This window comes from Enterococcus malodoratus ATCC 43197 (genome assembly GCF_000407185.1).
GTDB classification, from domain to species: domain Bacteria; phylum Bacillota; class Bacilli; order Lactobacillales; family Enterococcaceae; genus Enterococcus_A; species Enterococcus_A malodoratus.
The window spans coordinates 519,043-749,728 of sequence record NZ_KE136482.1 but is presented as its reverse complement, the minus strand read 5'-3'; the positions used below and the strand labels follow the sequence as shown (position 1 = coordinate 749,728).

Below are 230,686 nucleotides of genomic sequence, written 5' to 3'. Positions count from 1 at the left end.
CCAGCTATTATGTGAAGCTTGATTATCCTAGTTTCATCGTTCATGGGAAAAAAGGAAGCTTCCTGATGCCATCGCTTGGACATAATTCTTCTAAGGCAAAACCGAATGGTCCTTATCCGTTGCCAACAGAGGAATATGATGAAGAATTTTGGGGCGATTTGTCCTATATGGATCAAGAGGGACAAGAAGTGAGTATGAAAGTCCCTGTTGAAAAAGGCGATTACGGCCTTATCTATGACAACATTTTTGATGTCGTAGCTGGTAATGCAGAAAAAATCGTTAAAGATGAAGAAGTTATAGCTGTTTTAGAAATTATCGAAGCAGCAATGAACGTCGCAAAGGAGGCGAAATAATGAAAGTAGGTTTATTAGGTGCAGGAATGATCGTCCATGATTTGCTGAGTTTTGCGGGTGAAATCAGCGAGATGGAACTAGCAGCGATCTGTGCGACGCCATCCGAAGCAACAGTAATTCAAGAATTAGCAGAAACACATGGAATCAACAAACAGTACACTAACTATGATGAGATGTTAAAAGATCCTGACATTGATACTATCTATGTAGGTGTTCCAAATCATCTCCATTATGCGTTTACCAAAAAAGCATTGCTGGCAGATAAACATGTCATTTGTGAGAAGCCCTTCACGTCAAATTATCGGGAAGCGGTGGAACTAGCTGATTTGGCGCAAGAAAAAAACTTGTTTGTTTTAGAAGCTGTTTCTACTCGTTTCTTACCGAATGTATTGAAAATCAAAGAGTTATTGCCAACTTTAGGAGAAATTAAAATCGTATCCGCCAACTATTCACAGTATTCTTCACGCTATGATGCGTTTAAGCAAGGGATCGTTCAACCAGCCTTTGATCCAGAAAAATCGGGCGGTGCGTTGATGGATCTGAATATCTACAATATCAACTTAATGGTTACATTGTTTGGTTCAACCGACAAGGTGAGCTATCAAGGAAATATTCAAAAGGGAATCGATACTTCGGGTATTTTGAACATGGATTACGGGGATTTCAAGGCAGTCTGCATCGCTGCTAAGGATTGTAAAGCACCGATCGTAACTTCGATCCAAGGAGATAAAGGCTGTATTATCATTGAAGATTCTGCCAATGTCGTAGCCAAATTCAAATTATTGATGAATGATTCATCAGATGAGCAGGTTTATGAATTAAATCAAGGAAAACACAGAATGTATCACGAATTTGTGGCCCTTTGCGATATCATTGATCACCAAAAAGCGGAGGAAGCACAAAGATTAATGGACGTCTCATTGGAAACCATGAAGATTCAAACGCAGGCACGAAAAACGGTTGATGTGATTTTTCCTGCAGATGTTAGCACAAGCAACAAATAAGTGTTGGGAATAATGGTAGCGAATTAGGGATTACGAAGACAAAACTGTAATCCCTGAGGCAGACTACCAAAAAATAGGAGGAGCTCCGAATGGATAAACAAAAGAAAAGTTTGATGGATAGATTAACGGACTTTACGAATAAGATTTCCGAACCGCTGGGCAGATTTGCGAATACTATATTATTTCTTCCGTTGTAGCTGGCTTGGTTTCAGTTACGCCGATTATTATGATTGGTTCGATCTTTTTGATTTTGTACGTTTTAGGCTCACCGGATGTAGGAACTAGCGGAAAACCGTTGATCGGCTTTTTAGCACCCTGGGCGACGAAATTTTCGTGGATGAACAGTTTGACAATGAACATGATGTCTCTTTATTGTGCGGTAGCAATTCCTTACCATTATGGGCAAAAGAAAAAAATGAACACATTGACCTGTAGCTTGTTAGGTTTGGCAACATTTTTGATCTTTACCATCAATGGGTATGATGAGGCCGGTGGCATTCTGGTTACAGCATTCAGCGCAACGGGTCTATTCGTTTGTATTATTACGAGCATTATTGGAGTTCAGATTTTGAGATTCTTCTTGGATAGAAATATCACGATCAAAATGCTTGATTCGGTACCGCCTAATGTGGGAAATGCTTTTGGTGCCTTGCTACCATTTGCAACGATCTTCTCTTTGGCGTGGATCATCCGCACAATCATGAACTTTGATATGGTTTCTTGGTTGAATACGATTTTAGAACCGATTATTACTTCGTCTGACAGTCTGTGGATGGCGATGTTCGTGACTTTTGTCTGCCTATTATTATGGAGTGTTGGTCTTCATGGAGACAATATGTTCTTGGCACTATTTACACCATTTGGCCTAATGTGGGTTGATCAAAATGCAAGCGCTTTAGCTGACGGTGTTTCAAAATACGATTTGCCAAACATTTTAGCAGGGTTGGGAAACACGGGCTTGATTCGTCTAACTGTGTGGACTGCCGCCGTTTGGCCACTGCTGTTCTTGATGATTATTTCAAAGAAAAAACAATTCCGCACGATCGGTTTTACCGCTTTAGCACCGGGAATATTCACGATTGTTGAACCGGTGATTTACGGTTTGCCTATCGCATTGAATCCTTATTTGATGATCCCGTTTATTTTAAGCGGAACGATTTCTTCAGGTATCGGCTATCTCTTGATGTCTACGAGTTTCTTCGGCAAGTTTTATGCGGTCGTACCATGGGCAACACCGCCATTTCTATTAGGACCGTTGGGAACCGGTGATGTGAAGACAGCACTTATTCCAATCATTTCTTTTGCGGTCGGAATGGTCATCTATCTTCCGTTCTGGAAAGTCTACAATCAAAGTATTGATGCTGAAGAGCAGCAAAAACTCGAAGAAGCATCTGCTGCCGAAATGATCCAACCCAATGAAGCATAAACAGAAAGGATTTAAACGACAGTCTGTCCTTATATCAAACGAATCAGTTATTTTCTCAGACTAGGATGCTATAATCAAATAGAAGAATCCGTTTACACAGATGCGGCGAGTACCGCACGTAAAGTGGAGCATATCCTAAAACATCCTAAACTGAGGAGTGAGGAAATGATTATTAAACAATTACAAGAGGGAACGGCCTTTACCCATCAGGAAAAGGCGGTCGTTCATTTTATTTTGGAAAATCAAGAATGCATTTTAGATAAAACCGCAAAAGAAATTGCGTTGCTGACTTTAACTAGTCCGGCGACTATTAATCGACTGTGCAAAAAACTTGGGTTCAAGAGCTATCATGAGTTTCAGCTGCAATATGTCAGTGAATATGCTCAAAACAAGAAAAATGATCAAACAAAGTTGGATGTCATTGCGTCAAATATTGAATTGTCCGAAACGGTTGAAGGCTTGTACCAGGAAACTGTTCGTTATACTCAGGAAATGATCAAGAAAAATTCCCTGAATCGTATTGTCAATCGGTTGGTTCATTCCAACCGAATTGATTTTTACGCGAACGACGCGAATTTCACTCGAGTACAAGGAGCGTGCTTGAAATTAAGCAGTCTCGGAATCAACACGCAGGTTTTTAACACTTACAACGATTTTTATAGCGGAACATTGACGGATAATGGTAGTGTGGCGATCTTAGTCAGCCACACCGGAAAGAATCCAGTAATGATAAATGCCGCTATGGAATTGCGGCGTAAAAATATATATACGATCGCATTGACTAGTAATGTAAACCGAAAATTAGATTTGCTTTGCAATGAAAGTCTCTATATTTATTCGGGACACTATGAGTTGACCTCGCTGCAATATGGGGTTTCAGTCGATTATCTATTGGACGTTATCTATACCTGTCTAGTTGCTCGAAAACGCAAGAATCCTTTTGATTATGATCCCGCGGATTATGAACCTCAGTCTTAAATAGTTGAAAATAGGAAGGAAAGAATTCGATGAAAACAATCATGTTAGTATGTGCCGCTGGAATGAGTACCAGCTTATTAGTAACCAAAATGGAAAAGGCTGCGCAGGCGCAAGGAGTAGAAGCCAATATTTTTGCATTGTCTGCATCAGAAGCGGATCCTGAAATCGAAAAAGGAGCAATTGATGTGATTTTGTTAGGTCCGCAAGTTCGTTTTATGTTGAAACAATTTGAGGAAAAAGCTGCCAAAATCAATGCTCCGGTCGTAATCATTGATATGCAGGATTATGGCACAATGAACGGAGAAAAAGTCTTCGCGACGGCTCTTCAATTGATGGAAGCGGGGGCTTGATTAATGGAAAATCAAAATTTAGAAGTAATCATGGGCTTGATCGTACATGGCGGTAACGCTAAAAGTTATGCGATGGAAGCTATCCAATCAGCGAAAGATCAGCAGTTTGAAGAAGCAGATAAAAGTATTGGACTCGCGAAAGAATCATTGGTAGAAGCGCACCATACTCAGACTGGATTGTTGACGGCTGAAGCCGCTGGCGATAATACAGAGATTTCTTTATTGATGGTTCATAGCCAGGATCATCTGATGACATCAATCGCCTTTACAGATCTAGCGGAAGAATTAGTCGCTATTTATAGAAAGATAGCTTGAGGATCGGTTGAATATTTTTTTATATAGGAAAGGAGTGTCCAAATGGTACAAAATGATTTTTTATGGGGCGGCGCATTAGCTGCTCACCAATTTGAAGGCGGCTGGAACAGCGACGGAAAAGGGCCTAGTGTGATTGATGTAATTACAGCAGGTGCTCACGGAAAACCCAGAGTGATTATGGATGAAATCAAAGAAGAGGTTTTTTATCCAAATCATGAGGCCATCGATTTTTATCATCGGTATAAAGAAGATATTGCCTTGTTTGCGGAAATGGGTTTGAAGTGTCTGCGTACATCGATTGCTTGGGCCAGAATTTTCCCAATGGGGGATGAAGAGGAGCCGAATGAAGAAGGCTTAGCTTTTTATGATCGAGTGTTTGATGAATTACTAAAGCATGGTATCGAACCAGTCATCACGCTGTCTCATTTTGAAATGCCGCTTCATTTAGCGAAGAAATATGGCGGCTTCAGAAATCGAAAAGTTATTGATTATTTCGAAAAATTTGCGGAAACGGTTTTTGAACGCTACAACGGTAAAGTAAAATACTGGATGACCTTCAACGAGATCAACAATCAAATGGATACCAAAAACCCGCTATTTTTATGGACGAACTCCGGCGTTACCGTCGCAGAAGGCGAAAACCCGCGGGAAGTGATGTATCAGGTTGCGCATCATGAATTAGTCGCAAGTGCGAAAGCGGTGATTGCGGGGAAGAAAATTAATCCTGATTTTCAAATCGGCTGTATGATTTCGCACGTCCCGATCTATCCTTATTCTTGCGATCCAGAAGATATCATGGCGGCGGAAGAGGCAATGCACGAACGGTTTTTCTTCGCCGATGTGCATGTTAGAGGAAACTATCCACGTTATGCTTTAAAAGAGTTGGAGAGAAATGGCTTTGTCTTAGATATTTCCGAGGATGATTTAGATGTCCTGAAAAAGGGAACGGTCGATTATGTCGGCTTCAGTTATTACATGTCGACGGTGGTTAAGGCTGGTACTGAAAACCAAGCAAAGGATATAGTCAACGGCGGGCTGGCAAATTCTGTCAGCAACCCTTATTTAGAGGTCAGTGATTGGGATTGGGCAATCGATCCAGTCGGATTACGTTATTCTTTGAATCGGCTTTATGATCGCTATCAATTACCTTTATTTATCGTTGAAAATGGGTTCGGAGCGATTGATCGTTTGGAGGAAGATGGCTCCATTCATGATGAAGCACGCATGGCATACTTAAGTGCGCATATCGAGGCGTTGAAAAAGGCTGTTGATTATGACGGCGTAGAACTTTTGGGTTATACACCATGGGGCATCATCGATCTGGTTTCTTTCACAACTGGTGAGATGAAGAAACGCTACGGCATGATTTATGTTGATCGAGACAACGAAGGAAATGGATCAATGAAACGTTATAAAAAAGATTCATTTGAGTGGTATAAAAAAGTGATTCAATCCAATGGAGACGATATTGACGTTTAGAAAAACTGAAATATAATTCAGGTCCTTTATCAAAATAAATGAGCCCTAATGATCAAAGAATCATTAGGGCTTTTTTAAGTGATTAAATTTTTTTAGAAGTGAGCAGGGCTACAAACTTGATTCTCTGACAACAAGAGAGACTGGAATCAGTATGGCATCTCCTGTTTCGCCAGGACTCGCAATTATTTTCAGCAAGCTATCTACAGCTGCTGCGGCGATCTTATCGGTATCTTGTTTGACAGAAGATAGAGTTGGCGAAGAGTACTTATCCTGAGGCATATTGTCAAAGCCGATCACTTTGATATCTTCGGGAATTTTCTTGCCTAGTTTAGCAATCTTTTGAAGAAGTTCCATCGCGATCGAGTCATTAATCGCAAAGATGCCATCGACAGGATTTTCATTTATAAATTTACTGATTACTTCGGGAAAATCCTCTGTATGAATATCTGCGATCAAGACGTTTTTCTCTTTGGAAAAAGCGATGTTATTTTTCTTCAGTGCATCCTTAAATCCATTGTAGCGTTCTTTACCGGAAGAGGACCTTCTCGCATGCATCGCAATGACTGGTGATTTGCAGCCAGAATGTATCAGCGCTTCGGTTGCTTCGAACGCTCCTTGGTAATGATTGGAGGAAATAAAGACGGTAGAATCTTTATCCTTCGGTTCTCGATCAATACAGATATACGGGATATCTTTTTCTGATCGAGTATAGTCAAAACCAAATTCATTGGCTCCTGAAATGACAATCAAACCGTCAACACCTTTGCTCTCAAGCATTTGAAGATAGGCCGCTTCTTTTTCATTGTTTCTTGTTGTATTGCAGATGATTGTGGAATAGCCCTTATCAAAAAGAATTTCCTCAATTTTCTGCACGACATCGGAGAAGAAATAGTTACTGATGTCGGGGACGAGGATACCAATCGAAAAGGATTTATTCATTCGTAAGCTTTTCGCGCTGTAATTCATTTGATAGCCCGTTTCATCGATGACTTTCAATACTTTTTTTCTCGTTTCTTCTGAAAAGCGGCCATTATTGTTAATGACTCTTGAAACAGTAGCCACTGAAACACCGCTTAATTTTGCTATATCTTTAATCGAATACTTTTTCATAAATATCGATCCTTTCGAGTAATCGTTACCACTGCTTAATTGTTTACTCTGTCATTTTCTCATATCTAAGAGGACCTTTCAACTAACTAAATAAAAATTGTCATTGACAATAGAGGTATAGGGTGCTATATTCTAAACATAAAAGGTAAAACGATTACCCAATTATTTTTTCAATCTTTGAGTAATCGTTATCTCAAAAAGGAGATGTTTTCTATGGAAAGACTACTTTGTCCATCAATGATGTGCGCAGATTTTTCAAATTTGGAAAAAGACACGATTGCTTTGGATCAAGCAGGCACTGACATTTTCCACATGGATATCATGGATGGTGCATTTGTACCGAACTTCGGCATGGGGTTACAGGATTTTGAATTAGTTCGATCAGTTACTAAGAAGCCGGTGGATGTTCACCTAATGATTCAAAACCCCGGAAACTATGTGGAAAAATTTGCTGATTTAGGTGCTGATATCATCTATATTCATCCCGAAGCTGATCAGCAAGTGACACGAACTTTGGATGTCATTCGTTCAAAAGGAAAGAAAGCGGGAATCGCGCTAAATCCGGGAACCCCGATTGATAGTATCAAGGAACTTTTACCGATCGTTGATTACGTCATGGTTATGACTGTCAATCCAGGTTTTGCGGGTCAGAAGTATCTTGAATATACGAATGAAAAGGTGAAGGAATTGGTAAGACTTGGTTCCGAACACGGCTTTAAGGTAATGGTCGATGGGGCGATTTCGCCAGAGAAAGTTAAGGAGTTAAGCAAAGTCGGTGTAACAGGCTTCATTTTAGGTACCTCATCGGTATTTGGCAAAGCAAAGCCGTATAAAGAAATTTTTGATAATTTAAGAGTCATTTAGGAGGAAGCAGCATGAAAATCGCAATTGGCAGTGATCACGTAGGAATCGAATTGAAACCAACTATTATTGAATACTTGGAAGAATTAGGACATCAGGTAACTGATTTTGGTCCATTTTCCGCTGAGCGAACAGATTATCCTGTTTACGGAAAAAAAGTGGCCCAAGAAGTAGCAAGCAAGAACTTTGATTTAGGCGTATTAATTTGTGGTACAGGCGTCGGGATTTCGATTTCAGCAAATAAAGTGCATGGAATCAGAGCAGTCGTATGTAGTGAACCATACTCAGCGAAGTTATCGAGACAACATAACAATACCAATATTTTAGCATTTGGTTCTAGAGTAATCGGCAGCGAATTGGCAAAAATGATCGTGAAGGAATGGTTAGATGCTGAATTTGAGGGGGAACGTCACGGCAAACGAATCGAAATGATCGCAGAAATCGAAGAAGAGAATCAATAGGATTTTAACTGGGATGTAACTGTTAGTCAGAAGGGCTACTGGGACAAGCCAATAGCGAGTATTCGTAAATATACCGGAAAAGTGGCAAGCTATTTTAGAAATAAAAAGGCTGTTTCAGTATCCTTTTTGAGTAATCGATTAACTAGGAGGTTATAACATGGATAAACAATTAGGTAAAAAAATTCTCGAATTAGTTGGAGGAGAAGAAAACGTTCAGTCTATCACACATTGTGCTACTCGACTTAGAATGTCTTTTAAGGACAAGTCAAAAGTAGAAGATACGGCTATCGGAAAATTGAATGGTGTCTTAAGTACAATGGAAAAAGGTGGACAGTATCAAGTTGTTATAGGGCCAGCAGTCGATTCAGTCTATAAAGATGTTGTAGCAAATACCAAATTTGAAAGCGATTCATCCGGTGGAGGGGACTCACAGGAAAAGAAAAATATTGTGACTATTTTCTTAGATACAGTTGCCGGGATCTTCACACCGCTTTTACCCTTACTCGCAGGTTCAGGTGTATTAAGAGGAATTGTTCTATTATTGACGCAAGTTGGGCTTCTTTCAGATACAAGCAGCACTTATACGATCCTTACTGTCTCATCGACTGCCGTTTTTTATTTCTTGCCGATTCTTTTGGCATTTACATCAGCTAAGAAATTTGGCGCAAATCAATATGTGGCCGTTGCGATAATGGGCGCCTTGATCATGCCAGATTTCATGAATTTGATGGGTGATGGCGGCAATGGAACTGTTTCTAGTTTTATCGGAATTCCGGTCGTATTGATGGGGTATAGTTCCACTGTAATTCCAGCTGTTTTAGCTGTATGGTGCCAATCGAAATTAGAGAAGTTTTTGAAAAAAATTATCCCGTTGAGTCTGCATTTATTGTTTGTCTCTTTGATTACTTTATTAGTTATGGTACCGTTAACCGCTATTGTATTCGGTCCATTTGGTGTCTATGTTGGGGAAGCCTTCGCTAATTTAGTCAATGCCTTAATGAGTTTTAACGGTTGGATCGCTGGAGCGTTTATCGGCGGTATTTGGAATGTTATGGTTATTTTCGGACTGCAATGGGCGGTGAATCCGGTAATGATTCAAAATATCAGCGTGTTAGGCTTTGACAAGATCGTTCCGTTAACTGGTGCTGCCAATTTTGGTATGGCAGGTGCGGCGATGGGAACATTTTTGAAGACGAAAGATTCAGAAATGAAATCGTTCTCTTTCTCAGCACTGCTTTCGATTTTCTTCGCAGGAATTACTGAACCAGCGATTTATGGTATCGCGGTGAAATATAAGAAACCTTTGATTGGTGCTGTAATTGGCGGTGCCGCTGGCGGCGCATTTATCGGTGGTATGGGCGTGAATGCCTATGCATTTGTATTTGGCGGTTTAACAACGATCCCTGCATTTATTGGCGATACGTTGGTTTATTACTTAATTGGCTTAGCAATTTGTTTCGTGGTTGGAACAATCGCGACGATTATTCTTGGTATTGACGAAGATTTAGAAGAAACATCAGCGCTCAGCTCTGTTTCAAAAGGCAACGAAGTAATTTCTCTACCTATTTCAGGAGACGTCATCAAATTGGAAGACGTAAAAGATGAGGTATTTTCATCTGGCGCGATGGGAAAAGGTTTGGCGATCATTCCAGATAATGGAAATTTATACGCTCCTTTTGATGGTGTCGTGACAATGCTTTTTGCCACAAAACATGCGATTGGCTTAACTTCGGATCAGGGCAATGAAGTCTTGATTCATATTGGTATGGATACTGTGGAATTGAATGGGGAGCTCTTTACGACTTATGTGAAACAAGGTGATAAAGTCAAACGAGGCGACCGTCTAATCTCATTTGATAAAGATGCAATTTCCAAAAAAGGCTATGACTTGACAACTCCTATCGTAATAACAAATGCTGCCGATAAGGACATTGAATTTTCTAAGTATGGAAAAATGGAACAGGGAATAGAGATTGCGAGCATTCAATAGAATAAATCATTCATACGGGTAAGGAGAACAAGAAATCTATGTTTTATCAATCAGTCAAAAGCGATCCATTTTTGAAATATGGTCAACACCTAAAGGACACTAGTTTTCACGAGCTATGTGATTACGTATCCGCTAAGGTAAAGATACCAGGTGATGGCAATGAATATTTTGCTTCGCAGGATTTTATTGAGCAGCATGCTGCGATAAAAGAAATTCAAAATCGTGTCTATGGTGAGATGGAGATACAAGCGGGAACCTGTTCTGGACATAATACAATGATTACCGCCGTGGAATTTCATCAGGGCAGTGAGGTGATTATCGCCATGACTGACTGTCTTCTAAAGGTCGGGAAAAGAGAAGATATCAGTGAAAATGTCTATGAAGAAAGCAAGATGGAAACATTTTTATTGAAGAAAGGTGAAGGTGTAGAGCTGTATGGCACCACACTGCATTATAGTCCGCTTAAGCTTGATGGGACGCCTTATTCAACGATTGTCTGTCTGCTAAAGGGGACCAATCAGGCAATACCCGAGAAAAAAGAAAGTCTGCTAGTTAAAAAGAAAAACAAATTCATGTTAGTTTCCAAAGAACGTGAAGATAAAATTGCTGATGGATACTTTCCGGGATTCATTCGACAGGAAACTTTTTGATCATTTTTTAAACGAGTGACTGTGTAACAATTTCTTCCTACTTTAAAAACGAAGTAGGAAGTTTTTTTGATTGTTTAGAAGAATAGTTTGCTATTATTGTAGTAAGACAAAATCTAGGAGTGGTTCACGATGAAAATGAAGGCTGTTGTAGTTTCGGAAGCAGGAGGAACTGATCAGTTAGTTTATAAAGAGGTCGAACGACCAAAAATAAAATCTGGCTGGTCTTTAGTTAAGGTCAAAGGTTTTGGAATCAATCATTCAGAAATTTTTACCCGTGAAGGGAAATCGCCATCGGTTGAATTTCCAAGAATTTTAGGTATCGAATGTGTCGGAATAATCGAAGAAACAACGGATCCGCTGCATTTTCCGATTGGACATAAGGTAATCTCTTTGATGGGTGAGATGGGTAGAGATTTTGATGGAAGTTACGCGGAATATGTTCTTTTGCCAAATACACAACTCTATTCTGTTGAAACAGAGCTGTCGTGGAAAGAATTGGCGACGATACCTGAGACTTACTACACCGCATTTGGCTCCATGCAAAATCTACAGATCACTGAAGACGATCGAGTGCTGGTTCGCGGAGGAACTAGCGGTGTCGGGATCGCTTTTTTGAACTTACTAAAGGGCAAATATCCATCAATGTTTGTTGCAGGAACCACTCGAAACCTGAATAAAACCAATTTATTACTAAATAGTGGGTTCGATGCCATTGTAGAAGAAAAAGACGGTTCACTACAAACAGAAGAAACCTTCGATAAACTATTAGAGCTGATAGGACCAGCAACAATCAAAGATAGCTTCAACTATTTAAATGAAGGCGGCATATTATGCAGCACAGGTCAGCTAGGCGGGAAATGGTACCTAGAAGAATTTGATCCGATCATTGATATTAAGATAAATTCTTATTTGACGAGCTTCTATTCTGGAAATGTTGCTGAAGATCGGATCAATGAACTGCTTACATATATTGCTGACAACAAAGTGAAGGTCGAACCTGAAAAGGTCTTTAGGTTAGATGAAATCCAACAAGCCCATGAGTATCTTGAAAGCAGTCATAGCTTTGGAAAAGTGATCGTTTTGGTTGAGGAATAAATGAATTCTTATTTTTTTACATTCGTTTCTTTGGTTAGCTTATTTTCTAAAATAGGTACTTATCCATCAAAGAACCTCAGGAATAAAAATTTCCTGAGGTTCTTTATTATTCAGCATCGATTCGTTTTACAACATTCTTTGTCTGCTTGTCAGTAACAAAGAAGAAAATCACACACATACTCAACAAAAGAATCGCAGGGAAAATCCTATTGTTCGAAACATAGACATCCCAAAAGGAATTGATGGCCGCATGAAAGAGAACACATAAATAGATGCTTTCGTATTTGTTCCAAATAAAGGATAGCAGCAGTGATAGGCTGAAACAGGTTAGGCTAAACCATACTAAACTCATGGAACTTTGGTTTGAACCGTTGATCCACCATAATGGGATGTGCCAAAATGTCCAAATAACACTGACGATAGCTGCGGAAGTCAGCACAAAATATTTCTTTTGCAGCATGGGCTGTAAAAATCCCCGCCAACCGATTTCCTCGATTCCTCCTCCGATGATCATGATCGGCAGTTCCAGCAAGGCGATATACATCGGAACTTTTTGCACGCTTCCACCTAACAAAATTGGAAGGAAGCAATAGATCCAGGCCATTCCAATGATTAAGAGATAGGCACTAATCGGTTGTTTAATACTGAGGATATTCTTTCTGAAGGCGCGGTATTCTTCTGGCGTACTTGTTTTTTTCTTTAGGTAGAGTTCGTTGAAGGCTGGTGAGATACCGCCTAAAATAAACAGGATCATGACTACTGGATTGGAAAAAGGAATGTTTCCGAGATGGGTCAGTCCAGCTGCTAGGAACCAAAAACTCCAGGAAATAAGAATCGTTGAAAATAGGTAATGTTTAATTGTTTGAGTTTTCATAGTAAGCTCCTTCTCGTTCTTTCTTTTTAGTTAAAAAATCAGCGAGCGTGTCAATCAATATTTCTAAAGACATTTGTCGTGCTTCAACTCCGTAATCGACATTAGTCGCAGTGAAATGAAGACAGTCCATCAAGTATGAGACAACACCGAATGTTTGCACGTCTTGCTGATCAATCGCAAAGATTTCGGCGATACGTTGAAAATTCTTCGCTTGCTTTTCTTCCAGCATTGTTTTTATTTTCATTGGCAACTTATTTAACAGCGACGTTATATCATCTGGTTGAAGGTAGAGGACGATACTATCCTCAGCCAAATAGATTTCTCTCAGTGACTTTCGAACGTTCGCATGAAAATCTCCAGTCTGGAAATCAATCGTTAAAAATTTTTGGAACAGCTTTTCTTCGCTTTTTTGAATGACATCAAAGAGTAGATCTTCTTTGGATGGATAGTGATTATAAAAGGTTCCTTTAGCGATCCCCACGGCGTGGATGATATCTTCCACCGTGATTTTCTTCATTCCTTTCGTTTTTATGAGTTGAACCGTTTCGTGGTGCATAGCTTCTTTAAGTCGTCGTTTTTCTTCTTCCGTTACTATTTTTGGCATGTTGTTCTCCTTTTTTAATCAAATTATTGTTATTGATGCGTTTATTGTGACTCGTTCGATATCTTTTGGTCACTTTAAAGTATACTAGGCCTATTCTGACTGTAAAGTTCTAAATAAAGACTGTTAGATTAAGGGATTCTAGGTTTGTCACTATCATTGCACACGTAGTAGACCATTGAGTCCAAAACAAAAATTTGACTATGTTTATAGCCACAAAAATTTCATACCTTACTGAAAAATATGACTCTATCTCTTCGCTTCATGATGGTACGATATGCTCAACGATTGAGAAGAAGGTGATTGCCATAAAAAAGTTGTTGAATTTGATTAATATTTCTATTGGTCTGCTGATTATTTCTGCAGCGTTGAATTTTTTCCTGCTGCCGCATGACATTGCATCGGCCGGTGTCGGTGCTATCGGGCATTTAATAGAAATACATTTTGCTTTTAGAAGTATTATTATCGTTTGGCTGATCAATATTTTGATGCTTGTCCTAACGTACGTTCTGTTGGATAAGCAGTTTTTCTCCAAGATTTTTATTGGAAGTCTGCTTTTTCCGGTTTTCTTGTATGTTGTTCCTACGATCCCATTATTTTTTTCTCATATCATTTCTCTGATTATCGGGAGTATACTGTTTAGCCTAGGTGTCTTCTATTTGTACAAATTTGATTCGTCCAATGGAGGAGTAACTGTGCCGCCGATCATTCTTGATCGCTATTTTCAAATTCCAGCCCACAAAGGCTTATTACTAACGAATCTAGTCATCATTTTTTTGAACTTTTATATTTTAAGTCCGATCGAGGGTCTGTTCGCGACCATTTCAATTCTTATTATCAGTTTTTCTATGAAATTATTTAGCGCTATAGATAGTAAGATAACGTTCCGAAGAAATGCTAAGATTGATATTTAACAGATGAGAAAATCGAAGAAGACAAACATTAATGATGAAAATAAAAAAATTTTGTACACCCTTTAGCTATGTAAAGGGTGTTTTTTGAATTATGGAGTTCCCCAAAATTATAAACGATTAGTCAATCGGCTCAGCTCGCATTTAACTACCCAGTATTTACGAGGGTAATACTTTATTGGTTATCAAGTAGAAACCAATGGAATCGGAATAAAAAAGTTATTTAGGTTAGAATCATTTTAATTATATTCTTGAATAAAACAAAAATATGATTATAAGGCTAATTTTAAATTAAAGTAATCCTCTTAAAAGTAATTTTTATATATAAATAATCTTGACAAAACTAGCGTTTACTAGTATATATAAATTAACTAGTAAACGCTAGTTTGTTTATAAATTAAATTCGATCGAATGTAACTCGGAAATAAAGTGGAAAGGTGAAAAGAACCGCCAATATGTGTTAATAACGATTCTAAAAAGTAATAATTGTTAAGTGTCAGAGTAATAAGAATGTATCCAAAGGTTTTCAATCATTGTGGTGTGGCTATAGTTTTATGGTCCTCAAGATTATTTCAAATAGGCAGGCATTTCGGAAGGAAATATTAAAGGAGGGATCGGTAAATGACAAAAGTACTGTTATTAAGTAAAAACCATACCGTTGAGCCGAGACTTCAAAGTATTTTGAATCGAGTAAATGCTGAGTTTTATTGTTCTTCCAGCTTGTTCTATCAAGCAAAAGAACACATAACTATCATTCAGTATTTCTCACTGATTATTATTTGTGACACTATTTCAAATGTTGAATTAGCACAAAGTGTAAAAGCAATTAAAAATAGTGGTATCCCAATATTTAGAAGTGGAAATAAAAAACAAATTTCAGATACTGAATTTGCATGGTTAGATACTTTTATTGATTATTGGGTTGAGGCAGACGACAGTGATTCTGAAATAATCGATAAGATCGCCCGCGCGAGTTTGAATAAAGTGGAATCCACACAGCCCTCTTCAGTAGAAAACTTTTCAAGTCAAAATTACTCGAACTTCCTAAATCAATTATCCAAAAAAGAAAAGCAGCTTTTATTTTATCTTTATGAAGCCAATGGAAAAACTATCTCAAGAGAGATCCTATGTCAAAAAATGTGGCAATCGGAAACAACGCATTCAGGCTTATCCAATCTATCTGCTATTGCGAAACGTTTGAAATTTAAGATGCTGGATGCGGGGATTGATACGGATGGACTGGGATCTAGTTGGGGACAAGGGTATTTTCTTCAAGCACCATTTCTATTATTTTTGCGGAACAATGATTTTGATAAATATTTTGTTTCTAATTCAGGCAGTGTTGGTGGAGAGTAGCTTAGTAGCTTGAATAAAAAGTTTCACGTTGAAATATAAATTGAAAAGGAGATTAAGTATGAGAAAGTTAGGGCTAAAGGTACTCACGTTATTATTTTGCTGCAACATGACAGTAGGGATGTTGCCAATACAGGGACATGCTGTAAGTAATGGAAGCGAGGCATTAAGTGAGTCGGTGGAAACATGGATGCCGGATCAAAATCTTAGAAAGGCAGTTGCGTATTATTTAGGCGGAATCAATCCAGACGATATAACAAAAGAAGCAATGGCAAATTTGGATATGCTCACTTTTGATCAATATACCTTAGATATTCCGGAAAACACTGTTGTTGATTTTACTGGTCTTGAATATTCTGGAGAACTATTAACTTTTGACAGCACATATGTGATTGCAGAGAATGTTCCAACTATTAAGGTAGGCGATCAATCATTAGTTTATGTGATGCCTAATGTTTTAAAGAAACTTGAAGTTACGGGCAGAGTAGCTCAGCTTCAAATTGGCCGAAGATACGGTACTGGTGTCCCAACAAGCGAGTTGATTAACTTAGGCGATTATATCCACCGCTTAAATCCAACTGATTATCTTCGAGTCTTTTCTGAAAATATGGCGGATTTTTCTTCGATTGGTATTCAGTCTGATGTTTTGACGGACACATATATGGCTGAATTTGTTAGTGAGCTTCAGTTGCTTTTACCAAATTTGGAAGTGCTGGAAGGACATACCGGCGAAGTACTATATGAACAAGATGTACTCAAAGACTTTATGGGGAATTCGCTGCTTTCGGCTTCCACTCATTCTGCACCGGGAATGATACGCTATTTGGATGAGAATAAAGATGATGTTTATCACTATTCAAATGTAGATTATACGGATAAGGGAATGGTCTTTGACGAGCTTTCCGATGATGTCGCTTATGTATTAGTCGAATTTGCTAGACTTCCTACGCTGCGATCTGCTGGTGTAAATGAGTTGGCGAATAGCAATACAAGATCTCTAGTAAATAGTATGTATAGTTTAAGTGCTCTGATCCCAGTTGTTAGGGTTCGACCAGGTGCTGATGTAATAGTAAGGTATCATGATGAAGACGGAAAAACGATTGCGGATGAGGAACGATTGACCGGAAATGTGGGCGCTGGCTATGTATCCGAGCAAAAAGTGATCGACGGACACACATTTAAAGAGGTACAAGGAGAACCAACGGGAACATTTACCGATCAACCTCAAACAGTGACCTATGTGTATTCTAAAAATCAGATAAATGCTGGTGGTGTGACAGTAAAATATCAAGATACAGAAGGAAAAACGATTGCAGATGACGAACGATTAACCGGAGTTGTTGGCGACAGTTATGTTTCTGAACAAAAAACAATTGACGGCTATACATTTAAGGATGTACAGGGAAATCCTACGGGACTATTTACGGATCAGCCTCAAACAGTGACGTATGTGTATTCTAAAAATCCGTTAAATGTTGGAACAGTGACAGTAAAGTATCAAGATACAAAGGGAAATAAGATAGCTGAAGAGGAACAATTGACGGGAAATGTAGGTAGTGCTTATGTTTCCGAGCAGAAGACTATCAATGGCTACACGTTTAAAGAAGTTCGGGGAAATCCGACTGGGGTATTTACGAATGAGGCCCAAACAGTGACCTATGTATATACTCAAACACAAGTGCCAGTAAAAACGAATGATATAACAGCAAAATATCAGGATGAAAATGGGAAAAGCATTTCAGAAGATGTGATCGTAAAAGGTACTATCGGAGAAGACTATGCCACCGAACAAAAAAAGATCGATGGTTATACATTTAAAGAGGTCCGCGGAAATCCAACGGGTAAATTTACGGATCAACCACAGACAGTTGTCTATGTTTATAAGAAAAACGTAGCCGCGAACGTCGATACTACTCCTATAAGCCAAAATCATATTACTACATTTTTCAACAAAGTAACTGGGGAGAATACTTCCGGAAAAAGTTTGCCAAATACGGGGGAGGATACAAAATATTCTCAAGCATTTACAATTATCGGGCTTGCTTTAATTTTCAGTACAGGTATTTATCTATTTGGATTTAGGAATAAAAAGGGAAACCATCATCGATAAAAGATAAATCAATTATTCGATGGTGAAAAATTAACCAGAATTTGAATAAGCTTCGACCATTTGGTCGAAGCTTTTTTTGAAGGTTATAGTTAGTCAGTGTCTAGTCGATAAATCTGGTCGAATTGCTTAATATGTTTTTCCAATAAAGCAATATTCTCTTTTACCAGGTCAGGCCGAATATCGCAGCGTCGAATGAGAAAGTTAATTGGCGCATAAAAATGCATGGCAATAATGTAAGGATCCATTTTGATAAACGTTTCTTGTTGTACAAGATCTGTAAATAAAGTTGTTAGGTATTCCAAGGGACGTTCAAAGAATAATTCGTTGTACAAATTGCCGACATACGGATTGATATGCTGTTCAGAAACTAGGACCTTTCTGAACTTACGAGCAGTATCATCGGTTAAGTAGTATTTAAAAGCATCAACATACATCTTCGTCAGTTCTTGGACAGTTGTCTCTCGGTATATGTTGCTGGCATCGAGTGTTATGGGTAAGGCGTAGGTATTATTGGCTTCTTTTAAGATTTTAGTTGCTTCAATTAAAATGGTGTCAAAGATTTCTTGTTTACTCTTGTAGTGGTTGTATAACGAACTATCCTTGATTCCAACAGCGGTGGCGATTTCCTTTACCGATACACCATCAAAACCGTGTTCAGAAAAGAGCGTCAAGGCTTCCCGCCATATCCGTTCTTTTGTATTATTTATGGTCGTTCCTTCCTTTCGCTATTTCAAGAAGATATCTCCTGATTTAGAAGTTTTTTTATTATAAACAAAGAGTAGTCAAAAGCCTTTATTTTGAATTATTTAACAACCAACTGATATTTACTATCATATATATATGAATTGAACTACATTCACTAACATATATAATAGTAAAAGCTAGCCTTGTCAAATGGTCATTGAATAGCTGACAGGAGACCTCAGAAATGATTGCATACGAAGGGCTTTTGGAAATTTTCCATAATAATTTATGATCAATCCAAACCAATAAAATGCCTTTTCGATGATTATATGGTAGCTTCGAAGAGAATAGATATACAAAATGGGAGGTTTGTTTGATGCAGACAGTGGTATGGTTTCGACGTGATTTACGAATACAGGATAACAAGGCGCTCTATCATGCGTTTAAGGAGTTATCTGATAAGGACGAATTGATTCTGCTATTTCAGGTTAATCCGGAACAATTTATTGAAAATAGTGCAAATCATCAAGCCTTTTTTGCAAGTGTGGCATTTTTCAAGGAAAAAATTGATGAGAAAGCTCATCTTCAAATTCAGTACGGAAATCCCTTGGAGCTATTTAGCGAGCTTAAGAAAACTATGCCAGACTGGAATAAAATATATTTCAATGAAGATATAACCGGATATGGGGTTAAACGAGATCAGGTGGTAAAGAAATTTTTCGCTCAAAATGCTATCGAATATTTCTGCTATCAGGATCATTATCTGCACGGTGCAAAAGAAATCAAAAACCAGCAAGGAAATCCCTACAAAGTGTTTACCCCGTATTACAACCAATGGAAAGATATTCTTAAGGAAACACCAGTTAACGTCAAGTTCAAATCAGATTCAGTTTATTCAGAGATGCTATTTCCGCAGGACGAAAAGAAGTTTGAACAGTTAGTAGAAAATCTTCCAAAGCAAGCAAAAATTGGAGAAGATGCAGCCAAACGCCAATTGAAAAAGTTCATCAAAAATTCAGTAGCTAACTATGAGCAGGCACGAGATATTCCAATCTTAGATCAAACCAGTCATTTATCACAGTATTTGCGAACAGGAGAACTTTCGATTCGGACTGTTTGGCAAGCATTGCAAGAAGAAACTATCTCAAAAGGGCGCAGTACATTTCAAAAGGAACTGTGCTGGCGGGATTTCTATAACATGATTTATACGAATTTTCCAGATCAGAAAAAGCAACCTATTCAAGCGCAGTTTCGATTTATTGATTGGGAAAATGATGAAAAAAAGTTCAAGCTGTGGCAAGAAGGAAAAACGGGTTTTCCAATTGTAGATGCGGCGATGCGTCAACTGAACCAAACAGGTTGGATGCATAATCGTTTAAGAATGATCACAGCATCATTTTTAACTAAGGATCTGTTAATTGATTGGCGATGGGGAGAGCGACATTTTCAACAGAAATTGAACGATTACGATCCTGCTAGCAATATCGGCGGGTGGCAATGGGCCGCCTCGACAGGAACAGATGCGGTACCTTATTTTCGGGTATTCAATCCCGCGACCCAATCACAAAAATTTGATCCACAAGGGAAATTCATCAAAAAATATGTGACAGAACTAGATAAAGTACCTGCGAAATTGATTCATCAGCCAGAAAAAATGACAAAGGAAGAGCAAGAAGAATACGGTGTGGTTTTAGATAAAGACTATCCAAAACCGATCGTTAATCACAAAGAAAGACGAAAACAGGCTATTTCAATGTATGAATCAAGCAAAGAGTATGCACTTGAAGTACAGTCATATGAAGCAAACGAATGAGTCTAAGAAACTGGGCTGCCTTTACTAAAAATAAGGGTGGTCCATTTTTTTCAAAAAGAACTATAGTTTTCCTGCTATATGTTAGCGCTATTATTCACAGATGATCTTTTTAGTTATTTATCATTTCGATACCTGTTCTTTAAATTTTGAATATTAAATTAACTGTGTCTCAATTATTCAAGTTGAAATAACTAAATGAGTAAAATTTAATATTCTTCAAATTTTTGTTTATAACTGCAAAAAGACTGTTGGCATATAGAGCGCTTTGACGAAAGAGGATTTTGATTAAAAAAATAAAATATTTTCATGCGGACAAATTTGTGATATGATTAGCCAAAAATAATAAAAGTGCAATAAACGAATTGGGTTTTATTAAACCCGTGAGTTTGTTTTTTATAATTAAGGTGTAATGTATGAGAGAAGAAATAAAAAAAGCAACAGTCATCGTAATAAAGGTTGGAACGAGTTTATTAGTATCGCCAGAAACAGGAATTATTGAAACGGCTATTCCACAATTGGCTAGTGTGTTATCTGAATTAATTGCTATGGGTAAAAAGCCGATTTTGGTTTCTTCTGGAGCAGTTGGTGCTGGGGTTACTGAATTAGGAGAAGTCTCAAAACAGACGGCAGCGGCAGTTGGACAAGGGCTGTTAACCAGTTTATATGAAGAGGCATTTAACCAGCAAAATCAAAAAATCGGCCAGCTATTATTGAGCCGTGAAGTGTTGGATTTTCCAAAGAGCCAACAGGCATTTGTTCAAACCATCCATGAACTTCTAGATCATCAAATCTTACCGATCATCAATGAAAATGACGCGGTGACTGTAGATGAAGAGGGGCATGCGGCTAAGTTTGAGGATAATGATGAATTGTCGTTATTAGTGGCCGAAGCGGTTCAAGCCGATTTACTGGTTATGCTTTCGGATGTAAATGGCTTGTATTCAGAAAATCCTTTGTTTAATGAACAAGCAACGATGTTTCATCAATTGAGTGAGATTGATCAACGATTAATCGAGGAAGCTGAGCCACATAGTGGGACATTAAGCCGCGGCGGGATTCGCAGTAAGCTTAAGACAGCAACCGGTGCTTTGACAATGAACATTTCAATGGTATTAGCAAATGGGAAAAGCCCACGGATATTGTTTGATATTTTGGCTGGGCGCGAAGTTGGGACATTATTTAAAAAATAATGTCAAAACAAATTCAGTAGATAAAAATGCTAATCTGAAAAGTCAGAAAATTCAAAAAGCCGTAACAAATGTTATGGATGAACTTGATATTAGCAGGAGTAGCAGAATAATTATATTAGCCATACTCGACTTCGGTCGATTTTGAATATACATAAGGAGGAAAATATTGTATGGAATTAGTTAAATTGATAGGTATTTTGATTGTTATTATCGGCTTTGCCTTAAAGTTAGATTCAATTCTAATCATCTTAGTGGCAGCAGTCGTTACAGCAATCACAGGTGGTTTAGGAGTGGAAGGATTGTTGACAACCTTGGGAACGAGTTTCGTTTCTAACCGCTCGATGGCGATTTTTATCTTGATCATGTTGGTTACCGGTACATTGGAACGAAATGGTTTGAAAGAATCGGCAGCGAAATTAATCGGAAAAATAAAAAATGCTTCTGCCGGAGCGGTCATCGGCGCTTATGGAATCATGCGTTCGATCTTTGCGGCTTTCAATATTAGTTTTGGCGGTGTGGCAGGTTTTGTTCGTCCGATCATTATGCCAATGGTTATTGGCTCAATTGAGGCCAAAGGCAAGGAACCTGAAGAAGATTATGTTGAAGAGTTAAAAGGGATGTCTTCAGGTATGGAAAATATCGCGTGGTTCTTCTTCCAAGTCTTATTTGTTGGCGGACCAGGTGCACTATTAGTACAAGCTACATTGAAGTCTTTAGGTTACGAATCAAGTTTGCTGGATTTAGCGAAGGTTGAAATTCCTGTTGCGTTATTTGCCGTCATCGTAGCGATTGTTTATTACTTCTTAAAAGACCGAAAATTATATAAAAAATACTACGGCAACGATCAATAGGGAGGAAAGCAAATGTCATTTTTTCTAAGTCATGAAGTTTTATTATCTGAGAAATTACTTGAAATTATTTATATTATTATGGGTGCTGTAGCGATTTATACCGGGATTAAAAATGCTCGTGATAAAAGCAATGCAACACCGATCGGAACAGCAATCTTTTGGTGTGCGTTAGGGATTGTGATGATGTTTGGTCGTTGGATTCCGCCGATGATCAATGGTGTATTAGTCATTATTATGACACTGCCGCCTATTTTCAAAAAGGTCAGCAAAGGCAAAGAGAATGCTCCGACCGAAGCAGTTACGAAAAAAATGGCTGATAAGATTGGTATGAAGATCTTTATTCCAGCATTAGCCATGGGAATCTTTGCAATTATTTTTGCCGTCTTTACACAATTAGGTGCTTTAGTCGGTGTGGGTGTCGGCGTTTTAGTTGCTATTGTCATTTTGATGATCTATTCTAATTCAAACAAACCGAAAGTTTTCTTGGACGATGCGGAACGTATGCTTTCAACGGTTGGCCCGTTAAGTATGCTGCCAATGCTATTGGCTAGCTTGGGTGCTATTTTTACAGCGGCAGGAGTCGGAGAGGTTATTTCTGACCTCGTAGCGAAAGTGATACCTAAGGGAAATGTAAATCTAGGAATTATTGTATTCGCAATTGGTATGATGTTGTTCACGATGATTATGGGAAATGCTTTTGCAGCAATTACCGTAATGACCGTTGGGATTGGAGCTCCGTTCGTCTTAGCCTATGGAGCCGATCCAGTGTTGATCGGAATGGTCGCGTTGACTTGCGGATATTGCGGAACTCTATGTACCCCAATGGCAGCGAACTTCAACATTGTGCCAGTGGCTATGCTGGAAATGAAAGATCGTTTTGGCGTAATCAAAAACCAGGCTGTACTAGCAGTAATCTTTTTAGTTTTCCAAATCTGCTATATGATTTTATTTAAATAGAAGAGTAAAGGAAAGGTGATAATAATGAAAGTATTAATAACCGGTTTTGATCCCTTTGGCGGGGCAGCAATCAATCCTGCTTATGAAGCAGTGAAATTATTGCCAGATACAATTGAAGGAGCAGAAATTCATAAATTGGAAATTCCGACTGTTTTCAAAAAGGACGGCGAAGTTCTAGCTAAGGCTATCGAAGAGCAACAGCCCGATATTGTTATTTGTGTCGGACAAGCAGGTGGACGTTCAGATATCTCAATTGAAAAAGTGGCTATTAATTTGATGGAAGCACGTATTCCTGACAACGAAAAACAACAACCATTAAATCAAGCAATTCATGATGATGGTGAGACAGCATATTTTGCGACGATTCCAGTTAAGGCAATGGTCAGCAAAGTAAAAGAAGCAGGGGTTCCGTCAAGTGTTTCATACACGGCTGGAACATTTGTCTGCAACGATATTATGTATCGCTTATTATATTTGGCTGATAAAGATAATAAAGCTATCAAGGGTGGTTTTATCCACGTTCCTTACTTGCCAGAACAAGTGGTAGATCTGCCAGTTGGAACACCAAGTTTGCCAGTTGAAACAATTGCTAAAGGTTTAGCGGCTGCAGTGGCAGCAGCGATAACAACAGATGAAGATCATAATGTTTCGATGGGAACCATTATGTAGTTTGGTATAAAAAGGGAAGGTTGAGCATGAAATTATGCTTGATCTTTTTTCTTTTGAAGGATTTACCCATTACGCCAAAGGACTGGGTAAAATGAAAAACTATTGGTTTTATTACTATGGCAATAAAGTAGTGGCAAGGGATAGTTGTCATTGATGGAAAAGAATATAATTTCTATTCAGATGGACACTTGATTAAATAGATAGGGTAATTCTTTTGCATTACGAAAATTAATGTAAAGTAAGTTGGTAACTATGAGTATCTTTCGGGATGTCACTGATGCGACAATCGATATGTTTAAACTGGCCCAATTACAGTTGTGTAATTGGGCCAGTTCTATTTGCATTAATATTTTCAATAATTTATTTCGTAACAGTCTCCCAAAAGCGTTCTAAGGTTTCTAATTGTGTTGTTTGTCGATTGCATTGATTACTATCGGTACAGATATAGTTGCCCTTTTTGGTGTATGAGCCGTCTCCAGAGGATTTAGTGGTCGCAAGGAAGAAGGCGACCGTACCGATTTGATTGCAGATGGCACAATGTCCTTTTTGAATATCCGTACTGAAACTTCCATAAACGCCAGTAAAGTGGCCATCTATTTTACGTATCAAATATTTGCGATTGGTTCCACTATCATTCCAGCCTAAAAAGCTCAATTCACGAAAGTCGATCATTGGCATTTCTGGATACTGCATTTTTTTAACTTTTCGAAAACTTTTATCAATCTTGTAAAGGGCCACGATAAAATGTAGGAAAAGGGCCATCGAAAATGTAGGTTAGATTTAAAATCTGATATTCTTTTTCATGAAACCATTCAAGGAGAGTGACTCATGCGAAAAGATGTCTTAGAAGGAGTCTTACGACACATTATGAACGATATTCAACCTAACTATGCAGCCATGGCCAAGCAATATAATTGTGATTACCGAACAGTCAAGCGTTACTATGAAGCTGGAACTAAAGGGGAAGTAGAACAGATCAAAAAGAGACAATCTTCTGCTCCTCTTTTATTAAGCGGTTTTGAAGAAATTATTAAAGATAAAATGGAGTTAAGCTGTTCCGCTTCTTCAATTTATTATTTTATTAAGAAAAAAGGATATCAAGGTGGCTATACCACCGTCAAACGATATTGTCGGAACTATCGAGAAAAGCGTGTAAAAAAAGCAACCATTCGAATTGAAACGACGCCAGGTCTTTCTGCTCAAGTCGATTGGAAAGAAAATATTAAGATGGTGAGTAAACATGGTGAAGTCTTTTACTTCAATCTTTTTCTATATATTCTAGGCTATTCTCGCATGAAATACTTAGAGGTAACCTTTGATCGAACCCAAGCGAATGTCTTCAATTGTTTGGTCAATGCGTTTGAGTACTGCGGGAATGGTGTTCCTCAAGAAATTTGGTTTGACAATATGAAAACAGTTGTTGATAGAAGTAAAAGCCAATTTGGTCAAACCGTTTTTAACGAAAAATTTCGTCAATTTGCTAAAGATGCTGGATTCAATCCGATTGCTTGTCGCCCTTTTCGTCCACAAACCAAAGGCAAAGTTGAAGCTTTAGCTCGTACTGTTAACCGCTTAATGGTCTTTAACTACGAGTTTGAAAATGAGCAGGAGCTAAAACGAATCGTCTATGAGTTTATGAATGACTTAAATAATGAACGTTCTCAAGCAGTGAATAATCATCCCTCTAAGCTTCTTATAGATGAACAATCGGTGTTGCGTCCTTTCAATCGTTTAGAATTAGTCAGATATGTTTCTAGAACCCAACACGTAATTAGAAAAGTTTCCATTGAATCCATGGTCCAATATCAAAACTCAAAGTATTCTGTTCCCGTGAAATATATTGGTAAAGAGGTAACTTTAGATGTCCGTAAGGACAGTCTATTCATTTGGTATGGCCATCAATGTATTCGCTCGCACCCATTAAGCAAAAAAACCTTAAATTATCAACGTGATGACTCTCTTGAGATTCTTCGATCTGATGTCTTCAAATACTTAGAAGACGAAGAGTTGGAGCGCTTTGTAGAAGAAAATTTAGATGCTTACGATGAATTATAAGGAGGCTCATATGTCAAATTACCATCAGTTATTAAATCAATTATCAGATTTAAATCTTACCTGTATCAAAGAAATTTTACCTGCCCATTTAGATGAAGTAGCTAAAAATGAACAATCTCTAGTTGATTCTTTATTTGAATTAACACATCAAGAAATTAGCTATCGTAGAAAGGAGACCCAAAGAAAAATTTTAAAACGGGCAATGTTTCCCTATCATAAACGCCTTCATGATTTTAACTTTGATTTTCAACCCAAAATCAAAAAAAGTGAAATTCAAGATTTAGTGACATTACGCTTTTTAGACACGTATGACAACCTTTTATTCATTGGAAATAGCGGTGTTGGAAAAACCCATTTAGCCGTTTCAATTGGTTTAGAGTGTATTGATAGAGGGCAGAGCTGTTTATTTATCACTAGTACAGAACTGGTTAATCGACTTATCCGGGCACATAAACTTGGTCAAGTGATACCATGCTCAAAAAATATGCGAGCTATTCTGTATTAATTATTGATGAAGTCGGGTATCTCCCCTTCTCAAAAGAAGGATCTAACTTACTGTTTCAACTAATTAATATGCGATACGAAAGAAAATCAACGATTATTACAACGAATATTCCTCTGTCTCAATGGTCCGAAATTTTTGGTAATAAGAAATTGACTAATGCTTTATTGGACCGATTGGTCCATCATTCTAAAATTATTCAAATTACAGGACCTTCCTATCGAATGAAAAGTTATAGTGAAACGAAAGGAAAAGAAACGAAACGATAAAGAGAAAACTACCTACAATTTCAATGGCCCAAAACCAACATTTTATTATGGCCCTTGACACTTTTAAAGTAAATGCAGTGGATACGACAGCTGCAGGAGATACTTTTATTGGTGCATTTGCTTCAAAATTATCTCACGATTTAAAAAATATAGAAGAGGCAATAAAGTATGGCAATAAAGCTGCTTCCTTAACAGTTCAACGCTATGGCGCTCAGCCAGCTATACCGTATGACAGTGAATTTACGATATAAAAGAAGCTTGAATGAATTTTATAATTTGAAACAAACACTTCCCAAAATTATTGGGAAGTGTTTGTTTGTATTTGTTATCGATATCAAAACTTTCAAGAGGAGAAAATAATTTTGATAGTGTTGATCGATGAATTTACCCTATTCTTATTAAATAAAAAGTGAATAATACAATCATACTATTTCACTTCCTCAAAAATTTTCTAAGATGTTTAGCAGTATATGAATTTTCGTTACTCAAAAGGTCAATAGGGTATCCTTGAAAAATAATTTTTCCGCCATTGCTGCCACCACGTGGACCTAAATCAATGATCCAGTCAGCCTGACTGATAATCGACAAATTATGTTCTAAAACAATAATTGTTTTTCTCATCTGTTTTAGTTTAAGTAGGAGCTCCAACAAACTCTTGATGTCATGTTCATGTAATCCTGTACTGGGTTCGTCAAAAATAAGAATCGAGGAATGTTTTAAATCCTTTTTTAGTAACATCGCAGCAATCTTTAACCGTTGCCTTTCACCGCCGGATAAGGTATCTAAACTTTGACCCAAGGTGATATAAGCTAAGTTTACTTCGATTAAAGCCAATAAAGCTTCTTTTACTTCCAGTGAAATCATCAATGGGTACGCCTCAGCGACCGTTAATTGAAAAAAATCAGCTATTGTATATCCGTTCCACCGATAAGATAGCGCTTCCTCATTGTACCGTTTCCCATGACACTTTTCACATTCTTGACGAACGTCCCCCATATAAGCTAGATCATATTTTATGTAGCCTTTTCCTTTGCATTCTGGACAAGCTCCGGCCCCATTAAAGGTAAAAAGGGAGGTAGATTTACCTGCTATTTTCGCATAGGTTTGTCTGATTGAATCGAAAATATTTAGATACGTTAATACGTTAGAACGATTGCTTCCCCTAATGGGAGTTTGATCAAACGTAATTGCCTCTGGATATTTCTCCATAAAAAGCGTTCGAATCAAGGTGCTTTTTCCAGAACCAGCTAGACCAGAAACAATGGTCATGGCCTCTTTAGGGAGTTTAGCTGATTGTCGCTTTATGTTATGAGCACTTACGTTTTCTAAAGTGTAAAATTCAGAATAGTTTTTTCTTTCTGAGTCAAGCTCATGCTTGGTTGTTAAAGCATTTGCGGTCAGAGTATCAGCATCTAAAAACTTTGAGAAGTTTCCTTGAAAAGTGATTTTTCCACCGTTCACGCCAGCTCCGGGACCTAGATCAATGATAACATCGGCCAATTTAATAATATCTGGGTCATGATCAACTAAAACTACGGTATTTCCTTTAGTTTTTAATGATGAGAAAATCCGGTTTATTCCAATAATATCCTCGGGATGCAGACCAACACTCGGTTCGTCAAAAATATAAAGGATATCTGAAAGTGAGCTGTTCAAATGTTTGACCATTTTTAAACGCTGCGATTCACCACCAGATAACGTTCCAGTAGTTCGTGCAAGCGTTAGATAGTCTAAACCTACTGATACCATTGTTTCTAAACGATTTTTCAGATCACTTAAAATGGTGTCAATGTGTTTGTTTTCGATTGTATTCAAAAAGGAAAGCAATTCTTGAATCGGCATTTTCACACAATCAGCGATAGAAACATGATTGATTTTCGCTGAACGTACAAGAGAATTAACCCGACTTCCTTGACATTCTGGACACTCGATTGTCTTAGTAACTCGTTCAATATCTTTTTGATAAGTTTTTGTGTTTTTTTCAATCACGGTCTTTTGAATGCGATCGATTACGCCAGTATAATATCCAGTTTTTGGAAATTTTTCTGATGCATTGGGTGGCTTACTGCCTTTATCATAAAGCAGTTTTTCTAGTTCAGTCGGAGAAAATTGTTTTATTTTTTTATGATTGTCAAAATAACCTGATTCAGTATAACGAGTTAAACGCCAACCACCTGGCTGGAAAGTGGGAAATCGAATGGCACCTTCGGCAAGTGAGCGATCAAAATCCAATAGCTGGTTAAGATCAAACGTCAAATTTTCTCCTGTTCCTTGACAGAGGGGACACATTCCTGCTGGGTTATTGAACGAATAGGTCATTGAATAGCCGATAAAAGGTTGAGCAATCCTTGAGTAAAGTAATCGTAAGGAGGTATAAATATCAGTAGCAGTACCAACCGTTGAACGAATATTCCCACCAATCTTTTTCTGATCAATCACGATTGAGACGGGTAAATCTACAATTTTATCCACAATTGGACGTTCATAATGAGGAAGAATCTGTTGAACATAACTAGAGTAGGTCTCATTTAACAGACGTTGAGATTCCGCGGCTAAAGTATCAAATATCAGAGATGACTTTCCTGAACCGGAAATGCCAGTGACTACTGTGATTTTTCCTTTAGGAATTGATACGGAGACGTTTTTTAAATTATTACTCCTAGCACCAAGAATATTGATTGTTTTCGTCATTGGTCAGAGGTCCTTTCTTGTTCAAGTGCATGGGTTAAAAGATTAGCTAATTGTGTAAAAAGTTGTTGTTCTTCTGGATTAAAAATCTCTGTAGCAGTTTCATAGAGAAAAGTATGGCCGGCATCAACAGAATCAAGAAAGTCTTTTCCAGATTCAGAAAGGGTCGTCATTAATCCTCGCCCATCCTGTTGACTGACAGATTGTGTGATATAACAGTTCTCTTTCAACTCTTTAATTGTTTTCGAAAATTTGGAAGGGCGGATGTGCAACTGTTCAGATAGCTGTGTAGGAGAGGATGATCCTCTTTTTCGTAATAAATTTAAAATATCATATTGCAGCCAAGAAAGTCCGTTGGGATTAACTAAGTTTCGTTCCGCAACCAGTTCGCATTGTAGCTGGATCAAAGCAGATTCTAAATTAGACATTATAAATATCCTCCTGAAAATTTAGTTTCCATTTAGAAATTATATCCTGAGTGTAATTAATTTTCAATCTTAACTAGTCGTATTTTTATTGCTTAGTGAAAAAGAAAGAAGAAATGGGCAGATGGCAGCTTGACTTTTTCTTTGTGATTGATTCTAATTGTTTTTAAAGGGTCTCCTCATTTTTAGAAATTGTAATGCTACAATACGGGAGAGCGAGTACTTGAAAAAATGTTGGAGGTGACTACATGAAACGATCAAGATATGTTATTTACGATCATTTAGAAGAATTATCGAATCAGCATAAACGAGTCACCACTATGGATATAGCAGAAAGCACCGGGTTGAGCAGAAATGTTGTGACAACGTATCTTTCTCAACTTTTAACGGAAGGATTAGTAGAGAAATATGGCACGCGTCCCGTTTATTGGCAGCCTGTGCAGGAACAGATAGATCCTTTCGCGATATTTATCGGGGCAGATGGCAGTTTAAAAGAAGAAATTGATGAATGCAAGGCAGCGGTGACATATCCGCCGAAAGGTTTTCCGGTTTTGATTACTGGTGAATCTGGAGTAGGAAAAAGTTATTTGGCCGCACTGATTCATCAATATGCGATTGAACAGGAAGTGATCGCCAAGACTGGACGTTTTGTTACATTGAATTGTGCAGACTACGCGAATAATCCTGAATTGCTCTCATCCGTGCTTTTTGGTTATCGCAAAGGGGCTTTTACGGGTGCCGATCAAGACACGGAGGGATTGATACAACAAGCAGATGGCGGGTTTATCTTTTTAGATGAGGTGCATCGTTTAAACAGTGAGAATCAGGAAAAATTGTTTACGTTGTTAGATTTGGGGAAATATTACCCACTCGGAGAAAAGGAACAGGCGATTGAAGTGGATCTGCGATTCATTTTTGCTACGACGGAATCTTTGGATGAAACACTGCTGCGGACATTTCAACGAAGAGTACCTATGGTGATTCATTTGCCGGCGTTTCATGAACGGCCGATCCATGAGCGGTTGAAAATTACTTTAAGCAATTTTGTGCAGGAATCAAAGAATTTGAATAAAGAATTTGATTTGAGTTTAGCAGAAGTTTTTCAATTGGTGAATCAGCAGTATAGAGGGAATTTAGGAGATTTAAAAAATCGTGTTCGTTTACTTTGTGCGCGTGCTTTTATGGATCAAAAGGAACAATCGGTGATTGAATTAGGAACGAAAACAGAGGGCGGAATTCGAATTGCTCACGACACAGCTTTTGATTTAGAGATCAACCGATTGTTTGAAGACCGATTTACTCAATTAACGCAAGCCGTCTTGGTTTTCGAAAAGCTTTCCGAAATGAATGAATGTCGTTTTCTGATACAAACGGAGATCAAAAAAATTCACAGACAGTTTAATCGATCGGACTTAACGACGTTGATCGTCGACAGTTATTTAGAAATAATTAAGCAGCAACTAGCGATTCAACGAAGGCGTTACGGCGTTTTCAATCAATTAGAAAAAGATTCCTTGCAGCAAGCAGCATTGATTTTGTATCTTTTTGTAGAAGCAAAGGATCAACAGTATCAACTAGATGATGTGATTGAACGAGTGAAGGAGTTGTATCCACGCTCTTATTATTTAATTGGGGAACTGATCGACGACCTTAGAAAGACACTGCAAATTGAAGAAAAAGGAATTGACTATTTAAAGTGCTTGTTCTTGTTTATTTTGATTGGTGAAGAGCATCAAGAAATCGAAAAGGTTCCGTTTCTTTGTTTGCTGCTATCTCATGGGAGCATGGCATCCAGTATTCAAACGGTCGTTAATAGTTTGTGTCAGAATTATTTATTTGAAGCATTTGATATGCCGATCGATGCTTCCATGAAACAAATCAGCTTGGAAGTTACGAAGTTCATTCAAAAACAAACCAAGCAAAATCAAGAAGTGATTCTGCTGTTTGACATGGGTTCGCTTAGTCAGATGTATAAAGAAATCAAAAAACAATCAGATGCCGATTTGCTGGTGATTAATAATCTGACAACTTCAATGGCCTTGGACGTCGGGTTGAAGGTACAGCAGCAAATGTCTTTTAAAGAAATTGCTAAAAAGGCGGAGAGCTATAGTGAATTGACAAATGTTCAATATTTCGAAGGAATCTCGCAAAATAGAAATATTATCGTATCTTGTATGTCAGGCGCAGGTCTTTCCGAGGAAATCAAGCGGATCATGAATCAATGTCTGCGGGAAGACACTGAAATCATTACGATGGATTATAAGGATTTGAAGCAAACGTTGAGTTCACATGATTTAGATTATTTCTCTAATACGCAGATGATCTTGACGACCACTGATATTGACTCTTTTGAGGCATTATCGATTTTAAATATTTATGACGTGATGGAACAAAGCGGCGCGGAACAGCTAAAACAACTGCTAATGCAAAATGGGGAGTCGGAAGAAAATTGTGAGGCTCTTTTAGAACAGCTCCTGCAATTCTTTACGCTAGAGGGAATCGGTGCACGTTTACAATTTTTAAATCCAAAGATCGTGATTCAGGAAGTGCAAGAGATTATTGAGAAGTATGAACAATATTACGAGTTAAAATTGAGCGGCCGCGATTTATTAAATATTTCGATGCATATCGCCCTGATGATTGAACGTTTGATGGTTAATCCTGAAGAAGAGAGTGAACCAGAGATTTTGGATGATGAGAAAAAGGAATTCTATGGCGTTTCAAAAAGTATTTTCTATGCGGTCGAGAAAAAATACAATATCGCGGTAGATGACTACGAACTTTCTTTGATGTACGAGTTGCTTAGAATGCGTTAATAGTATCTGCTTAAAATAGCGCTTGTTTTATTAAGCGCTATTTTTTTGTGCTTAATGCCGCTTGCTAGACGTACATTTTGATAATTGGCACGGGACTTGCTTTTAATAAAGTGAGAAAGAGATACGAATGAAATTACTCTTAATAGTAAAAAGGAGGGATAGCATGACAAAATTTGCGATCGCGACACATGGTCAATTTGCTAAGGGATTAGAAAGTACGTTAGAACTGTTCGTCCCAAATGAACGAATCACTTATTTATCCGCTTATGTTGAAGACGAGCCTTCAATAGATGAACAGTTATCGATGTTTTTTGAAGCATTAGATGGAGAGTCGGCCGTTGTTTTTACAGATTTATTCGGTGGTAGTGTGAATCAAAAGGTTTTATTGGAAAGTTCAGGGAAAGATGTTCAAATTATTGCGGGATTTAATTTATCGTTAGTCTTAGAGGTGATTTTAAATAAAGAGCCGTTGACAGAGGAACGTTTAGCAGAACTTGTTGCTTCTGGACGGGAAGCGATGCAGATCGTTTCACCTATCGAAACGATGGAAGCTAGTGAAGAAGAGTTTTTTGCATAACAAAAGGAGGAAAAAGAAATGATTAAGGCATTACGAGTAGATGAACGTTTGGTCCATGGGCAAATTGCTATGGTTTGGTCCAAGGAATTGAAATTAAAAGGGTTAGTGATTGCCAATGATGAAGTGGCGAATAATGAAACACAAAAAATGGCGTTGCAGATGGCGGTACCATCGACAGTTAAATCAATCATCAAAGATGTGGATGATGCCATCAAGTTATTGAAAAATCCTAAGGCAAGTGAAATGAATTTGATGGTATTAGTCAAAACAGTAGAAGATGCGCTACGAATCGCAAAAGAAATTACTACGATCGAATACGTCAATATCGGCAATGCCGGAAAAATGGTGCAGGCAGAGAAAACACAAATTACTAAATATGTCATGTTGACCGATAGCGAGATCACAGCGTTGAAAGAATTAGTCGAAGTATATCCGGAAACGGCCTTTCAGGCGGTTCCTTCTGAAGAGAAAGTTTTAGCAAGTTCGATCATCAAAGACCAAAAATTATAAAAAGGAGCGGTAAATATGTTAGATGCATTTTTAGTTGGGTTAGTGGTATTCCTTTGTGTCGGTGGACATGAATTGATTGGATTTTCGCTATTGTTTCGACCGATTGTTGTCGGACCATTTCTTGGATTACTAATGGGTGATGTGCAAACGGGGTTAAAAATTGGGGCGGCATTAGAAACGATTTTCATGGGAGTCATTAATATTGGTGGTGCTTCAGCGGCGGAACCAGGATTAGCAACTGCGTTAGCGACCGGCTTTGCCATAAAATTAGGCGGCGGAGTCGATGCAGCGATCGCATTAGCTTTGCCAATCGGAATTTTAGGACAACAAATCAAATTAGCAATTTATATTTTATTCAGTGGTTCTATGGCACCGGTTTTTGATCGATTAGCAGCAGAGGGCAAACAAAAACAATTCACTTATCTGCATTTTGGTGTTTGGGGAATTTGGTTCTTTGCATACTCATTGATTCCGTTTTTCGCGATGTTGTTTGGAGCAAATGCGGTTCAAGCGGCGTTGAACATGATTCCAGAGGTGATCATGAACGGGTTGTCCGTAGCAGGTAACTTATTACCAGCAGTCGGGATGGCGATGCTATTACGAATGCTTTGGGAAAATAAAATTGCGGTCTTCTTTTTCTTAGGGATTGTGCTGGTAGGCTATCTCAAGTTACCGTTAGTCGCGGTTGCGGTCATTGCCTTTATCGGAGCTATACTAATCGCGCAAAGAGATTATCAATTAAATAAACTTGAAAAAGCGAAAACAGCCGTTGCAGTGCAGGCCGCTGCCAATGTCGATCAAGAAGAGGAGGACTTTTTCGCATGAGTAAAATAGGGAATGATTTGACTAAAGAAGAGAAAAAATTAGTTCGCCAAATGTTTTGGCGTTCGCAGACGCTATATGTTTCAGTAAATCCGGCGAAGCAGGGAGCGAATGGTTTCTGTTACTCGATGATGCCCTTCATCAATGCTTTTTATAAAGAAGAGGATCAAAGAAAAGAAGCGTTAGTTCGTCACATGTCGTATTTTAACACAACTGTCCCAATGGTGTCCTTTATCATGGGAATCGCGGCATCGATGGAAAAGGAAAATTCGGAAAAAGCAAACTTCGATGTAGCTTCGATCAACGCGGTAAAAACTAGTTTGATGGGACCTTTGGCTGGAATTGGAGATTCGATTTTCTGGGGTGTATGGCGCGTTATCTCGGCGGGGATCGCGGTCGGTCTAGCAACAAGCGGCAATGTCTTGGCTCCGTTAGTCTTCTTGGCACTATTCAATATCCCGCAATGGTTAACGAGATATTATGGCGCATTTTTAGGTTATTCACTAGGTTCGAAATATATTGAACGGCTTTATTCGGAAGGTCTGATTGGGATTCTAACGAAAGGCGCTAGTATGGTTGGTTTAATGATGGTTGGGGCAATGACGAGTTCCATGGTCGTCTTCCAGACAAAACTTTCTTTTGCGATGCAAGGGGAAACAGTCATGAAACTGCAAGAGATGTTGGATCAGATTTTTGTCGGGATCGTACCGCTTTTATTGACACTGCTTTGCTATTACTTGTTAAAGAAAAAATTCAGCATCACTGTATTGATGTTAGGGATCATCGTTTTAGGGATCATCCTTTCCGCTTTAGGAATTGCATAGAGAGGACAGAAAATTATGATTTATTTTGATGAACAAACGGGTATTTTTCATCTCCAAGGACGAAAAACCAGTTATCTCATTCAAAGAAACCAGCAAAATCATCTTTTTCATCTATTTTGGGGAAGCCGCTTAGCCAAGCGCTTCCCTGATTATTTATTGAAAGAGATCAAACGGGCGAGTTACTTAGCTGATACCGACCATATTAAGGAATATAAATTGGAGCGGCTTCCGCAAGAATATCCGGCTTTTGGTAATAGCGATCTGCGCAAACCAGCTTTTCAATTGACTTATCAGAACGGAACGAAGATCAGCGATTTTCGCTATCACTCTCATGAAGTATATTCTGGCAAACCAAAGTTGGCAGAATTACCAAGTTTGCGAGACAGTGAAGAGTGTCAAACACTGGTCATTCACTTGATCGATGCCTATCAAAGGCTGAAAATGCGATTGTTTTACACTTTGTATGAAAAGTCAGACGCGATCACGCGCCATACGGAACTGGAAAATTTGGGGGATTCAATCGTTGAGATTGATCAATTGAATAGTGCCTGTGTAGAATTGCCGACAAGCAATTTAGAACTTTTGCATTTAGGCGGGGCTTGGGCGCGGGAAGTCGGCATTCAACGGACACCACTTAGTCAATTAAATTATCGTATCGAAAGTCTGCGAGGCGGCAGCAGTCACGAGCACAATCCATTTATCGCTTTACTTGAAAAGGGAACGAATGAAACTTCTGGCAAGGTTTACAGTATGAATCTGGTTTATAGCGGTAATTTTGAAGCGACTGTCGATGTCGATCAGCAGGAAGCGTTGCGAATGCAGATTGGTATCAATTCGGCGACCTTTGGCTGGAACTTGAAACCTCAAATGACGTTTGTCTCCCCAGAAGCGGTGTTGATTTTTAGTGATCAAGGCTTGCAAGAAATTAGCCATAAATATCATCAGTTGTATCAAAATCATTTACTTACCCCGCGATTTGCTAAAAAAGAGCGGCCGATTGTGGTAAACAGTTGGGAAGCTAGTTATTTTGATTTGAAGGAACAGGAGCTTGTTGACTTGGCCCAACGTTCGAAAGAACTAGGGGTTGAAATGTTTGTTTTGGATGACGGCTGGTTTGGTCAACGCAATGATACATCTAGTTCTTTAGGTGATTGGTTTGTGGATCGAAAGAAGTTTCCAGAAGGGCTTGACGCGTTCATCAAGAAAATTAAAACGATCGGATTAGATTTTGGACTTTGGGTCGAACCGGAAATGATTTCGGAGGATAGCGATTTGTATCGTGTCCATCCTGATTGGTGTGTAGAGGTTCCCGACCGATTGAAATCTTACTCGCGCGGACAGTGGGTACTTGATTTAGTAAATCCGGCTGTTCAGAATTATTTAATAGAAACATTGACGAAGCTTTTTCAAGAGCAGGAAATTGACTATATCAAATGGGACTGGAATCGCAGCATCACCGAGGCGGGTTCAAATGTTCTACCAGCAGCGCAGCAAAAAGAATTTTATCATCGCTATATCTTAGGATTGTATCGTGTGATTGAAGAATTAACGAGTCGCTTCCCAGAGATTCTATTTGAAAATTGCGCAGGCGGCGGCGGTCGAAATGATCCCGGAATGCTTTATTATATGCCGCAAACATGGACAAGTGATGATACTGACGCGATCGAACGCTTGAGTATCCAAGAGGGAACCAGTTTGATCTATCCACCGATCACGATGGGCTGTCATGTATCTCAAGTACCCAATCATCAAATCGGGCGTGTGACTTCCTTACAGACACGAGGCGTAGTAGCGATGCAGGGAAACTTTGGTTATGAGTTGGATCTGACAAAATTATCACAGGCTGAACAAGCCGGGGTCAAAGAGCAAACCACTTGTTTCAAAGCTATCCGTAAAACCGTTCAGCTGGGTGAAATGTATCGGTTAAGCACCCTTCAAGGTACTAACGCTAAAGCGTGGCAATTCATCGATGAGTCACAAGTTGTTGTTTCGTATGTTCAAGTGCAAGAGAAACCGAATTTGCCCTCTAAGCGTTTGAAACTAGTCGCTTTGGACGCCGATTCTTGCTATGAATTACCTAATGGTGACCATAGATTTGGGGATGAATTGATGGCATTTGGTCTAGCGATTGATACGGTAAAAGAGGATTTCTTTAGTCAACAATGGGTATTAAGAAAATTGGAGGAGTAACCAATGACAGAATGGTGGAAACAAGCAGTTTTCTATCAGATTTATCCGAAGAGTTTTAAAGACACAGATGGCGATGGGATCGGGGATTTGAACGGGATTCGTGAAAAACTTCCTTACTTAAAAGAATTGGGTGTCGATGCTTTATGGATCAGTCCGATCTATGTATCACCACAGGTGGATAACGGTTATGATGTGGCGGATTATCGGCAAATTGATCCAATGTTTGGGACGAATGAGGAAATGTATCAACTGATCGAAGAGGCTCATGCCAAAGAAATTAAAATCGTGATGGATTTTGTGGCGAATCATACGTCGGATCAATGTTTATGGTTTCAAGAAAGTCGTAAATCGTCCGATAATTTTTTCAGCGACTTCTATATTTGGAAAGAGGCTAAGTCGGATGGATCAGCGCCAAATAATTGGGGCTCGAGTTTCGGCGGTTCGGCATGGAGCTGGGATGAGTCGCGCCAGCAGTATTATTTACACTATTATGCCAAAGAACAACCCGATCTCAATTGGGAAAATCCGACTGTTCGCGAATACATTTATGACATGATGCGTTTCTGGAAAGCGAAGGGTGTAGACGGCTGGCGGATGGATGTTGTAACCTCCATTTCTAAAAACTTGGATTATCCAGACAATCCGAGGGCTTTTACTACAGAAAATCAGCAGAATGGTCCGCGAATGCACGAATTTATCCATGAGATGAATCAAGAGGTCTTGAAACCTTTTGAAATGATGAGTGTGGGTGAGTCGCCAGCGGCTAAATCAACGGATGCTCACCTGTTAGTCGATCCGAAAAGAGAAGAACTGGATATGATTTTCACATTTGAGCATATGCATGTCGATCGTAAAAAAGGCGATGTCAATGGTCGCTGGGCTTTGAAATCAATGGATCTGCCGGATTTGAAGAGGATTCTGTCTGCATGGCAGAAGGAGTTGCGAGGAAAAGGTTGGAATGCTCTGTATTTTGAAAACCATGATCGTGCTCGTGTCATCTCACGGTGGGGGAACGATGAAAGGTATCGCTATGAATGTGCTACAGCCTTTGCGACGATTCTGCACGGATTGCAAGGGACGCCTTTTATTTTTCAAGGAGAAGAAATCGGTATGACAAATGCGAGGTTTGACTTGGAGGAGTACGAGGATATCGAGTTGCGCGGCAATTTCGAATTTTATGTTGAGCAGCAAAAAACGATGTCAAAATCCGATTTTTTAGCCGCCGTTCATAAAATTTCCCGGGACAACGCTCGAACACCGATGCAGTGGGATCAAAGTAGTCATGCAGGCTTCAGTCAAACGACGCCTTGGTTCAAGGTCAATCCCAATTTTCAGGAAATCAATGTCGCCGCTGATCAAGAAAGTCAAAAATCAATTTTTCACTTTTATCAGCAGCTGATCCAATTACGTCACTCGGAGACGATTTTGATTGAAGGAACATATGACTTGCTTTATCTGGAAGATGGCGCCTTGTTTATTTATCAGAGAAAGCTTGATCAAAAAAATTGGTATGTCGTCGCTAATATGTCGGAGGAGATCCAAAAGCTGCCAAAAGAATTATTTGAACAGCAAGCGGATTTCAAAATCAAAAATAATGAAGAACGTCGTGATTTATTGATGGACTTGTTGCCATATGAGGCTTTTATTGTTGAGCTGACCAACTAAAAAACGGGAAGTGAAGGGTATCCTTTACTTCCCGTTTTACGTTATCGGCATATTATTGTTTAGTCATTGCAGCCTCATGAGCTCTGGTATATTTACCAATTTTCCGATCAATCTTATTAAGATAAGTTTGAGTTTGCGCTAATTGTTTTTCAACCTCTTGTTTGTGATCGGTAAAGAAATTGAGCCGTTTTTCAAAGGTCGGATCGCCGTCCATTGACCACTCCACGAATTGTCGAATATCGCTTAATTGCATTCCGGTATCTTTTAAACATGTAATAATTGATAGAAATTCAAAATCTTCTTCCTTGAAATGACGACGCCCATTTTTATCTCGCGCAACAAAGGGCAGCAGCCCTTTCTGATCGTAATACCTTAAAGTATAGGTACTAAGTCCTGTTCTTTTAGAAATATCTCCAATTTTATCCCCCATCATTTTCTCCCTCTAACTGTCTTTTCTTCTATTTTAACAGATGAAAAGATGGATTAACGGGAACATTTTAGAATCGCATAAACATCCGATACAGCCAACTTTTTAACGATGCCAATCGTTCCATCTGGTCGATAGTCGCATTTTTCAGCCATTTCCTGTAATTCTGCTTCCGTAGGATTTAGTCCTAATTCCTTTAAATTAGTGGGCATCTTGAGTGCATGATAAAAGTTTTCCATCGCATGGATGCCTTTTAATGCGGTTTCTTCAGCATCAGCACATGGTTCGACATCCATGACGTTGACTGCAAATTGCACGAAGCGTTCCAGCCGTTCTTTAAAAACATAGCGGGCCCAATTAGGCCATACAACTGCCAAACCAGCACCATGAGTAACATCGAACATGCCGCTTAATTCGTGTTCGATCTTATGGGTCGCAAAATCACCGCCGTCAGTACCAAAGCCAGTCAATCCATTGTGGGACAAGCTGCTTGCCCACATTACTTCTCCACGCGCTGCCAAATTTTGCGGTTCCTTGGCTAACAGCAGCGCATTTTTCTTAACCACCCGCAATAGACTTTCACTGATGGCATCGGTCAGCTCTAGATTATCGCCGTGGTTGAAATAACGTTCCATCGTGTGCATCATAATGTCCACGCATCCCGCGGCCGTTTGATAATCAGGCAAAGTCAACGTTAATACTGGGTCCATAATACTAAAGAGCGGCCGACTCAAATCGCTACCGCAGCCGCGTTTTAAATTACCAGCTTCATTCGTGATCACTGAACTGTTGCTCATTTCACTGCCTGCAGCAGCGATTGTCAAAATGGTTCCGATCGGTAAACAAGCTTGGGGCAGGGCAGAGGTACTGTAATAATCCCAAACGTCTTGTTCATTAGCAGCTCCGTAACCAATGGCTTTGGCGGAATCAATGACGCTGCCACCGCCAATCGCCAGAATAAAATCAACTTTTTCGGTCTTTGCTAAGGTGATACCTTGATAAACCAACGATAAAACTGGATTTGGAACCACACCGCCTAACTCCACAAAGTCGATTTTTTTACTTATTAGAGATTGCTTGACATGATCAATCAAACCAGAGCGAAGTGCACTTTGCCCGCCATAATGGATCAAAACTTTTTTATAGCCATAATTGGCGATGATATCCCCGATTTGTTTTTCTGTATCTGCTCCAAAGATCACCCTTGTTGGGGCATAGAATTGTGTTTGATTCATTTTTACCACTCCTTTTTTATCCAACGCCGATTGTAAAATTAAGCTAGACAACTAAAAAAGCCATTTGTGCTACACTCAAAATAGTTCTGACCAAAGAATTATAAGGAGTGAGTACAAATGACCTATACCCATCTTACAACGGATGAACTTGTAATGATAGAGTCTTATTTCAAAATAAATCAATCTGTTGCGAAAACTGCGCATTGCTTGAATCGTTCAAGACAAACGATCCATAAAGTATACCTATTCTTCAAGCAAGGAAAATCAGCCTTAGAATACTATCAACAGTATAAGAAAAACAAATCAAACTGTGGTAGACGCCCGCTTGTTTTACCCGAGGAACAATCAGAATATATTCAAAGAAAGGTTGTTCAAGGATGGACACCCGATGTGATTGTTGGTCGTGCAGCGTTTCCTATTCGTTGTTCTGCTCGTACCATTTATCGTATGTTCAAAAAGGGGCTATTTAATCCTTCTGACTTACCGATGAAAGGCAAGCGTAAACCGAATGGACATCAAGAAAGGCGTGGAAAACAAGCTTTCCGCCGCTCTATTCATGAACGTGAAAAAGATTATAGCCAATTCTCAAATGAGTTTGGTCACCTTGAAGGTGACACTATCGTAGGTCTGAAACATAAAAGTGCTGTAATTACCTTAGTTGAACGATTATCAAAAGTTATCATCACATTGAAACCGTGTGGTAGACAAGCGATTGATATTGAAAAAAAATTAAATCATTGGTTTGAATCTGTACCGAAAAATCTATTCAAATCCATCACTTTTGATTGTGGAAAGGAATTTTCAAATTGGAAACAAATCAGTAATGCCAATGATATTGCCATTTATTTCGCTGATCCAGGAACGCCGTCTCAAAGAGGCCTAAACGAGAATTCTAACGGATTGTTACGTAGAGATGGTTTATTGAAATCTATGGATTTCAATTCAGTAGATGAATCTTTTATTCAATCTGTCACATCTAAACGAAATAATATTCCTAGAAAATCACTGGATTATCGAACACCTTTGGAAGTATTTTTGAGTTACGTAAGTATTGATGATTTGTCTAACTTAATTTGACAATTAAGACAAAATAAAACTATTTATTAGTAGTTTTATAAATAAGGTACGTTCTTTTTACGGAAAATCCGACTGATTTCGAGAGGCTGCGGCTTTGCTAAGGGATAACTTTAGAAAAGTCAGACGTATAATAGCTCCTTTGATTTCACTCTAATACTTCGAGTACACTCTAAGTCAACAAGATTTATAAATTATTTTGAGGGAAATGAGCTCAACTTACTTGAGACATAGCGTTTGACAATTAAAAAATCTGCGTTATACTAAATATAGTTAGCCGGCTAATTACATTAAAGAGGAGAGTGCAATGGAGAATTTTACGTTTAAGGATCGTCCAGATAATCAGCGGATTCAACTAACGATTGACCACTATGCTGAATCATCGGATTCAACGATTGCATCATTATTTCTAGATTTCCAATGGACCTTTCGGGAAATGCAGAAGGCATATGACTCTGTTTTGGAGCAGTATGATCTTTCAGAATCCAAATTTATCATTCTGATGTTTTTGGAGCGGGCAGCGGATCATTCGCTGATGCCGTCAGAATTGGCGGATAAATTAGGTGCATCCAGAGCGACGATCACGAAGCTTGTAAATAATATGGAACGTGCTGGGATGATCCAAAAAATCCCTTCTCTCACAGATAAACGAGCAGTCCAGGTTCAATTGACCGATACTGGGAAAGATGTTTTGACTAAATTTTTGCCTAAAAACTTTGAGGCGGTAAATATTCTGCTTGAACAATTGGACGAAGAGGAGATCGAACAGTTTTTCCATTTACTGAATAAAATCAAACAAGGAACCAGCAATTTAACAAAAGAAATGGAGTAATTAAAATGAACGAAAAGAAAATCGAATTATTAGAAACCTATTTAAGCCTATATATCAACCACTTTGTTGTTTTAGAAAACATGGATCAAGCAGATTCAAAATATGTGGTGTTAGACGTTCGTAATGCACCAGCGCAAGTCAAAAAGGATCAGATCAAAGGGGCTATCGCGATGCCGGCTAAAGATCTGACGAATCATTTAGATGAATTGGATAAGGAAAAAACATATGTCGTTTACGATTGGACAGGCGGGACGACCTTGGGAAAAACTGCTTTATTGATTCTTTTGTCCAATGGGTTTGAAGCGTATGAGTTGGCTGGAGCCCTTGAAGGTTGGAAAGGTATGAATTTACCGATTGAAGAAATTTAATAAAAAGGCGCCCTTCGATCATTTATTCAGCAATGATCGAAGGGCGTTTTTCTTTATTAACTGGCTGTTTGTATCTTCTTCATTTGATCGTTTGCCAGGAAGTAATCCGCGTAGGTCCAGCCGTTTCTTGGATGGAATTTTAAAATCTCTTCAGATTTAAGCTGTTCAATCAACTGCAATTGTTTCAATAATCTTTTTTCATCCAATTGAGCATACGCGTAAGGATCAATAAATGAAACAAAATAGAAACGATTGTTTAGTCGATTCAGATAGCGCAGATCCTTCATCAGCGGCAGACTTAACAAGAGGATATCACCTGATAAATCATGGATCGCATCTGGATCGAAGGCAACAACTTCAACTTGGATCGAAATACCTTCTTTTTCAGTTAATTCTTTAAAACGCGTGACTAGCATATCAGTAATACTGTTAGTGCCGGTTTCTTTGATGATCGTCAGTTTATTTAATTTAGTCATTTTGTTCATCCTTTCTATTATATGTATTTGAAATGGCAGGGGACATTTCTTGCACGTCGGTCATTTTTCTGTACGAAATTACCATAATACCTCGAGTCTACTTTAAGTCAACCTAAAAGAATGAAAAAGCTCGTTTGGAACAAAATATTTATTGTAACTTAACCTATTCATTCATCAGAAACCGCTTAAGTTGTTCCTTGAAATCATCATAACAACTGATACAATGACTTTAAATACTTTTGAAATAAACGAAAACAGTGTTCCAGAAACACCGCTGGGAAGGACTATTTTTTTGAAATGCTGTTTCAATAGTGGACAGGGAGGGAATAACGATACTTTTACAAGAACGAATGGAGACGCATCCTTTTACGAATAGCGAGCAGCAGGTGATCGACTATTTACTTGCACAACAACGCAATATTAAAAATCAAACGACAGCTGAAATCGCCGAAGTTACTTATTCATCAAAATCGACTTTAGTCAGAATCGCAAAAAAATTGAATTATTCTGGTTGGATGGCATTAAAAGAGGCCTATCTCAATGAACTGGATTACCTAGAAAAAAGTATTTCGTGTATTGATGCGAATTATCCCTTTTCGAAACGGGATTCGCTCATGTCGATCGCTAACAAAATTGCTCAATTAGAAATCGAATCTATCGAGGATACACTTTCTCTGGTTACCCATGACGATTTACGAAAAGTTGTTGATATCATTGCCAAGTCCTCATCGATCCATATTTTTGCGACCAGCAATAATCTGCTGGTTGCTCAAGAGTTTTCTCATCAGATGAGCCGAATTCAGAAGGACGTACACATCCATTCTTTACAAGGCGAGATTTGGTTCAATGCCTATTTAGCCAAACCGGATTCATGTGCATTAATGATTACTTATTCAGGGGAAACGGGGAGTTTGAATCAGGTGGCTGAAATATTGGCGGAACAAGAGATTCCGCTAATCACCATCACCAGTTTAGGTGAAAATAGTACGGCTCGTTTGTCTAAAGCAATTCTTAGATTATGTACCCGGGAAAAACTTTATTCAAAGATTTCCACGTATTCGACCGATGCAGCAATCAACTATTTGCTGAATGTCATTTACTCTTGTGTTTTTGCGTTGGACTACGATAAAAATGTCGCATTGAAAATAGCAGCCTCACGAAGAATTGAAAATGATCGATGTTCCGATTCTGATATCTTACGAGAGTAAGGGAAAAGAGGAGTAGGATGGCAAAAATTTTGATGAAAAACTTACCCTCTGCGGGGCACGCGATTCCGATTTTAACGTTTTATTCTGTTGTATCATAATCTTATGAGGCTGGTATATTTGAAAATAGATAGAGTTATGAGTATATGAATACTATTTCTTCAGAAGTGGAGCGGAATTAGTTACAAAAACAAAGTGTACAGATTCTATTTCTGTACACTTATACTAGTTAAAAAAGGATAATTTAGAAAAATAAATATTTTATACTTTCTAGTAAAATCAAATGGATTGGATAAAAAGCATAAAAGCCCCATTTGATCCAACGTGGTGAATACCCACGGGTTCCATTATAGTTCAACAATAAGTATCCTACTGCTAGAAAACCAAATGAAGAGAATATTTCAACAATATATGCCGCCGAATTTGCACTGGTGAAAATTCCTACAATAGATATTATTTCAAAGATTAAGAAATAAGAAAACATAGTTACTTTTATACCTTTATCAGTATGGAATTTGTAAAAAGCCCATATTAAAATAATTCCTAATAAATTCCAATCGGAAAGTATCGTTAAAAACGTAAACAGAATGACAAGCATAAAATGCCCTATTGGACTTTTTACTTTTTCGTAACAAATTAACATGATAAGCCCTATGAGAAGAGTAAAGAAAATATTATTGGGAATATCTGTAATTGAAAAAGCGTATGCAGGGTTATGCATTAAGTAAAAAGGATAGATTGATACTAGCCAGAAGACAGCTAACCTCAGAGCATACTTTTTTACATTTCGTGTATAATGATATCCTTCCACCAATAGATAAGCCATGATAGGGAACGTAAATCTTCCTACAAATTCAGAAACAGCAAAAAAAGGCAACGATTGGATACTGTGACCCCACTCAAATATTATGCCCGTGTGATTAATTAACATCCCTGTAATCGCAATTATTTTTAAATGGAAACTATCTAATTTTATTTTCATGGTAAAACCTCCCTTTACAATAGTTTAAATTAATTATTTTTTTATTAATCAGACTAAAGGCTCATCTAACCCTACAACTTTGTTCCACAATTGTAGATTAAATAATGTTATCTGGTTATTAATCATAGAAGTATGAATAGTGTCTGCGAAGACATAAGTCACGGAGTACAATGTTAGTTTTCCCCGTTTTAGCAGTAAATGTAATTGAACAATAAATCAAATAAAAAATCCGATCAGCAGCGAGGGCACTCGTAGCTGATCGGATTTTTTATATATTCTGTTGCGGTTCGTACCAGATCACCATATTAACTGTGGCTACTTCATCAGAAGGATTGTGGTAGCTATGACTGGTGTCTGCTTTGAAACGAATCGCTTCGCCATTATTGGCTTGCAGTTTTTGTTCTAGAAATTGAACTTCGATCACACCTGAGAAAACGGTAATGAATTCTTGTGTACCAATTGGATGAGCTTCGGCTTGTAAAAAGGCCCCTGGATCTAGTTCGATGCGATAGATTTCAAAACCGCGCTGATCATTAAAAGGGAAGATGGGGTAATTGCGATAGTGTCCGTCATCTTCGGTTAAGACCGACAGCTTTTCTTGAGTAACCACTTCAAAATCTTCTTCCGGAGCAGTCATTAGTTCAGTAAAGGACATTTTTAAACCATTGGCAATTTTCCAAACGGTGTTAATCGTTGGATTAGCCGTACCTTTTTCGATTTGAGCCAGCATGCTTTTGCTGACACCGGTTAGATCTGCAACCTTATCTAGGCTGAGATTTTTCTTTTCGCGGTATTGCTTCAGGTTGTTTGAGAAGGTTTGATTGATTTCAGACATAAAATACTCTCCTTATCTTGACAATATATAGGACGAATTGTACTATATAAGAAACAAAACGTTCTGTATGTTGTTCGTTTTGTACATTATAGCAAATAAGTGGAAGGAAGGAAAGATGATGATTTCATTAGCATTTATGTCTTATATTTTTGTCACGGCTTTTACACCCGGTCCAAATAATTTGATGGCGTTGACCAATGCAGCAAAGTTTTGCTTACGAAGAGGAGTTACTTTTAGTGCAGGTGTTTTCTTAGGATTTCTGATCGATATGTCGTTATGTGTGCTGCTTACTACAGCATTATATACATCCATTCCAAAGATAGAACCCTTTATGAAGGGAATAGGCGCGCTCTATATGCTCTATCTGGCATTTACTGTTTTTCGCGATAAACCGAAAAAAGAAAAGACGGAAAAAAGTTTTTTGAATCCCAGCAGCATGTTTACGGGAACTATTATGCAGCTAGTCAACGTGAAAGTGAACATCTACGGAATAACCTCAATTACGGCCTTCGTTTTACCCAATGCGCAATCTAATGGTGGAATCATCTTAGGGATTTTGCTTTTGTCGGTCGTCGGTTTTTTAGGCACTTGTACCTGGGCATTATTTGGCTCACTCTTTCAAAGTATCTTCACGAAATATCATAAACAAACAAACCTGATCATGGCACTGTTACTGGTGTATTGTGCGCTGATGGTATTAAAATAAAAAAACGTTCTCGAAATCGAGAACGTTTTTTTATTGAACTTTACACTGGATCTGTTGTGCTTCTAAAATCTCTTTGAAATAATCCAGATCTTCGGTATGCAGCTGTGGGATGTCCTGCATTTGATAGTCTCGATCAAGTGAGGCATATTTTTTTTCACCAAATTGATGGAAGGGCAGTAGTTCCACTTCTGTGATCTTCATTTTGTTAAACAATTTCACGAAAGCTTCGGCATTTTCTGGGCCATCGTTATAACCCGGGATCACAGGAATTCGGACAACTAAATTTTGCTGGTGTTGGATAGCGATCGAGAGATTTTTTAAAATGGGTTTTAATGAAACGCCGGTTCTAGCTTTATGCTGAGCTTCGTCATGATGTTTGACATCGAAATAAAGCAGATCAACTTGTTCAATGAACCGTTCAAAAATTTCTGGTTTAGCGTAACCGGTAGTCTCACTCGCTGTATGGATGTTTTTTGCTTTTAATTGTCGTAATAGTTCGGTTGCGAATTCTGCTTGGTATAAGACTTCGCCGCCTGATAAGGTGACACCGCCATTCGATTCTTCATAAAAAGCTTCATCCTTCATAACTTCAGCAATGATCTCATCCATTGTTTTGTATTCGCCTACTGTCGTATGGGTATTTTTTTGCGTATCCCACATTTGCTCAGGTTTGCCATTTTGAGATTCAGGATTTGAGCACCAATAACAACGCAACGGGCAGCCTTTAAAAAATACGACCGTGCGAATCCCTGGTCCGTCATGGATACTAAATTTTTGGATATTGAAAATACAGGCTTTATCATTCATTGGAAAGTCCCTCCAGTTCACCCTGAGTTTAGCACAATAATTTGTTAACGTAAATATAAATAGTTACGTTCGTAATCAAAAGTGACTGATATGTTGTTCGAATGGTAAAAATATGATAACCTGATACAAATGACTGAATGTGGATGGAGAAGAGTTTATGTCTAGAGAAGAAGAGATTCTTGCGATTGTCAGTGAGAAGAAAAAAATAGAAGTCAACGAACTTTCAGCGTTACTGAATGTTTCGAAAGTAACGATCAGAAAAGATTTAGATAAATTGGAAGCACGAGGATTATTGCATCGTCAGCATGGTTACGCACTGTTGAACAATCTGGATGATATCAACTATCGTTTGGCGCAAAACTACGATCAAAAGCGTAAAATTGCCTTAGAAGCCAGTAAAATTGTTAATGACGGAGAAGTGATCATGATCGAATCCGGGTCAACATGTGCGTTATTGGCCGAGGAATTAGCCTTCAACCGAAATGATATTACGATTATCACTAATTCTTGTTTCATCGCTTCTTACGTTCGCAAGGCTGAATCGGTCAAAGTGATTTTGCTAGGCGGGGAATATCAAAAGGAATCGCAAGTGAATGTGGGGCCGTTGGTAAAACAGGTCATCAATGAATTTTATGTCGATAAATTATTTGTCGGGATTGACGGTTTTGATGTGCGTCGCGGATTTACTGGAAGTGATATCACTCGTTGCGATACGACAAGGACGTTAGCAACAGCTGCGAATCAGACGATTGTATTGACCGATTCCAGCAAGTTTTCGCAAAATGGATTGGTGTCAGAGTTTGGTTTTAGCGAGATCAGCAAAGTGTTTACAGACAAACATATTAATCGAGAAGCATTGGCCTTTTTGGAAAAAGAAAAGATTTCTGTTTTTACCGCATAAATTTTAGTGAAACGTTTGGATCAGTCAGAAAAAACTGGCTGATTTTTTGTTTAGCGGAATGCTATACTGAAAGAATAATGCGAGGAGGCGGATAGTTATGAAGATTCGTCATGTGCAGGAATCGGATCGTGCTTTTTGGTTCACATTAGATCGTCACTTGCCCGAAGACCAGTTTGATCAGAAGGTTCGGGATAAGCAGGGGTATGTCTTATTGGTTGATGGCGCTGACGTTGGATTGTTGAGATACAATCTTTTTTGGGATGAACATCCATTTTGTACGATGCTGTATGTGGCTGATGCGTATCAAGGCAAAGGATATGGAAAGGCTCTAATGGTCTTTTGGGAAGAAGAGATGCGGCGGCTAGGATACAAAATGCTGATGACTTCAACGCAGGTCTACGAACAGGCGCAGCACTTTTATCGCAAGCTGGGTTATCAGGATGCCGGAGGCTTGTTGATTTCGATACACGAGATTCAACAGCCGATGGAGTTGTTTTTGATCAAGCAGATTGAATAAGGAGGAAAACGATGAACTATCGAGGGACACTGATCGCAGTTAAGGACATTGGAAAAGCGCAACAGTTTTATCACGAGGTTTTGGAACTGGAGGTCGTTATGGATGCTGGTGAACATGTTCAACTAACAGAAGGAATGTTTTTACAAACTGTAGAGTCTTGGGGAGGATTTATTAATCGGACGTCGAAGGATATCGTGCTGGAAAATAATGCGATTGAACTTTATTTTGAAACTGAAGATATGGATGCTTTTATTGAGAAGCTGGCCGCGCGGAAGGAGATTGACTTTCTTCATCCAGTAATGGAGCATAGCTGGGGACAACGGGCTGTCCGTTTTTATGATGTAGACAAGCATATTATCGAGGTAGCCGAAAGCCTTACATCAGTGATCAAACGCTTTATCGATTCAGGTCTGACGATTGAAGAAACGGCCGAACGAATGGGCGGAGATGTTGGTTATATAAAAGCTGCGCTGGAACAAGCAAACGATTAATCAGCCTAAGATATTGCACGAATGTGCAATATCTTTTTTTTACGCCTAAATCCTGACAAACCCTATTGACTGTGTTTCTGTTCACATGATACTATGATTACGAAAGAAGATATATTTAGTTTCGAATGAAAAAACGGAGGGTGTAATCATGAGTATTCAAATGAAAGAACAAAACGCGCCGTATTTTGGAAAATTAACCAATCGAATGAATCATTTTCGAGAATCAGTATTAACGAAAAAACCTTATATTGATGCTGAACGGGCATTATTAGCAACCGAAGTCTACAAAAAACATCAAGATCAACCAAGTACTGTGAAACGGGCCTTGATGCTGCAAAACATTTTGGAGAAAATGTCGATCTACATTGAAGAGGATACTTTGATTGTCGGAAATCAAGCGTCATCGAATCGCGATGCGCCGATTTTCCCAGAATATACAATGGAATTTGTGTTGAATGAATTGGATTTATTTGAAAAACGTGATGGCGATGTCTTCTATATTACGGAAAAGACCAAAGAGGACTTGCGCTCAATCGCGCCATTTTGGGAGAATAATAATCTGCGTGCGAAGGGCTGGGCATTACTGCCGGATGAAGTCAGTGTCTTCATGGAAACAGGCTTTTTCGGAATGGAAGGCAAGCTGAATTCCGGTGATGCTCATCTGGCCGTTGATTATGGGCAAATGCTGCGCGTTGGTCTGAAGGGATATCAAGAACGCACACTGAAAGAAAAAGCAGCGCTTGATTTGACGATACCGGAAAGTTTAGACAAATATCAATTTTACAAAGCTGTTTTGATCATGATCGATGCGGTGAAAACGTTCGCGGAGCGCTTTTCAGCATTGGCTAAAGAGCAAGCAGCAACAGCCAATCCGCGACGCAAAGCGGAATTGTTAGAGATCAGCCGAATCTGCGGCAAGGTTCCTTATGAACCAGCAGAAACCTTCCAAGAAGCGATCCAAGCAACTTGGTTTATCCAATTACTCTTGCAAATCGAATCGAATGGTCACTCATTATCCTATGGCCGTTTCGATCAATATATGTATCCTTATTTGAAGGCAGATCTGGAAAAAGGCGATATCACAGAAGACAAAGCGGTCGAATTATTAACCAACCTTTGGATCAAAACGCTGACGGTCAATAAAGTCCGTAGTCAATCTCACACGCTCAGCAGTGCTGGCAGCCCGCTTTATCAAAACGTCACAATCGGCGGTCAAACTAGAGATAAAAAAGACGCGGTCAACGAATTATCCTATTTAGTGTTGCGCAGTGTTGCTCAAACGAAGTTGCCGCAGCCGAATTTGACGGTTCGTTATCACGCTGGGTTGGACAATCGTTTTATGAATGAATGTATCGAAGTTATGAAGCTGGGATTTGGGATGCCAGCATTTAACAATGATGAGATCATTATCCCTTCATTCATGAAGGTTGGGGTGACGGAAGAGGACGCGTATGATTATAGTGCGATCGGTTGTGTTGAAACAGCAGTGCCGGGTAAATGGGGCTATCGCTGTACAGGCATGAGCTATATGAATTTTCCGAAAATCTTGATGATCGCTATGAATGATGGGATCGATCCGGTTTCCGGCAAACGCTTTGTCGAAGGCTACGGTCACTTCAAAGACATGAAATCATATGCCGATTTACAAGAGGCTTGGGATAAAACGGTACGAGAATTGACCCGTATGAGTGTGATCGTTGAAAATGCGATTGATCTTGGCTTGGAACGTGAAGTACCGGACATTTTATGCTCGGCATTGACTGAAGACTGCATCGGCCGCGGTAAAACCTTAAAAGAGGGCGGCGCTGTTTACGATTTCATTTCGGGTCTGCAAGTCGGTATCGCCAACATGGCGGATTCGTTAGCAGCCATCAAACAGTTAGTGTTCGATGAAGAAAAGGTAACCACAGAGGAATTGTGGGAAGCGTTGATGACGGATTATGCAAGTGAACGCAGTCAAGCGATTCAGCAAATGATTTTAAATGATGTACCGAAATATGGGAACGATGATGATTCGGTCGATCAGTTGATCACAGAAGCTTACGATAGTTATATCGATGAAATCGCGAAATATCCGAATACTCGATATGGGCGCGGACCGATCGGCGGTATTCGCTATTCAGGAACGTCATCAATCTCTGCGAATGTTGGACAAGGACGGGCGACAATGGCGACACCAGATGGACGAAACGCGTGGGTGCCGTTAGCAGAAGGCTGCTCACCATCTCATAACATGGATAAAAATGGTCCGACCGCCGTATTGAAGTCTGTTTCGAAATTAAGCACCGAAGATATTCTTGGCGGTGTACTGTTGAATCAAAAAGTCAATCCGCAAACCTTGGCTAAGGAAGAAGATAAGCAAAAGCTGATCATGCTTTTGCGGGCCTTCTTTAACAAATTGCACGGCTACCATATCCAATACAATGTTGTTTCGCGAGAAACGTTGATCGATGCGCAACAGCATCCTGAAAAACACCGGGATTTGATTGTTCGTGTGGCTGGTTATTCCGCTTTCTTCAATGTTCTATCAAAAGCAACCCAAGACGATATCATTGAACGGACAGAACATGTGATTTAACACAGAAAGACTTGATGAATGCACAATTCATCAAGTCTTTTTGATTTCATGATACAAATAATTCAGCCATTCAGAATCCTTCCGTCGATTATCAAAAGCGACGTAGCCGTTGTATTGATAAATATAATCGATTTTCCAGCCGCCAGTTTTGCTTCTTTTTTCTGCCAACAATTGGACTAAATCCTTTGCTCGCGGATCATTGATGCGTTGGCTTTTTTGCAGGATATAAACGAGATCGGTCATGGATAAATGATAACTTTGCGGAAACATACTATCAGTAATATGGGGACTGATGGGTTGACCATTCGTTAGCCGGCAGAACATTTTGTGTTGAAGCATGTACTCAACACCGTGAATTATCATAGCATTGACTTTCTCATCAGCCGGATCAACTTTTTCTAGATACGTTAATAAAGCACGAACAGTCTTGCCGATTCCGATATAGCAGGGCGTATTTTTCATACAGCCGCCAAACTTGCAGATGCCTTTGTGGGGCCAAGCGGTCTTTTGTTCGCGGTCGAATACTTGGTATTGCTTGATCCAATTGAGAGCATTTTGGGCTTCCGTCGATTTTCCCAAACCGAGTCGGCAATAGGCTTCAAATAGCAGCGCATTGTAGCAGGGAACAATCTCTTCTAATTTTCCCGTAAAGGCAAAGCCTTCGGATGTCGCTAAGTGCTGGTTCACAAAACCGATCAATTCTTGGGTCAGCGGCAATTCCTCAGCATACGGAATCTCAGCCAAGCCGATCAAGGCAAATATTTTTCCGAGCGGTTTCAAGTTGGTCAGCTTGTCGTATTTTTTAATGATCTCTGACTGTTCGAGATAGTGCAGCGGGGCATCAATTATTTCCCCTTGGGATATTTTCAGTCGTAACATTAGCGCATGGTCCATTCTGTCAGCTCCTTTCATTTTCAAACAGTACATAGAGTATTTAGTTTTATTATCCCAAAGTTTTATAAAAAAGAAAGCTGATTTGAGCTATTTCGATTAAAGAGTCAATCGGTCTGATTGATGAAGCAACTAAAAACACACCAATCCTAATTTTAGGTTGGTGTGTTTTTTTGATAGCCGTTCAGTTGTTTATACTTAATTCTTTCACTTCCATGATTTGAATATCCCCAATGAATTTAGCTGTTTGGACTTTGTCGATTGTTCCATTTGTCTCGAACAGAGAGTTGGAGATGCCGCAAGCCATGGCATATTTGATGGCATTCTCGATCGAATATCCTTGGCTGATCGCAAAAGCCATGCCGCCAACAGTGGAATCGCCGCAACCGGTTGTATTCACGATCTCAACTTTAGGAATCTGCACGTCATAAATCTGGGAGCCATGTTTGACTAGGGCTCCGTCGCCGCCTTGCGAGATCATGATGGTGTCGATAGCGTCAAAAATCGGTTGATGTAAAATGGTGATCAGCTCTTCATTCGATCGAATCTCTTTTCCAATCAATTCTTCCAACTCGGCCGTATTAGGTTTGATAAAACTTGGACGGACAGCTGGCTGGGCTAAAACATTTTCCAATTGCTCGCCAGAGATATCCATTAAAATCGGGAACTTTTCCCCTACGATCGAGCGAATGAATTGCAGCAGATGAAAGTGGAAATTCGGATCGTCAGAATTTACCGAACCAGAAATACAAATCACATCAATTGCGTACTTTTGTAAAAGATTAGCGATATGCTGAAAGAAAAGCTGTTCATTTTCTTTAGAAAGATAAAGGCCCTTTTCTACAAGTTCCGTATGGGTATTCCCGTCATGCATGATCGTAATCGCGTTTCGCGAATTGCCTTCAACTGGCAGAAATTCAAGCTGGTAACGGTCTTCAGCGACCAATGTATCTAAAATCATTTTTCCGACAGGTCCGCCTAATATTCCGGTCAAAATGACTCCTTCACCAGATTGTGCGATGACTCTGCCGGCATTGATTCCTTTTCCTCCAATAGATGTGTGTGGATTTTCTACACGATTTACTTGGTCCAAATTCAGTGAAGAAACAAGGTAGTTGTAATCCATTGAAGGATTCAACGTAATCGTCAAAATCATTCCTGTTCCTCCTTAATGATCGTCGTATACGAATTGTAGTAGTCGAATGTTGTTTCGGAAAGCTTGTCATCTGTCACCAGATAATCAATATCAGATAGAGAATAGAAGGTATAGACATCCGAGCGATTAAATTTAGAACTGTCCGCAACGACACATTTTTTCCGAGCGTGCTTAAAGGCCACTCGTTGGATCGATCCCTCGATCGAGTTTGCGGTCGTGACATTGTTATCAAACACGCCATTTGTTGCTGCAAAAGCCAAGTCAATATTCAAATTTTCGAAGCTTCTTTCCGCGATTTCGCCATAAAACTCTTCAGTCGTGCGGGAAAATTCCCCACCAGTCAACAGGACGCGATAATCCGTGTTGTAAATCAAATAATTAAAAGCCAGCAGACTATTTGTGATTACAAATAAGTTTGCTTTTTTTATTTCTGGAAGGGCATGGAGCATGGTGGTTCCGGCACCGATATAGATCGTGTCGTTATCTGAAATAATGCTGTTCATGACTTTTCCAATAAATTGTTTCTCTGGAACATTGGTGTCGATTTTTTCTTGAGTAGAAAGCTCCTGCTCAATTTTTTCAAGTTTTTGTGCGCCGCCATAAATCTTTACTAACAAAGAATTTTCAGCCAGCTCATTGATATCTCTTCGAATCGTCATATCTGAGACATCTAATTTCGCAGATATTTCAGGAATCGACAGATAGTCATTCACGTGTAACAAATCCAAAATCTTTTCTTGTCGCTCTTTCTTTAACATGAAATCACCTCTAATTAAGTAAGCTCTTACAATAGCCGATAATCAAGCCGGCTATGTCTATACACTAATTAATAGCATTTAAAGAAAGAAAAAGCAAGGATAAATGTTCAGTTGTGATAAGTTTTGTTAATTACTATTAAATTATCTGATAGCAGTTTGTTGATATTTGAAATAAAAAGAAAAGAAAGCGTTGACAAAGGATTTCAAGCATTGTATATTTACATTGCGAAACACATGTTAACAAAGTTTAACAAAATATTTCAGATTTATTGAGAAAGGAGTGACAGATTGGTGAGTTATAAAGATATGTTTCATGAGCAATTGATTCACCTTGAGGTGGAAGGAGCGACTGAGGAGGCTGTTTTTGAAAAGGTTGCGGCTCAATTGCGCGATCTCGGATTTGTCAATGAAGGCTATCTGAGAGGAATTACAGCTCGGGAACAAAAATTTCCGACAGGGTTGATCACGCAGCATGTGAATATTGCTTTGCCGCACTCAGATCCTGAATACGTTGAGAAACCATTCGTTTATATTGCGCGTTTGAAAAATGAGGTCAAAGTGAAGCAGATGGGCGACAGTCAAGAAATGGGCGTCAAAAATTTATTCTTTTTAGGAATCAAAGATCCAAAAGGACAGGTCGGGTTATTGCAGGCCTTCATGGAATTATTTATGCAGGAAGAGTTCGTCACAAGGTTTATCAATGCGCAAGACGAAACCGATATTTATCAATTGTTTACAGCAAACATCTAAAAGTAATTATTAAAAGAAAATTAATTGAAAATTGGAGGAATAGAAGATGAAAAGAAGATTGATTGTTGCATGTGGAAGCGGTGTCGCTACAAGTCAGACGATTGCTAGTAAAATCGCGAGTTTATTAGAAGATGACGGGATTGATTTTCCAGTCGACGCAGTGGATTACAAATCGATTCAAAGCGAACTGCCTTCTACTGGGATTTATGTTTACGTTGCACAGCCGGATGATGAAGTTTTGGAAAAAGCAGAGGAGTTGGGTGTGAATGTTTTTCCTGGTATCCCGTTCTTGACCGGGATGGGTTCGGACAAGATTTACGAGGACATTAAAGCATTAGTTGAATAAAAAACCTTACTAAAGAAAGAAGTGGAAAAAGTGCAAGTATTTCAGGACATAATAAATTATATTCTTGGTTTAGGATCCGCTATTTTTGTTCCATTGATTATTTTACTTTTAGGTCTAGTTGCCGGAATGAAACTTAAAAAAGCCTTCATGTCAGCGATCACGCTGGGAATCGCCTTCACAGGGATGTCGATGGTGATTGGCTTTATGTCAAATGCAGTAAGTCCTGCATCAGAAGCGTTAGCCAAAAATACGGGACTTAATCTTCCAGCCTTGGATTTAGGGTGGACAGGGGCTGCTAGTATTACGTGGTCATGGTCGTATGCCTTTGTATTTTTTGCGGTTGTTCTTGGTGTAAATTTCGTGATGTTGATTTTAAATTGGACGAAGACTTTGAACGTCGATATGTGGAATGTTTGGGGCAAAGCGTTAACTGCCTACCTTGTTTACTTCATCAGCGGTAGTTTGATCGCGGGATTTGCGACAGCGATCGTTCAAGTGATTTTGGAATTAAAAATGGGGGACATGTTCCAACGACATATCGAAGACTTAACGGGAATTCCATTAGTTACAGTGACGCATTTAATGAATATTTCAGCTGTTTTATTACTGCCGATAAATATTTTGATGGATAAGATTTCTTTCCTTAATAAACAGGCAGATACTAAAGCTTTGAAGAAAAAGATCGGTATTTTCTCTGAAAACTCAGTAATGGGCTTTATTATCGGTTTAGGTCTTGGACTTGCGGCGGCATATGGAGTCTCAGGTTCGCTAAATCTGGCTATTCAAATCGCTACGGCAATGGCTTTGTTCCCAATGATTTCTAAAATGTTCATGCAATCATTGTCGCCACTAGCAGATGCAATGTCAGAAATGATGAAAAAACGCTTCAAGGATCGCGAAGTGTACATTGGATTAGACTGGCCGGTTTTGGCTGGACGTTCTGAAATTTGGGTAACTGCGATTCTATTGGTTCCAGTATTTATCGGATATGCGATTATTTTGCCGGGGAATGCGGTATTGCCATTAGCCGGAATCATTAACTATTCGATTGCAGTTGGCGGTTTATTATTAACTGGCGGAAATCTTGTCCGAATGCTGATCATGGGTGTCATTTCGATGCCGATCTATCTATATGCAGCTACGTATCTGACACCGATTTTAACCGGGTTAGCAGATAAAACCGGGGCGGTTGAAGGTATTAAAAAAGGCCAGCAAATCACTTGGTCTTCAATTGAAGGACCAGAATTCAGAATTTTATTCGCTGAAGCCTTTAAAGGGAATATATTAGGGATTGTCGGTGCAGTGATTTTTATCGCGATGTTCGTTTGGTTATACAAGTATATGAATAAAGCCAAAGTACCAAGCCAAAGATATGAAGCAGCAACGGATAAAAAGGTCAGCAATGTAGAAGTTGCAAGTTAATGTAGGAATTGTTTCGAAAACGGTTAGATAAAAATGAAGGCAGGTAAAAATAATGACTAAAAAGAGCAGTAACCGAGAAAAAACGAAGTGGTTGTTTCTATTATTTATCGCCATCCTATGTTTTGTTCTAGCCTTTTCGACGCAGCAGTTAATCTTTAATTTTATTGCGATTGCGCTCGCTGTTTATATCTACAAGTATGGCAATCCGATTCTTTTCAAAGAGTATGACGAACGCAGAAAAAACAAGTATGAGGAAGCCATGCAGGTTCGAAAAGCGGCGCAAACAGCTATTAGCAGTAAAAGAATTTTCAAAAAATAGAAAAGGTGGTCTCGACTATGTCAGACGGACGGATGATTTTTGAGAGAGAGCGCGAGGACTTGGCGCGGATTGTAAAATTGATTTTTGCACGGAAGAATACGAATGTCGCTGGAGGTAACTTTTCTTTTAAAACGACAGACAAAAATGGAAAAGACTATATAATTATGACACCAACGATGATGTCGGAAGCCTATTTAGGAGAAGTGTCGCCGGCACAAATTTTAGTTGTTGAACCGCACACGCGCAAAGTCATCGATGGGGTTGGAAAGCTGACTCGTGAAATCAATTTACACGAGGCGGTTTATGACACGAATCCAGAAATTAAAGCTGTCTTACATGCACATGCTCCCAACTCGATGTTTTGGGCTACCGCTGGTTTAGATATGCCGAACTTGACAGAAGCAACGCAAAAAATCGGCTATGTGCCAGTGTTAGGATTCGAGCCGAATTGTTCGCCGGAACTAGCAGATCTAGTTTCCAGCTATATGGAAAAAGAACAATTAGACCTGCCGAACATGCTTCTATTGAACAGTCACGGCGTGTTGATCAGTGCACCAGGTGAAACTGGAATCGAAGCAATTCATAAAGCGCTGCAAATCCTTGATACAACAGAATGGAATGCCGAGATTGCCTATAAACAAACGATTTTCCAATCATTAGGCCTGTTGGATGGCTACTATTCAAAAGGAAAACAAGTCGGAACCATAGAAGACTTGAAAGATCATACCCCGATTTATAACCGTGAAGAGATTTTAGCGGGTGGGGATTAAGAGGAAATAAAAGCTTGAACAGGGAAGAGAATTTTCATCTTCCTGTTCAAGTTTTTTTATTTTTGTTTATTTTGAGTTCAAATATAGTAAACTATCTCTAGTACATTTAACTGAAATTTGATACGCTAGGTGAGAAAAGAGGCGATGAAATGTTAAAAACGGATCGATTTCAAGCAATCATGTCGTTGTTGGAAGTTAGCGGAACGGTAAGGGTCAATGAAATCATGGAAAAATTATCGGTTTCTGATATGACGGTGCGGCGTGATTTGGACGAATTGGAGAAACAAGGATTATTAGAGCGGGTGCATGGCGGTGCGAAATTGAAAGATTTTTATCGACATGTAGAGCTTTCACATACGGAAAAGCAAATAATGCTTCAGGCCGAAAAACAGCGGATTGTTGAAAAAGCCAATGAGCTGATCAATGATGGCGATACTATTTTTCTAGGACCTGGAACGACGATCGAACTATTGTCGAAAATCATCAAGGCCGATGGGTTGCGGATCGTGACAAATTGTTTGCCGGTGTTTGAGGAACTAAACAAGCATAAGGGCAATCGGAAAATTTATTTATTAGGCGGCGAATTACGGGAAACAACACAATGTTTCGTCGGCGAGATTACTAACAAGTCGCTGAACGATATGAATTTTCATAAAGCATTCTTCAGCTGTAACGCCTTAAACGAACAAAAAATTATGACATCGACCTTTGAAGAAGGGCAGACGCAGCAAATTGCTCTGAATAATTCCGTTGAACGTTTCTTGCTGATCGACCATTCTAAAATCGGGAAGAGAGATTTTTCTGTGTACTATAACCTCCATGACGTGACGGCAGTTATAATTGATGAAGACGAACAGAAACATTACGAAAAGATCGAAAAAGAAGAAAGGTATATTGTTTAAAATAGTAGATAGGATACCTCTGAAATTTCTCTTCTGAGATTTCGGAGGTGTTTTTTTATAAAATAATAATTTTTAAAATTGTTTCTAATACCTGAATAATTCATAGATCTAATTTTTTTGGGAAAATAACGTTTATACATCGATTTGAGTTGAATTTTCTTTTTTCAACCGGTTTGTACTTGCGAAAACAGATTTCCTTTTGTTTTTTTAACGAAGATAGGGAATCTGGAGCTGTTTTTGGGCGCACGAATCCCTTAGTGATTCCATGTCTTTTTAAAAGCTGATTGCTATTTTACACTTGCCAACTGAGTTGCTGGATTTTGTCCAGTAACTGATAAAACAAGTCTTGATAGACATGGGAGGAGCTCATCCGTAAAAGCAATCTACGGCCACTGCGGACTAATTTACCCGCGACCTTGAACAGGCGGAGCCGCAATGTGTCGACTTGGAATGTCGCTTCCTTTTCAGGTAGACATATGGTCTTCATGAAGTTGACCAGGTTGTAAGCCAACAGGCTTACCATCATCCGTGCATGATTTTCCAAGAAGCTTGAGCTATCCGTCTTGTCGAAATAGAACCCATTTTTTGCTTCCTTGATGAAGTTCTCCATGGTGCCGCGTTTATGGTAAATCTGGAAGATGGTTTTCGCGGATAGTTCCTCGTGAAAATTAGTGACCACGTACTCGTGACTGAACACCAGCTGATTCGATTCCCGAGTCGATTTGATACAGATTCGACGTTTTTGGGACCAGCTATTGGCTTGATAGAACGCGGAATAGTAGTGGACTTCCCTTTCCTCCCAGGGATGGTCGTCCCCAACCAGGACAAAGGTTTCCGCTAGTTTTTCCACGACTTTATTTGATTTCAGGCGGATGACATAGAAACTTTCGTTGGATTCACACGTATCATAGACCTCGGGCGTCGCAAAGCCGCTGTCTCCCCGGACCAAAATATCAGTGCAGGGAAGGACTTGACGGTAATGTGTGAGCATCGGTGCCAGAAAATCTTTTACACCTTTTGACGTATACACATTTCCAGAACGAAGTTCTGCTTTCAGAAAGTCTCCCGTAAGGCCATCGAAGGCTACCAACGGATGATAGCCCTGTGTGCCGTAATGGGCATTGTGCTCAGTCTTTTCTTGATTCCCGAACGTATCCGAATGTGTGGAATCTAAATCGATGATCATTTGGGTATTGTTCCGTTCCATGCGGACCTTGTCCAGCATGGCTTGGTTCAGTTCCTGGAACTGTGCAATGTTCTCCTCGCTGATCCGGTCCCAGAAGCGGGATAGCGAGGCCTGGGAGGCGATGGCTTCCTTATCCAAAACCAACCGAAAAATGGGATCTTCCTTCAAGAGATTGGCGGATGAATCTGCGGAATATCCGGCAATCAACTGGAAGAGCAGCTGTTCGAGCAGGGAGATGTTGTCATGAGTCCAATAAATACGGTCCTCATTGAAGTGGAGGAATTGCTTCGCGAACGAATAAAATCCAAGCGAATTCATGAATTCCTTCACCAAGATGAGACCGGCATCTGACGAAAGATTACCACCGGTGTTTGACACCACCATTTTAGAGTTGAATTTTACGTGTTTTTCCTGTAATGTAGCCATTGAGAGAACCCCTTTCTTGGTTTAGTTTAGACACTTTAACCATAGCAGATTGGGGTTCTTTTTGTACACCCAAAGGGTGCGGTAAAAGAAAAGAAGAACCGTGCGTTAATAAGCTTTTAATAGAGTTTCAGAAATTCTATGAATTATTCAGGTAATACTCAACAATATACATAAAGATTAAAAGATAGAGTAATTTTTGGGGTTATTTCTGATGTATCATAGAAATAGACAAAGAGCAGTTAAAAAATTAAAATGAGATTTTAAAATAGAAGGAGAGTACACTTATGCCAAAAACATTGTCGCAAATCACACTTTTTACTATGGGAAAAAAGAATCTTGAAAAACGTATTTTGAAAGCGCACACAGAGTCGCCGGATGCAGATACCACCGTTCAATACCTTGTGGCAGTGCTGATTCGTCAATGTTTGTGCGTAAGTGACTTTGCAGGGATCTGTAACGACTTAATCAGAGAAATCTTTCTATTTGCGGAGCCGACAGAAGTGCTGCGCAAATTTTGTCCGCTGTTTCGTGATGCTTTTGAAAACGAAAAGGAATGGGACCAAGTCCTCAAACGTTTCTACAAAAACTCAAAACAAATCCACCGTTACAACAACCGTTTAGGCGACAGCAAAAGATACTTGCTCGAAAAAACAACACCTGTTGAAGCGTTAGAAGGTCAACAATATAAAATTCTTTCGACCTTTGAAGATGCGATGGGCAAGGTGCACACGTGGAGTTTGCGCGATGCTGATCCGAATTCCTCGGCAACTAAAATCGATTCTGTCTTAGAATTGATGTCCTCTTTAACTATTTTCGAAAAGAATGACGTTCGACGCTTTGTCAAATTGGAAAACTCCGAAATCGACAACTGTACCCGCGATATCAAGATCAGAAAAGGAGAAATTCTGGAGGATACCACTCCCGTCGAGGAACTTCAAGCAGAAGTGGGACTATCACCAGAAGCTGATTTGAATGATTTAACGGAGGGAGAAAAGCTGGAAATAGTAAAATTACTTCTACCTGAAGGCATCGTTTTGACGGATACCCGCATGGAAGAACTCAAAGAAGACGTTTCGGCAAATGATTCGGACATTAATGCGCCAGAAAAAACGATCGCCGCTACAGCTCAAAAAGCTGAACCAATCAGTGATTCAACCGCATCTGCTGTCAAAGAACCGCCAAAAGCCGAAACCAAGAAACCTGCTGCACAGAAACCGATGGCACTTTCCGCAACAGAGAAAAGTCCCTATGTAGATTATAAAAAACCGAAAAGTAAGAAGCAAAAGCAGGTAGAATCCCAAGCTGAACTGTTCAAAAAGACCCCAGAAGGCAAACGCGCCTCGCGGAAAAGGAAGAAAAAGTGAGGGGGAGTTCTTGGTGATTTGAGAGGCTTCTTTGGTATGACCAATAGTTAAATTAACTGTTTATTTGTTGTGGTCAATTAAAGAGATAAGGTGAATGAAATAGCCGAATAATCATATGCTGGTCTTTGTACTAGTCATATGGTTATTCGGCCTATTGGGTTTATTTTAAAATGTAAAATTAGTCTTCATTTGAAAGCTCAAAATCAACGACCTCTTGATATTTTTCAATCGTTTCTTCATCCAATGAATGGTTAGTGATGAACGTATCGCCTTTTTGCAGAGTATAAAAATCAAATAAAGCATTTTGCTTGAATTTGAACTTATCCGCGACGATATAGCGTTCTTGTGAATTGCTGAGAGCCTTGCTTTGCAATTCACCGCCGTCAATATTGAAGGTAGTCACGGAAAAATCGTGCACACCATTGATACCGATGAACGCTTTGGTGAACTGCAATTTTGAAATCATATCCGAAGATAGAGCTCCGCTAAAGGAGTTCGATCGCTTATCAAACTTTCCACCAATCGATATTACATCATAATCATTGTCGCTTTCCACCAGCTTTTTAAAGACAGAATAGCTGGAGGTCACTATTTGAACATTGGGAACGGTAATGTAGTCCACAATCAGTTCGATCGTAGTACCAGGACCTAAGAAAACAATATCGTTTGCCAGAATCTTTTTAGCGGCAAGTTTCGCGACTTGTTTCTTTTCCGGCAGATGAATCTCCTTATTTTCTGTATAGCTCATATGGTTGTTTGCGATAAAATCAACACTGGTAGCTCCGCCATGAGTTCTGACCAGCAAACCCTCCTTGTCCAAATTATCTAAGTCCCTTCGAACAGTCATCACAGATACATTCAATTCTTTCTCCAGTTCAGTTACAGAAATACTTCCCTTTTTGTTTACGAGAGAAAGGATGAAATGCATTCTATCACTTTTAAGCATGAAATTCCTCCTTAGATCTTCAATATTATATTCAACAATTTCTGTGTACAGCAATATAAGAATTAACTGATACTTCGTTAAAGCGGAAATCTTTTCTATAGTTAATTTAACATGAAACGAACGTTCAAACAAGTTGAAAGAACAAAAAGGAACAATTAAGTGCAAAAAGAATCAAAAATAGATTGACAAGAAAAATGTAAAGCGGTATCATTTGCTCGAAGCTAACAAAAAAGAACAAAAAGAACAGGAGGGAACAAAATGCGCTATATTCTAGCGAGTCATGGTCCGTTTGCGAAAGCAGCGTTAGCAAGTGCGGAAATGATCGTCGGTGAGCAAGAAAATGTTGATGTTTTGGAAGTTGGATTTGACACGTCTTTAGACGGAATGAAAGGAGAGATCGTTGAAGTAATCAAGCGATACGAGGAAGAAGAGTACATTATTTTTTGCGATATTTTAGGCGGAACACCGTTTAATGCCAGCATCAAGGTGCTGCATGAGTTTGAAAGACTTTCAATTGTCACAGGATTTAATCTGCCGATGTTGATCGAGGTATTTATGACACCATTAGAAACGAGACAGCAATTATTGGAAAAAGTTCGGGAGGTTTATCCGGAAAGTCTAAACATTTTTGACAGTTCGATGTTAGAAACTGAAGAAGAGGAAACGTACGAGTTATAAAGGCAAAATCGTAAGACAGATCTGTTTATCACTAAAAAACTATTATTGTGAGGAGAAAGACGATGGCTATTGAATTAGTAAGAATCGATGACCGGTTGATCCACGGTCAAGTCGCAACAACTTGGACAAGAAACTATGATATTGAACAAATTTTGATCATCGATAATAAAACGAAAAACGATCCGGTACAAGCGTCTGTCGCAAATTTTGCAGTACCTCCTGGGGTAAAGGTAATTATCTTCGGTGTCGCACAGTTTGCGGAAGTCATGAAAAAAACAGAAATCAAAAAACGCACGATGCTTTTGTTTACCACTCCGGTGGATATTCTTCAATTAGTGAATGAAGGATTGAAAATTTCTGAAGTAAACGCAGGGTGGCATGCGTTTCAGAGATGGAAGAAAGCGTCTGTCAAAAGCGATTTCGGTTACTGAAGAAGAGGATCAGGCATTTAGCGAACTGATGGACAAAAACATCCATATCAACGTACAGATGGTTCCGAAAGATCCACGCGTTGATTATAAAACATTGATCTAAAGAAGGAGGGGAAGGAATGTTAGTAACATCCTTATTAGTTGCCTGTTGGGCGGGCTTTTGTGCGCTAGACCAATTTGGACCGCATTTGGGTTTCAGAAAACCGCTTTTAGCAGGAGTTGTCGTTGGTTTGATCTTGGGCGAGCCGACAGAAGGGTTGATTATTGCTGGAACACTGGAATTGATGTGGCTAGGAACAAATAATGTCGGCGCCTACCAACCGCCTGATGTTATCTCGGGGGCAGTTGTTGGAACGGCGATTGGCATTTTATCCGGAGGCGGAGAAGCTGCTGGGGTAGCGGTCGCGATCCCGGTAGCGTTGCTGGTTCAACAATTGAGCATGATCATCATGACGTTCAACGTTACTTTAGTCCATCGGGCAGACAAAATCATTCAAACTGGAGAATTTGGCGGAATCGACAAACTGCAATATCTTGGCGGGTTTTTCTTTTTCCTAAGTCGGGCGATTCCTGTTTTCATCGCTGTTTATCTTGGAGCACCAGCGATTGAAGCGGTTTTAGATGCTGTTCCAGCATTCATATTATCTGGCTTGACCATCGCTTCGAAAGTGATTCCGGCTGTTGGGTTGGCGATGCTGCTTTCGATGATGATGAAAAAGAACATGTGGATTTTCCTGCTTTTAGGCTTTGCTTTAGCAACGTTCTTAGAACTGCCGACGATTGCGGTAGCGATGTTCGCTTTATGTGCGGCAGCCTTATATGACATTTTAATGAATCGGGCCGGTGGCGGAAATGACGGGGACTCAGACAGCTCGACGGTTACCGTTGCTGATGATGAAGGGAGCTTTGATCTGTAATGGAAAGTACAATCACGAAAAAAGATCTGAACAAAGTATTTTGGCGTTCGCAATTAATCCAATTTTCTCACAATTACGAACGGATGCAGAGTCTCGGAACGCTCTACTCGATCACACCAGTGTTGAAACGTCTTTACAAAGACCGTCCGGTTGAAGAAAAGATCGAAGCTCAGCAGCGACACTTGGAGTTTTTTAATAGTCATCCAGTTTTGGTACCGTTTATTCTGGGAATCACGATCGCATTGGAAGAAAGTACCGATGAAGACGAAAAAGAATCAGTTATCGCCGTTAAGACCAGTTTGATGGGGCCATTAGCCGGTTTAGGCGACAGTTTATTGAATTTCACTTGGTTTCCGATCGCCGGAAGTATCGGAGCCTCCTTTGCTGTTGACGGGAACTTTATCGGCCCGGTTTTGATGTTCGTCATGATCAATGCGCTTTATTTCCCGTTGAAGTATTATGGCGTTCATATGGGGTATACAAAGGGGCGGGAGCTGCTGACTTCTGAAAATGGCAAGAAGCTGCTAGACCGGATCAGTACGTCCGCCAATGTTTTAGGGGTAATGGTTACAGGCGCGTTGATCGCCTCGACCGTTAATATCACTCTTGGCTTGCAGTATGGTAAAGGGGATACAGCGATCAAGGTTCAGGAAATGTTAGACAAAGTAATGCCGAATATGCTACCGATGTTAATGACGATTCTATGTTTGTATTTGTTAAAAAAATGGAATGGGAAACACGTAGTTGCCATGATTTTCGTCATTATCTTTATCGCGATCGCTTTATCAGCATTCGGAATCTTGGTATAAGGGAAGGAAAAAGATGCGTACAATTTTAGTTTTGATGGATACGTTACGAAAGGATTACTTATCCACTTATAATCCAACGACCAATGTACTAACTCCTAACTTAGATGCCTTTGCCGAGGATTCGCTGACTTTTGATAATCACTATATTGGTTCAACGCCGTGTATGCCTGCACGGCGGGATTTAATGACTGGTCGATTAAACTTTTTGGAACGTTCTTGGGGGCCGATTGAACCCTTTGATATTACGTTGCCTAAAGTGCTGGCTGAGCAGGAGGTCTTTTCACATCTGACGACGGATCACACCCATTATTTCAGATTAGGCGGCGAAGGGTACATCAATCAGTTTACGACGTGGGATTTTCAGCGCGGACAAGAAGGGGATCCATGGCATTCGATCATGCGCGATCCTGAGTGGATGCCGGAACAATACCACGGGCGTTTAAGAAAACAATATCAAGCGAACCGCGAACTATGGCATGAGAATGAAGAGGCTTATCCGACACCGCGAACTTTTGCTTCAGCTTGTGATTGGCTGGAAACGAATAAAGGAGAAGATGACTTCTTTCTGCAAGTAGAAGTTTTTGATCCGCATGAGCCTTTTGATGTGCCCCAAAAATACATGGATATCTATCAAAAGGACTATTCAGGTCCATTTTTCGAAACACCGGTCTACGGAGAAGTCGATGTCCCTGCGGAAGCGGAAGAATATATTCGAAATCGTTATTCGGCCCTGGTGACTATGACAGACGTTCATTTCGGGCGTTTAATCGATAAGTTAAAAGAAACGGAGATGTATGAGGATACGCAGATCATTGTAACCTCTGATCATGGCTATTTCTTGGGTGATCGCGAGCTGTTTGGAAAAAACTATATGCATAATTTCAACGAGCTAGCCGCGATTCCGTTGTTTGTTAAGCATCCGCAAGGGAAAAAAGCGGGTGAAAGGACAGATGAGGTAACGCAAAATATCGATGTGATGCCAACTGTGCTGGATGCATTTGGAGCAACCACTCCAGAAGAGGTGCAAGGAGCTTCTTGGCAGCCGATTTTTGAAGACGAACCGCGAGATAAATCCTTCGCGCTTTATGGGGCTCATGGAATCACAGTCAATATCACCGATGGCAAATACAGCTATTTCCGTTCGCCAAATGAAGAGAATCAGCCGTTGTTCGAGTATGCGGGGATTCCAACAACGATTCGACATTATTTAGGAGAAGCAGATCCTGCAGCTATTCAAACTGGCCGCTTTTTGGCTAGGACGGAATTCCCTGTTTTCAAAGTGCCGATCAAACGCGCTGCAATTTTAGATGGCTTGCCGGATGTCTCTGAATATACCAAGGATAGTTTGCTGTTTGATCTTAAAAAAGACCCAATGCAGCAAAACCCGGTCATTGATCCAGAGATCGAAGAACGGTATAAAACCCATTTAAAGACGCAGTTAGACATTTTGGAGGCGCCAGTCGAATAATTTGAACGACTTTCGCTGAATGAGTAGGAAAGAGTGGATTTCGAATGAAAGAAACATATATTGATCAGTTATCTACGAATGAAGTGTTGAGAAGAATCAATTCATCGGACCAAGAGATCGCGGGTATCGTTGAAAAGAAAATAACCAAAATCGAGGAAGCTGTTGAATTAGCTTGTCAAAAATTTTTACAAGGTGGAAGAATCATCTATTGCGGTGCCGGCAGTTCTGGCCGTATCGCCGCAATGGATGCACTGGAAATGACGCCGACTTACGGAATTGATCCTGCGCGCTATTTTTGTTTACTAGCGGGTGGCGAGGAAGCAATGTTTCGCGCAGTCGAACAGGCCGAGGATTCAGAAGAACAAGCTTATCAAGAGGTAAAAAAGGTTCAATTGAACGCCTCAGACGTTGTAGTAGCGATTGCTGCCAGCGGAAGAACACCATATTGTATGGCGGCGCTAAAGTATGGAAAAGAGATCGGTGCGTCCACGATTGGCATTTCTTGCGTTGAAACAAGTGAGCTAGGCGAACTGGCAGAAGTTGCGATTGATCTTCCTGTCGGGAAAGAAGTTGTTAGCGGTTCGACCCGAATGAAGGCTGGGACCGCTCAAAAGCTAGTTCTAAATATGTTTTCTACGTCTCTAATGATTCGTTTGGGTAAAGTTTTTGAAGAGGCAATGATCTATGTTCAGCCAATCAATCAAAAATTGGTTCAGCGTTCTATCGCTATTTTGAGCAAGATAGCCAAGATAACGAACGAAGAAGCGGAAATACTTTTAAAAGAGAACGATTTTGATCTTCCGATGGTCATTTTGATTCAGCGCTTAGCTCTTACTCAAAATGAGAGTCGTGATCTACTCGCTAAGCACAATGGTAATCTATCAAAAATTCTTAAATAGATGGGAGTTTTAAGCAGTGAAGCACATCTCTGTTTTGATCAAACCGGCATCATCGCTTTGTAATATTCGTTGCAAATACTGTTTCTATGCAGATATCAGTTCACTTAGAGACGTGCGCTCTTATGGGAAAATGACGGATGACACAACTCAAAAAATGATTGCCAATCTTTACTTGGATCTGGAAGACGGAGATGAGCTGACACTGGCCTTTCAAGGTGGAGAGCCGACCTTAGCAGGAATCGGCTATTTTGAGAAGCTTGCAGAATTGGTTGAACAGCAGACCAAAAGAGTCACTGTTCATTATGCGATTCAAACAAATGGCATATTGATCAATCAACGCTGGTGCCGTTTGTTTAAGCGGTACAACTTTTTAGTCGGTCTATCGGTTGACGGCAGTCCGATTTATCATAATCTGAATCGTTTAGACATCAAAGGGCGCGGCACCTACCATCGCGTAATGGCGACAAAAAAACTGTTTGACGACCATCAAATTAACTACAATATTTTATGCGTGTTAACTAATCAATTAGCAAAGGAAGCCAAAAAGGTTTTCCGGTTCTTACAAGATAATTGCATTCGATATGTTCAATTTATTCCCTGTTTGGATGAAATAAATGCAGAGAGAAGAAGCAGTTATGCGTTGACACCGCAGCGCTTCGCTACGTTTTATCAGCAGCTGTTCAAACTATGGTTCAAAGAATTGGGAAAAGGGAACTACATAAGTATCAAATTATTTGATGATCTTGTTCATTTATTCGCCCGCAAACAAGTGAATGCTTGCGGGTTGTTGGGAAATTGTCAAGTTCAATATGTAATCGAAGCAGACGGCAGTGTTTATCCCTGCGACTTTTATGTTTTGGACGAGTATCGTATGGGATACATCCAAGAACAAGGTTTAAGGGAACTATTTGAACAAGATATCACTAAAAAATTTCTCTGTGAAAGATCAGCGGACACCAAACTTTGCATGGATTGCCCATTTAAAAATTACTGCGGCGGCGGATGTAAACGAATGAAGGATGCTGTTTATGTGGACGAACAAAAGGAAATGTGCGGTTATCAAGTTTTGCTGAATACGCTAGTTCCTAAAATAAGTGCAATCTTAGAATGTCTGCAACAACAGACAGTGAAAAATAGTTAAAAGGGAGAAGGAAAGTGATCGGACTTATCTATTTTTTAGTTATAGTAGCAGCAAATACTGTCGGGGCAATCTCAGGAATGGGTGGCGGGGTTTTGATCAAGCCGATTTTTGATTTCATCGGTGCCCATTCATTGGCCGCTATTTCGTTTTATTCATCTATGGCTGTTTTTACGATGTCGATCGTGTCGACGATTCGCCAATTAAAGAATAAGGTCACGATTCATTGGGGGAAAGCACTATTGATTTCTGTCGGATCAATGGGTGGCGGTGTTTTGGGTAATAGTGCTTTCGAATGGATCCTACGCTTCTCAAGTGAAAGAACGACTCAAATCGTTCAGATAGTTTTAACCATCATTACGTTGCTTTTTGCACTTATTTATTCGAAAAAAGAAGCGTTCAGCTTTTCTTGTCAAATATCTGTTGTGTACGTATTTGTTGGTTTTATTCTAGGATTTCTGGCCAGTTTGTTGGGAATCGGGGGAGGTCCGATCAATGTGGCGATGCTGATGCTGTTTTTCGGATTAACTATCAAAGAGGCAACCGTTTATTCGATCATCACAATCTTTTTCTCCCAATCCTCAAAACTATTCGCCATTTTTTTATCGTCCAGCTATCAGCGCTATGATTTATCACTTTTCCTTTTCATTATTCCGGCCGCTATTCTAGGTGGCTGGTTCGGAGCTAAAGTTAGCGGTGTATTACCGGCAGATAAGGTGAATACCGTGTACCAAGGGGTGATCATTCTAGTGCTGCTGATTAATTGTTTCAATGGAATAAAACTATTTTTCTGAAATGGGGATCGGGAATGTTAAAGGAAGATAGATTTCGGGCGATTCTGGCAATGTTAGAGGCGGACGGAACGATTCGCAGTAGTGAGATCATGGCGGAGTTATCTGTTTCTGATATGACCGTTCGCCGAGATTTAGATGAGCTTGAGGGACAAGGCTTGTTAGAACGCGTTCATGGCGGCGCGCGATTACAAAACCTTTACCGTCAGGAAGAACTTTCTCACAGTGAAAAGAAAATTGTCCATTACAATGAAAAAGAAAAGATTGCTAAAAGAGCAGTGGAATTCATCAATGATGGTGATACTGTTTTTCTAGGCCCAGGAACGACGGTCGAATTGACTGTCCAGTATATTCAAGCAGACTTTTTGCGGATCGTGACGAATTGCCAGCCGATTTTTGATCGATTAAATCAGTGTAAAAAGAACTGGAAAATCTATCTGATTGGCGGCGAACTGAGAGTAGCTACCCAGTGTTTCATTGGAGAAATCACAAACAAATCACTGATGGACATGAATTTTCATAAATCCTTCTTCAGCTGCAATGCCTTAAGCGGACAAAAGATCATGACCGCTACCTTTGAAGAGGGGCAGACCCAGCAAATTGCGTTAAATAATTCTGTTGACCGCTATTTGCTGATTGATCACTCTAAAATCGGAAAGAGTGACTTTTCAGTCTTCTACAATCTGCGTGATGTGACGGCGGTCATTACCAATAAACATGAACGAAGGCATTACGAAGTAATTGAAAAAGCGACAAAGCATCTTGTATAAAATAAACCCGGAGATTTAAAATCTCCGGGTTTTGTTTGTTTTATTTCACTTCAGCGGCATAAGCTACATTGCCTTTAGCTGCTGCGGGAGCGGCTTTTTCTTCTTTTTCAGCAGCATACGCAGCGTTGCGTTTCTTCATTTGACGTGCATACCAGATGAAGATTAATAGGTAAGCGGCCAATGCTAATGCGGCGTAGATCACGAATTCGATTTGTCCTTGAGAGGCGTTACCAACTAAGTAGCCTAAGAATTTCTCGATCGGACCTTCCATTGTTGTATGAGAGATCAAAGCAGATTCGCTTAGTCCTGAAGGGAAAGCACCGACTGCTTTGGCCGTTTGAGTAACGAATGGCGCGATTAAGGTACCTGACCATAAGAACAATGGTAATTCAATGGCACCGATCACGATCATGCGGATCAATTTACCGCGAGTGACAACTAACAAGGCTGGAGTGACACCCATAGCGATGATTCCGCCCAGCGGCAATAATTTATTGCCTGGCAAAATAATTGCTTCAAGTAACATGATTGGTGCTAAAACGTTCGCAGCAGCCCAGATTTCTGCGCGACCTGCTAGGAAAGGCCAATCCAAACCGATGTTGATCGTACGACCTTTCAAACGTTTGTTGGCAAAGTCGGTGATCCCTTGTGATAAGGGTTCGACAGCGGCAATAAACCAAGCGCCAATCAAAGAGAACAATTCCAAACATACAGCCGCGGTAAAGGCCAATGAAAAAATTTGTGTTGGTGTTTGTCCTGCTAATAATCCAACAAAAATACCCAAATAAATCCCGATTGCGAATTTTGATCCCCAGAAACCGATTTTGCTGTTTAGTTTAGCAGCATCAAAATCGTATTTGTCTAACCAAGGGAAGACTTTATCAAAAATTTTGTCGAAAACCATAATGATCGGATTCATCATATAGTTCATATGCGTTGTTGTCATAGGGTTACTATCAGGTGCGTTCAATAAATCATTGAAGGTTGGCTTCATCAAATCAGAATTCCAAATCTTGAGTACACCGATGAAGATAACCAAAGCGGTAGCGATAAATAGGTTCGCGCCAGAGAAAATCGCGAACAATCCAACGATAGCTAAATGCCAAATATCAAAAATATCAACATCTAATGTGTTGGTTTTTTTCATTGCCAACATGATGATATTGACGATCACCATTACTAATAAGAAATAAAGCGTGTAAGGGGAGCCCCAAGTGATCGTTGCTAAAGGAGCCCAGCCGACATCAGTAATATTTAAAGAAATTCCTGTTCGTTCAACAAAAGCGGTCATGGCGTCTGAGAATGCAGTCGTTAAAATTCCAATAATAGCTCCGATACCGGTCAAAGCAATCCCGAGTTTGATCCCGCCCTCTAGAGCACGAGTCGGTTTTACTTTGAAGAATAAGGCGATAACGGTCAGTACGATGGTCATTAATGGTGCCGCCCCTAAATTGATTAGGGGAGTAAATATTTGATTGGCGATATCAATAATTGTACTCATTAGCTTGTCCTTTCTTGGTGCCTATTTAGTGATTGATTGGATAGCGCTTTCCATACTTTGGTAAACAGGTTCAGCCATTGCCGGGATGCGGTAAAGGATCGCTCCTGCATCAACGATCGGGATATTTACGTTAAATCCTAAATCAGTATTAGCGATCTGAGCGAAAATATCGTAGTGAGACAACATTTCCTCATTGATATCTTTGATCATAACGGCGTCACAGGTGACTTGATAGCCGCGATTGTTTAGTTCTGTTTCTAGGGCACTTTTGATTTGATGGCTTGAATTAACTCCCGCGCCACAAGCTGCTAAAATTTTGATCATGATTTTTCTCTCCTTAAAATATGTTTATTTTTTATCCTGCATTATGCAGAAACTTCCATAGTAAAGTGTTCCTCTAAAAACTGATAGATTGCTTCAATGTCTTGTAGATTGAAAAATGCACATAATTTTTCTTTGTCCACCGAATTAATAAAATCCATGATATCCGCCAGCATGCCGGCTTGCGCTTCACCGTTTTCATTCAAAATCATAAATAGGAAACGGACAGAAATTTGATCGCTCGGCGAGATCATATTATGGAAAGTAATCTCATTTTTCAGTTTGATCGGAATAATGCGCGTCGTTCGCACATATTCACTCTCGGTGTGAGGAATCGCGATGTCGGGCAATACCTCTGAAACGGGTGAGAGATCTAAACCGGTCGGATAATTTCGTTCCCGCTCTAAAAGACTGGCCAAAAAATCTTCAGTAACTAATTGTTTGTTTAGCAGATCCAAATAAACTTCCTCAAAAACTTCTTCTTGTGTACTTCGACTAGAAACATAGGTCGTGTCTTTGAAAAAAAGCTTTTTCAAACAAAACAGCTCCTTTCTAAGTCCGTTTGTGTTTGTTTACATGTTGAGTATAATCGCTTACATTTGCTTTGTCAACACAAAACGAAAATAAATAAACATATTATGTTGATTATTGTTCGATTATGTTTTATTATAAGTGTGTGGAGGGACAACACATGCTGAAAACAGAGCGTCAACAATCAATCTTGGCCATGTGTGATCGCTATGGGACGATCACGGTTAAGTTTATTCAAGAAGTTTTAGCTGTTTCTGATATGACCATTCGACGAGATCTTGAAGAGCTTGCACAAAAGAAACAACTTTTAAGAGTCCACGGCGGCGCACAAAAAATGACCAGTGAAGAACAACTGATTTCTTCTATAGAAGGAACAAAAGCAGCAAACGAGCTTTCCCATAATGAAAAGAAGAAGCTGCATACCAAAGAAAAGGAATACATCGCCAAACATGCGGCCGCTTATATTACCAAAGAAGATGACACGATCTTTCTTGGATCAGGAACGACCATCGAGCTGATGACGCAATATATCGAACACGATTCACTACGGATCGTGACGAACAGTCTTCCGGTCTTCAATCTATTAAGTGAGACAAAAAGATTTGAGCTCTATTTAATTGGCGGGCTTTATCGTGAGAAAACGGGAGCATTTGTCGGCTCGATCGCCAATGAAGCGGTGCAGAAAATTGGAATCAAGAAGGCTTTTGTCGGAGTCAACGGATTAAAAGGTACTGAGGTTTCAAACTTCAGTATTGAGGAGGGGACTTTGCAGAAGATCGTTTTAGACAACGCGGCCGAAAAATGTTTGGTTTCGGATGCAAACAAATTCGATCATAGTGATTTTTATAATTTCTATGATTTGCGCAAGATCGACGCGCTATTTACGGATTCTACTCTTTCAGCCGAACTGAAGAGTTATTATCAGCAATACACCAAGATCATTCAATAGGATGTGCGGGCAACACAAAGAATACGACTATCTAACTAGGAGGAAACAAAAATGCGTGTAGTAATTGGTTCAGACAAAGAAGGCATGAGACTAAAGGAATTGGTCAAGAAAGACTTAATCGCTAAAGGCTTTACCGTCGTCGATAAAAGTGAAACTGCTTCGGAGGATTTTGTTGAGTCGACCTTGGCGATCGCCAATGATTTGAATGAAAACGAAGGCAGTCTAGGAGTTGCTTTTGATGGCTATGGTGCCGGCAGCTTTATTACGGCGGTAAAGGTCAAAGGAATGGTAGCGGCAGAAGTTTCAGATGAACGCAGTGCTTATATGACGAGAGAGCACAACAATTCCCGCATGATCACACTAGGTTCTGAAATTGTCGGGGATGAGTTGGCATTGAATATTGTACGAGAATTTCTGCAAGCGGATTACGACGGCGGACGGCATCAAGTTCGTGTCGATATGTTAAATAAAATGGCGTAAGGAAGGATGAATAAAATGAAAATCGCAATCGGCTGTGACCATATCGTCACAGATACTAAAATGGCTGTATCAGATTTTTTGAAATCAAAAGGACATGAAGTGTTGGACATGGGGACTTATGACTTTACGCGAACCCACTATCCAATCTATGGAAAGAAAGTCGGCGAGGCCGTAACGAATGGCGAGGCGGATTTAGGTGTTTGCTTATGCGGAACCGGTGTCGGTATTAATAATGCTGTCAACAAAGTTCCTGGCATTCGCAGTGCATTGGTGCGAGATATGACTACTGCCATTTATGCGAAAGAACAATTGAACGCAAATGTGATCGGCTTCGGCGCACGGATCACTGGGGAATTTCTGATCTGCGACATTTTAGACGCGTTCATTAAGGCGGAATATCAAGAGACAGAAGAAAATAAGAAGTTGATCGCGAAGATTGATCATGTTGAAAAAGCCAGTGCTAATCAGTCAGATCCGCATTTCTTCGATGAATTTATCGAAAAATGGGATCGCGGCGAATACCACGATTAAGAGGAGCGGCCAATGATTCTAACAATTACGATGAACCCGTCGATCGATATTTCTTATCCCTTAGCAGAGTTCAAGCTGGATACCGTTAATCGTGTGCGCAATGTTCGCAAAACGGCAGGTGGCAAAGGCTTGAACGTTACCCGTATTTTGAAACAATTAGATGCTGATGTAGTGGCCAGCGGTTTGATCGGCGGATTTCTGGGAGAGGAAATTAAAAAGGATTTAGATCAAACAAAGATCGCTCATGATTTTTTGCCGATCAGCGGTGAAACGCGAAATTGTATCGCTGTTTTACACGAGGGCCAGCAGACCGAAATTCTGGAAAGCGGACCAGTTATCACCAAAGAGGAAGCTGCGGCGTTCTTAGAACATTTCGAGCAATTAGCGAAGAGAGCATCTATTATCTCGTTTTCAGGCAGTCTGCCTGAAGGATTATCAGTGGATTTTTATAGTCAGATGCTGCAGCGGTGTGAGGGAAAACCAGTTGTTTTGGATTGTTCCGGTGAAGCATTGAAAGAGGTACTTACAGGGGATGCTAAGCCGCACTTAATCAAACCAAACACGGAAGAATTAGCTGGTCTATTGGAAAAACCGATTTCTACAAATGCGGTGGAACTAAAAGCGGCTTTATCCGATTCGATCTTCGATGGGATTGAATGGATCGTTGTTTCGATGGGCGGCGAGGGTGCTTTTGCGAAACATTTCGATAAATTTTATCGCGTAATGATTCCTAAGATCGCTGTCGTTAATCCCGTTGGATCTGGTGATGCGACAGTGGCAGGCCTGACAGATGCAATCGAAAAAGGATTTTCAGACGAAGCCATTTTAAAACAAGGGAATGTCCTTGGTATGTTAAACGCACAAGAAGCAACAACCGGCTACGTCGAGTTGGCCAATTATCAAACACTATTCGATCAAATTAAAGTTGAAGAAGTCTAAATAAGGGGAGCGAACAGTATGGAAACAAGTGAAGAAAAGCGTCAGTTTATCAAGCAGTTGTGCAATGAAGATGGAGTAATCGGGGCTTTAGCGATTGATCAGCGCGGTGCGTTGAAGAAGATGATCACCAAGTTCAAAGGCAGCGAGGCTGAAGAGTCAGAGATTGTCGAATTCAAAGAAATCGTCTCTGAGCAATTAACGAAATACGCCTCATCGATTTTATTAGATCCTGAATACGGCTTGCCAGCAGCAGATGTCAGAGCCGAAAATGCCGGTTTATTATTAGCATATGAAAAAACCGGCTATGACGCATCAACTCCGGGGCGTTTACCGGATCTATTATCAATCTGGTCTGTCAAACGCTTAAAAGAAGCGGGCGCGGACGCCTGCAAATTTTTACTTTACTATGATGTCGATGAATCTGATGAAATCAATGATCAAAAGCATGCCTTTATCGAGCGGATCGGTTCAGAATGTCAGGCGGAAAATCTACCGTTTTTCTTAGAATTGGTCTCCTACGACGCAACTATTTCTGATGCGACATCGAGAGAATACGCGATCAAAAAACCGCATAAGGTGAACGATATGATGAAGGAGTTCTCTGATCCGCGTTACGGAGTGGATGTATTGAAGGTTGAAGTGCCTGTCAATATGAACTATGTCGAAGGCTACGCGACTGGCGAAGTTGTTCATACCAAAGCGGAAGCCGCCAACTTTTTCAAAGAACAAGCTGGAGCGACTGACTTACCGTTCATATTTTTAAGCGCCGGTGTTAAAGCGGAGCTATTCCAAGAAACGCTTCATTTTGCAAAAGACGCCGGGTCAACCTTCAATGGAGTACTTTGTGGACGGGCTACATGGGCGGACGGTGTAGAAAGCTACATTACAGCAGGCAAAGAAGCAGCCATCGAATGGATGAATACTCAAGGATGTAAGAATATCGAAGAACTGAATGCGGTATTGAAAGAAACCGCAACACCAGTAGAAGTGCTGGAAACAACTCTATCATAAAAATGAAAAAGGACGATGAACATTGAACTGTTCATCGTCCTTTTTTTGTCGATTATTGCAATTTATCATACGCGTTAAAGGCGATACCTTCATCTTTCCAGCCAACTTTGATTAAATGGTCACGTTCACTTTTTAGCAGTGTAAAGTGATGAGCACCCGCTGTGGCATTTGGATTGTATAAGCGATAGACTGGCTGCCCCCCGCTGAAAGGCATATGGAATCCAATGTTATCGTCATGCCAGCCAACTTTTACTAAGTGCTGAACCTCATCATTACTCGCAGTGTAATGATGATCTCCAGCATTTGGATTATAAACACGACTAACATAGGACGTCTTTTCAGTCGTGTAACCTTGTCCGTAAAAACCGATACCTTCATCTTTCCAGCCAAAATTAATCAACGTAGCACGTTCAAAATCACTAGGAGTAAATAAATGCTCCCCTGAATTTGGATTATAAAGCCGATTGATCGTGGTTCTTGGTGATTCGGCTGCATCTGCTTTTGAACCGAAACCAACCGCTCCCAGTAAGCAAAGTCCAACGATCATAACCATCATGATAATTGATAGATTCTTTTTCTTCATTTTTAACCCCTCCAAATTTATCTTTGAGCAAGCGATAATAAAAACTATTCAACCTTCAAACGAATTTGATCCATCAGGGACACTATTTAATTGATTTATTTCTTTCAATATTATATCACAATAGATTTATTTTGTTTTTACATATTATCAAAAATGTTTATTTTGAAATTAGAAACTATTTTTAACGTTTACTGGTTTGTTGAAATAGTTTGTGATTGGTAAATAAATAGGTCCAGTTGTTCGCTTTTTTGATAAAAATCTTAAAATCTTCACAAAAAGGAAATAGACTTTGGCGAAGGAGCTGTACTATTCTAAAAAGAACAAGAAGTATTATTTTATCCAAATAAGGAGTGAAAATAGATGCGCGTACTGGTGGTTGAGGACAATCGTGAATTGGCTTTATCGGTAAAAAAGGGCTTGGAGCAGGAGAATATTTCGGTGGATCTGGCCTACGATGGAGAACAGGGAGAAGAAAAGGCCTTCGTGAATTCTTATGATGGCATCTTGCTGGATTTGAATTTACCTAAAAGGGATGGGTTAGAAGTACTGAAAAATTTACGAGAGGAAGAAGTCGAAAGTCCGGTCATCATCATCACCGCTCGTGATGAGATTGAAGAGCGGGCAAAGGGACTGGACTTCGGTGCGGACGATTATTTGGTGAAGCCGTTTGAATTATTAGAATTGAAAGCGCGGTTACGCGCGGTCGTTCGGCGTTATCATGGACGTTCATTGCCGCAGATTTCAATTGGTGGCTTGACCGTTGATCCGGTTTGCCGAAAGGTCCGCTATCAGCAAAAGGAGATTCTTTTAAAGCCGAAGGAGTTTGATATTTTACTCTGCATCGCGCAACGTCATCCGGCGGTCGTGTCATCAGAGGAAATTTCTGAACATGTTTATGACGAAGATTTTGACCCGTTTTCCTCGGTCTTGCGGGTTCATTTGGCTCGTCTAAAAAAGAAGCTGGCTGAATCTGCGGAGCATGAAGTCCTAAGAACGATTCGAGCGAAGGGGTATCAATTATGCGATTAAATTTTAAAATGACGGTAACGATGCTGACATTTTCGCTGCTGGTAACTGGGGTCATCTTAGTGAGTTTCTTCTTCTTGCGGAATAATGTGCAAGGAGTCAGTATCGCTTCTACTCTTGGCGAAGACGTTTATTTTATGGGAACGGACTCAGCTGTTCAGTCGAAAACGAAAGTAGAAACTGCAGAGCCCGGGAAAAATCAAATACTGAATGTTTCCATGTTAGAAAAGGCATATCAAGACGAGCTGTTCAAATATTTGCCGGCGATGGTTTTAGTTATTTGTTCCGCCGTACTTCTATTGACCTTTTTACTTTGGCTGGTCTTACGAAAAATTTATACCAATCAAATACTAGCAATTACTCATGATCTGAACTTTATTGATCAATTACCTAAGAATTCGGTAAAGGACGAGGCGCTCAGTGAAGCGTTCAATAAATTGAAGGATAAATTTGATGGCCATTTAGAGGATTATCGCCGTTTGAATAGTTATCTGACCCATGAGCAAAAAAATGCCATCGCTATTTTACGAGCGAATCTTGAGATCGAACGGCAGCAGGCGAATCAGGGAAATCTGGCGTTGTTGGATCGTTTAACGGACAGTATTGATGATATTCTGACGCTATCGAACAATACAGAGGATCTAGGAAACGAGTTCGTGGATGTTTCCTTAGTTTGTGCTGAGGTTTGTGACGCGTATAAGAAGAATTATCCGGATCTTTTATTTGAATTTTGCGAAGAGGAGACGACGCTGATCAAAGGACGCGACCGCTGGATCTATCGTGCAGTCTCGAATTTGGTGGATAATGCCATCAAATATGGGGACGGAAAATTAGTGACTGTAAAGATCACCAACAAAAACGGAAGTGTGATCATTCAAGTAAAAGATCGAGGGATCGGCATTCCGCAAGAGAAGCAACCAGCGATTTTTTCTCATCGTTATCGGGTACATGGTCTGAAACAAGATGGCTACGGTATTGGTCTTTCGGTCGTATCACATGTTTGTGATTTGTGTCGCGGGTTTGTTTACTTGGAAAGTGAAGAAAAACTAGGATCGACATTCTATTTGAGTTTTCCTAGTGCCGGTTAACATTCAGTTAACAGAGGATTTGCTACTATACGCTCATAGGAGGAGACGAAAGCGATGATCATCATCCGACATGCTTGGCTAAATCTTAAACGCAATCGTTTCAGTCACTTGAAAGCCGGCAGCTTTATTTTATTGATACTGCTGATCGTTTTTTCACTGCTGCAAATCTATCGAATGGCAACGGTCTATTTTTTAGATTATCGTGAGCAGGCGGCGACTGTAGTAAAGGGCGTGCAAGAGTTAAATCAAACAGGACAAGCAAACAAAATGAATCCAACCGATTATGAAAGATTGAAAAATTTGTCCTATGTAAAAAAGAGTCAATTACTTGGACAAGGTATCGCTGCCTCAACATTGGTGCAGCCGAAGGAAAAGGATCAGACCACGACAGGTTTTTATAGCTTTCCGCCGGATCAAACAAATGGAAATTACTTGTCAGTGACGATGCTGGATAACGACTCGTTGAAAACACTGCTAACAAACAAAAAAGAGAAACTGCAAGGCTCCGCTCCGCTTAAAGAGAATACTTGTGTAATCAGCAGATCTCTAGCAAAAGCGAACAAATTGAAGCTGAAGGACACCATTCTATTAGGGACAAAAGGTCAGGAACAGAAAGTGACGATTGTCGGAATTGCCGAATTTTCAACGGCTGAATGGCTGACAACCTCCAGTACAGTCTTGATCAACTGGAAAACGGGCACTGCCATGGAAGGAACGATCCTACAGACGATTTCAAATGTGATGTTTCAATTGACCAGTAAAAAGGAAATTAAAAATTTTGTAAAAGATTTTAAAAAGACCGAATCTTTTAAAGATTTTTCCTTAATCAGTCAAGGCTGGTCTCAGGGGATTTTACAGTCCGTTAAAGATACGATCGACCTGCTTTTTAATGGGTTAATCGTGGCATTGATTTTAGGAATCGTTCTAATAGCGGTAATTTATCAGCTGACAGTCAAACGACGGCAGGATTTCTATACGCTGTATTTGATGGGAATGGATCAAAGAACGCTGGCACTTAGCAGCTCGCTTGAGAACGTAATGCTTATTTTAGGAATCACCCTTGCCGCGGTTGCTATTTCGCAGCAGCTCAGCAAGTGGATCACTGGCGAATGGCTGATCAAGCTTCAAAAAAGCCTAACAGATCAGGAACCCTTTGTCGATTGGCTCTTTCCCCATGTTGATCAGACGGCCCTTTGGCTTAATAGCTGGTCAGATTACTTAGGTTTCATTTTTTTAGGGCTGTATCTGGTGATTACGCTGCTGCTGGTCAATCTTAGAATTGCTAAAATCGTTCGTGAACCATTACAGGAGGTGGCGAAACGATGAATGAATGGGGATTGGAGCAAGTTGACTATTGCTATAAGCAATCAGAAGTAAAGACGTTAGATGGAGTTAGCGGAAGCTTTCAAACAGGCAGAAGTTATCAGATTTTTGGAGCCCCCGGCAGCGGTAAAACCACAATTCTAGCATTGTTTGCAGGATTGGTGGTTTGCTCTAAGGGATCCTTGACCTTTGTAGGGCACGAGTTGGCTGAAATTGATCGGAACACTTATCGCGGCCGTGAGACAGCTTGTCTGTTTCAAAAGAGCAGCTTGCTGAAGGATTCTCCCTTGGCTAATTTGGAGATGGAAATGCTGCTTTCCGGCGGCAAGTCTACTAAAGAAGCGTTGAAAAAAGGTTTATTGTCCGTTGGATTAGCAGAAAATCAGCTAAAAACCTCCGTCAGCAAACTAACGGAGAAGGACCGTCAATTAACCGCTTTAGCCAAACTGCTAATGAAAAAGAGCGCTAAGCTGATCTTAGTCGATGAGTCTGAAAAAGTATTTAGCGAATGCGGCGCTGATTATGCAATGAAACGGCTGAGAGAACACTGTCTGCAGCAGAAAAAATGTTTGATTTTTACTACTCAATCGATCCAATCGGTGAAATTCGCGGATGAATTATGGGGACTTAATGAAGGAAAATTACTCTTTATCAAAGAACAAGATCCTGTCCTCTGATCTCGCTTTCCAATCATCCAAGTTTTTTGACAGAAAGGATGTCACGATGAATTATTGGAAACGAGCGAAAAATAGTATTTTTAGAACTAAAGGAAAATCGGTAATCTTATTTGCAGTTATTTTTGTTTTAGGAAATGTGATTGCCGGAGCGATTGCGATTCAGCAATCGACGGGCAATGTTGAGAAGAAGATGAAACAGCAGCTGGGAGCGACAGTTTCCGCTGAACCTGATTTGAATAAGCTGTTGGAACAAAACGAAAACGGCGAAGTCCAGTCTATGACACGTCCGGATAATTTAAAGGAAGAGACAATCAAAAAAATGGGCGCCTCGCCTTATGTGAAGGACTACGATTATAGTTACATGGCCTACTTGAATGTAAAAAAATTCAAGACTTATGAAATGAAGCAGCAGGGCGATGTGCAGGTGGCAACGCCGTACAAATCGATGACTTTAAAAGGCAGCAACAGCACAGAACCGATGGACTTTAAAAATAAAAAGGTCAAACTGGTCGATGGCCGAATGCTTACGAAGGAAGAATTGACGGGGAAAAAGCCAGTCGCTCTAATCTCGAAAAAAGTAGCCGATGAAAATGGTCTATCCGTTGGCGATCAAATGGTGCTGGATACAGTTACCTTGACGCCTAAAGAAGATGGTACGCTTGATTCGCAGGATTCGACAGAACATGCGGTTAAAATCGTGGGTTTGTTTGAACCAATTAAGCTGGAAAAAAAGAAAAGCGATGGTCAAAACGGTCAGGATGCTTTAAATCAGCAAATTACCGAAATGGAGCAATACAATACGGCGTTTGTTTCTAATGGGGTTGCTCGTGACATCAACAAGATCGAGACGGACAATCTGCCTGCGGACCAAAAAGAAGAAGTCGAGGAAGAAGTATCACCAGTCTTTACCTTGAAATCGCCAGATGATGTTGGCGCGTTCAAAGCGGAAATTAAACCACTGCTGCCGGATGGCTACAAAGCCGTTGCGTCTACCGATGAATTTGATAAAGTCGGAGCAAGCGTCAAACGTTTGTCCAAGATTTCCGGCTATGTTGTTTTATTGGCCGTTTTAGCATCCTTATTGATCATTTCTCTCGTCGTTGTGCTCTTTATGAAAGATCGCCGTCACGAGTGGGGCATCTATTTATCTCTAGGAGAACAGCGAAAGAATATTATGAAGCAGGTCGTTGCCGAATTATTTGTGATCAGTCTCGCGGCACTGTTGATCTCCCTCATCTCAGGAAACATTTTGGGGAAAATGGTCTCGGAATCATTGATTGCCGGGGACACGATGGATCAAGCGGCGCAAAATATCGGAAATCAAATCGTTTCGATGGGCGGCGGATCAGTCTTAGGTTCTTCGTTATCAAGTCAAGATGTGTTAAATAACTATGAGGTCCGCTTCTCTATGACTTATATCGCGACCTATCTCATCGCTGGGATCGGGACAATTCTTTTAGCTGCCATTTTACCGCTGACCTATGTGATGCGGCTTAATTCTAAGAAAATCATGATGTAGTAGTCGATTTCGACGTTTAACTACAAACATGAAAAAGCAGATAACGATCAATTAGGAGGAAAAACGATGACCATATTAGAGACAAGAGAGCTCAGCTATTTCTATCAGGATGGCGGAAAACGCCGCATGATCTTGCAAGATACTTCCGTGAAATTTGAAAAAGGACAATTTTATACCATACTTGGGGAATCCGGTTCGGGAAAGACGACCTTTTTATCCTTAATCAGCGCGTTGGATGCTCCAACTTCAGGTGAGATTTTATATAACGGAGAGGACATCAAGCAAATCGGCTATGACCGTTTTCGCCGCGACGATGTCAGTATTATTTTTCAGAATTATAACCTCGTCCCATATTTGACCGGACTGGAGAATGTCTTAGTGGCGATGTCAATCACAGATAACGAAATGCCGCAAGATATGCAGGAAATTGCCTATAATCTTTTGGATTACATTGGAATCACCAAGGCAAAAGCGGATCGGTTAGTCAATCAGCTCTCAGGGGGTGAACAGCAACGGATCGCGATCGCGCGAGCATTAGCGACCAATGTCGATATCATTTTGGCAGATGAGCCAACAGGAAATTTAGATGTAGGGATGGAAAAAGAGATTGTCACGATCTTTAAAGAATTGGCGGCGATCCACAATAAATGTGTGATCGTGGTGACCCACTCGCGAGAAATTGCTGAACAGTCGGATCAGACCTTCTATTTAAATCAGGGTGAGCTGTTGCCGTATGAGTGATTTTCTATCGAATTTTAATGGGGATAATTACGATCGAAGAAAACAAGAAAAAGAACCGATTGAAGAGACAGTAGAAAAAGTAGAGAAGATGCCGAAAAAAGACGCTCCCTCGAAGGAGTCGAAAAAGTCGCCAGATCCAAAAATAAAACGCAGAAACAGAGCCCCGCAGGAAGAGGAAGGGATCGATCCCGCCTATAAGCAGCAGAAAAAACGAAAAAGACGTTGGATAATCTTGGGCGCTATCGCAGTTAGTCTGCTGCTGGGTTTCATTTATTATCAGCAGACCCATGTCAAAGTTCCTAACTTTGTCGGTAAAAGTCTGACGGATATGCAGGTCTGGGCATCGGAAAATAAACTAAAGCCCAAGGTCAAACAATCCTATGACCGGGTAAAAGAGGCCAATACAATTCTAGCGCAAGAACAAAAGGCGGGATCAAGGATCAAAAAAGGCGATGTATTGAATGTTACGAATAGCTTAGGGGCTGATCCTAAAGAGAAGATTCCGTTACCCGACTTTATGAAAATGAACAAACAGCAAGCCGAGCAATGGATCAAAGAGCATAAAGCAGAGAATCTTTCCTTGATCGAAGAGTTTAGTGACACTGTAGAAAAAGACCGGCCGCTCCGCACGGAAATCGCCAATGCAGAGGTAACGCCGGAAAATTATCAGCGAAAAGATGCCGCAAAGGTGTACTACTCAAAAGGAAAGCAGACCTACCAAAAAGACATCAAAGTCCCGGACTTCCAGAGAAAACCTCGCAGTGAAGTCGAGAGCTGGGCGAAAAATAATGAGATCGATCTGACTTACGAGGAGAAAACGTCTAATGATATTCCTGCTGACAGTATCATGGAACAAAGTATTCCTAAGGACGAAAAAATCGCGAAAAAAGATAAAATGACCGTTACCGTTTCATTAGGAAAAGGCTATGTTGTTCCTAATTTTGCGGATTACAGCTTGGAAGATGCGGGGACCGCTTTGGAAGGGGTGCAGGTACAGGCAAAAGGGATTTATACTGAAAATCTGCCTTATGGTCAAATGGTCTCGCAAAGTGTTGAGGCGGGAAAGGTTTTAAGCACAAAAGATAATTTAACAATTAAAGTCCTATACTCGTTGGGCCGACCCTACATGAAGGATTTGCGAGGAACGATGGTGGAAGGCGGACTGCAAAAATACTTCCATGAGGAGTTTCAATCAAAAGGCGCCAACATCAATTATGTCATTCGGCGTGTAGACTCAGATCAGCCTAAGGGAACGGTCGTAGGAATGAGCCACTTTAGTGATTATGTCCCGTTAAATCTGACAGTATCAATCGATATTAGCCTGGGAAATTTAGGTTCAGCACCAACCAGCTTCCCGAATAATAATGGCGGAGGTGACAGTGAAGGAAATCAAGAAAAACCGAGCGAATAAAGGTTCGGTTGTGATCAAATGATCGATTAATATAAGTGAAATGAAAATATAAATTATAAACTCATTCAGCTTTTTTAGTGAATGAGTTTATTTGTGTGCGTTACAATATAACTATTTGTGTTATAATATTAATTATATTGACATTAAAACAATTGATAATATCATTTATTGGCTTTTTTAAAATGGAGGCTTTAGAAATGGAAGAAACAACAAAAGAACAAAACAAGATTCGCCGCGTGACGCTGCTTATTTCCGTACTGCTGATCGTAAGCAGTTTAGGAAGCTATCTCGTGTATCAGCATTTTTATCAGCCGGTGCTGCAGGTGACCTTTGTCAGCAAGAAAGTTTTGCCAAAAACTGGAACGACGGCAAGATCCTCCCGAAAAGCAAATGCCCCTCAGACCAACAAAAAAAGTACAACGACAAACAGTGTATCGAAAGAATTGGAACACGATCCGCTGAATCAGGAGCTGACAGTCGATGAAAATCGTTCAAGACAGGCGGTCCCAATGTCTTCTGCAAAAATTTTCAAATTGAGTGATCGAATCGAAGTTTTACCGTAAGCTGGTCAAATTTGCCGATTAGGTCAAAGCCACTCCGCCCAAGCTTGTTTTAATCTCGCAACACAGTCGGGGATGTCCGCTAAATCAATTTTACTGAACCCGAGAAATAATGTATTGGGCGGGCATTCCGCCTTTTCCTGCCAAAACTGCATAGTAGAGTAAACTTTGACGCCTCGTTTTAATGCCTGATTGATCAATTGCTTCTGCTGAACTTCTTGTGTAAATGTCAGCAGAAAGTATTGTCCACTGCCGTTGCTGGAAATTTTGATTTTATCCTTTACATCTGCCAGTTCAGCGGTAAAGGCCTCTAGTCGTTTTCGAAACGTATGATTCAAACGGCGAATATGGCGTTCATAATGCCCGGTCTCTATTAAACGGGCAATCACATATTGATTCAGTAATGGGACACTGCTATTGTAAAGTTCAAACATTTCGAGATAACGCTGGAGCAGCTGCGGCGGCAAAATCATATATCCCATTCGGATCGAAGGGGATAAAGCTTTTGAAAAAGTTCCTAGGTAGATAACCCGATCGTGTTCGTCGATCGATTGCAGGGCCGGAATCGGCTTGGAATAATAACGTAATTCACTATCAAAATCGTCCTCGATAATGAAAGAACCATTTTGCTCCGCCCAATCCAATAACTTGTAGCGCCGGTCAATCGATAGCGTCGCACCAGTCGGAAATTGATGAGAAGGCGTCGCATAAACGGCCCGAACAGTTGTTTGCTCAGGCAGTTCGGAAACGATCAAGCCTTCGTCGTCGACTGGGATAGTACGAATAGGGATTTTATTTGTTCGAAAAACCGCAGCCGCTTTATCAAAACCTGGGTCCTCCATTAGCAGCGAGTCTTGTTCAAATGGAATCAGTTTACAGAGATATTCTAGGGACTGCTGCAGGCCGCAGGTAAGGATCAGCTGACTTTCGTCACAATGGACGCCACGGGTTTTCGCTAAATAGGCCAACAGATTTTTCCTTAAATAAATTTCGCCTTGTTTGTCTTGATACGAGGAAAGGCGGGCTTCATCTGCTAAAAAATCAAGACAGTCGATCGTGTAGCGTTTCCATAATTTTTTCGGGAATAGTTCACTGGTTTGACTGCTGTTCGTTAAATCATAGACCACCGTTTTGGAAGGGCTGCTCGTTGTTGAGGAGCTCTTTTGCTTTTTTGTGATTTTTTCTTTTTTTATGGATAATCGAGGAACTTTTTTAACCCGCAGACCGATCCCTTTAGCCGAGTGAACATACCCTTCTGCGATTAATTGGCTGTAAGCAGTATTCACTGTGTTGCGGCCAACACCTAAAATTTCCGCAAAGGCGCGGCTGCCGGTTAGAAGATCATCTTCTTTAAGCGCTTCTGTTAAAATTTCCTCTTTGATTTGGTCATAAATCTGAGCATACAATGGCTCGTTGCTTTGTCGATTCAGATAGATCATAGCATCACCTCGTTCTTCAAGTGGTTCCATCATTATTTTGTTTAGTGGGTCTTTTTATAGTACCAACGCCAGTATATCATACTCTCAAGAACAGCTAAGAAGATGGTGGAGGTATAGAAAATGAATCAACGAACCAATGATACAAAAAATATTTTGCTTGAATTAGTTGCGGTGGCTTTTTTGGCTACAGGCGGAATCTTCGTCAAACTTAGCGGATTGTCGCCGATTAATACGGGCCTTTATCGAGTCCTTTTTGCCATTCCTTTCCTGTTTCCCTTGGCATATAAAGGGTTGCGGACGCTTACCAAAAAAGATATTCAGATTCTTGGCTTGGCTGGGATCTTTTTAGCCGGAGATATTGCTCTATGGAATCTTTCATTCAGCTATACATCGGTGGCAAATGCGAACTTGCTGACAAATCTGACGCCTTTTACGGTAGTTCCTGTATCTTATTTTCTGTTTAAAGAAAAACCGCCAAAATTCTTTTTGATTGGAGCAGCAGTTACTTTGATCGGTGTTTTTGTCTTATTAGGCGGAAAGGCAAATCCCGTTTCGGCCAATTATTTTGGTGATTTCTTGGCCTTTAGCGCTTCGATCTTTTATGCGGGTTTTCTGTTGATTTCTTATCGTTTGCGGGATCGGTATGAGAGCAGTGTGATCATGTTTGTGAGCGGGTTCGGCAGTATTATTACATTAGGCGGAATGGCTGCGATAACTGAAGGCATCCAAGTGCCCAGCAGTATTGGGGAACTAGCTCCTTTGATTGGTTTGACTCTTTGCTTGCAGGTGATCGGCCATAACTTACTGGCTCACTGTCAGGGAAAGCTAAATGTAAATCTATCGGCAATCGTGTGTTTGTGCCAACCGGTGATTGCGTCGATTTATTCATTTTTCTTTTTCGCTGAAAAATTATCATTAATAGAACTAGCCGGGATTTTACTTGTGATACTAGGCGTTTTCTCAGTTAAGGCGCAATATACGGCCAAGAAAACGATCCCTGTCAAAAAGACAGCTGAATAAGCCAAAGAGCAGAAATCTTTGCGTAGTTTAAAAGTAATTGAAAATACTTACGCAAAGAAAGCGTTGACATACGATTTTTTCTCCCTTACAATGGTGGTGAGAAAACTTAAATCAAAGCAACGGTGGTAGTTGCTGCTTTGAGTATGTTACTGATTATGCAGGCAGAACTCAAATTACCTTGGGATAAATACGCTATCCTCAGGTAATTTGGGTTTTTTTGTTTGGAAGGAGGGAAAACATGATAATCAGTCAAATTTTGAACAATAATGTAGCCATTGTAAAAAAAGGTAGCAATCAACAAACACGCGGCAATGAAGTCATCGTTTATTCAAAAGGTGTGTCTTTTAAACACAAGGTCGGTGATAGTATCGAGGAAAAGGAAATCCAGAAAACCTATGTACTGGATTCACACGATAAATTGGAGCATTTCAGTTATTTACTTTCAAATACCAAAGATGAATACCTTCAGATCGTGACGAAGACGATTGAATACGGTGAGAAAGTCATTCAAAAAAGTGTCTCCGATTATCTCTATTTAGCACTTCTCGATCATATTGATTTCGCGATGAAGCGCCTGAAAAAAGGTCAAATCGTCAAAAGTCCATTGGATTGGGAGGTACGAAAATTTTATCCTGATCATTATCAAATCGGCTTATATGCCGTGGATTTGATGAAGCAGGCTTCAGGGGAAGAATGTCCGAATGAAGAAGCGGTTTCGATCGCTCTGCATTTCATTAACCTGCAAAATCAGGGAGATGAAGCCGACAACATGATGAAGATGATGGAGGCAGTGCGTAATATTCTGTCGATCGTCAAGTATCATTACAAATTAGATTTCAAGGAAGACTGCCTCAACTATATTCGTCTAGTCACACATTTACAGTATTTTATCGTTCGCATGTATAAAGATGAAGCACATACGTCAAATGAGACTGAGCTGAATCGACAAATTCGCAAACTTTATCCAGAAGCTTACAGTTGCGTCAATAAAATACGAATTTATGTCCGAGACACGTTTGAAAAAGAACTATCGGAGGATGAAGAGGCCTACTTGATGCTTCACATCCAGCGTGTCACGAAACGAGAAGAGGAGAATTAATATGGAATACAAAGAATTTTGTCTCCAGCTGATTGAACTAGTCGGCGGGAAAGAAAATATTCAAAGTGTCACGAATTGTATGACTCGCCTGCGCTTCAAATTAAATGATCGCAGCATCGCAAAAACAGATGAAATCAAGGAACTGGCGGACGTGATTGATGTCGTGTCGAATGATGTCGCTTATCAGGTTATCATCGGGACACAAGTCCAAGATATTCGTCCCGAGATGAACAAAATTTTGGGATTAAGTGGTGAGAGCAAACAAACAGATTCGGGGGAGAAAGAAAAATTTATCACGATGGCTTTGCGGATTTTATCAGAAGCGATGGGCCCGATCTTGATTCCGATCATGGCAGCCGGGTTGTTGGCCGGAATTTTGTCATTAGTATCTTTGACCGGATTGGTATCGGCTGAAAGCTCGACCTATCTGATCTTAGATAGTATTCGTCAAGCAGTTTTCTTCTTCCTACCTGTCCTGATCGCGATTTCCTTTGCTCGCCGATTAGAGGTTAACGAATATCTCACGGTCACGATTGCCTTGACTTTAATGTCTGATGCGATCAACGGGGCAAAGGGATTAGATTTTCTTGGCTTGAAATTACCAGAAACGACTTATTCGAATTCATTTTTCCCGATTATTTTAAGCATCATCTTTATGAAATATGTCGGAAAAGCATTGGAAAAAGTCATGCCGAAAGCCCTGCAATATTTCTTTAATCCAGTTTTGATTTTGATTATTACTTTACCAGTAACCTTGATCTTATTTGGACCATTGGGAACGTATATTGGTGATGGTCTAAATTTTGTCTTTGAATTTATCGGCAATACCTTTGGCAGTTGGAGTGTCGTGATGCTGTATGCCGCATTGCAGCCGTTCTTGATCACGATCGGCGCGGGGAACTTTATCATCCCGATCTTCATGAATTCCTATGCGACATTAGGATACGATCCAGTCTTTACTGCTGCGTGGATCATCTCTGATATTGCGGTCTGTGGAGCAGTCGTTGGTTATTTCTTCCGTTCAAAAGATCAGAAACAAAAGCAATTGTTTGGGACAACTGCGTTTAGTGCCTTTATGGGTGTAACTGAACCAGCCGTTTATGGGGTATTTGTAAAATATCGCCGTCCATATATTGCGGTGATGATTGGCGGTGGACTGGGTGGTTTATTCGCCGGTTTGATGAAAGTCGTAGGATATGCGCCAGTCGGATTGTTCGGCTTGGCTTCATTTATCGGAAAAGACAACTACTCGAACTTCTATATGATGTTAATCGCTGTAATCATTGGGTTTGTCGGAGCTGGAATCGCGGCCTTCATCTTAGGAATCCCCAATGATGAGGAGGTTGAAGCAAAACAAGCAGCACCAGTAGAAATGGATGCAGAAGCCGTTACTAAATTGTTGATCAAAGCCCCTGTGAAAGGGAAAAATGTCGCACTAAGCAATGTGAACGACAAAGCCTTCTCTTCATCAGCACTTGGGAAAGGATTAGGGATCGAACCGGAAGAAGATACAATTCATGCGCCAGTAGATGGGGAAGTGGTCAGTCTATTCCCAACCAATCATGCGATTGGCATCAAGACCGATTACGGTGTAGAGATCCTGATCCATATCGGGATCAATACCGTTGAGTTGGACGGCAAGTATTTTGAAACGTTTGTTAAACAAGGGGATAAGGTTTCTGTCGGCGATGCGATTTTAAAAGCTGACATGGCGGGGATTCGCGGTGAGGGTTATGACCCAGTCGTTATCACAGTGATTACTAATACAGCGGATTATTTAGATGTTCTGCCATCGCATGATACCAGCTTAAGCAGTGAAGAAGACTGCCTAACAGTCGTAGTCTAAAAAATGGAGGGAAAAGAATGACAAAGTTAGCAAATGATTTTTTATGGGGCGGCAGTATCGCGGCTCATCAGTTAGAAGGTGCTTGGCAAGAAGGCGGCAAGGGTCCGGCAATCATGGATTTTGCCACAGCAGGCTCCGCAACAACGGCAAGAGAATACACAAAAACGATCGAAGCGGGCAGAAAGTATCCTTCCCATGAAGGAATTGATTTTTACCATCGCTACAAAGAAGACATCCAACTTTTTGCCGAAATGGGCTTTAAGAGTCTGCGGATTTCTATCGATTGGTCACGAATTTATCCAAATGGGGATGATCCAGAACCTAATCAAGCAGGGATCGAGTTTTATCAAAATGTCGTTGATGAACTGTTGAAATACAACATTGAACCGATCGTTACCTTGTATCATTTTGAATTACCAATGAATTTGGTGACACAATACGATTCTTGGAAAAACCGTAAAGTAATCGATTTCTATTTGAACTATGTAGAAACAATGGTGAAAGCTTTAAAGGGAAAAGTGAATTATTGGGTTACCTTCAATGAAATGAATCACATTGATCCGCAAACGGAAGCATCGGATATGTTTACTTATATTTTGGCTGGACTGAAATACAGTGAACTTGAGGGAAACAAGAAGGAAGTTTTAGCCGTGATGGGCTACAACATGACTTTAGCAGGTGTTAAGGCGGCCAAATTAATTCGTCAAATTGATCCGGCAAGTAAAGTCGGCTGCGTTTTTGGGATCACGCCAACCTATCCGTTGAATTGCGACCCGGTTAATGTGTTGAACGCATTTAAAGAAATGGATCGCGATTTTTACCAGATCGATGTGATGTGCAACGGTGAATTTCCGAAGTACAAGCTGAAAGAGTACGCGGATATGGGGATCAACATCGGGATGACTGAGGAAGATAAACAGGCATTCGCGGCTGGAAAACTCGACTATCTTGGGATGAATTACTATATGACAGATGTCGCGCGTTATGAAGGCGGCGAAGAAGAGGAAGAGTCATTATTTGGCGGAATACAGAACCCTTACCTTGAAAAAAGTAAATGGGGCTGGGGCATTGATCCAATCGGTCTGAGATATCTCTTAAATTATACCTACCGGAGATATGGTTTGCCGATCATCATTTGCGAAAATGGCCTAGGAGCAGTTGATGAAATTGGACCAGACGGTGTCGTTCACGACGATTACCGCATCGATTTTCTACAGAAGCATCTCAGCGAACTAAAAAAAGCAGTTGAAGAGGATAAGGTGGATTGCTTTGGCTACTTGATGTGGGGACCAATCGACCTAGTTAGCGCCACGACTGGTGAAATGAAAAAACGTTATGGCTTCATTTATGTAGATAAGCATGATGATGGGACCGGTGATCTTTCCAGAAGCCGCAAAGACTCGTTCTATTGGTACAAACATTTGATCGAGACTAACGGGGAGGAACTGTAGACATGAAGAAGAATTTCGGAACATTGCTGGTTTGCCTGTTGGGATTAACAATAATAGGCGGTTTTTCCAAAAATAATGAAGCAGAAGCCGCAAAGAAAAATGATGAGGTCACGGTTTACTTGATTCGTCACGGAAAAACCTTTTTCAATACGACCGGGCAAGTTCAAGGGTTTGCGGATTCACCGCTGACGGACAAAGGAATCAGCCAAGCCAAAAAACTTGGTACAGGACTAAAGGATGTAACATTTGATTTAGCGTATTCAGGCGATCTAGGTCGCCAGAGAAATACAGCAAAACTGATTCTTTCCAAAAATGACAATAAAAAGCCAAAATTAATGGAACACGATGGCTTCAAAGAATGGAACTACGGCGGTTACGAAGGAAAGACCGACAAGGAAATGTGGACACCGATCTTTGAAGCGAACGGCTTCAAGCTGGATGATGATTGGTCTGATTACGATAAGCTGGTGGAGAAAATCGGCGATGATGGAATCGCGAACGCCATTGCTGAAAATGATCCCTTGAAGGCGGCAGAAAATTATGACGAAATCACGACACGTGGAAAAGCAGCCATGGCCAAAGTAATCAAGGATGCTAAAAAGACCAACGCCAAAAACGTCATGATCGTCTCTTCCGGCGGGATGATTCCCACACTGTTAGAACTGCTAACTCCAAATGAATACAATGGAGAAATGATGGATAATTGCAGTGTGACGACGCTTAACTACAAAGATGGCAAATATACGTTAGATAAAATCGGCGACACTCAGTATATCGAATAAAAAAAAATCCCCTCATCGAATTTTCGGTGAGGGGATTATTAAGCTTATCTTAGATTTGAAAAGGCACCTAATTTTGTCAGCAATTCATCAAAACCTGGAACCGTTTCTTCACGATTCCAATCACGTTGCAATTCGCAAGCAAGTTGAGCGATAGAAGTTAATTGCGCACCGGCTTGTTCAACGCGACGCAAAGCAGTTTCATGTGCAATTGGTGAAGTTCCGCCGACAGCATCAACGATCGGATAGACTTCATAGCCTTCTTTTAATGCGTCTAATGTTGGGAAGGTCAGGCAAGCTTCCGTCCACAAAGCGACGATCAAGATTTTTTTCCGTCCAGTTGCCTTGATGGCTTCATTATATTCTTTGTCTTCCCAAGCATTGATCGAACTGCGGTCATATGAAGGGACATCTTCGCCAATGGCTTTCTTCAAGACTGGGATCGTATCGGTATTCCAGCCTTTTTCAACGTTTACAGTAGAAAGGACGATCGGGATATTATAAAGTTTTGCCAGCTCAATAACGATTTCCGTATTGCGGATCAATTCTGAACGATTCATTGAATTGACCGAGTTGATTTGTGTCGGTTGATAATCGATCACAGTTAACACGGTGTTTTCTGGTGAAAGTAATTCGTCTTCGGTTCTTTTAGCATAGCTAGTCATTCTATCCACTCCTAATTCCTATTAATGTATTTTTCTTACATAAAAAATAGCTCTGAGGATGTTGCTGAATACTATTCTGTTAATAAAATGAATCTCTCTAGAAATTAATTTCAAATTTGTTTGAATAATAGTGACATTCATTTGATTAACATGACTATTGTACTGCTTATCTAAAAAAATCTCGAAGATTTCGTTTTATTTCGCTTCTATTAGCCTTTTTAGAAAAAGCGCTCCGGCATTAGAGAAAATCTGTTTCTTTTTCCAAATAACAGTGATCCGTGAAGTAAGTGCAGGGGCGAGGGGGATGAAAACTAATCCGCTGTCTTTCGTATTGATAATGCCATCGATACAAAATGCAACGCTAGTTCCTTCTTTAACGAACAATGAGGCATTGTAAAGCAAATTATAAGAGCCAATGACAGGGTAATTGGCCAAGTTTCCTCCTAACCATTCTGACAGTTGGTTATTCACAAGTGTTTGATTAGAGATCAGCAGCGCTTGATCTTTCAAATCATCTGGGGTAACAGCTTCTAACTGAGCCAGCTCGTGTGTATCACTGACCAAGACACCCCAACGATCCGAAACGGGAAGTGGGACATACTCGTATTTTTGTTTTTCTACTGGATCGATCACTAAGCCGAAATCCAATAGGCCTTTGTCGATCTTATCTTTTACATCGTCCGCGTTTCCGCTGTACATATGAACATTGATATCGGGATAGCGTTTCATCAAATCATTCAAAATGACTGATAAAAATTGGAAAGCCTGCGTTTCACCGCCGCCAATCATAATATCACCGCCGATGACTTCGTTTTTTTGCAAGTTTGACGTTGTAGCATTTACGAGTGATAAAATCTCCTTTCCGCGGTTTTGCAGATAGACACCGTCTTCGGTGAGAGAGATTTCACGGTTTCCGCGAATAAAAAGCTGTACTCCTAATTCTTCTTCAAGGTCTTTTAATTGTTTTGACAAGGTCGGTTGGGAAAGATGCAATACTTTTGCGGCGTTACTGATTGTTTTTTCTCTCGCGACAGTCAAAAAGTAATTCAATACACGTAATTCCATCTTATTTCCTCCTATAACTAAAAACGATAGTTGGCTATTCAATATAAGTATTATTCATTGCAAGTATAGCGAAGTATACTAGAGTCAGCAACTAAAGGAGGGCAGATACGATGAATAGACATCAATTATTAGTGAAAATTCAAGGAATTGAAATTTTGCCAGGATCACGTATTTATGACGAAATCCATGTATTGAAGGCCAACAATGAGCAGCTCGTTATGGAGATGAATGAAAAATATCATAAACCGGAAGAAATTCGAAGGTACTTGCAAGAGATTACTGGTAGGAGCATCGATGATTCTGTGACAGTTTCGCAACCCTTTTATACAGACTTTGGTAAACATATCTCTTTTGGAAAAGACATTTTTATCAACCAAAATGTCACATTTGTCGATTTAGGCGGAATCGTGATTGAAGATCATGTATTGATTGGACCGATGTGCCGCATCATCTCCGTCAATCACTTGGTGGATCCTAAAAAGCGCAGAGGGCTGTCCGTAGCATCGGTCAAAATTGAAGAAAACGCTTGGCTGGGAGCGAATGTTACGATTCTTCCCGGTGTAACAGTCGGTAAAAATTCGATCGTTGCTGCAGACTCGACGGTCACCAAGGATGTTCCAGAAAATGTGATTGTGGTGGGTTCCCCTGCAAAAGTGATCAAAGAAATTTAGAGCTGCTGCTTTTTTACAGCATTTATTTCAAGTGTAAAGATACTAATACAATAGAAGCAAAAGGGGACTGAGGGTAGTGAAGATGACATATTTAAAAAAGGCCCTTTTAATAAGTTTACTTGCTGCTTGCTTCGGTTTGCTAGGCGCTTGTGCTGAAAAGCAGTCCTCAGAAGTGAGTTCAAATGAAACCACTGTTAGCAGTAAAAAGGGGGACGGGGACATGATTCGATTACGAATAAATGGGACGGAATTCCATGTAGTTTTAGAAAAAAACTCAGCAGCAAAAAAGTTACAGGAAATATTGCCCGATACGTTCTCGATGAATGACCTGCATCAAAATGAGAAATACTATGACCTGTCCCAAAAACTGCCAACAAATGCACAACGAGTTGGAATGATTGAGGCAGGGGATGTCATGTTGTATGGTAATAGTACCTTGGTCATTTTTTATCACTCTTTCGAAACCAGTTATTCTTATACTAGGATCGGACGAATAAAAAATGAGGGGAATCTGGCGGACCAGCTGGGAAACGGCGCGCTAGAAGTTGAAAGAATCCACTAAGAAAGTAGGAAAAATTTATGTTAGAAGAATCATATACATTAACAAACGGCGTCAAGATACCCAAGATCGGTTATGGCACTTGGATGATTGATAACGATCAAGCAACTGAAAAAGTACTTGAAGCGATTAAACTTGGCTACCGTCATATCGATACGGCACAGGCTTATGGAAATGAAGAAGGCGTCGGGGCAGCGATTCAAGCTGCTGAACTGAAACGCGAAGAACTTTTTGTTACTACTAAACTTGCGGCTGAGATCAAGGATTATGCTGGCGCGGTCAAAGCAATTGAAGGCTCGTTAGAAAAGTTAGGACTGGATTACATTGACTTGATGATTATCCATAGTCCTAAACCATGGGCGGATTTTCAAGGCGACGATCATTATTTTGAAGGAAATGTTGCCGCATGGCGTGCACTAGAAGAAGCTTATCAAGCAGGGAAGCTAAGAGCAATCGGTGTATCCAATTTTGAAGTAGCGGATCTGGAAAATCTGTTAAAACATGCGACGATTAAGCCAATGGTCAATCAAGTGCTAGCCCACATTGGTCAAACACCCTTTGAAGTGATCGATTATTCGCAAAACCATCAATTACTGGTTGAAGCCTATTCACCAATCGCTCATGGAGCGATGTTGCGAAGTGAAACGATCACTAGTCTTGCGAAGAAATACGAAGTGACAATTCCGCAATTAGCGATTCGCTATTGCTTGCAGCTAGATCTTTTGCCGCTGCCAAAAACAGAGAACCCCGAACATATGCAGAATAATGCAGATGTTGATTTCCAAATTTCGGACGAAGATATGGAGAAATTGAAGGCTCTGAATAGTGACTTTGATTATGGAAAAAGCAATGACACACCTGTTTTCCGAAAAATTATGGACAAAAGAAAGTAATCGCAAAAAACGCCTGTCTCCGATAATGGAGCAGGCGTTTTTTACTTAGGAAATTATTGATTATTGATTGCACCGCGATTGGCATTGGCGTTAGCCATATTTGCTTGTGCATTCGCGTCATTTGCTGGCGTCCAAACAACATTGGCTTGATAAACGCCGGCTTGAATATCTTCGTTTGTATTGATCATTAGGGTAGTTCCTTTTTGATCAATCATTGCCTTTGTTGTATCCATGCCCATTCCTTTAGCAGCGGTCAAGACTGGCTTAGCTTCGCCGTTCATACTATTGAGACTAGTTGAGGTTCCTTCAACACCATTTGCGCCCATCAGTTTTAGATTCAAAGTGGCATTCAATGTGTCGCCTTCTTTATCCATCAAGGGTGTAATAGCCGCAAATAACGACCAGCCCATACTTTTATCACTCATTGTTTTGTCGGTAACTTCGATCAAACCATCTTTATTACCGTCAAAGGCCATCTTTTCAGCACTTGTCCCTTTGCTGACTTTATATCCGTCGGCCATCAATGTAACATCGCCTTTTTTAACATCGTCTTTCATCGTATTGCTGAAAGAAATATTTGGGACACCGTCTAAACGCAGGGTAGCTTTAGCTGGTTGCTTTCCGGCTTTTGCCGGTTCTAGTTCAAAGGTTGTGCCTTTGGTCGTTTTAGAAACTTTTACTTGGATCGTTGAAGTTGCACCGGCCGCACTGGTTCCCACACGCGGCCCAATATAGGTTGACCCGCCTGAAAAATACCCTTTATTCGCTTCCGGCATGGAAATGTTGTATTTTTTAGCCATTGTACTGCCGAGGGCTGCACCCATCGGATTTCGAGTTTCTTTATCTCCTTGAGTAAAGTTTGCCGCAGCATGGACATTTGTTGAATCTGCCTTGATGAAACCACCTAATGCGATGGTGCTTAAGGCCGTGACAGCTGCTACTGTACCAATTTTTTGTTTTTTGCGAGTTTCTCTTAACGGGTATAACTTTACGGCTGTGGGAATAAAAAAACAAAAGAGCTGTTCCTTAAGCAATTCATAACTGATAAAGGGAAAAAACAGTCTTTCGGATAACTCAACGGTTTAAGTTATTTTTGGTCAAAATAAAGAGTTGTGGTTATAGATTGTTGAAGAAAATCGAGCATCATTTTTTCGGACTGATGTTTGCCGATTTAAGTATTTCAAATGAATCAATTAAGAAAGATTTAAGACTTAATTTACGCTAATTTATGAGTCAATCAGGTGCTTTTTTTCATAACCTGGATTACTATAGGCGTGAGGTGTATACTATGCAGAAAATATTAGTCGTAGATGATGAAAAAGCGATTTTGGATATTGTGTCACGTTATTTAGCAAGAGAAGGATATAAGGTTTTTGCGGCCGCAAACGGCAAGGAGGCCCTAACTTTTTTTCAAAAGGAATCACTCGATTTAATTATTACCGATATTATGATGCCGGAAATGGACGGCTATGATTTTATTGAACAAGTATTGGAAAAAGATGAAGACACTCCATTTATTTTTGTCAGCGCGAAGGATCAAGAAAAAGACAAGATTTTTTCTTTGACCTTGGGGGCGGATGATTTCATTACAAAACCGTTTAGTCCTAGAGAGCTGACGCTACGGGTAAAAAATATTTTGCGGCGCGTGGGCAGTAAAGAAGAACGTGCTGGAAACGCGATCGAAGAGGGCCCCTTTCGGATTGATGAGGAAAAGTTCAAAGCTTCGCTCTATGATCGTCCATTGGAATTATCTATCAAGGAATTTCAGTTGCTGCTATTATTTCTAAAAAACTTAGGCAAGGTTTTTCCTAAATCGGAGTTGTATGAAAAAATCTGGCATTCAGAATATTTTGATGATGCCAATACATTAAATGTTCATATTCATAGCTTAAGAGAAAAGTTGGAAAAGGTTGCTGATGAACGACCTTACCCGCACATTCAGACTGTCTGGGGTTTAGGTTACAAAATGGAGGGCTAGCGATGAAATTACGGAATATGTTGATCTTGTCATTTCTTACTTCAAGTATAGTGGTGGTTTTGATTGTCTGGTTCAGTATTAGTAAAATGTATCTGACAGATTACGATGGCTATTTGATCATCGGTATTACCATCTTAGCGAACATTTTAGGAACGATCATCGGATTATTTTCACTGCGAAATACGTTTCATTCGTTAGATAAGTTAAGCAAACAAACGAAAGTTATTAAGGAAAATCAATTCACTGAAATCCAGTTAGAGCACGCGCCTAAAGAGCTGCAGACTCTGGCAGATGACTTTAATGAAATGGTGGCTGCTTTAGCTGATAGCTTTACGGCGTTGGAAAAAAGTGAACAGGATAAAAGCAATCTGGTTGCGCAGCTAGGGCATGACATCAAAACACCTATTACGGCCATCAAAAATCAAATTGAAGCGATTCAAGATGGCGTCATTTCAAAGGAGGAGATTGACCAAACTTTGGATCAAATGGCGTTTCAAGTCGAGCGGCTGAGTTCGTTAACGAAACAGTTAATGGAGATTACGATTATGGAGAAAGCCTTGCCTCAAAGCCCAGCAAATCAGGAGCAAAAGGTTTGGCTGGATCAGTTTTTATTGAAGTTGTTATCTAGCTTTGATTACATATTAAGGAAGAAGCAGCAAAAACTTACACTTCAAGTCGACCCGAAAGTGAAGACCTTAATGACCGACGAAGGAAAATTGAATCGAATTTTAACTAATTTGATCGAAAATGCCAGCAAGTATTCTCCCGTCAATACGACGATCTATTTGAAAATCGAAGCTGTGAATGGACAAATCATTTTTTCAATCAAGGATGAAGGGATTGGGATCAAAACCATTGATCAGCAAAAAATCTTTGATCGGTTGTATCGAGTAGAAAAATCAAGGAACCCGGAAACCGGCGGCTCAGGATTGGGTCTTTATATCAGTAAAAGTTTAACTGAACAGTTAAAAGGCGAGTTGAAGGTAGAAAGTGATTATGGAAATGGCAGTATTTTTCGTCTAATGCTGCCAGAAATATAAAAAAACCGCAACGATCTGCAATTCGATCGTTGCGGTTTTTTTATAAGATACTTTGTTTTGTGGCAGGGTCGATAATATCCTCTAGTTGAAATTGCTGATTCTCATAGGTTAAGACAAATATCGAGCAATTCGGAAAGGCTCTGATCAAATCATTTGGATCACCTTGCCAGATCGTTTGTAGAAAGCTGACGCAGGCACCATTATGAGAAATAGCTAAAACATTCTGATGATCCTCGCGCGCCATAATCTGATGCAGAATCTTGAACATTCGTTCTTGAACGAGCGTCATTGATTCACCGCCAAATTGCAAATAGAAGGAGTCGTAATAATCTTGCCCTGCTGGTTGTAAAAACTGTTGCTCACCTTCAAAAGAGCCGAACCCCATTTCTTTCAATTCCTTCAGACGCTGATAATTTTTACTTTCGGTAATAATTTCTAAAGTATCACTGGCACGTTCTTGAGTAGAAGAGTACAGCTGATCAAATTGGATATTATTTTCTTGAAAATATTGACGTGCCAGCTGCGCTTGCTGAATACCGCGCTCGGTCAGAGGAGAATCGCAGGAGCCTTGGATTTTTTTTAATTGTCTTAATTGTCAAATTAAGTTAGACAAATCATCAATACTTACGTAACTCAAAAATACTTCCAAAGGTGTTCGATAATCCAGTGATTTTCTAGGAATATTATTTCGTTTAGATGTGACAGATTGAATAAAAGATTCATCTACTGAATTGAAATCCATAGATTTCAATAAACCATCTCTACGTAACAATCCGTTAGAATTCTCGTTTAGGCCTCTTTGAGACGGCGTTCCTGGATCAGCGAAATAAATGGCAATATCATTGGCATTACTGATTTGTTTCCAATTTGAAAATTCCTTTCCACAATCAAAAGTGATGGATTTGAATAGATTTTTCGGTACAGATTCAAACCAATGATTTAATTTTTTTTCAATATCAATCGCTTGTCTACCACACGGTTTCAATGTGATGATAACTTTTGATAATCGTTCAACTAAGGTAATTACAGCACTTTTATGTTTCAGACCTACGATAGTGTCACCTTCAAGGTGACCAAACTCATTTGAGAATTGGCTATAATCTTTTTCACGTTCATGAATAGAGCGGCGGAAAGCTTGTTTTCCACGCCTTTCTTGATGTCCATTCGGTTTACGCTTGCCTTTCATCGGTAAGTCAGAAGGATTAAATAGCCCCTTTTTGAACATACGATAAATGGTACGAGCAGAACAACGAATAGGAAACGCTGCACGACCAACAATCACATCGGGTGTCCATCCTTGAACAACCTTTCTTTGAATATATTCTGATTGTTCCTCGGGTAAAACAAGCGGGCGTCTACCACAGTTTGATTTGTTTTTCTTATACTGTTGATAGTATTCTAAGGCTGATTTTCCTTGCTTGAAGAATAGGTATACTTTATGGATCGTTTGTCTTGAACGATTCAAGCAATGCGCAGTTTTCGCAACAGATTGATTTATTTTGAAATAAGACTCTATCATTACAAGTTCATCCGTTGTAAGATGGGTATAGGTCATTTGTACTCACTCCTTATAATTCTTTGGTCAGAACTATTTTGAGTGTAGCACAAATGGCTTTTTTAGTTGTCTAGCTTAATTTTACAATCGGCGTTGATTAAAAAGTGTTTCGCCATGCCGCATTAAAAATAATTTCTTTTTCATTCCAAACCTCCATTTAGTTCATTATATAAATACTATCAAAATGCAGGTGAAAGCGCATCATTAATTTGGAAGATAGTTTTTTGGGGAAGACTGAAGTAGAAAAGATATCCTTTCAGATATAGTAAAATAAATAAGAAGCCTAGCAGAATTTTTCTGCTAGGCTTCTTCGGTGAAATAATCAAAATTGAGCGTCCTTTTATGCCATCCTGCTAAAGCAAAGATCACCGAAATCAAGCGAACATAGATGAACCCGGTGTCGGGAAACATCTTGATTGCGGGATAATCACCGTTGAATATTGCATAGTTAAGGTATGTTTCTGGGTGCGGTCCGTCTCTAGTATCCATTTTTCTTCCTCCTTGTTTGAAATAGTCTGTTCTATGTACTTTGCTGTGAGCGCAGCCTATATAAGTCATTCTATAGAGGAAAGACAAAATGAACAAATTCATAAAACGTAAAAATTCATAGTTGTTTTTATGTTTTGTGAGCAAAAAGTAAGTTAGATCAAATTGAAGATTTAATCTTTCGTGCACATAAAATAATTATGTTTACTAGAATCGTAAATATCTGATTAATCTCAAAGGTTGGTATCTGCTGAGGTCGAATAATACAACTTGTACAATGAATCGGCCGAGGAGTTGTGGAATGGGATATTCCGTTTTTTTCGATGTTTTTTTATTTTTAAACCCTCCACTATAACACCATGCCTGATCTGATTTGCTAAGATGAAGTCTGACGAAAGGGGAGGATTGTATGAGTTCGATCAATGAGACGAATTATTTGGCCACTGTAAAGAACAAACTAGAGAGTAAGATTGCAGAAGTTGAGAACACTTTGGATATGAATGAAGCCAATTATAAAGAGCTAAAACACTACACGATTGATTATAAAAATGAGTTGGACAAATATGAAGTGTACAATCACCATCAAAATTTGAAATTCATCGACAGCCGCAGCGTACTGGAATCAAATATACTGAAGAAATTAAACTATCAAAAGAATACACCTTATTTCAGTAAGATTGCATTTCAGTTTTTAGAGGAAGATGAAGTGGAGGATTTTTACATCGGGCGTTATGGATTTGCGGATCGTTTCGGCGAACAATTGATTTATGATTGGCGGGCTCCCATCTCGTCCCTCTATTATGATTTTTCCTTGGGCGATGCTTATTACGAGTCCCACGGTCGAGAATTTCACGGAAAATTGCGTTTGAAACGACAATTTGAAATTAAGGATGGCACGATCAGTTTTATGGTCGATACGAATGATGCGATCAATGATGAACTGCTCATGCGTGAGCTGGGTAAGAGTACCTCGAATGAAATGAAAACAATTATTCACACGATTCAAAAGGAACAAAATGCGGCGATAAGAGACACGAAAACTAAAAATTTAATCATCCAAGGTGTTGCCGGTTCGGGGAAGACATCGATTGCGCTTCATCGCATGGCTTATCTGCTCTATCAAAAAAAGGACGAATTAGCAGCTTCGGATATTCTGATCGTTTCACCAAATCAAGTCTTCGCGGATTATATCTCCACCGTTCTACCCGAGTTGGGGGAAGACGAGCTGACGCAAGTGGACATAGTAAACTTGGGCTCAATGTTTCTTGACGAAAAATACCAAGTGACTGATCGCCACGATGAATTGAAAGCAGTACTGGAAAATCCCAATTCTAAACAAGCTGAGAATTATAGATTCAAACAATCGAAAGAATTTTTTTGCCAGTTACGGAAACATTTCGAAAACTTGAAGGAACGCCTTGCTTCAACAGAAATAGTCGTTGACAATCAACGGTTTACATCAGAAGAGATCGGTCGCTTTGTTGAACAGCAGTCAGAAAAAAGTTTAACCGAAATCATTCAGGAAGTTTCGCGATTACTTAGCAGACAAGTATCAGAATTAAGACGTGAAAAAATTTCAAAGCAGTTGGAGCAAATCTTCAAGAAAAAAATCAGTACAACGGGAAGTCTATCTGATTATTATCAATTTTTGGCCGCAAAGAACTTGGAACATGGGAAGGTAGGCAATCTCATTAATTATTCTGATTTATTCCCTTACCTATTTTTCAAGTCGATGATCGAAGGGATTAAACCTAATAAACAAGTTCAGCACTTGGTGATCGATGAAATGCAGGATTATTCTTTGCTGCAGCTTTCGGTTATTGATCGGTTATTTCCTTGTCAAAAAACGATTTGCGGCGATATTCATCAGTCATTAATTCCGACGGATAATGACTTTCTGATAGAAATTCAAAATCTGCTTCCAAACGCAAGGCTATTAAAATTCAATACGAGTTACCGTTCAAGTTTTGAAATCATGGCATTTGCTAAACGATTTATCGCGGCGGAGGATCTACAACCTGTGGAACGGCATGGGAAAGATGTCGAAGTTCTTCCATATAGAAAAAAACTGCTGGCGCAAAAAATTGCAGAGTTCAAGCAAAGCAGCTATGGATCTTGTGGTATAATTTGTCAGAATTGGCAAGAGGCGGCACAGATCGAAGCTGATTTTCCTCAGGAGAACTTGATTCGTTTTGAAAAGGATACTAAAAGAATTACTGAAGGGATCATCATTACCACTGCCCAATTTGCCAAAGGGTTAGAATTTGATCAAGTAATTTTGCCGGATATTCAAGCGCGTCAAATGAATCAGAGAAGCACGATTCTCTACACCAGTTGTTCGCGCGCGCTGCACGAATTAACACTCTTGATTAACGATTAATTGAAGGGGCTTGCGATGAAAACTTATAGAACTTCGGAGGTAGCGAAAATCGTCGGCTTACATCCGAATACGATTCGCCGTTATGAGGAGTGGGAGTTGATTCCTATTCCTCCAAGAGCGGAAAATGGCTACCGTGTTTTTACTGATTATCATATTGAGACAATCAAAATTGCTCAAATCGCTTTTCAGATCGAAGTACTGCAATCAGGTTTGCGAATCACAATGGTGGATATGGTAAAGGCTATAGCACGTTATGATTTTGTAACGGCTCAGGCATTGCTTGATCGTTATCTTAAGTTAGTGGATCAGGAAATAAACGAGGCAACAGATGTCATCGAAGTGGCAGAAAGCATCCTTGCAGGAAAAAACGATGGGACGGAAATATACCTGACCAGAAGTGAGGTCGCGGAGTATTTAGGCGTTACCTCGGAGGCATTGCGAAACTGGGAGCGAAACGGTCTGCTTGCAGTTAAAAGAAGCAAGAATAACTATCGGATTTATGATAGTGAAGACCTTAAGCGCTTAAAAATCATTCGAACTCTGAGAGGAGCCAAATATTCTTTGGCGGCGATTTTGCGAATGCTGAACGCGATCAATCAAGAAAGACAGGACATCAAATTATTGTTGAATCCAACGAAGCCAGACGACAGTATTATTACCGCTTGTGATAATTTAATCGACTCTTTGGAAAAAGCGAAGAAGAATGCTTGTGAATTAAAACAGCGGGTCAAAGAAATGCAGGAACGTTTTTTTTAGCTTGAAAAAGCGTTTGCATTTTTTTGATTCGTAATGCTATAATTCAATTAGAAATGAATACAAATGGATAGTGATTGCATCAAGCAAGCTAAACCTGTTAGCAAATTACGCGTGAAGAACGCTTATTTGTTGGCGGGTTTTTGACGTTTTATGCGAAAAACTACCAAATCAAATAGAAAAGAGGCATTATAAATGGGATTTCCAAAAGACTTTTTATGGGGCGGCGCAACCGCTGCGAATCAATGTGAGGGCGCTTGGGATGTTGGCGGAAAAGGCGAAAGTATTCCTGACCACATGCGAGCTGGCGGTCTTAACAAACATCGGGTAATGACCCCAACGATTGAATCGGACGGCTATTACCCAAATCACGATGGGATCGATTTTTACCATCGTTATAAAGAAGACATCGCGTTGTTTGCGGAAATGGGATTCAAGGTCTTTCGTTTGAGTATCGCTTGGTCGCGGATTTTTCCAAAAGGCGATGAGACAGAACCCAATGAAGAAGGCCTGGCTTTCTATGATCAGGTTTTTGATGAATGTAAAAAGTACGGTATTGAACCATTGGTCACTATCAGTCATTTTGAATTACCCTATGCATTAGCAGAAAATTATGGCGGCTTTGCCAATCGTAAAACAATTGACTTCTTTGTTAACTATGCGACAGTATTATTTGATCGTTACAAAGATAAAGTGAAATATTGGCTGACATTTAATGAAATAAACTTTGGGACATTGCCATTAGGCGGCAGAAACCTATTGGGAATTCTGGACGATGAGGATAATGAAGCACGCCGATTCCAAGCGCTGCACCATATGTTTATTGCTAGTGCCAAAGCCGTAAAAATCGGACATGAGATCAATCCGAATTTCCAAATTGGCTGTATGCTAGCCTACATGACGATGTACCCGTTAACATGCAAACCAGAAGATGCTTTGGCTAGTCAAGAATTAGTGAAAAAACTGAACTGGTTCTGCGGTGATGTACAGGTCAAAGGGAAGTATCCTTATTATATGAAGAATTATTTCGCTAAACATGATATCCAAGTAGAATTTGAAGCAGGCGATGAAGAAATTTTGCAAGAGGGGACTGTTGATTATTATACATTCTCTTATTATATGACCAGTTGCGCTACCGCTAATATTGAAGAAAGCGGTGATCGTGTCGGCGGGAATTTATTCGGTGGAGTAAAAAATAATTATTTAGAGACCAGCGAATGGGGCTGGCAGATTGATCCTGTCGGGCTGCGATTTACCTTAAATGAGTTGTACGATCGTTATGAAATTCCTTTGATGATCGTTGAAAACGGATTGGGAGCAGTTGATAAAGTCGAGGCGGATGGCTCGATTCATGATGATTATCGCATCGATTACGTTCGTCGCCACATTGTTGAGATGAGCAAAGCGATACAAGATGGCGTTGATTTGATTGGCTATACTCCGTGGGGCTGTATTGATCTCGTTTCTGGCGGAACGGGTGAAATGTCAAAACGCTATGGCTTTATTTATGTCGATAAAGACGATAAAGGAAATGGCAGCTTTGATCGCAGCCGAAAAGACAGCTTCTATTGGTACAAAAAAGTGATTGAGTCAAATGGGGAAGAACTATAATCGTACGACATGAAAAGGGAAGTCATTTGACTTCCCTTCTTTTTGTGTATAGCCATTTTTATCTCTATCAAGATGAGACTAGCAATGACCCCGCTTATTAATAAGGCGGCAATTAGTAGATTGATGTTTTTATATTCCTTGATCAAAGGCAGTGAAGACCATTTTATTGATTTGATCAAAATAGTGATAAGCAACAAAATGATGATTCTGGATGCTCTCCAATAGCGTTGATTGCAGCTTAGAAATTTTATACGAAAGAAACTAGAAGCCGTATCCTCAAATCAAAAATACTCAAACCCTTTTTTAGTTCTGGAAAGCTGACTAAAAATGTAAATGTTAGACCAACTTTTCTGAATATAAAAAAAGTTGTGAACTCTTTTTGGTTGAAAAGATAAATATAGTTAGTGAATCAATATTTTTATAGACGGTCTTTCTCTATAAAGAATAGTACGGTTCACTCCTTGTGTCTTTTCTAAAATAAAGCGAACTGACTTTGGATTGCGGATGTATGCGTTGTCAAATATAGTGAGGATGTAAAGAAAATTTATAAAAGAGAGGTGAACGAAGTGCTGCAAGAAAGCATCGATGAATCCTATATCCAATTGGATGTAGAGGCGGAAAATTTTGAAGAAGCGGTAAAAAGATCTTTTGATCCATTAATAGAAGATGGGGCTGTAACAGATAATTATGTAGAATCTGTCCTCCGCATTTATCGAGAGACAGGCCCCTATATTGTAATTACAAAAAATATCGCATTGCCTCATGCGCCGGTGGAAGATGGCGCGAACAAATTAGGTTTAGGGTTTGTTCGATTAAAAGCCCCGGTCGTTTCGGGTCATGCAACGAATGATCCTGTAAAATATTTGTTTCCGCTTAGCGCCAAAGCGAGCAATGAGCACATTGAGCTGCTGTCAAAGTTAGCGGATTTATTAAGCCAAGAAAGCTTCATTGAGTTTTTAGAAAACGTTTCTTCAAAAGAAGCATTTATCAGCTATTTTAACAATCAATAAAAGTGATTAAACAATTTTCAGCAATCAAACAGTAAGGGAGAGAATGAGTATGTATAAAGCATTAGTTGCGTGTCGCGCAGGAGTTGGATCAAGTTTAATGTTAAAAATCAAAGTAGCAGAGGTTGTCAAAGCCAATGATTTTCCGATTGAGGTTGAGCACTCTTCACTTGATGGCGTACCAGGGTTTGGCGGAGAAATGATCATCACTTTACCGGATGTAGCAGAAGAGTTAGCACAAAAAAATCTGCCTTATAAATTAATCGGAATAAGCAATATTGTCGACAAAAATGAAATCAAAGCAAAACTGGAAGCGGCCTTGGCAGAATTAAAGTAAGAAACATCATGGGAGGGAAATAAAAATGGATTTTTTGATCAGTTTCTTGAGTACACCAGCAGTCATGCTAGGGATGGTAGCATTGATTGGTTTAGTGGCACAAAAGAAAAGCGGGACAGAGGTACTTACGGGAACCTTTAAAACAATTATCGGATTCTTAGTTTTCAGCGCCGGCGGGTCGATTATGACGGGCGCTTTGCAAAACTTCAACCAATTGTTCCAAACGGGCTTTCATATTCAAGGAGTCGTCGCTTCACCTGAAGCGGCAACCGCACTGGCTCAAACCGAGTTTGCCTTTGTTACAAGTTGTACCTTGATCGTTGGTTTTGTCATGAACCTTGTGATCGCCAGAATTACACCGTTTAAAAACATTTTCTTTACAACAGGGCATAGTTTATTTTTCGCTTGTGTGCTTTCTTTGATTTTAAAGGCGCATCACGTAGCGGATATTCCAGCAATTGTTATTGGCGGGTTATTATTAGGCTTCTTCTCGGCAGCATTGCCAGAATTATGCCAGCCATTTATGCGCAAAATTACAAATAGTGATACAACAGCGATTGGGCATTTCAATATGATTGGTTATGCATTGTCAGGCTATATTGGCATGTTGTTTAGTAAACACAAAGATAAAACGACAGAGCATATCAATTTTCCTAAATGGTTGTCTTTTTTCCGCGATTTCTTAATGGGTGTTTCAGTGGTCATGCTGATTCTATTTTATGTCTCAGCGTTAAAAGCAGGGCGTCCTGCCGTGGAGGAATTAGCTGGCACGCAACATTGGCTGGTTTTCCCATTCGTTCAGGCATTTACCTTTACTGCCGGTATGTCAATTCTGATGACAGGTGTACGGATGTTCTTAGCAGAGATCACAGCAGCATTTGTTTCGATTTCTGAAAAATTTATTCCGAATTCTCGTCCCGCATTAGATGTGCCGACCGTTTTCCCATTCGCACCTACAGCAGTAATCGTTGGCTTCTTATCTTCTTACGCTGCAGGATTGATCGGTGTATTTATCATGGTAGCTCTTAAGTTTCCGGTAGTCATTATTCCGGCTGCTCACATTTGTTTCTTCTCTGGAGGGACCGCGGGTGTTTTCGGAAACTCTACTGGCGGATGGCGTGGAGCCGTCGTTGGGTCATTTGTTATCGGTCTGTTATTAGCTTTTCTGCCGACGGTCCTTTACCCGTTATATGGAACATTAGGTATCGAAGGTTCTACCTTCCCAAATATCGACTACAACGTTATGGGAATATTGTTAGACAAGATACTGTCAGTCTTTGGCATTTAAAATTTTCGGACTTAACAGACTTAGCAGCAATCTGTTAAGTCTGTTTTCAAAAGAGGAGAGGTCAATAAAATGGGGATCACTACAAACAAATTAGAAGCATACATCGAAGTCCTTCAACCTGAAATCAATGACTATATCAATCGTTTAGATAAGGAGAAAGTTGTCGAGGCCTGTGAAGTAATTTCAGAGTCAAAAAGAAATCATGGGCGGGTTCATATTACTGGCGTTGGAAAACCAAGTCATGTGGCGGAATACATTGCTGCCTTAAACTCATCTGTTGGGACGCCCACATATTACTTAGATACAACAGAAGCAATCCACGGTTCTGCTGGTCAAGTGATTCCGGGAGATGTTGTTATCGCAATTTCAAATAGCGGACAAACAGAAGAGCTAAAGCGAACTGTGGAATCATTGAAACGACTGGGTGCAAAAATCATTGGCGTCAGTGGAGGAGAGAATTCTTGGTTAAAGGACCATTCAACAGTTTTTCTTCTAGCTGGAGTTAATCAGGAAGGTGATGATTTGAATAAACCACCGAGAATCTCGATTATTGCGGAAATCATAGTACTACAATGTCTTTCGATTTTATTGCAGCAAGAGGAGCAGTTGGATCTGGACAAGTATTACCAATGGCATCCAGGTGGTGCTTTAGGCGAATCAATCAAAAATTTGAAAGAAGTTGGCACACAATGAAAATCAAAGGAATCGTCACAGCAATGGTCACACCGCTGTTAGAAAATGGCATCGATGAAAAAGCGACGCGTAAGCTGGTCAATAAATTGATCGATAGCGGTATTCATGGATTATTTATACTGGGAACAAATGGCGAGTTTTACGCACTTAGCGAGGAAGAAAAGTTAGCATTGGTCAGAATAGTTGTTGATGAAACAGCTGGTCGTGTTCCTGTTTTTGCCGGATCCGGCGGAGTCTCTACAGATGCGGTTATCAAGTTGACAAACAAGTTTACCGAACTTGGCGTAGATGCCGTCTCAATAATTACTCCTTATTTGATCAAAGTGAGCGATCAGGAGCTGATTCAGCATTATCAAACGATTGCCGCGAATACAGATTTGCCGATCATCCTTTACAATATTCCAGCGAATACCAAAATTTCGATTAGCGAGTCGGTTTTTAAAGAACTAGTCAAAGTTCCGCAAATTATCGGAATCAAGGACAGCAGTGGAGAAATAGAAAATATTCAAATGTATTTGGATGTGAATGATCGAGAAGATTTTTCAGTCTTGGTCGGTTCTGATTCCTTGATTCTTTCAGCATTGAAAAAGGGCGCAGATGGCGCGGTAGCTGCAACCTCCAATATTTTAACAAAAACCGATTTAGGCATTTATCAGGCCTATCTAGAAAATAATTTAGAAAAAGCTGAGTTGCTTCAGGAAAGCATTAATGCTTTTCGCGGAGTTTTAAAATTAGCTACAGTTCCAAGTGTTTTGAAATATAGCTTAGGTCTATTAGGGATTCCCGTGGGTGCACCGAAAAGCCCAGTCAGAGTGGTATCTCCAGAATTAGATGCTGAGATTCGTAACATATTGGAACAATATAAGGGAATAGAAGGGATCGAAAAGCTGTCATGAAAAAATTAACCACGTTAACTCGAATTTATCAAGAAAAATTAATGGCAATCATCCGAGTGGAGACGATCGAACGTGCGCAGGAGATTGTGGACGGCTGTCTTACGGGAGAGATATCATGCTTGGAAATAAGTTATACCAATAAAAATGCCGGAGATATTATTGAGCAATTAAAGAAAATATATCAGGACAGAATTGTCATTGGTGCTGGAACAGTACTTGACAGTGAGACTGCTCGTCACGCACTATTAAAAGGAGCTGAGTTCATTATAGCGCCGAACTTCAATAAGGATGTTGCCAAATTGTGCAATCGTTATCAAATTCCATATATGCCTGGCTGTACTTCCATGTCAGAAATTGTCGAGGCGCTTGAGGCTGGGGCGGACATGGTCAAAGCATTCCCAACCTCATCTTTCATTGGTCCCAAAGTTGTTTCTACTATTAAAACACCTATGCCTCAAGTTCCAGTATTGTCTTCAGGCGGTGTTACGGTAGACAATATCGATGAGTGGCTAGAAGCCGGTGTCGATTGTATGGGAATCGGTACGCTGTTATCAAAAGGAACAAAAGAAGAAATTGCCGAAAATGCGCGAACATTACGCCAAAAAATTGGGTAATACTAAAATATAGACAGGAGGAAATGATATGCAGAAAATCGATCAGAGAACTAAACATGTATTAATAAAACTGATTGAGAAGCCTGTTATTTCTCAAAAAAATTTGATGGGTCAATTGAGACTGTCAAAGGTTCAAATCGACTATGTAATCACAAAAGTCAACGAATGGTTGGTTGATGAGGCATTACCTCCTGTCTGGTTTGATGGAAATTATTATCACCTATCAGATATTGGACGTTTGTTTCTTGTTGAGTTTTTTTCTGGTGATCAGGTCTATCATCATTATGAAATGGATATAGAGGAACGAAAAAAATATATTTATTTAATGCTGTTTTATCATTGTGAAGACTATTTGTCGGTTAATCATTTTTTAGAGGTGTTGGATATTGGAAAGACTACCTTTATCAATGACCTAAAAAAAGTGGAAAAAGAGCTGGAAACTATTGGTGTAGAAATAAACTATGATCGAAAGAATGGTTACTCCTTGTCCGGTGATGAATCTGTCTTACGCTATCAATTAATGAAACTGGTTTTAGAGGATTTACGATCCGACAATGGCAGTTTCCTTTGGGATTATTTTCTCTTTAATGAAAGTTCGATCGAAAAGGACAAGATGTTTCAACAGATCGCGATGGAGCTGGAACGCTACTCCATTGTATTAGTGGAGAATCGGCTCCTTGAATTTAGCTACATGCTGATTTTTTTATTGCCGCGATTAACGAAAGAATGGTCAGAATTTTATGATCGCTATAATTTCCAGACATTTTATCAAACCAAAGAATACGTTTTCTCCCAAAGCTTACTTGAGAAATTTTCAGTGGAAAGTAAATATGCCAACCTATATATATGCGGTTGGATGTTGGGAATGGCCATTGGCAATGCGGATGAAAAAACACCAGATTATTCGATTATTAATGAGCTAGTTGAGCGGATATTCGATCGCTTTGAACAACTATCTGGTATTCGTTTCAAAGAAAAGGCCGGCGTAAGAAAACAATTGTATAGTCATTTTCGACCGGCCTACTATCGGTTGTTTTTCAATCTGCCGATTATTAATCCATTAAATGAAAAGATTATAAAAGAATATCCCGATCTATTTCAAATCGTGAAAGAAACAATGAAGCCAATCGCAAATCTATTTGGAACTTTGATCCCAGACGAAGAAATATCCTTTTTAACGATGCATTTCGCCTCATTAATAAATGATAATGATGAATATCAGGTCAAACGAAAAGTCGGTATCATCGTATGTCCGAACGGGATCGGTAGTTCTGCAATTATTTATAATGAATTAAAAAATCTTTTTCCAGAAATGATTTTTATTGGTCCAATTGAAACGAATGAAATTTATCATAAAAAGCAAGATTATGACATGATCTTCACGACTGTTCCGAATATGCGCCTTTATTCATTAAAAAAACCCGTTTATACAGTAAATCCTATTATGTCAATCGATGAGAAATACGGCTTAGTCTTAGAAGTTCAAAATGGGGTAAGGAATTTCTCAAACGAGTCTTCTTTTGAGGTGTTCTTGTCGATAATAAATAAGTATGCCGATGTGCGTGACGAAAATGGTTTGAGAAAAGAATTGATGAAGGAGATTCGTCAGCCTAAACCCCTGAGCCGTAAAAGAAATAGAAGCTCACAAGATGAAGACAACGATTTGAGCTTGACTGATATTCTTTCACCGGCGTTCATTCAGCTGAATCTTTCAACCAATAGTTGGGAAGAGGCTTTTTATGTCGCAGCAACACCATTAATCGAGTCAGAAATTGTCAGTCGTCGTTACATCGATAAGATTATTCAAACGACCTTTGAGGAAGGACCATATATGGTTATTTCTGATTTGGTGGCGTTGCCTCATGCGCGACCTGAAGATGGTGCGGAAAAAGTCGGATTAGGAATTACTGTGTTAAAGAATCCGATTAAAATTCTAGGGAAAACTCCCATGAAATACATCTTTACTCTTGCTGCGGTGGATAATCGAAAACATTTGACCGCATTAGCTGAACTTGTCACATTGATCGATCAATCTGATTTCTTTGAAATGTTAGATTCCGTCCAATCTTCGGAAGAGGCATATCAATGGATTACGGATTTTCTCTAGTAAAATAAAAAACCTCTATTTTTAATTTTTTTGAAAGATTACTTCGAATGAATAAGAGGAATCCTGTGAAAATTGTGACCAGCTGATTTTCGGGAAATAGGACAAATAAATCATTTCGTTACATTTTATACAAGCGTTTTCTTTGTTTTAGTATTGCGAATCTTGCATAATATAAGAAAATTTGATTGGAGTGAATAATATGTCAACGATAGTATTTACTAATTTTCCTGTAAAAGATGTAAAAGCCTCCACAGAGTTTTATGAAAAGTTGGGATTTAAGAAGAATGAAGATTTCTCCAACGAGCATTCTAGTTCAATGGTCTGGGACGATACTTTTTGGATTATGGTATTAGATTATGAATTTTATGGATTGTTTTTAAAAGATAAAGAGATTGCGGATACGAAAACTAAGAGCGGATCATTAACGGCCTTTTCGGTAGAGAGCCCAGATGTTGTCAGAGAAATTGCGGAAGCGGCCAGAGCTAATGGCGGCGATTATTTTACGGTCGATATGGGGATTCCTGAGGATCAGATGTTTAGTTTAGAAGTATTGGATCTTGATGGAAATCAATTTGAACCTGTTTGGATGGAAATGCCTTAAAAACTGAAATAAAAAGATAGGCGGCCGTTCGGAAGAGCGGCTGCTTATCTTTTTTAGTTTGGTCGTTTAATGAAACAGTATTCGGCGAATGGAACATTCGGGCTTGTATGATACTCGATCAATTCAAAACCAAAGTGCTGATAGATTGGAACATTCGCTTCGGTCATTGTTTCTAACACAATATCTTTATTCTCCTTTTGACACTCATCTATGACTGTTGTCAGCATTTTTCGCAAGACGCCAGTTCCTCTAGCCTCTTTTGCAACAGCAATCATTGAGATGTAATGACTGTTTTTTGAATGTTTTTTATGTCAAGCGATGGGTGAATGAATCTCTGCGATAAATTTGTTTTGTTCTAATAGCCTTTTTCGATCGTCTTTTGATATTTCTTTTAAAAGTTTTCTAGACGGCAGGGAATAGATCATTTGGTGAAACAGAGTGAACTTTTTTGATGGAATACTGCTGATGAGTCCATGAATTGGATAACCGCATACTCTGAGCTCCCCATACCTTAGAAATAGTGAAACTTCTGCCTGAACGAACTTTCTCAGTACCGTTTCAGAATCAGTGAGGTCTTCGGATAAAAAAATAAAATGTTCAAGCGGTGAAAATTGGTCATAAATAAAATCAACAATTTCTGGTAAATCGGCGATTGTGGCATTTCTCATAAGATCACTCCTCAATTTATTACTTGTTCATTTAGTATAGATAACTTACACTGGAAGAAATCAAAAATTACACTATAGAGGAATTAATCGATTGGAAAGAAGCGAGGACAATTATGGAAGGTGAAATTTTTCGTCAATTAAGAAAAGACCGCAGGATGAGTATGGGAGACGTATCAGATGAGGTAAACAGTCTTTCTTTTATCAGTAAATTTGAAAATGGACTTTCGAATATTAGTTTTCACCGGCTCGAACATTTATTGGAAAGAATCAATGTAACATTAGAAGAGTTTCTTTACTTGCGAGCAAAAAATGATAATGTCGGAATATACGATTATCTATCCGATCGGCCGTTTTTCATGACCGGCAAGTTTACGTTCTACTTGAATCAAATCTTTAAATATAATGACGAAGTGAATCAATCTCGAAATTTTGCGGAAGGTATCAATCAGTTGAATGAGCTGAAGAAGATGATTCAGGGAGAAACGCAAAGTGAAGAATTTTTAAAAATCTTATGTCAATTATTGAGTTTAAGTTATCAATTGAATGATGAACGAGATCAAGGAATAGAAGTAAATGTGGACGCTTTATTCGCTAAACTTCAAACATTATCAGCGCCCGTAGTGAATCATTTATATAGTGTTGATAACTGGGGTGTATTTGAAGTCTTGCTCTTTCGCTTTTTTCAATTCAGCTTTCCGGTGTCGACTGTTCATCAGTTATTACGGACGGCCGTTTCACGAACTCAAAAAGAAGCTGGTGTACAGTTAATGCAACGGATGAAATTTGAGTTATTGTTTGGCACTTGCGCGACGTTCATCAATTTCCGGAAATTGCCTTGGGCGAGAGAAGTATTAGAGGAAACGGAATCCTTGCTTCACGATCAAGGAGACTTATTAAATAGTACAAAACTGCTTTTTTATCAAGGATGGTTGAGGATTGTTTCAGGTTCAATCACTGCTGGGAAGCGAAGCTGTGAGCAGGCGATTTCGATTTTTCGCATATTGAAGCAGCCGGCATTGCAGATAATGTATGAAAATATGCTTCAGGCAATTTTGACGAATCGTGAGAATCTCAATGACGGCTTCATTTTTTCCTAAAATAGTGTGGCAATTTTCTGCTGACTTTATGATTAAGGGAAAAATTAACTATAAAAACGTTTGTATTTCAAGATGCACCCATTTACCGGGTGTATCTTTTTTTGTAAAAAGGCTCGGAAATTAAAATAAAATGAATTTTCTTTAATTCATTATCTTCGAAAATTAGAATAATAGATTAAAAGTGAGCATTAAAATGTCGCTTTTCTAAAATTTTTATTATCCTTAATAAGATGAAATCGTTGCAATAAAAAAGGGATGAGCAGATGAAAGCAAGAAAAAAAGATTTTTTTGAAGAGTTATTTGATCGCGGGACATTTCTTCAACGAAGAATGGTTTTGCTGCTGAGCAAAACCAATGGGCGTTGGGTGAGCAGACAATGGATAAGTGACTCGTTAGGAATCAGCAAGCACACAACTGTGGGTGTACTTAATGAGTTGCAGGAAAAAATTGAGAACTTAAATACTAGTCAATTTTCTTTTCAATTGTCTAAAGGAAAAGGAGTCCGGCTTTTCATAAAAAGGGACGCCGATGTATACCAGCTAGTCACTGAAATCGTGAAAGAGTGTTCAACCGTCAAGCTGCTTGAAGCATTGATAACGGATGAGTTTGAGAATGTTCGGCATTATGCTTTGAAATATTTTATCAGTGAGTCTACCGTCCGAAGGGACCTGAGCAAAGTCCAACCGTTGTTGGATCGCTATGGGATTGAGATCAGCCGTGAAAGTTTTCAGCTGATAGGCGAGGAATATCAGATTCGAATGTTTTTAGTGATCTTTTTTTGGAGTATCTATCGGGGAAATAGCTGGCCATTCCCACACATCGATGAAGAACGAGTCGAACAGTTTGTTGATCATATGCTTGATAGTGGATTTACGGTTTATCCGAACATTCCCTACGCCTATAAGAAACAGCTCGCATATATTTTTGCGGAAGCGATTATTCGAACTAGAAAAGGTCATATTTTAAAAATGCCTCAACCCTTAGAAGACCAAATCACGACAAACACGTTATACTCCGGCTTTAAAGAAATCATGACCAGTGAGCATGGAGTAATTAATACAAGAGACTCAGAGATTCCTTTCTTCTTTTTAGTGTGGGTGTCTATGTCTAAAACAATTGATGTTTTTAAAGAACCGCTTGTGGATGAGTTGATGCGGCAGCAAGCAGCACAACAGACACAGATTTACGCTGCGACGGAATTGATGGTGACTAGATTTCAAAAAGAATTCTTTCCTATTAAAGAGGAGGATTTGTGGCGTTTTCGTTCTTACATACTAAGCGCTCATTTCTTTGCAAAATATTTTAAAGGATTTAATACAGACATGACGGGAAATACGTACAAGGCTATCTTCAAAGAGCGCTATCCTCAGTTAATTAAGAAAACACGTGCATTCGTTGAACGTTTATATGAGGAATCGGCGAATCCCATCTTTCTAGAGCTTGATTTTTTACTGATTCCTTATTTGAAAAACATTCTATTTTTAGCCGATCCATGCCGGTATGAGGTTCCAATTTCGATTTTGGTAGAAAGTGATATGCCTAGTTTAATGACGAAAAATTTTATTCGTCAGCTTTCTGGATACTTTAATTATCTTTACAATCTATCCATCAATGATGTTTTTGAGACAACTGAAACCAATGTGGACATTTTACTAACGACGTCTACATTGAAAGACATGACAAGCGTTTATCCAGAAGCTCAGATTGTTGTAGTGGGAAAAAGTTTATTAATGAATGACCTTGAACGGATCAATGAAGTTTTGGAGCAGGTCGCAACAAAAAAACAAGACGAATCAAACTAAAGTTCCAAAAATGAAACTTGGACAGTGCACTTTTTGAAAATTACATGAAAAGAAAATCTGGTATAACTTAAAATGATCGTTTTTTTGAAAATGGATATGAGAGGTGCACACATGTTAGAGAAAAAATTTTTGGAAAAGATTATTTATAGCCTGATGACTTTAGTGATCTTACTAAATTCTTTGGCCCCTTTGATGGCGTTGGCGGAAACAGTCCCAGAGCCAGCTGTGAAATTAGAAGAGATTACGAAAGGGCAAACAGAAAATCAAGTTGATGTAAAAATTGAAACAGCTGCTGGAGAAGGCACAGCAGCGCTCAATATCTCTGAAGCAATTGTTGAAGAAGCCATTTTTGAACAAGATGGACAGTCAACAAAATTAGAAGTTAAAAATCGTCAGATTCTCACGGTCCCGTTAACGAAAAGTGGTGAGGGAGTCATTCATCTAACTTTAGCGGATACAACTAAGGTACCGTCAGTTGATGTAACCTACGAACAACAAAAACTTTCCTATACTTTTGAAATTAGTGAGCCAGATTCGACAGAACAAACAGAATCCCCGCAAAGCGAAACTGAGCAAACATCTGCGAGTGAAGAAGCAAGTACGGAGAGTTCGACTGAGTCAGAAAAAAATAGTGAAGCAGTGAATTCAACAGAAGAGTCTAAGACGAGTGAAACTCAGAAGGAATCGACTGATAAAAAAGCAGTGCAACGTGCAGAAGGACCAACTGATATTCGCGAGTATTTCCCCAACGGTACAGGCACGATCATTACGGGGTCGAATATTGTCTATCTGGACGAGAACGGCAATGTTGCCGAACCACCGGTAACGGCTGATACGAATGTACGAATTTCTTATACATGGAGTATTCCGGAAGATGTTCGCCAGCAGATTGAGCCGGGAGATTATTTTGATTTCAAATTGCCAGGGGAATTAAAACCTAAACAACCGTTAAGCGGAGAACTGAAAAATGAAGCTGGAGAAGTATATGCGAAATATACGATTGACGAAGAAGGAAATATTCGCTTTGAATTCACCGAAGAGGTTAAAAACCAAAGTGATATCGAAGGGTATTTTTTCTTTGACACAGAATTTCGTAAAGACCATATAGAAGGTCCTGGCGACATTACGATTCATTATCCGGTGGAAGATGATTTACCGCCAGTCAATGTGGAGATTCGACCAGACACAGAGCAATCGATTGATAAAAAGGGTCATTTTGACCGCACGCCAAATCCGAGCAGTGTTGAATGGACGGTTGATTTTAACCAATCGATGAATCATCTAGAAGATCCGACGATTACTGAAAAATGGCCTTCTGGAATTGACTACAAATCAGTCAAGGTTACAGAATTGGTGATGAACTTGGACGGGACAGTAAAAGAGGTCGGTCGTGAATTGGACCCTAGTGAGTATACCGTCGATAAGAATGGTAATGTGACCATTCTTGGAGAAACCAATAAAGCTTATCGTTTAGTTTATCAAACGGATATCAATGATTCAGCTAAACCAGAAGAAGGCGGCAAGATCAGCTTCACCAATACCGCCACATTAACAGATAAAAACGACGAAGACGGTCTGGATGCTAAGGCCACTGTCACCAATAATTTTGGAAAACCGGTTGAAAAAAATATGGAAGGATACGATCCAACCAATCAAGAATTCAGCTGGGCAATCAAATACAATTATAATGAAAAGAAAATCGCTAAAGATCAAGCGGTTATTACAGATACGATCAGTAAAAATATGGATTTAGTTGATGGTTCGATCAAACTTTACCCGATTACTTTTGACGAAAAAGGTAAGGAAGTAAAGGGGACACCTTTAGAAGAAGGCAAAGATTATGTTTTAGAACCCAATCCGGATGGCGAAGGGTTTGTGATCAGATTTTTACACGATGTTGACGAGGCCGTTCGAGTTGAATACAAAACAAAAGTAAACGGTATCGTTACAGACCCTACTCAAGTAAGTAATAACGTGACAACTGGAACAGGACAAACAGATGGTGATAAAGGAACCGCTCAGCAGCAAAATGTGATTAAGGATATTACGGATATTGACTATGCCGATAAAAAAGTTGGCTGGAGAATTAACGTCAATAAAAATAATTATTACATGGAAAATTTGGTCCTGACAGATACCTATTCACCGACCCCGGGTTTATCTATGGCTGTGAAAGATGATTTAAAACCTGATTTTGAAATTCGTGATGTCACCAAAAATAAGGTCTTGGTGCCTGGCGAAGATTATGACTTAGTCTTAGTTAATGATGAATCAGGCAATTTTGAGACAGGATTCAAGGTTACGTTCAAAAACCAATACAATCCAACTGAATCAGAATTAGAAATTAATTACCGTACGAATTTCGATGTGAGCTTACTGGATCCTACAAATCCAAACCTAGATCGCTTCAAAAACAACATGCGGGCAGATTGGGAAGACAAAAGCGGAGGGAAGCACACCTCAGATGATGACAAAGACTTTAAGCCAGATGATCCATTCCAATTAAATGCACATAAAAGCGGGAAGTATAATGCACAAACGAAGCATATTACATGGACTGTGGCCGTCAACCATAGCCGCAATATTTTAAAAGATGCGCAATTAATTGATAAAATCAAGGAAAATCAAGATTATGTGAACGGCTCCGTGAAGGTCTATGAAGCGGACGTTAAAAATGACGGAACGGTCGTCAAAAAACAACCGGAAAAAGTTGTGAATGATGAGATGAAAAAGGTGATTGAACCGAGTTCATCCATTGATCAGACACTTCAAATTGATTTTCCGGACAATGTTGCCAATACTTATTTGATTGAATTTGAAACATCAGTTGAAGGAAAAATCATTGCAGGCTCTAACCAATATACCAATGTCGCTCAATATGAAAATAACGGCGATGAACGTGATGTGATTGGTGAAGTCGGGATAAAAAATGGCGGGAAATACGTCCAAAAATCAGGTGCACAAGACAGCAATGACCCTGATTATGTCAATTGGCAAGCAGTTATTAATCCTTCTCAATCAACACTAGAGCATGTAGTGATCAAGGATGAACCCTCTGAAAATCAAGTCATCGATCATGAGTCAATTAAGTTGTATGAAACAACTGTTGCTGAAGATGGAACGGTTGCGCCAAACTATGATAAACCGTTAACTTTGAACAAGGATTATACCGTTGAAGTGACGACAGATAACGAAACAGGAAAACAGGTCTTAACGATAAAACTGTCAGATACGATCCACACGGCGTATCAATTGGAATACCGCAGTTACATTACTTCTTCGGCAAGTGGAAATAAGGATACTGTTTCGAATAAGATCACTGTTACTGGAGATAATGAACAAACCATCTCAGGTGGAGATGATAAGGACGTCACCGTTGAAATCAATCATAGCGGGGGATCGGCTTCAGGTAAAAAAGGTAAATTGATGATTCAAAAAACTGAAGCTGACGGAAAAACAAAATTAGCCGGCGCAAAATTCCAGCTTTGGAATACGACTAAAACTCAGCTTTTACGTGAAGGAACGGTGGATGAAGAGGGACAATTAACCTTTGGTAATTTACCTTATGGAGAATATTTGCTGATCGAGACGGAAGCTCCGAAAGGCTTCACTATTTCCGATGATTTAGTTAATGGGCAGCGGATTACAATCGATGACAAGACATCTACTGCCGACGCAGTACCTTTGACGATTCCGAATGAACGCAATAAGGTGATTTTACAAAAAACAGATGAAGCCGGAAATCCTATCAAGTTTAATGACGAGATAAAACTAGGAGCGCGTTTCAAATTAGAGCGTTTCAGTAATCTTTCTCCTAGCCATGCTTTGTGGGAACCAGTTGCGTTGAACCCTGATCGACTAAATAGCGAGGGGATTCTGGAAATTGAGAGCCTGCCAGTTGGCGCGTATCGATTGACTGAAATTGAAGCGCCAACGGGTTATGTATTAAATACAAATCCTGTTCTGTTCTTTGTTTATCGGAATAGTGATCATCAAGTACCAACAATTCATGTGAAATATAAAAATTATCAAGGAAAAGCAGAATTAATCAAAAAAGACAGCGATGGAAATCCATTAGCTGGAGCGGAGTTTGATGTTCACGACTCTACAGGTAAAAAGGTCAATGACCAGCCGCTTGTTTCTGATGAAAAAGGAAAAGTTTCCGTCTCAGGTTTAGCACCGGGAAATTATACCTTTGTCGAAACAAAAGCTCCAGATGGTTACGTAATTAATACAAAAGAAATTCCATTTACTATAGTAGAAAGTGCGCATGGTAAGCCTAAAACAGTTACGACACAACCTAATGGCGAACCGATAGAATTGACTAACTACAAAGGTTCTGTCAGCTTTGTTAAGAAAAATAATGAAGGAAAAACGTTAGATGGTGCCGAATTCGATTTATTTAATTCGAAGGGGGAGAAAGTCAACGATCAGCCGCTTGTTTCCGGTGCAAAAGGAAAAGTATCTGTCGACAATCTTGCACCAGGTAAGTACACTTTTGTTGAAACAAAAGCACCGGATAACTATTTATTGAATGATAAAAAAATCTCATTCACCGTAAAGGCATCCAACAACGGTGAAGTACCGACAATCGAACTTTCTGACTTTATCAATTATCAGGGAGCCTTTGAAATCGTTAAGCGAAATACCGATGGCGAAGGACTTGATGGAGCGGAATTCACATTGTTTAAAGAGGACAAAAAAGAAGTCATTCAAAAAGCAGTTAGTGATAAAGAGGGCCATGTCGTTTTTGATCATCTAGCACCGGGGACCTACTATTATCAAGAAACTAAGGCTCCGAAAGTTACAGAAGGAACGGATTATGTTATCAATCCGGCTTTGATCAAAATCGAAATAACGGATCATGCGAATGGAGATCCAAGAATCGCAGAATTGGGTGATTTCCAAAACTTCCGTGGAAAAGCTCAAATCACAAAAGTCGGAGACGGCGGCTCGATTGCGGGAACGGAATTCGACCTTTATCAAATCAAAGACGGTGAGGAACAAAAAGTTAGAGAGATCACAGCACCTGAAGATGGAGTCTTAAATCTAACTGGTCTAGGTGCAGGTGAATATAAACTAGTCGAAACCAAAGCCGCACCAGGCTACATTATTAATAAACAGCCGATCTATTTTGTGGTGAATGAAAACGATGATCATGATCCTAATATTGATAATATGAATTTTGAAAATTATGAATCCGGCGTTATCGGTCGTAAAGTTAATGAAAATAAGGAAGCCTTGAAGGGTGCTGAATATCAAGTTTATGAGGCGGATGATCAGGATAAACCAATAGGAAATCCAATTTCGGTTAAAAATCGTGACAGTAAAAAAATCGACACAATCACTACCGATGAAAAAGGGGAGATCTACTTCCAAGGTTTAAAAGAAGGTCATTATGTACTAGTTGAAACCAAAGCACCTAAGGGTTACATCTTAGACACGAAACCTCATCCATTTGATATCACTGGACAAGTAGGTAAACCTGATAAAGTGAACTTAGGAGACTTCCTAAACTATAAAGGTTCTGTGACTGTTACTAAGAAAAATGAAGACGGCAAAGCCTTGAAGGGTGCCGAATTCGAAATTCAGGATAAAAAAGGCAATGTTCAAACAGTTTTTAATTCAGCAGGAGAAGAAACTGAGAAGCTTGTCTCAGACAAAGATGGAAAGATCTTTGCGACTGGATTAATTCCTGGCAGCTATCAATTAATTGAAAATAAAGCGCCGAATAACTATTTGTTGAATAAAAAGGTCGTGGACTTTACAGTTTCAGCGAAGGCTTCAGGAAAACCTGAGACGATCACGCTAGCTGATTTTATCAACTATCAAGGTTCTGTGAAATTACAAAAAGTTTCGCAAGCTGATAAAGCATTGGCCGATGCGGTCTTCAATTTATATCATGCAGACGGTAAGCAAGTCGGAGAGTACACTTCTGATAAATCTGGTCAGATTGTGGTGAATAAGCTTTCGCCAGGCGAGTATTACTTTACAGAAACCAAGGCTCCAACAGGCTATACGATCAATAAAGAAAAACGTAAATTTACTATCGACTCTTCAAAAGAAAATAAACCCGCTATCGTTGATGCCGGAAAAGTCGTGAATCAAGAGATTCCAAAAACACCGACGTCATCGAATCATTCAAGTGATTCAAAAACTGCTTCGGGAACACAAACAGGAAGTTACCCGAAAACCAATGATACGCGTAATTCGTGGTTAATAGTAGTTGGAATCGCCGCAATTGTTATTGCTGGAACAATCTACTTTAGAAGAAAAAATAAATAATCAGCCAAGATCCAAGCAATGATTCTGTTGCTTGGATCTTTTTTGCGATTGCCACCTATAAATAAGACATGGTATGATTGATTTCGAACTGGAAAACTGGAGCTAGGGTTCCGCTCAAACGAGGACTGCGACCGAGGGCTTCATCTTTTACCGTATGTAAAAGGCACCTAATGATAGAAAAGATCCGAGGGGAAAGGTTCAGTGTATTTGTGATGCACTGACTTTCCTTTTTTTGTGTACTCAGAGAAACGTTCGTGCATTTTAAATAAATTCAACTCAAATTTTGGAAGGATGGTATTTATGAAGAAATTGGCGTTTTTTGATTTGGATGGGACGTTGTGTTCAGGCGGGAGTTTGCAGGTGGAGGAAGAAACAATTGCGGCCTTTAGAGAGTTAAAAGAAAATGAAGTCCTGCCGATTATCGCGACTGGACGCAGTTTTTATGAAGTGGAAGAGTTATTGGCATTATTAGAAGCGGAGCATTTTGTTCTATCCAATGGCTGCTATGTTCAGTTTGCGGGTAAAACCATTTTGAATGCAAGGTTTTCTAATAACGAAATCGAGACAATTTTAAACATTGCGAACAAGAATAAACTTTCGGCCGGTTTCTTCAATCAGCAAGGTTTCGCGGTAACAAATCTTTCAAAAGTAGTGAAGGAACATGTGACCTACATGGGAATTCATGATGTGCCGATTGCGGCGGACTTTTATCAAACGAATCCGGTTAGTTTTATGAATCTGTATCTTAATACTGAGTTAGAAGAGAGGATAAGTGGTGAACTGGCGGCTGTAGCAGATACTGTTCGTTTTGCTCCATTGGCCATTGATGTCTTGCCTAAAAATGTTTCGAAGGGGACAGCGATTCAAAAGCTTTTGAAATCGATGGCTGGTTCCGAACTTGAAACGTATGCCTTTGGTGATCAGAACAATGACCTGAGCATGTTTCAGTTGGTCGATCACGGTATCGCGATGCGGCATGGAACAGAACAATTGAAGTCGTGCGCAAGTTATGTGGCAAAAACGAATAATGGTGTGGTGGAAGGACTCAAACATCATGGGTTGATTTCTTAGTAAAAAATGGAGTAAAGCTATGCTAAAGTGTTAGAGAATAATGAGACTTAAGGCTGATGCTCTAATATTAAGAATTCGTTAAGATAAACGTATCAATTAAAAGAAAGTAGGAAAGAGTGTGAAAGGGAATCGAAAAAATATTATCTATTTGATGTTGGGGCAATTTATTTCAGTGTTTGGCGGGGCTATATTACGATTTGCATTGTCTTTGTTTGTTTTGGATGTAACAGGCAGAGCAGATATATTTGCGACTGTTTTAGCAATTTCTAGTATTCCAGTATTATTTGCGCCGATTGGCGGTGCAATCGCCGATCGTTTTGATCGGAAAATTTTAATGGTTTTGATGGATGTAGCCAATGCAATTATTGCCGTATTACTGTTTTTAGTAGTGGGGACTTCTGAATCAGTACTTGGTATCGGCATTTTGATTTTCGTTTTAGCAATTGTTGGCAGCTTTGATACACCCGTAGTCGGAGCCAGTATTCCTTTGTTGGTGGAAGAAGATCAACTGGAAAAAATCAATGGGATATCAAATGGAATCCTGCAATTATCAAATGTTGTTGCTCCGATCATAGGCGGAATCTTCTATGGACTAATGGGTGCAAAAATGCTGGTGGCCAGCAGTATTGTCTTTTTCGTAGTTGCAGCGATCATCGAAAGCTTCTTGAAGATTCCGTTTGTAAAACGCGAAAAGACACCAGGAACAGTTATGCAGATTTTAACGGCTGACTTGAAAGATGGTTTTAAAGAGGTAAAAAACAACCAAGTTATCTTTAAATCAATTGTCATTGCGGCGGCGATCAACTTTGTAATGACTTCTTTCTTTATTGTTGGATTACCGGTAATTCTTCGGATGATACTGCAAGTGAATGACACGATGTACGGGATAGGAATGGGTGTCTTCAGCTTATCCAGTATCGTGGGAGCCGTTTTGGCCGGCCCATTAACCAAGAATTTGAAATTCAGTAATTTTTATCGCGTGTTCACCTACTCAGGGATTCTATTGCTGATTATGAACATTTTATTAAGTACAACCAGCGCAGGTGTAGGGTTTATGGTAATAATCGTCATGGAGATCATCATTGGAATGATGTTAAGTGCAATCTCTATCTATTTGATCTCGCTCGTTCAGCGAATTACGCCGAAAGAAAACCTTGGTAAAGTCATGGCAACGATTATTGCGGTCGCTCAATGTGCGGTGCCGTTAGGTCAATTATTGATGGGCCTTTTGTTCAGAAATACTACCACCACCGTTTTCATGCCATTGCTTTTCATTAGTCTTTTAGTTCTCATCATTTCTGGCGTCTGCTTCATGATGTTTAAAGAAACCAAAGAAAGCGACGTTCACACAGTCAAGGATTAAACAGGAAGCATGTCAGTCATTACGGCTGGCGTGTTTTTTTTTGATAATATTCATGATTGTAATGTCGTTTATAGTTTGAAATACTGGACAAAAGGACAGGTGATAATATGAGTTTTGAAAAGGAATTGATTGAGTTGGTGGAACAACAGGAGCTATGTTTTCTAGGGTCAATCACAGATGAGGGATATCCAATGATTCGTGCGATGCTGAGACCGATAAAAATTGATCAAAATTATTTATATCTTCATACTAATACCACTTCAAATAAGGTTCGGCAGTTCTTAGATAATCCCAAAGCTTGCTTATATTTTTATGATGCCGCAACTTTTACAGGAATTACCTTGATTGGAGAGATGCAGGTATTATCGCAGGAAAGTGAGAAGATTGCGTTTTGGAAGGAGGACTATCAAATTTATTACGAGAAGGGCGGCGGATTATCGGATTTTACAGTGCTTAAGTTTACTTTCGCTCATGGAGAGTTTTATCAAAATTTCCAAGTGACTCCTTTTTGAACCATCAAATTAAAAGACCATATAAAGATAGTGTAAAGAAATGATCGCAAGATTCACACTATCTTTAGGTCTTTTTTTTTATGCTTACAGAGTAAAGGATACTGGATCGCTTTTTTGATATCCGGTTTGAAAAAAGGAGAGAAATGAAATGACGATTATTTTGGGAATTATCGGGATCTTAGTAATGATCTATCTTTTCTGGTTTTTATTTAAGGGGGAAGAATTATGAGCAGTGTTATCTATCAAGGATTATTTTTCTTGTTTATTTTATTAGTATTGGCGCTGCCATTAGGCTGGTATATCAAAGAAATTATGCAGGGAAATACTCCAAGGGGTGTACGTTTTTTGCAACCGCTGGAAAAATTTTTCTATAAAGTAATTGGCCCAATCAGCAAGAAAGAAATGTCGGCTAAACGATATGCCTTAAATGTCATCTTACTGAGCTGCTCTTCTATGGTATTGTTGATTATTATTTTAATGACACAACATTGGCTGCCAGGAGGTGCTGCGGTGAAAAATTTATCACTGTCCTTAGCCTTGAATACGGCGGTTAGCTTTGTAACGAATACTAACTGGCAGGCCTATGCCGGTGAGACAACGTTATCGAATGCCTCACAAATGTTTGGCTTAACTGTTCAAAACTTTGTTTCAGCAGGTGTAGGACTTTCTGTCTTAGTCGCTTTACTCCGCGGATTGTCGCAAGTGAAAAAGAAAGCCCTTGGCAATTTCTGGCAGGATTTAACTCGCGGCTTGGTTTATGTTTTATTGCCGCTGGCATTTGTTTTTGCCATTCTATTGGTTTCGCAAGGAACAGTCCAATCCTTCAATTCAGGGGTTGCTTATCAAGGTCTTGAAGGAAAGAATCTTTGGCTTTACTTAGGACCGGTAGCCAGTCAAGTGGCGATCAAACAGCTTGGAACAAATGGTGGCGGCTTTTTTGGAGCAAATTCGGCTTATCCATTTGAAAATCCTACGTTGTTCTCGAACTTTTTAGAAAACATCACGATTCTATTGATTCCGGCTGCATTGATTTTTGCCTTTGGTTTTTGGGTCAAAGATTGGAAGCAAGGCCGGACGATCATGATTGTTTCACTATTCTTCCTATTATTAGCTTTTGTCGGAGTGGCTTTTAGCGAATACTATGGACCAGAATTTGCACATGTCTTAGGTTCAACCAATCTGGAAGGGAAAGAAATTCGTTTTGGTGTCGGCTGGTCAAGCTTATGGTCAGTTGGAACGACCGCGGCTTCTAATGGTTCAGTGAATGCAATGCTGGATAGTTTCACCCCACTTGGCGGAGCAATTCCAATGTTCTTGATGCAGCTGGGAGAAATCATCTTTGGCGGAGTGGGCAGCGGCCTATACGGAATGTTGGCATTCCTACTACTAGCCGTCTTTATTGCTGGGCTTTTGGTTGGTCGAACACCAGAATATTTAGGCAAAAAAATCGAGGCCTTTGATATTAAGATGGCCAGTCTTGTGATCCTAACGCCATTGATGTTGACTCTTTTTGGTGCAATGGCACTGGTCTTGCATCCAGATGTGTTTAGTTGGCTGACTAATCGCGGACCCCATGCGTTCAGTGAATTATTATATGGCGCGACCTCGTTAGCGAATAATAACGGAAGTGCCTTTGGCGGTTTATTAGCAAACACGCCTTTCTTGAATGTTCTCGGCAGTTTAATGATGGCTGTTTCAAGATATTTACCGATTATTGCCATCCTGTTCTTAGCAGAAAATATGGGTGGTAAAAAGAAAGCGGCTTTAAATTCAGGAACATTATCTACCGTTAGTGCAACCTTTGTTTCTATGCTGCTTATTGTCATTTTGGTAATTGGAGCCTTAAGTTTCTTGCCAGTATTGGCTCTTGGCCCAGTGGCTGAGTTCTTTACGATGAAATAGATGGAGTGATTAAAGATGAAGAAAATCTATCAATGGGCCGTGGGACAATCTTTTAAAAAACTAGACCCGCGCCAACAAATCAAAAATCCTGTGATGTTCGTTGTTTATTTAGGAGCAATCATCACAACGATATTATGTTTTTACCCCATGCGTGTACCTGTCTGGTTCAGTATTTCGATAACCGTTTTTCTATGGTTGACTCTGCTTTTTGCGAATTTCGCTGAAGCTGTTGCAGAAGGTCGTGGAAAAGCACAGGCAGATAGTTTGAAGCAAGCGAAAAAAGAAGTCATGACCTATAAAATTGAACGTTTAGAGGATATTAAGGAAGAAAATTTCACAGAAATTCGTTCTTCTGATTTAAAACGCGACGATTTGGTTTATGTCCAATCTGGAGAACAGATTCCTGCGGATGGCGATGTGATTGAAGGCGCGGCTTCGGTTGATGAAAGTGCGATCACTGGTGAATCTGCTCCAGTTATTCGGGAATCCGGGGGAGACCGCAGCGCAGTCACTGGCGGAACGACGGTAGTATCAGATTATTTAGTGATTCGCGTGACCTCAGAAAATGGACAATCTTTCTTAGATAAAATGATCGCTATGGTAGAAGGAACGCAGCGGAAAAAGACGCCGAATGAGATCGGATTACAAATTTTCTTGATCACTTTGACCATCATCTTCTTAACCGTATCGATTACCTTAGTGCCATTTACCGATTTCAGCAGTCAGTTATCAGGCAAAGGCGAAGCGTTATCAATGATTATCGTGATTGCTCTATTGATTTGTTTAGCACCAACAACGATCGGCGCTTTGATTTCTTCCATTGGGATCGCTGGTATGAGCCGTTTGACAAAAGAAAACGTGATCGCGATGAGTGGTCGGGCCATCGAGGCGGCAGGAGACGTAGATGTTCTTTTACTCGACAAAACAGGAACCATTACGTTGGGAAACCGCCGGGCAAGCGAATTTTTACCAGTCAATGGTGTCAGTGAGGAACAGCTTGCAGATGCGGCACAACTTTCTTCGTTAGCAGATGAAACAGCGGAAGGACGCAGTATCGTGATTTTGGCGAAAGAACGTTTTAATTTGCGGGAAAGAGAATTCCAGCAAGCAGAAGTAAAATTTATTGATTTTAGTGCGAAGACGCGAATGAGCGGAATTGATTATCGCGGAGATGAGATTCGCAAAGGTGCTGCCGATACGATGAAAAATTATGTCCAATCTAAAGGTGAAACTTACCCGCCAGAATGTGATGAGTTTGTAGCTAAGATAGCGCGGGCAGGTGGTACCCCTTTAGTAGTTGTAAAGAATAACCGTGTGATGGGCGTTGTTTATTTGAAGGATATCGTAAAAAATGGCGTAAAGGAAAAATTTGCTGATATGCGAAAGATGGGAATCAAGACCATCATGATCACCGGGGATAATCCACTGACCGCCGCAGCAATTGCGGCGGAAGCTGGCGTGGATGATTTTCTAGCCGAAGCAACACCAGAAAATAAAATGAATCTAATCCGCGATTATCAGGAAAAGGGCCATTTGGTCGCAATGACCGGAGATGGTACAAATGATGCACCCGCTTTGGCTCAAGCAGATGTAGCGATGGCGATGAATACTGGAACACAAGCAGCAAAAGAAGCGGGAAATATGATCGATTTGGATTCCAGTCCAACCAAACTTTTACAGGTCGTGCAAATCGGCAAACAACTATTAATGACACGCGGCGCTTTAACAACTTTCAGTATCGCTAACGATATCGCTAAATATTTTGCGGTGATTCCAGTACTGTTTTACAGTATTTATCCGCAATTGGATCGGTTGAATATTATGGGATTGGGCAGTCCACTGACTGCGATCTTATCGGCGGTCATTTATAACGCGGTGGTCATCGTTGCGTTAATTCCACTAGCACTAAAGGGTGTGAAGTATCAAGAAAAGCCAGCCAGTCAGATTTTGCGACACAATTTGCTGATCTATGGCCTTGGTGGGATCATAGCACCGTTCATTTTTATCAAGTTCATTGACGTAATACTTTCAATGATCATTTTATAAAGAAGGAGTAAGAACGATGAAAAAAAGTATTCTAGGCAGTCTGCGATTTTTATTACTGAGCTTGGTCGTCTTTGGCGGACTTTATACGATTGCCGTTACCGGTATTGGCCAATTATTTTTTTCGAATCAAGCAAATGGTAGTCAAGTGACGGTGAACAATCAAGTTGTCGGTTCAAAACTCATTGGACAGAACTTTGAACAGGACAAATATTTCTCAGGCCGCAGCGAAAAGGTTAGTCAGCTATCACCTGTTTCGACGGAACAAAAACGGCTAGTTGAAAAGCGTACGGCAGCTGAATTAGCAAAGAATTCAACCGAAAGTAAAGTTCCAAATGATTTAGTGACAGCTTCAGCCAGTGGTGTAGACCCTGATATCAGTTTATCGGCCGCAAAATTTCAAGCTGCTCGAATCGCAAAGGAACGCGGGATTAAGCAAAGTAAAATTCACAATGTAATAGAAGAAAACGTTCAAAAGGATTGGTTTTCCAATCGGCAATATGTCAATGTTTTGCAGTTAAACATTGCATTAGATAAACTATAAGTAGACTATTCAGCAATTCACTAATCTAATAGGATTGGTGAATTGTTGTGCATACAAAAAGTGAAGGGAGGGATACTGGTGCAACAAGAAAAGGAAACATCCTTAGGGGATGGTCGTAGAGGGCGGTTACGAGTGTTCTTTGGTTTCGCTGCTGGTGTTGGGAAAACATATGGAATGTTGGCTGAGGCCCATGAGTTGCTGTTAATGGGGAAAAATGTGGTTGTAGGTTACATTGAACCGCATGATCGCCCCGATACAAATCGTTTGTTGGAGGGGTTGCCTCAAATTCCTCCAAAGAAAATTTCGTATAAGCAAATAATTCTGACCGAACCGGATATCGATCGTATTATTCAACAAAAACCTGAAATCGTATTGATTGATGAACTGGCACACACAAATGCTAAAGACTCTCGTAACCGCAAGCGATATCAGGATGTCGATGAATTATTGAATGCTGGAATTGATGTATTTACCACGGTCAATGTTCAGCATATCGAAAGCTTAAACGATATCGTAGAAGAGGTTACGGGGATCGAAGTTAAGGAGACAGTACCCGATACTTTTTTACAACAAGCAACGATCAAAGTGATCGACGTTGAACCGGATGAGTTGATCGAGCGCTTAGAGCAGGGGAAAATCTACGCAAACGAGAACGCGAAACGCGCGCTGCAGAATTTCTTCATTCCACACAAACTAGATCAACTGCGAGGATTGGCGATTCAACGAGCTTCGGATCATATTAATCGAATTAGCGGGAAAACGATTGGGATTCAAAGCAAGCTTCTGACTGTCGTGAATGATGCTTTTCCCAAAATGACTGAAAAATGTATTCGCTGGACTGCACGTTTAGCGCAAGGCTTGGGTGCGGAATGGACAGTGATTCAAGTCCGTACACAAGAAAACACTTCAACGAATATTCCTTTAGCAGAAAAGCTGGGAGCGGAAGTAGTGAGTATCGAGGAAGATGATAGTTTTGAAACAATTGTCGAATTTGCTAAAATGACTGGTGTTACTGATATAATTATGGGGAAAAACCTGCGTCAGCCTTGGTATGAAAAAATTTTTGTTGAAGCCTTTGATGATCGTTTGTTGAAACGTTTGAATGATACTGAACTCCATTTGATCCCGTTCAAGGAAGAAAAACAATCGCTATTTTTTAGAACACGTAAAGTGATCGAAGGCGGCGGAAAAGATTTAGCAATTGCCGTTGGCGGTGTTTTCTTAGCGACGATTGTGACGGAATTGATGCAATACATTCATGTAGGCGATCAAAACCTAATGCTGGTGTATATCTTTTTTATTCTATTAGTAGCCCGGACCACATCAGGCTATTTTTGGAGCGCACTTGCGTCTATTTTGAGCGTCTTGTCCTTCAACTGGTTTTTTGTCGAGCCCTTATATTCTCTAACAGTTTATAAACAAGGCTATCCGATTACGCTGCTGATTATGCTGGTCGTCGCTTTGATGATCAGCAATTTGATGGTTCGCTTGAAAAAGCAGGCCGATAATTCAATGGAAAAAGAACATCAAATGGAAATTCTATATGAGTTGAATAAGCAATATGTTTTAGCCGAGAGTCGCAAACAAATACTCGATATTTCTGCCACCTATCTATCCAGATTGCTAGAACGGGAAGTAATTATTTTTGATCGTCAGGCCAAGGTAGAAAGTGTCTACTGTGTCACTGGACATCAATCAATTTTAAATACAAAAGAAGAGGCAGCTGTAGCCTTTTGGACTGCAAAGAATCAAAAAGAAGCGGGAAATGGCACGGATACGTTGATTGGTGCAAAAGGATTTTATCTGCCAATCGTGGCGAGCGGAAAAACACTTGCAGTCTTAGGAATCGAAAGAAATGCCAGTCTTGATCTGGAAAATGGTCAATTGAATTATTTGAAATTGGTTTTGACTCAAATTGCGGTTATTCTGGAGCAGACAGAATTGAAAAACGAAAAAGAGCAGGTCGAGTTAGAAAACGAGCGAGAGAAAGTCCGCAGCAATTTATTACGAGCAGTTTCCCATGATCTTAGAACACCGTTGACAGTTATTTCAGGAATTGCGGAAACATTAGGCATCGGCAGTGATTTGAAAGAGGAAACACGACAGAAGCTCCTAACAGATATTCAAGAAGAATCGCAATGGCTGATTCGCATGGTAGAGAATCTATTATCGATCACGCGAATCAACATGGATACAATGAAAGTCGATAAAACCGCCGAACCTGTTGAAGAAATCATTGAAGCAGTCTATAAACATTTAAAAAAGGTTTATCCGGAAGGAAAAATCAAGATTGAGTTGCCAGAGGATGTAATTTTTATTCAAGCAGACCCGATCTTGATTGAGCAAGCACTATTCAATTTAGTAGAAAATGCTTTTCGTCATGGTGCAAAAGAACAGCCAGTCAAATTAACGGTTCGTCTGCAACAGGAGCAGACTGTTTTTGAGATTGAAAATTATGGCGAGATTCCATTGAAGCAATTCCAAAAGATTCAAACAAATTTATCCAGTACGAACGAAGTGCCGGTGGATTCGAAAAATGGGTTGGGAATCGGATTGAGTATTGTAAAAACGATTATCCATGCACACAATGGAAAAATGGAAATGACGGTTGGCAATGGCAAAACGATGGTAAGAATTTATTTGAAGTGAGGGAATAGTTATGAAGCAATCCATTTTATTGATTGAAGATGATCCGAATATCACGGATTTTATGGAAGTTGTTTTAACACAGGAACGATATCCATTGACCATTGCCAGTACTGGGATGGAGGCCTTGACGGCATTTCAAACAAATTCTTTTGATTTAGTCTTGCTAGATCTAGGACTACCAGATATCGATGGGATCGATCTTTTGAAAATTCTGCGCAAACGGATGAAGCTGCCGATCATTATTATTTCTGCTAGAAATAATGAAAACGAAAAAGTGACGGCGTTAGATCTAGGAGCGGATGATTACGTGACCAAGCCTTTTGGTACGAACGAGTTGTTGGCTCGAATCCGGACGGCACTGCGTCATCAAAATGTCAAAACGGAAGAATTATCCGTCATAGAGAACAAAGCGTTGAAAATTGATTTTGAAAAACAATTAGTTTATAAAGAGAATCAAGAAATTCATTTAACAAAAAATGAGTTTCGAATTTTGGGTTTGATGTTTAGACAACTCGGGAAAGTCGTCACCTATCAAAATTTACTAACAGAGGTTTGGGGACCCTATAGCAATGATTCTCAGACATTGCGGGTAAACATGTCCAATATTCGAAAGAAAATCGAGAGCGATACGTTAAAGCCAGAATATCTGATTACGGAAATAGGCGTGGGTTATCGTTTAAGAGATTATCGATCCGAACAATAATAAAATAGGATTTTATAATGTCGATTAATCAATCGGCATTTTTTATATCTATGGCTCTAAGAATTTAGTATGCTATTGAGAAGGACAAACGAAAGTGGGGTGAATCAGCAATTATTATTTTGGCCACAATAACAGTGCTTGGTCTAGCAATGATCTATCTTTTTAAAAAGCTGATTCAGCAGTCAAAAGCACCTTCCGGCAAAGTAGGCATCCAAATGATGAAAATATGGAATCGAGCATATCTGCCGATGGTCAATTGGTCATTAGGTTTTGTGACGTTGATCAAGCCCAAAAATATTTTAGACATTGGAGTTGGGAATGGTGCTTCTTCCAATCTTCTCAAAAATTATTTTACAGCAAGTACAATATATGGAATTGATTATTCGGATATTGCGATTGAACAAGCAAAGAAAAATTATTCTACTGAAAGACTGAAATTTGAAACGAAAAATATTTTAAAAACAGAATATCCAGCAAGGTCTTTTGACCTGATCTTTGCTTTTCAAACACATTTCCACTGGGAGGATTTGAAGATAGCTCTAGTAGAGATAAAAAGAATTCTTGCGGATGAGGGAGAGTTGCTCATTGCCTGTGAGCACTCTAAACTGAACTATTACTTGCCGAATCTCAAAGATGCCGAACGATTTCAGCAGTATTTATCCGATTTAGGATTATTTCTTATTCAAAAAGAAGCAACCAGCACATGGATCTTTTATCGAATTGTGAAAGAAAATGAACGGATTAATGATAACGCTTAATTATAATTATTTTAAAGTGATCACTTGAGTATACAGTTGTTAATGATTATCTTTCTCATTTAGTTGTTCTCATTTTCAATTAGATTAGCAGAGTGCTAATCTAATAATGAAGAAAAATGGAGGCGCAGCAAATGAGTAATGTAAAGAAATTTTTGTTAACAGCGATGGTTGGAGTCGTCGCATTAATTCTGGAATTTGGTTTCCATCAAAATCAATGGGCTTTTTGGCTTGTTTCGATCGTTGGTGGAATCATGACGATCTCGATGCTGATTGGGATGATCAAAACACTGCGCTCAGGAAAATATGGAGTAGATATTTTAGCAATTACCGCAATCGTAGCAACATTACTGGTTGGGGATTACTGGGCCAGCTTGGTAGTTTTGATTATGTTGACCGGCGGAGACAGTTTAGAAGATTACGCTAGTCATCAAGCAAGTCGCGAATTGCGTTCACTTTTAGATAATTCACCACAAGTCGCTCATCGAATCGATGGGGAAGAGATCAGTGAACTTGCTGTCGATGAGGTGCAGGTTGGTGATTTGATTTTAGTTAAACCTGGTGAGTTGGTTCCAGTCGATGGTCGGGTAGTTGCAGGAGAATCTTCTGTTGATGAATCCTCTTTAACAGGGGAATCTAAACCGATCGAAAAAAAATTACATGATGAGTTGATGTCTGGTTCGATCAATGGTGATGCGGCGCTTCGGTTTAAAGTAACCAAGTCAGCGAAAGACAGCCAATATCAAACATTAGTTAAACTAGTCAAAGAATCCGAAGCTAAACCGGCTCACTTTGTTCGATTGGCTGATCGGTATGCGGTACCTTTCACCCTTATTGCTTATGTAATTGGCGGTGTTGCATGGTTCGTTTCAAAAGATCCGGTTCGTTTCGCAGAAGTTTTAGTCGTTGCATCACCTTGTCCACTGATTTTGGCAGCACCAGTTGCACTCGTAGCAGGGATGAGTCGTTCGAGTCGAAATGGTGTCGTAGTAAAAACGGGAACGACGATTGAAAAATTGGCTCGAGCACAAAGTATTGCTTTTGATAAAACCGGAACATTAACGGAAGGAAAACTTTCAGTCGAAGATATTCATGTTACTGCTGGCGACTTTTCAAAGGAAGAGTTGATTACCTATGTGGCTAGCGCAGAACAAGAATCTAGTCATATTTTGGCTCGCTCATTGGTTGCTTACGCAAAAGAAGAAAAGCTCACATTATTTCCAGTAGCAGATTTGGAAGAAGTAACAGGTGAAGGAATCCGAGCAACTATTAATGGCAAGAAAATTCGTGTTGGAAAAGCGTCTTTTGTTGGTTCAAAAATCGAATTGAGTAATGAACATACAGCTGTCTATGTTTCCTTGGATGATCAATCCATCGGGTACATTACTTTTACTGATATTGTTCGTAGAGAGTCCGCAGATACAATTAAACAATTAAAAGAACTAGGAATTAAGAAGACGATTATGCTGACGGGTGACCATCAGTCAATCGCAAATGAAATAGCCAGTGAAGTTGGCATCACTGAAGTTCATGCGGAATGTATGCCGGAAGAAAAAATCAATGTGTTAAAATCTTTAAGTGAAGAAGACCGGCCTGGGATCATGGTAGGTGACGGAGTCAATGATGCGCCGGCTTTAGCAGTTGCTGATATTGGTATCGCAATGGGGGCTCATGGATCAACTGCTGCCAGTGAGAGTGCAGATGCAGTAATTTTAAAAGATGATTTAAGTCGAGTCTCAGAGGCCGTTCGTTTATCTCAAGATACGATGCGCATCGCAAAACAATCGGTTTTGATTGGAATCGTCATTTGCGTAGTTCTGATGTTGATTGCAAGTACAGGAATAATTCCCGCTCTATTAGGAGCCGCTTTGCAAGAAGTAATTGATACAGTTTCAATCTTGTCCGCTTTGAGAGCAAGAAAAGATCGCTAAGCTAGATTAATACTATAAATAAAAACCAGCAAAATTTCAAAAACGAAATTTTGCTGGTTTTTTAATGATGTCCGTTCGTCCGTTGCGGGGTGTCGTTATGATGAACGCGTGGCGCTTGTTGCTGAGTTGCCTGTTGTTGATTAGCTTGTTGCTGAACTTCTTGTTGTGCTTGATAGTCCGTGTTGTCTTGTGGCGATTCTACATAGGTTGTTGTTTCAGGTACTTGTTGTTGAACAATATTTTCTTGGGTAATTGATTCATTCGTCTCATTTTCGCTAGTCTGTACAACGGCCGCCCGCGCTTTGGAATCGTTTTGACGTTTTTGAGTGACTGATTTTGCGGTCGTTTGTTTTCCGTACTGGTCTAAAACACGATTTTGTAAAATGCTACAGTTTTGTGGTGTTTTATAAATATTATTGATCCTATGGTAGTGCATTTGATTCAGCGCGTGATGTGTAGATGCAGCTTCAACTGTGTTAGTCGAAATACTTAAAAAGCCGATAAACATCAACAAACTAATTGCTATTTTCTTTTTTCCCATGCTAATCTCCTCCTCAACTATATGATAAGAAGTAAATGTGTCAAAAGTGTGGCAATTAGAGATAGGGAAGTAAAAGGATCATTCTAAATCTATTTTCATCGGCCTCTGCCCGAATTTTTCCTTGGTGTCGATGAATGACTTGTTTTGCGATAGCTAACCCAAGGCCGGTACCCGAAGTATGATTCTGTTCAATCCGTTGAAAAGAATCAAAAAGATGGGAAACATCCGTGAGTGGCTCCATCAATGAATTCTCAAGGATAAGTTCCAAATATTCTCCTTTTTCGGTAATTTGTAAAGTAATCATTGAGCTGTTTGGTGCATACTTATTGGCATTATCAATTAAAATTTTTAAAGCTTGTGTGATCCGTAAATAATCTCCATTGATCATTCTTGGAGTGTCCAATTGATTAGAGATTTGGATTTGCTGCTGCTTTTCCTTCAAAGGCAAACGATAGCTGCGAATGGCATCATCAATACAATCCAGAAGGTTAATCTTTTCTTTTTGCAATCGAAACTCGACGGATTGCAAGCGGCTTAGTTCCAAAAGATCATTGACTAATCGCTCAAGGTTGGTGCTTTCTAGTAAAAGCTGTTGCAAATAAGCTTTTTCTTCAGCTGAGTTTAACAGACCTTCGTTGATTGCCTCCAAAGAGCTTTTGATAACCATAACTGGTGTACGCAGCTCATGAGATATCTGCGACAGAAAATCTTTTTCAGCCTGTGTTTTATTTTCACGTGCTTTCTTTGCCGTAGTCAGACGTTGGCTTAAAAGCTTAAGCTGGTCACCAAGTTCTTGCAGCTCATCTTTAGTTTGGATCGCAAGTGGAGCCTGATAATTTTCTTGTGCAAGTTGATCAGCATAAATTCGCATCTCCTCGATTGGCTTAACAAAGCGCTTCGATAAACGCCATGCCAATAAACTAGCGATTAGAACGGAGACAATTAAGCTCACCAGCAGCATCCAATAGCCAGATAGCTGATTCTTATGGATGGCATCCACTTGAGAGCGCATTAATACCACGCCTTTGATCTTTCCATCTAAAAGAATCGGTGTGCCGACGCTTAATTCCTGCAATTGGAAAAATTCGCGTTTTTTTGCCACCTGCGTCTTTTTTGTTTTGAAAGTGTCGGTTACTAGATCTTTGGCATTAGCGGGCGGGTGCCCTTGATTGAGATGATGATAATCAATAAGCGAATTCATTTGCTCGTCTAAAATCCAAATATCCTCGCCCGCAATTTGATTCAGAAAACGCAAAAAAGCACCGTATCCATTAGAGGAGCTATCATGATTCGTGTGAGAGCGCGGAGTATTTTCAAAATAATCGGCTAGCGTCTTACTGATCAGTTCACTGCGATGGGTCATTTCTTCTTGATGAAGATCCTCCGTTTGTTTCGCAAAAAGAATGCCGAAGAAAAGGGCGATCATTGTCGCAAAAACCAATAATAAGCCGACAAATTGCTGTATCAGCCGAGTTGTGATTTTTTTCATGGCGTTTCCTCGATTCGATAGCCTTTACCCCAAACGGTCTCGATTTTACAATCGGTAACGCCAGCATTATTCAGCTTTGCTCTCAATCTTTTGATATGGCTGTCAACCGTCCGGCTATCACCGTAATAATCATAGCCCCAAACCGCATCTAACAGATTATCCCGAGTAAAAACTTTTTTAGGATATTTTGCGAATAGAATTAATAACTCAAATTCCTTTTTAGTCCGTTTGATTTCACGATTGTGAGCGAACACTTGTCGATTTTCTAAATGCAAGCTTAAAGAACCCAGAGCTAACTGATCTACAATCGCTTCTTTTTCAAAATGAATGCGCCGCATAATCGCTTTGATTCGATAGAGAACTTCTTTAGGTGAAAAGGGCTTGATAATATAGTCGTCGGCACCAATTTCTAAACCTAGAATACGATCGGCATCTTCTGATTTTGCTGTGATCATGATAATAGGGACAGTTGATTTTTCTCGAATACTCTGACAAATCTCAAAACCATTCAGGTTCGGCAACATAATGTCTAATAAAATAAAATCAACTGGATGCGTATCGAAGTAAGGAAGGGCTGCTTTTCCATCACAAACAGTCGCTGTTTCATAACCAGCATCATTCAAATAGCGAGTTAAAACATTCACGATTTGCTCATTGTCTTCAATTATCAGGATTTTCATGGTGTTCTCCTTCTTAGTATCAATTGGTTTAAGTATAGCTTAATTCAATAATGGAATGAGAGAATACCCGAAAAAAACAGCACAAAATTGTTGTGCTGTGATAGTTATAATAGAAATTCAAGCGGCTTGATGATCTTACTTATCAAAGTTAAAAGCTTTTCCTTTGTAGGATGGACGATGCGCGGATGACGGTCGCTCTTTTTATAAGTCGTTTGATTTTTGACTTGCAAACTCTCGGCTTGATAGCTTGTCATAATTTCTTTCAACTGATCATGAAAACCCGGACTATCAATAAAGACCATGTTCTCACTACTTAAAAAGGCAGACCTAGAATCCAGATTAAATGAGCCGACTGCACCAACTCTTCGATCGAGCAGCAAAGCTTTATGATGAAGAGAACCGTCGCCTTGGTATTCCCAGATGTCCATTTTGCTGTTTAACTGTTCTTTTTGTTTCAAATAACCTGCGTAAGCGAATAAGTTAGGTGAGGTAGCCGCGGAATTAGTAATTAAAGATAGCTTATCAGGCAGCTGCCGTGTTTGAAATTGCTTCATTTTATCAGAAATTATCACATAAGGACTTTGTAAAGTTGCCTCTTGAGAGTCTTCCAAAAAATGAACTATTTTCTGCCAAACCACAGGTGATTTAACAATCTTCCCCACCGGATTATGAATCAGCATTCCTGCATTAATCCTATGGAACGACAAATTTGAAAGGACGTCTTGTCTAAGCACCAATTCATGTCGATTGCGTGCTTTTCTAATTTCATTTTGCAGGTTTTTTACTGCTTTTCCAGTAAAAGGGCGTGAGGAATGAGATTTGTCTACCGCATAAGGGGCCTTCCATAGTTCGTTAAAATAGACGTTTCCTTGCTTGATTAATGAGTTTTTTGAAGGCTGGCCATCTTTTTTTATAATCAAATCAAAATCGTAGGTTGCTTCATAATCTTTTGATTTCAGCATGAAACGATTGCCAATATTACGTCCGGAAGAAATAAAATAATTATCGTCAACTAGAATAAGCTTGTCATGGAGAATGTTATTGACTTCCCATGGCTTCAAAAGATTCAGGCCGCCAATTGTTTTGATCTCAATATTTTCTTCATCACGAAAAATTTCGAAAGGGATTCGACTGGTAATGGTCATTTCAGTAGCTAGACTATTCAGAAGTAATTTAACCTTTACACCGCGCTGTGCGGCTTCTAATAATTTTCCGATAAAAATTAGACCGCTGTCATCATCGGATATAGCATATTGGGAAACAAATAACGTTTCCTTAGCTTCATCAACTAGTTGACAGCGTAAAGCCAAGGCCTGATTTAGATCGGCGGTAACACAGGCTGATTCGTTTTGAATTTTGTTTGTATAGAGAGTTTTCAAAGGTTTAGGATCGCTCTTTTTAGCATCTTTGGTGACTGAATTGATTTGCTGAATATTGTAAAAGCAAACAGAAAGACCCAGATAAATGAAGTAGACTAGTAATCCAAGACCAATTTTTTTAAGCAAAGAAAAGAAGCGCATTCTACCATCCCTCCAGTCACAGAAAAAAGAAACTTCTATATTAATAGTTTATCATATAAAAAATATAGAAGAATAATTATGAAAGAAATGATGTAAACAAAAAAAGACAGTATTTAAGTCCAATTGAGCAATAATTTACAATCTAAATTTTTTGAAAGCGTTTTTTGTGTCAACGGCACCTTTAAAATGTAGGAAAACGGCAATTTAAAATTGTTGGTTTTCCTACATTTTTGTATGCTCTTCTTATCCCAAATGAAATGGAGGCTCAGGGATGAGAAAAGACATACGCGAAGGAGTGATGATCTACATGATCAATGAAATCAAACCCAATTATGCTGCACTGGCAAAACAATACGACTGCGACTACCGAACAGTTAAGCGTGCTTACGAAGAAGCTCAAGATAAAGAATCAAAACCTCCAGAACGTAAGAAGCGCCCGAGTAAGTTAGGTCCCTACAGAGAAATCATCCAAGATAAAATTAAAGACCAATGCAGTGCTTACAGTATTTTTAAGTTTATTGAGCGCAAAGGATTTGGAGGAAGCTACAGTTTAGTAAAGACCTATTGTCGTCAGCTTAAGCAGGCGAAAGTACACAAGGCAACCGTCCGAGTCGAACATAGTCCCGGGCTTTCTGCTCAGGTTGACTGGAAGGAAGATATGCGACTAATCAGTAATCATGGCGAAATTTTTGAATTCAATATCTTTTTGTACGTCTTGCCATATTCCAAGAAAAAATATGTCACACTAACTTTCGACCGGAAACAAGACACACTCTTTGAGTGCTTAGATGACGCGTTTTATCAAACCGGTGGCGTTCCCAAAGAAATCTGGTTCGATAATATGAAGACAGTCGTTGACCATTCTCGTAGTCAGTTTTCCAAACCGCATTTCAATGAACGTTTTTATGCCTTCAGTAAGGATGCCGGCTTCACGCCCATTGCCTGTCGGGCATTTCGCCCGCAAACAAAGGGCTGTGTCGAAGCTTTAGCCAGGACTGTTGACCGCCTACGGGTCTATAATCATGAATTTTATGATGCCGTTGAGCTGTGCCATTTAGTGAATGACCTTTGTGTTGAGCTAAATAACGAGGTTTCTCAATCAACTGACCAAACACCAGATGATCGTTGGCAGACAAACGAAAAAGAGCACCTGCATCCATACCCAAAAAACCTTTTGAATCCCTATTTTGAAGACTTTATTCGCCGTAAAGTCACCAAGGAAGCAATGGTCATTTTCCGTAAATGCAGGTACTCTGTGGCGCCTCGCTATATCGGTAAAGAAGTCGAGATCGAACTCTCCGATAAAGAAGACCAAGTACAGATTTATTATAACGGAGAACTGATTCGGTCGCATCCATTAACGACAAAACAACTGAACTACCACGAGGAAGACTATTTCCAAATCTTGAAATCCGATGTCATGAGTCACAAAGAAGACGATGAAATCAGAGCGTATACTCGTGAAAGTCTCAAGCAATATGATCTGGTGGAGGTTGCTGATGAAGAATAGCCATTACCAAGAACTGATGACCAACTTAGAGACTCTTGGTTTGAATCATATGCGGGAATATGTTCCTAACTACATCGAAGTGGCCAATCGAGAGGAGCTTTCTTTAACGGAAGCCCTTCTTGAGCTGACACGCAGAGAAGTGGATCATCAAAATAAGCAAAAAATGAATCGTGTGGTGGCACGCGCCCGCTTTCCTAAGAGAACCAGCCTGGAAGAGTTTGATTTTGCCTTCCAGCCAAGTATCAATAAGCGTGAAGTACTAGACTTAAAGCACATGGGTTTTGTGGAAAAACATGAGAACTTAGTCTTTATCGGCAGTCCTGGTGTGGGCAAGACGCATCTGACGATTGCATTGGGAATTGAAGCATGCCGTCAAGGCTATCGGACACTATTCATCACCTGTCATGAGCTACTTTTGCGTCTGCGAACAGCCTATGAAAAAGGTACCCTAGAACGTGTCCTCAACCGATACGCTCGCTATGACGTCTTGATTATTGATGAAATTGGCTATCTTCCGATTCATAAACAAGAAGCTGATTTATTCTTTCAGCTTCTTGCCATGCGCTATGAACACCGCTCTACGATCATTACGACGAACATTGTCTTATCTCGTTGGGGCGAGTTGTTCCAAAGTCCTGAGATCGCAGCTGCCATCCTTGACCGTTTAGTACATCACGTCAAAGTGTTCAAGATTACAGGCAAGTCTTATCGTATGAGAGACAAGATCTAAAGTGTCGATTGCCGACAATTATTACTGCCGAAAACCTACATTTTTATCCTGCCGAAAACCTACAATTTTAAGCTGCCCTTGACATTTTTGTTATGATACACTGATTTTGTAAGGTTCACTTCAACGATTTATTTATTAGAAAAGGGGCTGTTCACTTCATTATTTACATGTAAACCTAGGCAATCTAGCAGTAAATATTTTCATTTAGAAAAATAAATCATTTAGAAAGAGCGAGGTGTGTAAACATGTTTTCTTTTCGAGACCGATCTAAGATGATTGATAAATTGAGTGATCAAACGTTTGATTTGGTGATTATCGGCGGCGGGATCACGGGTGCGGGAGTAGCATTGCAAGCGGCGGCTTCTGGACTTTCAGTGGCGTTATTAGAAATGCAAGACTTTGCCGAAGGAACATCCTCACGATCTACTAAGCTAGTACACGGAGGACTGCGTTATCTTAAAACTTTTGATGTCGAGGTAGTGGCAGATACGGTAAGCGAACGAGCAATTATTCAGGGAATTGCCCCGCATATTCCGAAAGCGGATCCAATGATTCTGCCGATTTTTGATGAACCGGGATCTACCTTCAATTTATTTTCCGTCAAGGTAGCGATGGATCTCTATGATCATTTGGCGGGAATTACCGGTGGTAAATATGCTAATTATATGTTGAGTAAGGAAGAAATATTAGAGCGAGAACCACAATTAGAATCAAATGGATTATTAGGCGGCGGCGTTTATTTAGATTATCGCAATAATGATGCCCGACTAGTGATTGAAAATATTAAACGAGCAGTTTCAGACGGCGCAATTGCAGTTAGTCGCATGAAGGTAGAAGAAATCGTCCATGATGAACATGGCAAAGTTTCAGGTGTAAAAGCCAAGGATTTATTGAATGACCAAGTAATCGACATCACTAGCAAATTAGTGATCAACACAGCAGGTCCATGGTCTGATTTTGTTAATAAATTAGATAAAAAGATTGACCATAAACCGCATATGCGTCCAACGAAGGGTGTACATTTAGTCGTTGATGGGGAAAAATTGAAGGTTCCGCAGCCGACATATTTTGATACAGGCGAGAATGATGGACGGATGGTTTTTGTCATTCCTAGAGAAAGCAAGACCTATTTTGGAACAACGGATACAGACTATCAAGGGGATTACAATCATCCGACAGTTGAGCAATCCGATGTAGATTATCTATTAAAAATCGTCAATCGTCGTTATCCTGAAGCGGACTTGACGGTGAATGATATTGAAGCAGCCTGGGCAGGATTACGTCCGTTAATCAGTGAAGCTGGCGGCGATTACAATGGGACAAAAAAAGAAAAAATCAGTGATGAAAACTTCGAGAAGATCATAAAGGCGGCAGGAGATTATTCCAACGGCAAACAATCACGTCCGCAAGTGGAAAAAACAATCACGAATGCCGCAAAGGAAGAGCCGAAAGACAATCCATCCGCAGTTTCGCGAGGCAGTGATCTGACCATAGCTGAAGATGGACTCTTAATTTTATCCGGCGGAAAGTTGACTGATTATCGATTAATGGCTACTGGTGCAATGAAGAAAATCGTTTCCTTATTGCCAGAGAATGAGTTTGAGTTAATCGATTCCGAAAACTATCCAGTGTCTGGCGGAGAAATCGATCCGAAAAACGTTGACGAAGAATTAGAAGAAATTGCTAAAAAAGGTGAAAAACAAGGTTTGAGTGCTGAGGACGCCAAATATTTAGCAGAACTTTACGGATCGAACGCAGAACAGGTTTTTGCAATGAAGGATCAGGGAACATTTGAAGGATTATCATTAGCTGAGTCTATGTCATTACGTTATGCCATGGAAGCTGAGATGACCTTGACACCGGTAGATTATTTATTGAGGCGAACCAACTATATGCTGTTTATCAGCCATCGTTTGATGGAAATCAAGGATGCAGTTGTAGATGCTATGGCCAACTATTTTGAATGGGATGCTGCATTGAAGAAATCCTATCAAGCCGAATTAGAGCAGCAAATCAAAGAAACACAATTAACGGATTTAAAAAAGTAACAAATATATTATAAAAGGAGTGGGAACATGGAGTCTTATATCATGTCAATCGATCAAGGAACAACGTCAAGCAGGGCAATCGTTTTCGACAAAGCTGGTAAGGAAGTAAGTTCTTCGCAAAAAGAATTCACTCAACATTTTCCAAAACCAGGCTGGGTAGAACATGATGCAAATGAGATTTGGAACTCGGTTCAATCGGTCATTGCAGGAGCACTTATTGAGGGCGGATTGAAGCCAAGTCAAATCGAAGGAATAGGTATCACGAACCAACGTGAAACAACCGTCATTTGGGAAAAAGAAACAGGCCATCCAATTTATAATGCAATCGTCTGGCAATCAAAACAAACGAGTGATATCGCGGATGAATTAAAAGAACAAGGCCATTCAGAAATGATTCAGAAAAAGACCGGTTTGCTGATTGATTCATATTTCTCAGCGACAAAAATCAAATGGATCTTAGATCATGTTGATGGTTCTCGTGAGCGGGCAAGAAATGGTGAATTGCTATTTGGAACGATCGATACATGGCTGGTTTGGAAATTAACCGGTGGGAAAGTTCATGTCTCTGACTACACAAATGCCAGCCGTACTATGATGTTCAATATTTACGATTTGGAATGGGATCAAGAAATTCTGGATCTGCTAGATATTCCAAAGGAAATGCTGCCGGAAGTAAAATCCAACTCAGAAATTTACGGACATACCGAAGACTATCATTTTTACGGAAATAAAGTTCCAATTGGCGGTATGGCGGGAGATCAGCAAGCAGCATTAGTTGGTCAACTAGCTTTCGATAAAGGAACTGTAAAGAACACATACGGAACAGGCGCGTTTATCGTAATGAATACTGGTGAAAAGCCAATTCTTTCTGACAATGGATTGTTGACTACAATTGGCTATGGGCTCGATGGCAAAGTAACATATGCCTTAGAAGGAAGCATCTTCGTGGCCGGTTCTGCTATTCAATGGCTGCGTGATGGACTAAGAATGTTCCAATCAGCTCCGCAATCAGAAGATTATGCAAAGCGTGTAGATAGTAGTGAAAATGTTTATGTCGTTCCTGCCTTTACCGGCCTTGGGGCTCCTTATTGGGATCAGCAAGCTCGCGGTGCAATCTTTGGTATAACACGCGGAACAACTAAAGAACATTTTATTCGGGCAACACTTGAATCACTTGCTTATCAAACTGCTGATGTAGTGAAGACAATGGCGAAGGACTCTGGAACTGACATCAAATTATTGAGAGTTGATGGCGGTGCATCGAAAAATGATCTGTTGATGCAATTCCAAGCGGATATCCTCCAAACACCGGTTGAACGTGCTTCTTATTTAGAAACAACCGGACTTGGTGTAGCTTATCTAGCAGGTCTAGCGGTGGGCTACTGGAAAGATATTGATGAAATCAAAAAATTCGCTTCAGATGGTCAGCGTTTCGAACCGGAAATGAAGAAAGAAGTCACTGAAGACCTTTATGAAGGTTGGCAAGAAGCAGTTCAGGCTACGATGCAATACAAACATCAACCGAAAGAACAATAGTCTAATTAAGCCAGCCGCGCAGCGAAACAAAACCTTTATGAGAGAAAAAGGGCTGTGTTGGCTGGCATAATAAAAAACTAAGGGGGAATGTTTCATGGATACGAGCATGTCAACGCAGGTAATTGGAGAAATTATTGGAACGATGGTTTTAGTACTACTAGGTGATGGAGTGGTAGCTGGTGTAAGCTTGCGCAAAACTAAGGCTGAAGGTGCCGGCTGGATCGCTATTACACTAGGTTGGGGTGCCGCAGTTACGATCGGTGCTTATGCTGCGGGGTATATGTCCTTTGCACATCTAAATCCAGCAGTGACCATTGGTATGGCAATTGCCGGAAAAATTGGTTGGGATATGGTTGTTCCATATATATTGGGACAAATGATTGGCGCAATTATTGGTGCAGTGCTAGTGTATATTCATTACTATCCTCATTGGAAGGAAACCAAAGATTCGGCAGCAATTTTAGGTGTATTCTCAACGGGACCTGCGATTCGAAGTCTAGGTGCCAACTTGATTAGTGAAATTATCGGAACCTTTATGCTGGTTTTCGCTTTGTTAACTTTTGGAATGAGCAAGTTTGGTGATGGCTTGAATCCAATTGCGGTTGGGATCTTAATTTTAGTTATTGGACTATCACTTGGCGGGACCACTGGTTATGCGATTAATCCAGCTCGAGATCTGGGTCCTCGGATTGCCCATGCTTTTCTGCCAATTCCAAATAAAGGAGACTCCGACTGGGGCTATTCTTGGGTACCAGTAGTTGGACCAATCATTGGTGGTATTTTGGCTGCCCTGTTGTTCATGGTCCTGCCTATGTAACAATTTGATCAAATTTAAAAGTATACATTTATTTTCTTCTAATTAACAGAGGATTGTTTGGAAGAAGAGTGATTGATTTAGCGATTATAAAGGATAAAAAATATCTTAAAGGAATATGGAGGAAGAGCAAGTGAAAAAAATTATCAATGACCCAAAGAATGTCGTAGATGAAATGGTCAGCGGATTGGTTGGCGCGTACCCGGATTATGTGAAGCAAGTTCCAGAAACACTGGTAGTAACTCGTAGTGACGAGTATGATCAAGTGGCATTAGTCAGCGGCGGCGGCAGCGGTCACGAGCCTTCTCATGCCGGATTTGTCGGGGATGGAATGCTAAGTGCTGCGGTTTGCGGACATGTGTTCACTTCGCCGACTCCAGACCAAATTTATGAAGCAATCAAAGCGACTAATAAAGGAAAAGGAACATTAATGATCGTCAAGAACTACTCAGGCGATGTCATGAATTTTGATATGGCCAAGGATCTAGCAGCGATGGATGACATCGAGGTGGATTCTGTTTTAGTAGATGATGATATTGCGGTAGAAGACAGCACGTTTACCCAAGGTCGTCGCGGTGTAGCCGGAACAGTCCTTGTTCACAAAATTCTAGGTGGTTTGGCTCGTGAAGGCAAAACGGTCTCAGAATTAGCAAGTTATGGAAAAGATTTAGTAAATGATATTAAAACGGTGGGAATCGCCTTATCTGGAGCAACTGTTCCAGAGGTCGGCAAACCTGGCTTTGTTTTAGCTGATGATGAGATGGAGTTCGGTGTCGGAATTCATGGCGAACCCGGCTATCGTCGTGAAAAGATCAAACCTTCTTATGACATCGCTAAAGAAATCATTAGCAAACTTAAAGCAGAATTCAATTGGCAAGCTGGTGAGAAATACGGATTATTCGTTAATGGTATGGGAGCTACGCCATTGATGGAATTGTTTATCTATTTTAACGATGCGAAAAAAATTCTTTCAGAAGAAGGGATTGAGATCACCTTTAGTAAGGTCGGCAACTATATGACTTCACTTGAAATGGCAGGTGCATCAATTACCATGATCAAATTAGACGAAGAACGTTTGCGCTTACTAAATGAACCAGTTCATACAATCGCTTGGTAATTAATTGAAAATTGAACTCAGTCCGGGTCTAAACATCATTTATATCTGGACTGAGATTTATACTATCGTAAGCAAAAAGTATTCAAGGAGGCCCACTATGTTTACACCAGAAAATTTGCGAAAAACCCTAGAACTATTTAATGAAAAGATTCAAATCAAGAAAGATTATTTGAGCGAGCTAGATACACCGATTGGCGATGGCGACCATGGAAACAACATGGCCCGCGGCATGGATGCGGTTATGGCGGCGGATTTATCAGGCGATTTGCCTGCTATTTTCAAGGCGACCGCAATGGCGTTGATCAGCAAGGTTGGTGGAGCATCAGGTCCTCTCTATGGAACAGCTATGATGGAAATGATGAAAGCCAGCAAAGACTCAAATGATCCGGAAATGTTATTGAAGGCTGCTGTTGCCGGAATTGAAAAAAGAGGCAATTCTACAGCAGGTGAAAAAACAATGTTAGATTTATGGGTGCCGGCAGTAGAAAATTTAAATAACGGCACTTTGAATCCAGCAACAATCGAAATATTGGTTGAAAAAACAAAAAATATGAAAGCGACAAAAGGCCGTGCGTCCTATCTCGGCGAACGCTCAATTGGGCATATTGATCCTGGAGCGATGTCGTCAGCATATTTATTTGAATCGATGATTGAGGCAGGTGTCTTTAATGAGTAGAGGTGTAGTGCTAGTATCCCATACGAAAGAAATACCAGAAGGATTAAAACGATTGATTGGTGAAGTCGCTAAAAATGTTCCTGTCACAACTGCCGGAGGATTGGAAGATGGCGGTATCGGGACTTCGATGGAACGAATCTCACAAGCTATCGAGGAAAATTCAGCTGATGAGTTGTTAGCTTTTTATGATCTAGGCAGTGCCAAAATGAACTTAGAGCTGGCAATTGAAATGACGGAGAAAAAGGTGACTCTTTTCGATACGGCATTTGTTGAAAGTGCCTATACTGCCTGCGCGTTATTAGCGGCAGATGCAGAAGAGACCGAAATCGAAAAGCAATTAGCAGAATTGAAAATCAAATAGAATTTATGAATAGATTAGAGAAATCAGGTAAAACTGATTTCTCTTTTTTGTTTTTAAATAACGCTAATTTAAGAAACGTATTGATTTTCTTTTTTTGATCTTTAAAAGAAAATCAGGTTCAAAATTTTTTTTGTGCTATGATTTTTTTTAAAGGGGGAAACATAATGGAAAAAATCAAAGAAACACCATTGCAAACAGAGTTAGTAGAAATTCGCCGCCATTTACATCAAAATCCAGAGGTCGGAATGGACCTGCCAGCTACAAAGGATTTTGTGTGGCAAAAACTGGTGGAATATGGCTATGAGCCGCTAGCCTGTGGCAAGATGGGTATCACCTGCACAATCGGTCAAGGAGAGAAGACCTTTTTATTGCGCGGTGATATGGATGCGCTTCCACTTAATGAGGATACGGATTTGCCGTTCCGATCAGAAAATGGAGCGATGCATGCTTGCGGACACGATATGCATACAACTATGCTATTAGGCGCAGCGAAGATCTTAAAGGAACGAGAAGCCGAATTGACTGGAGTAGTAAAACTTCTTTTCCAACCAGGCGAAGAGATTTTACAAGGTGCGAAGGATTGCTTGGAAGCTGGCGTATTGGAAAATCCCAAAGTCGATGCCGGAGCGATGATCCATGTATTTCCGTTTAAAGACCTGCCGATTAAAAATGTTTTTGTCGCACCCGCTGGAACGTTCATGGCTAGTGCTGATTGGTATGAGATCAAAGTTGAAGGTGTCGGCAGTCACGGATCGATGCCAGAGGTTTCAGTCGATCCAATCAATGTAGCGACTAAAATATACGATGCACTGCAAACTCTATCTGCACGAGAAATCAGTTCAGCAGAACGGTTTGTTTTAACGATCGGTGAGTTTGTCGGCGGAACACCCGGCTCATCAAATGTTATCCCGAATTCAGCATATATGAAGGGAACGCTTCGTACCCTTAAGGAAGAAGTTCGTCAGCAAATCAAAAAACGAATGGTAGAAATTTCAGAATCGATCGGTCAGGCTTTCGGTGCAAAAGTGACGGTTGATTTTACTAACGGCTGCTGCAGTAACGAAATTGATCAAAAAGTGACTGAGACGGTCAAAGCGGGATTGGAAGAAGTTTTTCCAGCGAATGTCCTTCAGCATTCGCCATTGGCAGTCCCAATGATGGGAAGTGAAGATTTTGGCGAGATTAGCCATCAAATTCCAACAACTACGATGTTCATCACTGCGGCCGATACGGAATTAATGCTGCATAATCCGAAAATTGTCTTGGAAGAGGAAGTGCTGAATTTCGGCGCAAATGTTTATGTGGAAGCTGCTTTAGCCTTTTTAGAAAGCGTCTAGCCTATGGGGAAAAGCAAAATTAACCGTTCACTAATCTTAATATTTCTTGGGTATACTTGCGTTTACTTGGATAAAAATATTATTAGTTTGTCGGTGATTCCAATCGCTCAGGACCTAGGAATCAATGCTGGGCAAAAGGGATTAATATTAAGTGCCTTTTTCCTTGGCTACACGCTATTTCAAATTCCATTTGGCTTTTTGGGCAATCGTTTAGGCAGTCGGAAGATCATGACCTTGGCGATTCTGCTTATCGGTGTTTTAATGATTTGTTTAGGTTTTGGCTTTTCGCTGATATATTTATTGATGATACGTTTTGCGGCGGGATCGTTTGCTCACGCAGGGTATCCGTCAGCTGTTAGTGCGTTTGTTACAAGGGAAGTCGAGCCAGCAAAAAGGGGTTCGGTCCAATCGTCTATGATTGCTTCATCAGGTTTTGCGGGAATCGTTGGACCATTGTTGGTAGCGCCCTTATTGACGTTGGTCGGTTGGAAGACAACTTATTTCGTTTATGGCGTAATCGTGTTAGTGATCGGCTTTTTAATGATCAAAGGTATTCCGAAAACGGCTGGCGAGCCCATCGTTTCTGCCAATCAATCGAACATTTCTTTCTTTCAAGTTATCAAAGATCGCAATGTTTGGATCATGGTGCTGGCGGCATTTTTCATCAATGCAGCAGTTTATGGGATGACTGGATGGATCGCATCCTATTTAGTGGATGAATTCAATTTAACGATGAATAGAATGGCAATGCTGAGCGCGTTGATTGGATTTGTGATGATGATCAGTGCGATGTTTGCAGGCTCAATGATCGGACGTCATTTCAAGGATCGAGAAAAACAAGTAATTCTAATTGCTTCGGCACTAGGTGGACTCGTTGCTTTCCTTCTATCAAAAAGTCATTCATTAGTTCTAAGTATGCTATTTTTGGCATTGGCCGTGGCTGCAGCAAGTATTGGTTTTGCGACCTTAATGAGTTTGCCAGTCAAACTTTTTGCAGAACGTGAAGTTTCAACCAAGTATTCGATTATCAATGCAGTAGGTGTTTCTGGCGGATTCTTCGCGCCTATGATCATAGGCTGGTTAGTAAATACGAGTGGATCATATGGCGGCGCCTTCAGTTTCATTGCATTAGTTTTTGTTTTAGCAGGGCTCGTGTCACTCGCTATCCAAACAAAAGATAGTAAACAAGCGATCGGAGAATTAGAACGACAAAAATAGGAATACATTTTCTGAAAGTCATCAGTTTTCTCTGATGGCTTTTTTGTTTGGAAAAATTTAGATGAAAAGTCATATATTATTCAGTACACACTTCAAATAATCGAATTTAATAACAAATATCTGTTATATTGACTAAAAATTTGATAAAATGCATTTGTATTTATAAAAGCGGTTAATTTCCCGAATAGATAGTTGTTTTTTTCGTTCTGAAATCAGGAGGCGCAAAATGGAAAAGAAACGTTTTAAAATGTATAAAAAAGGAAAGAGTTGGGTAATAGCTCCAATCATTTTTCTAGGTATTTTGGTTGCGACAGATTTGGCTGTAGATAAAAATGAAGCTTATGCCGCTGTAGAAACTGCTCAAATCCAGCAGGTAGCAGAAGATGTTCCAATTGAATCGACTACTAATGAGGCTGTAGAACAACCAGTTGGAGGGGAGTCAGAAACAAGTCACGAAGATTTGGTGATTAGTGACCAAACTAAAAGTGTTGAAGAAAACGAGCCGCAGCCAGTTGTTACTGAACAACCTGAAACTACAGTAAATGCGGAAGCAAAAAAAGATATTGAACCGGATAAAGAAATAGATAAAGAAATTCAAGCGCCAAAAGAGGCTGTGACAGAAGTTTCAACGGAAGAAGTCGCGGACGAAACCGTGTCAACAGAGTCCACTGTTGAAGATTCAAAGGCAGAAACGACTTCTGATTCTGAGAATACACCAGAGGCGCCCACCAATGACTCAACAAAAGCGGTTGAGAACCAAACCGTTCAGTCTTCGAATAAGGCTGCGACACAAAGTTCTGCAGCCACAGCGAGATCCGCTGCAGCAAAAGCCGCGAAAATCGCAATCTATCGAGTATACAATCCGAATTCTGGTGAGCATCTGCATACAATGAATGCGGGTGAACGGGATTACTTAGTACGTCTTGGTTGGCGAAATGAAGGAATTAGTATGTATGTGGATGGAACCGGAAATCAACTCTATCGACTGTACAATCCGAATTCTGGTGAACATTTTTACACATTGGTTGCGGGTGAACGGGATAACTTGAAGAAGCATGGATGGCGCTATGAGGGGATTGCCTGGAAAACGCCTAAAACAGGTCAACCAATGTATCGAGTCTTCAATCCAAATGCACGAGGTGCAGGATCGCATCATTACACGATGCTAGTCAGTGAACGAAATGATCTGGTCAAAAGAGGATGGCGAAATGAAGGAATTGCTTGGTATACGGCAGGAGGTTCACAAAGTGTCGCTTCTTATGTTCTGCTAAATGCACCATATATCAATCAAAACAGTGCTGGTTTTCCAATGGGGTGCGAGGCCGCGTCACTGTTGCAGGCTTTGCAGCAAAAAGGCTATGCAAAAAATTATAATCTAAAAAATTTCATCAAGGAAATGCCGATGTCGCCCAATAACAATCCTAATAATGGGTTCTCCGGCAGACCAGATGTGATTAAGCCTAATATTTATCATTCTATTTATGCTAAACCATTAACGCAGTGGGGGAATAAATATGGTAAGGTGGCAGATATCTCGGGAAGTTCTGTTGAGACATTAAAAGATGAGTTGCGGAAGGGCAATCCGGTAGTTGTTTACGTAACGGGAAATTATGCTTCGCCGCGCTATGGAAAATATTGGTGGGGAACTGGAATCGATAATGCGCATGTTGTAACATTGGACGGCTTTAATGAATCAAACAATACCTATCACATATCTGATCCAAACAGCGGAAAATATTGGGTTTCTGCTAGTAAGTTTGAAGCAAGTTATAATTTGAGAAAATCCGCAGTTGTGGTGAGATAACAAAAATATAACCGATGTATCTATGAATACGATGGTTTATCGGCGTTTTTCATGACTAAACTACTCCAATTTATTTTAAAAAAGGACTTTTCACTGATTTTCTGGTGAAAGGTATTTTTATTCTGACTGGAAGACATACAATTTAAGAGAGGGACTTACGTATGTAAATACAGCTGAAAGGATCGGAGTGAAAGAAGATGAAAGCAAGACATTTATTAAAAACAGCGCTTTTTAAGTTTGTTATCGGTTTTATAATGTTGGGGATACTTCTGTTTTTTCCCGCAGGATCGTTCACATTTTGGAACGCTTGGCTATTTATCAGTCTATTATTTCTGCCGATGATTGCTTTGGGCATCATACTATGGCTAAAAGCCCCGGACTTGTTAGAAAAAAGGTTGAATACGAAGGAACGGGAAACTGAACAAAAAGAAGTTATTGCGGGTTCGTTGATCATGTTCATTTTAGGTTTTGTATTAGCGGGATTGGACTTCAGATTTAAATGGAGTATGGTGCCCGATTGGGTAGTCATCATAGCGTCTATTGTATTTTTGGCAGGATATCTGCTGTACGCAGAAGTCATGCGTGAAAATGCCTATCTTTCAAGAACAGTAGAAGTACAAGAAAATCAAACCGTTATCGATACTGGATTATATGGGCTAGTCAGACATCCGATGTATTTTGCGACGTTGCTAATGTTTCTGTCAATTCCATTCATTCTAGGATCATTGTTCGCGGTGCCAATCTTTTTGATCTATCCTTTTTTAATAATTAAGAGAATAATGAATGAAGAGGCGATACTGGCGGAAGAATTAGCTGGTTATAAAGAATACCAGAAAAAGGTAAATTACCGGTTACTTCCATACATTTGGTAATATGATTTTGAGAAATGAATTACATTGTTTTTGATACTAAGCAGTCCTTCCTATTGAAAACCAGTAGTGAGTTTCAATAGGAAGGACAGAGAGTTTATTAAATTCTTCTATCTGGGAAGCGAAAGTCTTTCAACGATGAATTTAAGAAGTGATTGAAGTCTTTCATCAATAAGAATTTTTCAACAGCTTCTGCCGCAAAGTCCTTAGATGTGAGGATTTCTTGATCGGTTAAAGGAAATTCCAAATACATATTTTTGTATTTTAGATAATCAGCGATGGAAGAATCGGCGAATGCCTCGTATCCGCGAGGCATTCTTTTTAGCTGTTTGCCCAGTACAATGAACTGCTTTTTGAACTCAGAATTCTCAATAATGTCAAAAAAAGCTGTTTCATGTTCGATCAATGCTTGACGAATCAGCTTAGTCGCCTCAGAGAACATGTCCGCAAATAGTCCGCCGCCTAAGAAGGACTGATTGTTCGGCTTCAAAAAGATAAAATAGCCACAAGGAATCGGCAGCTTTCCATTTGGTCCGATATGTGCACGCAGTACAGGATTGTATGGTGATTTATCATAACTAAATCGGGTGTCGCGATTGAACTTGAAAGTTAAGTTTTTAGCTGGGATCAACGGAATTTGAGAGTCCCTTTCATGAAGGATTTTCGAGAAGCTATCAACGATCTGATTAAATTCTTGAATAATCTCTATCCGTTCTTGTTTAGTTTCATGGAACCATTCCCGGTTATTATTCTCTTCTAAAGCGGAGAGGTAGGTAAAAATTTTATCATAGGTCATAGATAGCATCCTCCTTGATTAAATCTGAGAATTGCTTTGATACAAGAAGCTCGTTCAAAAATAATTTGGGGTTGAAGGTAGATTGGTAACAAGACAGCGTCTCGAATAGGAGTGTTTGTTCATCTAGAAAATCCATATTCTTTTTTTGTTGGAAAATCTCTGCTAAATCGAGTCTTTTTAAAGAAGAATAGTCAAGTTGTGTCGGATCGAGTCGCTTTTGTTTGATCGCAAAAGGGATTCTTTTTTTGCAGTCGCAAATTCCGCCGGCAACTCCGCAATAATCAGTCAAAAATGTTCCCATTCTTTTTCGCGTGCGAGAAAGTTTTTTTCGGTAAGCGTCTGGTGTGATGCTCAACAGCTCACTTGCTAGCTGACTGTTCATTTTGAACATCGTTCCTAAAATGAACACGCAACGATCCTGTGGACTCAAACATTGCAGCATGATATTCGTACAGGACAGTTTCAATTCCTCCGCCAGTTCCGCTGTTTCTAAGTCATCGAAGGCCAGAACCATCGTTGGGAGCGGTTGTTCAAGGTCTTTTTCCATAAACTCAAAAGTTAACTGTTCACGAAACCCTCTCTTTTTATGATCGTTTATTAAATAGTTGACAGCGATCCGATAAACCCAAGTACTGAAGCGACTTTGCTGCTTGAACGAAGATAGGTTGCTGATAATTTTCAGTAGAATTTCCTGAGTGGCATCCTCTGCATCATAGATATTTCCTAACATTCGTAAGGACAGATTGAAGATACTGTCTTTTACCTCATTCAATAATTCTGTTAGTGAATCGACATCTCCTGCCAATGAAGATTGCACTAACAGTATTTCACGTTTGTTCTGCATCCCTATTTACCTCCTTTATTAATTAGACAAACAAAAATGGTAGGTGTGACACAAAATCCAAATTTTCTCTCTTTATTGTGTCAGATTCCTTTGAAACTGGCTATAGGAATTTTTAAGGTTGAGGAGATGGTCGCTTGTTTACGATTATCAATCAATGAATCTAATATTGACAACTGTTTTATACTGTTATACACTGTTTGCGAAGAGGAGAATTAATCATGAAAATTATTATTCAACACTCATCAATGATGCCAATCTATGAGCAGCTGGTTGAACAGATAAAAGCAGCAATCCTTCAAAATGAGTTAAAAGAAAATGATGCATTACCATCAGTACGATCTTTAGCGAAGGAATTGAAGATTAGCGCACTAACAGTTAAAAAGTCTTACGATGCATTGGAGCAAGAAGGAATGATCACAACTGTACACGGAAAAGGAAGCTTTGTCTGCGGTGTGAATCCTGCGTTGAAATGGGAAGAGCAGCTAAAAGGGATTCAAGATGAACTTGAGGGAATAGTCACTAAGGCACGATTGGTTGGTATGAAAGATAAAGACTTGATGGAACTTTTGGAATTACTACTGGAGGAATCATAATGATTACATTAAAAAAGGTTAAAAAGGAGTACCAAGATTTCCGATTAGATTGTTCTTTGACACTTCAAAAGGGCCGAATTATCGGACTGGTCGGTCGAAATGGTGCAGGAAAAAGTACAGCCTTTAAAATTGCTCTGGGATTGATCCCTTTTGATGATGGAACGGTTGAACTTTTCGGAAAACCAATTAATAAAATCACTGATAAAGATCGTCAGCGTATTGGCGCCTCGTTAGGAGAATCAGGTTTTAATGAACTTTTTTCTATCAAGGAAATTATTTCGATACTTAAAAATTTCTATCCACAGTTTCAAAAACAGTATTTTCTTAAGAAATGTGATGAGTTTCAACTTCCTCTAGATAAGCCGTTAAAGGATTTTTCTACCGGAATGAAGGCTCGTTTAAATGTAATAATCGCAATCAGTCACAACGCAGATCTATTGATTTTGGATGAACCGACTGCTGGGTTGGACGTTATCGCACGAGAAGAAATTCTGAATCTGTTGCAGGAGTATTTAGAGCAGGTTGAATCACGCAGTATTTTAATTAGCTCACATATTTCTACAGATTTGGAACAAATTTGCGATTCTCTGTATTTTATTGATCATGGAGCGATTATTTTAAATGAAGATACGGATGTATTATTAGACGAATACGGCATTCTAAAATTGACTGCTGATCAGTATTCTGATTTAGATAAAGAACACATAGCAAAAGTGCAATCTGCTAGTTTCGGTTACCAATGCCTAACAAAACAGCGGCAATATTATCGTGAGAATTATCCGGATATTGTAGTTGAAAAAGCTAATATTGATGAAATCGTCTTAATGATGATGGGAGGAAATTAAAATGAGAGGACTCTATGTTAAGGATATTCACTTACTGGTTAAACAAAAACTATTTTTTCTAGCAACCATTTTTTTGACTGTGATGAATTCTTATAATCTTGAAAGTTTGGCGATTGTTCCAGCATTGATGCTCTTCTTCTTTGTAACTGTAATTTTTACTACCGTGAGTTATGATGAGATGAATCACGGATTTACCTTTCTGTTTACTTTGCCAATCTCGCGTAAAAAGTATGTTGCTCAGAAGTATTCATTAGCACTCGTTGGTTCAATTGTTGCTTTATTACTTTCTGTGGCAATTGTTCTAATTATGACTACTATACAGGGAAAGTTGATTGATCTGGAGAACTTCAGTTTTACCTTAATCAGTCTGTTCATTGCAGGATCTTTTTACATTAGTTTGATGATGCCGATCCATTTCAAATTTGGTGAAGAGAAAAAAAGAATGATCATGATTATTGTAATGGGTGTGATTTTCTTTTTCGCCTTCTTGGGCAGATCAATGATTGAAAGACTAGGAATCAATTTAAATGCGATTTTCCAACGTATCTCTAATATACCGATTTTACTAACGCTAACGATTGGATTTATTGCAGCATTGGCAGTTTGTATAATTTCCTATAGTCTGTCACTCAGAATTATTGGAAAGAAGGAACTTTAGAATCTTAGACAACTAAGCCAAAACAGAATTTAACAGATATAAAACTTTTATGATCAATCATCTTAACAGGTGTTTGATCTTTTTTATGTGGTTTGTTTTCAAATCCGACTTTTTCTTGCACGTTATTGTCGGATATGAAATAGTTAATTATTATACACTCTAATTGAGGAGGGAACGATGATGGATAATCTTGAAAATATGAAAAGGGCGATCGACTATATCGAAGAGAATCTTGTTGGAGAGATTGAGTATCCTAAAATAGCACAGATAGCTTTGTGCTCTCAGTATCATTTTAAACGGATGTTTGTGTTTCTGATTGGTATTCCTTTATCAGAATATATTCGGCGCCGCCGATTGACGATGGCTGCCTTGGATTTACAAAATACTGACGACAAGGTTATTGATATTGCTGTGAAATATGGATATTCTTCGGCGGATGCTTTTTCCCGCGCTTTTCAAGGAATGCACGCTGTGACACCTAGTCAGGCTCGAAAAAAAGATGTGCGTCTCAAGGTGCAGCCGCGGGTGTCATTTGCTTTGTCCTTGAAAGGAGTTATAGAAATGAATTATCGTATCGTTGAAAAAAAAAGCTTTTTCGATTGTTGGTATAAAGGAACGGTTTTCTTATGTAGAGGATCTAGGCGCAAGTGTTGGGAAAATGTGGAACAGTGTTTCCGAGAAATTGATGGGGAAGCTGCTGCCTTTAGCTAATGCTGAGCCTGGTGGTCTGGTCGGCGCATATAGTGAAATGTATGAAGACAACACCACAGACTACTATATCGGTGTGATTACTACTGAAGATTGTCCTGCGGATTTCGTCAAGTTGGATATAGCGGCGCAGACTTGGGCCGTTTTTGAAATAGAAGGAGCGTTACCAACTGCTATGAGCGAGATTTGGGGAAGAATTTTCTCTGAATTTTTTCCGACGACCGATTATCAGCACACACCGTCACCTGAGATTGAATGGTACTCACAAGGAGATATGAGCAGTTCGACGTACAAAAGTGAAATTTGGATTCCAATTGAAAAGAAATAATCTGTATTTAATTGTTTTTAGAAATAACAATGGCGATCATTTAAATTGAATTGAACAGTAATTAAAAACGGACGCGGCCATTTGCATCCGTTTTTTTGTGGGTACGGTTTTTAATCAAAAAGGTTCGTTGTTTAGCATGACAGATGCAACACTTTTTCCAACAGTTTAGAAATCCTTTTAAGAGTGTTGAAAATCTTTGAATATTTCCTTATCTAGTAACTAATCATAGAGATAGTCAGTGTTTGGCATATTAATTGCGAGATAGAAAAAGAAAGAATTGACCGCAATAGATAACACTGCAAGGAGCATTTTTGCAATTTTATTCATTCGAAATTAAAAAAACAGGATTGACTTTGGATGCGCTTTTTTTAAGATAGAGAAAGGAGGAGAGTCTATGAGAGAAGAATTATTGCAGTATTTGAAAAATCAAACCGCTTTTCTCAACTTGGATGACTTAAGTGAATTGTTTACAGCATCGAAGTTGGCTGAAATATTTAAAGTAAAACGAAATACGGTGAGCCAATACTTGAATCAGTTAACTGAGACCGGCGAGCTAGTCAAAATAAATTCGCGCCCAGTCTATTATTTTCATAAGGGCGCTTTTGAAAAACAATTTTTTGTTTTAAAGGAAAATCACTATGAAAGTGTTCGTGCTATTCAAACTGAGCAGCCGATGTTTGGAAAAGAGCAGGAGCTTTTATCACTTTTGATTGGTCATGATAAAAGCTTAAAACGTGTGATTGAACAAATCAAAGCGGCTCTCAATTATCCTGATGGCGGGTTGCCTGTTCTGATCAATGGAGAAAGCGGTACGGGGAAGAGCTATTTAGTTGAACTCATTCATCATTACTGTGTCCAAAAGGAACTTTTGCCTGAAGATGCCCCATTCATTACGTTGAATTGTGCTCAGTATGCGAATAATCCTGAACTATTGACCAGCAATCTTTTCGGGAGCGTGAAAGGGTCTTATACAGGAGCTGACTCGGATCGTAAAGGAGCCTTTGAAGCGGCGGATGGCGGCATCCTGTTTTTGGATGAAGTTCATCGATTGAACGCAGAGGGGCAAGAAAAATTATTCACCTATTTGGATCAGGGTCAAATCTATCGAATGGGGGATACGAATCATCCAATCACTGTTCATACAAGATTATTCTTTGCGACGACGGAAGAGCTGACGAGTAATTTTTTAACCACTTTTATTCGACGAATCCCTATTCAAACAACCATTCCTTCCTTACAACAAAGAGGTCGAAATGAGCGTTTAGAACTGATTTATTCCTTTTTACTGAATGAACAAGCTACAATTCGGCGTGATTTGATCATTAGTGGTCAAACACTGGAGCTTTTGGCCAGTGGAAATTTCAAGGGCAACATTGGTGAGTTGAAAAATATTATTAAGGTGATGACCGCGAAAGCTTTATCCGAGAGTGAACCTGATCAGCCAATCAAATTGACCATTTACCAGCTTCCGGAAGCGTTACTGTCAATGAATCATCAAAGTATGCAAACGGCTTTGCCTGCAGAAATTTTGATTCATAGTGATTCGAGACTAGATAATTTAATGCTGACGAATACTCAAAGTCAAAAAAGAGTGGAGGATTCGTTTGCTAAAATGATTTTGGCGTATCAAGATGCGCAGGGGCAACTAGTGGATTGCCAGCTAAAGCTGAAAGAGCTTGTGGATCAGTTGTTTGATTATCTGCTTTTTGAAACGGATCGTCAGCAGAAGCATGAAATGCTGCTGTATCTGACACAATATGTGCGTGAGACTTTTCGTCAAATGGAAAGTGCGTATCAGATCAAATTTAATGGAAACAGTGTTTATGCGGTAGGCTATTACTTATTTCAAAGAGGCGCTGGACGCTGGTTGCCAGAAGATCCTCATATTCGTGAATTGATTCGACAATTGGAAAGACAAATCTCCGAGGCCTATCCTGCAAGTTATCACTATGTTCAGAGAATCTTGGAAATGTGCAGGCCTAAGATCGACATTGAAATATCCGCGATGGATCGGATTGTTTTGACTTTGTATTTAAAAAAGGCCGATTGGATCAAAGAACAAGGAATAGCTAAGGCCGTAATTGTCGCCCATGGCTATGCGACCGCCAGCAGTATTGCCAATGTAGCCAATCGATTTTTGGAAAATGATATTTTTGAGTCTTTCGATATGCCATTGGATGTGACGCCGCAACAAATTGCGGAAGAAATTCTGGATTACAGCGAAAATAATGATATTTCAAACGGGCTAGTGATTTTGGTCGATATGGGCAGTCTAAAAGAAATTTACCAATATTTCCCTAAACAAATCAACGTGCCGATCGTGATCATGAACAATGTCACCACCCCGTTGGCAATTGCAATCGGAGAAAATATCAAGCAGCAGCGAACATTGAACGAAATAGCCAGCAAATCGGCGGCGGAAGCGACATTTGATTGGGAAATTATTTATCCAGAAGAAAATCGAACGAAGACGCTGCTAACAACATGTCAAACGGGGATTGGGACTGCTGCGCAGATTTGTCATTTATTGGAAAAAAGTTTGCCGAACTCCTGTGAACTAAAAATCGTTCCGTACGAATTCCGGGTTTTAGCAGAAAAGAAGCAGGAGGAGACAGTCTTTTCAATCTATGACGTTCTTGGAATTATCGGGACCGATGATCCACAGGTCGCAGAAATCCCGTATTTGTCTTTGGAAGAATTAATCTCAGGCGATGAGCAGCAAGTTCTGACTGAGTGGTTGGCCCCAGTGATGACTTCAGAAGAAAATCAAATATTTAATACCAATGTGATTCGTAATTTTTCTCTGGAAAAAGTGATCGATTCTGTGACGATTCTAGATACCGATAAGGTCATGAGTGAGATTGATCTATTTATGCGTGATTTAGAGCTGGCTGGAAAGATTCAGTTGTCCAATGCAAAAAAACTCGCATTGTATGTTCATGTCAGCTGTTTGATTGAACGCCTCATTCGAAATGTTCCGATTGAAACGTATGATGGTTACTCGGATTTGTATCAGTGTCAAAAAGAACTGCTGAAAAACATTAAACAGGCATTTAGTGTCATTGAGCGAGATTATAGTGTCACGATCCCAGATTCTGAGCTCGCCTATATTTTTGATATTGTTTATAAAAATACAGATTCAGCGATGAAAGATGAAGAATTTTAGCAAAGCAAGCGGTGCGCCACTAAAGTTGGCACGCCGCTTGCTTTTATTAAAGTGTAGACAGATTGCGAGGTGAAAAATGTTGGAAAGAAAGCTAGTTCTGGCATCACATGGAAAATTAGCATCAGGAATGAACTCTTCATTAAGGCTGATTTGCGGAGGAATTACTCCCATCGAAACGCTAGATTGCTATCTAACAGAAGATTTTGATTTGGAAAAAGCGGTCAGTGAAATAATGGAACGTCATCGTGATCATGAATTAGTGGTTGTGACAGATTTGTTTGGAGGCAGTGTGAATAATGAATTTTTAGCACATATTAATCGAGCGGACTTCTATTTAGTTGCTGGGATGAACTTGCCCTTTTTGGTTGAATTTGCGATGCAGTTTCAGCTAGTTGATTCACTTTCTAAGCTGATTGAAACGACTTTGACAACGGCTAAACAATCGATTCAATTTTGTAACCAATTAATCAGCAGTGAGATAGAGGAAGAAGATTTTTAAAAAGCATAGGAGGAAGAAAAATGATTTTATTAACAAGAGTAGACCATCGTTTGCTGCATGGACAAGTAGCCTTTTCTTGGACTCAAGGTTTGGGAGCGGATTGTATTCTGATCGCTAACGATGATGTTCCAGTAAATGAGATTCGAAAGACGACCATCAAGCTGGCTAAACCCCAGGGCGTAAAATTGGTTATCAAAAACATCGAAGATTCGATTGCGGCATTACAAAGCGGAGTAACCGACAAGTACAAATTATTTATCGTAGTGGAGTCTATCGCTGATGCGAAAAAATTAGCTGACTCCCATCCGGAGATCCAAAAAATCAATTTAGGCGGGATCAAAGCCAAAGAAGGGACGCGCAGTATTGGAAAAGCGGTGAATGTCTTGCCGGAAGAGGAAGTCTTATTGAAGGAAATGGTTGATCACGGGATCGAGGTTGAAATTCGCCAAGTCCCGACAGATAAAAAAGTCGCTGTCACTGAAGTTCTTTAAAAAGAAAGGTTGAAGAAATATGCTCTTTCAAGCAATTTTACTTGGGTTAGTTGCCTTTATCGCTCAATCTGAGTACGCGTTAGGAACCTCGCTTTTATCTCGCCCAATCGTTACCGGATTATTTACCGGGATCGTACTGGGAGATATGAAGGCTGGAATTATCATGGGTGCGACATTGGAATTAGCATTTATTGGTTCGTTTTCTGTAGGCGCAGCGATTCCGCCCGATGTCGTTACTGGCGGCGTTTTAGGAACAGCTTTCGCGATTACGGCTGGTGCGGGTACGGAGACTGCTTTGTTACTTGGACTGCCGATCGCGACACTAACATTGATTTTGAAAAATATTTACTTAGGAATCATGATTCCTGTCATGAACCAAAAAGCCGATAAATATGCGGAAAATGGCGATTATAAAGGTGTCGAACGGATGCATTTGACAGCCGGCTTTGGACTATCGTTGATGCTTGGTTTAGTGGTTATGATCTCATTCATGGTTGGAAGCAAAACGGTCGGGAATTTATTAGATATGATTCCAGCGTTTATTCAACACGGTTTATCGGTAGCTACGGGATTGATCCCGGCACTCGGGTTCGCGATGCTGGCACGTTTATTGATCAACAAACAAGTCGCGCCGTATTTCTTCTTAGGCTTCGCTTTGGCGGCTTACTTAGAAATTCCGGTTACTGGAATCGCTATTTTTGGTGCGATCGTAGCGGTTGTTGTCGTGAATATTATGAATGTACGTGGTGGACAGAATAATAGTGCACAAACGTCAACAGGGGAGGTAGTTGATGATGATGACTTCTAATGAAAATAAGGAATTGAAGATCACGAAGAAGGATTTGAGTAAGGTATTTTGGCGGTCATTCCAAATGGAATTCTCATGGAATTATGAACGTCAAATGAATCTCGCCTACTGCTACGCAATGATTCCAATCCTGAAAAAATTATATAGAACCAAAGAAAGTATGTCCTCTGCTTTGAAGCGTCATTTGGAATTCTTTAACACGACACCGCATATCGTGACGTTGATCTTAGGGATCAATGCGGCGATGGAGGAAGAGAACGCCAATGATGCCAATTTTGATGTTTCCACAATTGATAATATCAAGACCTCGCTGATGGGACCATTGGCTGGGATCGGCGACTCATTCTTTTGGGGCACACTGCGTTTGATCGCTACTGGTGTGGGAACGTCGCTGGCAGTGCAGGGAAATATTTTAGGCCCGATTTTATTTGTCTTGATCTTTAATATCCCCCATTTATTGTTCCGTTATTTCGCTACATCTTGGGGTTATAAGCTTGGAACAGGCTTTTTAAAGAAAATCCAGGAAAATGGCATGATGGGCAGTTTGACACTTGGCGCCTCAATCATCGGGTTGATGGTCGTGGGCGGGATGACCGCATCCATGATCGATATTAATATTCCATTGAAGATCGGTACAGGTGAAAACGCAGTGACGGTTCAAAGTATTTTTGATGATATCGTACCAAGAATCCTATCCCTTGGAGCTTTTGGCGCTGTCTTTTATCTATTAAAAAAAGAAGTGAAGGCACTGACTATTTTACTAGGATTAGCTATTTTCGGCATCCTAGGTTCATGGATCGGTCTCTTTTAAGAATGGAGGATTAGTATGACAACGATGACGATGTTTGATTATATCAATCAAGAGCAGGAGACATTGACGAACATTTTGCAGATGTATGATTTTTCTAGTGATCCAAGTTTAGCCAAGATGGGCACCGTAACGGTCTTGGCGACTGGCTCCTCCTTTAATGCCTGTTTATCGGCTAAAATTGCTTTCGAAAAACTCGCTGATGTCAGCATCACGATCGAGGAGCCCTATAATTTCAATCATTATGGTCGATTGATCAAAGGAACGGATACGATTATCGGTGTCTCACAAAGCGGAAAAAGTGCGTCTACGATCGATGCTATGCAGAATCCGCATAAAAGTGAGATTCAACGGATCGTTTTAACCAGTGATTTAACGAGTCCGATTGCTCAGGTGGTCAATAAGGTAATCGATTTGAATATGGGCATTGAAACAGTCGGATTTGTTACGAAAGGATTTTCAGCGACAGTTATGCAATTGATCCTGTTGGCGATCAAAGTCGGCGTTTCGAAAAATCAGATCGATGAGCAGCGATTGGCAGAGTTGAAGCAAGAGTTACTGGAAATAATCAGCAACATTCAAAGTGTGATCGATAAGTCCAATGCTTTTTTTGAGCATCACGAAAATCTGCTGAAACTTGGCGGTCGTTTTGTGGCGTTGGGCTACGGACCAAACTGGGGTGTGGCGAAGGAATTTGAAACAAAGTTCACTGAAACAGTTCGCCGCCCAAGTCAAGGCTTTGAATTAGAAGCGTATATGCACGGGCCTTATCTGGAAGCTGATTGGGAGCATACATTATTCTTCATCGAAACGCCTAGCGTAAACCAAAGTCGATCGCAAGCATTAGCAGATTACATGGACAGTTATGTCGGAAAAATCTTAAAAGTCACGACGGAAAAAAGTTCGGATGCCGCTGTTTTAGGCTTAGATGTCACTATTTCGGAGATGTTCTCTCCATTATTACTGATCATTCCTTTCCAATTGATCGCCTATCGTACCGCAACGGTAAAAGGAATTGATTTGAGTAAACGAATTTTTGATGATTTTGATTCTGTATTAAAAAGTAAAATATAAAAGTTGAGGAGTTTATGACATGTTGAAATTTGATGAGCAGCAACAGATTGAGGATATTCAAGGCGCGTTGGAATTACGTCCGCAGGTAGAAAAAATCATTGATGAGGTTTGGGAAAAAGGCTACGACAATATTTTTTACTTAGGGATTGGCGGAACTTATGCTTCGGCTATGCAGGCGGTAACCTATGTCAATGGACGCAGTGATTTACCTGTCTATGTGCAGCATGCGGCGGAATACTATACGACAGGCAACCGAAGACTGACCAAAGATTCGTTGGTGATTCTTTCCTCTGTGACAGGAACAACCGAAGAAGTGGTAAAAGCAGTCAATGAAATCAAAAAGGTGGGGGCAACGTTACTTGGTTTTGTTGACACAGCGGGAACAAGCTTAGCTGAAAGCTGCGATCATGTCATCATCTATCCTGCACCGGGAACAGAGCAGATTAAATTCTTTATGGCGGCGGATCGTCTGCTGAAGAACAATGGCGACTTTCCTGATTATGCAGAATACTATGGTGAGTTGGAACAATCTCTAGCGAAAGGGCTTGTTGAAGCAGAAAAACAAGCGGATGACTTTGGTCGTGAGTTTGCTGAAAAACATCGCCATGACGCGATGCATTACTTTATTGGTGCCGGAAATCAATGGGGAGCCGTATACTCTTATGCAATGTGCTACTGGGAAGAGCAAAGCTGGCTGCGTTCGAAATCAATCCATGCAGCAGAATTCTTGCATGGTACATTGGAAATTGTTGATGAAACAACAGCAGTAACGCTATTCTTGGGCGAAGATGAGCAGCGTCCATTGGCGGAACGAGTGAAAAATTTGTTGCCGCGTATCTGTGGAAACTATACATTGATTGACTCAAAGGATTATCCGATCGAAGGCATCAGTGAAAAAAATCGCGGCAGAGTCTTGCCGCACTTATTAATGCATTGTGTGACTCAACGAATCGATGCTCATGTTGAAAAACTGAATTGTCATCCTTTGGACATTCGTCGTTACTATCGTCAGTTTGATTATTAATCACGGAAAACCTCTTTGCTTGAGCATTGAGGTTTTTTTATATGTACAAAAAGGCAAGAAAGCACCTTCATTATTCGTTTCTCAGCAACACTATATATTGTGTTGTTTATTTACATATCACTAAAAACACACAAAATCTAGACTTTACTTCAAAAAAATTTAGGAGTACTATTATCAAGGATTTAAAAGAAATAATTAGTTATTGAGAAGGGATGGATGAAACGATGCTATTAATAGCTGGCACGATCGGTGCGGGTAAAAGCAGTTTGACAGATATGTTGTCGCAGGAAATGAACTCAAAACCATTTTATGAGAACGTGGATGATAACGAAGTACTGCCATTGTTTTACTCGAATCCAGAAAAATACACATTTCTATTACAAATATTCTTTTTAAATAAACGTTTTTTGGCGATGAAGGATGCCTTAAAACAAGCAGATAATGTGCTGGACCGTTCAATTTATGAGGACAGTCTGCTGTTTCACTTAAATGCCGATCTTGGTCGGGTAAGTCAAGATGAGGTGCTGCAATACGACAATTTACTGGATACGATGTTAAAGGAATTGGAGCACACCGCACCGAAAAAAAGACCGGATCTGCTAGTTCATATCAAGGTTTCTTTTGATGTGATGCTGGATCGGATCGAAAAACGCGGACGTGATTATGAACAAATCGCCGCGAATCCTGAGCTGTACGACTATTATCGAATGGTCAACGAACGCTACCAGCAATGGTATGACAATTTTGATATCTGTCCGAAAATTCAGATTGACGGAGACCGTTACGATTTTGTGGCTGATCCGCAAGCAGCCGAGACAGTGATCAAACAGATCAAGGAAGAGACAAACAAATTGAATCTTCAGGAGCCTAAACACTCCAGCTATTATTCAACTGGGAATATTGAAAAAGGTATTTTTTAGTATTTCCATTTTTCAAAGCAAAAAAAGAACGACCGTTTTTTAGAAGGAGCCAATCATGTTAAATTATTTCAAATTTTTACTTCACCAATTAAAAGGGTGGCCGCAACAAAATTATTATCTCTTTTTCTTCAGCTTAGGGTGCCAAATCATGACTTTAGTCAATCAACCCTTCACACTGTTGACAGTGATCACATTCATCGGAACAACTTTGGGTGTATTATGTATTCTTTCAATCAATGCTGCTAAGTCAGTGAATGGTGTGCTAGGGATTATTTCTGCAATCTGCTTTATTTATGTCGGTTATTCAGCAAAAAACTATTTAAGTATCGGTGAACAGATCGCCTATATGATCACGCTGGATATTCCGGTGCTGCTAAGCAAAGAATGGAACCACAATATGGCGTCTAAAATTCGGAAATTTACTGGAAAAACTTGGTTTACTGCCATTATCAGTACCATTGTCGTCTACTTCGTTTCTGGTTATTTGATCCAACGCTTCACGGATGATCCACGTCCTTGGGTTGATGCAATTGCCTTTTCAATCAGTTTGAGTGCAGGAATTATTAGCTTCTTACGTTACAATAATCAATATTTCTGGTGGCTGGCTTCAGGACTTGCACAAATGGTTCTTTGGTACATTTCATTCAGACACGGCGCCGCAAGTTTGGCGATGTTTGTAAATAGTTCAGTGTATCTGATCAATGATGTTCTGGCATTCACAGTTTCCCCATGGTATAACAAGAAGGAACGGGAAAGAATGCAGCAGATGGAAGAAGAGTATTACCATTTGAGTCACTAATAATGGCAAAATGACCCTGATGACATGGAGATAGTCATCAAGGTCATTTTTTATTATTCTAAGAGCCATTCAATTTCAGCAGTAATCCATGTGCCGGGCTTTTTGATTGGATCAAAAGGAATCCAGGAACTCTTCATAAAAATCTTTTCAGATTGCCAAAAACCATTATCCTGTTGCTTTTCTTTCAAATAGTCTAAGGCTGCCTGGCATTCAGCACGATCCAAGAAATCCTCTGTCTTCATAACGCCTAATGCTTCAATAATATTCGTACGATAGGGGTAAGGATAGAAAAGCGTGATTAAATCATCATATAAATACTCATCGCTGTTTTGATGAAAAATAACGCGATGCTCCAAAATATAGTCTAATCCTTGCTGCAATTTTATTTTCAATTCAGGATAATCGCCGTATTTAGCGGTATACTCTGAAAGAGCTTTAACCGATTTGACTAAACCATCACAGCAGGGAGAATTCCCAACACATCCGCCAAAACGATGAAAGAGATCCTTGCCATGCCAGTTTGAAGCAATATTCTTATCGAATGGAAAATAAGAAATGATCCATTGAATCCCTTTTTCCGCCCATTCTTTTTTCTCGGCGCGCAGGAAAATCAATGTGCAAATCGCATTGTGGCAGGCTAAAACGCCGGATTGTTTTCCCGTTAATGAAAAACCTTCAGCGTAATTTGTATAGCAGTGCAGCGTTTCTAACATTGTTTGGACTTGCTCCATGCGTTCGAAATAGGGGATTTCTGATAGTTCGATTAATAAAAATTCTAGTTTGCGCAGCCCTGTAAAAGTATCTGTACGATAAGGCTCCGCCAAAATTTTAGCGAGGACCTCTGAATTTTCTAAAAGCTTTTGGATTTCAGATACGTCTAACACGCGCTTATCCCGCACGTATTTTTTTAAAAGCAACGCGGAATCTACGTTGGATTCATCAATTGTCACACCAGCACCTCGCAGTTTTTTTCGTTCGAAAATGATATATGCGTTTCCAATCCTTTTAAGTGTAGCATTTTGCAGGTGGATAAAAAAGCTGATTTTATCATATCAGCCTGATTGATTGTTCTTACATTAAATAAGAAAATTATTTGATTTTTCAATGAATTCCGCTTTTTTGATTTGATAATAAGTTATTGTAAGGGTAATCAATAAACTGAATAGAAGAGGATGGTTATGAAATATTTATATCAGCAGTTATTAGCTTTCTGGTTACTTATTATTTTGACGATGGTGTTAATTGGTGTTTCTTTTACCAACATTAATAAACGTACGTTGGTCAATCAAAATTATAATCAAATTCGTGGGTACCTGCAGTCTGTCGGTAATATTCTAAGTAAACCGGAAGTAAACGAATTTGAAAGCTCGTATAATTATTTGAGCCCGGAAGAACGATTAGTAAATTCCTTGTACTATGCGGAAACGATTTTAGCGAATCAAAGTATTAATTTTGTGTTGATCGATAATCAGAAAAAGGTGATCTATCCAGACAATATTTCTACTATTTCGGATTCTATTTTAGATGATTCAGAAAAACAGCAAATAGAACAAGGCCTTCCGGTAATGAAAACAATCAAACGCGACTTCAACGGAAAGTCGAATCAAACCTCGTATGTCCTTTCTAAGGTAGTTTTTTCAAATAACATTGATGGGATCTTGATAGCATCAAAATCGGCTCACGATCTGGAATACAGTGAGAAATTAATTTCGGATAATCTGCTGAAGGGATTTATCATTTCCTCTCTGTTTGGCGGAGCAATCAGTTTTGGGCTAGCAGCCAGACAAGTCAAGAAAATCAACGATCTAAAACGAGCAGTGAACCAAATTGCTAACGGAAATTATGAGATCGAGATAGAAGAGAAGAACAGTAAAGACGAGTTTAATGAGTTGGCCCATGATTTTAATAAAATGGCGGTGGCTTTGCAGGATAACGAAAAGGAAATCGTCAGGCAGGAAGAATTACGTAAACAGTTCATGGCCAATACCTCGCATGAGATGCGAACGCCGCTGACCACGGTCAAAGGGCTGCTAGAGGGGCTAAGATACGATGCCATTCCGGAAGCACAGAAAGAAAAGGCGATTTTGCTGATGCAAAATGAAACGGACCGATTGATTCGCTTAGTGAAGCAGAATCTAGATTATGAAAATATTCGAAGTCAGCAGATCACGTTAACGAAAACACCATTCAATGCAACGGAAGTGATCAAAAATATTCTTGCTCAGTTAAAAGAGAAGGCTGCTTTGATGAACGATCAATTGCTTTTGCTAAACGAAAAACCAATAGAAGTGTACGCGGATCATGACCGCTTCATTCAGATCATGGTGAATGTGATTCAGAATGCGATTCAATTTACCGAGGACGGAACGGTAAAAATTAATCTACAAGAAGCAGATCAGGATATTGTTGTGACGGTGGAGGATAATGGTATCGGAATGACGGAAGAGGAACAAAAAAATATTTGGGATCGTTATTACAAGGTGGACCCATCTAGAAAAAATACAAAGATAGGCGAGTCGGGACTCGGATTATCGATCGTGAAAGAGCTCGTGCGGCTTCATGGCGGAACAATTGACGTAGCCAGTCAAAAAAATGAAGGAACGACCTTTACGATTCGAATACCGAAGAAAGACTAATAATTACCATAGTAGTTGAACCCAAAAGGAAGGAACGACTGAAATTTTCAATCGTTCCTTCCTTTTAATGTCTAGTTCATTTTATTGTACTGTTTAATGACTTCTCGCAATTGCTTTAGCTCATCATCCAACGAGGCGCCGTCAGAAACATTCATCAACGAATGATCTGCTCGTGCTTCAAGTAAGATCTTGCTAATGCCTTGAATCGCTGATCGTGCAGAATTCAACTGAATCAGAACTTCATTGTACGGCTTTTCCGCGATAATCATTTTTTTGATTCCACCTACTTGTCCTTCGATGCGATTAATGCGAGTGACAAGGTTATCCACTTGGTGCTCAGGTAAATGGCTCATTCATTTTCTCCTTAGGAATGCAAATTGTTCATGCCACTAAAAGATATCACGAGGAGAGTATTTTTGTAAACGGCAGCTATAGGTATTTAAATTATTTGATATACTTAAGTCAATAATAAAAAAGGGGAATGAGACAGTGTGGGTTTATTTACTTTTACTAATAATTGTTGGCTTCATTGGATTTGAACTATATCAATTTAGACGTGATATAACAGCCGCGTATGTTCGATTGAATCGGTATGAAGTGAAATCATTGAATACCAGTTTTGGAAAAATGAATTATCTTGATGAAGGTTCAGGTGAAGCAGTAATTATTGCTCACGGGATTTTTGGCGGTTACGATCAAGGAATGACAAGTCTTCGTCAAGTAGTCGGAGATAAACAACGAAAAATTTCTCCTTCGCGTTTTGGCTATATCGGTTCGGATCTGCCGGAAAAGCCAACACCGAATAATCAAGCCAAGGCTTTTATCGAATTGATGGATCAATTACAGATCAAAAAGGGGTATGTTTTGGGGACATCAGCGGGTGGGGCGACGACTTTACGAATGGCATTGGATTATCCTGATCGTATAAAAGGCATCATTCTTTTATCTTCCGGTGCACCAGATAAAAAACGAACACCAGCAGAGGTCAAAGAGATGGGATTGCAAGGACCGCCAGCTTTCATTGTGAATGATTTTATCCTATGGTTTACGATGAAACATTTTGGTTTTGTCTTTAACAAGATGATGGGATCAACCGTTTCGACCAATAGTTTATTCGAAACGATGCTGCCGGCTACTCCAAGACGGAAAGGTGTTAAGGCCGATAGTGAGGTAACCAATACGGATATGACTTTGAACTATGATGAGTATCCGCTAGAGCAAATTCAGGTACCGTTATTAGTTTGTCATGCGAAAGATGATCCAATGGCAAAATATGAACAAATCGAAAAGCTGCTTCAACGAGTCGAGGCCGACACCGCGATTTGCGAAACGGGCGGTCATACAATAGACGGCAACGGTGATTTTGTTGATCGAGCCGTTCGCCGATTTATTGAGAAGACGAAGTGATTAGATTAGACGGATTCTTTTGAATTCGTTTTTTTGTTGGTCAGAATTATTGAGTCAAATCTTCTGATAATTGCGTTTAGAAAGACAAAATACTTTTCCGTTGACAATGTGTCTAAAAGACCTATAATAAGTGAGGCAATATATCTAAAAGACTTATGAAATTTGTCGGAGGGAGGGTATGATGTACGATTTACTGCTGCTGGGTTCATTGATTCCAGATGATAAAACGGGCTATAAATTACAAAAAATTGTCGGATCATCTTTGCAGCCTATGCGAAAAGTTTCTAGCGGCGTGTTGTATCCATCACTAGAAAAGCTGGAAAAAGAAGGGTTAGTCACTTCAACGTTGCATGAAGAAGGACGAAAAATGAAGCTGTGGCATATCACTGAAAAGGGTGTAGATCGCTTTATTGAATTGATGAAACAAAAAATACCTTCTGATGCGAAACGTAATGTCACGCAGCATTTCAAATTACGTTCGTTAGATAGTGTAACACTTCCGGAGCAATTGAGGATTTTGGAAGAATTTCGAGGGTTTATCGAAGAGGATTTATGCTTCTATCAAGCAGCGCAAGCGGATATGGAAGCCCATCAGAAACGTTTTCCAGAAAGAGCGGAACGGTTTCATGTTTTGGTGGAGGCTTATGAATTGGATATCCAAATTGCGAAAGCAAAATTAACTTGGATTAAGAAACAAATCGCTGATCGGAAATAATTTAATGAATCGGCAGATTGCTAATTATAGCTAGTAGGAGTGCGAAAAATATATGAAAGATTCTTCAAAAAAATGGTTCTCATTAATCGCGATGTCTTTAGGTGTTTTCATGGGGCTTTTGGATGTTACGGTTGTAAATGTGGCGTTACCAACAATGCAAAAGGTCTTCAATGAACCTTTTGCTCAATTACAATGGGTATTAAATGCTTATACATTGGTTTTTGCTGTTACGTTGCTGATCGTTTCAAAAATGGGAGATATGTACGGGCGCAAGAAAGTCTTTTTAGCCAGTTTGATCCTATTTGTGATCGCTTCGGTAGTTAACGGCTTCGCACCTACATTATTGATTTTAGATATTGGTCGCGGTATACAAGCGATCGGTGGCGCAGGGATGATGTCCCTATCGATGGCGTTGGTGGCCTCCAACTTTGACGGCAAACGGCGTGGCTTAGCTCTAGGTATTTTAGGCTCAGTTATCGGATTATCTTCTGCCTCAGGTCCGTTGGTTGGCGGGCTGCTGGTCGATGCATTCGGTTGGTCCTCTATCTTCTTTATCAACTTACCGATTGGTATCATTGCGGTTTGGATGACGATCCGTTTTGTCAATGAAACACCAAGCTATGGAAAAGATCAGAAAATTGATTTTATCGGTATGATTTTATCCGCAGCCGCACTGTTTAGTGCGATTTATGGGTTGATCCAAAAGGAAACGCATATCAACTGGGCTTGGACAGACTTACGCGTTGGCGGCTGGTTAGTACTAGCTGTCGTTTTCCTAGCGTTGTTCATCTATGCGGAAGCAAAGGTCCAAAACCCAATGATGAATTTGAAGATGTTCAAAAACATCAACTTTGTCGGTTCAGCTCTGGTGGCTTTTGCTTTAGGTTCAGGCATTTATGCGTTTAATACGTATCTTACAGTATTGATGCAAAATTATATCGGCTGGTCGGCCTTTGATACCGGGATTCGTCAGTTAGCCTTATCTGTTTGGTCTTTGATTTTAGGTCCGGTCGTAGGAATTCTTGGTAATCGATTCTCAAAAAAATGGATGATCGTAGCTGGATTATTGATCAGTGGGGCAGGCTTCCTATTCTTGATTGGACAAATGTCTCCAACAATGGGTTATGCACAATTATGGCCAACATTAGTCATGATCGGTATTGCTAACGGGATCGTAAACCCTCTGTTGAATTCGGCTGGTTTAGAAGGCGTCGCACCACATGAAATGGGGATGGCTTCAGGTTTGCTGAATGTGTTCCGTCAATTTGGGACAAGCTTCGGCGTGGTAATCTTAGGTTTGGTCGAAGCGAATCGCTACGCAGATGTTGTCAATCAGCATGCGGCCGGTCTGCATTTACCCGCGAAATTAACACAGGGATTGATCAATGCAGGACCATTTTCGGGTCATCAGATCGCTTTCTCTGATGTCATAAGCAAAGCCCCCTTTGCCCACGAACTGCAAAAAGTTGTTGTTAATGCTTTCGATAAAGGACTGGTTCAAATTTGCTATGTGGCTGGCGCGATCGTTTTGATTGGAGCCATTGGAGCAGCGTTCTTTATGCGTGAAAGCAAAGAAATAATCGAGTAAAATACAAATCAATAGTACATTTAAGCAGCAGTCGATTTTATCGATTGCTGTTTTTTGTAGGATGGGTACGGTAAAATGATTGCATAGAGGAGGATTACGCGATGGATTTTTTGATTAAAGAGGTGGATGAAACGAATTGGCGGGCAATTGCCGCACTTTCAGTTTCAGAAAGCCAGCGTGGTTTTATCGAAAGAAACGAACAATCGCTATTGGAAGCAGCCTATGACAAATCGCTTCAGTGGCAGCCATTAGCTCTATATCATGATAAACAACTAGTCGGTTTTTCGATGATTGGTGCTAAACAAGGCAATGGTATGTGGCTGGACCGTTTGATGATCGATAGTCAATTTCAAGGGAAAGGTTATGGCAGCTTGTTCATCCCTTTGCTGATTGATTTCATGAAACAGCAGTATGAGATTGAGCGGATTTATTTAAGCGTACATGAGGAAAATGAAAAGATAATTGCGTATTATCAGCGCTTTGGATTCATTGATAGTCAAAAATACGATCCGGAAAACGGGGAGCGGATCATGTATTTGGATTTTTAAAAATGAGTGATTGCTTTTTCATCGATTCGTTGCTAAAATTAATGAAAAATATGAAGAACTTTTAGCAAAATCGCCGGGTTTTGTTTTGAGTAGCAGTCTGCCCCGTAGGCCAATGGAGGGTAGGATGCTATTTTTTTTGGAGGGAATCACATGAATGAAATCAAAGGATATGTCACACGAAGCGTCTTAAGTACACTAGGGTTGTCATTGTATATTTTAGCCGACACATTCTTTATCGCCAATGGTGTGGGCGTGCTGGGATTAGCCGCCTTGAACATTGCACTTCCGGTATTCAACCTACTGACGGGCATCGGCTTGTTGTTGGGAATGGGTGGTGCAACGTTGTTTGCACTGAAGGGAAGAAGCGGCGACTATTTTTCGCAGTTACTGATTGTTGGGGGAAGTGTTGGACTTCTTTTCACGGGATTAGGTCTCTTTTCGAGTCGTTTTTTGGCGCTGTTATTAGGTGCCAGTGGTGCAACGGTAGGTTTGACGACGATGTATATGCGTTTCATTTTAGTGATGGCGCCTTTTTTTATCCTGAATAATCTATGCCTAGCGTTCATTCGGAATGATCAGAATCCGCAGCTGGCGATGAAGGCGATGATTTTTTCCAGTGTTTTCAATATGCTTTTTGATTATATTTTCGTTTTTCCGCTGAATATGGGCATGGCCGGTGCGGCCTTAGCTACCGTTTTGTCGCCATTGCTCAGTTTGGCGATTTTAAGTACGCATCGTAATTTCTCAAAACGGCGGCTTTCGTTGAAATGGGTAAAGCCAAAGCTTAGGACAATTACTAAGAGTATTCAATTAGGCTTGTCCTCTTTTCTGGCTGAAATGAGTACCGGTGTCAGTATCTTGGTTTTCAATCAAGTATTGATCGGTTTAGGAGGGGATATCGCCATCGCCGCTTATGGCGTATTGGCGAATATTCTCGTTGTGGCACTTTCCTTATTTACCGGGGTTGCACAGGGAATTCAGCCGCTGATCAGTCGTGCCGCCAGCAAAAAAGAGACACTGACAATTCAGAAGACACTGACATTTGGCTTGAGAACTAGTTTTATTATGGCAGTTGTTTTGTATCTGATCCTGTTTTTCTTGAAGTATCCGATCATCTCGGCCTTCAATCGGGAGAATGATCCGATGCTGATTCAATTGGCCGCTTTTGGCATTCCGATTTTCTTTTTGTCGTTGTTTGGCTCATCACTGAATGTCGTATTTAGTATTTTCTTTTCAGCCATCGGTCAGGCGAAACAAGCTTTTGCTTTGTCTTTGTTCCGTGGATATATTTTCTTAGTTCCTTTGGTGATTATACTAGCAGGTATATGGGGATTGACCGGGGCTTGGGTCAGTTTGCCGGTAACAGAAGGGCTCACGCTGCTTTTCTCCTTTTATTTTTTACGACAATACCGCAAAACGATCAAAGAACAGGTGATAATGAAATCAGCAGTGTAAATAAAAAACCACGATATCCTAAAACAGGACATCGTGTTTTTTAGTTATTATGAGAACAGCTGCATCAAGAATCCAGAAATAATCAAGACGATAGCGCCGCCTAAACGGTTACCCATTTGGGCAAAAGCGATTAGTTCCATTCTGTTTGCGGCAGATAATACGGCAACGTTCCCCGTTCCGCCCATCGAATTGTTACATAATCCAGCAGTAATTGTTGATTCGATCGGGTACAATCCGAACAGACGTCCCACGAATCCAGAAACAAGCGAGATTACGACAACGCTGGTCAAACATAGAACAACAAATTGCCAAGTTAGAGCAGAAGCTAAAACATTTAAGTTTAATAAAGCAATACCGATACCAGCAAGAACTGCAGCAGTTAAGTTCTTAACGATTAAATTATTGAACATGATGGCTGCATCTTCATAGTATTCAGGTAGGATATTCGTAATTTTACAAATAACTACGATGATGATCATGAACGCATAAGCGTGAATTTTTGGAACGAAGAAATTGCAGATTTGACCTAAGATGAAGAAAGTCAATGCGACCATCAAACCAACACCAAGCTGTGCAATATCAGGTTTTACTTCGCGCGGTTTACCATCGCCAAGATCACCTTTTTCCATCAATTTACCATTACCGTTCAATTTAGGTAATGATTGACCAGCACGAGCAACTAAAGCTGCACCAATAATCGCCAAAACATTTGTCATAGCAGTTGCAGGAATCAAGCGAGAGATGATCGAAGAAGCATCTGTCCCCAAAACATGCGCATAAATGGTTGATAATGGCACCGCACCGGCACCAACACCGCCGGCCATAGCAGGTAATGAAATATATAAAACAGAGTTTGCAAAACCGTTACCAATCAGCATACCGACAAGTCCTACAGCAAAGAAAGAGACGACCATTGAAATAAGAGCAACAGGAATAAAACGAACAGAGGCCTTCATCAATAATTTGCGGTTCATACCAAGAATACTACCGGTAATCAAAGCAGCAATATAAAAATCTAAGAAACCCATATTGGTTACAAAGTTTTCAGTTGATTTGACGACCGCGTCAGGCAGAATGCCAAAAGTCGCAATTGCAGCAGAAGCGAAGATCGCAAAGACCGAACCGCCGCCTAAATAACTTTTAACGATTGGAATTTTATTGCCGATAAAATGGAATAGGTTCCCAAAAATTACTAAGATCGCAATTGGACCGATCATATTAGTCGGCAATTTACCTAAAGCCATCGCTACGATCAATACAACGACCATGATTAGATAGATCGGCAAACTAACGCCAGTGATTTTTGTTGACCAGAAGCTGGTCTTTTTTTCTTCAACCGGCATCGCAGTTGATGTTTCTTTTTGTGCCATTTTAAAAGATCCTTTCTTTAGTGAAGCTATGTTTGAAGCATAAAAAATGGGGAGTAGAAGACGATCTACTCCCTCATTTAAGAGAGTTATATCTATTTTATCTAATGAACCAGTCAATGAGAGAGGGATGAATGGTTGGAATTAGTCTTTATATTCAGGAACCCATTTAGCCGCTTCAACAGCTGCTTTAACATCGGCGATTTCTTCGCGGTTCAATTTTTGATCAACCACAGATTTTACAACTGTTTCAGCAATAATTTGAGAAAACTCAGTAATTTTTGCTACTGGAGGCAAGATAGATGCACCAGGTTTTGTTACGTCAACGATTCCGCCTAATGCACGGCTTGCTTGAGAAATGATTTCGTCATTTACTCGAGTAGAAGTTGAAGCAATCAGTCCTAAGCCTAGACCAGGATACATTAATGCATTGTTGGCTTGGCCAATTTGGTAAGTCACACCATTGTATTGAACATCGTCAGCAGGAATCCCTGTACCGATTAATGCTTTGCCGTCTGTCCAATTGATCAAATCTTCCGCAGTTGCTTCCGCTAGCTTAGTAGGATTTGATAAAGGCATAATGATTGGACGAGGTGTGTGTGCAGCCATATCTTTAATGATTGTTTCGCTGAAAGCACCTGGTTGTGTAGATGTTCCGATCATGATTGTTGGATGAATTTCTTTTACAACTGCTTCCAAGTTTGTTAAGTCAGCACTATTAGTAAATTCAGCACGTTTTCTAGCAAATGGGATTTGTCCAGGTGTTAAGCCTTCTGTGTCTTCAAATAATAGACCTTGTTTGTCGACTTGATAGAAGTGTTTGCGTGCCTCTTCTTCAGGAGTTCCTTGACGAACCATTTCTTTTAATAGGATATTGGCGATACCGACACCAGCTGTACCAGCACCGAATGTCAAGATTGTTTGGTCTTTCAATGCTTCGCCAGAAATATTTAATCCACCTAAAACACCAGCTAATACGACAATCCCAGTCCCTTGGATGTCATCGTTGAAGGTCGTGATCTTGTCTTGATATTTTTCTAAAATGTTTGCGGCATTTCCGCGGCCGAAATCTTCCCAGTGTAATAAAAGTTCAGGGAAAAGGTCTGTTGCTGCATCAACAAATTGATCGATAAAGTCATAATAAGTATCGCCTTCAACACGAGCATGGCTGTTACCTAAGTAAAGCGGGTTGTTTAATAATTCTTCGTTATTTGTACCAGCATCGATAGATACAGGCAATACTTGTGCAGGGTTGATACCCGCAGCAGCAGTGTAGACCATTAATTTACCAATGGCTATATCTACACCGTTGACACCCCAGTCACCCATACCTAAAATTCCTTCTGCGTCAGTAACAACGATCAAACGGATGTCGCGGCCGTCAGCAGCATTTTTCAAGCTGTCTTTGATGCTTGCTGGATCATCGATTGATAGGAAAGCAGCATCTTGCGGTTCAACGAAGATTTCATTATATTGTTCGATTGAGTCAGCAACGACTGGATCATAAACGATTGGCATGAATTCAACTAAGTGTTGGCCCATCAATTTGAAAAACAATGTCCGGTTTGTATTGAAGATATTCATTAAGAAAATACGTTTTTCTAAATCTGATGGTTTGCTTAAATATTGTCCGTAGGCTTGAACGGCTTGCTGTTCCAAAGTTTGAACTGTGCTAGGCAGCATACCAGTGATTCCGTATTTTGCGCGTTCTTCTTTTGTAAACGCCGTTCCTTTATTTAAAAATGGGTTGTTTAAACGATTTAAACCTGTAAGCATAAGTAAATCCTCCTAAATTTTGATTGCATGAGCAGTATAAAAGGAGAGCAGGTTCATAGTCAAAACATTGGGTAATGATAAATATTATTTATATGAAGAGTTATGAAAAGTGGAAGATTTGTGTTGGGAAAATACGATTATATAGTAGGAAAAGATCGTTGTTTAGAAGGAATTAATTTTATATACTAGCAGTTTGTTTGGACATTGAACGCGTGGGAAAACAAAGTTTAAATAACGATGATTTCGATAGATGGATTATTTTGTGGTTGATAGGGAATGTAGGATATTGTGTTAACAATAAATTGGTAATGGTGATAAAAGAGGAAAAATAGGCATGATAAACGATTTTAGTCTAAAGGATAAAACTAAATTTATTTTAAAACGATTTTTATTTAACGGACAATCGTTTGTGTATTAAAATAACTGTTTGATGAGTCTAAACAATTATGTCAAAGCCATATCCGCGAATGTGTTCCTCGAGCAGCTCCAAATATTTTTGAGCTACCGGAGAAAGTTCCAGTTGCTGCTGTTTGATCCAACCGAGCGTGATCACATCGTTATATTCTAGGGGAATGGCCACGATTTTGTCATCGTTCAACTCACTACTAATAATACCGGAACTGATCGTGTAGCCATTTAGTCCAACCATCAGGTTAAAAATGGTGGCGCGATCGCTGACTTTGATGTTCTTTTTTCGATCCCAAGTACTGAGAATTTCTTCGGAAAAATAAAAAGAGTTGGTTTCGCCTTGCTCATAAGACAGATAGGGATAATCTTCAAGATCCGCCAATTTTAGTGATTTTTTGGCAACGAGCGGATTGCTGCGGCTAACAAAAACATGCGGCTTTGCTTCGAAAAGCGGGGTGAATTCGAGTCCCTTTTCTTTGAACAATTTAGTTAATACTTGCTGATTGAAGGAATTCAAATACAAAATTCCCAACTCACTTTTGAAGCTAGCCAGATCATCAAAAATATTTTCCGTTTCTGTTTCACGTAAGGTGAATTTGTATTCATCGGCATTTACTGTCCGCAGCAGCTCTACAAAGGCGTGTACCACGAAAGCATAATGTTGGGCAGAGACCGAAAAATTTTGTTTACGGAGCGGTTCATTCTTAAATTTTTCCTCCAACAAATTGACCTGATCCAAAATTTGGCGGCAATAGATCAGAAATTCACGACCCTCCGACGTGGGAATGATCCCCTGCTTATTTCGCACCAGCAGCTGCACCTTCATTTCACTTTCCAGTTCTTTTAATGCGTTGGACAAGCTTGGCTGGGTCAGATATAAAGCTTTGGCAGCCTCGTTGATCGAACCTTTTTCAATAATTTTCTCAAAATAAATCAGTTGTTGTAATCGCATATTTCCACCTCGCTTTTTTTAAGAGTATAACGGAGGTTATAGGTATTGGCTATAACTAGTTATTACTTTTTTCAGTTATTCAAGCAAAAAAATGCGTGCTATTGTGTTCCGTAACACAACTGGAGGAGGAAAAAATATGAAAACAACGATTATCGGTTTCCCGAGAATTGGGGAAAATAGAGAATTAAAATTTGCTACGGAAAAATATTTTAGAAATGAGTTAACGATTAGTGAATTAACGGATTTTGCGAGAGAACTGCGACAGAAGCATTGGGAATTGATCAAGCAAAGTGGTATTGACGGAATTCCCAGCAACGACTTTTCTTTTTATGACACAACCTTGGATACGGCCTGCTTATTAAATATCATTCCGCAAGAAGTAAAGACATTGAACCTAACCGAAAGTGAGAAGTACTTTGCTTTGGCTCGCGGCTATCAGGGAGAAAAGGGGGATATCAAGGCAAGGCCGATGAAAAAATGGTTCAATACGAATTATCACTATATCGTGCCAAAAATTGAGAAAGGTACAAGTATTTTTGTCAGCGGTGATAAAATTTTTAAAGAATATCATGAGGCCAAGGTACTGGGGATTGAGACACGGCCAGTAATTATCGGACCGTATACGCTGCTACAGCTCAGTGAGTTTGAGCTGGGAACGGATCAGCAGAGAATCACTGATGAGCTGATTGCGGCTTACAAAGAAATTTTTGAAAGACTTGGTGCTTTAGGCGCTGAATGGATTCAATTAGACGAACCAAGTCTAGTGAAGGATGTAACAACCGAAGAGCTGGCAGAGTTTAAAGCCATTTATGAAAAATTACTGACGGAACCTCAAATAAAAGTTTTGCTGCAAACGTATTTTGGTGATATTCGTGATGCTTACGAAACAGTTATCGCACTGCCATTTGATGGGATCGGCTTGGATTTTGTGGAAGGACGCAAAACGCTGGAATTAGTGAAACAAGGTTTCCCAAAAGACAAACTATTATTCGCCGGCATCGTGAACGGAAAAAATATTTGGCGCAATAATTACCAGCAGACGATTGAGGCTCTTAAAGAAATCGAATCTGAGAGGCTGGTACTGACTACCTCATGCTCTCTGCTGCATGTACCTTTTACGACTGAGAATGAAACTTTTTCAGCAGAAATCAATCAGCATTTCGCTTTCGCCAAAGAGAAGCTGGCAGAACTTGTAGATATAGCAGATATACTAACTGGAGCAAAAGACGTGTTGCAGGTGAATCAGAAATTGTTTGCGGAAAGTCGATTTACAGAAAATCATGCCGTACAAGAAAAAATCAACGCTCTAACAGAGAAGGATTACACGCGGCAACCAACCTTCGAGCAGCGGGAAACTATTCAGAAATCAGCTTTTGATTATCCGGTATTACCGACTACGACGATCGGTTCATTTCCGCAAACAAGAGAAGTCAAATTAACACGAGCAAAATACAAGCGGCAGGAAATTAGCGAAGAAGCTTACGATCAGTTTATCGCTCAGCAAATCAATGACTGGCTGGAATGGCAAGAAAAAATTGGGTTAGATGTTTTGGTTCACGGGGAATTTGAACGGAATGACATGGTGGAATACTTTGGACAAAATCTGTCGGGGTACCTATTCAGCAAGAACGGCTGGGTGCAATCTTACGGTACCCGCGGCGTAAAACCACCGATCATTTGGGGCGATGTGGCTCGCGAAAAACCTATCACGGTGAAATGGTCGACCTACGCGCAAAAACAAACGGACAAAATCGTGAAGGGCATGCTGACGGGCCCCGTTACTATTTTGAATTGGTCATTCCCACGGGAGGATATCAGCTTGAAGGATTCGACGCTGCAAATCGCTTTGGCGATTCAAGAAGAAGTCCTTGATTTGGAGAAAAATGGGATTCGAGTCATCCAGATTGATGAAGCCGCATTGCGGGAAAAATTACCGCTGAGAAAAACCGATTGGTACTCTGAATATTTGGATTGGTCGATTCCAGCCTTTCGATTGGTTCACAGCAAGGTGCAGGCAGCGACCCAAATCCATACGCATATGTGCTATAGCGAATTCACCGATATTATTCCGGCGATCGATCAAATGGATGCGGACGTGATTTCTTTTGAAGCTTCCCGCTCGAATCTCGGAATACTAGACGAACTGAAGCAGCAACATTTCCGAACAGCAGTTGGTCCAGGTGTTTATGATATCCACTCTCCACGAGTGCCTGCAGTAAATGAAATCAAACAGACGATCCATAAGATTCTGGCGAAAGTTCCTCTGGAAAAAGTCTGGATCAACCCTGATTGCGGCTTGAAAACACGCGGTATCCCGGAAACGACCGCTAGTTTGACCAACATGACGGAAGCGGTAAAGCAAGTCAGAGAGGAATTATAGCCTATGTCTAGTACGATTTCCTTCGAAGTTTTTCCGCCCAATACGCAAATTGGTGCCGAGAAACTTTTCAAAACTTTAAAGGAGCTAAAGCAGCTGCAGCCTGATTTTATTAGTGTCACCTGCAGCAATAACCGTCAAACGATTGAGGAGACTACGCTGAAAGTTGCGGATTATATTCATAAAGAACTAAATGTTCCGACAATCGCCCATTTGCCGGCCGCGTATCTCAGTCAAGCACAGTTGGTCGAACTTGTAACACAGCTTGATCAGATCGGGATCAATCAGATATTGGCTTTGCGGGGAGATATTCTTCCCGATTTGCCGCCAAAAAAGGATTTTGTCTATGCTAGTGATTTAATCGATTACGTGAAAAAGGCGGCGCCGCATTTTCATATCAGCGGGGCTTGTTATCCGGAAACTCATCCCGAATCCCATAATCGCGTGGAGGATATTAAAAATCTGAAACATAAGGTTTCTGTCGGTTGTGAGCAGCTGATTACTCAGTTGTTTTTTGATAACGAATTGTTTTATCAATTTCAGGAATCCTGCTATCTAGCGGATATCAAGGTCCCGATTTTAGCGGGGATCATGCCAATTGTTAATCGCAATCAGGCGTTGCGGCTGATCAAGACTACGAATACAAAATTGCCGCGAAAATTTTTGGCTATTTTAGAAAAATATGAGTACGATCCGATCGCGCTAAAAGAAGCGGGCTTGGCTTATGCGATCGATCAAATCGTGGATCTGTCCACGCAGGATGTGGCGGGGATTCATCTCTACACGATGAACAATGCCGACGTCGCCAAACACATTTGTCAGAATACAAAGAACGTATTGAACGGTCAAATCAAGGCAGGTTAATTTAAAGTTTTATTTGACAAAGATGGCACAATGATTATAATTAGATTGATTTAAATAATAGAACGTTGAAGAGAAGAGTAATTGACGCTGCTTGATACAGAGACCTCGGCTGGTGAGAAAGAGGATACGGCAAACTCAATGAAGATGAGCTCTGAGTTTTCTAACGGGTTAACGCTTGTTAGACGGCAGTGACCGTTACCTCACCGAGTTTCTTTTTGGAACTGTCGAGGTATTTTATATAATACGAATTTGGGTGGTAACACGGTCTGATCCGTCCCTTTGTCGAATGACAAAGGGGCGTTTTTTGTTTTTAAGGAAAAGGAGTGAGCACATGGAAGCCGCGAAATTTATTCAGAAGTATTATCGAAAAAGAAAGGGAACCGATTCATTAAAATGGGACGCGCTGCAGGAGCGTTATGACAATGCGGATTTAACCCCGCTTTGGGTAGCGGATATGGATTTTGCGGCGCCTGATTCGGTTCAAGCCGACTTGATCGAGAGAATGACTCATGGTGTGTTCGGTTATTCGCTAACACCAGCGGATTATTTCTCGACATATCAGGAATGGCAGAGTCGGCATGAACAGACGATCTTTCAAGCAGAGTGGCTGCATTTTACAACGGGAGTCGTTCAAGGAATTCATGATTTGATCGCATGCTTCACCAATGTAGGGGATCAGATTATTATTCAGCCGCCAGTCTATTATCCTTTTTTCGATGTTGTGAACAATCAGCAGCGACAATTGATCACCTCAGAGCTGGTTGAAACAGAGGCTGGCTATCAGATGGACCTTGAACATTTCGAACGGCAATTGATTGAAAATGAGATTAAGCTGTTCATTCTTTGTTCGCCCCATAATCCAGTTGGACGGGTTTGGACAGAAACAGAGTTGAAGGCGATTCTTTCTCTGTGTCAAAAATATGATGTACTGGTCATTTCTGATGAGATTCATTCTGATTTGATTTTACCGGGGCATACTTTTATTTCAGCACTGACGATCGCGACGGAACTAGATTTTTTGGATCATTTGATTGTCTGCAATGCGCCATCAAAAACTTTTAATTTAGCATCCTTGCTGAATGCTCATATTTGGCTGCCGGATCAAAACTTGCGCAAGAGATATGAGAAATGGGAAGAACTTTATCGTCAAACAGGAATTAGCGTGGTTGGGCAAACAGCCGCTCGGGCTGCTTATAGAACAGGCGATGAATGGCTGGCTGATCTGTTATCGGTGATAGAGGGAAATTATCAATTACTGACGCAGCGATTGACGAAGCAAATTCCTGAAATAGAAATCAGCGAGCTTCAAGGAACCTACTTGGCTTGGCTCGATTTGAGAGCTTGGCTGCCTAGTTTAGATATGAAACGCTTTATCCAGGACGAAGCAGGCTTAGCGATCGATTATGGAGAATGGTTTTCGCCTGAGACTAAAGGTTTCATCCGTATTAACTTGGCGACAAGTCCAGAAATCATAGAAACAGCAATCAGAAATCTAATAAAGCTTGATCATAAAATTAAGGGAGGCAATCAATATGTATCAGACAGCGACAGAATTGGCACAAATCGGCAATCATAAGGATGATCAAACGGGAGCAGTATCTGCACCGATTTATTTATCAACGACTTTTTCTCATCCGGGATTAGGACAGAGTACCGGCTATGATTATACTCGTACGAAAAATCCCACCAGAGATATTTTGGAGGGGGCCTTGGCGAAGTTAGAAGCAGGAAGTCAGGGAATCGTGACAAGCTCCGGTATGAGTGCGATCCAATTAGTTTTCAATTTGTTTCCGGCGAAAAGTGAATTTTTAGTTTCTCGTGATCTTTACGGCGGCAGTTATCGCTATTTCAAAGAGCTGGAACGGCAGAATTCTTCCGTGTTTCATTATTTCGATGATTTTGACAGCTTAGAGAGTCAACTAACTAAAAAAATCGACGCCGTATTTTTGGAAACACCGACGAATCCTTTAATGCAAGAAGTTTCGATCGCTGATACGGCCAAACTAGCTCATAAGTACCAAGCTTGTCTGATCGTAGACAATACATTTTCTACTCCGTTAAGACAGCAGCCGCTTAAAGAAGGTGCTGATATCGTCGTTCATTCTGGCACGAAATTTTTAAGCGGACACAACGATTTGCTGGCGGGGGTCGTCGTTGCGAAGGAGTCGGATGTAGGAGAAAGATTGGCTTGGTTGAGCAATACGACCGGACCAACGTTATCAAGTTTTGACAGTTGGTTATTCATTCGCAGTTTAAAAACCTTGAAAATCCGCTTTGAACAACAGGAACGCAATGCGCAGGAAATCGCCAAAGCCTTAAAAGATTTTCCGCAGATCGAAAAAGTATTGTATCCCGGCATCGGCGGAATGATCAGCTTCTATGTCAGAGACGCGAGTAAAATCAATCACTTTTTAGCAAATTTGAATTTGATCACGTTTGCCGAAAGTTTGGGCGGAGTGGAGACATTGATCACTTATCCGACTACTCAAACCCATGCTGATATTCCGAAAGACCTGCGAGAATCCTATGGGCTAACAGATAATTTATTACGTCTTTCGATTGGTATAGAAGATAGTCAAGATTTGTTGAGGGATCTGGCTCAAGGCTTTGGCGCTTTTGAAGAGTAAAAACGTGAGACAGGAGAGGTGAACATGAACTTACAGCAATATCGCTATGTCCAAACGATCGCTACGGTTGGAAGCTTCAGTCAGGCGGCGAAAGAATTATTTGTGACTCAACCCAGTCTTTCCAGTTCCATCAAGGAGCTGGAAAACGAGTTGGACGTACAATTGTTTCATAGGTCAAAATCAGGTGCGTGCCTGACAGAAGCTGGCAGTGATTTCTTGACCTACGCTAAACGAATTTTAGCCCAGGTTGAAGAAATGGAAAAGCATTTTTTGTTGGGAACTAAGCAGAGTTTTACGGTGAGTTGCCAGCATTATGATTTTCTCTATGAACCGTTTATGAAGGTCGCAGAAAAATTTCAGTCAGTTTGCCAAAATTTCTATTTGAATGAAACAACCACCAAACGAATTCTTGAAAGTATCCGCGATTTTGAAAGCGAATTGGGGATCATCTATCTTAATCAGCAAAGTAAACGAATGCTGGAACGCTATTTCAATCAAGAAAGTCTGAACTTTGAGGTTCTAGGTAATTTTTCAACGCATATATATTTGGGCGCTCATCATCCACTTGCGGCTAAAGAGGTAATAACAAAAGACGATCTGTCGGCATATCCGCAGGTTCGATTTATTCAAGAAGATCACGGATCAGCCTACCTGAACGAAGACCCCATCGGTATATCCAAGGAGCGCTCGAACTATTATACAAATGATCGAGGCACCTTAATGAATTTATTGGCCGCTTCAGATGCTTATGCCTCTGGTCTTGGAATAATCAAAGGATTAACCAAAGATCAGATCGTTTTGCGTCCGTTGGAGGATGCGGACCAGCACTCTTTGGTAGTGATAAGCAACCGGATGCGCAAACCAACTGAGCTTGGCACTTATTTTCTAACGGAACTAAAGAAAACATTGCAAGAGAAGTGATGCATCATAATAAAAAGCAATGAATAGTCATAAAAAATCTCAATTAGGCAAGCAAGTTAGCAGCTGGTATAGTTGATTTACTAGAGATAGAACAATTCTGAAAGGAGCGAGCAATCATGAAGGACACAAGACGAACAAACAAAATGATGATGCCAAACATGATGTGTCTATGCCCATCATGTTCTTTGGCATACCTTTAAATGGCGGCATTAGCGTATGGCGAAATTTAATGATGACCAAAGGACTTGAAAATTTTTCAGGTCCTTTTTGTTTACCTAAAAGAGATAAGGAGTGTTTTTATGACAAAAAAAGAGTTAGTGTTGCGAGCGTTAAATCAAGAAAAGGTCGAGCGTGTACCTGTAGGGTTTTGGTTTCACTTTTTGGAAAAGCCAGAGGAGGCGGCTCCGAACGAAGTAACGATTCAACAAAATATCGCTGGACATCGAAAGTTCATTGAGGAATTTCAGCCGGATTTTGTGAAGTTGATGAGTGATGGGTATTTCTATTATCCCAATAAAGCAATTCAACAGGTTGAAGAGGTATCAGACCTTAAGGAATTTCAATCAATTGGGGAAGAACATTCATGGAATCAAGGACAGGTTGATTTAATAAATCAGCAGACCAATCAATTTGTTGAAGAGATTGCGGCTTTCTATAATATTTTTGCGCCAGCTACTTATCTTAAATGGCAGCTTCCGGGAGGCGAAAAGCAATTTATTGATTTGTTGGCCGAGGCCCCCGACTTGGTGGCAAAAGCTCTTGGTATCATTGCGGATGATTTAGTGAATTTAGTAACGAGGATTTTGACAGAAACGGCAATCGACGGCATCTACCTAAGTGTGCAGAATGTTCAGGATGAACGGGTAAGCAGAGAGCTTTATCAAGATTTTATTCAACCGAGTGAACGAAAGGTTTTAGAAGCCGCGAATGCGGCCGGTGGTCAAAATATCTTGCATATCTGCGGATATGAAGGAGCAAAAAATGATTTGCATTTGTATCAAGATTATCCGGCCGCCGCAGTGAATTGGGCGGTTGGACCAGAAGGCGTCTCACTTGCTGAAGGACAAAAGTTTTTCAATAAAACAGTGATCGGCGGATTTGAAAATTCGAGTCAGGGACTCTTATATCGCGGTAAACCGACGAAAATTCAAGCCGCGGTTAACGCGTTATTAGAAGAAGCTGGAACTACCGGCATTATTCTTGGAGCAGATTGCACAGTTCCCAATGATATTCCATTAAGAAATCTTGAGTTGGTTCGACAAGCAGCGAAGCGCTTTGTATAGCAGAATGGAGGATGAATAATGAAAAAAGGATTGGTAGTAGGTATTGCAGCAATTGCGATTATTGCGTTGACATTGGGCATTCGAAGCAGTAATAAAAAGGCGATTGCGGAAGAAAAGATTACAACAATCAATGTTGCTCACACTCAGAATTATGTGCCATATGATTATATCAATGATAAGGGTGAATCCGACGGTTTTGAGGTGCAGGTTCTTAAAGCGGTCGATAAAAAGCTGCCCCAATATAAGCTGAAGTTTACCGGGACCAGCGATGATGATCTGTTGATTGGATTAGAATCAGGAAAATACGATCTTGGCGTCAAGGGTGCCTGGTACACAAAAGAGCGTGCTGAAAAATTCATTATTCCTAAAGAAAAGATCGGAGCTAGTATCATTGGGTTTACTGTTCGTAAGACGGACGAACAAAAATATCAAAGCATTGATGATATCGCAAAGTTTGGAGGGAAATTAGTACCTATTTCACCACAAAATGCACAATGGAATGTGATCGAAGAATACAACAAGGAACACACCGAACACCCGATCCAGTTAAAGGCAGCTGAGGCTTTCAATGTCTCTGATGCGTATGCTTGGGTGTTAGAAAAACGCTATGATGCCTATTTTGACATTAAGTTATCTTTTGAGGAGGCGGTTAGAAACGAGAAAGGCTCTTATCATCAATATGCTGATCAGTTAAGTTACGTTCCTTATAAGGGCATTCCAACTTTCCCGCTATTGCACCGCAATGATAAGAATGAAAAATTCTCTGTTGCTTATGACAAAGCTGTTAAGGAATTAGAGAGTGATGGGACCTTGATCGAGCTGTCCAAAAAATACTTTGGTGAGGATGTTTTCAAGTTTATTCAGGAATAGGAGGAAGCTAAATGGTTCGTTATGATTGGTCAAAAGTTTGGCAAACGATCCCTCAATTAACTGGCTACATTCCCAAAACTTTACTAGTCATGGGGTTGACGGTTCTTTTTGGAACACTATTGGGATTTCTTGTTTCTTGGGGAACGTTTGCGCCTCAACGAATGATTCGCCGTTGGGCTGAGGGATATATTTTTATTCTGCGCTGCACACCTCCAATCGTTTTATTGTTTCTTGTTTTTTATGGATTGCCCAAATTTTTATTTTGGTGGTTGGGTATCCGAAGTGAGGAGTGGTCGCGGACAACATTCACTGTGATCGCTATGACACTGTTGTTTGCGGCTATGATCTCGAAAGTTTTTGTCTCAGCCTATTTGGCAGTCCCAAAAGGGCAGACGGAAGCAAGCTTAAGTGTTGGATTGAGTCAAAATCAAACATTTAGAAGGATTATTCTTCCTCAAGCTTTTCGAATCGCTTTACCTAATTTCTCTACCGCATTATTAAATTTGATGAAGGATGCTGCGTTAGCTTATACGATTGGCTTGGTAGATATTCTTGGGGGAGCAAATTTATTGATCAGTCAAAATTTTGGCAATCATTCATTGGAAGTCTATTCCGCTGCTGCATTTATCTATTGGGGAATGGCATTGTTATTAGCTATCGCGACACAGGGACTAGAATTGATTTTAGTTCCGCAACGAAAGGAGACGGCTTAAATGAATTGGACTTATATTATTGAAACGTTCCTTTTAACACTACGCGGAGTTCCAGTGACACTATTGATCGCTGTCGTCTCCATTGCGCTCAGTATCGGCCCAGCAATTTTGCTAGCACTCGGCCGGATTCACAAAGTAAAAGGTGTAACAACTTTTTCGGTTATTTATTTGGCTTTTATTCGAGCGACACCGCCGATTCTGCTGATCTTGTTCTTTTATAGTCTCTTACCCAGTTTATTAAATCGACTGCTAACCGCCGTAAATAGTTCAATCAATATCTTCAACTTATCTCCTTTGTACTATGCCTTCATCATTTTTGGCTTGTTGACAACGGGCAGTCTATCAGAGGTATTTCGTTCCGCACTTTCGACCGTAAGCCAGCAGCAGTTAGAGGCGGGGCAGTCGGTTGGGTTGACCAACTATCAAACATATCGGCGAATTATATTTCCGCAAGCTTTAGTCGCGGCGTTGCCGAATTTATCCAATCTAACGATAAGTTTAGTAAAAGGAACATCGTTGGTTTTCGTCATGACGATCAAAGATATTACGGCCATCGCCAAGGTGCAAGCCGCCCATGGTTATCAGTATTTTGAATCTTACTTAGTGATATTCGTCGTCTATTTGCTACTTTGCGGCGGGGTGCAAGGCCTATTTTATCTGTTGAGCAAGCGGTTAAATTATCAGTCGGCTAGAAAGGAGCAACAGCATGCTAAAAGTCCAAAATATTTGCAAACAATTTTATCAGCAGGAGATTCTCAACAACGTTAGCTTGGCGGTTAATCAAGGCGATGTGGTAGTCATTTTAGGTCCCAGCGGTTCAGGAAAAACAACCTTCTTGCGCTGCTTGAACGGTCTTGAGAAAGCGGACTCCGGCACGCTGGAAATAAACCAGCAGAAGTATGATCTTGCCGAAATCAAGAAGAAAGAAATAACACAAATACGCAAAAAAACCGCATTTGTTTTTCAACACTACAATCTATTTGCGAATAAAACCGCTTTAGAAAATGTCTTGGAGGGATTGATCATCGCCCGCAAAATTCCTAAACAGGAAGCGTTGCGAATCGCTCAAGCTGCCATTGAAAAAGTTGGGCTAAGTGCTTTTGAAAAGTACTATCCACATGAACTTTCTGGCGGACAGCAGCAGCGTATAGGGATCGCGCGGGCGATCGCACTCAAACCGGAAGTTCTTTTGATTGATGAACCCACTTCGGCGTTAGATCCAGAACTAATAGGAGAGGTGCTGGAGGTGATGCGGCAATTAGCAAAAGAAGGGGTAACCATGGTAGTAGTGACCCATGAAATGAGCTTTGCCCGAGATGTCGCCAATCATGTAATTTTTATGGATCAAGGTCAAATTGTAGAGCAAGGAACGCCCAACACTTTTTTTACTCAACCAAAAGAAGAGCGGACACGAAAATTTTTAAAAAGAATTTTACCTGAAACAATTAATGGCTTTTAAAAGTGAATATTTGGTGTAAGACAAATTGAATTGTGACCAGCTGCAAGCTAAGAAAAAGTAACTTTTTCTTAGTTTATTTAGTGTGGCTTACAAGTTGGAGTGCTACTTTTTCCGCGTGATAATCATTTAAATATGAGCAAAGATGAAACTGAAATTAATCCCAAGATTACATTAAAAGCTGGTACTAGTACCCAAAAATCCGAAAACGCTTTATTTATAGATGTTATTAAGTTAATCTTCATAATGGAAAATAAATAACTGGGGGTACAAGAAAATGGAGAGAAACATTGTTGCTGTCACAGCATGTGCGGCGGGCATCGCGCATACGTACATGGCGGCGGAATCACTTGAGCAGGCTGCTAAAAGAATGGGCTATGGAATCAAGGTCGAAACGAATGGCGCGATTGGTGTCAAGGGCCATAATAAAATGTAGGAAAAGGGCCATCGAAAATGTAGGTTAGATTTAAAATCTGATATTCTTTTTCATGAAACCATTCAAGGAGAGTGACTCATGCGAAAAGATGTCTTAGAAGGAGTCTTACGACACATTATGAACGATATTCAACCTAACTATGCAGCCATGGCCAAGCAATATAATTGTGATTACCGAACAGTCAAGCGTTACTATGAAGCTGGAACTAAAGGGGAAGTAGAACAGATCAAAAAGAGACAATCTTCTGCTCCTCTTTTATTAAGCGGTTTTGAAGAAATTATTAAAGATAAAATGGAGTTAAGCTGTTCCGCTTCTTCAATTTATTATTTTATTAAGAAAAAAGGATATCAAGGTGGCTATACCACCGTCAAACGATATTGTCGGAACTATCGAGAAAAGCGTGTAAAAAAAGCAACCATTCGAATTGAAACGACGCCAGGTCTTTCTGCTCAAGTCGATTGGAAAGAAAATATTAAGATGGTGAGTAAACATGGTGAAGTCTTTTACTTCAATCTTTTTCTATATATTCTAGGCTATTCTCGCATGAAATACTTAGAGGTAACCTTTGATCGAACCCAAGCGAATGTCTTCAATTGTTTGGTCAATGCGTTTGAGTACTGCGGGAATGGTGTTCCTCAAGAAATTTGGTTTGACAATATGAAAACAGTTGTTGATAGAAGTAAAAGCCAATTTAGTCAAACCGTTTTTAACGAAAAATTTCGTCAATTTGCTAAAGATGCTGGATTCAATCCGATTGCTTGTCGCCCTTTTCGTCCACAAACCAAAGGCAAAGTTGAAGCTTTAGCTCGTACTGTTAACCGCTTAATGGTCTTTAACTACGAGTTTGAAAATGAGCAGGAGCTAAAACGAATCGTCTATGAGTTTATGAATGACTTAAATAATGAACGTTCTCAAGCAGTGAATAATCATCCCTCTAAGCTTCTTATAGATGAACAATCGGTGTTGCGTCCTTTCAATCGTTTAGAATTAGTCAGATATGTTTCTAGAACCCAACACGTAATTAGAAAAGTTTCCATTGAATCCATGGTCCAATATCAAAACTCAAAGTATTCTGTTCCCGTGAAATATATTGGTAAAGAGGTAACTTTAGATGTCCGTAAGGACAGTCTATTCATTTGGTATGGCCATCAATGTATTCGCTCGCACCCATTAAGCAAAAAAACCTTAAATTATCAACGTGATGACTCTCTTGAGATTCTTCGATCTGATGTCTTCAAATACTTAGAAGACGAAGAGTTGGAGCGCTTTGTAGAAGAAAATTTAGATGCTTACGATGAATTATAAGGAGGCTCATATGTCAAATTACCATCAGTTATTAAATCAATTATCAGATTTAAATCTTACCTGTATCAAAGAAATTTTACCTGCCCATTTAGATGAAGTAGCTAAAAATGAACAATCTCTAGTTGATTCTTTATTTGAATTAACACATCAAGAAATTAGCTATCGTAGAAAGGAGACCCAAAGAAAAATTTTAAAACGGGCAATGTTTCCCTATCATAAACGCCTTCATGATTTTAACTTTGATTTTCAACCCAAAATCAAAAAAAGTGAAATTCAAGATTTAGTGACATTACGCTTTTTAGACACGTATGACAACCTTTTATTCATTGGAAATAGCGGTGTTGGAAAAACCCATTTAGCCGTTTCAATTGGTTTAGAGTGTATTGATAGAGGGCAGAGCTGTTTATTTATCACTAGTACAGAACTGGTTAATCGACTTATCCGGGCACATAAACGTGGGACAAGTGATACCATGCTCAAAAAATATGCGAGCTATTCTGTATTAATTATTGATGAAGTCGGGTATCTCCCCTTCTCAAAAGAAGGATCTAACTTACTGTTTCAACTAATTAATATGCGATACGAAAGAAAATCAACGATTATTACAACGAATATTCCTCTGTCTCAATGGTCCGAAATTTTTGGTAATAAGAAATTGACTAATGCTTTATTGGACCGATTGGTCCATCATTCTAAAATTATTCAAATTACAGGACCTTCCTATCGAATGAAAAGTTATAGTGAAACGAAAGGAAAAGAAACGAAACGATAAAGAGAAAACTACCTACAATTTCAATGGCCCAAAACCAACATTTTATTATGGCCCTTGACAGAAAGAGATTCAAGAGATGGGTAAGGCGAAGGATATTGGAATTAATCCGGCGCACACTAAGGGGTTTAAATATTAAAAAACAATTGTAATTTAATAATCAAAGAGTTATAGTTAAATTGTAAGTTACCATAACTTACTTCTTCTTTCATAACAAAGTTACATCTCGATCGGCACCCAGTCTTTTTCAGGCTGGGCGTTCATTTGTTAGAGTGTCTTGATTTATTTTAAAGTAATGTGTAAAATAAAGACATCGAAGGTAGCACCTCGATGCAATGTTAGGACTGACCGGTTTGCTCCTGGTCAGTCTGTATTTTTCTGTTGACATATCTCATTTTAGTGGTAAATTAATAATATTTATGGGGCATCCTTTTATCAATGCATGCTGACTGGCCGATCTAGCTTTCGGTCAGTCTATTTTTTTGAATTGACATGAAAAATTAGTACGATATAATTAAACTTGTTAGTAATCATTGCTAACATTTTGTTTCAAGACCGGCTGTCACCCATATATTAAGCCGGTCTTTTTTTCGTTTTCTTTGCAAAAAATACAGAGTTTCGTTAAACTGTTTTCAAGCATAAGTATCACTCAAAAAGAGAGCAGCAGAATCAGAGAACTTGGGGAAGTGGCTCTGGGGGAAATTCTGCTACTCTTGTTTTTATTTTAACAGTTATTATTAGTAAGTAAAGCGCGGTAGAGCAATGCGGCTAATCCCAAAAGCTAAACTAAATTTTGTCATCATGGTATTTTTGAGCAAATATTTTGTAATCGTTTTCTTTATGTGGTATAAAACAGGTGTAAGGGATAGAGAATTCCCGATAGATTGTCAGAAATGGCAAACAAATAGTGAACCTGCCGATGAGAGTCGGCACGAAAGGATTGTGGGAGTTTGAAGGATTCCTTACTAATCGAACGGTCTAGCGGATAGTTGTGTATAGTTGAGTGGACATAAGAACCTCAAGCGTACCGTGCACACCATCTATTCGCTAGACTTTTCTTGTATATCATTTCCTTAAATAAGCAAATTCCCTTATAATTAAATAAAGGAGGCGTTTACAATGGAAGACAATTATGGAAAAATTTTAGTTGCTATTGATGACTCTGAACAATCGTATAAGGCCCTAAAGGAAGCACTATCAATCGCTCGACGAAACGACTCTCATCTGTATATCTTAACAGTTACCGATATGTCTATCGCAACAGCTGATGCACGTATCGTTCAGTATGTGCGTGAATTGGCAGAGGAACGATCGAAAATAGTTGCTGAGAAAATAGAGCAGCATTTACCATCAGACTTTAATTATACTATTCGTAAAGTAGAAGGAACCCCAAAGGTTTCAATTGTACAGTTTGCAAAAGAAACAGGAATTGATTTAATTGCTATGGGAGCAACAGGTAAAGGAGCAATCGAGAGAGCCCTAGTGGGGTCTACTACATCTTACGTTGTAAGTCACGCACCTTGCAACGTCTTAGTTGTAAGGTAACCCAAGATTTTAGATTGTATTCTGCAAGGAACGAAACGTCATATGATAAATTCCTCAATAATTAAATCAAAGGAGGCATTTACAGTGGTTTCACCAAAAGAAGTTATCAGTCCCAAAGAAAAAATTGAATTATTGCGCATTGTAGAAGATGGGACCAAAACGGGTAAAGGTTACTCAATAGCAAAATTAAGATGGAAAAATACAGAGGTTTATGGGATTCGGTATGATGGTGATAACGAAGAAGATAAGGGCTTCCCTACTACAGGAAGAGGGTATCAAGCTGCGTGGTTTATTTTGCCTGAAGCGGTAGCGTATCCCTATTTGAGATCTTTAATGGTACAAAAAGATATTGATTCTCGAATTGATTCGTTAATAGCTGATAATCATGACTAATCAATACATTGAACAAATCTTTTATGATTACAAAGGAGGGCGTAACAATGGAAGCCAAATATAGATTCGTCTTAGTAGCTGTCGATGGTTCAAGTCAGTCAAAAGATGCAGTGCACGAAGCAATTGCTATTGCTAAGAGAAATGAAGCCGAGTTGACAATGTTAACTAGTATAGACATTTCCACGATTTCTCATGCTCCATTAATGGCGAGAGAAGTCACCTCTGGATTGTTAATACGCGCAAAAGATATGTTAGATGACATTGCACAAGATGAATCTACGATGAAGATTGAAAAAAAGGTTTCGGTAGGAGTTGCTAAACACGAAATTGTTAATTATGCTAAAGATGAAGATATTGATCTTATCGTCATGGGCGCAACCGGTAAAGGAGCAATTGAACGCGTTCTGGTTGGCTCTACGACCGCCTACGTTGTTAATCACGCACCGTGCAATGTGTTGGTTGTGAGATAGCATATAAACTTTTCGTTAATCTGAGAGGGTCTTTTTTTGCTTTTTGAGAAGTTGTATAATAGGTGCAAATTTAGGAAAAGAGGAACCACAAATGATCGATGGACGTGAATGTTTTAATCCTAATATGGTACCGATTACGGAGTTTAGCAAAGGTCTTTCTTGGCCGCCCACTTATATCAAATGTGATTGTGGCGAGATATTAGCCAGAGCTCAGCGTCCCAATGCTTCTTTTTATTGGAAATGTACAAACTGCGGGAAGATGTTTTCTATGGTTAGAGGAAGTATCCAATTAGAAAGTACGAATAGTAATTGATTACCAACTTCTGATGGAGATATGCTATACTTATTTCAGAGGACATTTAACCTCACTTTCTTACCCCACTTCTCATTGATCCGAGGAGTGGGATATTTGTGTTGATAAAACCAAAAAAGCCCGAAAATTCAGGCTCTTATACAATAATCTTTCCGTGGTCAATTCTAAAACTGTATATGGCGATCTTGTGATTATTCCAACAGAAAATATTCTTCTTATGTAGCAGCAAAATAGAAAATAAAGTCTTAGTACTCATGGGAGCCTTCCTGTTCTGGCGAAAAAAGATAAGATTTCCTTCATCATCAGGTTTGGCAGTAGTCAGCGGAATGATGGTACTGCCCATTTGCGTAAATATCCCTGTATAGTCCTCATGAAAAGGATTCACAGTCAATTGTTTTAATAATTCGCCAGCCTTCATTTCATACCTTCTTCTGTTGGAATCTACTTGATTCAAATTCTAGCATGATACTTGTCTTGCCGACAACCGCATAGTTTCTTACAGACCCAATCGATTAGTAAAATCATCTTTATCTAGAATCCTCAATTCTCTGATAACTAACTGTCCTTTTTTGTTGAAATATCCTTTCACCGCCACCGTGTATTTGTCGTCAGGCAACATCATTATTTGTTTGCTCAACATTTCTTTAGCGATTAGACAATTAATTGCGTCCGTTTCTGTGATCAGTGTAAATCTTACTAACAGCGGTTTTTCTTTTATCACTCTGATTTTGGTCAGCAGTCCAGTAAATTTATCCATATAATCACCTCGGGTTTAGTATAGCATAGGCAGAATATTAAGACTAAAAAGGGGCAAAAAAGGGGCAAAAAAACCTAACTAGTCCGTTCTAGCCAAAAATTCCCTTTTATAAAAAGTGTTATTAAACGCTGATTTAAAGCTATTTTGTACCAGAGCGAACAAGTGGTAAGACCGCTATAATAAAAGACGCTGTAAAATAACAAATAAAAGCCCGCTCTTGATGAGCGGGCTTTTTTGCGTTTAGGGGAAAAAACTATAAAAAAAGTCTTAAAAAAAGTTTGTGAATCGAAATTTTCTTGTGTCTTTTGATAAAAAAGAGTATATCTTAAAACAGTGCAAAATTGGAGGGAATCCTATGTTTAATTTTCTACCACATTCGGTATTGCAAATGAGTACAATTTTTTTATCGATTGTCATTGAAGCGATTCCGTTCGTTCTATTAGGCTGTATCATTTCTGGTGCATTGCAAGTTTTTTTGACACCAGAGCGTGTGCAAAAAATATTGCCTAAAAATAAATTTTTAGCTATTTTAGTAGGTTCTTTTATAGGATTCTTTTTTCCTTCCTGTGAATGCGGTATTATTCCGATTGTCACTCAATTCATGCGGAAAGGGGTACCGGAGCATACAGCGTTTGCTTTTATGGTAACGGCACCGATTATTAATCCGATCGTATTATTCTCTACATATATCGCTTTTGGCAACAGTATGAAGTTCGCTTTATTGAGAGCAGTAGGAAGCTTTATCGTAGCTTTGCTGATCGGTTCATGGATCGCCTATTTCAATCGAACACCGATTTTAAAGGCAGAACTGCACGAGCATGATCATGGGGAGCATCAGCACCATCATCACGAAACAGCTGAAAAGGAATCCTTTGGTCAGCAGGTTTGGTCTGTCTTGGTTCATAGCATTGATGAATTCTTTGACACAGGTCGTTATTTGATTATTGGAGCGTTGATTGCGAGCGGGATGCAAGTCTTTTTACCGACACAATTTATGCTGCAGCTGACCTCTTCGAAAATCATCGGTATTTTAGTCATGTTAGTCTTGGCTTTCACGATGTCACTTTGTTCAGAAGCAGATGCTTTTGTCGGCTCATCGTTATTGAGTCTGTTTGGTACCAATGCGATTGTGGCATTTTTAGTGTTTGGCCCTATGGTCGACATCAAAAACCTGATGATGATGAAACGCAGTTTTCATGGGAAATTTATTTTACAGCTGATCGCTTTGATCAGTGTGATCGTCACAGTCTACGCATTAGTGATATAAATTGAAATCCAAATCGAATTTATTTTTTTTTTTCAGAAAAATAATTACCAAAAATGGACTAAGGGAGCCAATTCAATCTTTCGCAGTTGTAACAAAAGAAGAGTAAGAAGAACCACAAAGGAGAGAACCTCATGATACGTTTTCTGATTTTATCAGGTTATTTCGAATTAATGATGTATCTGCAAGTTTCTGGCAGATTGGATCAATATATCAATGTACATTATCGTTATCTGGTTTTTCTGACAATGGGCTTGTCGCTGTTGTTGGCCTTGGTTCAATTGCGGATTTGGGCAGCGGGGGAGAAGCACGAAGGACATGTTCACCACGACGGACATGATCATGTTATGTCGAAGCCGTATCAACGCGGGATCGTCTATCTGCTGCTGATCTTACCTTTGGTTGTCGGGATGCTATTTCCAACGATCAGTTTAGATACGACCATTGTTGAGGCGAAGGGCTTTAGTTTCCCCATTAGTAAAGAATCGGTGGGCGACCCAGAGATGAATACCCAGTATTTAAAGCCCGATACTAGTATTTACTACAATAAAAACGATTATAACGATCAAATGTCGAAGCTTATGAAAAAATATGAGACGGATCAAAAGCTAGAGATTACGAACGATAATTATTTGGAAGTAATGGAATTGATCTATAATTATCCGAACTCTTTTGTCGGCAAGAATATTTCTTTCAACGGTTTCGTTTATGAAGCGAATAAGAACAATCAAAAATATGACTTTCTATTCCGCTTTGGGATCATTCATTGTGTTGCTGATTCGGGTGTATTTGGCTTAATGACTAAGCTGCCGGAAAATCTAGCGGTGAAAAATAATCAATGGCTGCATGTCGAAGGGACGATCACGCTGGACTTCTTTGAACCGTTCCATCGTCAGATTCCTTCCGTAGCGGTGGCTAAGGCGCAGCCTGTCAGTGCACCGAAAAATCAATATGTCTATCGCGCTTTCTAATACGAGAAGCCTTCTGCTAAGCAGAGGGCTTTTTTTTACATTTATACCAGTCTACGTGTCGATAAATAAGGTATTTCGGTTTATTTTTTAAGAAAATGTCCGTGCAATTCTGAGATAGCCGCCGAAATTCTAAAAATTTCTAGTATAATAAGAAGAAAAAGTAGAAGGAACTATAATGACGAATAAAATTTTTCTAGTAGAAGATGACACGACGATTGTTTCCGTAATTCAACAACATTTGAATCAGTGGGGAATGAACTGCTATGTAGCAAAAGATTTTCAGCAGGTGTTTGCTGAGTATCAAGCGGTGCAGCCGGATTTGGTGATTTTGGATATTTCCCTGCCATTTTTCAACGGCTTCTATTGGTGCCAAGAGATTCGCAAGGTCTCTGAAGTCCCGATTATTTTTCTCTCCTCGGCAAAGGATCAAATGAACCAAGTAATGGCCTTAAATATGGGTGCAGATGAATTTATTGAAAAACCATTTGAACTGACGGTTTTATTAGCAAAAATTCAAGCGATGCTGCGGCGCAGTTATCAATACGGACAGCAATTAAGCTACGACTTCGGTGAATATCAGTTTGTGCCGGCGATCAATCAAATCCAATCGGCGAATGATCATTTGCCGCTGACACCGAATGAATCCCGAATCTTAAGCGTACTATTTGCGACGCAAGGTCAAATCGTTCCGCGGGAGCAAATTATTGAGACCTTATGGCAAAGTGATGATTTCATTGATAACAATACCTTGGCGGTTAATTTGACGCGTTTACGCAAAAAGCTGAAGGACTTCGGTATCGACAGTTTGATCCAAACGGTCAAAAACAAAGGCTATTTAATTGAGGAGAAGCGATGAGACGGCTTAAACATTTCCTTTATGAACGTCGGATTATTTACGGTATGTATCTGGTATTCTGGTTCTTGATTTTCTTGACGTTCTATCTCTATGAATTTCCTTTTGCGCCTTTTTGGGATGGCTGGCTATTCACGATGTTCATGCTGCTCGTGTATTCGCTGGTTTCTTTTTACCGCTATTGCCAGAAACAGAAGCAATTGGAATTGTTGGCGACAGAAGATCTGCAATTAAGCAGTCTGATTTTTTTACCTAAAGCTGAAACCTTGAGTGAAAAGACGTATCAAGAAGTATTGCGTTTAGTTTTAGAAACAAAAAATCGGCAGCAAGAAGATTTGCAGCAAAAGCAGCGAGATATGCTGGACGATTTTGGACTATGGCTCCATCAAATCAAAACACCGGTAGCTGCTTTAGACTTATTGATTCAATCAGGACAGCTTGATCCGCGAACGATGAAGAATGAACTATTCAAAATCAATGAATACTTGCAAATGATTCTAAATTATATGCGTCAAAATCTTAATCAGGCAGATTTAGTTTTTCAACAATTATCGATTGAAAAAATCATCAAAATGGTTGTAAAAAAATACGCGACTTTTTTCTCGCAAAAAAATCTAAGTTTACAGCTTGAAAATCTTGAAGGAATGGTCTATTCGGATCAGAAATGGCTGATTTTTATTTTGGAGCAAATCATTTTTAATGCAATCAAATATACGGAAGATGGCACAATCAGCATTTCTTTTGTTGAAAATCGTTTGACGATTCAAGATACGGGAATGGGGATACGAGCGGAGGATCTGCCGCGCGTTTTTGAAAAGGGCTATACTGGAATGAATGGCCGTGAACAGCAAAGAGCCAGCGGTCTTGGCCTCTATCTTAGTCAACAAGCCGCGAGTAAATTAGGGTGTCAGCTATATATTGAATCTCGCGTCAATGAAGGAACTACGGTCACGATCGTTTTTCCTGAAGAAATCTCAGCTTTTGAATAAATCCAAACTTTCATAATTGTAAGTTTGGATTTATTTTCGTAAGTAGTCTTTTTACAGGCAGGATTCTATGATGAAGTAGAAGGGTTGATCAGTATCAATAGGTTGGCCGAATACTTATTTCAAAACGAACTAGGAGGAATCACAATGAATGAACTACTAAAAGTTGAGGGAATAAAAAAAGTCTATCAGACCCAGTTCAAGGGTATGCCTGTAGAAGCTTTGCGAAACATTGATTTATCCGTTGAAAAGGGTGATTATGTCGCGATTATGGGAGAATCGGGTTCTGGAAAGAGTACTCTGTTGAATCTGATCGCTACATTAGATAAACCATCTTCCGGTACAATTTTATTAGACGGGATGGATCTGAATACGATCAAGGAAAAGAACGCGGCTGCTTTCCGCCGAGACCATTTAGGCTTTGTCTTCCAAGATTTCAACTTATTGGATACTTTTTCGGTTAAGGACAATATTCTGCTGCCATTGGTATTGTCTCGAACACCCGTCAAAGAATTGATGAGCGAACTTAAACCAGTGGTGAAGGCTTTAGGGATCGAGAAATTATTGGAGAAATATCCGTATGAACTATCGGGAGGGCAAAAACAGCGGGTAGCCGTAGCAAGAGCAATCATCACCAATCCGGAATTATTATTAGCAGATGAGCCTACAGGTGCTTTAGATTCAAAAACATCGGAACAGCTCCTGCAGATTTTTCAACGATTGAATGATAATGGACAAACGATTTTAATGGTTACGCATAGTTCAATCGCCGCCAGCCATGCCAAACGGGTCATGTTCATCAAGGATGGACAAGTTTATCATCAGTTATATCGCGGAAATAAGGATAACTATGAGTTTCTTGAAACGATCAACGAGACATTGACAGCCTTGCTATCAAAGGAGGCGTAGCAGATGTTTTACGGAAAATTAGCTTTTACCAATTTAAGAAAAAATCATCGCGGCTATCTGCCTTTTCTAATATCGATGCTGTTTCTCGTAGCAATCAATACGATGACACAGGTTATAGTCAATAATGAGGGGATGCAAAATCTACCCAATAGTGCCTCCGCACGGGCGATGTTCGGCCTAGGGCATATTATTATCATGATTTTCACCGTGATCTTTTCGTTTTATACGAACAGCTTTTTATTAAAGCAGCGCAAAAAAGAATTGGGCTTATACAATATTCTTGGTTTAGGCAAGCGCGAACTTTATCAATTAATGATTTGGGAAACTTTGCTTAGCTTTTTGATCGTGATTAGTTCCGGCTTGATTACCGGACTCGTTTTATCAAAATTGGCCTTTTTAGTATTGCAGCGCTTGATTAGTGTAGGAAACGATTTTGTCTTTCAGCTGTCGCTTTCCAGTCTGGGATTTGTGACACTGCTATTCGTAGGAATTTTTTTCCTACTATTATTAATCAATTGCTGGCAAATCAAACGAACGAATCCTATCACACTCTTGCATGGAAGTAAAAAAGGGGAGCAGGAACCAAAAGCTCGATGGATCATCGCTATTTTGGGCCTCATTTTTTTGGGAAGCGGCTATGTAATTGCCGTGACGATCGACTCTCCGCTGAATGCGTTGTCGCTATTCTTCATTGCGATTGTTCTGGTAATTCTTGGAACCTATTGTTTGTTCATCGCGGGAAGTATCGCTTTGTTAAAACTCTTAAAACGGAATAAACGCTTCTATTATCAAACGAACCATTTCATTTCAGTATCTAGTATGATGTATCGCATGAAACAAAATGCGGCGGGGTTGGCCAGCATTTGTATTCTCTCAACCATGGTATTGGTGACGGTAGCGACCACAGCAAGTCTTTATTTTGGACAAAAGGATGTTGAGCGCACGCGCTATCCACGTGACGTAATGATCTCAACGAAACAACATCCCGACCAAGTGAAAGAAGTCATTGATGCAGTGAGCGCTGAAAAACAAGCGCCGCTCTCTGAGCAAGTTTATTTAACCTCAACCCAAAGTATTCTTTTTGATCCTGAAAATGACATTTATCAGATTGCTGATGCAGATACTTACTATAACTCAAGATCCACAACGATCACCCTAATGAATTTTATAACGGCACAGGAGTATCAAAAACATACGAATGAAACAGTAAGTTTGAAAGACGATGAAATTTATTTTTATCCTGTCAGTGGTGATCTAAAAGCGAACCAGTTGAAATTCGCAGATCAGGCATTTAAGATAAAAAAACGAATCACTAAGTTTCCTGGAATCAATCAGCAGGTAGGTTTGACCGATTCCTTTTTAATTGTTATGCCGAATCAAGAAGTTCTTGATCAGTCTCTCGCGAAATGGTTTCCTAAAAAAGCAGACGCTTCAAAGAAACTTCCAGAATATAACTTTATGTTTAATGCGGATTTGAAGAATAAAGAAAAGAATTTAGATTTTGTTCAAACGTTAAGAGAACGAATCTTCCAACAAGCGGGTGAGGGACAATTTACGTTTGATGATAAATACTCTTTTGTTTCCGAAAATAAAGTATTTACCGGCGGATTCTTTTTCTTAGGAATCATTTTTGGTGCTACGTTTATTTTGGCTACCGCCTTAATCATCTACTACAAACAAATTTCTGAAGGAATGGATGACCGAGAACGGTTTGAGATTTTGCAAAAGGTAGGGATGAGTCATCGTGAGATTAAGAAGGTAATCAGCAGCCAAGTTCTGATGGTTTTCTCCTTCCCATTAGTTATCGCTGTGATCCATTTAGCCTTTGCCTTCCCGCTGATTCGAAAACTGCTCATTTTATTCGGATTAGTGAACTGGCAGCTGTTCTTGCTTATTTGCGGGATTGTGACGATCGTCTTTGCGATTCTCTATTTCATCGTCTATCGTTTAACTGCTCGCAGCTACTACCAATTAGTTGAACGGAAAGCCTGAAAAAGCCTTGGTCGCGAGACCAAGGCTTTTTCTTATAGCAAATAGGTTCGATCAAAAGTAATCACTAGTTTAGCCAGTTCGCTTTGACTGATAAAGTGTTGACTGATCTGATCGTGCAGCTGTGTATTTTTAACCTTTTTCAGCTGTTCGGGCACAACTAAATCAAAATAAATCGTTTCTGGTGTCGTCGTTTTATCCACGCGCAGATCATGGAATCGCAGCTGCGGATGAATGTCTTTTAGCGTCTTCTTCAACTCCGGAGCGATCCGTTTAAAATCTGGATCATCAAGCGGATAGGGGTCTAAATGACAGACCAGATCGACGCCTAGACTTTCTTTGACCTCATACTCAATTGAGTCGATCACCTCGTGGGCATGTGGCAGACTCCAATCTTGATCCACCTCAATATGAACAGAGGCAAAGATACTGTTTGGTCCATAGCTATGAATCAGCAGATCATGGTAGCCGATAATATCTGGATAATGATCGAGATGTTTTCGAATCGCCAAGACTTCTGCTTCAGGGGGACGGACACCCATCAAATCGTTGATAAAGCCCAGAATCATTTTGATCCCCGAATAAATAATGTAAAGAGCAATCAAGAAACCGATGTATCCATCAATTCGCCAGCCGCTGAACCATTCAACGATTGCCGAAACCAAAACGGCGATCGTTGTATAGACATCATTAATACTGTCCTGCGCTGTTGCCTTCAAGGTATCAGAATTAATCTCGCGACTCAGTTTCTGATACATATGAGATTGCCAAAATTTCATTAATATAGAAAGGATCAACACAATATAGACGATCGGAGAAAGCAAGACGCTGCTTGGATGCATAATTTTGACAAAGGAACTGTCCAAAAAACGGACACCAACATAAGTGACTAAAATGGAAATGACGAAGCCGCTAATGTATTCGAAACGTTCGTGTCCATAGGGGTGATCTTCATCGGCGGGTTTACCCGCGATTTTGAACCCTGCAAGGGTTATTACCGACGAAGCAGTATCTGACAAGTTATTCATGGCATCCGCCATAATCGAGACACTGCCGGAAAGTGAGCCGATAAAAAATTTGGCAAGGAATAGAATGAGGTTTGAAATCAACCCCAGAATTCCTGCCAAAATTCCAACGCTGGTCCGCTTGTTTCCTTTCCAGCGTTCGGTAATCTTATTTATTAAAATAGTTAGCATAAAAATCATCCTTATCAATCAATTAGTACTAGTATAACTGAAATTTTATACAATAAGAAGTTAAATCCACTGACAAAGAATAAAACGGTAAACTTTAATTAATTAGGGTTTACTTTTAACTTTAGAAACCCAAACATATTTTTTAATAAAAAATTTGCGGATATCTCAGCCATTTAAAATGAAAACACTTTATAATAACTATATGTAGAGGGATTCAAAAATGGAGGTATCATTATGGAGAATCAAGTGGATATATCATTATGGGAGATTCAAACGAGCAATGTAGTTACAGCCTTAGAAGATTTTATTGAAGATTGGAAAGTCTCAAGAAATAGTGATCTCGAAGAATATTTGCGCAGCTATCCAGGATATTTCAAGAGTGATGAACCAACACGTGAAGCGATTCGTCTAGTGTTAGGTTATGCCAAGGAATTAATGGATGGAAAACGGGATACCGTGGGCTTCTATGAAAATAAAATCTGGCAGACGGAAAATGGCGAAAGTGTGCGAATGACCCATTTCCATGAACGATCAATTTCAAAATTGATGCAAAAAATTGTCAAAGAACAGGCGTAATATTGAGCAGATCTAAATGATCACCGTTTGGATGATGTTCAATTTGATAAGATAACCGCTTTACTAAGAATTTTTTCGAAAGTTTTATAGTAGAGAAGCGGATGAGACGACGCTGTTTGCATTCGCTTATGATAAAAAAAATCTGGAAATATCAGTTTGTCGCTGATATTTCCAGATTTTTTTGATTTTATGCGTATGTTTTATAAATAAAAGTATTCAATTAGGTTAATAAAAACCATTCACATTTTAAATATGCTATTAAATAATTGATTTCATACTAGAAGGAGGAAACTATAAAATGAAATTTGCTGAGTCTATTACTAATTTTTATGTCCCGATATCGTTGATTTGACAGCAGTTTAAAACGAAAATGCTGAGCGAAAAAGCAATTAATTTTATCGATTTCTGATAATCTTGAAGATTTTATGAACTATGGTCGACTCTTTAGACATGCTTTCGAATTAATGATATTATAGTAAGTAATTAAGGAAAATAATTATATATAGAAATATATTTAAATCGGAAATGAGGTATAGATGTGAAGTACAATAAAATTGTAAGTTTATTAGCGTTGGGAACGTTATTTGGTCCAACTCTTTTATCTTCACAACAAGTTTTTGCTGAAGAAAGCAGTACTGTTGCTAGCAACTCTGCTACGACTTCATCAAGCCAACAAACGACTGAAAGTTCAAGTACGGGAGGTACGGAAAGTTCAGAAACACCAACTCCTGAACCAGTGAAACAATATAATCTATTAAAGGATGGAGCACCTATTGCAAATAATACCCCTGTTGATTTGGGTAATGGCAACTCAATTAGTTTTCAATACCTAGAAACGCAAGGGTTAATCGCTACTACAGTGGTTCATTACTATGTTTCATTAGCTAAGGGCTTCGAGTTAAAGGAAGTTAAACTTGTCAATAATGCAACACAAGTCCCAATTTCAGCAAATGCTAACATTAATGGACAGTTTTCAATGCCGGATGCCGACGTTTCGGTTCAAGTTGAAGTGGCTCCAGTGAAAACGGAAGAGAAACCAACACCATCGACACCTAAACCTGAAGAAAAACCTAATGGAAATACTGGAACGAACAATTCTGGAAATCAAAACACGGGAAATACGAATACGAACCAACCCGCGAATAATTCAAACAATGCAGCGGCGCAACAGCCGGTCGACAATAATTCGGCGGCTCGTCAACCAGAAGCGGATGCATCATCAGCACCAGCCGATGTTCGTGTGCCTTCAAATCAAAATGCGCCTACCTTCAGTAATGAAGTTCAAACCGCGATCGTTCAGGAAGCTTATCGTCATCTTGGTAAACCATATGTATGGGGTGCTAAGGGACCAAACGCTTTTGACTGTTCTGGATTAGCATACGTGGTTTATGCGAATGCGACAGGCCATAATATCGGTGGTTGGACCGGAGACCAGCAATATGCAGGTACTCAAATTCCAGTCAGCGAAGCACAGCCTGGCGACTTATTATTCTGGGGAGCACCAACGAGTGTAACTACGCACGTCGCAATTTATATCGGCAACGGACAATATATTCATGCGCCGCAACCAGGTGATGTCGTGAAAATCGGCAGCATCAGTGATTTCGCGCCAACCTTTGCTGTTCGCGTGAATATTGCCGGCTTACCAAAAGCAACCGGTTCTTTATCGAATGCCTTTGGTGAATATAGTACGGATCAGCCATTTATTTTCAACAAAAATCAAACGACCGATCAATTTATCAAAAAAATCGGGGAAACTTCTCGTGAGATCGGACAAAAGAACGGCATTTATTCTTCAGTAATGATTGCCCAAGCCATTTTAGAAAGTGGTTCAGGAAATAGCTCGTTGGCCAGCGAACCAAATTACAATCTATTTGGAATCAAAGGTAAGTTCAAAGATCAAGGTGTGTCTTTCCAAACGTTAGAACAAGATAAAGAAGGCTCTAGCTATCAAATAACTTCTGAATTTAGAAAATATCCTTCATATAAAGAATCGTTGGAAGATTATGCGAAGCTGCTTAAAAAAGGAATTTCAGGCAACGCTGATTTCTACAAAGATACTTGGAAGGATCAAACGGAATCTTATAAAGATGCAACCGATCATTTACAGGGACGTTATGCCACTGATAAGCAATATGCTGAAAAATTGAATGCAATTATCAAAGCCTATGACTTAACAGAGTTTGACCACGCGAAAGAAAAAACGACTGGACCAGAAATCAAAGCAACAAAAACAACGTTTGATGCGAACGATCGAATCCAATCGAAGTTGATTGCAAGTCTTATCCACAGCCCGCGTATCCCGCAAGTTATGTCAACGAAGCAATTCGTCAATCTTTTCCGCGGAGAAAGCTTGATTGCATTAGCGGCAACAGCTTTGAATCCGAAAAAAGCTTCAACGGAAGCCTTGCCGACTGCTGCCTCAATCTATGTTACCTTGAGCAACGGATTATTGGCAGTCATTCCACCAATGAAATAAGACTATCTATCAATCAAATGCTGTCGAGTGATTTACTCGGCAGCATTTTTTTCTTTTAAAAAGGGACAAATTGTGTGAAAATGTAATCGTATTCTTTTTTATCTAGTTGCTTTATGCAAGAGTGAAGTAAGAACTAATTTCACAAGTTAATAGATTTCGTGAAATTTATGAGGAAACTAAAAAATTTCAAAAATAAGTCAGAATCTATCTGATCTTGTTTTTTTATACTGGGAGAGATGACAATGAAACGGAAGCAAGACAGCTTATTAACGAAGCAGCGATTATTGGAAACCGCCTTTCAAAATTTCTATGAAGTAGGGTTTGAAAATACTTCTTTAGACAAAATATCAAAAGATGCAAATGTCAGCCGCGGAGCTGCTTACTGGCACTTCAAAAATAAATCGGAAATTTTTGGGGAAGTTGTTCGTATGACGATCGAAAAAATCAAAGACGAAAAAAGAGAAATCATGCTTTCCGAAAGTTTGGAATTCAAAGAAAAAGTCGTACAAATACTGATTGTACCGTCACATAATCAAATAGGATTCAAATTCATGCAGCAGTCGTTGAAAACGTTAGAGGTTTATCCAGAATTTTCCGAGCTGTTGGAGAATTTTCGCGAAACCCGGGCTCGACTATATAATTTCTTTCTAACGGGACTGAGAAATGAAGGGTTAACTGAGAATGATGCGGCGGCTATTTCAAGTATGCTATACAATTATTTTGAAGGAATGTATGGATCTGGTACACCAGAAGAGGTGACAAAAAATTACACACCGGAGGCTATCAAACGCAGTATTACGATTATTTTTAAGAACGCTTAAAAAAAAGAAGAACTTGTTTGCAGCAACATTTTGCGAACAAGTTCTTTTTTTCACTAAATTGGCAGCGCTTACATAACTTGAGTATATTGAGGTTGTTAGAAACATACACTCGTGTATGTAAAAATGAAAGGAGCTTGAGAAAATGACAATTGAGGAAATGGTACAGCAGGCACGTGTCGCAATGGAGAAAATCAGCGGGTATGATCAGGCGCAAGTAGATGAGATGCTTTATGTAATTTCAAAGGCAGTTTTTGATCAAGCAGAACCATTGGCTGTGTTGGCGATTGAAGAGACAAGATTGGGACGGTTGGATCATAAGATCGGTAAAAACCAAGGAATGGCGACCAATATTTTTGCTAGTTTGAAAAATAAACCATCTGTAGGTGTAATCAAAGAGATTCCTGAGGAAGGCTTGATTGAAATTGCGCATCCGCGCGGAGTGATCGGTTCAGTAACTCCGACGACTAATCCGACCATTACCCCATTAGGCAACGGCTTGATGGCACTAAAAGGCAAGAATGCCATGATCGTATCCCCTCATCCGCGTTCAAAAAAGACCACGAAGGAAACGATTGAACTGATGCGTGAAGCACTTGTCAGTGTTGGAGCACCAAGAGATTTGCTGCAGGTGATTGAAGAGCCGAGTATCGAATTGTCACAAGAGCTAATGAAATCTGTCGACTTGATCGTTGCTACCGGTGGTCCAGGCTTGGTGAAATCGGCTTATTCCAGCGGTCATCCGGCTTATGGCGTAGGACCAGGAAATGTTCAGGCGATTTTGGATCGTGATTTTGATGTGGAGGCGGCGGCAGAGTTATCCGTTATCGGACGTTCATTTGATAATGGAATTGTTTGTGCTTGCCAACAAAGTTTGATCTATCCAGTGGAGAAAGAAACCGAAGTACTTGAAGCTTTACGAGGCAAACAAGCAGCAGTCATTACTGATCAAGCTGAATTGGCTAAGTTGCGCGACACACTTTTTATTGATGGAAAAGCAAATCCAGCGATGATCGGACAAGATCCTAAAGTGATTGCGGATGAAGCAGGCGTAGAGATCCCTGCGGATAGTCAAATCATTGCGGTAAAAGTAGATGCAGTCGGCAAGGCTGAATTATTCTGCAAAGAAAAAATGGCACCTGTTTTAGCACTGAAAAGCTACGACTCTTTTGAAGAGGCAGTCGCTTTTGCTAGAGAAAACTTACTATTAGAAGGTTCAGGACACTCAGCTGGTCTGTTTAGTCATACTAAAGAGCATCAAGTATACGCCGGAGAAGTATTACCGGTCAGTCGATTAGTGATCAATCAACCAACGATCGATGCGGGAGGTTCACCGGCAAACGGATTGAACCCGACTGTTTCTCTTGGCTGCGGTTCTTGGGGAAACAATATCATTTCCGAGAATTTGACCTATACACACTTGATCAATATCTCGCGAATTGCGATGCCGATTCCACCAAAACATGACGGCAATCCATGGGATTAGGTGAAAATGATGCAAAAATTTGATGAATTGCTGACAAATTTTTCCAGTGATGAAAAGATCCGAATCGGAGTCGTTTGCGCCAATGATGAAGTTACCATTCAAGCGGTCTTTAATGAAAAGGTCAGAGACTTTTTGGAGCCGATTTTGATTGGCGACAAGGAAAAAATAACGGGAATACTAGCAAAATTCGATTTTTCTGCTCGAATTGTTGCCGCAGATACAGAAGAAGCGTGCGCTTCAATCGGTGTAGAGATGGTTCAGAAAAAGGAGATCGACTTTTTGATGAAGGGGCATATTCAAACTCGGACCTTCTTAAAAGCAGTGGTTGACCGTGAAAATGGAATCGCCAAAAGTGGGCTGTTGAGCCATGTGGCGTTAAATGAGATACCTGCTTACCACAAATTATTACTGACAACCGATGGCGGTATGGTGACCGCCCCAAGTAAGGCGGATAAGAAAATTCTGATTCAGCACGGTATCGAAGTAATGAATAAAATCGGAATCGCAAAGCCAAAGGTCGGGTTGTTAGCGGCGGCGGAAAAAGTCAATCCAAAAATTTCTTCTAGTGTAGAGGCAGAAGAAATTATGCAGGAAATCCAAGCTGAAGCACCAGATAGCTGCTGGATCGATGGTCCGATCTCATTGGATCTTTCATTAAGCAAAGAAGTCGCGGCAATCAAGCATTATGATAGTCCAGTTGCCGGAGACACTGATATCGTCGTAGGGCCAGACATCACGACAATGAATGTTTTAGGAAAAAGTTTAACAATTTTGGCCGGTGCGAAGATGGCCGGATTGATCATGGGGGCCAGCGTACCGATCGTTATGGTGTCTCGCGGGTCAACTGAAGAAGAAAAAGCATACTCGATTCTAGTCGCTATGTATTGCAGCAAGAGGTGATCGCAGATGAAAATTTTAGCAATTAATCCCGGATCGACTTCGACCAAGGTTTCCTATTATGTGGATGGAGAAATCGTCAAAGAACAGGGGATTTCTCACTCAACAGAAGAGATTCGGAAATTTCAGAATGTTGTTGATCAAATGGAGTTTCGCCGAGATATCCTATTGGCGTTTATGAAAGAGGAAGGAATCGACCCTAAGGAACTAGACGCCGTTGCGGGACGGGGTGGAAGCTTGCCGCCGGTTTCATCGGGAGCTTATGAAGTGAACGCTGAGATGATCGATTATTTAAAAAATGTGACTCAGATCGAACATCCTTCGAATTTGGGCGCTATTTTGGCTAATGAAATTAAAGAACAAGGCAACGAAAAAACGATTGCTTTGATTTATGATCCCGTCTCGGTGGATGAATTTGAAGACGTGGCGCGGATTTCAGGCTTAAAAGGAATTGAGCGAAAGAGTATTGGTCATGCCTTAAACATGCGGGCGGTGGCAATGAAGGTTGCACGAGAAGAAGGTCTAGATTATCACAATTCAGTATTGATCGTTGCCCATTTAGGCGGCGGAAATACGATCAGTATTCATCAGAATGGTAAAATGATCGACCTGATCTCGGATGATGAAGGCCCATTTTCAACGGAGCGGACAGGCGGTTTGCCGTTGAAATACTTGATGCCGCTGTGTTACGAACGTTCTTTAAAAGAAATGCTGCGACTTTACAAACGGGAAGGCGGTTTGAAATCTTACGCGGGAACGAGCGATGCCAGAAAGATCGAAGAGCGGGTCTTGGCTGGCGATGAAGAGTTAAAAACAGTTTACGACGGCTATATTTATCAGATTGCTAAAGGCATCGGGAGCATTGCAACGGTAACGAACGGCGTTGTCGATCGAATTGCCTTGACTGGTGGCGTGGCTTATTCGCAAATGGTTGTTGAAGAATTACAAAAACGAGTCGGATTTATCGCGCCGATCATCGCCGTGCCGGGGGAACACGAGATGATCGCTCTATCAAAAGGGGCAGAGCGTGTGGTATTAGGGGAAGAAGAGTTGAAGCAATTTTGCCAGTCCGACTTTGCGTAGAACAGGTTCGTACGCTGAAAAAAAATAACTGAAATAAAACTAGATATAAAAAGGATAGTAATTAAACAGAGGAAGGGGCAACACGAATGAAAATCAAAGCGGCATTAGTAAAGGAAAAAGGGGCACCATATGAAATCTCCGAATTAGAGTTAGCGGAAGTCGGATCTAAGGATGTATTAGTAAAAATCGTGGCATCAGGCTTGTGCCGGTCAGATTACGGAGAAAGAAACGGCAACAGTATCAATTTTCCAAATGTTTTAGGACACGAGGGGGCAGGGATTGTTGAACAAGTTGGGAACGCCGTAACCTCAGTCGAAGCAGGAGATCATGTGATCTTGTCTTATGCTTATTGCGGGGAGTGCAAACATTGTGTCGAAGGGCACCCATCTTCTTGTGAAAAATGGTTCACCGTGAATAACCTTGGAAAAAATCCACGAGGAGAATTCATTTTGCATACTGAAGACGGAACCGAGGTCAACAACTTCTTTAATCAATCTTCTTTCTCAACGTATAGTTTGACGGAAGAATCAAATGTTGTAAAAGTGGATAAGGATGTTGATCTGCGCTTGTTGGGGCCATTAGGTTGCGGACTTGGTACAGGAAGCGGCGCGGTGTTGAGCGTATTGCAGCCGAAAGTGGGCGAAGGGATCGCAGTTTTTGGAACAGGCGCGGTCGGATTCTCAGCTGTCATGGCGGCTAAAATCGCTGGTTGTTATCCGATTGTTGCGATCGATATCAATGATCAACGCTTGGCAAAAGCTAAAGAACTAGGTGCGAGCCACATCTTTAACAGCAAAGAAAATGATCCAGAAAAATTTATCAAGGATTTGACCGACGGAAGGGGCTTGGATTATGTGATCGACTCAACAGGCGTTGGACCGGTCATGACCAAAGCTTTGCATTCCGTTAGTAATTCGGGAACCTTCGTGCCTTTGGCGGTAACTCAGAAGAGCTTTGAAGTGAATACCTTCTTTGACTTAGTTTTCGGCAATAAAAAGGTTCGCGGTGTATTGATCGGAGATACGATCGCTAAATACCATTTGCCTAACTTGATCGAATTCTACAAACGCGGCGAGTTTCCATTCGATCAATTTGTAAAATACTATGATTTTGAAAACATCAATCAGGCAGAAGCAGATTCTATCAGCGGCGAGGTTATCAAGGCAGTTGTAGTGATGGACAAAGATTACCAGCCGCCTAAGTGATAGGAGGAGATAAAATGAAAAAAGGGGACATTGTTTGGGCGCTCTTACTAGCTGGATTACTCATGTTGTTTGTAATCCCTGCTACCAGAGATTCCATCTTGGCGGCAAGCGGCGCCCATCCTTACATCGGCGGCTTCATTCAATTTGCGATCTTAGCAACTATGGGGGATCTGTTTGGCAAGCGAATCGCTTCGGGCGAGTATCAGTTTTCGGCACAAGTCTTGCTGCGGGCAGTCGTTTGGGGAATCATCGGCTGCATGGTGACATTGGTTTTTCCAGTCTTTATGGGCGGTGCAGGTCTGGCGCAAGCAGGAAAACTATTGCCATTTGCGGGCGTTTCTGTTGTCCAAGCTTTCTGCGGCAGCAGTATCATGAATTTAACTTTCGCTCCAGCGATGAATACCTTCCATCGGATCATGGAGCTGTGGATCGAAACCTCGGCAGCCAAAGAACCGGTGAGTTTAAAAGGATTGATCGGAAAAATTGATTGGGTAGCCTTTGTAACCTTCAATTGGCTGAAAGTTGGAATTTGTTTTTGGATTCCGGTTCATACGATCGTCTTTCTGCTGCCGGAAAATGTACGAGTGGTAGTGGCTGCCTTCAGTTCGATCGCTTTAGGGATCATTCTTTCCTTTGCTTCGAAAAAGGGCAGTACCCCGACGAAAATAACAGAGGAAGAAGCGGTTTAATAAAATAGGTTGAAAGGTTGTTCTAATCACTTAGGACAACCTTTTTAATGGTGAGAAGCTTCTCATTAAACGATGAGATAAAACGGTTACATGATATGCTGATAATAGACGATTAGAGTAAAAACAGTAAGAATTGTTGGGTATACGGCTCAGCTTTTTTTGTGCAAAGAAAGGAGTAGTGACATGTACGAAATCAAGGATTTATCTGGTGTAGAATTCTCTAAGGTCGCCGCCTGTATGAGAGATGCCTTTTCTGATTACTATGTAAAAATGGAATTGGGGGATGAGGCTCTTTACCATCGCTTCCACAGTGAAAATGTCCGCTATGATTTATCTTGTGGCGCCTTTGTTGAGGATGAATTGGTAGCCGTTTTATTGAATGCGGTGGGCGATTATAATGGAGAAAAGGTCGCTTTCGATGCGGCAACAGGTGTCGTGCCGGCACATCGCCGCAAAGGACTTTATTCAAAAATGATGGATTTTTGTATGGACTTATTAAAACAGCACAATTTTGCTTATTATGGGTTGGAAGTGATCCAGACCAATGAACCGGCAGTCGCGACGTATCGAAAAATGGGCTTAGAGGTCATTAAAGAATATGCGTGCTTTAGAGGAAATGCGAGAGAATCCGCAAAAGGAACTGAAGATTTCCAAGAATTGCCGATCAAAGAATTTCCGTTAGAAAAATTAGTACCATTGGTGCATGATGCGCCCTCATTTGAAAATCGCACAGAGATTCTTCAATTTTTCCCTGATGATTATCTGATTATGTTTACCGGAACCCCAGACCAATGCGAGGCGTTCATTATTTACCAAAAAGATAATGGGCACGTGAAGCAATGGGGAAGACGTGAAGGAAAATTGCCAGAATTAGGCCAGCTGATGGTCAATCTAAGCGGACGTTATCAGGATGTTCGACTGCATAATATTAATTTTACCGATCAGGAGTTGATCGCACATTTAGAAGAATTGGGCTTTGATCATTTTTGTGATCAGTACGAAATGAAAATGGATTGGTAAAACTGACGAACCCGTTAAAAGAAGAGAATTTCTTTTAGCGGGTTCTTTTTAAGCTATGGATTGATATGAAGCTCCATCTCTGGTGCATTGACAATCGTATCTTTGACCGGGCAGGTTTTTTCGATAAAGGCCACGAGGTCTTGAATTTCCTCATCCGTATTGTCGGCATCGATATAATAATTGGTGATGATTTTTGAGAAACCGACTTTGACATCTGGTTTGCCTTTCAGCCGATCAGAATCGATTTCACCTAAGATTTCTACCCGCATCGACTTTAATTTGATCTGCTTTGCTTGATAAAAGAACCGAACCACCATCATTTTACAGGCACCTAGTGAGCAAAGCAGTGCTTCTAACGGATTCATCGCTTCATTGGTTCCGCCAACATTTTCTGGTTCGTCGATCATAAACTCAAATCCGCGAGCGGAGCATTTCAGCTGCAATCCGCCTAAAGATTCAACCTCTGCTTTTAAAACTTGTTTGACCATTAAAATCCCTCCAGCTTCTTTTCTCTAATCATACGGTTTTTGCTCAAAAAATTAAATAACTTGTGCAATTTTTCTCAATATTTCATTTTTTTCCATATTTTCATTGAAAATAATATGGAAATCTTGTATGATACCCTTACATTATGGCTTCGGCCAAGAAGGAAGGAACCTTATGAAATCGGATTTATTTATGGAAATTGAAGAAACACCTGCGACTGAAAGCGAAAAGCATGTGAAAACTAACTCAACATTAATGTCACAGTTGGAATATTCAATTAGTAAAAAAATTGATTTGTTTAACTCGAGTTTGCCTCGTTATGCAGTACGTTCAATGTTTGCTTGTTTATTTTTAGCTTTAGGAACGGCTATTGCTTTTTATATCGCCATTCGCATGCAAGAAGCGATTCCTGGTTTGGAAAAAATGGCTTATGCCTTTATGTTTAGCTGGTCATTAGTAATGATCCTCTTCATGAATGCAGAATTAGGGACATCGAATATGTTATACACCACAATCGGTGTGTACAAGAAAAAAATGTCTGTATCGTTTGCTTTGAAATTATTGTTTACCTGTATCTTGTTTAACCTGATCGGCGGAGTGCTTTGCGGCTACTTGTTATCATTAACAGCGCCGTTTGGCCACTTAGAGGCTGATAATTATATGTTCACCGGAATCGCGTCTAAACTGACCAAATCTACGAGTCAGATTCTAGTCGAAGGCATGTTCGCAAATATCGTCGTGAATACGGCTGTGTTGGTAAGTCTGCGAATGAAGGATGATGCAGCGAAGGTTATGGCGATCATCTTTATCATTTTCATCTTCGCCTTCTTAGGCTATGAGCACGTGATTGCCAACTTCCCAGCTTTTTCTCTAGCGTACTTTGCTTCTCATGGAACGATCGCTGAAATGACTGCAGGAAATGTGGCTCACAATTTATTCTTTACTTTAATCGGAAACTTTATCGGTGGTGGCTTGGTCATGGGTCTTGGGTACTCGTGGTTGAATAATACCGATTCTAAATATGTTGACTAAAAAAAGTCACATCCATAAACAAAAAATCCGCGAAAATCTAAATTGATTTTCGCGGATTTTTTTATTTGAAAAGCACTTATTTTTTTAAAACACTTTTTACAAACTGATTCATGCCAAAACGTGTGATTCGTGGATGATTTCTTGTTACCCAAACCATCATCCGATCGCTAAGGGAATAGTAATAACGAAATTTTGGCCGAGCATCAGTTGCGGCTTGATAGAATACTTCGGCGAGGTCTTTAGAAGTAGCAGACAAGTTGATATTTCCTAACAGGTTTCCGATCCCGTCTACTAATTTTTCATAAGGGGAGTCGGGTTTTAAGTTGTCTTTGACATTTTTCATGGCGATCTCGCTCCAGGCCGATTGCGTTCCGCCGGGTTGTACAATGACAGATCGGATGCCGAATTGTTTCACTTCTGTATCCAGCACGTCTGACCATTGCTGCAGGGCTGCTTTTGAAGCATGATAATGCGCTCCAAGCGGTACATAGCCATTTCCGCCGGTTGAACTAATATTAACGATTCGACCAGATTTTTGTTTTCTCATCGTTGGCAAGACTAATTGCGCCAAATTGACTGCGGCAAAGTAGTTCACTTTAAATTGGTATAAGGCGTTGGCATAACTTATTTCCTCCGTTGGTCCAAATTCTCCATAGCCTGCGTTGTTAATGAGGACATCAATTCGACCAAATTTTTGCAGTGCAAATTGAACAAAAGCTTCATTGGAGGCAACCTCAGAAACATCCAGCTTGAATGCCAAGATATTATTATCAACAGGAATTTTCTCTACTCTTCGTGCCCCAGCAACGACAGAATAGCCCTTCTCAGCAAATAGTTTGGCTGCTTCAAAGCCCATTCCGTTAGATGCACCAGTGATTAAAGCTACTTTTTTCATATTATATTTCTCCCTCCAGAGGGTTACATTTGTAACTATCTTGGAGAGATTATATAATCTAAAAGAGCATAGGACAAGTGATCTGATGTCATAGGTTACACATCGATCAATTTGTAACGATCAAGGAGGCTGCTCATGGCAAAAACAAATTATTCGATTTCATTGCAAGAGGACAGCAAAAATTTTATCACTGAAGCCACATTGCAATTACTTGATTCCAAATCGTTTAACAAATTGACAGTTATGGAGGTTGTTAAGCGGGCAGGTGTTTCTCGGATGGCCTTTTACAGAAATTTTGAGTCGATCGAAGATGTATTAAAACAGTATTATTGTCCAAAATTTGAAGCATTTTTTGATAAAATAAAGAAGACCCACGGGGAAGAAGAGCTGGTGATTCTTACAGAATTTTTTTCAGTCATGAAAAGTGATTTGATAAAAGCAATCAACCATGATTATGACAGTATCTTTTTTGATATCCTCAGTCAGCAGACAGAGTTGTTTATCCAGCCGCAAAACAGATCAGAGTATTATCAGATGAAGTTTATTATTGCAGGAACATTTACCGTCTGGAAAGTATGGTTAACGGAAGAAGATGAGACCTCATTGGCGGAAATGTGGGCTTTACTGAGCAACCTGACAAAAAAATATTAGATGAGACAATTAAAGGCCATTTAAAAGTGATCCATCGCCTACTTTTTATTGCGATTCTTTGCAATGGCGCCTATAGTTAAAATAGTGAATGTGAATGAGGAGGTAGTTGTATGGAGCTGTATTCAAGTATTTTTACGCGCAAGTCGACTCGCAATTTTACTTCAACACCATTGCCGGACAGTAAACTCAAAGAAATCGAGGCCTTTATTGAGACGGTTAAGCCGTTGATACCCGCTGCGAAAATCACTTATAAATTGGTAGGGCCAGAAGGGGTCAAGGGAATGGGCGTTCCAAAGGCGCCGCATTATTTTCTGATTTATGGTGAAGAGCAGCAATTGAGAAATACCTGTGCGGGTTTCTTATTTCAGCATGCAGAGTTGTTTCTTTATTCTCAAGGCTATGCGACTCGTTGGGTCGGAATGATCAAGCCGAAAGAATCGGATGCTGATTTTATTATTGGGATGGCTTTTGGTGAACCCAAAGAACCCGCCATCCGATCGCTAGCTGATTTTGATCGCAAACCTATGAAGGAGATATCCGAAGGGAAAGATTCGCGTATTGAGGCGGCACGTTTGGCTCCCTCTGGTTTAAATGGACAGCCATGGTATTTTATCGCGAAAAATGGCGCGATCTTTGTTTATCGTCAGAAAAAGATCAATGGACTGCCGGGGATGATGTACAAGCTGACTGATTTGGATGTAGGAATCGCGCTCTGTCATTTGGCTGTGGCAACTGAGGAAAGCGGCAAAGAATTTGAATTTTTACTGAGTAAAGGAGCTCCGGCGGCCCCGGATGGTTTTGTCTACTTAGGTACAGTGAAATAGAAAAAGCCCACCAAAATTTTTTTTGGTGGGTTATTTTGTGAGCAGTTTTGTCAGGTCCAAGGTTACAGTTTCTTTCAGGACATAAGGAGTCTTCTTGCAATAGGCGGCCGCTCCACTTTCAAATAAAGCAAAAAGCTGATTGCCTTCCACATAAATCTGTTCTAAATAAGGCGGCGTGTCGATAATTTTCATCGTTTCAGCCAGATCAGAAAAATCAGCGGTATTTTGAATATCGAAAACAAAGATTTTTCCGGGTTGTTTGCCCCAAGACTGCGAGAGCAGCAGTAAATTATTGTAGATGGTCACGCCTTGAATTTTTTGCGGAATCGCCAAAGTATCATAAGGAGATTTGACTAGTGTATTCTCAACAGCGACCTCTAAATTTCCTTGATCATCGATTGGATAGCAGCAGAATTTTCCAGGCTCATTCAAAGTAAATAAAGCAACGTACAGATAACCTTGATCGTAAGTCAAAGCGGATGCCCGCGGCAATTCTTTTAGGGTGACTTTTTGCTGATAGGATATAGGGGCAGAATCATCTGTATAGTTTTCGAGCTCAGTAAGCTGAATCGCCGCCACAGCTGCCTGTTTTCCATCAGTGTTGCTGATCCAGATTTTCCGATGGATCGGATCATAGGCTAACCCGCCTGCGTGGGGCAGATCAGGCAAAATGACCGTTTTTATTTTGACACCGGTGATCCGATCCAACACGTAAATGACAGAATGATGTTGATGGTCATGACAATAGGCAGAGATGAGCAGATAGTTTTCCGTTAACGTCAGTCCTTGAGGTGTCATGTCCGAACAATTTTCTTTTTGATTTTTCAAATTGAGGGATGTTGCTTTCTTTAGGCCTGGAACGGGATAAGCCAATTCCACGGCGGCATCGAAGAATTCGGGAAACGCCTGTAAGACATTTTTGCGATTGAAAAAAGAACCCGTTAAAAAATGGCGCAACCAATTGATTAATTTAAAAAAAAGATTTTTCACCGATTTCGCCTCCAATACCCTTATTTTAACAAGTTCCGTGAATTACGAACAGTCAAAGGGTTGGGAGAAAATGATTTTTTTGGCTAAAAAATATTGACAAGTCGAAAAAATGCGAGTAGTATTCAAAAAAATAAGTGTCTGACAAAAGAGAAGTAACATAAATGAACCTTTTCAGAGAGCTGATGGTGCTGCGAATCAGTAGGGGGAATTATGCGAATGGACTTTTGGACGAAGTTTTGAAAGAGTAGTAGGAACTTCCGGGAACTCCCGTTATAGAGTAAGGTCGTTGTTGGACGACTGAACGAGAAATGCCTTGTTTGGCATACCATTGAGGTGGCACCGTGGATTATCCGCCCTCAAACCAAAGCTTATTTTGGTTTGAGGGCTTTTTTTGCGAGTTCCACTTGGTATTTTTAATACCTTAGTGGAATCGTATGCGTAGTGAAAACAAAGTTATTTTTCTTCTGAGAAAAATAATTACTACAAAATGAACTAGCTGTTCAGTTTTTCTTCACGCTTCAGCATGATTAGAAAAATCCAAACCTAACTTGTGAGGTAACTGCGAGTTCAGGTGCTCATTTAATTTATTAAAACAATATTTAAAACCAAATCATAAACAAGAGAAGTAGCTAGGATAGAAAAAATCACAGAAAGTTTCGGTTGATGAGAAGAAACATTTTTTCCTTAGTGAATGGACTTGTTGGAGCGTTCTTGAATCACAGTAGGGAACGACGGGAGCTCCCGTTACAGAGTGCGATCGTTGTTGGACGATTAGAGTTGCTGTTTTCGAACAGTAAAAAGAGGTGGTACCGTGCTATTTGCGCCCTCAAACCAGAGTTTCTTTGGTTTGGGGGCTTTTTTGTCAGTTTTTCTTCATGCTTCAGCATGATTAGAAAAATGATATGTGTACGAAAATAAAGGATTTTACGTTAGGAAAATCTAAACCTAACTTGTGAGGTAACTGCGAGTTCCACTTGGTACTTTAGTCCCTTAGTGGAATCGTACGAATAATGAAAACAAAATGAACGAGCTAGTCAGTTTTCTTAACGCTAAAGAATTTTCTGAATCATCAAATCTATTTCTAAGGAGTCTTATCATGAAAAAAATAAAAGCGATCACCAATAAAAATTTAAATCCACTAACTATCTATTACAGCTTGGAAGCTCGCGGAACGTGTTTGTTTGAGCGAAGGTCTGAGACACAGGATTATTCGATCATCGCTTTTGATCCGGTCAAGCTGCTGAGTTTTCAAAATGGGAACTTTTGCGATGGCGCGGAGAGTTATCCATGTGAAGACCCACTAAAGGAACTGGAAAAATATGTGCTGACAGATGAAGCGGAACTAGCAGACCTGCCGTTTCAGGGCGGAGCAATTGGTTATGTGGGTTATGATGTGGCGGCTTGTTACGAAAATATCGGCGAGATTCCTCAAGATGAGCTGAATCTTCCTGACCTGCAATTTTATCTATATGAATCCTATGTGCTCTATGACAAACGAAATCTAACGTGCAAATTGGTGGTTGGAAATAGTTACAGCAAGGATACGGAAGAACAGTTGGATAGACGTTTAGAGGAATTAGAGCAGAAGCTTCAACCGGAAATAGACCTGCCTGATATAGAAATGGAGCCGTTGCACTTTACGAGTAATTTTTCTCAAAAAGAATTTGAAACGATTGTGAAGCAGGCGAAGGAAAGAATTATTGCGGGGGATCTGTTTCAAGTGGTACCTTCCCAGCGTTTGTCGGCAGAGTTTTCAATCGATCCCTTTACTTATTTTAGACAGTTGAGAAAAAGCAATCCTTCGGCATATCTTTACTACTTGGATTTTCCAGAGGTTCAGGTGATTGGCAGTTCGCCGGAAAGTCTAGTCACCGTTGAAGGGGAACGAGTGACGACTAATCCGATCGCCGGGACTAGAAAGCGTGGAGAGAATTCACAGGAAGATGAAGCGTTGGCAAACGAGCTGCAAAATGATCCGAAGGAAATCGCGGAGCATCGGATGTTGGTGGATCTTGGTAGAAATGATCTAGGCAAGGTGGCTGTCCGCGGATCTGTGGCTGTACCGACATACTTGACCATTGAACGTTATCGTTTTGTGATGCATCTAGTTTCTGTAGTGACAGGGAAATTAAAGCCAAACTTAACGGCGATGGATGCGTTGAAGGCGACACTGCCAGCTGGAACGGTCAGCGGTGCGCCCAAGATTCGGGCGATGACCCGCATCTATCAATGGGAAACAGTCAAACGTTCGATCTATGCGGGAGCTGTCGGATTTCTCGACCAAAAAGATCAGGCTGATTTTGCGATTGCGATCCGCACGATGGTCATTAAGGATCAGCGAGCACATGTGCAAGCGGGGGCGGGAATCGTCTACGACTCGGAGCCAACGAGTGAATATTTTGAAACATTACAAAAAGCCAAAGCGCTGATGGAGGTAGGACAATGATTTTATTAGTCGATAATTATGATTCATTTACCTATAATCTGGTACAGCTTTTACCAGAGGATCTGCAAATTTTACGAAACGACGATCCAGAATTGTTCTCAACGGCGGAAAAGGCCTCGGCGATCGTACTTTCGCCGGGACCGGGACGACCAGAAGAAGCAGGAAAGATGGAAATGCTGATTCGTCGTTTTTATCGCCGGAAACCGATCTTAGGAATTTGCCTTGGTCATCAGGCGATTGGTGAAGTTTTCGGCGGAAAAATTGTCAGTGCCCCTACCATCATGCACGGCAAACAATCACGCCTGCAAGGTCAGACGGATCGCCAAGTGATGCGTTACCACTCGCTGGTAATTGATCCAAAAGAATTGCCGCAGGATTTGGAAGTAACTGATCAAGCAGAAGGCTGTATCATGGCAATTCGTCACAAACGCTATCCGGTATTTGGCCTGCAATTCCATCCAGAATCAATCGGAACAGAAGATGGCGCCAGCTACCTCACTCAATTTTTACAGAAAGCAGGGATTTAACATGCAGGAATTATTTGAAAAAGTTTATCGTGGAAAAGATTTGACCATCAATGAAATGCAGCAGCTGGGCAAAGCGATCTTTGAACAAGAATTGACGGATAGCCAAATCAGCGGCTTATTAGTTGGATTAAAAGTTAAAGGCGTCGCAGCAACAGAGTTGACAGGCTTGGCTCAAGTCATGCAGGGGAAAGGGACGCCGATGTTAGCAGCGCCGGCTGGCGTGATGGACAATTGCGGTACAGGCGGTGATCACTCGCATAGCTTTAATGTCAGTACGACCTCGGCGTTTGTTCTAGCAGGCGGCGGGATTCCCATGGCGAAGCATGGAAATCGCAGCATTTCCAGCAAATCCGGCAGTGCTGACGTGTTAGAAGCATTAGGGATTTCATTGACGGTCAGTCCTGGGAAAATTGATTATTTATTGAAGGAAGCTGGAATCGCGTTTCTTTTCGCACCAACATTGCATCCTGCCATGGGTGCGGTGATGCATATTCGCAAGGAGCTAGCGACACCGACGATTTTCAACTTATTGGGTCCAATCATTAACCCTTATCCTTTAGAACATCAATTGATGGGAACTTATGCGGGTGATTCCCTAGTCGAATCGGCGAAAACATTGGGGCAGTTGGGACGGAAACGAGCGATCGTGGTTCATGGACACGGTGGTATGGACGAAGCGAACCTGGCTGGTACAACTCATTGCGCGATTTATCAAAATGATGTGGTTGAAGAATTTTCTTTTGATCCAGAAGAAGTTGGCTTCAAAAAGGTTCCATTAGTCGGAATCGTTGGTGGATCGGCTGAGAAAAATAAAGAGATTCTACTTTCTGTCTTAAAAGGCGTGCCCTCTGCTTACTATGAAACTGTTTTGCTAAATGCCGGATTAGGTTTTCTAGCCAGCGGTCGAGTGGAAACCTTGGCTGACGGGATTACTGAGGCAGAACAATCAATTCTTTCCGGAGCTGCCTACGATCGGCTGCAACAGTTGATAACTAAACAACAGGAGGTGGCCTAAATGGACTTTTTGACAAAAATCTTGCGAGAAAAGAAAAAAGAGGTTGAAAACCTAACAGCTGTACAGGAAGTTCGTACGAAGCAGCGTCCTTCCTTTTATCAAATGGTGAAAGACCACCCTGAAAGGATGCATGTGATCGGTGAAATCAAACGCGCCTCTCCCTCAAAAGGAACGATTAATGAAGACGTAGATATCTTGCAGCAGGCCGAAAGTTATGAGCAAGCCGGAGTCAGCGCGATCTCGGTATTGACCGATCCAGTGTTTTTTAAGGGCAGAATCACTGATCTGGCTGCGATTGCGCAGGTCGTTGAAGTTCCGCTTTTATGCAAAGATTTTATCATCGATGAACAGCAGTTGGACCGAGCGAAAAAAGCCGGAGCGAGTATCGTGTTGCTGATTGTCGCCGCATTATCCTCTTCGCGCTTGGCAAAACTTTATCAAGGAGCGCAAGATCGTGGACTGGAAGTACTTGTCGAGGTGCATGATGCAGAGGAGTTGAGCAAGGCTCAAGCGCTTGGTGCAAAAATCATCGGTATCAATAATCGGAATTTGAAAACATTTGACGTTTCGATCCAAACTAGTTTGGATTTGGCCCAGCCGGAAGGGGACACGCTCTATATCAGTGAATCCGGCTTTAGGACAGGCGGGGATGTTGAAAAAATTAAACAGGCTTATCAGGGGATTCTTGTCGGGGAGACGTTGATGAGAGCGGAGGACCCTGCAGAAAAAATCATCGAATTGCGGGTGAGTCGAGAATGACGCAAGTCAAAATATGCGGTCTGAAAAACCGACAAGCGATCGAAGCTGCGGTAATGGCGGGCGCGGATTATCTTGGTTTTGTTTTTGCTGAAAGTCCTCGACAGGTGCGACCAGAAAAGGTTCGCGATTTGACAAGAGATTTGCCGCAGGAAATTAAAAAAGTCGGCGTTTTCGTTTCACCGCAGAAAGAAGAGGTTGAAGAAATCGTCGCTATCGCTGACTTGGATATGATTCAAATTCACGGGAAATCAGATTTAACAGAGCTTTCTCGACCAATCATTCGAGCCTTCAGCATCAAAGATCAGGAGTCGATTTATTTCTTTCAGTATCCGCATTTTTTATTAGATGCACCGCCAGCAAAACTGATGGGCGGAAACGGACAGACCTTTGACTGGCAATTGGTTGATCAGCGGCATCTGCCTAAAAAGAAGCTTTGGTTAGCAGGTGGATTAACGGCTGAAAATGTCGGAGAAGCGATCCAGTTCTTTCAACCGCGGGTAGTAGATGTTTCCAGCGGGGTCGAAACTGACGGCGAAAAAGATTTAGCAAAAATCGCTGCCTTTTGCCAAGCGGTAAAAGCAGCGGATGCTCAGAAATAAAGGATATACGGAGTGAAGATCATTCCTTTTTTATCAGTGATTTTTAAATTTATAAATGAATGAATGTAAGAAAAGAAAATTTAAGGAGTGATTTCATGTATCAAGAACCGAATCAGGAAGGTTTCTACGGG

Annotated in this window: 220 protein-coding genes, 4 pseudogenes and 3 other annotated features (2 of these 227 running past the window's edge); of the genes and pseudogenes, 176 read left to right on the top strand and 48 right to left on the bottom strand. The window is 40.0% G+C overall.

Features of this window, described 5'->3' with window-relative positions; translation table 11 throughout:
• The 7 genes from I585_RS13445 to I585_RS13415 all read left to right on the top strand — a co-directional run.
• A protein-coding gene (locus tag I585_RS13445; RefSeq protein ID WP_010742338.1) for a Gfo/Idh/MocA family oxidoreductase crosses the window boundary here: on the top strand, nt 1–353 show its end. 673 nt of this gene lie to the left of the window's left edge; 353 of the gene's 1,026 nt are visible here — the last part of the coding sequence; its start codon lies off the left edge, out of view; the stop codon is at nt 351–353.
• Entirely contained in the window at nt 353–1,357 is a 1,005-nt protein-coding gene (locus tag I585_RS13440) for a Gfo/Idh/MocA family protein (RefSeq protein WP_010742337.1), read from the top strand. The genes I585_RS13445 and I585_RS13440 overlap by 1 nt, the downstream gene beginning before the upstream one ends.
• A gap of 202 nt (nt 1,358–1,559) precedes the next feature.
• Nucleotides 1,560–2,783 (top strand): PTS sugar transporter subunit IIC, encoded by a 1,224-nt coding sequence (locus I585_RS13435; RefSeq protein WP_244265997.1) that lies wholly within the window; start codon nt 1,560–1,562, stop codon nt 2,781–2,783.
• Nucleotides 2,784–2,948: 165 nt separating this feature from the next.
• On the top strand, nt 2,949–3,761 hold the full coding sequence (locus I585_RS13430) for a MurR/RpiR family transcriptional regulator (RefSeq protein WP_010742334.1): 813 nt from the start codon (nt 2,949–2,951) through the stop codon (nt 3,759–3,761).
• 29 nt (nt 3,762–3,790) lie between these two features.
• Nucleotides 3,791–4,111, top strand: a complete 321-nt coding sequence (locus I585_RS13425; RefSeq protein ID WP_010742333.1) for a PTS sugar transporter subunit IIB — start codon at nt 3,791–3,793, stop codon at nt 4,109–4,111.
• A 3-nt stretch (nt 4,112–4,114) separates the two neighbouring features.
• Nucleotides 4,115–4,426, top strand: a complete 312-nt coding sequence (locus I585_RS13420; RefSeq protein ID WP_010742332.1) for a PTS lactose/cellobiose transporter subunit IIA — start codon at nt 4,115–4,117, stop codon at nt 4,424–4,426.
• Between the two features lie 42 nt (nt 4,427–4,468).
• Entirely contained in the window at nt 4,469–5,905 is a 1,437-nt protein-coding gene (locus I585_RS13415; protein WP_010742331.1) for a 6-phospho-beta-glucosidase, read from the top strand.
• Between the two features lie 108 nt (nt 5,906–6,013).
• On the opposite strand, the gene I585_RS13410 is transcribed toward I585_RS13415, so the two are convergent.
• Nucleotides 6,014–7,015, bottom strand: coding sequence for a LacI family DNA-binding transcriptional regulator (locus I585_RS13410; RefSeq protein WP_010742330.1), 1,002 nt, complete (start codon nt 7,013–7,015; stop codon nt 6,014–6,016).
• Nucleotides 7,016–7,228: 213 nt separating this feature from the next.
• On the opposite strand from I585_RS13410, the gene rpe reads away from it, so the two are divergent.
• The 5 genes from rpe (at nt 7,229) to I585_RS13385 (ending at nt 12,072) form a co-directional block, all read left to right on the top strand.
• Nucleotides 7,229–7,879, top strand: coding sequence for a ribulose-phosphate 3-epimerase (rpe, locus tag I585_RS13405; protein ID WP_010742329.1), 651 nt, complete (start codon nt 7,229–7,231; stop codon nt 7,877–7,879).
• Nucleotides 7,880–7,890: 11 nt separating this feature from the next.
• Nucleotides 7,891–8,337, top strand: coding sequence for a ribose 5-phosphate isomerase B (gene rpiB / locus I585_RS13400; protein WP_010742328.1), 447 nt, complete (start codon nt 7,891–7,893; stop codon nt 8,335–8,337).
• A 157-nt stretch (nt 8,338–8,494) separates the two neighbouring features.
• A complete protein-coding gene (locus I585_RS13395; RefSeq protein WP_010742327.1) occupies nt 8,495–10,327 on the top strand; it encodes a beta-glucoside-specific PTS transporter subunit IIABC in 1,833 nt (610 codons plus the stop codon).
• A gap of 38 nt (nt 10,328–10,365) precedes the next feature.
• Nucleotides 10,366–10,977: a DUF4867 family protein gene (locus I585_RS13390; RefSeq protein ID WP_010742326.1), complete on the top strand. Its 612-nt coding sequence runs from the start codon at nt 10,366–10,368 to the stop codon at nt 10,975–10,977.
• 135 nt (nt 10,978–11,112) lie between these two features.
• Nucleotides 11,113–12,072 (top strand): zinc-binding dehydrogenase, encoded by a 960-nt coding sequence (locus tag I585_RS13385; RefSeq protein WP_034709180.1) that lies wholly within the window; start codon nt 11,113–11,115, stop codon nt 12,070–12,072.
• 106 nt (nt 12,073–12,178) lie between these two features.
• Here the strand turns inward: I585_RS13385 and I585_RS13380 are convergent, their stop codons facing one another.
• Complete coding sequence (locus I585_RS13380) at nt 12,179–12,946, bottom strand: CPBP family intramembrane glutamic endopeptidase (RefSeq protein ID WP_010742324.1); 768 nt, start codon at nt 12,944–12,946, stop codon at nt 12,179–12,181.
• Nucleotides 12,927–13,550 (bottom strand): TetR/AcrR family transcriptional regulator, encoded by a 624-nt coding sequence (locus I585_RS22660; protein WP_010742323.1) that lies wholly within the window; start codon nt 13,548–13,550, stop codon nt 12,927–12,929. Before I585_RS22660 ends, I585_RS13380 begins: the two co-directional genes overlap by 20 nt.
• A gap of 296 nt (nt 13,551–13,846) precedes the next feature.
• Between I585_RS22660 and I585_RS13370 the strand changes: the two genes are divergently transcribed.
• The 3 genes from I585_RS13370 (at nt 13,847) to I585_RS22655 (ending at nt 17,921) form a co-directional block, all read left to right on the top strand.
• On the top strand, nt 13,847–14,461 hold the full coding sequence (locus I585_RS13370) for a YitT family protein (protein ID WP_010742322.1): 615 nt from the start codon (nt 13,847–13,849) through the stop codon (nt 14,459–14,461).
• A 618-nt stretch (nt 14,462–15,079) separates the two neighbouring features.
• Nucleotides 15,080–15,814, top strand: a complete 735-nt coding sequence (locus I585_RS13365; protein WP_010742321.1) for a helix-turn-helix domain-containing protein — start codon at nt 15,080–15,082, stop codon at nt 15,812–15,814.
• A gap of 58 nt (nt 15,815–15,872) precedes the next feature.
• Nucleotides 15,873–17,921 (top strand): MucBP domain-containing protein, encoded by a 2,049-nt coding sequence (locus I585_RS22655; protein WP_010742320.1) that lies wholly within the window; start codon nt 15,873–15,875, stop codon nt 17,919–17,921.
• A gap of 89 nt (nt 17,922–18,010) precedes the next feature.
• On the opposite strand, the gene I585_RS13355 is transcribed toward I585_RS22655, so the two are convergent.
• Nucleotides 18,011–18,592, bottom strand: a complete 582-nt coding sequence (locus I585_RS13355; RefSeq protein WP_010742319.1) for a TetR/AcrR family transcriptional regulator — start codon at nt 18,590–18,592, stop codon at nt 18,011–18,013.
• Between the two features lie 389 nt (nt 18,593–18,981).
• Between I585_RS13355 and I585_RS13350 the strand changes: the two genes are divergently transcribed.
• The 5 genes from I585_RS13350 (at nt 18,982) to pcp (ending at nt 24,085) form a co-directional block, all read left to right on the top strand.
• Nucleotides 18,982–20,418, top strand: coding sequence for a cryptochrome/photolyase family protein (locus I585_RS13350; RefSeq protein ID WP_010742318.1), 1,437 nt, complete (start codon nt 18,982–18,984; stop codon nt 20,416–20,418).
• A 413-nt stretch (nt 20,419–20,831) separates the two neighbouring features.
• Entirely contained in the window at nt 20,832–21,608 is a 777-nt protein-coding gene (gene proB, locus I585_RS13345; protein ID WP_010742317.1) for a glutamate 5-kinase, read from the top strand.
• Between the two features lie 170 nt (nt 21,609–21,778).
• Nucleotides 21,779–22,459 (top strand): 5-oxoproline transporter, DUF969 family subunit, encoded by a 681-nt coding sequence (locus I585_RS13340; protein WP_010742316.1) that lies wholly within the window; start codon nt 21,779–21,781, stop codon nt 22,457–22,459.
• A 12-nt stretch (nt 22,460–22,471) separates the two neighbouring features.
• The gene (locus I585_RS13335; RefSeq protein ID WP_010742315.1) at nt 22,472–23,416 is read left to right on the top strand and encodes a DUF979 domain-containing protein; all 945 of its coding nucleotides are present in this window, start codon (nt 22,472–22,474) and stop codon (nt 23,414–23,416) included.
• Nucleotides 23,417–23,440: 24 nt separating this feature from the next.
• Nucleotides 23,441–24,085, top strand: coding sequence for a pyroglutamyl-peptidase I (gene pcp / locus I585_RS13330; RefSeq protein ID WP_010742314.1), 645 nt, complete (start codon nt 23,441–23,443; stop codon nt 24,083–24,085).
• Between the two features lie 360 nt (nt 24,086–24,445).
• Here pcp and I585_RS13325 read toward each other — a convergent pair whose 3' ends face one another.
• Nucleotides 24,446–24,847 carry a FusB/FusC family EF-G-binding protein gene (locus tag I585_RS13325; RefSeq protein WP_010742313.1) on the bottom strand — a complete coding sequence of 134 codons (402 nt, stop codon included), beginning with the start codon at nt 24,845–24,847 and terminating at the stop codon, nt 24,446–24,448.
• 66 nt (nt 24,848–24,913) lie between these two features.
• On the opposite strand from I585_RS13325, the gene istA (I585_RS13320) reads away from it, so the two are divergent.
• From istA (I585_RS13320) to I585_RS13310, 3 genes and pseudogenes are all read left to right on the top strand, one after another.
• The gene (istA, locus tag I585_RS13320; protein ID WP_010741239.1) at nt 24,914–26,140 is read left to right on the top strand and encodes an IS21 family transposase; all 1,227 of its coding nucleotides are present in this window, start codon (nt 24,914–24,916) and stop codon (nt 26,138–26,140) included.
• 10 nt (nt 26,141–26,150) lie between these two features.
• Nucleotides 26,151–26,911: pseudogene (gene istB, locus I585_RS13315) on the top strand (IS21-like element helper ATPase IstB).
• Nucleotides 26,912–26,973: 62 nt separating this feature from the next.
• Nucleotides 26,974–27,162, top strand: a pseudogene (locus I585_RS13310) (PfkB family carbohydrate kinase); the annotation flags it as partial.
• A gap of 181 nt (nt 27,163–27,343) precedes the next feature.
• Here the strand turns inward: I585_RS13310 and I585_RS13305 are convergent.
• Together I585_RS13305 and I585_RS13300 are read right to left on the bottom strand one after the other, a co-directional pair.
• Nucleotides 27,344–29,602 carry an ATP-binding cassette domain-containing protein gene (locus tag I585_RS13305; protein WP_010742310.1) on the bottom strand — a complete coding sequence of 753 codons (2,259 nt, stop codon included), beginning with the start codon at nt 29,600–29,602 and terminating at the stop codon, nt 27,344–27,346.
• Nucleotides 29,599–30,027: a MarR family winged helix-turn-helix transcriptional regulator gene (locus I585_RS13300; protein ID WP_010742309.1), complete on the bottom strand. Its 429-nt coding sequence runs from the start codon at nt 30,025–30,027 to the stop codon at nt 29,599–29,601. Before I585_RS13300 ends, I585_RS13305 begins: the two co-directional genes overlap by 4 nt.
• Nucleotides 30,028–30,272: 245 nt before the next feature.
• On the opposite strand from I585_RS13300, the gene I585_RS13295 reads away from it, so the two are divergent.
• From I585_RS13295 to I585_RS13265, 7 genes are all read left to right on the top strand, one after another.
• Nucleotides 30,273–32,840 (top strand): sigma 54-interacting transcriptional regulator, encoded by a 2,568-nt coding sequence (locus I585_RS13295; protein WP_010742308.1) that lies wholly within the window; start codon nt 30,273–30,275, stop codon nt 32,838–32,840.
• A 163-nt stretch (nt 32,841–33,003) separates the two neighbouring features.
• Nucleotides 33,004–33,417 carry a PTS sugar transporter subunit IIA gene (locus I585_RS13290; protein ID WP_010742307.1) on the top strand — a complete coding sequence of 138 codons (414 nt, stop codon included), beginning with the start codon at nt 33,004–33,006 and terminating at the stop codon, nt 33,415–33,417.
• A gap of 18 nt (nt 33,418–33,435) precedes the next feature.
• Nucleotides 33,436–33,927 carry a PTS sugar transporter subunit IIB gene (locus I585_RS13285; protein WP_010742306.1) on the top strand — a complete coding sequence of 164 codons (492 nt, stop codon included), beginning with the start codon at nt 33,436–33,438 and terminating at the stop codon, nt 33,925–33,927.
• 15 nt (nt 33,928–33,942) lie between these two features.
• Nucleotides 33,943–34,752 carry a PTS mannose/fructose/sorbose/N-acetylgalactosamine transporter subunit IIC gene (locus I585_RS13280; RefSeq protein WP_010742305.1) on the top strand — a complete coding sequence of 270 codons (810 nt, stop codon included), beginning with the start codon at nt 33,943–33,945 and terminating at the stop codon, nt 34,750–34,752.
• Complete coding sequence (locus I585_RS13275; RefSeq protein ID WP_010742304.1) at nt 34,749–35,573, top strand: PTS system mannose/fructose/sorbose family transporter subunit IID; 825 nt, start codon at nt 34,749–34,751, stop codon at nt 35,571–35,573. Before I585_RS13280 ends, I585_RS13275 begins: the two co-directional genes overlap by 4 nt.
• Nucleotides 35,574–35,588: 15 nt before the next feature.
• Nucleotides 35,589–37,763, top strand: coding sequence for an alpha-galactosidase (locus I585_RS13270; protein WP_010742303.1), 2,175 nt, complete (start codon nt 35,589–35,591; stop codon nt 37,761–37,763).
• 3 nt (nt 37,764–37,766) lie between these two features.
• Nucleotides 37,767–39,428 carry an alpha-glucosidase gene (locus I585_RS13265; RefSeq protein ID WP_010742302.1) on the top strand — a complete coding sequence of 554 codons (1,662 nt, stop codon included), beginning with the start codon at nt 37,767–37,769 and terminating at the stop codon, nt 39,426–39,428.
• 52 nt (nt 39,429–39,480) lie between these two features.
• On the opposite strand, the gene I585_RS13260 is transcribed toward I585_RS13265, so the two are convergent.
• Together I585_RS13260 and I585_RS13255 are read right to left on the bottom strand one after the other, a co-directional pair.
• Nucleotides 39,481–39,861: a MerR family transcriptional regulator gene (locus I585_RS13260; protein ID WP_010742301.1), complete on the bottom strand. Its 381-nt coding sequence runs from the start codon at nt 39,859–39,861 to the stop codon at nt 39,481–39,483.
• A gap of 50 nt (nt 39,862–39,911) precedes the next feature.
• Nucleotides 39,912–41,090, bottom strand: coding sequence for an iron-containing alcohol dehydrogenase (locus I585_RS13255; RefSeq protein ID WP_010742300.1), 1,179 nt, complete (start codon nt 41,088–41,090; stop codon nt 39,912–39,914).
• A gap of 117 nt (nt 41,091–41,207) precedes the next feature.
• Between I585_RS13255 and I585_RS13250 the strand changes: the two genes are divergently transcribed.
• From I585_RS13250 to I585_RS13240, 3 genes are all read left to right on the top strand, one after another.
• Entirely contained in the window at nt 41,208–42,167 is a 960-nt protein-coding gene (locus I585_RS13250) for an IS30 family transposase (protein WP_002330482.1), read from the top strand.
• Between the two features lie 304 nt (nt 42,168–42,471).
• A complete protein-coding gene (locus tag I585_RS13245) occupies nt 42,472–42,996 on the top strand; it encodes a MarR family winged helix-turn-helix transcriptional regulator (protein ID WP_010742299.1) in 525 nt (174 codons plus the stop codon).
• 5 nt (nt 42,997–43,001) lie between these two features.
• Nucleotides 43,002–43,364 (top strand): rhodanese-like domain-containing protein, encoded by a 363-nt coding sequence (locus I585_RS13240; RefSeq protein WP_010742298.1) that lies wholly within the window; start codon nt 43,002–43,004, stop codon nt 43,362–43,364.
• Nucleotides 43,365–43,420: 56 nt separating this feature from the next.
• Here I585_RS13240 and I585_RS13235 read toward each other — a convergent pair whose 3' ends face one another.
• Entirely contained in the window at nt 43,421–43,840 is a 420-nt protein-coding gene (locus I585_RS13235) for a hypothetical protein (RefSeq protein WP_010742297.1), read from the bottom strand.
• Nucleotides 43,841–44,172: 332 nt separating this feature from the next.
• Here I585_RS13235 and I585_RS13230 point away from each other — a divergent pair, with 332 nt between their 5' ends.
• Nucleotides 44,173–45,048, top strand: coding sequence for a MurR/RpiR family transcriptional regulator (locus I585_RS13230; RefSeq protein WP_034709168.1), 876 nt, complete (start codon nt 44,173–44,175; stop codon nt 45,046–45,048).
• 241 nt (nt 45,049–45,289) lie between these two features.
• On the opposite strand, the gene I585_RS13225 is transcribed toward I585_RS13230, so the two are convergent.
• Nucleotides 45,290–46,027 (bottom strand): TraX family protein, encoded by a 738-nt coding sequence (locus I585_RS13225; protein ID WP_010742295.1) that lies wholly within the window; start codon nt 46,025–46,027, stop codon nt 45,290–45,292.
• Between the two features lie 268 nt (nt 46,028–46,295).
• On the bottom strand, nt 46,296–46,862 hold the full coding sequence (locus tag I585_RS13220; RefSeq protein ID WP_010742294.1) for a helix-turn-helix domain-containing protein: 567 nt from the start codon (nt 46,860–46,862) through the stop codon (nt 46,296–46,298).
• Between the two features lie 115 nt (nt 46,863–46,977).
• Between I585_RS13220 and I585_RS13215 the strand changes: the two genes are divergently transcribed.
• Nucleotides 46,978–47,568 carry a LysE family transporter gene (locus I585_RS13215; RefSeq protein ID WP_010742293.1) on the top strand — a complete coding sequence of 197 codons (591 nt, stop codon included), beginning with the start codon at nt 46,978–46,980 and terminating at the stop codon, nt 47,566–47,568.
• A gap of 30 nt (nt 47,569–47,598) precedes the next feature.
• On the opposite strand, the gene I585_RS13210 is transcribed toward I585_RS13215, so the two are convergent.
• Nucleotides 47,599–48,375, bottom strand: a complete 777-nt coding sequence (locus I585_RS13210; protein ID WP_010742292.1) for a glycyl-radical enzyme activating protein — start codon at nt 48,373–48,375, stop codon at nt 47,599–47,601.
• Between the two features lie 157 nt (nt 48,376–48,532).
• Here I585_RS13210 and I585_RS13205 point away from each other — a divergent pair, with 157 nt between their 5' ends.
• The 4 genes from I585_RS13205 (at nt 48,533) to I585_RS13190 (ending at nt 52,862) form a co-directional block, all read left to right on the top strand.
• Nucleotides 48,533–49,276, top strand: a complete 744-nt coding sequence (locus tag I585_RS13205; protein WP_010742291.1) for a DeoR/GlpR family DNA-binding transcription regulator — start codon at nt 48,533–48,535, stop codon at nt 49,274–49,276.
• Between the two features lie 97 nt (nt 49,277–49,373).
• Nucleotides 49,374–49,793, top strand: coding sequence for a GNAT family N-acetyltransferase (locus I585_RS13200; RefSeq protein ID WP_010742290.1), 420 nt, complete (start codon nt 49,374–49,376; stop codon nt 49,791–49,793).
• Nucleotides 49,794–49,804: 11 nt separating this feature from the next.
• Nucleotides 49,805–50,284 carry a VOC family protein gene (locus I585_RS13195; RefSeq protein ID WP_010742289.1) on the top strand — a complete coding sequence of 160 codons (480 nt, stop codon included), beginning with the start codon at nt 49,805–49,807 and terminating at the stop codon, nt 50,282–50,284.
• Between the two features lie 160 nt (nt 50,285–50,444).
• Nucleotides 50,445–52,862: a glycyl radical protein gene (locus tag I585_RS13190; protein WP_034709167.1), complete on the top strand. Its 2,418-nt coding sequence runs from the start codon at nt 50,445–50,447 to the stop codon at nt 52,860–52,862.
• A 30-nt stretch (nt 52,863–52,892) separates the two neighbouring features.
• Here I585_RS13190 and I585_RS13185 read toward each other — a convergent pair whose 3' ends face one another.
• The 3 genes from I585_RS13185 to I585_RS13175 all read right to left on the bottom strand — a co-directional run bounded on the left by I585_RS13185 (nt 52,893) and on the right by I585_RS13175 (nt 55,667).
• The gene (locus I585_RS13185) at nt 52,893–53,756 is read right to left on the bottom strand and encodes a hypothetical protein (RefSeq protein WP_010742287.1); all 864 of its coding nucleotides are present in this window, start codon (nt 53,754–53,756) and stop codon (nt 52,893–52,895) included.
• A 181-nt stretch (nt 53,757–53,937) separates the two neighbouring features.
• Nucleotides 53,938–54,909, bottom strand: a complete 972-nt coding sequence (locus tag I585_RS13180; protein WP_010742286.1) for a 1-phosphofructokinase family hexose kinase — start codon at nt 54,907–54,909, stop codon at nt 53,938–53,940.
• Nucleotides 54,906–55,667: a DeoR/GlpR family DNA-binding transcription regulator gene (locus I585_RS13175; protein ID WP_010742285.1), complete on the bottom strand. Its 762-nt coding sequence runs from the start codon at nt 55,665–55,667 to the stop codon at nt 54,906–54,908. The genes I585_RS13180 and I585_RS13175 overlap by 4 nt, the downstream gene beginning before the upstream one ends.
• A gap of 291 nt (nt 55,668–55,958) precedes the next feature.
• Here I585_RS13175 and I585_RS13170 point away from each other — a divergent pair, with 291 nt between their 5' ends.
• From I585_RS13170 to I585_RS13145, 6 genes are all read left to right on the top strand, one after another.
• The gene (locus I585_RS13170) at nt 55,959–56,417 is read left to right on the top strand and encodes a PTS sugar transporter subunit IIA (protein WP_010742284.1); all 459 of its coding nucleotides are present in this window, start codon (nt 55,959–55,961) and stop codon (nt 56,415–56,417) included.
• Between the two features lie 46 nt (nt 56,418–56,463).
• A complete protein-coding gene (locus I585_RS13165; RefSeq protein ID WP_010742283.1) occupies nt 56,464–56,763 on the top strand; it encodes a PTS sugar transporter subunit IIB in 300 nt (99 codons plus the stop codon).
• 30 nt (nt 56,764–56,793) lie between these two features.
• Nucleotides 56,794–58,185 carry a PTS galactitol transporter subunit IIC gene (locus tag I585_RS13160; RefSeq protein ID WP_010742282.1) on the top strand — a complete coding sequence of 464 codons (1,392 nt, stop codon included), beginning with the start codon at nt 56,794–56,796 and terminating at the stop codon, nt 58,183–58,185.
• A gap of 52 nt (nt 58,186–58,237) precedes the next feature.
• Nucleotides 58,238–58,504, top strand: a complete 267-nt coding sequence (locus tag I585_RS13155) for a hypothetical protein (protein WP_010742281.1) — start codon at nt 58,238–58,240, stop codon at nt 58,502–58,504.
• Nucleotides 58,505–58,521: 17 nt separating this feature from the next.
• The gene (locus I585_RS13150; RefSeq protein ID WP_010742280.1) at nt 58,522–59,274 is read left to right on the top strand and encodes a class II aldolase/adducin family protein; all 753 of its coding nucleotides are present in this window, start codon (nt 58,522–58,524) and stop codon (nt 59,272–59,274) included.
• 149 nt (nt 59,275–59,423) lie between these two features.
• Nucleotides 59,424–60,176, top strand: coding sequence for a DeoR/GlpR family DNA-binding transcription regulator (locus tag I585_RS13145; RefSeq protein WP_010742279.1), 753 nt, complete (start codon nt 59,424–59,426; stop codon nt 60,174–60,176).
• Nucleotides 60,177–60,468: 292 nt separating this feature from the next.
• Here I585_RS13145 and I585_RS13140 read toward each other — a convergent pair whose 3' ends face one another.
• Nucleotides 60,469–61,788 (bottom strand): IS1380 family transposase, encoded by a 1,320-nt coding sequence (locus tag I585_RS13140; protein WP_010739320.1) that lies wholly within the window; start codon nt 61,786–61,788, stop codon nt 60,469–60,471.
• 284 nt (nt 61,789–62,072) lie between these two features.
• Between I585_RS13140 and I585_RS13135 the strand changes: the two genes are divergently transcribed.
• Complete coding sequence (locus tag I585_RS13135; RefSeq protein ID WP_010742278.1) at nt 62,073–63,152, top strand: hypothetical protein; 1,080 nt, start codon at nt 62,073–62,075, stop codon at nt 63,150–63,152.
• A gap of 178 nt (nt 63,153–63,330) precedes the next feature.
• Here I585_RS13135 and I585_RS13130 read toward each other — a convergent pair whose 3' ends face one another.
• Nucleotides 63,331–64,098, bottom strand: a complete 768-nt coding sequence (locus I585_RS13130; protein ID WP_010742277.1) for a DeoR/GlpR family DNA-binding transcription regulator — start codon at nt 64,096–64,098, stop codon at nt 63,331–63,333.
• A gap of 258 nt (nt 64,099–64,356) precedes the next feature.
• On the opposite strand from I585_RS13130, the gene I585_RS13125 reads away from it, so the two are divergent.
• The 10 genes from I585_RS13125 (at nt 64,357) to I585_RS13085 (ending at nt 71,999) form a co-directional block, all read left to right on the top strand.
• Nucleotides 64,357–64,776: a PTS sugar transporter subunit IIA gene (locus I585_RS13125; RefSeq protein WP_010742276.1), complete on the top strand. Its 420-nt coding sequence runs from the start codon at nt 64,357–64,359 to the stop codon at nt 64,774–64,776.
• A gap of 62 nt (nt 64,777–64,838) precedes the next feature.
• Entirely contained in the window at nt 64,839–65,207 is a 369-nt protein-coding gene (locus tag I585_RS13120; protein WP_010742275.1) for a PTS sugar transporter subunit IIB, read from the top strand.
• Complete coding sequence (locus I585_RS23690) at nt 65,155–65,310, top strand: PTS sugar transporter subunit IIB (protein ID WP_010742274.1); 156 nt, start codon at nt 65,155–65,157, stop codon at nt 65,308–65,310. The genes I585_RS13120 and I585_RS23690 overlap by 53 nt, the downstream gene beginning before the upstream one ends.
• A 16-nt stretch (nt 65,311–65,326) precedes the next feature.
• Nucleotides 65,327–66,124: a PTS mannose/fructose/sorbose/N-acetylgalactosamine transporter subunit IIC gene (locus I585_RS13115; RefSeq protein WP_010742273.1), complete on the top strand. Its 798-nt coding sequence runs from the start codon at nt 65,327–65,329 to the stop codon at nt 66,122–66,124.
• A complete protein-coding gene (locus I585_RS13110) occupies nt 66,124–66,933 on the top strand; it encodes a PTS system mannose/fructose/sorbose family transporter subunit IID (protein WP_010742272.1) in 810 nt (269 codons plus the stop codon). The genes I585_RS13115 and I585_RS13110 overlap by 1 nt, the downstream gene beginning before the upstream one ends.
• A gap of 13 nt (nt 66,934–66,946) precedes the next feature.
• Entirely contained in the window at nt 66,947–68,401 is a 1,455-nt protein-coding gene (locus I585_RS13105; RefSeq protein WP_010742271.1) for a sulfatase, read from the top strand.
• A gap of 44 nt (nt 68,402–68,445) precedes the next feature.
• Nucleotides 68,446–69,300, top strand: coding sequence for an N-acetylmuramic acid 6-phosphate etherase (locus tag I585_RS13100; RefSeq protein WP_010742270.1), 855 nt, complete (start codon nt 68,446–68,448; stop codon nt 69,298–69,300).
• A gap of 16 nt (nt 69,301–69,316) precedes the next feature.
• Complete coding sequence (locus I585_RS13095; protein WP_010742269.1) at nt 69,317–70,441, top strand: radical SAM/SPASM domain-containing protein; 1,125 nt, start codon at nt 69,317–69,319, stop codon at nt 70,439–70,441.
• Between the two features lie 14 nt (nt 70,442–70,455).
• Nucleotides 70,456–71,232, top strand: a complete 777-nt coding sequence (locus tag I585_RS13090; RefSeq protein ID WP_010742268.1) for a sulfite exporter TauE/SafE family protein — start codon at nt 70,456–70,458, stop codon at nt 71,230–71,232.
• Nucleotides 71,233–71,246: 14 nt separating this feature from the next.
• Nucleotides 71,247–71,999, top strand: a complete 753-nt coding sequence (locus tag I585_RS13085; RefSeq protein ID WP_010742267.1) for a DeoR/GlpR family DNA-binding transcription regulator — start codon at nt 71,247–71,249, stop codon at nt 71,997–71,999.
• A 40-nt stretch (nt 72,000–72,039) separates the two neighbouring features.
• Here the strand turns inward: I585_RS13085 and I585_RS13080 are convergent, their stop codons facing one another.
• From I585_RS13080 to I585_RS13070, 3 genes are read right to left on the bottom strand one after another with little or no spacing between them, the layout of a single operon-like run.
• Complete coding sequence (locus I585_RS13080; RefSeq protein ID WP_010742266.1) at nt 72,040–73,500, bottom strand: PTS galactitol transporter subunit IIC; 1,461 nt, start codon at nt 73,498–73,500, stop codon at nt 72,040–72,042.
• 21 nt (nt 73,501–73,521) lie between these two features.
• Nucleotides 73,522–73,824 (bottom strand): PTS sugar transporter subunit IIB, encoded by a 303-nt coding sequence (locus tag I585_RS13075; RefSeq protein ID WP_010742265.1) that lies wholly within the window; start codon nt 73,822–73,824, stop codon nt 73,522–73,524.
• A 41-nt stretch (nt 73,825–73,865) separates the two neighbouring features.
• Nucleotides 73,866–74,357 (bottom strand): PTS sugar transporter subunit IIA, encoded by a 492-nt coding sequence (locus tag I585_RS13070; RefSeq protein ID WP_010742264.1) that lies wholly within the window; start codon nt 74,355–74,357, stop codon nt 73,866–73,868.
• A gap of 155 nt (nt 74,358–74,512) precedes the next feature.
• Here I585_RS13070 and I585_RS13065 point away from each other — a divergent pair, with 155 nt between their 5' ends.
• The 5 genes from I585_RS13065 to lacD are packed head-to-tail and all read left to right on the top strand — an operon-like array spanning nt 74,513 to nt 78,262.
• Nucleotides 74,513–75,301: a DeoR/GlpR family DNA-binding transcription regulator gene (locus I585_RS13065; protein WP_010742263.1), complete on the top strand. Its 789-nt coding sequence runs from the start codon at nt 74,513–74,515 to the stop codon at nt 75,299–75,301.
• Between the two features lie 51 nt (nt 75,302–75,352).
• A complete protein-coding gene (gene lacA, locus I585_RS13060; protein ID WP_010742262.1) occupies nt 75,353–75,781 on the top strand; it encodes a galactose-6-phosphate isomerase subunit LacA in 429 nt (142 codons plus the stop codon).
• 15 nt (nt 75,782–75,796) lie between these two features.
• The gene (gene lacB / locus I585_RS13055; protein WP_010742261.1) at nt 75,797–76,312 is read left to right on the top strand and encodes a galactose-6-phosphate isomerase subunit LacB; all 516 of its coding nucleotides are present in this window, start codon (nt 75,797–75,799) and stop codon (nt 76,310–76,312) included.
• Nucleotides 76,313–76,324: 12 nt separating this feature from the next.
• Nucleotides 76,325–77,251: a tagatose-6-phosphate kinase gene (lacC, locus tag I585_RS13050; protein ID WP_010742260.1), complete on the top strand. Its 927-nt coding sequence runs from the start codon at nt 76,325–76,327 to the stop codon at nt 77,249–77,251.
• Nucleotides 77,252–77,269: 18 nt separating this feature from the next.
• Nucleotides 77,270–78,262: a tagatose-bisphosphate aldolase gene (gene lacD, locus I585_RS13045; protein ID WP_010742259.1), complete on the top strand. Its 993-nt coding sequence runs from the start codon at nt 77,270–77,272 to the stop codon at nt 78,260–78,262.
• Between the two features lie 52 nt (nt 78,263–78,314).
• On the opposite strand, the gene I585_RS13040 is transcribed toward lacD, so the two are convergent.
• The gene (locus tag I585_RS13040; RefSeq protein ID WP_010742258.1) at nt 78,315–78,845 is read right to left on the bottom strand and encodes a hypothetical protein; all 531 of its coding nucleotides are present in this window, start codon (nt 78,843–78,845) and stop codon (nt 78,315–78,317) included.
• A gap of 360 nt (nt 78,846–79,205) precedes the next feature.
• On the opposite strand from I585_RS13040, the gene I585_RS13035 reads away from it, so the two are divergent.
• The 8 genes from I585_RS13035 to I585_RS12995 all read left to right on the top strand — a co-directional run bounded on the left by I585_RS13035 (nt 79,206) and on the right by I585_RS12995 (nt 87,193).
• The gene (locus I585_RS13035) at nt 79,206–79,874 is read left to right on the top strand and encodes a response regulator transcription factor (RefSeq protein ID WP_010742257.1); all 669 of its coding nucleotides are present in this window, start codon (nt 79,206–79,208) and stop codon (nt 79,872–79,874) included.
• On the top strand, nt 79,865–80,959 hold the full coding sequence (locus I585_RS13030) for a sensor histidine kinase (RefSeq protein ID WP_010742256.1): 1,095 nt from the start codon (nt 79,865–79,867) through the stop codon (nt 80,957–80,959). The genes I585_RS13035 and I585_RS13030 overlap by 10 nt, the downstream gene beginning before the upstream one ends.
• 54 nt (nt 80,960–81,013) lie before the next feature.
• Entirely contained in the window at nt 81,014–82,285 is a 1,272-nt protein-coding gene (locus tag I585_RS23685; protein ID WP_010742255.1) for an FtsX-like permease family protein, read from the top strand.
• A complete protein-coding gene (locus I585_RS13015; protein ID WP_010742254.1) occupies nt 82,282–82,959 on the top strand; it encodes an ATP-binding cassette domain-containing protein in 678 nt (225 codons plus the stop codon). The genes I585_RS23685 and I585_RS13015 overlap by 4 nt, the downstream gene beginning before the upstream one ends.
• Nucleotides 82,960–83,005: 46 nt before the next feature.
• Nucleotides 83,006–84,478, top strand: coding sequence for an ABC transporter permease (locus I585_RS13010; RefSeq protein ID WP_010742253.1), 1,473 nt, complete (start codon nt 83,006–83,008; stop codon nt 84,476–84,478).
• 66 nt (nt 84,479–84,544) lie between these two features.
• Nucleotides 84,545–85,219: an ABC transporter ATP-binding protein gene (locus I585_RS13005; RefSeq protein ID WP_010742252.1), complete on the top strand. Its 675-nt coding sequence runs from the start codon at nt 84,545–84,547 to the stop codon at nt 85,217–85,219.
• Nucleotides 85,212–86,630: a PASTA domain-containing protein gene (locus I585_RS13000; RefSeq protein ID WP_010742251.1), complete on the top strand. Its 1,419-nt coding sequence runs from the start codon at nt 85,212–85,214 to the stop codon at nt 86,628–86,630. The genes I585_RS13005 and I585_RS13000 overlap by 8 nt, the downstream gene beginning before the upstream one ends.
• Nucleotides 86,631–86,827: 197 nt before the next feature.
• Nucleotides 86,828–87,193, top strand: coding sequence for a hypothetical protein (locus I585_RS12995; RefSeq protein ID WP_010742250.1), 366 nt, complete (start codon nt 86,828–86,830; stop codon nt 87,191–87,193).
• A 23-nt stretch (nt 87,194–87,216) separates the two neighbouring features.
• Here I585_RS12995 and pdxR read toward each other — a convergent pair whose 3' ends face one another.
• Nucleotides 87,217–88,629: a MocR-like pyridoxine biosynthesis transcription factor PdxR gene (gene pdxR / locus I585_RS12990; RefSeq protein ID WP_010742249.1), complete on the bottom strand. Its 1,413-nt coding sequence runs from the start codon at nt 88,627–88,629 to the stop codon at nt 87,217–87,219.
• Nucleotides 88,630–88,749: 120 nt separating this feature from the next.
• Here pdxR and I585_RS12985 point away from each other — a divergent pair, with 120 nt between their 5' ends.
• The 5 genes from I585_RS12985 (at nt 88,750) to I585_RS12965 (ending at nt 94,827) form a co-directional block, all read left to right on the top strand.
• On the top strand, nt 88,750–89,649 hold the full coding sequence (locus I585_RS12985; protein ID WP_010742248.1) for a DMT family transporter: 900 nt from the start codon (nt 88,750–88,752) through the stop codon (nt 89,647–89,649).
• Between the two features lie 238 nt (nt 89,650–89,887).
• A complete protein-coding gene (locus tag I585_RS12980) occupies nt 89,888–90,748 on the top strand; it encodes a PRD domain-containing protein (RefSeq protein WP_010742247.1) in 861 nt (286 codons plus the stop codon).
• A 1-nt stretch (nt 90,749) separates the two neighbouring features.
• A complete protein-coding gene (locus I585_RS12975; RefSeq protein ID WP_010742246.1) occupies nt 90,750–92,594 on the top strand; it encodes a beta-glucoside-specific PTS transporter subunit IIABC in 1,845 nt (614 codons plus the stop codon).
• Between the two features lie 17 nt (nt 92,595–92,611).
• Nucleotides 92,612–94,045 (top strand): family 1 glycosylhydrolase, encoded by a 1,434-nt coding sequence (locus I585_RS12970; protein WP_010742245.1) that lies wholly within the window; start codon nt 92,612–92,614, stop codon nt 94,043–94,045.
• 2 nt (nt 94,046–94,047) lie between these two features.
• Entirely contained in the window at nt 94,048–94,827 is a 780-nt protein-coding gene (locus I585_RS12965; RefSeq protein WP_010742244.1) for a histidine phosphatase family protein, read from the top strand.
• Between the two features lie 44 nt (nt 94,828–94,871).
• Here the strand turns inward: I585_RS12965 and I585_RS12960 are convergent, their stop codons facing one another.
• Complete coding sequence (locus tag I585_RS12960) at nt 94,872–95,489, bottom strand: isochorismatase family protein (RefSeq protein ID WP_010742243.1); 618 nt, start codon at nt 95,487–95,489, stop codon at nt 94,872–94,874.
• 195 nt (nt 95,490–95,684) lie between these two features.
• Nucleotides 95,685–96,554: a LysR family transcriptional regulator gene (locus I585_RS12955; protein ID WP_010742242.1), complete on the bottom strand. Its 870-nt coding sequence runs from the start codon at nt 96,552–96,554 to the stop codon at nt 95,685–95,687.
• 110 nt (nt 96,555–96,664) lie between these two features.
• Between I585_RS12955 and I585_RS12950 the strand changes: the two genes are divergently transcribed.
• The 3 genes from I585_RS12950 (at nt 96,665) to I585_RS12940 (ending at nt 98,677) form a co-directional block, all read left to right on the top strand.
• Nucleotides 96,665–97,225, top strand: coding sequence for a DapH/DapD/GlmU-related protein (locus I585_RS12950; RefSeq protein ID WP_010742241.1), 561 nt, complete (start codon nt 96,665–96,667; stop codon nt 97,223–97,225).
• Nucleotides 97,226–97,445: 220 nt separating this feature from the next.
• Entirely contained in the window at nt 97,446–97,787 is a 342-nt protein-coding gene (locus I585_RS12945; protein ID WP_244265995.1) for a cyclophilin-like fold protein, read from the top strand.
• Between the two features lie 17 nt (nt 97,788–97,804).
• Complete coding sequence (locus I585_RS12940; protein ID WP_010742239.1) at nt 97,805–98,677, top strand: aldo/keto reductase; 873 nt, start codon at nt 97,805–97,807, stop codon at nt 98,675–98,677.
• 53 nt (nt 98,678–98,730) lie between these two features.
• Here I585_RS12940 and I585_RS12935 read toward each other — a convergent pair whose 3' ends face one another.
• Nucleotides 98,731–99,711, bottom strand: a complete 981-nt coding sequence (locus tag I585_RS12935) for a WxL domain-containing protein (RefSeq protein ID WP_010742238.1) — start codon at nt 99,709–99,711, stop codon at nt 98,731–98,733.
• A gap of 254 nt (nt 99,712–99,965) precedes the next feature.
• Here I585_RS12935 and I585_RS12930 point away from each other — a divergent pair, with 254 nt between their 5' ends.
• Nucleotides 99,966–100,655 (top strand): response regulator transcription factor, encoded by a 690-nt coding sequence (locus I585_RS12930; protein WP_010742237.1) that lies wholly within the window; start codon nt 99,966–99,968, stop codon nt 100,653–100,655.
• 2 nt (nt 100,656–100,657) lie between these two features.
• A complete protein-coding gene (locus tag I585_RS12925; protein WP_010742236.1) occupies nt 100,658–101,695 on the top strand; it encodes a sensor histidine kinase in 1,038 nt (345 codons plus the stop codon).
• A gap of 40 nt (nt 101,696–101,735) precedes the next feature.
• Here I585_RS12925 and I585_RS22915 read toward each other — a convergent pair whose 3' ends face one another.
• The 3 genes from I585_RS22915 to I585_RS12910 all read right to left on the bottom strand — a co-directional run bounded on the left by I585_RS22915 (nt 101,736) and on the right by I585_RS12910 (nt 103,739).
• The gene (locus I585_RS22915) at nt 101,736–102,269 is read right to left on the bottom strand and encodes a histidine phosphatase family protein (protein WP_071879481.1); all 534 of its coding nucleotides are present in this window, start codon (nt 102,267–102,269) and stop codon (nt 101,736–101,738) included.
• A gap of 21 nt (nt 102,270–102,290) precedes the next feature.
• On the bottom strand, nt 102,291–103,250 hold the full coding sequence (locus tag I585_RS12915) for an IS30 family transposase (protein ID WP_002330482.1): 960 nt from the start codon (nt 103,248–103,250) through the stop codon (nt 102,291–102,293).
• Nucleotides 103,251–103,550: 300 nt separating this feature from the next.
• On the bottom strand, nt 103,551–103,739 hold the full coding sequence (locus I585_RS12910; RefSeq protein ID WP_010742234.1) for a hypothetical protein: 189 nt from the start codon (nt 103,737–103,739) through the stop codon (nt 103,551–103,553).
• A gap of 406 nt (nt 103,740–104,145) precedes the next feature.
• Between I585_RS12910 and I585_RS12905 the strand changes: the two genes are divergently transcribed.
• The 11 genes from I585_RS12905 to I585_RS12855 all read left to right on the top strand — a co-directional run bounded on the left by I585_RS12905 (nt 104,146) and on the right by I585_RS12855 (nt 116,023).
• Complete coding sequence (locus tag I585_RS12905; protein ID WP_010742233.1) at nt 104,146–106,116, top strand: HelD family protein; 1,971 nt, start codon at nt 104,146–104,148, stop codon at nt 106,114–106,116.
• A gap of 15 nt (nt 106,117–106,131) precedes the next feature.
• Nucleotides 106,132–106,872, top strand: coding sequence for a MerR family transcriptional regulator (locus I585_RS12900; protein ID WP_010742232.1), 741 nt, complete (start codon nt 106,132–106,134; stop codon nt 106,870–106,872).
• Nucleotides 106,873–107,064: 192 nt separating this feature from the next.
• Nucleotides 107,065–108,480 carry a glycoside hydrolase family 1 protein gene (locus I585_RS12895; protein ID WP_010742231.1) on the top strand — a complete coding sequence of 472 codons (1,416 nt, stop codon included), beginning with the start codon at nt 107,065–107,067 and terminating at the stop codon, nt 108,478–108,480.
• 566 nt (nt 108,481–109,046) lie between these two features.
• Nucleotides 109,047–109,490: a PTS sugar transporter subunit IIA gene (locus I585_RS12890; RefSeq protein WP_010742230.1), complete on the top strand. Its 444-nt coding sequence runs from the start codon at nt 109,047–109,049 to the stop codon at nt 109,488–109,490.
• Nucleotides 109,491–109,533: 43 nt separating this feature from the next.
• Nucleotides 109,534–109,824, top strand: a complete 291-nt coding sequence (locus tag I585_RS12885) for a PTS sugar transporter subunit IIB (protein ID WP_172463194.1) — start codon at nt 109,534–109,536, stop codon at nt 109,822–109,824.
• Nucleotides 109,825–109,849: 25 nt separating this feature from the next.
• Entirely contained in the window at nt 109,850–111,112 is a 1,263-nt protein-coding gene (locus tag I585_RS12880) for a PTS ascorbate transporter subunit IIC (RefSeq protein WP_010742228.1), read from the top strand.
• A gap of 69 nt (nt 111,113–111,181) precedes the next feature.
• Complete coding sequence (locus I585_RS12875) at nt 111,182–111,805, top strand: SIS domain-containing protein (protein ID WP_010742227.1); 624 nt, start codon at nt 111,182–111,184, stop codon at nt 111,803–111,805.
• Nucleotides 111,802–112,701: a 4-hydroxy-tetrahydrodipicolinate synthase gene (gene dapA, locus I585_RS12870; RefSeq protein ID WP_010742226.1), complete on the top strand. Its 900-nt coding sequence runs from the start codon at nt 111,802–111,804 to the stop codon at nt 112,699–112,701. The genes I585_RS12875 and dapA overlap by 4 nt, the downstream gene beginning before the upstream one ends.
• Entirely contained in the window at nt 112,698–113,315 is a 618-nt protein-coding gene (locus tag I585_RS12865) for a bifunctional 2-keto-4-hydroxyglutarate aldolase/2-keto-3-deoxy-6-phosphogluconate aldolase (RefSeq protein WP_010742225.1), read from the top strand. The genes dapA and I585_RS12865 overlap by 4 nt, the downstream gene beginning before the upstream one ends.
• Before the next feature lie 28 nt (nt 113,316–113,343).
• Entirely contained in the window at nt 113,344–115,422 is a 2,079-nt protein-coding gene (locus I585_RS12860) for a BglG family transcription antiterminator (RefSeq protein ID WP_010742224.1), read from the top strand.
• A 199-nt stretch (nt 115,423–115,621) separates the two neighbouring features.
• Nucleotides 115,622–116,023, top strand: a complete 402-nt coding sequence (locus tag I585_RS12855) for a VOC family protein (RefSeq protein ID WP_010742223.1) — start codon at nt 115,622–115,624, stop codon at nt 116,021–116,023.
• A gap of 53 nt (nt 116,024–116,076) precedes the next feature.
• Here I585_RS12855 and I585_RS23680 read toward each other — a convergent pair.
• Together I585_RS23680 and I585_RS23675 are read right to left on the bottom strand one after the other, a co-directional pair.
• A pseudogene (locus I585_RS23680) lies at nt 116,077–116,307 on the bottom strand (GNAT family N-acetyltransferase); the annotation flags it as partial.
• Between the two features lie 27 nt (nt 116,308–116,334).
• Nucleotides 116,335–116,691 (bottom strand): hypothetical protein, encoded by a 357-nt coding sequence (locus tag I585_RS23675; RefSeq protein ID WP_010742221.1) that lies wholly within the window; start codon nt 116,689–116,691, stop codon nt 116,335–116,337.
• 113 nt (nt 116,692–116,804) lie between these two features.
• On the opposite strand from I585_RS23675, the gene I585_RS12845 reads away from it, so the two are divergent.
• The 13 genes from I585_RS12845 (at nt 116,805) to I585_RS12785 (ending at nt 139,348) form a co-directional block, all read left to right on the top strand.
• Complete coding sequence (locus tag I585_RS12845) at nt 116,805–117,788, top strand: helix-turn-helix domain-containing protein (protein ID WP_010742220.1); 984 nt, start codon at nt 116,805–116,807, stop codon at nt 117,786–117,788.
• 263 nt (nt 117,789–118,051) lie between these two features.
• Nucleotides 118,052–119,590, top strand: coding sequence for an AcpB/EbpR/MafR family transcriptional regulator (locus I585_RS12840; protein WP_010742219.1), 1,539 nt, complete (start codon nt 118,052–118,054; stop codon nt 119,588–119,590).
• A 111-nt stretch (nt 119,591–119,701) separates the two neighbouring features.
• Nucleotides 119,702–125,875, top strand: coding sequence for a SpaA isopeptide-forming pilin-related protein (locus I585_RS12835; RefSeq protein ID WP_010742218.1), 6,174 nt, complete (start codon nt 119,702–119,704; stop codon nt 125,873–125,875).
• 300 nt (nt 125,876–126,175) lie between these two features.
• Nucleotides 126,176–126,946: a Cof-type HAD-IIB family hydrolase gene (locus I585_RS12830; protein ID WP_010742217.1), complete on the top strand. Its 771-nt coding sequence runs from the start codon at nt 126,176–126,178 to the stop codon at nt 126,944–126,946.
• A 118-nt stretch (nt 126,947–127,064) separates the two neighbouring features.
• Complete coding sequence (locus I585_RS12825; protein WP_010742216.1) at nt 127,065–128,309, top strand: MFS transporter; 1,245 nt, start codon at nt 127,065–127,067, stop codon at nt 128,307–128,309.
• Nucleotides 128,310–128,416: 107 nt separating this feature from the next.
• Nucleotides 128,417–128,821: a pyridoxamine 5'-phosphate oxidase family protein gene (locus tag I585_RS12820; RefSeq protein WP_010742215.1), complete on the top strand. Its 405-nt coding sequence runs from the start codon at nt 128,417–128,419 to the stop codon at nt 128,819–128,821.
• A gap of 225 nt (nt 128,822–129,046) precedes the next feature.
• A complete protein-coding gene (gene kdpA, locus I585_RS12815) occupies nt 129,047–130,723 on the top strand; it encodes a potassium-transporting ATPase subunit KdpA (protein ID WP_010742214.1) in 1,677 nt (558 codons plus the stop codon).
• Nucleotides 130,724–130,738: 15 nt separating this feature from the next.
• Nucleotides 130,739–132,769: a potassium-transporting ATPase subunit KdpB gene (gene kdpB / locus I585_RS12810; protein WP_010742213.1), complete on the top strand. Its 2,031-nt coding sequence runs from the start codon at nt 130,739–130,741 to the stop codon at nt 132,767–132,769.
• A 16-nt stretch (nt 132,770–132,785) separates the two neighbouring features.
• Nucleotides 132,786–133,310, top strand: a complete 525-nt coding sequence (locus I585_RS12805) for a potassium-transporting ATPase subunit C (RefSeq protein ID WP_010742212.1) — start codon at nt 132,786–132,788, stop codon at nt 133,308–133,310.
• Between the two features lie 78 nt (nt 133,311–133,388).
• Nucleotides 133,389–135,959, top strand: a complete 2,571-nt coding sequence (locus I585_RS12800; protein WP_010742211.1) for a sensor histidine kinase — start codon at nt 133,389–133,391, stop codon at nt 135,957–135,959.
• A 10-nt stretch (nt 135,960–135,969) separates the two neighbouring features.
• Nucleotides 135,970–136,662, top strand: a complete 693-nt coding sequence (locus I585_RS12795) for a response regulator transcription factor (protein WP_010742210.1) — start codon at nt 135,970–135,972, stop codon at nt 136,660–136,662.
• Nucleotides 136,663–136,877: 215 nt separating this feature from the next.
• Nucleotides 136,878–137,420: a class I SAM-dependent methyltransferase gene (locus tag I585_RS12790; RefSeq protein WP_010742209.1), complete on the top strand. Its 543-nt coding sequence runs from the start codon at nt 136,878–136,880 to the stop codon at nt 137,418–137,420.
• Between the two features lie 131 nt (nt 137,421–137,551).
• Entirely contained in the window at nt 137,552–139,348 is a 1,797-nt protein-coding gene (locus tag I585_RS12785; RefSeq protein WP_010742208.1) for a heavy metal translocating P-type ATPase, read from the top strand.
• A gap of 61 nt (nt 139,349–139,409) precedes the next feature.
• On the opposite strand, the gene I585_RS12780 is transcribed toward I585_RS12785, so the two are convergent.
• The 4 genes from I585_RS12780 to I585_RS12765 all read right to left on the bottom strand — a co-directional run bounded on the left by I585_RS12780 (nt 139,410) and on the right by I585_RS12765 (nt 143,578).
• Entirely contained in the window at nt 139,410–139,889 is a 480-nt protein-coding gene (locus I585_RS12780; protein ID WP_010742207.1) for a hypothetical protein, read from the bottom strand.
• A 55-nt stretch (nt 139,890–139,944) separates the two neighbouring features.
• Nucleotides 139,945–141,378: a sensor histidine kinase gene (locus I585_RS12775; RefSeq protein WP_010742206.1), complete on the bottom strand. Its 1,434-nt coding sequence runs from the start codon at nt 141,376–141,378 to the stop codon at nt 139,945–139,947.
• A complete protein-coding gene (locus tag I585_RS12770; RefSeq protein ID WP_010742205.1) occupies nt 141,375–142,058 on the bottom strand; it encodes a response regulator transcription factor in 684 nt (227 codons plus the stop codon). The genes I585_RS12775 and I585_RS12770 overlap by 4 nt, the downstream gene beginning before the upstream one ends.
• A gap of 104 nt (nt 142,059–142,162) precedes the next feature.
• Nucleotides 142,163–143,578 carry a phospholipase D-like domain-containing protein gene (locus I585_RS12765; protein ID WP_010742204.1) on the bottom strand — a complete coding sequence of 472 codons (1,416 nt, stop codon included), beginning with the start codon at nt 143,576–143,578 and terminating at the stop codon, nt 142,163–142,165.
• 271 nt (nt 143,579–143,849) lie between these two features.
• Between I585_RS12765 and istA (I585_RS12760) the strand changes: the two genes are divergently transcribed.
• The 12 genes from istA (I585_RS12760) (at nt 143,850) to I585_RS12705 (ending at nt 157,601) form a co-directional block, all read left to right on the top strand.
• Complete coding sequence (gene istA / locus I585_RS12760) at nt 143,850–145,088, top strand: IS21 family transposase (protein WP_010739389.1); 1,239 nt, start codon at nt 143,850–143,852, stop codon at nt 145,086–145,088.
• Nucleotides 145,078–145,818, top strand: a complete 741-nt coding sequence (gene istB, locus I585_RS12755; RefSeq protein WP_010739388.1) for an IS21-like element helper ATPase IstB — start codon at nt 145,078–145,080, stop codon at nt 145,816–145,818. Before istA (I585_RS12760) ends, istB (I585_RS12755) begins: the two co-directional genes overlap by 11 nt.
• 245 nt (nt 145,819–146,063) lie before the next feature.
• On the top strand, nt 146,064–147,866 hold the full coding sequence (gene glpO, locus I585_RS12750) for a type 1 glycerol-3-phosphate oxidase (protein ID WP_010742203.1): 1,803 nt from the start codon (nt 146,064–146,066) through the stop codon (nt 147,864–147,866).
• Between the two features lie 27 nt (nt 147,867–147,893).
• On the top strand, nt 147,894–149,402 hold the full coding sequence (glpK, locus tag I585_RS12745; RefSeq protein WP_010742202.1) for a glycerol kinase GlpK: 1,509 nt from the start codon (nt 147,894–147,896) through the stop codon (nt 149,400–149,402).
• Nucleotides 149,403–149,496: 94 nt separating this feature from the next.
• Nucleotides 149,497–150,219 carry an MIP/aquaporin family protein gene (locus I585_RS12740; RefSeq protein ID WP_010742201.1) on the top strand — a complete coding sequence of 241 codons (723 nt, stop codon included), beginning with the start codon at nt 149,497–149,499 and terminating at the stop codon, nt 150,217–150,219.
• Between the two features lie 130 nt (nt 150,220–150,349).
• Complete coding sequence (gene dhaK / locus I585_RS12735; protein ID WP_010742200.1) at nt 150,350–151,333, top strand: dihydroxyacetone kinase subunit DhaK; 984 nt, start codon at nt 150,350–150,352, stop codon at nt 151,331–151,333.
• A 97-nt stretch (nt 151,334–151,430) separates the two neighbouring features.
• A complete protein-coding gene (gene dhaL, locus I585_RS12730; protein WP_010742199.1) occupies nt 151,431–152,009 on the top strand; it encodes a dihydroxyacetone kinase subunit DhaL in 579 nt (192 codons plus the stop codon).
• Nucleotides 152,002–152,370 carry a dihydroxyacetone kinase phosphoryl donor subunit DhaM gene (gene dhaM / locus I585_RS12725; RefSeq protein WP_010742198.1) on the top strand — a complete coding sequence of 123 codons (369 nt, stop codon included), beginning with the start codon at nt 152,002–152,004 and terminating at the stop codon, nt 152,368–152,370. Before dhaL ends, dhaM begins: the two co-directional genes overlap by 8 nt.
• Nucleotides 152,371–152,534: 164 nt before the next feature.
• Nucleotides 152,535–153,707 (top strand): M20 metallopeptidase family protein, encoded by a 1,173-nt coding sequence (locus I585_RS12720; protein WP_010742197.1) that lies wholly within the window; start codon nt 152,535–152,537, stop codon nt 153,705–153,707.
• Nucleotides 153,708–153,710: 3 nt separating this feature from the next.
• The gene (locus tag I585_RS12715; protein WP_010742196.1) at nt 153,711–154,925 is read left to right on the top strand and encodes an MFS transporter; all 1,215 of its coding nucleotides are present in this window, start codon (nt 153,711–153,713) and stop codon (nt 154,923–154,925) included.
• Between the two features lie 226 nt (nt 154,926–155,151).
• Nucleotides 155,152–156,729, top strand: a complete 1,578-nt coding sequence (locus tag I585_RS12710) for a C39 family peptidase (RefSeq protein ID WP_010742195.1) — start codon at nt 155,152–155,154, stop codon at nt 156,727–156,729.
• 197 nt (nt 156,730–156,926) lie between these two features.
• A complete protein-coding gene (locus I585_RS12705) occupies nt 156,927–157,601 on the top strand; it encodes a methyltransferase family protein (RefSeq protein ID WP_010742194.1) in 675 nt (224 codons plus the stop codon).
• Between the two features lie 97 nt (nt 157,602–157,698).
• Here I585_RS12705 and I585_RS12700 read toward each other — a convergent pair whose 3' ends face one another.
• A complete protein-coding gene (locus I585_RS12700; RefSeq protein WP_010742193.1) occupies nt 157,699–158,394 on the bottom strand; it encodes a DUF2461 domain-containing protein in 696 nt (231 codons plus the stop codon).
• Entirely contained in the window at nt 158,384–159,238 is an 855-nt protein-coding gene (locus tag I585_RS12695) for an RNA polymerase sigma factor (RefSeq protein WP_010742192.1), read from the bottom strand. The genes I585_RS12700 and I585_RS12695 overlap by 11 nt, the downstream gene beginning before the upstream one ends.
• A gap of 218 nt (nt 159,239–159,456) precedes the next feature.
• Here I585_RS12695 and I585_RS12690 point away from each other — a divergent pair, with 218 nt between their 5' ends.
• The 14 genes from I585_RS12690 (at nt 159,457) to pnuC (ending at nt 171,959) form a co-directional block, all read left to right on the top strand.
• On the top strand, nt 159,457–159,831 hold the full coding sequence (locus I585_RS12690; RefSeq protein ID WP_010742191.1) for a GntR family transcriptional regulator: 375 nt from the start codon (nt 159,457–159,459) through the stop codon (nt 159,829–159,831).
• Nucleotides 159,831–160,676, top strand: coding sequence for an ABC transporter ATP-binding protein (locus tag I585_RS12685; RefSeq protein ID WP_010742190.1), 846 nt, complete (start codon nt 159,831–159,833; stop codon nt 160,674–160,676). The genes I585_RS12690 and I585_RS12685 overlap by 1 nt, the downstream gene beginning before the upstream one ends.
• 1 nt (nt 160,677) lies before the next feature.
• The gene (locus tag I585_RS12680; RefSeq protein ID WP_010742189.1) at nt 160,678–161,334 is read left to right on the top strand and encodes an ABC-2 transporter permease; all 657 of its coding nucleotides are present in this window, start codon (nt 160,678–160,680) and stop codon (nt 161,332–161,334) included.
• 180 nt (nt 161,335–161,514) lie between these two features.
• The gene (locus I585_RS23535; RefSeq protein ID WP_208855728.1) at nt 161,515–162,045 is read left to right on the top strand and encodes a helix-turn-helix transcriptional regulator; all 531 of its coding nucleotides are present in this window, start codon (nt 161,515–161,517) and stop codon (nt 162,043–162,045) included.
• Nucleotides 161,933–162,370 carry a GyrI-like domain-containing protein gene (locus I585_RS23530; RefSeq protein WP_244266008.1) on the top strand — a complete coding sequence of 146 codons (438 nt, stop codon included), beginning with the start codon at nt 161,933–161,935 and terminating at the stop codon, nt 162,368–162,370. The genes I585_RS23535 and I585_RS23530 overlap by 113 nt, the downstream gene beginning before the upstream one ends.
• A gap of 394 nt (nt 162,371–162,764) precedes the next feature.
• The gene (locus tag I585_RS12670) at nt 162,765–165,536 is read left to right on the top strand and encodes a sigma 54-interacting transcriptional regulator (protein WP_010742186.1); all 2,772 of its coding nucleotides are present in this window, start codon (nt 162,765–162,767) and stop codon (nt 165,534–165,536) included.
• 79 nt (nt 165,537–165,615) lie between these two features.
• Complete coding sequence (locus I585_RS12665; protein WP_034709157.1) at nt 165,616–166,035, top strand: PTS sugar transporter subunit IIA; 420 nt, start codon at nt 165,616–165,618, stop codon at nt 166,033–166,035.
• 20 nt (nt 166,036–166,055) lie between these two features.
• Entirely contained in the window at nt 166,056–166,526 is a 471-nt protein-coding gene (locus I585_RS12660) for a PTS sugar transporter subunit IIB (protein WP_010742184.1), read from the top strand.
• A 19-nt stretch (nt 166,527–166,545) separates the two neighbouring features.
• Nucleotides 166,546–167,334, top strand: a complete 789-nt coding sequence (locus I585_RS12655; protein WP_010742183.1) for a PTS mannose/fructose/sorbose/N-acetylgalactosamine transporter subunit IIC — start codon at nt 166,546–166,548, stop codon at nt 167,332–167,334.
• Nucleotides 167,318–168,145 (top strand): PTS system mannose/fructose/sorbose family transporter subunit IID, encoded by an 828-nt coding sequence (locus tag I585_RS12650; RefSeq protein WP_371198868.1) that lies wholly within the window; start codon nt 167,318–167,320, stop codon nt 168,143–168,145. Before I585_RS12655 ends, I585_RS12650 begins: the two co-directional genes overlap by 17 nt.
• A 15-nt stretch (nt 168,146–168,160) precedes the next feature.
• Complete coding sequence (locus I585_RS12645; protein WP_010742181.1) at nt 168,161–169,216, top strand: SIS domain-containing protein; 1,056 nt, start codon at nt 168,161–168,163, stop codon at nt 169,214–169,216.
• A gap of 19 nt (nt 169,217–169,235) precedes the next feature.
• Nucleotides 169,236–170,240, top strand: coding sequence for an SIS domain-containing protein (locus I585_RS12640; protein WP_010742180.1), 1,005 nt, complete (start codon nt 169,236–169,238; stop codon nt 170,238–170,240).
• 212 nt (nt 170,241–170,452) lie between these two features.
• Complete coding sequence (locus tag I585_RS12635) at nt 170,453–171,160, top strand: deoxynucleoside kinase (protein ID WP_010742179.1); 708 nt, start codon at nt 170,453–170,455, stop codon at nt 171,158–171,160.
• A 55-nt stretch (nt 171,161–171,215) separates the two neighbouring features.
• Nucleotides 171,216–171,959 carry a nicotinamide riboside transporter PnuC gene (pnuC, locus tag I585_RS12630; protein ID WP_010742178.1) on the top strand — a complete coding sequence of 248 codons (744 nt, stop codon included), beginning with the start codon at nt 171,216–171,218 and terminating at the stop codon, nt 171,957–171,959.
• Between the two features lie 53 nt (nt 171,960–172,012).
• Here the strand turns inward: pnuC and I585_RS12625 are convergent, their stop codons facing one another.
• The gene (locus I585_RS12625) at nt 172,013–172,909 is read right to left on the bottom strand and encodes a hypothetical protein (protein WP_010742177.1); all 897 of its coding nucleotides are present in this window, start codon (nt 172,907–172,909) and stop codon (nt 172,013–172,015) included.
• Nucleotides 172,910–173,137: 228 nt separating this feature from the next.
• Between I585_RS12625 and I585_RS12620 the strand changes: the two genes are divergently transcribed.
• Entirely contained in the window at nt 173,138–174,595 is a 1,458-nt protein-coding gene (locus tag I585_RS12620) for a sensor histidine kinase (protein WP_010742176.1), read from the top strand.
• 71 nt (nt 174,596–174,666) lie between these two features.
• Here I585_RS12620 and I585_RS12615 read toward each other — a convergent pair whose 3' ends face one another.
• Nucleotides 174,667–174,948: a metal-sensitive transcriptional regulator gene (locus I585_RS12615; protein WP_010742175.1), complete on the bottom strand. Its 282-nt coding sequence runs from the start codon at nt 174,946–174,948 to the stop codon at nt 174,667–174,669.
• Between the two features lie 136 nt (nt 174,949–175,084).
• On the opposite strand from I585_RS12615, the gene I585_RS12610 reads away from it, so the two are divergent.
• The 5 genes from I585_RS12610 to I585_RS12590 all read left to right on the top strand — a co-directional run bounded on the left by I585_RS12610 (nt 175,085) and on the right by I585_RS12590 (nt 180,308).
• Nucleotides 175,085–176,002 carry an alpha/beta fold hydrolase gene (locus I585_RS12610; RefSeq protein ID WP_010742174.1) on the top strand — a complete coding sequence of 306 codons (918 nt, stop codon included), beginning with the start codon at nt 175,085–175,087 and terminating at the stop codon, nt 176,000–176,002.
• 178 nt (nt 176,003–176,180) lie between these two features.
• Nucleotides 176,181–176,717 carry a PadR family transcriptional regulator gene (locus I585_RS12605; RefSeq protein ID WP_010742173.1) on the top strand — a complete coding sequence of 179 codons (537 nt, stop codon included), beginning with the start codon at nt 176,181–176,183 and terminating at the stop codon, nt 176,715–176,717.
• 52 nt (nt 176,718–176,769) lie between these two features.
• Nucleotides 176,770–178,305, top strand: coding sequence for an MFS transporter (locus I585_RS12600; protein ID WP_010742172.1), 1,536 nt, complete (start codon nt 176,770–176,772; stop codon nt 178,303–178,305).
• Between the two features lie 101 nt (nt 178,306–178,406).
• Nucleotides 178,407–178,853 (top strand): GNAT family N-acetyltransferase, encoded by a 447-nt coding sequence (locus tag I585_RS12595; RefSeq protein ID WP_010742171.1) that lies wholly within the window; start codon nt 178,407–178,409, stop codon nt 178,851–178,853.
• Between the two features lie 150 nt (nt 178,854–179,003).
• Nucleotides 179,004–180,308, top strand: a complete 1,305-nt coding sequence (locus tag I585_RS12590) for an MATE family efflux transporter (RefSeq protein WP_010742170.1) — start codon at nt 179,004–179,006, stop codon at nt 180,306–180,308.
• Between the two features lie 47 nt (nt 180,309–180,355).
• Here I585_RS12590 and I585_RS12585 read toward each other — a convergent pair whose 3' ends face one another.
• The 3 genes from I585_RS12585 to I585_RS12575 all read right to left on the bottom strand — a co-directional run bounded on the left by I585_RS12585 (nt 180,356) and on the right by I585_RS12575 (nt 184,811).
• Entirely contained in the window at nt 180,356–181,678 is a 1,323-nt protein-coding gene (locus I585_RS12585) for a 2-hydroxycarboxylate transporter family protein (protein ID WP_010742169.1), read from the bottom strand.
• 141 nt (nt 181,679–181,819) lie between these two features.
• Nucleotides 181,820–183,451, bottom strand: a complete 1,632-nt coding sequence (locus I585_RS12580; RefSeq protein ID WP_010742168.1) for a malolactic enzyme — start codon at nt 183,449–183,451, stop codon at nt 181,820–181,822.
• A gap of 436 nt (nt 183,452–183,887) precedes the next feature.
• Nucleotides 183,888–184,811 (bottom strand): LysR family transcriptional regulator, encoded by a 924-nt coding sequence (locus I585_RS12575; RefSeq protein ID WP_010742167.1) that lies wholly within the window; start codon nt 184,809–184,811, stop codon nt 183,888–183,890.
• A gap of 136 nt (nt 184,812–184,947) precedes the next feature.
• Between I585_RS12575 and metE the strand changes: the two genes are divergently transcribed.
• The 17 genes and pseudogenes from metE to I585_RS12490 all read left to right on the top strand — a co-directional run bounded on the left by metE (nt 184,948) and on the right by I585_RS12490 (nt 201,153).
• Nucleotides 184,948–187,191: a 5-methyltetrahydropteroyltriglutamate--homocysteine S-methyltransferase gene (gene metE / locus I585_RS12570; RefSeq protein WP_010742166.1), complete on the top strand. Its 2,244-nt coding sequence runs from the start codon at nt 184,948–184,950 to the stop codon at nt 187,189–187,191.
• Nucleotides 187,192–187,194: 3 nt separating this feature from the next.
• On the top strand, nt 187,195–188,052 hold the full coding sequence (gene metF, locus I585_RS23410) for a methylenetetrahydrofolate reductase [NAD(P)H] (protein ID WP_010742165.1): 858 nt from the start codon (nt 187,195–187,197) through the stop codon (nt 188,050–188,052).
• A gap of 56 nt (nt 188,053–188,108) precedes the next feature.
• Nucleotides 188,109–188,334 (top strand) — a binding site (T-box leader).
• Nucleotides 188,335–188,383: 49 nt separating this feature from the next.
• Nucleotides 188,384–189,628, top strand: a complete 1,245-nt coding sequence (locus I585_RS12560; RefSeq protein ID WP_010742164.1) for a MalY/PatB family protein — start codon at nt 188,384–188,386, stop codon at nt 189,626–189,628.
• Complete coding sequence (locus I585_RS12555) at nt 189,585–190,679, top strand: PLP-dependent transferase (protein WP_010742163.1); 1,095 nt, start codon at nt 189,585–189,587, stop codon at nt 190,677–190,679. Before I585_RS12560 ends, I585_RS12555 begins: the two co-directional genes overlap by 44 nt.
• A gap of 24 nt (nt 190,680–190,703) precedes the next feature.
• Nucleotides 190,704–191,600: a LysR family transcriptional regulator gene (locus I585_RS12550; protein ID WP_010742162.1), complete on the top strand. Its 897-nt coding sequence runs from the start codon at nt 190,704–190,706 to the stop codon at nt 191,598–191,600.
• A gap of 299 nt (nt 191,601–191,899) precedes the next feature.
• Entirely contained in the window at nt 191,900–192,883 is a 984-nt protein-coding gene (locus I585_RS12545; RefSeq protein WP_010742161.1) for a uroporphyrinogen decarboxylase family protein, read from the top strand.
• 18 nt (nt 192,884–192,901) lie between these two features.
• The gene (locus I585_RS12540; protein ID WP_010742160.1) at nt 192,902–193,753 is read left to right on the top strand and encodes a transporter substrate-binding domain-containing protein; all 852 of its coding nucleotides are present in this window, start codon (nt 192,902–192,904) and stop codon (nt 193,751–193,753) included.
• A gap of 11 nt (nt 193,754–193,764) precedes the next feature.
• Complete coding sequence (locus tag I585_RS12535) at nt 193,765–194,466, top strand: amino acid ABC transporter permease (RefSeq protein WP_010742159.1); 702 nt, start codon at nt 193,765–193,767, stop codon at nt 194,464–194,466.
• Entirely contained in the window at nt 194,467–195,234 is a 768-nt protein-coding gene (locus I585_RS12530; RefSeq protein ID WP_010742158.1) for an amino acid ABC transporter permease, read from the top strand.
• Nucleotides 195,173–195,925, top strand: coding sequence for an amino acid ABC transporter ATP-binding protein (locus I585_RS12525; RefSeq protein WP_010742157.1), 753 nt, complete (start codon nt 195,173–195,175; stop codon nt 195,923–195,925). The genes I585_RS12530 and I585_RS12525 overlap by 62 nt, the downstream gene beginning before the upstream one ends.
• Before the next feature lie 274 nt (nt 195,926–196,199).
• Nucleotides 196,200–196,340 (top strand): annotated as a pseudogene (locus I585_RS12520) (PTS fructose transporter subunit IIB); the annotation flags it as partial.
• A 96-nt stretch (nt 196,341–196,436) separates the two neighbouring features.
• Nucleotides 196,437–197,663, top strand: coding sequence for an IS21 family transposase (gene istA / locus I585_RS12515; protein WP_005237732.1), 1,227 nt, complete (start codon nt 196,437–196,439; stop codon nt 197,661–197,663).
• Nucleotides 197,664–197,673: 10 nt separating this feature from the next.
• Nucleotides 197,674–198,435 (top strand): IS21-like element helper ATPase IstB, encoded by a 762-nt coding sequence (istB, locus tag I585_RS12510; protein ID WP_003129321.1) that lies wholly within the window; start codon nt 197,674–197,676, stop codon nt 198,433–198,435.
• Nucleotides 198,436–199,551: 1,116 nt separating this feature from the next.
• A complete protein-coding gene (locus I585_RS12505) occupies nt 199,552–199,977 on the top strand; it encodes a universal stress protein (RefSeq protein ID WP_010742153.1) in 426 nt (141 codons plus the stop codon).
• Nucleotides 199,978–200,061: 84 nt separating this feature from the next.
• Nucleotides 200,062–200,370: a hypothetical protein gene (locus I585_RS12500; RefSeq protein WP_010742152.1), complete on the top strand. Its 309-nt coding sequence runs from the start codon at nt 200,062–200,064 to the stop codon at nt 200,368–200,370.
• Between the two features lie 47 nt (nt 200,371–200,417).
• Entirely contained in the window at nt 200,418–200,840 is a 423-nt protein-coding gene (locus I585_RS12495; protein WP_010742151.1) for a universal stress protein, read from the top strand.
• Between the two features lie 91 nt (nt 200,841–200,931).
• Nucleotides 200,932–201,153 (top strand): hypothetical protein, encoded by a 222-nt coding sequence (locus I585_RS12490; protein WP_010742150.1) that lies wholly within the window; start codon nt 200,932–200,934, stop codon nt 201,151–201,153.
• Between the two features lie 136 nt (nt 201,154–201,289).
• Here the strand turns inward: I585_RS12490 and I585_RS23405 are convergent, their stop codons facing one another.
• Nucleotides 201,290–201,571 carry a hypothetical protein gene (locus I585_RS23405; RefSeq protein WP_010742149.1) on the bottom strand — a complete coding sequence of 94 codons (282 nt, stop codon included), beginning with the start codon at nt 201,569–201,571 and terminating at the stop codon, nt 201,290–201,292.
• A gap of 78 nt (nt 201,572–201,649) precedes the next feature.
• Nucleotides 201,650–201,910, bottom strand: coding sequence for a hypothetical protein (locus I585_RS12480; protein WP_010742148.1), 261 nt, complete (start codon nt 201,908–201,910; stop codon nt 201,650–201,652).
• Between the two features lie 355 nt (nt 201,911–202,265).
• Here I585_RS12480 and I585_RS12475 point away from each other — a divergent pair, with 355 nt between their 5' ends.
• The 6 genes from I585_RS12475 (at nt 202,266) to I585_RS12450 (ending at nt 208,885) form a co-directional block, all read left to right on the top strand.
• Nucleotides 202,266–203,177, top strand: a complete 912-nt coding sequence (locus I585_RS12475) for a permease (RefSeq protein ID WP_010742147.1) — start codon at nt 202,266–202,268, stop codon at nt 203,175–203,177.
• 131 nt (nt 203,178–203,308) lie between these two features.
• Nucleotides 203,309–204,145, top strand: a complete 837-nt coding sequence (locus tag I585_RS12470; RefSeq protein ID WP_010742146.1) for a TIGR03943 family putative permease subunit — start codon at nt 203,309–203,311, stop codon at nt 204,143–204,145.
• A 175-nt stretch (nt 204,146–204,320) separates the two neighbouring features.
• Nucleotides 204,321–205,001 carry a response regulator transcription factor gene (locus I585_RS12465; RefSeq protein ID WP_010742145.1) on the top strand — a complete coding sequence of 227 codons (681 nt, stop codon included), beginning with the start codon at nt 204,321–204,323 and terminating at the stop codon, nt 204,999–205,001.
• Entirely contained in the window at nt 204,998–205,987 is a 990-nt protein-coding gene (locus I585_RS12460; RefSeq protein ID WP_010742144.1) for a sensor histidine kinase, read from the top strand. The genes I585_RS12465 and I585_RS12460 overlap by 4 nt, the downstream gene beginning before the upstream one ends.
• 144 nt (nt 205,988–206,131) lie before the next feature.
• Nucleotides 206,132–206,893, top strand: a complete 762-nt coding sequence (locus I585_RS12455) for an ABC transporter ATP-binding protein (RefSeq protein WP_010742143.1) — start codon at nt 206,132–206,134, stop codon at nt 206,891–206,893.
• 3 nt (nt 206,894–206,896) lie between these two features.
• The gene (locus tag I585_RS12450; RefSeq protein ID WP_010742142.1) at nt 206,897–208,885 is read left to right on the top strand and encodes an ABC transporter permease; all 1,989 of its coding nucleotides are present in this window, start codon (nt 206,897–206,899) and stop codon (nt 208,883–208,885) included.
• Between the two features lie 32 nt (nt 208,886–208,917).
• Here I585_RS12450 and I585_RS12445 read toward each other — a convergent pair whose 3' ends face one another.
• Nucleotides 208,918–210,078: a cation diffusion facilitator family transporter gene (locus I585_RS12445; protein WP_010742141.1), complete on the bottom strand. Its 1,161-nt coding sequence runs from the start codon at nt 210,076–210,078 to the stop codon at nt 208,918–208,920.
• Between the two features lie 234 nt (nt 210,079–210,312).
• Between I585_RS12445 and I585_RS12440 the strand changes: the two genes are divergently transcribed.
• The 9 genes from I585_RS12440 to I585_RS12400 all read left to right on the top strand — a co-directional run bounded on the left by I585_RS12440 (nt 210,313) and on the right by I585_RS12400 (nt 220,331).
• Nucleotides 210,313–210,654: a hypothetical protein gene (locus I585_RS12440; RefSeq protein ID WP_010742140.1), complete on the top strand. Its 342-nt coding sequence runs from the start codon at nt 210,313–210,315 to the stop codon at nt 210,652–210,654.
• 538 nt (nt 210,655–211,192) lie between these two features.
• A complete protein-coding gene (locus I585_RS12435; RefSeq protein WP_010742139.1) occupies nt 211,193–213,133 on the top strand; it encodes a glucosaminidase domain-containing protein in 1,941 nt (646 codons plus the stop codon).
• 242 nt (nt 213,134–213,375) lie between these two features.
• Entirely contained in the window at nt 213,376–213,954 is a 579-nt protein-coding gene (locus I585_RS12430) for a TetR/AcrR family transcriptional regulator (protein ID WP_010742138.1), read from the top strand.
• A 142-nt stretch (nt 213,955–214,096) separates the two neighbouring features.
• A complete protein-coding gene (locus I585_RS12425) occupies nt 214,097–215,437 on the top strand; it encodes an aldehyde dehydrogenase family protein (RefSeq protein ID WP_010742137.1) in 1,341 nt (446 codons plus the stop codon).
• A 9-nt stretch (nt 215,438–215,446) separates the two neighbouring features.
• The gene (locus tag I585_RS12420) at nt 215,447–216,337 is read left to right on the top strand and encodes a phosphate acyltransferase (RefSeq protein WP_010742136.1); all 891 of its coding nucleotides are present in this window, start codon (nt 215,447–215,449) and stop codon (nt 216,335–216,337) included.
• Between the two features lie 6 nt (nt 216,338–216,343).
• A complete protein-coding gene (gene buk / locus I585_RS12415) occupies nt 216,344–217,417 on the top strand; it encodes a butyrate kinase (RefSeq protein WP_010742135.1) in 1,074 nt (357 codons plus the stop codon).
• An 86-nt stretch (nt 217,418–217,503) separates the two neighbouring features.
• Nucleotides 217,504–218,622, top strand: a complete 1,119-nt coding sequence (locus I585_RS12410; RefSeq protein ID WP_010742134.1) for an NAD(P)-dependent alcohol dehydrogenase — start codon at nt 217,504–217,506, stop codon at nt 218,620–218,622.
• Between the two features lie 14 nt (nt 218,623–218,636).
• Nucleotides 218,637–219,311 carry an Mpv17/PMP22 family protein gene (locus tag I585_RS12405; RefSeq protein ID WP_010742133.1) on the top strand — a complete coding sequence of 225 codons (675 nt, stop codon included), beginning with the start codon at nt 218,637–218,639 and terminating at the stop codon, nt 219,309–219,311.
• 183 nt (nt 219,312–219,494) lie between these two features.
• A complete protein-coding gene (locus I585_RS12400; protein WP_010742132.1) occupies nt 219,495–220,331 on the top strand; it encodes a GNAT family N-acetyltransferase in 837 nt (278 codons plus the stop codon).
• A gap of 53 nt (nt 220,332–220,384) precedes the next feature.
• On the opposite strand, the gene I585_RS12395 is transcribed toward I585_RS12400, so the two are convergent.
• Nucleotides 220,385–220,819 (bottom strand): OsmC family protein, encoded by a 435-nt coding sequence (locus tag I585_RS12395; RefSeq protein ID WP_010742131.1) that lies wholly within the window; start codon nt 220,817–220,819, stop codon nt 220,385–220,387.
• Between the two features lie 172 nt (nt 220,820–220,991).
• On the opposite strand from I585_RS12395, the gene I585_RS12390 reads away from it, so the two are divergent.
• Complete coding sequence (locus I585_RS12390) at nt 220,992–221,849, top strand: formate/nitrite transporter family protein (protein WP_010742130.1); 858 nt, start codon at nt 220,992–220,994, stop codon at nt 221,847–221,849.
• A 76-nt stretch (nt 221,850–221,925) separates the two neighbouring features.
• On the opposite strand, the gene I585_RS12385 is transcribed toward I585_RS12390, so the two are convergent.
• Nucleotides 221,926–222,744 (bottom strand): SDR family NAD(P)-dependent oxidoreductase, encoded by an 819-nt coding sequence (locus I585_RS12385; protein ID WP_010742129.1) that lies wholly within the window; start codon nt 222,742–222,744, stop codon nt 221,926–221,928.
• A 135-nt stretch (nt 222,745–222,879) separates the two neighbouring features.
• Here I585_RS12385 and I585_RS12380 point away from each other — a divergent pair, with 135 nt between their 5' ends.
• Entirely contained in the window at nt 222,880–223,395 is a 516-nt protein-coding gene (locus I585_RS12380) for a TetR/AcrR family transcriptional regulator (RefSeq protein ID WP_010742128.1), read from the top strand.
• Nucleotides 223,396–223,505: 110 nt separating this feature from the next.
• A complete protein-coding gene (locus tag I585_RS12375) occupies nt 223,506–224,219 on the top strand; it encodes a nitroreductase family protein (RefSeq protein WP_010742127.1) in 714 nt (237 codons plus the stop codon).
• Nucleotides 224,220–224,249: 30 nt separating this feature from the next.
• Here the strand turns inward: I585_RS12375 and I585_RS12370 are convergent, their stop codons facing one another.
• Entirely contained in the window at nt 224,250–225,209 is a 960-nt protein-coding gene (locus tag I585_RS12370; protein ID WP_010742126.1) for a YncE family protein, read from the bottom strand.
• Nucleotides 225,210–225,339: 130 nt separating this feature from the next.
• Nucleotides 225,340–225,570 (top strand) — a binding site (T-box leader).
• A gap of 243 nt (nt 225,571–225,813) precedes the next feature.
• Nucleotides 225,814–226,040, top strand: a binding site (T-box leader).
• A 265-nt stretch (nt 226,041–226,305) separates the two neighbouring features.
• Here I585_RS12370 and trpE point away from each other — a divergent pair.
• The 6 genes from trpE to trpB all read left to right on the top strand — a co-directional run.
• The gene (gene trpE, locus I585_RS12365; RefSeq protein ID WP_010742125.1) at nt 226,306–227,655 is read left to right on the top strand and encodes an anthranilate synthase component I; all 1,350 of its coding nucleotides are present in this window, start codon (nt 226,306–226,308) and stop codon (nt 227,653–227,655) included.
• Nucleotides 227,652–228,182: an anthranilate synthase component II gene (locus I585_RS12360; RefSeq protein ID WP_010742124.1), complete on the top strand. Its 531-nt coding sequence runs from the start codon at nt 227,652–227,654 to the stop codon at nt 228,180–228,182. The genes trpE and I585_RS12360 overlap by 4 nt, the downstream gene beginning before the upstream one ends.
• Nucleotide 228,183: 1 nt before the next feature.
• Complete coding sequence (gene trpD / locus I585_RS12355) at nt 228,184–229,197, top strand: anthranilate phosphoribosyltransferase (protein WP_010742123.1); 1,014 nt, start codon at nt 228,184–228,186, stop codon at nt 229,195–229,197.
• Nucleotides 229,198–229,956 (top strand): indole-3-glycerol phosphate synthase TrpC, encoded by a 759-nt coding sequence (gene trpC, locus I585_RS12350; RefSeq protein ID WP_010742122.1) that lies wholly within the window; start codon nt 229,198–229,200, stop codon nt 229,954–229,956.
• Nucleotides 229,953–230,555 carry a phosphoribosylanthranilate isomerase gene (locus I585_RS12345; RefSeq protein ID WP_010742121.1) on the top strand — a complete coding sequence of 201 codons (603 nt, stop codon included), beginning with the start codon at nt 229,953–229,955 and terminating at the stop codon, nt 230,553–230,555. The genes trpC and I585_RS12345 overlap by 4 nt, the downstream gene beginning before the upstream one ends.
• Before the next feature lie 95 nt (nt 230,556–230,650).
• Nucleotides 230,651–230,686, top strand: partial view of a tryptophan synthase subunit beta gene (gene trpB, locus I585_RS12340; RefSeq protein ID WP_010742120.1) — the 5' end (the start) only. 1,158 nt of this gene lie beyond the right edge of the window; 36 of the gene's 1,194 nt are visible here — the first part of the coding sequence; the start codon lies at nt 230,651–230,653; the stop codon falls past the right edge of the window.

Bases quoted from the DNA above. Each gene is read 5' to 3' on its own strand.
- I585_RS13440 (WP_010742337.1), top strand. From the start codon at position 353: ATGAAAGTAGGTTTATTAGGTGCAGGAATGATCGTCCATGATTTGCTG.
- I585_RS13430 (WP_010742334.1), top strand. From the start codon at position 2,949: ATGATTATTAAACAATTACAAGAGGGAACGGCCTTTACCCATCAGGAA.
- I585_RS13425 (WP_010742333.1), top strand. From the start codon at position 3,791: ATGAAAACAATCATGTTAGTATGTGCCGCTGGAATGAGTACCAGCTTA.
- I585_RS13420 (WP_010742332.1), top strand. From the start codon at position 4,115: ATGGAAAATCAAAATTTAGAAGTAATCATGGGCTTGATCGTACATGGC.
- I585_RS13415 (WP_010742331.1), top strand. From the start codon at position 4,469: ATGGTACAAAATGATTTTTTATGGGGCGGCGCATTAGCTGCTCACCAA.
- I585_RS13410 (WP_010742330.1), bottom strand. From the start codon at position 7,015: ATGAAAAAGTATTCGATTAAAGATATAGCAAAATTAAGCGGTGTTTCA.
- rpe (WP_010742329.1), top strand. From the start codon at position 7,229: ATGGAAAGACTACTTTGTCCATCAATGATGTGCGCAGATTTTTCAAAT.
- rpiB (WP_010742328.1), top strand. From the start codon at position 7,891: ATGAAAATCGCAATTGGCAGTGATCACGTAGGAATCGAATTGAAACCA.
- I585_RS13395 (WP_010742327.1), top strand. From the start codon at position 8,495: ATGGATAAACAATTAGGTAAAAAAATTCTCGAATTAGTTGGAGGAGAA.
- I585_RS13390 (WP_010742326.1), top strand. From the start codon at position 10,366: ATGTTTTATCAATCAGTCAAAAGCGATCCATTTTTGAAATATGGTCAA.
- I585_RS13385 (WP_034709180.1), top strand. From the start codon at position 11,113: ATGAAGGCTGTTGTAGTTTCGGAAGCAGGAGGAACTGATCAGTTAGTT.
- I585_RS13380 (WP_010742324.1), bottom strand. From the start codon at position 12,946: ATGAAAACTCAAACAATTAAACATTACCTATTTTCAACGATTCTTATT.
- I585_RS22660 (WP_010742323.1), bottom strand. From the start codon at position 13,550: ATGCCAAAAATAGTAACGGAAGAAGAAAAACGACGACTTAAAGAAGCT.
- I585_RS13365 (WP_010742321.1), top strand. From the start codon at position 15,080: ATGACAAAAGTACTGTTATTAAGTAAAAACCATACCGTTGAGCCGAGA.
- I585_RS22655 (WP_010742320.1), top strand. From the start codon at position 15,873: ATGAGAAAGTTAGGGCTAAAGGTACTCACGTTATTATTTTGCTGCAAC.
- I585_RS13350 (WP_010742318.1), top strand. From the start codon at position 18,982: ATGCAGACAGTGGTATGGTTTCGACGTGATTTACGAATACAGGATAAC.
- proB (WP_010742317.1), top strand. From the start codon at position 20,832: ATGAGAGAAGAAATAAAAAAAGCAACAGTCATCGTAATAAAGGTTGGA.
- I585_RS13340 (WP_010742316.1), top strand. From the start codon at position 21,779: ATGGAATTAGTTAAATTGATAGGTATTTTGATTGTTATTATCGGCTTT.
- I585_RS13335 (WP_010742315.1), top strand. From the start codon at position 22,472: ATGTCATTTTTTCTAAGTCATGAAGTTTTATTATCTGAGAAATTACTT.
- pcp (WP_010742314.1), top strand. From the start codon at position 23,441: ATGAAAGTATTAATAACCGGTTTTGATCCCTTTGGCGGGGCAGCAATC.
- I585_RS13325 (WP_010742313.1), bottom strand. From the start codon at position 24,847: ATGGCCCTTTTCCTACATTTTATCGTGGCCCTTTACAAGATTGATAAA.
- istA (WP_010741239.1), top strand. From the start codon at position 24,914: ATGCGAAAAGATGTCTTAGAAGGAGTCTTACGACACATTATGAACGAT.
- I585_RS13305 (WP_010742310.1), bottom strand. From the start codon at position 29,602: ATGACGAAAACAATCAATATTCTTGGTGCTAGGAGTAATAATTTAAAA.
- I585_RS13300 (WP_010742309.1), bottom strand. From the start codon at position 30,027: ATGTCTAATTTAGAATCTGCTTTGATCCAGCTACAATGCGAACTGGTT.
- I585_RS13295 (WP_010742308.1), top strand. From the start codon at position 30,273: ATGAAACGATCAAGATATGTTATTTACGATCATTTAGAAGAATTATCG.
- I585_RS13290 (WP_010742307.1), top strand. From the start codon at position 33,004: ATGACAAAATTTGCGATCGCGACACATGGTCAATTTGCTAAGGGATTA.
- I585_RS13285 (WP_010742306.1), top strand. From the start codon at position 33,436: ATGATTAAGGCATTACGAGTAGATGAACGTTTGGTCCATGGGCAAATT.
- I585_RS13280 (WP_010742305.1), top strand. From the start codon at position 33,943: ATGTTAGATGCATTTTTAGTTGGGTTAGTGGTATTCCTTTGTGTCGGT.
- I585_RS13275 (WP_010742304.1), top strand. From the start codon at position 34,749: ATGAGTAAAATAGGGAATGATTTGACTAAAGAAGAGAAAAAATTAGTT.
- I585_RS13270 (WP_010742303.1), top strand. From the start codon at position 35,589: ATGATTTATTTTGATGAACAAACGGGTATTTTTCATCTCCAAGGACGA.
- I585_RS13265 (WP_010742302.1), top strand. From the start codon at position 37,767: ATGACAGAATGGTGGAAACAAGCAGTTTTCTATCAGATTTATCCGAAG.
- I585_RS13260 (WP_010742301.1), bottom strand. From the start codon at position 39,861: ATGATGGGGGATAAAATTGGAGATATTTCTAAAAGAACAGGACTTAGT.
- I585_RS13255 (WP_010742300.1), bottom strand. From the start codon at position 41,090: ATGAATCAAACACAATTCTATGCCCCAACAAGGGTGATCTTTGGAGCA.
- I585_RS13250 (WP_002330482.1), top strand. From the start codon at position 41,208: ATGACCTATACCCATCTTACAACGGATGAACTTGTAATGATAGAGTCT.
- I585_RS13245 (WP_010742299.1), top strand. From the start codon at position 42,472: ATGGAGAATTTTACGTTTAAGGATCGTCCAGATAATCAGCGGATTCAA.
- I585_RS13240 (WP_010742298.1), top strand. From the start codon at position 43,002: ATGAACGAAAAGAAAATCGAATTATTAGAAACCTATTTAAGCCTATAT.
- I585_RS13235 (WP_010742297.1), bottom strand. From the start codon at position 43,840: ATGACTAAATTAAATAAACTGACGATCATCAAAGAAACCGGCACTAAC.
- I585_RS13225 (WP_010742295.1), bottom strand. From the start codon at position 46,027: ATGAAAATAAAATTAGATAGTTTCCATTTAAAAATAATTGCGATTACA.
- I585_RS13220 (WP_010742294.1), bottom strand. From the start codon at position 46,862: ATGTCTGAAATCAATCAAACCTTCTCAAACAACCTGAAGCAATACCGC.
- I585_RS13215 (WP_010742293.1), top strand. From the start codon at position 46,978: ATGATGATTTCATTAGCATTTATGTCTTATATTTTTGTCACGGCTTTT.
- I585_RS13210 (WP_010742292.1), bottom strand. From the start codon at position 48,375: ATGAATGATAAAGCCTGTATTTTCAATATCCAAAAATTTAGTATCCAT.
- I585_RS13205 (WP_010742291.1), top strand. From the start codon at position 48,533: ATGTCTAGAGAAGAAGAGATTCTTGCGATTGTCAGTGAGAAGAAAAAA.
- I585_RS13200 (WP_010742290.1), top strand. From the start codon at position 49,374: ATGAAGATTCGTCATGTGCAGGAATCGGATCGTGCTTTTTGGTTCACA.
- I585_RS13195 (WP_010742289.1), top strand. From the start codon at position 49,805: ATGAACTATCGAGGGACACTGATCGCAGTTAAGGACATTGGAAAAGCG.
- I585_RS13190 (WP_034709167.1), top strand. From the start codon at position 50,445: ATGAAAGAACAAAACGCGCCGTATTTTGGAAAATTAACCAATCGAATG.
- I585_RS13185 (WP_010742287.1), bottom strand. From the start codon at position 53,756: ATGGACCATGCGCTAATGTTACGACTGAAAATATCCCAAGGGGAAATA.
- I585_RS13180 (WP_010742286.1), bottom strand. From the start codon at position 54,909: ATGATTTTGACGATTACGTTGAATCCTTCAATGGATTACAACTACCTT.
- I585_RS13175 (WP_010742285.1), bottom strand. From the start codon at position 55,667: ATGTTAAAGAAAGAGCGACAAGAAAAGATTTTGGATTTGTTACACGTG.
- I585_RS13165 (WP_010742283.1), top strand. From the start codon at position 56,464: ATGAAAAGAAGATTGATTGTTGCATGTGGAAGCGGTGTCGCTACAAGT.
- I585_RS13155 (WP_010742281.1), top strand. From the start codon at position 58,238: ATGACTAAAAAGAGCAGTAACCGAGAAAAAACGAAGTGGTTGTTTCTA.
- I585_RS13150 (WP_010742280.1), top strand. From the start codon at position 58,522: ATGTCAGACGGACGGATGATTTTTGAGAGAGAGCGCGAGGACTTGGCG.
- I585_RS13145 (WP_010742279.1), top strand. From the start codon at position 59,424: ATGTTAAAAACGGATCGATTTCAAGCAATCATGTCGTTGTTGGAAGTT.
- I585_RS13140 (WP_010739320.1), bottom strand. From the start codon at position 61,788: ATGGCTACATTACAGGAAAAACACGTAAAATTCAACTCTAAAATGGTG.
- I585_RS13135 (WP_010742278.1), top strand. From the start codon at position 62,073: ATGCCAAAAACATTGTCGCAAATCACACTTTTTACTATGGGAAAAAAG.
- I585_RS13130 (WP_010742277.1), bottom strand. From the start codon at position 64,098: ATGCTTAAAAGTGATAGAATGCATTTCATCCTTTCTCTCGTAAACAAA.
- I585_RS13125 (WP_010742276.1), top strand. From the start codon at position 64,357: ATGCGCTATATTCTAGCGAGTCATGGTCCGTTTGCGAAAGCAGCGTTA.
- I585_RS13120 (WP_010742275.1), top strand. From the start codon at position 64,839: ATGGCTATTGAATTAGTAAGAATCGATGACCGGTTGATCCACGGTCAA.
- I585_RS23690 (WP_010742274.1), top strand. From the start codon at position 65,155: ATGCGTTTCAGAGATGGAAGAAAGCGTCTGTCAAAAGCGATTTCGGTT.
- I585_RS13115 (WP_010742273.1), top strand. From the start codon at position 65,327: ATGTTAGTAACATCCTTATTAGTTGCCTGTTGGGCGGGCTTTTGTGCG.
- I585_RS13110 (WP_010742272.1), top strand. From the start codon at position 66,124: ATGGAAAGTACAATCACGAAAAAAGATCTGAACAAAGTATTTTGGCGT.
- I585_RS13105 (WP_010742271.1), top strand. From the start codon at position 66,947: ATGCGTACAATTTTAGTTTTGATGGATACGTTACGAAAGGATTACTTA.
- I585_RS13100 (WP_010742270.1), top strand. From the start codon at position 68,446: ATGAAAGAAACATATATTGATCAGTTATCTACGAATGAAGTGTTGAGA.
- I585_RS13085 (WP_010742267.1), top strand. From the start codon at position 71,247: ATGTTAAAGGAAGATAGATTTCGGGCGATTCTGGCAATGTTAGAGGCG.
- I585_RS13080 (WP_010742266.1), bottom strand. From the start codon at position 73,500: ATGAGTACAATTATTGATATCGCCAATCAAATATTTACTCCCCTAATC.
- I585_RS13075 (WP_010742265.1), bottom strand. From the start codon at position 73,824: ATGATCAAAATTTTAGCAGCTTGTGGCGCGGGAGTTAATTCAAGCCAT.
- I585_RS13065 (WP_010742263.1), top strand. From the start codon at position 74,513: ATGCTGAAAACAGAGCGTCAACAATCAATCTTGGCCATGTGTGATCGC.
- lacA (WP_010742262.1), top strand. From the start codon at position 75,353: ATGCGTGTAGTAATTGGTTCAGACAAAGAAGGCATGAGACTAAAGGAA.
- lacB (WP_010742261.1), top strand. From the start codon at position 75,797: ATGAAAATCGCAATCGGCTGTGACCATATCGTCACAGATACTAAAATG.
- lacC (WP_010742260.1), top strand. From the start codon at position 76,325: ATGATTCTAACAATTACGATGAACCCGTCGATCGATATTTCTTATCCC.
- lacD (WP_010742259.1), top strand. From the start codon at position 77,270: ATGGAAACAAGTGAAGAAAAGCGTCAGTTTATCAAGCAGTTGTGCAAT.
- I585_RS13040 (WP_010742258.1), bottom strand. From the start codon at position 78,845: ATGAAGAAAAAGAATCTATCAATTATCATGATGGTTATGATCGTTGGA.
- I585_RS13035 (WP_010742257.1), top strand. From the start codon at position 79,206: ATGCGCGTACTGGTGGTTGAGGACAATCGTGAATTGGCTTTATCGGTA.
- I585_RS13030 (WP_010742256.1), top strand. From the start codon at position 79,865: ATGCGATTAAATTTTAAAATGACGGTAACGATGCTGACATTTTCGCTG.
- I585_RS23685 (WP_010742255.1), top strand. From the start codon at position 81,014: ATGATCATCATCCGACATGCTTGGCTAAATCTTAAACGCAATCGTTTC.
- I585_RS13015 (WP_010742254.1), top strand. From the start codon at position 82,282: ATGAATGAATGGGGATTGGAGCAAGTTGACTATTGCTATAAGCAATCA.
- I585_RS13010 (WP_010742253.1), top strand. From the start codon at position 83,006: ATGAATTATTGGAAACGAGCGAAAAATAGTATTTTTAGAACTAAAGGA.
- I585_RS13005 (WP_010742252.1), top strand. From the start codon at position 84,545: ATGACCATATTAGAGACAAGAGAGCTCAGCTATTTCTATCAGGATGGC.
- I585_RS13000 (WP_010742251.1), top strand. From the start codon at position 85,212: ATGAGTGATTTTCTATCGAATTTTAATGGGGATAATTACGATCGAAGA.
- I585_RS12995 (WP_010742250.1), top strand. From the start codon at position 86,828: ATGGAAGAAACAACAAAAGAACAAAACAAGATTCGCCGCGTGACGCTG.
- pdxR (WP_010742249.1), bottom strand. From the start codon at position 88,629: ATGATCTATCTGAATCGACAAAGCAACGAGCCATTGTATGCTCAGATT.
- I585_RS12985 (WP_010742248.1), top strand. From the start codon at position 88,750: ATGAATCAACGAACCAATGATACAAAAAATATTTTGCTTGAATTAGTT.
- I585_RS12980 (WP_010742247.1), top strand. From the start codon at position 89,888: ATGATAATCAGTCAAATTTTGAACAATAATGTAGCCATTGTAAAAAAA.
- I585_RS12975 (WP_010742246.1), top strand. From the start codon at position 90,750: ATGGAATACAAAGAATTTTGTCTCCAGCTGATTGAACTAGTCGGCGGG.
- I585_RS12970 (WP_010742245.1), top strand. From the start codon at position 92,612: ATGACAAAGTTAGCAAATGATTTTTTATGGGGCGGCAGTATCGCGGCT.
- I585_RS12965 (WP_010742244.1), top strand. From the start codon at position 94,048: ATGAAGAAGAATTTCGGAACATTGCTGGTTTGCCTGTTGGGATTAACA.
- I585_RS12960 (WP_010742243.1), bottom strand. From the start codon at position 95,489: ATGACTAGCTATGCTAAAAGAACCGAAGACGAATTACTTTCACCAGAA.
- I585_RS12955 (WP_010742242.1), bottom strand. From the start codon at position 96,554: ATGGAATTACGTGTATTGAATTACTTTTTGACTGTCGCGAGAGAAAAA.
- I585_RS12950 (WP_010742241.1), top strand. From the start codon at position 96,665: ATGAATAGACATCAATTATTAGTGAAAATTCAAGGAATTGAAATTTTG.
- I585_RS12945 (WP_244265995.1), top strand. From the start codon at position 97,446: ATGATTCGATTACGAATAAATGGGACGGAATTCCATGTAGTTTTAGAA.
- I585_RS12940 (WP_010742239.1), top strand. From the start codon at position 97,805: ATGTTAGAAGAATCATATACATTAACAAACGGCGTCAAGATACCCAAG.
- I585_RS12930 (WP_010742237.1), top strand. From the start codon at position 99,966: ATGCAGAAAATATTAGTCGTAGATGATGAAAAAGCGATTTTGGATATT.
- I585_RS12925 (WP_010742236.1), top strand. From the start codon at position 100,658: ATGAAATTACGGAATATGTTGATCTTGTCATTTCTTACTTCAAGTATA.
- I585_RS12915 (WP_002330482.1), bottom strand. From the start codon at position 103,250: ATGACCTATACCCATCTTACAACGGATGAACTTGTAATGATAGAGTCT.
- I585_RS12910 (WP_010742234.1), bottom strand. From the start codon at position 103,739: ATGGATACTAGAGACGGACCGCACCCAGAAACATACCTTAACTATGCA.
- I585_RS12905 (WP_010742233.1), top strand. From the start codon at position 104,146: ATGAGTTCGATCAATGAGACGAATTATTTGGCCACTGTAAAGAACAAA.
- I585_RS12900 (WP_010742232.1), top strand. From the start codon at position 106,132: ATGAAAACTTATAGAACTTCGGAGGTAGCGAAAATCGTCGGCTTACAT.
- I585_RS12895 (WP_010742231.1), top strand. From the start codon at position 107,065: ATGGGATTTCCAAAAGACTTTTTATGGGGCGGCGCAACCGCTGCGAAT.
- I585_RS12885 (WP_172463194.1), top strand. From the start codon at position 109,534: ATGAGTATGTATAAAGCATTAGTTGCGTGTCGCGCAGGAGTTGGATCA.
- I585_RS12880 (WP_010742228.1), top strand. From the start codon at position 109,850: ATGGATTTTTTGATCAGTTTCTTGAGTACACCAGCAGTCATGCTAGGG.
- I585_RS12875 (WP_010742227.1), top strand. From the start codon at position 111,182: ATGGGGATCACTACAAACAAATTAGAAGCATACATCGAAGTCCTTCAA.
- dapA (WP_010742226.1), top strand. From the start codon at position 111,802: ATGAAAATCAAAGGAATCGTCACAGCAATGGTCACACCGCTGTTAGAA.
- I585_RS12865 (WP_010742225.1), top strand. From the start codon at position 112,698: ATGAAAAAATTAACCACGTTAACTCGAATTTATCAAGAAAAATTAATG.
- I585_RS12860 (WP_010742224.1), top strand. From the start codon at position 113,344: ATGCAGAAAATCGATCAGAGAACTAAACATGTATTAATAAAACTGATT.
- I585_RS12855 (WP_010742223.1), top strand. From the start codon at position 115,622: ATGTCAACGATAGTATTTACTAATTTTCCTGTAAAAGATGTAAAAGCC.
- I585_RS23675 (WP_010742221.1), bottom strand. From the start codon at position 116,691: ATGAGAAATGCCACAATCGCCGATTTACCAGAAATTGTTGATTTTATT.
- I585_RS12845 (WP_010742220.1), top strand. From the start codon at position 116,805: ATGGAAGGTGAAATTTTTCGTCAATTAAGAAAAGACCGCAGGATGAGT.
- I585_RS12840 (WP_010742219.1), top strand. From the start codon at position 118,052: ATGAAAGCAAGAAAAAAAGATTTTTTTGAAGAGTTATTTGATCGCGGG.
- I585_RS12835 (WP_010742218.1), top strand. From the start codon at position 119,702: ATGTTAGAGAAAAAATTTTTGGAAAAGATTATTTATAGCCTGATGACT.
- I585_RS12830 (WP_010742217.1), top strand. From the start codon at position 126,176: ATGAAGAAATTGGCGTTTTTTGATTTGGATGGGACGTTGTGTTCAGGC.
- I585_RS12820 (WP_010742215.1), top strand. From the start codon at position 128,417: ATGAGTTTTGAAAAGGAATTGATTGAGTTGGTGGAACAACAGGAGCTA.
- kdpA (WP_010742214.1), top strand. From the start codon at position 129,047: ATGAGCAGTGTTATCTATCAAGGATTATTTTTCTTGTTTATTTTATTA.
- kdpB (WP_010742213.1), top strand. From the start codon at position 130,739: ATGAAGAAAATCTATCAATGGGCCGTGGGACAATCTTTTAAAAAACTA.
- I585_RS12805 (WP_010742212.1), top strand. From the start codon at position 132,786: ATGAAAAAAAGTATTCTAGGCAGTCTGCGATTTTTATTACTGAGCTTG.
- I585_RS12795 (WP_010742210.1), top strand. From the start codon at position 135,970: ATGAAGCAATCCATTTTATTGATTGAAGATGATCCGAATATCACGGAT.
- I585_RS12790 (WP_010742209.1), top strand. From the start codon at position 136,878: ATGATGAAAATATGGAATCGAGCATATCTGCCGATGGTCAATTGGTCA.
- I585_RS12785 (WP_010742208.1), top strand. From the start codon at position 137,552: ATGAGTAATGTAAAGAAATTTTTGTTAACAGCGATGGTTGGAGTCGTC.
- I585_RS12780 (WP_010742207.1), bottom strand. From the start codon at position 139,889: ATGGGAAAAAAGAAAATAGCAATTAGTTTGTTGATGTTTATCGGCTTT.
- I585_RS12775 (WP_010742206.1), bottom strand. From the start codon at position 141,378: ATGAAAAAAATCACAACTCGGCTGATACAGCAATTTGTCGGCTTATTA.
- I585_RS12770 (WP_010742205.1), bottom strand. From the start codon at position 142,058: ATGAAAATCCTGATAATTGAAGACAATGAGCAAATCGTGAATGTTTTA.
- I585_RS12765 (WP_010742204.1), bottom strand. From the start codon at position 143,578: ATGCGCTTCTTTTCTTTGCTTAAAAAAATTGGTCTTGGATTACTAGTC.
- istA (WP_010739389.1), top strand. From the start codon at position 143,850: ATGAGAAAAGACATACGCGAAGGAGTGATGATCTACATGATCAATGAA.
- istB (WP_010739388.1), top strand. From the start codon at position 145,078: ATGAAGAATAGCCATTACCAAGAACTGATGACCAACTTAGAGACTCTT.
- glpO (WP_010742203.1), top strand. From the start codon at position 146,064: ATGTTTTCTTTTCGAGACCGATCTAAGATGATTGATAAATTGAGTGAT.
- glpK (WP_010742202.1), top strand. From the start codon at position 147,894: ATGGAGTCTTATATCATGTCAATCGATCAAGGAACAACGTCAAGCAGG.
- I585_RS12740 (WP_010742201.1), top strand. From the start codon at position 149,497: ATGGATACGAGCATGTCAACGCAGGTAATTGGAGAAATTATTGGAACG.
- dhaL (WP_010742199.1), top strand. From the start codon at position 151,431: ATGTTTACACCAGAAAATTTGCGAAAAACCCTAGAACTATTTAATGAA.
- dhaM (WP_010742198.1), top strand. From the start codon at position 152,002: ATGAGTAGAGGTGTAGTGCTAGTATCCCATACGAAAGAAATACCAGAA.
- I585_RS12720 (WP_010742197.1), top strand. From the start codon at position 152,535: ATGGAAAAAATCAAAGAAACACCATTGCAAACAGAGTTAGTAGAAATT.
- I585_RS12715 (WP_010742196.1), top strand. From the start codon at position 153,711: ATGGGGAAAAGCAAAATTAACCGTTCACTAATCTTAATATTTCTTGGG.
- I585_RS12710 (WP_010742195.1), top strand. From the start codon at position 155,152: ATGGAAAAGAAACGTTTTAAAATGTATAAAAAAGGAAAGAGTTGGGTA.
- I585_RS12705 (WP_010742194.1), top strand. From the start codon at position 156,927: ATGAAAGCAAGACATTTATTAAAAACAGCGCTTTTTAAGTTTGTTATC.
- I585_RS12700 (WP_010742193.1), bottom strand. From the start codon at position 158,394: ATGACCTATGATAAAATTTTTACCTACCTCTCCGCTTTAGAAGAGAAT.
- I585_RS12695 (WP_010742192.1), bottom strand. From the start codon at position 159,238: ATGCAGAACAAACGTGAAATACTGTTAGTGCAATCTTCATTGGCAGGA.
- I585_RS12690 (WP_010742191.1), top strand. From the start codon at position 159,457: ATGAAAATTATTATTCAACACTCATCAATGATGCCAATCTATGAGCAG.
- I585_RS12685 (WP_010742190.1), top strand. From the start codon at position 159,831: ATGATTACATTAAAAAAGGTTAAAAAGGAGTACCAAGATTTCCGATTA.
- I585_RS12680 (WP_010742189.1), top strand. From the start codon at position 160,678: ATGAGAGGACTCTATGTTAAGGATATTCACTTACTGGTTAAACAAAAA.
- I585_RS23535 (WP_208855728.1), top strand. From the start codon at position 161,515: ATGGATAATCTTGAAAATATGAAAAGGGCGATCGACTATATCGAAGAG.
- I585_RS12670 (WP_010742186.1), top strand. From the start codon at position 162,765: ATGAGAGAAGAATTATTGCAGTATTTGAAAAATCAAACCGCTTTTCTC.
- I585_RS12660 (WP_010742184.1), top strand. From the start codon at position 166,056: ATGATTTTATTAACAAGAGTAGACCATCGTTTGCTGCATGGACAAGTA.
- I585_RS12655 (WP_010742183.1), top strand. From the start codon at position 166,546: ATGCTCTTTCAAGCAATTTTACTTGGGTTAGTTGCCTTTATCGCTCAA.
- I585_RS12650 (WP_371198868.1), top strand. From the start codon at position 167,318: ATGATGATGACTTCTAATGAAAATAAGGAATTGAAGATCACGAAGAAG.
- I585_RS12645 (WP_010742181.1), top strand. From the start codon at position 168,161: ATGACAACGATGACGATGTTTGATTATATCAATCAAGAGCAGGAGACA.
- I585_RS12640 (WP_010742180.1), top strand. From the start codon at position 169,236: ATGTTGAAATTTGATGAGCAGCAACAGATTGAGGATATTCAAGGCGCG.
- I585_RS12635 (WP_010742179.1), top strand. From the start codon at position 170,453: ATGGATGAAACGATGCTATTAATAGCTGGCACGATCGGTGCGGGTAAA.
- pnuC (WP_010742178.1), top strand. From the start codon at position 171,216: ATGTTAAATTATTTCAAATTTTTACTTCACCAATTAAAAGGGTGGCCG.
- I585_RS12620 (WP_010742176.1), top strand. From the start codon at position 173,138: ATGAAATATTTATATCAGCAGTTATTAGCTTTCTGGTTACTTATTATT.
- I585_RS12615 (WP_010742175.1), bottom strand. From the start codon at position 174,948: ATGAGCCATTTACCTGAGCACCAAGTGGATAACCTTGTCACTCGCATT.
- I585_RS12605 (WP_010742173.1), top strand. From the start codon at position 176,181: ATGATGTACGATTTACTGCTGCTGGGTTCATTGATTCCAGATGATAAA.
- I585_RS12600 (WP_010742172.1), top strand. From the start codon at position 176,770: ATGAAAGATTCTTCAAAAAAATGGTTCTCATTAATCGCGATGTCTTTA.
- I585_RS12595 (WP_010742171.1), top strand. From the start codon at position 178,407: ATGGATTTTTTGATTAAAGAGGTGGATGAAACGAATTGGCGGGCAATT.
- I585_RS12590 (WP_010742170.1), top strand. From the start codon at position 179,004: ATGAATGAAATCAAAGGATATGTCACACGAAGCGTCTTAAGTACACTA.
- I585_RS12585 (WP_010742169.1), bottom strand. From the start codon at position 181,678: ATGGCACAAAAAGAAACATCAACTGCGATGCCGGTTGAAGAAAAAAAG.
- I585_RS12580 (WP_010742168.1), bottom strand. From the start codon at position 183,451: ATGCTTACAGGTTTAAATCGTTTAAACAACCCATTTTTAAATAAAGGA.
- I585_RS12575 (WP_010742167.1), bottom strand. From the start codon at position 184,811: ATGCGATTACAACAACTGATTTATTTTGAGAAAATTATTGAAAAAGGT.
- metE (WP_010742166.1), top strand. From the start codon at position 184,948: ATGAAAACAACGATTATCGGTTTCCCGAGAATTGGGGAAAATAGAGAA.
- metF (WP_010742165.1), top strand. From the start codon at position 187,195: ATGTCTAGTACGATTTCCTTCGAAGTTTTTCCGCCCAATACGCAAATT.
- I585_RS12560 (WP_010742164.1), top strand. From the start codon at position 188,384: ATGGAAGCCGCGAAATTTATTCAGAAGTATTATCGAAAAAGAAAGGGA.
- I585_RS12555 (WP_010742163.1), top strand. From the start codon at position 189,585: ATGTATCAGACAGCGACAGAATTGGCACAAATCGGCAATCATAAGGAT.
- I585_RS12550 (WP_010742162.1), top strand. From the start codon at position 190,704: ATGAACTTACAGCAATATCGCTATGTCCAAACGATCGCTACGGTTGGA.
- I585_RS12545 (WP_010742161.1), top strand. From the start codon at position 191,900: ATGACAAAAAAAGAGTTAGTGTTGCGAGCGTTAAATCAAGAAAAGGTC.
- I585_RS12540 (WP_010742160.1), top strand. From the start codon at position 192,902: ATGAAAAAAGGATTGGTAGTAGGTATTGCAGCAATTGCGATTATTGCG.
- I585_RS12535 (WP_010742159.1), top strand. From the start codon at position 193,765: ATGGTTCGTTATGATTGGTCAAAAGTTTGGCAAACGATCCCTCAATTA.
- I585_RS12530 (WP_010742158.1), top strand. From the start codon at position 194,467: ATGAATTGGACTTATATTATTGAAACGTTCCTTTTAACACTACGCGGA.
- I585_RS12525 (WP_010742157.1), top strand. From the start codon at position 195,173: ATGCTAAAAGTCCAAAATATTTGCAAACAATTTTATCAGCAGGAGATT.
- istA (WP_005237732.1), top strand. From the start codon at position 196,437: ATGCGAAAAGATGTCTTAGAAGGAGTCTTACGACACATTATGAACGAT.
- istB (WP_003129321.1), top strand. From the start codon at position 197,674: ATGTCAAATTACCATCAGTTATTAAATCAATTATCAGATTTAAATCTT.
- I585_RS12505 (WP_010742153.1), top strand. From the start codon at position 199,552: ATGGAAGACAATTATGGAAAAATTTTAGTTGCTATTGATGACTCTGAA.
- I585_RS12495 (WP_010742151.1), top strand. From the start codon at position 200,418: ATGGAAGCCAAATATAGATTCGTCTTAGTAGCTGTCGATGGTTCAAGT.
- I585_RS12490 (WP_010742150.1), top strand. From the start codon at position 200,932: ATGATCGATGGACGTGAATGTTTTAATCCTAATATGGTACCGATTACG.
- I585_RS23405 (WP_010742149.1), bottom strand. From the start codon at position 201,571: ATGAAGGCTGGCGAATTATTAAAACAATTGACTGTGAATCCTTTTCAT.
- I585_RS12480 (WP_010742148.1), bottom strand. From the start codon at position 201,910: ATGGATAAATTTACTGGACTGCTGACCAAAATCAGAGTGATAAAAGAA.
- I585_RS12475 (WP_010742147.1), top strand. From the start codon at position 202,266: ATGTTTAATTTTCTACCACATTCGGTATTGCAAATGAGTACAATTTTT.
- I585_RS12470 (WP_010742146.1), top strand. From the start codon at position 203,309: ATGATACGTTTTCTGATTTTATCAGGTTATTTCGAATTAATGATGTAT.
- I585_RS12465 (WP_010742145.1), top strand. From the start codon at position 204,321: ATGACGAATAAAATTTTTCTAGTAGAAGATGACACGACGATTGTTTCC.
- I585_RS12460 (WP_010742144.1), top strand. From the start codon at position 204,998: ATGAGACGGCTTAAACATTTCCTTTATGAACGTCGGATTATTTACGGT.
- I585_RS12455 (WP_010742143.1), top strand. From the start codon at position 206,132: ATGAATGAACTACTAAAAGTTGAGGGAATAAAAAAAGTCTATCAGACC.
- I585_RS12450 (WP_010742142.1), top strand. From the start codon at position 206,897: ATGTTTTACGGAAAATTAGCTTTTACCAATTTAAGAAAAAATCATCGC.
- I585_RS12445 (WP_010742141.1), bottom strand. From the start codon at position 210,078: ATGCTAACTATTTTAATAAATAAGATTACCGAACGCTGGAAAGGAAAC.
- I585_RS12440 (WP_010742140.1), top strand. From the start codon at position 210,313: ATGGAGAATCAAGTGGATATATCATTATGGGAGATTCAAACGAGCAAT.
- I585_RS12430 (WP_010742138.1), top strand. From the start codon at position 213,376: ATGAAACGGAAGCAAGACAGCTTATTAACGAAGCAGCGATTATTGGAA.
- I585_RS12425 (WP_010742137.1), top strand. From the start codon at position 214,097: ATGACAATTGAGGAAATGGTACAGCAGGCACGTGTCGCAATGGAGAAA.
- I585_RS12420 (WP_010742136.1), top strand. From the start codon at position 215,447: ATGCAAAAATTTGATGAATTGCTGACAAATTTTTCCAGTGATGAAAAG.
- buk (WP_010742135.1), top strand. From the start codon at position 216,344: ATGAAAATTTTAGCAATTAATCCCGGATCGACTTCGACCAAGGTTTCC.
- I585_RS12410 (WP_010742134.1), top strand. From the start codon at position 217,504: ATGAAAATCAAAGCGGCATTAGTAAAGGAAAAAGGGGCACCATATGAA.
- I585_RS12405 (WP_010742133.1), top strand. From the start codon at position 218,637: ATGAAAAAAGGGGACATTGTTTGGGCGCTCTTACTAGCTGGATTACTC.
- I585_RS12400 (WP_010742132.1), top strand. From the start codon at position 219,495: ATGTACGAAATCAAGGATTTATCTGGTGTAGAATTCTCTAAGGTCGCC.
- I585_RS12395 (WP_010742131.1), bottom strand. From the start codon at position 220,819: ATGGTCAAACAAGTTTTAAAAGCAGAGGTTGAATCTTTAGGCGGATTG.
- I585_RS12390 (WP_010742130.1), top strand. From the start codon at position 220,992: ATGAAATCGGATTTATTTATGGAAATTGAAGAAACACCTGCGACTGAA.
- I585_RS12385 (WP_010742129.1), bottom strand. From the start codon at position 222,744: ATGAAAAAAGTAGCTTTAATCACTGGTGCATCTAACGGAATGGGCTTT.
- I585_RS12380 (WP_010742128.1), top strand. From the start codon at position 222,880: ATGGCAAAAACAAATTATTCGATTTCATTGCAAGAGGACAGCAAAAAT.
- I585_RS12375 (WP_010742127.1), top strand. From the start codon at position 223,506: ATGGAGCTGTATTCAAGTATTTTTACGCGCAAGTCGACTCGCAATTTT.
- trpE (WP_010742125.1), top strand. From the start codon at position 226,306: ATGAAAAAAATAAAAGCGATCACCAATAAAAATTTAAATCCACTAACT.
- I585_RS12360 (WP_010742124.1), top strand. From the start codon at position 227,652: ATGATTTTATTAGTCGATAATTATGATTCATTTACCTATAATCTGGTA.
- trpD (WP_010742123.1), top strand. From the start codon at position 228,184: ATGCAGGAATTATTTGAAAAAGTTTATCGTGGAAAAGATTTGACCATC.
- trpC (WP_010742122.1), top strand. From the start codon at position 229,198: ATGGACTTTTTGACAAAAATCTTGCGAGAAAAGAAAAAAGAGGTTGAA.
- I585_RS12345 (WP_010742121.1), top strand. From the start codon at position 229,953: ATGACGCAAGTCAAAATATGCGGTCTGAAAAACCGACAAGCGATCGAA.